The organism is Paenibacillus sp. MT86, assembly GCF_058792535.1.
Genome location: NZ_CM179499.1, coordinates 1,050,001 through 1,280,686, shown reverse-complemented (window position 1 = coordinate 1,280,686; position 230,686 = coordinate 1,050,001). Strand labels below are relative to the sequence as shown.

Annotated in this window: 187 protein-coding genes, 4 pseudogenes and 1 riboswitch (2 of these 192 running past the window's edge); of the genes and pseudogenes, 43 read left to right on the top strand and 148 right to left on the bottom strand. The window is 49.0% G+C overall.

Annotated features, from left to right (window positions below):
* The 5 genes from AC3RCL_RS05445 to AC3RCL_RS05425 form a co-directional block, all read right to left on the bottom strand.
* Window positions 1-1,185, bottom strand: the 5' portion of a protein-coding gene (locus tag AC3RCL_RS05445; protein WP_492534751.1) for a DEAD/DEAH box helicase. Its footprint begins 336 nt before the window's first position; the window shows 1,185 of its 1,521 coding nt (coding positions 1-1,185); its start codon is at window positions 1,183-1,185; its stop codon lies beyond the left edge, outside the window.
* A gap of 100 nt (window positions 1,186-1,285) precedes the next feature.
* The gene (locus tag AC3RCL_RS05440) at window positions 1,286-2,161 is read right to left on the bottom strand and encodes a radical SAM/SPASM domain-containing protein (protein WP_192569592.1); all 876 of its coding nucleotides are present in this window, start codon (window positions 2,159-2,161) and stop codon (window positions 1,286-1,288) included.
* 267 nt (window positions 2,162-2,428) lie between these two features.
* Window positions 2,429-3,925, bottom strand: coding sequence for a M56 family metallopeptidase (locus AC3RCL_RS05435; protein ID WP_492534750.1), 1,497 nt, complete (start codon window positions 3,923-3,925; stop codon window positions 2,429-2,431).
* An 8-nt stretch (window positions 3,926-3,933) separates the two neighbouring features.
* Complete coding sequence (locus tag AC3RCL_RS05430) at window positions 3,934-4,308, bottom strand: BlaI/MecI/CopY family transcriptional regulator (RefSeq protein WP_036661746.1); 375 nt, start codon at window positions 4,306-4,308, stop codon at window positions 3,934-3,936.
* A gap of 259 nt (window positions 4,309-4,567) precedes the next feature.
* Complete coding sequence (locus tag AC3RCL_RS05425) at window positions 4,568-4,795, bottom strand: glycine zipper domain-containing protein (protein WP_012819235.1); 228 nt, start codon at window positions 4,793-4,795, stop codon at window positions 4,568-4,570.
* Window positions 4,796-5,043: 248 nt separating this feature from the next.
* Here AC3RCL_RS05425 and AC3RCL_RS05420 point away from each other — a divergent pair, with 248 nt between their 5' ends.
* The 5 genes from AC3RCL_RS05420 to AC3RCL_RS05400 all read left to right on the top strand — a co-directional run bounded on the left by AC3RCL_RS05420 (window position 5,044) and on the right by AC3RCL_RS05400 (window position 11,473).
* On the top strand, window positions 5,044-6,066 hold the full coding sequence (locus AC3RCL_RS05420) for an ABC transporter substrate-binding protein (RefSeq protein WP_012819234.1): 1,023 nt from the start codon (window positions 5,044-5,046) through the stop codon (window positions 6,064-6,066).
* A 22-nt stretch (window positions 6,067-6,088) separates the two neighbouring features.
* Complete coding sequence (locus AC3RCL_RS05415; RefSeq protein ID WP_492534749.1) at window positions 6,089-7,198, top strand: ABC transporter ATP-binding protein; 1,110 nt, start codon at window positions 6,089-6,091, stop codon at window positions 7,196-7,198.
* Entirely contained in the window at window positions 7,195-8,850 is a 1,656-nt protein-coding gene (locus AC3RCL_RS05410) for an ABC transporter permease (protein ID WP_492534748.1), read from the top strand. Before AC3RCL_RS05415 ends, AC3RCL_RS05410 begins: the two co-directional genes overlap by 4 nt.
* Before the next feature lie 141 nt (window positions 8,851-8,991).
* On the top strand, window positions 8,992-10,692 hold the full coding sequence (locus tag AC3RCL_RS05405; RefSeq protein ID WP_492534747.1) for a sensor histidine kinase: 1,701 nt from the start codon (window positions 8,992-8,994) through the stop codon (window positions 10,690-10,692).
* Window positions 10,685-11,473, top strand: coding sequence for a response regulator transcription factor (locus AC3RCL_RS05400; protein WP_096775067.1), 789 nt, complete (start codon window positions 10,685-10,687; stop codon window positions 11,471-11,473). Before AC3RCL_RS05405 ends, AC3RCL_RS05400 begins: the two co-directional genes overlap by 8 nt.
* Window positions 11,474-11,562: 89 nt before the next feature.
* Here AC3RCL_RS05400 and AC3RCL_RS05395 read toward each other — a convergent pair whose 3' ends face one another.
* A complete protein-coding gene (locus AC3RCL_RS05395; RefSeq protein ID WP_492534746.1) occupies window positions 11,563-12,123 on the bottom strand; it encodes a delta-aminolevulinic acid dehydratase in 561 nt (186 codons plus the stop codon).
* 37 nt (window positions 12,124-12,160) lie between these two features.
* Window positions 12,161-13,018 carry a class I SAM-dependent methyltransferase gene (locus tag AC3RCL_RS05390; RefSeq protein WP_492534745.1) on the bottom strand — a complete coding sequence of 286 codons (858 nt, stop codon included), beginning with the start codon at window positions 13,016-13,018 and terminating at the stop codon, window positions 12,161-12,163.
* 85 nt (window positions 13,019-13,103) lie between these two features.
* Here AC3RCL_RS05390 and AC3RCL_RS05385 point away from each other — a divergent pair, with 85 nt between their 5' ends.
* The gene (locus AC3RCL_RS05385) at window positions 13,104-13,253 is read left to right on the top strand and encodes a helix-turn-helix domain-containing protein (protein WP_340969827.1); all 150 of its coding nucleotides are present in this window, start codon (window positions 13,104-13,106) and stop codon (window positions 13,251-13,253) included.
* A gap of 189 nt (window positions 13,254-13,442) precedes the next feature.
* Here AC3RCL_RS05385 and AC3RCL_RS05380 read toward each other — a convergent pair whose 3' ends face one another.
* From AC3RCL_RS05380 to AC3RCL_RS05340, 9 genes and pseudogenes are all read right to left on the bottom strand, one after another.
* A complete protein-coding gene (locus tag AC3RCL_RS05380) occupies window positions 13,443-13,946 on the bottom strand; it encodes a DNA polymerase III (RefSeq protein ID WP_340964098.1) in 504 nt (167 codons plus the stop codon).
* Between the two features lie 24 nt (window positions 13,947-13,970).
* On the bottom strand, window positions 13,971-15,038 hold the full coding sequence (locus AC3RCL_RS05375) for a WXG100 family type VII secretion target (protein WP_492534744.1): 1,068 nt from the start codon (window positions 15,036-15,038) through the stop codon (window positions 13,971-13,973).
* A 162-nt stretch (window positions 15,039-15,200) separates the two neighbouring features.
* Window positions 15,201-17,279, bottom strand: coding sequence for an ATP-binding protein (locus AC3RCL_RS05370; RefSeq protein ID WP_012819226.1), 2,079 nt, complete (start codon window positions 17,277-17,279; stop codon window positions 15,201-15,203).
* Between the two features lie 175 nt (window positions 17,280-17,454).
* Window positions 17,455-20,799, bottom strand: a complete 3,345-nt coding sequence (locus tag AC3RCL_RS05365; RefSeq protein ID WP_492534743.1) for an S-layer homology domain-containing protein — start codon at window positions 20,797-20,799, stop codon at window positions 17,455-17,457.
* 392 nt (window positions 20,800-21,191) lie between these two features.
* Window positions 21,192-21,659 carry a hypothetical protein gene (locus AC3RCL_RS05360; protein WP_012819224.1) on the bottom strand — a complete coding sequence of 156 codons (468 nt, stop codon included), beginning with the start codon at window positions 21,657-21,659 and terminating at the stop codon, window positions 21,192-21,194.
* Between the two features lie 45 nt (window positions 21,660-21,704).
* Window positions 21,705-21,940, bottom strand: a pseudogene (locus tag AC3RCL_RS05355) (SPASM domain-containing protein); the annotation flags it as partial.
* 288 nt (window positions 21,941-22,228) lie between these two features.
* Window positions 22,229-22,657 (bottom strand): hypothetical protein, encoded by a 429-nt coding sequence (locus AC3RCL_RS05350; protein WP_041621933.1) that lies wholly within the window; start codon window positions 22,655-22,657, stop codon window positions 22,229-22,231.
* A complete protein-coding gene (locus AC3RCL_RS05345; RefSeq protein ID WP_012819222.1) occupies window positions 22,654-24,258 on the bottom strand; it encodes a hypothetical protein in 1,605 nt (534 codons plus the stop codon). The genes AC3RCL_RS05350 and AC3RCL_RS05345 overlap by 4 nt, the downstream gene beginning before the upstream one ends.
* Before the next feature lie 428 nt (window positions 24,259-24,686).
* Window positions 24,687-24,947 (bottom strand): helix-turn-helix domain-containing protein, encoded by a 261-nt coding sequence (locus AC3RCL_RS05340; RefSeq protein WP_397359872.1) that lies wholly within the window; start codon window positions 24,945-24,947, stop codon window positions 24,687-24,689.
* A 291-nt stretch (window positions 24,948-25,238) separates the two neighbouring features.
* On the opposite strand from AC3RCL_RS05340, the gene AC3RCL_RS05335 reads away from it, so the two are divergent.
* The 4 genes and pseudogenes from AC3RCL_RS05335 to AC3RCL_RS05320 all read left to right on the top strand — a co-directional run.
* Window positions 25,239-25,865: a hypothetical protein gene (locus AC3RCL_RS05335; protein ID WP_012819221.1), complete on the top strand. Its 627-nt coding sequence runs from the start codon at window positions 25,239-25,241 to the stop codon at window positions 25,863-25,865.
* Window positions 25,866-26,015: 150 nt separating this feature from the next.
* Window positions 26,016-26,627, top strand: coding sequence for a zinc metalloprotease (locus AC3RCL_RS05330; protein ID WP_012819220.1), 612 nt, complete (start codon window positions 26,016-26,018; stop codon window positions 26,625-26,627).
* Window positions 26,628-26,641: 14 nt separating this feature from the next.
* Window positions 26,642-27,244: a hypothetical protein gene (locus AC3RCL_RS05325; protein ID WP_012819219.1), complete on the top strand. Its 603-nt coding sequence runs from the start codon at window positions 26,642-26,644 to the stop codon at window positions 27,242-27,244.
* 200 nt (window positions 27,245-27,444) lie between these two features.
* Window positions 27,445-27,699: pseudogene (locus tag AC3RCL_RS05320) on the top strand (helix-turn-helix transcriptional regulator); the annotation flags it as partial.
* 78 nt (window positions 27,700-27,777) lie between these two features.
* Here the strand turns inward: AC3RCL_RS05320 and AC3RCL_RS05315 are convergent.
* The 5 genes from AC3RCL_RS05315 to AC3RCL_RS05295 all read right to left on the bottom strand — a co-directional run bounded on the left by AC3RCL_RS05315 (window position 27,778) and on the right by AC3RCL_RS05295 (window position 31,415).
* Window positions 27,778-27,939, bottom strand: coding sequence for a hypothetical protein (locus AC3RCL_RS05315; protein WP_186326494.1), 162 nt, complete (start codon window positions 27,937-27,939; stop codon window positions 27,778-27,780).
* 634 nt (window positions 27,940-28,573) lie between these two features.
* Window positions 28,574-28,738 (bottom strand): hypothetical protein, encoded by a 165-nt coding sequence (locus tag AC3RCL_RS05310; RefSeq protein WP_012819217.1) that lies wholly within the window; start codon window positions 28,736-28,738, stop codon window positions 28,574-28,576.
* Window positions 28,739-29,265: 527 nt separating this feature from the next.
* The gene (locus tag AC3RCL_RS05305; protein WP_012819216.1) at window positions 29,266-29,619 is read right to left on the bottom strand and encodes a hypothetical protein; all 354 of its coding nucleotides are present in this window, start codon (window positions 29,617-29,619) and stop codon (window positions 29,266-29,268) included.
* 9 nt (window positions 29,620-29,628) lie between these two features.
* Complete coding sequence (locus AC3RCL_RS05300) at window positions 29,629-30,576, bottom strand: WXG100 family type VII secretion target (RefSeq protein ID WP_492534742.1); 948 nt, start codon at window positions 30,574-30,576, stop codon at window positions 29,629-29,631.
* A 323-nt stretch (window positions 30,577-30,899) separates the two neighbouring features.
* Window positions 30,900-31,415: a DUF4241 domain-containing protein gene (locus tag AC3RCL_RS05295; protein ID WP_492534741.1), complete on the bottom strand. Its 516-nt coding sequence runs from the start codon at window positions 31,413-31,415 to the stop codon at window positions 30,900-30,902.
* 230 nt (window positions 31,416-31,645) lie between these two features.
* Between AC3RCL_RS05295 and guaD the strand changes: the two genes are divergently transcribed.
* Together guaD and AC3RCL_RS05285 are read left to right on the top strand one after the other, a co-directional pair.
* On the top strand, window positions 31,646-33,010 hold the full coding sequence (gene guaD / locus AC3RCL_RS05290; protein ID WP_492534740.1) for a guanine deaminase: 1,365 nt from the start codon (window positions 31,646-31,648) through the stop codon (window positions 33,008-33,010).
* Window positions 33,011-33,067: 57 nt separating this feature from the next.
* Window positions 33,068-34,420, top strand: coding sequence for a uracil-xanthine permease family protein (locus AC3RCL_RS05285; RefSeq protein WP_492534739.1), 1,353 nt, complete (start codon window positions 33,068-33,070; stop codon window positions 34,418-34,420).
* A gap of 148 nt (window positions 34,421-34,568) precedes the next feature.
* On the opposite strand, the gene AC3RCL_RS05280 is transcribed toward AC3RCL_RS05285, so the two are convergent.
* Complete coding sequence (locus AC3RCL_RS05280) at window positions 34,569-34,994, bottom strand: DUF6157 family protein (RefSeq protein WP_492534738.1); 426 nt, start codon at window positions 34,992-34,994, stop codon at window positions 34,569-34,571.
* Between the two features lie 222 nt (window positions 34,995-35,216).
* On the opposite strand from AC3RCL_RS05280, the gene AC3RCL_RS05275 reads away from it, so the two are divergent.
* Window positions 35,217-36,086, top strand: coding sequence for a helix-turn-helix transcriptional regulator (locus AC3RCL_RS05275; RefSeq protein ID WP_492534737.1), 870 nt, complete (start codon window positions 35,217-35,219; stop codon window positions 36,084-36,086).
* A gap of 81 nt (window positions 36,087-36,167) precedes the next feature.
* Here the strand turns inward: AC3RCL_RS05275 and AC3RCL_RS05270 are convergent, their stop codons facing one another.
* The 3 genes from AC3RCL_RS05270 to AC3RCL_RS05260 all read right to left on the bottom strand — a co-directional run bounded on the left by AC3RCL_RS05270 (window position 36,168) and on the right by AC3RCL_RS05260 (window position 38,711).
* On the bottom strand, window positions 36,168-36,827 hold the full coding sequence (locus AC3RCL_RS05270; RefSeq protein ID WP_492534736.1) for a hypothetical protein: 660 nt from the start codon (window positions 36,825-36,827) through the stop codon (window positions 36,168-36,170).
* A gap of 404 nt (window positions 36,828-37,231) precedes the next feature.
* Entirely contained in the window at window positions 37,232-37,606 is a 375-nt protein-coding gene (locus AC3RCL_RS05265) for a YciI family protein (RefSeq protein WP_213580333.1), read from the bottom strand.
* Window positions 37,607-37,973: 367 nt separating this feature from the next.
* Window positions 37,974-38,711 carry an SMI1/KNR4 family protein gene (locus AC3RCL_RS05260; protein ID WP_492534735.1) on the bottom strand — a complete coding sequence of 246 codons (738 nt, stop codon included), beginning with the start codon at window positions 38,709-38,711 and terminating at the stop codon, window positions 37,974-37,976.
* A gap of 586 nt (window positions 38,712-39,297) precedes the next feature.
* Between AC3RCL_RS05260 and ssuC the strand changes: the two genes are divergently transcribed.
* The 6 genes from ssuC (at window position 39,298) to AC3RCL_RS05230 (ending at window position 45,188) form a co-directional block, all read left to right on the top strand.
* Window positions 39,298-40,077: an aliphatic sulfonate ABC transporter permease SsuC gene (gene ssuC, locus AC3RCL_RS05255; RefSeq protein ID WP_492536265.1), complete on the top strand. Its 780-nt coding sequence runs from the start codon at window positions 39,298-39,300 to the stop codon at window positions 40,075-40,077.
* A gap of 13 nt (window positions 40,078-40,090) precedes the next feature.
* Window positions 40,091-40,888 carry an ATP-binding cassette domain-containing protein gene (locus AC3RCL_RS05250; RefSeq protein WP_492534734.1) on the top strand — a complete coding sequence of 266 codons (798 nt, stop codon included), beginning with the start codon at window positions 40,091-40,093 and terminating at the stop codon, window positions 40,886-40,888.
* 229 nt (window positions 40,889-41,117) lie between these two features.
* On the top strand, window positions 41,118-42,134 hold the full coding sequence (locus tag AC3RCL_RS05245; RefSeq protein ID WP_492534733.1) for an ABC transporter substrate-binding protein: 1,017 nt from the start codon (window positions 41,118-41,120) through the stop codon (window positions 42,132-42,134).
* Window positions 42,131-43,030, top strand: a complete 900-nt coding sequence (locus tag AC3RCL_RS05240) for an aliphatic sulfonate ABC transporter substrate-binding protein (RefSeq protein WP_492534732.1) — start codon at window positions 42,131-42,133, stop codon at window positions 43,028-43,030. Before AC3RCL_RS05245 ends, AC3RCL_RS05240 begins: the two co-directional genes overlap by 4 nt.
* Window position 43,031: 1 nt before the next feature.
* Window positions 43,032-44,174, top strand: coding sequence for an LLM class flavin-dependent oxidoreductase (locus AC3RCL_RS05235; RefSeq protein ID WP_492534731.1), 1,143 nt, complete (start codon window positions 43,032-43,034; stop codon window positions 44,172-44,174).
* A gap of 27 nt (window positions 44,175-44,201) precedes the next feature.
* Entirely contained in the window at window positions 44,202-45,188 is a 987-nt protein-coding gene (locus AC3RCL_RS05230; RefSeq protein WP_492534730.1) for an ABC transporter substrate-binding protein, read from the top strand.
* A gap of 218 nt (window positions 45,189-45,406) precedes the next feature.
* Here the strand turns inward: AC3RCL_RS05230 and AC3RCL_RS05225 are convergent, their stop codons facing one another.
* Window positions 45,407-45,898, bottom strand: a complete 492-nt coding sequence (locus AC3RCL_RS05225; protein WP_492534729.1) for a hypothetical protein — start codon at window positions 45,896-45,898, stop codon at window positions 45,407-45,409.
* A gap of 202 nt (window positions 45,899-46,100) precedes the next feature.
* On the opposite strand from AC3RCL_RS05225, the gene AC3RCL_RS05220 reads away from it, so the two are divergent.
* Window positions 46,101-46,442: a helix-turn-helix domain-containing protein gene (locus AC3RCL_RS05220; protein WP_090912375.1), complete on the top strand. Its 342-nt coding sequence runs from the start codon at window positions 46,101-46,103 to the stop codon at window positions 46,440-46,442.
* Between the two features lie 495 nt (window positions 46,443-46,937).
* Here AC3RCL_RS05220 and AC3RCL_RS05215 read toward each other — a convergent pair whose 3' ends face one another.
* The 18 genes from AC3RCL_RS05215 to AC3RCL_RS05130 form a co-directional block, all read right to left on the bottom strand.
* Window positions 46,938-47,162, bottom strand: a complete 225-nt coding sequence (locus AC3RCL_RS05215; protein WP_492534728.1) for a hypothetical protein — start codon at window positions 47,160-47,162, stop codon at window positions 46,938-46,940.
* Between the two features lie 100 nt (window positions 47,163-47,262).
* Complete coding sequence (locus AC3RCL_RS05210) at window positions 47,263-48,096, bottom strand: hypothetical protein (RefSeq protein WP_492534727.1); 834 nt, start codon at window positions 48,094-48,096, stop codon at window positions 47,263-47,265.
* A 61-nt stretch (window positions 48,097-48,157) separates the two neighbouring features.
* Complete coding sequence (locus AC3RCL_RS05205) at window positions 48,158-48,322, bottom strand: hypothetical protein (RefSeq protein ID WP_492534726.1); 165 nt, start codon at window positions 48,320-48,322, stop codon at window positions 48,158-48,160.
* Window positions 48,323-48,767: 445 nt separating this feature from the next.
* The gene (locus AC3RCL_RS05200) at window positions 48,768-49,328 is read right to left on the bottom strand and encodes a hypothetical protein (RefSeq protein ID WP_492534725.1); all 561 of its coding nucleotides are present in this window, start codon (window positions 49,326-49,328) and stop codon (window positions 48,768-48,770) included.
* 83 nt (window positions 49,329-49,411) lie between these two features.
* Window positions 49,412-50,287, bottom strand: a complete 876-nt coding sequence (locus tag AC3RCL_RS05195; protein ID WP_492534724.1) for a hypothetical protein — start codon at window positions 50,285-50,287, stop codon at window positions 49,412-49,414.
* A 1,088-nt stretch (window positions 50,288-51,375) separates the two neighbouring features.
* Window positions 51,376-52,011, bottom strand: a complete 636-nt coding sequence (locus AC3RCL_RS05190; RefSeq protein ID WP_492534723.1) for a nuclease-related domain-containing protein — start codon at window positions 52,009-52,011, stop codon at window positions 51,376-51,378.
* A 664-nt stretch (window positions 52,012-52,675) separates the two neighbouring features.
* Entirely contained in the window at window positions 52,676-58,486 is a 5,811-nt protein-coding gene (proA, locus tag AC3RCL_RS05185; RefSeq protein ID WP_492536263.1) for an anti-phage protein ProA, read from the bottom strand.
* A 485-nt stretch (window positions 58,487-58,971) separates the two neighbouring features.
* Window positions 58,972-59,238 (bottom strand): hypothetical protein, encoded by a 267-nt coding sequence (locus tag AC3RCL_RS05180; protein ID WP_492534722.1) that lies wholly within the window; start codon window positions 59,236-59,238, stop codon window positions 58,972-58,974.
* Window positions 59,239-61,299 carry a protease Lon-related BREX system protein BrxL gene (brxL, locus tag AC3RCL_RS05175; protein WP_492534721.1) on the bottom strand — a complete coding sequence of 687 codons (2,061 nt, stop codon included), beginning with the start codon at window positions 61,297-61,299 and terminating at the stop codon, window positions 59,239-59,241.
* Between the two features lie 14 nt (window positions 61,300-61,313).
* Window positions 61,314-63,833 carry a BREX-1 system phosphatase PglZ type A gene (gene pglZ / locus AC3RCL_RS05170; RefSeq protein WP_492534720.1) on the bottom strand — a complete coding sequence of 840 codons (2,520 nt, stop codon included), beginning with the start codon at window positions 63,831-63,833 and terminating at the stop codon, window positions 61,314-61,316.
* Between the two features lie 203 nt (window positions 63,834-64,036).
* Window positions 64,037-65,428 (bottom strand): SIR2 family protein, encoded by a 1,392-nt coding sequence (locus AC3RCL_RS05165; protein ID WP_492534719.1) that lies wholly within the window; start codon window positions 65,426-65,428, stop codon window positions 64,037-64,039.
* Between the two features lie 192 nt (window positions 65,429-65,620).
* Window positions 65,621-69,229: a BREX-1 system adenine-specific DNA-methyltransferase PglX gene (gene pglX / locus AC3RCL_RS05160; RefSeq protein ID WP_492534718.1), complete on the bottom strand. Its 3,609-nt coding sequence runs from the start codon at window positions 69,227-69,229 to the stop codon at window positions 65,621-65,623.
* Between the two features lie 15 nt (window positions 69,230-69,244).
* Window positions 69,245-72,865, bottom strand: a complete 3,621-nt coding sequence (gene brxC / locus AC3RCL_RS05155; protein ID WP_492534717.1) for a BREX system P-loop protein BrxC — start codon at window positions 72,863-72,865, stop codon at window positions 69,245-69,247.
* A gap of 16 nt (window positions 72,866-72,881) precedes the next feature.
* Window positions 72,882-73,460, bottom strand: coding sequence for a DUF1788 domain-containing protein (locus AC3RCL_RS05150; protein ID WP_492534716.1), 579 nt, complete (start codon window positions 73,458-73,460; stop codon window positions 72,882-72,884).
* Window positions 73,460-74,065: a DUF1819 family protein gene (locus tag AC3RCL_RS05145; protein WP_492534715.1), complete on the bottom strand. Its 606-nt coding sequence runs from the start codon at window positions 74,063-74,065 to the stop codon at window positions 73,460-73,462. The genes AC3RCL_RS05150 and AC3RCL_RS05145 overlap by 1 nt, the downstream gene beginning before the upstream one ends.
* A 1,167-nt stretch (window positions 74,066-75,232) precedes the next feature.
* A complete protein-coding gene (locus AC3RCL_RS05140) occupies window positions 75,233-76,981 on the bottom strand; it encodes a DUF262 domain-containing protein (RefSeq protein ID WP_492534714.1) in 1,749 nt (582 codons plus the stop codon).
* Between the two features lie 21 nt (window positions 76,982-77,002).
* A complete protein-coding gene (locus AC3RCL_RS05135; RefSeq protein ID WP_492534713.1) occupies window positions 77,003-77,263 on the bottom strand; it encodes a hypothetical protein in 261 nt (86 codons plus the stop codon).
* A gap of 67 nt (window positions 77,264-77,330) precedes the next feature.
* Window positions 77,331-78,359 carry a restriction endonuclease gene (locus AC3RCL_RS05130; protein ID WP_492534712.1) on the bottom strand — a complete coding sequence of 343 codons (1,029 nt, stop codon included), beginning with the start codon at window positions 78,357-78,359 and terminating at the stop codon, window positions 77,331-77,333.
* A 203-nt stretch (window positions 78,360-78,562) separates the two neighbouring features.
* Here AC3RCL_RS05130 and AC3RCL_RS05125 point away from each other — a divergent pair, with 203 nt between their 5' ends.
* Window positions 78,563-78,904, top strand: a complete 342-nt coding sequence (locus tag AC3RCL_RS05125; RefSeq protein WP_492534711.1) for an exonuclease domain-containing protein — start codon at window positions 78,563-78,565, stop codon at window positions 78,902-78,904.
* Window positions 78,905-78,910: 6 nt separating this feature from the next.
* Window positions 78,911-79,225, top strand: a complete 315-nt coding sequence (locus tag AC3RCL_RS05120; protein WP_492534710.1) for a hypothetical protein — start codon at window positions 78,911-78,913, stop codon at window positions 79,223-79,225.
* Here AC3RCL_RS05120 and AC3RCL_RS05115 read toward each other — a convergent pair.
* From AC3RCL_RS05115 to AC3RCL_RS05060, 12 genes are all read right to left on the bottom strand, one after another.
* Window positions 79,188-80,183 carry a helix-turn-helix transcriptional regulator gene (locus tag AC3RCL_RS05115; RefSeq protein ID WP_492534709.1) on the bottom strand — a complete coding sequence of 332 codons (996 nt, stop codon included), beginning with the start codon at window positions 80,181-80,183 and terminating at the stop codon, window positions 79,188-79,190. The genes AC3RCL_RS05120 and AC3RCL_RS05115 overlap by 38 nt on opposite strands.
* Before the next feature lie 617 nt (window positions 80,184-80,800).
* Window positions 80,801-81,781, bottom strand: a complete 981-nt coding sequence (locus AC3RCL_RS05110) for a restriction endonuclease PLD domain-containing protein (protein WP_492534708.1) — start codon at window positions 81,779-81,781, stop codon at window positions 80,801-80,803.
* A 70-nt stretch (window positions 81,782-81,851) separates the two neighbouring features.
* Window positions 81,852-82,181 carry a nucleoside triphosphate pyrophosphohydrolase gene (locus AC3RCL_RS05105; RefSeq protein WP_492534707.1) on the bottom strand — a complete coding sequence of 110 codons (330 nt, stop codon included), beginning with the start codon at window positions 82,179-82,181 and terminating at the stop codon, window positions 81,852-81,854.
* A gap of 204 nt (window positions 82,182-82,385) precedes the next feature.
* Entirely contained in the window at window positions 82,386-84,467 is a 2,082-nt protein-coding gene (locus AC3RCL_RS05100) for an alpha-glucuronidase family glycosyl hydrolase (RefSeq protein ID WP_492534706.1), read from the bottom strand.
* A gap of 15 nt (window positions 84,468-84,482) precedes the next feature.
* Entirely contained in the window at window positions 84,483-86,105 is a 1,623-nt protein-coding gene (locus AC3RCL_RS05095) for a response regulator transcription factor (RefSeq protein ID WP_492534705.1), read from the bottom strand.
* 340 nt (window positions 86,106-86,445) lie between these two features.
* Entirely contained in the window at window positions 86,446-87,771 is a 1,326-nt protein-coding gene (locus AC3RCL_RS05090; RefSeq protein WP_492534704.1) for an ABC transporter substrate-binding protein, read from the bottom strand.
* A gap of 113 nt (window positions 87,772-87,884) precedes the next feature.
* The gene (locus AC3RCL_RS05085; RefSeq protein WP_492534703.1) at window positions 87,885-89,606 is read right to left on the bottom strand and encodes a cache domain-containing sensor histidine kinase; all 1,722 of its coding nucleotides are present in this window, start codon (window positions 89,604-89,606) and stop codon (window positions 87,885-87,887) included.
* Window positions 89,607-89,717: 111 nt separating this feature from the next.
* Window positions 89,718-90,563 (bottom strand): carbohydrate ABC transporter permease, encoded by an 846-nt coding sequence (locus AC3RCL_RS05080; RefSeq protein ID WP_492534702.1) that lies wholly within the window; start codon window positions 90,561-90,563, stop codon window positions 89,718-89,720.
* On the bottom strand, window positions 90,560-91,513 hold the full coding sequence (locus AC3RCL_RS05075; protein WP_090912339.1) for a carbohydrate ABC transporter permease: 954 nt from the start codon (window positions 91,511-91,513) through the stop codon (window positions 90,560-90,562). Before AC3RCL_RS05075 ends, AC3RCL_RS05080 begins: the two co-directional genes overlap by 4 nt.
* Before the next feature lie 285 nt (window positions 91,514-91,798).
* The gene (locus AC3RCL_RS05070) at window positions 91,799-92,551 is read right to left on the bottom strand and encodes a superoxide dismutase family protein (protein WP_492534701.1); all 753 of its coding nucleotides are present in this window, start codon (window positions 92,549-92,551) and stop codon (window positions 91,799-91,801) included.
* Between the two features lie 126 nt (window positions 92,552-92,677).
* Window positions 92,678-93,118 (bottom strand): YhfM domain-containing protein, encoded by a 441-nt coding sequence (locus AC3RCL_RS05065; protein WP_492534700.1) that lies wholly within the window; start codon window positions 93,116-93,118, stop codon window positions 92,678-92,680.
* Between the two features lie 30 nt (window positions 93,119-93,148).
* Window positions 93,149-94,000, bottom strand: a complete 852-nt coding sequence (locus AC3RCL_RS05060; RefSeq protein WP_492534699.1) for a hypothetical protein — start codon at window positions 93,998-94,000, stop codon at window positions 93,149-93,151.
* A 145-nt stretch (window positions 94,001-94,145) separates the two neighbouring features.
* On the opposite strand from AC3RCL_RS05060, the gene AC3RCL_RS05055 reads away from it, so the two are divergent.
* Together AC3RCL_RS05055 and tnpA are read left to right on the top strand one after the other, a co-directional pair.
* Complete coding sequence (locus AC3RCL_RS05055; RefSeq protein WP_492534698.1) at window positions 94,146-94,682, top strand: hypothetical protein; 537 nt, start codon at window positions 94,146-94,148, stop codon at window positions 94,680-94,682.
* Window positions 94,683-94,858: 176 nt separating this feature from the next.
* A complete protein-coding gene (gene tnpA / locus AC3RCL_RS05050; RefSeq protein ID WP_492534697.1) occupies window positions 94,859-95,332 on the top strand; it encodes an IS200/IS605 family transposase in 474 nt (157 codons plus the stop codon).
* 767 nt (window positions 95,333-96,099) lie between these two features.
* On the opposite strand, the gene AC3RCL_RS05045 is transcribed toward tnpA, so the two are convergent.
* From AC3RCL_RS05045 to AC3RCL_RS05015, 7 genes are all read right to left on the bottom strand, one after another.
* On the bottom strand, window positions 96,100-97,131 hold the full coding sequence (locus AC3RCL_RS05045) for a Gfo/Idh/MocA family protein (RefSeq protein WP_492534696.1): 1,032 nt from the start codon (window positions 97,129-97,131) through the stop codon (window positions 96,100-96,102).
* 206 nt (window positions 97,132-97,337) lie between these two features.
* The gene (locus tag AC3RCL_RS05040) at window positions 97,338-98,009 is read right to left on the bottom strand and encodes a hypothetical protein (protein ID WP_492534695.1); all 672 of its coding nucleotides are present in this window, start codon (window positions 98,007-98,009) and stop codon (window positions 97,338-97,340) included.
* A 693-nt stretch (window positions 98,010-98,702) separates the two neighbouring features.
* Window positions 98,703-101,030 (bottom strand): ABC transporter permease, encoded by a 2,328-nt coding sequence (locus AC3RCL_RS05035; protein ID WP_492534694.1) that lies wholly within the window; start codon window positions 101,028-101,030, stop codon window positions 98,703-98,705.
* Window positions 101,030-101,734: an ABC transporter ATP-binding protein gene (locus AC3RCL_RS05030; RefSeq protein WP_492534693.1), complete on the bottom strand. Its 705-nt coding sequence runs from the start codon at window positions 101,732-101,734 to the stop codon at window positions 101,030-101,032. Before AC3RCL_RS05030 ends, AC3RCL_RS05035 begins: the two co-directional genes overlap by 1 nt.
* Window positions 101,735-102,007: 273 nt before the next feature.
* Window positions 102,008-103,186 (bottom strand): DUF4317 domain-containing protein, encoded by a 1,179-nt coding sequence (locus AC3RCL_RS05025; RefSeq protein WP_012819164.1) that lies wholly within the window; start codon window positions 103,184-103,186, stop codon window positions 102,008-102,010.
* Between the two features lie 233 nt (window positions 103,187-103,419).
* Window positions 103,420-104,229 carry an AAA family ATPase gene (locus AC3RCL_RS05020; RefSeq protein ID WP_492534692.1) on the bottom strand — a complete coding sequence of 270 codons (810 nt, stop codon included), beginning with the start codon at window positions 104,227-104,229 and terminating at the stop codon, window positions 103,420-103,422.
* A 263-nt stretch (window positions 104,230-104,492) separates the two neighbouring features.
* A complete protein-coding gene (locus AC3RCL_RS05015) occupies window positions 104,493-105,083 on the bottom strand; it encodes a TetR/AcrR family transcriptional regulator (protein ID WP_012819158.1) in 591 nt (196 codons plus the stop codon).
* A 190-nt stretch (window positions 105,084-105,273) separates the two neighbouring features.
* Here AC3RCL_RS05015 and AC3RCL_RS05010 point away from each other — a divergent pair.
* Both AC3RCL_RS05010 and AC3RCL_RS05005 read left to right on the top strand, forming a co-directional pair.
* Window positions 105,274-105,561 (top strand): annotated as a pseudogene (locus AC3RCL_RS05010) (nitroreductase family protein); the annotation flags it as partial.
* 147 nt (window positions 105,562-105,708) lie between these two features.
* A complete protein-coding gene (locus AC3RCL_RS05005) occupies window positions 105,709-106,881 on the top strand; it encodes an MFS transporter (protein ID WP_036661852.1) in 1,173 nt (390 codons plus the stop codon).
* Window positions 106,882-107,079: 198 nt separating this feature from the next.
* On the opposite strand, the gene AC3RCL_RS05000 is transcribed toward AC3RCL_RS05005, so the two are convergent.
* Window positions 107,080-108,240: a cobalamin-independent methionine synthase II family protein gene (locus tag AC3RCL_RS05000; protein ID WP_492534691.1), complete on the bottom strand. Its 1,161-nt coding sequence runs from the start codon at window positions 108,238-108,240 to the stop codon at window positions 107,080-107,082.
* 213 nt (window positions 108,241-108,453) lie between these two features.
* The gene (locus AC3RCL_RS04995) at window positions 108,454-109,443 is read right to left on the bottom strand and encodes a tRNA dihydrouridine synthase (protein ID WP_492534690.1); all 990 of its coding nucleotides are present in this window, start codon (window positions 109,441-109,443) and stop codon (window positions 108,454-108,456) included.
* Between the two features lie 540 nt (window positions 109,444-109,983).
* Between AC3RCL_RS04995 and AC3RCL_RS04990 the strand changes: the two genes are divergently transcribed.
* The 3 genes from AC3RCL_RS04990 to AC3RCL_RS04980 are packed head-to-tail and all read left to right on the top strand — an operon-like array spanning window position 109,984 to window position 112,549.
* Entirely contained in the window at window positions 109,984-111,177 is a 1,194-nt protein-coding gene (locus AC3RCL_RS04990; protein ID WP_492534689.1) for an MBOAT family O-acyltransferase, read from the top strand.
* Window positions 111,178-111,222: 45 nt separating this feature from the next.
* The gene (locus AC3RCL_RS04985; RefSeq protein ID WP_492534688.1) at window positions 111,223-112,383 is read left to right on the top strand and encodes a hypothetical protein; all 1,161 of its coding nucleotides are present in this window, start codon (window positions 111,223-111,225) and stop codon (window positions 112,381-112,383) included.
* Window positions 112,364-112,549 (top strand): hypothetical protein, encoded by a 186-nt coding sequence (locus AC3RCL_RS04980; RefSeq protein WP_096775017.1) that lies wholly within the window; start codon window positions 112,364-112,366, stop codon window positions 112,547-112,549. The genes AC3RCL_RS04985 and AC3RCL_RS04980 overlap by 20 nt, the downstream gene beginning before the upstream one ends.
* 126 nt (window positions 112,550-112,675) lie before the next feature.
* Here the strand turns inward: AC3RCL_RS04980 and AC3RCL_RS04975 are convergent, their stop codons facing one another.
* From AC3RCL_RS04975 to AC3RCL_RS04940, 8 genes and pseudogenes are all read right to left on the bottom strand, one after another.
* Complete coding sequence (locus tag AC3RCL_RS04975) at window positions 112,676-113,242, bottom strand: SF0329 family protein (protein WP_452517717.1); 567 nt, start codon at window positions 113,240-113,242, stop codon at window positions 112,676-112,678.
* A 148-nt stretch (window positions 113,243-113,390) separates the two neighbouring features.
* Complete coding sequence (locus AC3RCL_RS04970; protein WP_492534687.1) at window positions 113,391-114,620, bottom strand: alpha-L-fucosidase; 1,230 nt, start codon at window positions 114,618-114,620, stop codon at window positions 113,391-113,393.
* Between the two features lie 79 nt (window positions 114,621-114,699).
* Entirely contained in the window at window positions 114,700-116,406 is a 1,707-nt protein-coding gene (locus tag AC3RCL_RS04965) for an ABC transporter substrate-binding protein (RefSeq protein WP_492534686.1), read from the bottom strand.
* Between the two features lie 133 nt (window positions 116,407-116,539).
* On the bottom strand, window positions 116,540-117,439 hold the full coding sequence (locus AC3RCL_RS04960; protein ID WP_012819147.1) for a carbohydrate ABC transporter permease: 900 nt from the start codon (window positions 117,437-117,439) through the stop codon (window positions 116,540-116,542).
* 54 nt (window positions 117,440-117,493) lie between these two features.
* The gene (locus tag AC3RCL_RS04955; RefSeq protein WP_492534685.1) at window positions 117,494-118,489 is read right to left on the bottom strand and encodes an ABC transporter permease; all 996 of its coding nucleotides are present in this window, start codon (window positions 118,487-118,489) and stop codon (window positions 117,494-117,496) included.
* Between the two features lie 224 nt (window positions 118,490-118,713).
* The gene (locus AC3RCL_RS04950; RefSeq protein ID WP_492534684.1) at window positions 118,714-120,978 is read right to left on the bottom strand and encodes a helix-turn-helix domain-containing protein; all 2,265 of its coding nucleotides are present in this window, start codon (window positions 120,976-120,978) and stop codon (window positions 118,714-118,716) included.
* A gap of 170 nt (window positions 120,979-121,148) precedes the next feature.
* The gene (locus tag AC3RCL_RS04945; RefSeq protein WP_492534683.1) at window positions 121,149-123,446 is read right to left on the bottom strand and encodes a thiamine pyrophosphate-dependent enzyme; all 2,298 of its coding nucleotides are present in this window, start codon (window positions 123,444-123,446) and stop codon (window positions 121,149-121,151) included.
* Window positions 123,443-124,464, bottom strand: a pseudogene (locus tag AC3RCL_RS04940) (2-oxoacid:acceptor oxidoreductase family protein). Before AC3RCL_RS04940 ends, AC3RCL_RS04945 begins: the two are co-directional and overlap by 4 nt.
* Before the next feature lie 207 nt (window positions 124,465-124,671).
* Here AC3RCL_RS04940 and hcp point away from each other — a divergent pair.
* The gene (gene hcp / locus AC3RCL_RS04935) at window positions 124,672-126,357 is read left to right on the top strand and encodes a hydroxylamine reductase (RefSeq protein WP_492534682.1); all 1,686 of its coding nucleotides are present in this window, start codon (window positions 124,672-124,674) and stop codon (window positions 126,355-126,357) included.
* A gap of 199 nt (window positions 126,358-126,556) precedes the next feature.
* Here the strand turns inward: hcp and AC3RCL_RS04930 are convergent, their stop codons facing one another.
* Window positions 126,557-127,744, bottom strand: a complete 1,188-nt coding sequence (locus AC3RCL_RS04930; protein WP_492534681.1) for an MFS transporter — start codon at window positions 127,742-127,744, stop codon at window positions 126,557-126,559.
* 355 nt (window positions 127,745-128,099) lie between these two features.
* On the opposite strand from AC3RCL_RS04930, the gene AC3RCL_RS04925 reads away from it, so the two are divergent.
* Window positions 128,100-129,293 carry a transposase gene (locus AC3RCL_RS04925; protein ID WP_487717185.1) on the top strand — a complete coding sequence of 398 codons (1,194 nt, stop codon included), beginning with the start codon at window positions 128,100-128,102 and terminating at the stop codon, window positions 129,291-129,293.
* A gap of 494 nt (window positions 129,294-129,787) precedes the next feature.
* On the opposite strand, the gene AC3RCL_RS04920 is transcribed toward AC3RCL_RS04925, so the two are convergent.
* The 8 genes from AC3RCL_RS04920 to AC3RCL_RS04885 all read right to left on the bottom strand — a co-directional run bounded on the left by AC3RCL_RS04920 (window position 129,788) and on the right by AC3RCL_RS04885 (window position 139,780).
* Window positions 129,788-130,804 (bottom strand): carbohydrate-binding protein, encoded by a 1,017-nt coding sequence (locus tag AC3RCL_RS04920; protein WP_492534680.1) that lies wholly within the window; start codon window positions 130,802-130,804, stop codon window positions 129,788-129,790.
* 1,142 nt (window positions 130,805-131,946) lie between these two features.
* The gene (locus AC3RCL_RS04915) at window positions 131,947-132,564 is read right to left on the bottom strand and encodes a HEPN domain-containing protein (RefSeq protein WP_492534679.1); all 618 of its coding nucleotides are present in this window, start codon (window positions 132,562-132,564) and stop codon (window positions 131,947-131,949) included.
* Window positions 132,561-133,592, bottom strand: coding sequence for a ParA family protein (locus AC3RCL_RS04910; protein ID WP_492534678.1), 1,032 nt, complete (start codon window positions 133,590-133,592; stop codon window positions 132,561-132,563). Before AC3RCL_RS04910 ends, AC3RCL_RS04915 begins: the two co-directional genes overlap by 4 nt.
* Window positions 133,593-133,817: 225 nt before the next feature.
* Window positions 133,818-135,302: a metallophosphoesterase gene (locus AC3RCL_RS04905; RefSeq protein WP_492534677.1), complete on the bottom strand. Its 1,485-nt coding sequence runs from the start codon at window positions 135,300-135,302 to the stop codon at window positions 133,818-133,820.
* Window positions 135,303-135,549: 247 nt separating this feature from the next.
* Window positions 135,550-137,124, bottom strand: a complete 1,575-nt coding sequence (rlmD, locus tag AC3RCL_RS04900; protein WP_492534676.1) for a 23S rRNA (uracil(1939)-C(5))-methyltransferase RlmD — start codon at window positions 137,122-137,124, stop codon at window positions 135,550-135,552.
* Between the two features lie 697 nt (window positions 137,125-137,821).
* The gene (locus AC3RCL_RS04895) at window positions 137,822-138,703 is read right to left on the bottom strand and encodes a diacylglycerol kinase (RefSeq protein ID WP_096774998.1); all 882 of its coding nucleotides are present in this window, start codon (window positions 138,701-138,703) and stop codon (window positions 137,822-137,824) included.
* Between the two features lie 18 nt (window positions 138,704-138,721).
* Window positions 138,722-139,486 carry a sirohydrochlorin chelatase gene (locus AC3RCL_RS04890; RefSeq protein ID WP_492534675.1) on the bottom strand — a complete coding sequence of 255 codons (765 nt, stop codon included), beginning with the start codon at window positions 139,484-139,486 and terminating at the stop codon, window positions 138,722-138,724.
* A 3-nt stretch (window positions 139,487-139,489) separates the two neighbouring features.
* Entirely contained in the window at window positions 139,490-139,780 is a 291-nt protein-coding gene (locus AC3RCL_RS04885; protein WP_009592310.1) for a YerC/YecD family TrpR-related protein, read from the bottom strand.
* Window positions 139,781-140,072: 292 nt separating this feature from the next.
* Here AC3RCL_RS04885 and AC3RCL_RS04880 point away from each other — a divergent pair, with 292 nt between their 5' ends.
* Complete coding sequence (locus AC3RCL_RS04880) at window positions 140,073-140,663, top strand: hypothetical protein (RefSeq protein ID WP_492534674.1); 591 nt, start codon at window positions 140,073-140,075, stop codon at window positions 140,661-140,663.
* Window positions 140,664-140,885: 222 nt separating this feature from the next.
* On the opposite strand, the gene AC3RCL_RS04875 is transcribed toward AC3RCL_RS04880, so the two are convergent.
* The 6 genes from AC3RCL_RS04875 to AC3RCL_RS04850 all read right to left on the bottom strand — a co-directional run bounded on the left by AC3RCL_RS04875 (window position 140,886) and on the right by AC3RCL_RS04850 (window position 146,016).
* The gene (locus AC3RCL_RS04875; protein WP_009592295.1) at window positions 140,886-141,251 is read right to left on the bottom strand and encodes a YrhK family protein; all 366 of its coding nucleotides are present in this window, start codon (window positions 141,249-141,251) and stop codon (window positions 140,886-140,888) included.
* Window positions 141,252-141,457: 206 nt separating this feature from the next.
* Window positions 141,458-142,414 (bottom strand): magnesium/cobalt transporter CorA, encoded by a 957-nt coding sequence (gene corA / locus AC3RCL_RS04870; protein ID WP_090912271.1) that lies wholly within the window; start codon window positions 142,412-142,414, stop codon window positions 141,458-141,460.
* Between the two features lie 109 nt (window positions 142,415-142,523).
* Entirely contained in the window at window positions 142,524-143,513 is a 990-nt protein-coding gene (locus AC3RCL_RS04865; protein WP_009592277.1) for an inorganic phosphate transporter, read from the bottom strand.
* 14 nt (window positions 143,514-143,527) lie between these two features.
* Entirely contained in the window at window positions 143,528-144,142 is a 615-nt protein-coding gene (locus AC3RCL_RS04860; RefSeq protein ID WP_012819132.1) for a DUF47 domain-containing protein, read from the bottom strand.
* A 231-nt stretch (window positions 144,143-144,373) separates the two neighbouring features.
* Window positions 144,374-145,447 (bottom strand): DUF3048 domain-containing protein, encoded by a 1,074-nt coding sequence (locus AC3RCL_RS04855; protein ID WP_492536261.1) that lies wholly within the window; start codon window positions 145,445-145,447, stop codon window positions 144,374-144,376.
* A gap of 398 nt (window positions 145,448-145,845) precedes the next feature.
* Window positions 145,846-146,016: a hypothetical protein gene (locus AC3RCL_RS04850; protein ID WP_492534673.1), complete on the bottom strand. Its 171-nt coding sequence runs from the start codon at window positions 146,014-146,016 to the stop codon at window positions 145,846-145,848.
* Between the two features lie 417 nt (window positions 146,017-146,433).
* Here AC3RCL_RS04850 and AC3RCL_RS04845 point away from each other — a divergent pair, with 417 nt between their 5' ends.
* From AC3RCL_RS04845 to AC3RCL_RS04835, 3 genes are all read left to right on the top strand, one after another.
* Window positions 146,434-146,970, top strand: coding sequence for a DoxX family protein (locus AC3RCL_RS04845; protein WP_119849908.1), 537 nt, complete (start codon window positions 146,434-146,436; stop codon window positions 146,968-146,970).
* 260 nt (window positions 146,971-147,230) lie between these two features.
* On the top strand, window positions 147,231-147,755 hold the full coding sequence (locus tag AC3RCL_RS04840) for a DoxX family protein (protein ID WP_492534672.1): 525 nt from the start codon (window positions 147,231-147,233) through the stop codon (window positions 147,753-147,755).
* Window positions 147,756-149,078: 1,323 nt separating this feature from the next.
* Complete coding sequence (locus AC3RCL_RS04835; protein WP_009592282.1) at window positions 149,079-149,618, top strand: DoxX family protein; 540 nt, start codon at window positions 149,079-149,081, stop codon at window positions 149,616-149,618.
* A gap of 645 nt (window positions 149,619-150,263) precedes the next feature.
* Here the strand turns inward: AC3RCL_RS04835 and AC3RCL_RS04830 are convergent.
* The 7 genes from AC3RCL_RS04830 to AC3RCL_RS04800 form a co-directional block, all read right to left on the bottom strand.
* The gene (locus AC3RCL_RS04830) at window positions 150,264-150,566 is read right to left on the bottom strand and encodes a hypothetical protein (RefSeq protein WP_492534671.1); all 303 of its coding nucleotides are present in this window, start codon (window positions 150,564-150,566) and stop codon (window positions 150,264-150,266) included.
* A gap of 67 nt (window positions 150,567-150,633) precedes the next feature.
* Complete coding sequence (locus tag AC3RCL_RS04825; RefSeq protein ID WP_492534670.1) at window positions 150,634-152,493, bottom strand: M56 family metallopeptidase; 1,860 nt, start codon at window positions 152,491-152,493, stop codon at window positions 150,634-150,636.
* A complete protein-coding gene (locus AC3RCL_RS04820; RefSeq protein ID WP_012819123.1) occupies window positions 152,493-152,906 on the bottom strand; it encodes a BlaI/MecI/CopY family transcriptional regulator in 414 nt (137 codons plus the stop codon). Before AC3RCL_RS04820 ends, AC3RCL_RS04825 begins: the two co-directional genes overlap by 1 nt.
* A 227-nt stretch (window positions 152,907-153,133) precedes the next feature.
* Complete coding sequence (locus tag AC3RCL_RS04815; RefSeq protein ID WP_375120882.1) at window positions 153,134-153,874, bottom strand: hypothetical protein; 741 nt, start codon at window positions 153,872-153,874, stop codon at window positions 153,134-153,136.
* 335 nt (window positions 153,875-154,209) lie between these two features.
* Entirely contained in the window at window positions 154,210-154,986 is a 777-nt protein-coding gene (locus AC3RCL_RS04810; protein ID WP_375120883.1) for a DODA-type extradiol aromatic ring-opening family dioxygenase, read from the bottom strand.
* 77 nt (window positions 154,987-155,063) lie between these two features.
* Window positions 155,064-155,891: an alpha/beta hydrolase gene (locus AC3RCL_RS04805; protein ID WP_009592308.1), complete on the bottom strand. Its 828-nt coding sequence runs from the start codon at window positions 155,889-155,891 to the stop codon at window positions 155,064-155,066.
* A 391-nt stretch (window positions 155,892-156,282) separates the two neighbouring features.
* Window positions 156,283-156,537 carry a hypothetical protein gene (locus AC3RCL_RS04800; protein ID WP_096774989.1) on the bottom strand — a complete coding sequence of 85 codons (255 nt, stop codon included), beginning with the start codon at window positions 156,535-156,537 and terminating at the stop codon, window positions 156,283-156,285.
* A 267-nt stretch (window positions 156,538-156,804) separates the two neighbouring features.
* Between AC3RCL_RS04800 and AC3RCL_RS04795 the strand changes: the two genes are divergently transcribed.
* From AC3RCL_RS04795 to AC3RCL_RS04785, 3 genes are all read left to right on the top strand, one after another.
* Window positions 156,805-157,140, top strand: coding sequence for a PadR family transcriptional regulator (locus AC3RCL_RS04795; RefSeq protein ID WP_009592352.1), 336 nt, complete (start codon window positions 156,805-156,807; stop codon window positions 157,138-157,140).
* Between the two features lie 2 nt (window positions 157,141-157,142).
* Window positions 157,143-157,805, top strand: a complete 663-nt coding sequence (locus AC3RCL_RS04790; RefSeq protein WP_492534669.1) for a DUF1129 family protein — start codon at window positions 157,143-157,145, stop codon at window positions 157,803-157,805.
* Window positions 157,806-157,931: 126 nt separating this feature from the next.
* Window positions 157,932-158,864, top strand: a complete 933-nt coding sequence (locus tag AC3RCL_RS04785; protein ID WP_492534668.1) for a hypothetical protein — start codon at window positions 157,932-157,934, stop codon at window positions 158,862-158,864.
* 122 nt (window positions 158,865-158,986) lie between these two features.
* Here the strand turns inward: AC3RCL_RS04785 and ilvA are convergent, their stop codons facing one another.
* Window positions 158,987-160,255, bottom strand: a complete 1,269-nt coding sequence (gene ilvA, locus AC3RCL_RS04780) for a threonine ammonia-lyase IlvA (protein WP_009592278.1) — start codon at window positions 160,253-160,255, stop codon at window positions 158,987-158,989.
* A 147-nt stretch (window positions 160,256-160,402) separates the two neighbouring features.
* Window positions 160,403-161,305 carry a LysR family transcriptional regulator gene (locus AC3RCL_RS04775; protein ID WP_492534667.1) on the bottom strand — a complete coding sequence of 301 codons (903 nt, stop codon included), beginning with the start codon at window positions 161,303-161,305 and terminating at the stop codon, window positions 160,403-160,405.
* A 147-nt stretch (window positions 161,306-161,452) separates the two neighbouring features.
* Between AC3RCL_RS04775 and AC3RCL_RS04770 the strand changes: the two genes are divergently transcribed.
* Window positions 161,453-162,544: an oxidoreductase gene (locus AC3RCL_RS04770; RefSeq protein WP_012819114.1), complete on the top strand. Its 1,092-nt coding sequence runs from the start codon at window positions 161,453-161,455 to the stop codon at window positions 162,542-162,544.
* 80 nt (window positions 162,545-162,624) lie between these two features.
* On the opposite strand, the gene AC3RCL_RS04765 is transcribed toward AC3RCL_RS04770, so the two are convergent.
* From AC3RCL_RS04765 to AC3RCL_RS04710, 12 genes are all read right to left on the bottom strand, one after another.
* Complete coding sequence (locus AC3RCL_RS04765) at window positions 162,625-164,511, bottom strand: DUF2264 domain-containing protein (RefSeq protein ID WP_492534666.1); 1,887 nt, start codon at window positions 164,509-164,511, stop codon at window positions 162,625-162,627.
* A 102-nt stretch (window positions 164,512-164,613) separates the two neighbouring features.
* Window positions 164,614-165,750, bottom strand: a complete 1,137-nt coding sequence (locus AC3RCL_RS04760; RefSeq protein WP_492534665.1) for a glycoside hydrolase family protein — start codon at window positions 165,748-165,750, stop codon at window positions 164,614-164,616.
* Between the two features lie 18 nt (window positions 165,751-165,768).
* Window positions 165,769-167,733: a heparinase II/III family protein gene (locus AC3RCL_RS04755; RefSeq protein WP_492534664.1), complete on the bottom strand. Its 1,965-nt coding sequence runs from the start codon at window positions 167,731-167,733 to the stop codon at window positions 165,769-165,771.
* A gap of 58 nt (window positions 167,734-167,791) precedes the next feature.
* Window positions 167,792-169,414, bottom strand: coding sequence for a response regulator transcription factor (locus AC3RCL_RS04750; RefSeq protein WP_492534663.1), 1,623 nt, complete (start codon window positions 169,412-169,414; stop codon window positions 167,792-167,794).
* The gene (locus AC3RCL_RS04745) at window positions 169,407-171,218 is read right to left on the bottom strand and encodes a cache domain-containing sensor histidine kinase (RefSeq protein ID WP_492534662.1); all 1,812 of its coding nucleotides are present in this window, start codon (window positions 171,216-171,218) and stop codon (window positions 169,407-169,409) included. The genes AC3RCL_RS04750 and AC3RCL_RS04745 overlap by 8 nt, the downstream gene beginning before the upstream one ends.
* Before the next feature lie 98 nt (window positions 171,219-171,316).
* Window positions 171,317-172,687, bottom strand: a complete 1,371-nt coding sequence (locus AC3RCL_RS04740) for an ABC transporter substrate-binding protein (RefSeq protein ID WP_012819108.1) — start codon at window positions 172,685-172,687, stop codon at window positions 171,317-171,319.
* 150 nt (window positions 172,688-172,837) lie between these two features.
* Window positions 172,838-173,677, bottom strand: coding sequence for a carbohydrate ABC transporter permease (locus tag AC3RCL_RS04735; protein ID WP_012819107.1), 840 nt, complete (start codon window positions 173,675-173,677; stop codon window positions 172,838-172,840).
* 15 nt (window positions 173,678-173,692) lie between these two features.
* Window positions 173,693-174,640, bottom strand: coding sequence for a carbohydrate ABC transporter permease (locus AC3RCL_RS04730; RefSeq protein ID WP_251499896.1), 948 nt, complete (start codon window positions 174,638-174,640; stop codon window positions 173,693-173,695).
* A 140-nt stretch (window positions 174,641-174,780) separates the two neighbouring features.
* Entirely contained in the window at window positions 174,781-175,395 is a 615-nt protein-coding gene (locus tag AC3RCL_RS04725) for an alpha/beta hydrolase (RefSeq protein WP_492534661.1), read from the bottom strand.
* A 518-nt stretch (window positions 175,396-175,913) separates the two neighbouring features.
* Window positions 175,914-176,621, bottom strand: coding sequence for a PIG-L deacetylase family protein (locus tag AC3RCL_RS04720; RefSeq protein WP_332296448.1), 708 nt, complete (start codon window positions 176,619-176,621; stop codon window positions 175,914-175,916).
* Window positions 176,622-176,660: 39 nt separating this feature from the next.
* Window positions 176,661-177,617, bottom strand: coding sequence for a GNAT family N-acetyltransferase (locus tag AC3RCL_RS04715; RefSeq protein ID WP_492534660.1), 957 nt, complete (start codon window positions 177,615-177,617; stop codon window positions 176,661-176,663).
* Between the two features lie 310 nt (window positions 177,618-177,927).
* Window positions 177,928-179,073, bottom strand: a complete 1,146-nt coding sequence (locus AC3RCL_RS04710; protein WP_492534659.1) for a serine hydrolase domain-containing protein — start codon at window positions 179,071-179,073, stop codon at window positions 177,928-177,930.
* Window positions 179,074-179,511: 438 nt separating this feature from the next.
* Here AC3RCL_RS04710 and AC3RCL_RS04705 point away from each other — a divergent pair, with 438 nt between their 5' ends.
* A complete protein-coding gene (locus AC3RCL_RS04705) occupies window positions 179,512-181,653 on the top strand; it encodes an alpha-amylase family glycosyl hydrolase (RefSeq protein ID WP_492534658.1) in 2,142 nt (713 codons plus the stop codon).
* A 668-nt stretch (window positions 181,654-182,321) separates the two neighbouring features.
* Here the strand turns inward: AC3RCL_RS04705 and AC3RCL_RS04700 are convergent.
* The 16 genes from AC3RCL_RS04700 to purE form a co-directional block, all read right to left on the bottom strand.
* Window positions 182,322-184,358, bottom strand: coding sequence for a methyl-accepting chemotaxis protein (locus tag AC3RCL_RS04700; protein WP_492534657.1), 2,037 nt, complete (start codon window positions 184,356-184,358; stop codon window positions 182,322-182,324).
* Window positions 184,359-184,491: 133 nt separating this feature from the next.
* On the bottom strand, window positions 184,492-185,334 hold the full coding sequence (locus AC3RCL_RS04695) for a sugar ABC transporter permease (RefSeq protein WP_009592355.1): 843 nt from the start codon (window positions 185,332-185,334) through the stop codon (window positions 184,492-184,494).
* Complete coding sequence (locus AC3RCL_RS04690) at window positions 185,334-186,647, bottom strand: sugar ABC transporter permease (protein ID WP_009592315.1); 1,314 nt, start codon at window positions 186,645-186,647, stop codon at window positions 185,334-185,336. Before AC3RCL_RS04690 ends, AC3RCL_RS04695 begins: the two co-directional genes overlap by 1 nt.
* Window positions 186,648-186,744: 97 nt before the next feature.
* On the bottom strand, window positions 186,745-188,055 hold the full coding sequence (locus tag AC3RCL_RS04685) for a sugar ABC transporter substrate-binding protein (RefSeq protein WP_009592303.1): 1,311 nt from the start codon (window positions 188,053-188,055) through the stop codon (window positions 186,745-186,747).
* A gap of 543 nt (window positions 188,056-188,598) precedes the next feature.
* The gene (gene purD / locus AC3RCL_RS04680; RefSeq protein ID WP_492534656.1) at window positions 188,599-189,867 is read right to left on the bottom strand and encodes a phosphoribosylamine--glycine ligase; all 1,269 of its coding nucleotides are present in this window, start codon (window positions 189,865-189,867) and stop codon (window positions 188,599-188,601) included.
* Between the two features lie 214 nt (window positions 189,868-190,081).
* The gene (gene purH, locus AC3RCL_RS04675; protein WP_036661938.1) at window positions 190,082-191,629 is read right to left on the bottom strand and encodes a bifunctional phosphoribosylaminoimidazolecarboxamide formyltransferase/IMP cyclohydrolase; all 1,548 of its coding nucleotides are present in this window, start codon (window positions 191,627-191,629) and stop codon (window positions 190,082-190,084) included.
* A 156-nt stretch (window positions 191,630-191,785) separates the two neighbouring features.
* Window positions 191,786-192,394, bottom strand: coding sequence for a phosphoribosylglycinamide formyltransferase (gene purN, locus AC3RCL_RS04670; RefSeq protein ID WP_492534655.1), 609 nt, complete (start codon window positions 192,392-192,394; stop codon window positions 191,786-191,788).
* A complete protein-coding gene (gene purM / locus AC3RCL_RS04665; protein ID WP_096774968.1) occupies window positions 192,394-193,434 on the bottom strand; it encodes a phosphoribosylformylglycinamidine cyclo-ligase in 1,041 nt (346 codons plus the stop codon). Before purM ends, purN begins: the two co-directional genes overlap by 1 nt.
* A 180-nt stretch (window positions 193,435-193,614) precedes the next feature.
* Window positions 193,615-195,093: an amidophosphoribosyltransferase gene (purF, locus tag AC3RCL_RS04660; RefSeq protein WP_009592356.1), complete on the bottom strand. Its 1,479-nt coding sequence runs from the start codon at window positions 195,091-195,093 to the stop codon at window positions 193,615-193,617.
* Window positions 195,078-197,321 carry a phosphoribosylformylglycinamidine synthase subunit PurL gene (gene purL, locus AC3RCL_RS04655; protein WP_096774967.1) on the bottom strand — a complete coding sequence of 748 codons (2,244 nt, stop codon included), beginning with the start codon at window positions 197,319-197,321 and terminating at the stop codon, window positions 195,078-195,080. The genes purF and purL overlap by 16 nt, the downstream gene beginning before the upstream one ends.
* A complete protein-coding gene (gene purQ, locus AC3RCL_RS04650) occupies window positions 197,299-197,988 on the bottom strand; it encodes a phosphoribosylformylglycinamidine synthase subunit PurQ (protein ID WP_012819095.1) in 690 nt (229 codons plus the stop codon). The genes purL and purQ overlap by 23 nt, the downstream gene beginning before the upstream one ends.
* A gap of 4 nt (window positions 197,989-197,992) precedes the next feature.
* On the bottom strand, window positions 197,993-198,238 hold the full coding sequence (gene purS, locus AC3RCL_RS04645; RefSeq protein WP_012819094.1) for a phosphoribosylformylglycinamidine synthase subunit PurS: 246 nt from the start codon (window positions 198,236-198,238) through the stop codon (window positions 197,993-197,995).
* A 49-nt stretch (window positions 198,239-198,287) separates the two neighbouring features.
* Window positions 198,288-199,178 carry a phosphoribosylaminoimidazolesuccinocarboxamide synthase gene (locus AC3RCL_RS04640; RefSeq protein WP_036661950.1) on the bottom strand — a complete coding sequence of 297 codons (891 nt, stop codon included), beginning with the start codon at window positions 199,176-199,178 and terminating at the stop codon, window positions 198,288-198,290.
* A gap of 264 nt (window positions 199,179-199,442) precedes the next feature.
* Window positions 199,443-200,738 carry an adenylosuccinate lyase gene (purB, locus tag AC3RCL_RS04635; protein ID WP_009592336.1) on the bottom strand — a complete coding sequence of 432 codons (1,296 nt, stop codon included), beginning with the start codon at window positions 200,736-200,738 and terminating at the stop codon, window positions 199,443-199,445.
* A 3-nt stretch (window positions 200,739-200,741) separates the two neighbouring features.
* On the bottom strand, window positions 200,742-201,929 hold the full coding sequence (gene purK / locus AC3RCL_RS04630; RefSeq protein ID WP_492534654.1) for a 5-(carboxyamino)imidazole ribonucleotide synthase: 1,188 nt from the start codon (window positions 201,927-201,929) through the stop codon (window positions 200,742-200,744).
* Window positions 201,926-202,411 carry a 5-(carboxyamino)imidazole ribonucleotide mutase gene (gene purE / locus AC3RCL_RS04625; protein ID WP_009592351.1) on the bottom strand — a complete coding sequence of 162 codons (486 nt, stop codon included), beginning with the start codon at window positions 202,409-202,411 and terminating at the stop codon, window positions 201,926-201,928. Before purE ends, purK begins: the two co-directional genes overlap by 4 nt.
* A gap of 192 nt (window positions 202,412-202,603) precedes the next feature.
* Window positions 202,604-202,705, bottom strand: a riboswitch (purine riboswitch).
* Window positions 202,706-203,279: 574 nt separating this feature from the next.
* Here purE and AC3RCL_RS04620 point away from each other — a divergent pair.
* Entirely contained in the window at window positions 203,280-203,891 is a 612-nt protein-coding gene (locus AC3RCL_RS04620; RefSeq protein WP_492534653.1) for a histidine phosphatase family protein, read from the top strand.
* A 31-nt stretch (window positions 203,892-203,922) separates the two neighbouring features.
* Here the strand turns inward: AC3RCL_RS04620 and AC3RCL_RS04615 are convergent, their stop codons facing one another.
* The 14 genes from AC3RCL_RS04615 to AC3RCL_RS04550 all read right to left on the bottom strand — a co-directional run bounded on the left by AC3RCL_RS04615 (window position 203,923) and on the right by AC3RCL_RS04550 (window position 217,524).
* Window positions 203,923-204,201, bottom strand: coding sequence for a hypothetical protein (locus AC3RCL_RS04615; RefSeq protein ID WP_096774963.1), 279 nt, complete (start codon window positions 204,199-204,201; stop codon window positions 203,923-203,925).
* A gap of 188 nt (window positions 204,202-204,389) precedes the next feature.
* Entirely contained in the window at window positions 204,390-204,824 is a 435-nt protein-coding gene (locus tag AC3RCL_RS04610; protein ID WP_012819089.1) for a universal stress protein, read from the bottom strand.
* Window positions 204,825-204,950: 126 nt separating this feature from the next.
* The gene (locus tag AC3RCL_RS04605) at window positions 204,951-205,214 is read right to left on the bottom strand and encodes a DUF1294 domain-containing protein (RefSeq protein ID WP_012819088.1); all 264 of its coding nucleotides are present in this window, start codon (window positions 205,212-205,214) and stop codon (window positions 204,951-204,953) included.
* 239 nt (window positions 205,215-205,453) lie between these two features.
* Window positions 205,454-205,591 carry a hypothetical protein gene (locus AC3RCL_RS04600; protein ID WP_012819087.1) on the bottom strand — a complete coding sequence of 46 codons (138 nt, stop codon included), beginning with the start codon at window positions 205,589-205,591 and terminating at the stop codon, window positions 205,454-205,456.
* Between the two features lie 107 nt (window positions 205,592-205,698).
* Window positions 205,699-207,837 carry a DNA topoisomerase III gene (locus tag AC3RCL_RS04595; protein WP_492534652.1) on the bottom strand — a complete coding sequence of 713 codons (2,139 nt, stop codon included), beginning with the start codon at window positions 207,835-207,837 and terminating at the stop codon, window positions 205,699-205,701.
* 62 nt (window positions 207,838-207,899) lie between these two features.
* Window positions 207,900-209,066, bottom strand: coding sequence for a bis-aminopropyl spermidine synthase family protein (locus AC3RCL_RS04590; RefSeq protein WP_492534651.1), 1,167 nt, complete (start codon window positions 209,064-209,066; stop codon window positions 207,900-207,902).
* A gap of 361 nt (window positions 209,067-209,427) precedes the next feature.
* Complete coding sequence (locus AC3RCL_RS04585) at window positions 209,428-209,880, bottom strand: GNAT family N-acetyltransferase (protein ID WP_228468791.1); 453 nt, start codon at window positions 209,878-209,880, stop codon at window positions 209,428-209,430.
* Window positions 209,880-210,536, bottom strand: coding sequence for a sigma-70 family RNA polymerase sigma factor (locus AC3RCL_RS04580; protein ID WP_492534650.1), 657 nt, complete (start codon window positions 210,534-210,536; stop codon window positions 209,880-209,882). The genes AC3RCL_RS04585 and AC3RCL_RS04580 overlap by 1 nt, the downstream gene beginning before the upstream one ends.
* Before the next feature lie 258 nt (window positions 210,537-210,794).
* On the bottom strand, window positions 210,795-211,622 hold the full coding sequence (locus AC3RCL_RS04575) for an MBL fold metallo-hydrolase (RefSeq protein WP_096774957.1): 828 nt from the start codon (window positions 211,620-211,622) through the stop codon (window positions 210,795-210,797).
* An 87-nt stretch (window positions 211,623-211,709) separates the two neighbouring features.
* The gene (locus AC3RCL_RS04570; RefSeq protein WP_096774956.1) at window positions 211,710-213,638 is read right to left on the bottom strand and encodes an FtsX-like permease family protein; all 1,929 of its coding nucleotides are present in this window, start codon (window positions 213,636-213,638) and stop codon (window positions 211,710-211,712) included.
* On the bottom strand, window positions 213,613-214,383 hold the full coding sequence (locus AC3RCL_RS04565) for an ABC transporter ATP-binding protein (RefSeq protein WP_012819079.1): 771 nt from the start codon (window positions 214,381-214,383) through the stop codon (window positions 213,613-213,615). Before AC3RCL_RS04565 ends, AC3RCL_RS04570 begins: the two co-directional genes overlap by 26 nt.
* A gap of 662 nt (window positions 214,384-215,045) precedes the next feature.
* A complete protein-coding gene (locus tag AC3RCL_RS04560; RefSeq protein WP_492534649.1) occupies window positions 215,046-216,032 on the bottom strand; it encodes a sensor histidine kinase in 987 nt (328 codons plus the stop codon).
* 3 nt (window positions 216,033-216,035) lie between these two features.
* Entirely contained in the window at window positions 216,036-216,728 is a 693-nt protein-coding gene (locus AC3RCL_RS04555) for a response regulator transcription factor (RefSeq protein ID WP_096774954.1), read from the bottom strand.
* Window positions 216,729-216,789: 61 nt separating this feature from the next.
* Window positions 216,790-217,524: an acyl-[acyl-carrier-protein] thioesterase gene (locus tag AC3RCL_RS04550; protein ID WP_353057782.1), complete on the bottom strand. Its 735-nt coding sequence runs from the start codon at window positions 217,522-217,524 to the stop codon at window positions 216,790-216,792.
* Between the two features lie 208 nt (window positions 217,525-217,732).
* Here AC3RCL_RS04550 and AC3RCL_RS04545 point away from each other — a divergent pair, with 208 nt between their 5' ends.
* Window positions 217,733-217,990, top strand: a complete 258-nt coding sequence (locus AC3RCL_RS04545; RefSeq protein WP_009592319.1) for a GlsB/YeaQ/YmgE family stress response membrane protein — start codon at window positions 217,733-217,735, stop codon at window positions 217,988-217,990.
* Between the two features lie 160 nt (window positions 217,991-218,150).
* On the opposite strand, the gene AC3RCL_RS04540 is transcribed toward AC3RCL_RS04545, so the two are convergent.
* Complete coding sequence (locus AC3RCL_RS04540) at window positions 218,151-219,044, bottom strand: SDR family oxidoreductase (RefSeq protein WP_492534648.1); 894 nt, start codon at window positions 219,042-219,044, stop codon at window positions 218,151-218,153.
* A gap of 128 nt (window positions 219,045-219,172) precedes the next feature.
* On the opposite strand from AC3RCL_RS04540, the gene AC3RCL_RS04535 reads away from it, so the two are divergent.
* Window positions 219,173-220,126: a helix-turn-helix transcriptional regulator gene (locus AC3RCL_RS04535; protein ID WP_012819074.1), complete on the top strand. Its 954-nt coding sequence runs from the start codon at window positions 219,173-219,175 to the stop codon at window positions 220,124-220,126.
* Between the two features lie 84 nt (window positions 220,127-220,210).
* Here AC3RCL_RS04535 and AC3RCL_RS04530 read toward each other — a convergent pair whose 3' ends face one another.
* From AC3RCL_RS04530 to AC3RCL_RS04495, 8 genes are all read right to left on the bottom strand, one after another.
* On the bottom strand, window positions 220,211-221,182 hold the full coding sequence (locus AC3RCL_RS04530) for a ring-cleaving dioxygenase (protein ID WP_012819073.1): 972 nt from the start codon (window positions 221,180-221,182) through the stop codon (window positions 220,211-220,213).
* A 304-nt stretch (window positions 221,183-221,486) separates the two neighbouring features.
* Window positions 221,487-223,085 carry a response regulator transcription factor gene (locus AC3RCL_RS04525; protein ID WP_492534647.1) on the bottom strand — a complete coding sequence of 533 codons (1,599 nt, stop codon included), beginning with the start codon at window positions 223,083-223,085 and terminating at the stop codon, window positions 221,487-221,489.
* A gap of 22 nt (window positions 223,086-223,107) precedes the next feature.
* Window positions 223,108-224,451, bottom strand: coding sequence for an ABC transporter substrate-binding protein (locus AC3RCL_RS04520; RefSeq protein WP_492534646.1), 1,344 nt, complete (start codon window positions 224,449-224,451; stop codon window positions 223,108-223,110).
* A 16-nt stretch (window positions 224,452-224,467) separates the two neighbouring features.
* Window positions 224,468-226,192 (bottom strand): cache domain-containing sensor histidine kinase, encoded by a 1,725-nt coding sequence (locus AC3RCL_RS04515; protein WP_492534645.1) that lies wholly within the window; start codon window positions 226,190-226,192, stop codon window positions 224,468-224,470.
* A gap of 79 nt (window positions 226,193-226,271) precedes the next feature.
* Window positions 226,272-227,135 carry a carbohydrate ABC transporter permease gene (locus AC3RCL_RS04510; RefSeq protein WP_012819069.1) on the bottom strand — a complete coding sequence of 288 codons (864 nt, stop codon included), beginning with the start codon at window positions 227,133-227,135 and terminating at the stop codon, window positions 226,272-226,274.
* A complete protein-coding gene (locus AC3RCL_RS04505) occupies window positions 227,132-228,088 on the bottom strand; it encodes a carbohydrate ABC transporter permease (RefSeq protein ID WP_009592284.1) in 957 nt (318 codons plus the stop codon). The genes AC3RCL_RS04510 and AC3RCL_RS04505 overlap by 4 nt, the downstream gene beginning before the upstream one ends.
* A 120-nt stretch (window positions 228,089-228,208) precedes the next feature.
* Window positions 228,209-229,561, bottom strand: a complete 1,353-nt coding sequence (locus AC3RCL_RS04500; protein ID WP_012819067.1) for an ABC transporter substrate-binding protein — start codon at window positions 229,559-229,561, stop codon at window positions 228,209-228,211.
* A 185-nt stretch (window positions 229,562-229,746) separates the two neighbouring features.
* Window positions 229,747-230,686, bottom strand: partial view of a ketoacyl-ACP synthase III gene (locus AC3RCL_RS04495; protein WP_176502472.1) — the 3' portion only. The gene runs 41 nt beyond the window's last position; 940 of the gene's 981 nt are visible here — the last part of the coding sequence; the start codon falls outside the window, past its right edge; it ends in the stop codon at window positions 229,747-229,749.

Genomic DNA, 230,686 nt, shown 5'->3' with positions numbered 1-230,686 from the left:
CGAGCCGGATTTTGGCGTCGGGTCCACCTTGGCGGCTCTTAACGCCCCGGACATCGGGAAGTCATGGTCCTTCACTTCCGGAATGGACTTTCCGATTAGCTTCTCGATATCCCGAAGAAAAGGAACCTCGTCCACTTCGCAGAACGATATCGCCGTCCCGCTCAGTCCCGCGCGCCCCGTGCGCCCAATCCGGTGCACATACGTTTCCGGAATGTTCGGGAGGTTGAAGTTAATGACATGCGACAGCTCGTCGATGTCGATCCCGCGCGCGGCGATATCCGTTGCCACCAGGACGCGGGTCGCCCCGCTTTTGAAATTGTTGAGCGCCGTCTGGCGGCTGGTTTGCGATTTGTCGCCGTGAATGGCCTGAGCCGTAATATTCACCTTGTTCAGACCGCGCGCAACCCGGTCAGCTCCCCGCTTCGTACGGGTAAAGACCAATGCCGACACGATGGACGGGTCCTTCATCAGCTCATTCAATTGCTGCTGCTTATTCCCGGTTTCCAGCAGGTACACCGATTGCTCGATCCGTTCGGCCGTAGAGGAGACCGGCGTGATCTCGACTTTTACGGGATTGTGCAGCAAGGTTTGGACAAGCTGGGTGATTTCCGCAGGCATCGTGGCCGAGAAGAACAGCGTTTGTTTTTTGCTCGGCATTTTGGCGATGATTCGCTTCACGTCATGGATGAAGCCCATATCCAGCATCCGGTCGGCCTCATCCAGCACCAAAATCTCCACATGCTGCAAATCGACGTGCTTCTGATTTATGAGATCCAGCAGTCTGCCTGGCGTAGCAATCAGAATGTCCGCTCCTTGCTGAAGCGCCCGCTCCTGCGTCTTCTGCGAAACGCCGCCAACAATGGCCGTCGAACGCAGCTTGGTGAACTGGCTGTAAGCTTTGACGTTATCCGAAATTTGCAGGGCAAGCTCCCGGGTCGGCGACAACACCAATGCGCGAATGCGGCGCCCCATGCCCGGTTTAGGGGGTTGCTGATTCAACAGCTGGATCATCGGCACCGAAAAAGCGGCGGTCTTCCCGGTTCCGGTCTGGGCGCAGCCCAGCAAATCTCTGCCGGCCAGCACAGCCGGGATCGCCTGAGCCTGAATCGGCGTCGGCGCTTTGTAATTCTCCTTGGCCAAAGCCTTGAGAATGACAGGGGATATATTTAAATCTTCAAATGTCATGGGATCTCCTTTATGGTGAATATCTATATTTACGTCATAACATATAACGATACCACAGATCGGCATAAAAAAAGAAGCGGAATTTTCCTCCGCCTCCCCTTTAAGCCCCAAACCGCTGCCGATATCCGCATTTTCTGCATAATTCCTCAACCGCTTCCCGGCGCGAGAATCCGTCTACGAGGTTGTTCGCCCGCTCCCCATCCACGATGTCCGAGAAGGACTTCTGATGAAGGTTGCCCAAGTTGATGACCCCTTCCCCGTCCAGACAGCAAGGCACGACCGTCCCGTCTACAAGAATGGCCGCCTGACTGCGCAGCGCGTGGCAGAAGCCCTTGCCGTCATCCTCCGGGGCAGACAAGCTCGGCCACTGGAACTCATAATCCTGGTTCAGGTAGACGCGTTCGGCTACCCTTACGCCACCGCCGGGTTCAACCTTTTCCTCGATGCGGTAGTCCAAATTGAATTCCTGCTCCAACATTTCAAGCGTCTGGCGGTTTCGGCTCTTCTCCAGGTTCGTTTGGTTGTCCTGCGTTAGGTTCCACAGACGGAACGAGAAGATGACCTTATGTTCCTCCGCATCCCGCACAAAAGAGAGGATGTCCCGCAAATATCCTTCACGGTCCGTGGAGCCGACATGTCCGTCAAAGCTGTGGAGCGAGAAGTTCATCTGTCTCAACGCCGGCTTGCCCAGCAGCTTATGCCGGTTCTTCGCGATCAACGTGCCGTTGGTCGTGATATTGACCTTGAACCCCTTCTCATGGCTGATATCCAGCAGCTCGTCGATCTTCGGATGAAGCAGCGGCTCTCCCTTCACATGCAGATAAATGTAACTCGTGTGCGGCTTGATCTCATCCAATCTTCTCGCAAAGTCCTCCACTTTAATGAAGTTGGCCTTGCGCTCCGTCGGCGGACAGAACGTGCAGGCCAAATTACAAATGCTCGTGATTTCTATGTAAACTTTCTTAAACGTCTTCAAGATGTTATCCCCAATCCCATGTCTATGATCGTATGACGATTTGCCAGCTTGCTCGCTTGCCAATCCTTCACATCGTACCATAGGCTGGCATTTACAGCTACAGCTATAAATGCGATCTGAGGCCATTCTAATATATAGGGAAAGAAGAGGGAGTACCCTCTTCTTTCGTTTTTGCTCTAATTATTGATGTTATGTTCATCGTTTATGTTAGAATGCGTCACTCATCAGCATCAAGCACACTCAGAATATCTTCAAGCGTCATGGATCTTATCGTAATGGAAGTACTCGGGGAGTCTCGTTTGGATGAGACTTATAACCCTGATCGACAGGACGAGCTTCTGCTGAAGGAGCTACAACCGGGTTTCCTTCACTCTCAACGATTACCTCCGAAGGGGCAGCTTCCGTTGAAGGAGCTATAACATTGCTACCTTCATTCTTAACTTCAGCCACAGGACGTGCTTCTGTTGGATAATCCACAACACCGTTTCCTTCTTTCTCAACTACAGCTGCAGGACGAGCCTCTGTTGGATAATCCACGACATTGCTTCCTTCAGCGACAGCCACAAGACGAGCTTCTTCTGGATAAGCTACAACATCGTCTCCTTCATTCTCAGGGGCAGCTTCAGGACGAGCTTCTTTGGGATAATCTACAACATGGTTTCCATTATTCTCAACTAGGACTTCAGAGGATACCGCTCTTGGGGCCGCTTCTGTTGGTTGAGCTTCAGCATGACCAGCCTCAATGATTTTAGGCGTATTGCTAGAAGCCCATGCCGCTGCTGACGTGCTAATTACAGCTACCAAAAACACCCCTGTTAACGTGAGATACATTGTTTTCTTTTTTTGTTTCTTTACATTCAGCATCATCATTAATCTCCTTTTCAATTGTTTGCCGTCACCGGATAAGGAGGCAATAAATTGCACGGGTAAATTCCTTGACCCTGCCATGACGCTTAAAATCGTCTCCCCATAGCGTTTCCGCTCGGCATAGGACATCTCTTTTACGACTTCTTCATCACAAGACAGCTCGCTCCATACATGAAGGTCCTTGCGAAGAATGTGCACCAAAGGGTTAAACCAATGTAGGGCGCTTGCTCCGAGCGTGAACGCTTTGACCCATAAATCTTTCCGTTTCAGATGGATCAACTCATGACGGATTACCATGTCCATGTTAACGGTATTCTCTATAGGGAGATAAATGGTAGGTTTCCATAGGCCGACAAGAACAGGGCTCCGAATGATGGAGCTGTGGGCAAGCCCGACGCTGCTTTTCACACCGAGGGCTTCCTTGATGAAGGAAAGCTGTTTCGCTGCTTCGCTGCTTATCGGAACGGTGACACGCGAATGTTCTAATTTCTTTAAAAATCTGCGATAACAATACATCTGCCATGCAGCAAAAGCTATAGCGCCGAGTGCCCATAAGACAATAAGGGGCAGGGCTACGTTTACTGAAATGGTCTTTGCCGGAATGAACGGCTCCAAACCAGTCCCTGAATATGGACCGGGCAGCGCATGTTGCTCAGTTGAAGGCAACTCGTTCACAATGGGAACGGTTGCTGCTGCACTAAATGTAAAAAGCGGCGAGATCCACTGAATACCAAGGACGACGGGTAAAAGATAAAAGACTACTGCCATTTTGCCAATTCCATAGCGCCACTTTGTAGGAAAGGTATTGACGAATACGATCCGCAGTACAAGAATGCAGGCTACAACGGCACTTCCGGCAACGGTAAGGGTTAACAGCAATTCAAGAATAGTATTCATAAGCACCCCTACTTTTGCGAGAACCATTGCTTCAGCTCTGCAATATCTTCATCTGAAAGCTTTTCGCCGTCATACAAAGCCGAAATTAGGTTTTTAACCGAGCCTTGATATAATCCGTCCAGGACGTGCTGCGCTTCCATCAGCTTATAATCTTCAGGCGAAATGCGCGGCGTATATTTATTGGTCCGTCCATCCCTCGCAGCCGTAAGTGCCCCTTTGTCCACCAAACGCGACAGGAAGGTGGAAATGGTCTGTGCCTTCCATTCTCTTCCTCTCTGGGCAAACAGTGCGAGCAATTCGGTGGATGTGACAGGCGGCGTACACTCCCAAATCACCTCCATGAGCTCCATTTCAGTATCCGATAATTTTTGAACCTGGTTCACGGTGAACACCTCTTTACGTCGTTATGCGTCCATAACGAACTTATTACTACACGATGTAGTGATTATAACCTACTACATCGCGTAGTGGTATGTCAAGCGAAGGGAATTGAAGTTTACAGCTGCATAGAACTTATATGTAAAATGAAAGAACCGCGCAGGAGCGCGGTTCTTTGTCCAACCATACAGCAAATAATTCAGGGCACACCGGATTCACCAGGCCCCCTTATTTTTACTCGTACAGATGGTAGTTTAACGCCGTTTATTTTGAATCGTTGTCGTCATTTTCTGCAGCCTCGCCAGCTTTGTTACCCAATGCTGCGCCTGCGATACCACCGGCAATCGTGCCGATCGGACCCAGTATGGAACCTACAGCAGCACCCACGACGCCGCCGCCCGCGGTTCCGATAGCTTCTCCAGCGTCAACGCCCATGTTGGTCGTGTCGCGGTCAGCATCAGCCTTATGATTACGATCGTTTTTATTAGCCATCCATCTCACTCCTTCGAAATTTGTGACAGGAACAGCTCCATCTTGCCGGACGTTGTTCCAAACCATATCTTGCCCTAACGGATCTAAAAGAATTCTTTAAAATATGCCGGTTCGGATTCCTTTCTAATCGAAAATAGGTTGCGAATTTTAGACGATGTTTGCGGATTATGGGATTATGTAAACGGTACCAAGCTTGCTACAATGAACATGCAATTACGAAACGAACATTTGCTCAAGGGGGATTATTCATGAAAAAGCTGTCGATTTTACTGTTAACCTGCGTGCTCATTATAGGTGCGCTGAGCGGTTGTGCAAGCAGCGAGTCCGATTCGGGTTCGTCGAATAAGCTCGTGATCTACAGTCCAAACAGCGAGGAGATCATCAAAACCATCATTCCGATGTTCGAGAAGCAGACCGGGATCACGGTTGAGCTTGTAACGGCTGGCACCGGAGAAATTATTAAGCGCTTACAGTCCGAGAAGCAGAACCCATACGCTGACGTAATGTTCGGCGGTTCCATGGCCGGCTTCCGCGAAAACGAAGCTTTATACGAGCCTTACGTATCGCCTGAAGACAAGAATTTAATGGAAGGACACCGCAATACGTCGGGCTTCGCTACCCCTTATATCTCGGATGGCAGCGTGCTGCTCGTGAACAAAAACCTGATCGGCGATATCAAAATCGAAGGTTATGCGGATTTGCTGAATCCGCAGCTTAAAGGGAAAATTGCTTCCGCCGACCCGGCAAGCTCCAGCTCCGCTTTCGCACAGTTAACGAACATGCTGAAAGCCATGGGCGGCGATTATGAGAGTGAGCAGGGCTGGAATTATGTCGGTCAACTGATCGAGAACCTGGACGGCAAAATCGCCAGCGGTTCCGGCGCCGTCCACAAAAGCGTGGCGGACGGAGAATACGTAGTCGGCCTTACTTACGAAGACCCTTCCAGCACCTATGTAAAGAACGGCGCACCGGTAGAAATCGTGTATCCGAAAGAAGGCGCTGTATTCCTGGATGCGGGATCCGCCATCATCAAAGATGCGCCGCACATGGACAACGCCAAGAAATTCATCGACTTCATCCTGTCCCAAGAAGCGCAGGATGCGTTCGGCACGCAATTAACGAACCGCCCGCTTCGCCAGGATACCAAGCTTGGCGACCACATGAAGCCTTATGAAGAGATCCACATGATCGATGAAGACACGGACTACGTCAGCGCGCATAAATCCGAGATCGTTGAGCGTTATGTCGATTTGTTCACTAGCGTTAAATAAACTATAGAATCAGGTGACAACCATGAGCGTAACCATAACCATTCAAGACTTAATCAAAAAATACGGCGACACAACCGTCATTCCCGAGCTGTCCCTGGAGATCAAGAAGGGTGAATTCTTCACCCTTCTCGGGCCTTCCGGGTGCGGCAAGACGACACTGCTGCGCATGATTGCCGGCTTCAACAGCATTGAAGGCGGAACCATACATTTTAACGAGCGCGTCATTAACCAGGTGGAACCGGGCAAACGGAATATCGGGATGGTTTTTCAGAGCTATGCGATCTTCCCTCACCTAACCGTCAAAGGAAACATCGCGTTCGGGCTGGAGAATCGGAAATTATCCAAGGCCGAGATTAACACCAAGGTCGATGACATCCTTAAGGTCGTTCAGATCGAGCCCTATAAAGACCGCATGCCGAAGAACCTGTCCGGCGGCCAGCAGCAGCGCGTTGCGCTAGCCAGAGCCATCGTCATCCGGCCGGACGTCCTGCTGATGGATGAGCCTCTGTCCAACCTGGATGCCAAGCTTCGGGTCGACATGCGTAACGCGATTAAAGACATTCAGCGGGAGGTCGGGATTACCACCGTCTACGTCACGCACGATCAGGAGGAAGCCATGGCGGTTTCCGACCGCATCGCGGTCATGAAATCCGGCGTGATTCAGCATCTGGGAACGCCGCAGGAGATTTACCAGCGTCCTGCAAACGTATTCGTTGCAACCTTTATCGGTCGGACCAACATTCTTGAGGGCAATATAACAAAATCCGCAGGCAGCTATGCCCTGGCATTCGGCTCCGGCTATTCGGAAGAGATGACGAACATCGAGGTGCCGAAGTCAGATGCCAAGGCTGATACGCTAAACGTTCAAATCTCGGTTCGGCCGGAAGAGTTCATATTAACCGAGGACCAGACCGGCATGAAAGCAACGATCGTACACAGCGTATTTTTGGGGCAGAACACCCATTATTTTGTGGATTTGGCATCCGGTCAACGCGTGGAGATTACGCAGGAATCGAAAACGTCACAGATCCTCGAGCCGGGTCAAGACATCTATCTCAAGGTGAAAAAAGATAAAATTAATGTCTATGATGCGGCCGGCGAACTGAACTATACAAGGGGCGTCCGGCTATGAGAGAGACGCGCAAACGATTTGATGTCTGGACCAACATTTCGTTACTGATCTTTGCGTTCTATATTCTGTTTCTGGCCCTGCCATTGTTTACGATGCTGTTCAAGAGTGTGTACAATGGCACGACAGGCGATTTTTCCCTTGCCTATTTCACGAAGTTTTTCAGTAAGCCCTACTATTTGAACGCCCTCTTCAACAGCGTTAAGGTGACCGTCAGCGTAACCTTGCTTGCCGCGATTATCGCAACGCCGCTGGCTTATATCATGGCTACGGTGAAGATCAAAGGCAGCTCGGCCATTCGCGTACTGATTCTGATCTCGTCGATGTCGGCTCCGTTCATTGGCGCTTACTCCTGGATCCTGCTGCTCGGAAGAAGCGGCGTCATTACGAAATTCGTCAGCAGCACATTCGGCATTACGATGCCGGATATCTATGGATTTACGGGGATCTTAGTCGTCTTAACCTTGCAGATGGTCCCTCTGATCTTCATGTATGTATCAGGCGCACTCAAGAATATGGACCAATCGCTGATGGAAGCTGCCGAGAGCATGGGCTATACAGGCTTAGCCAAAATGCGCAAAGTGCTTCTCCCGCTTATTACGCCAACCTTGCTGGCAGGCGGCCTGCTCGTCTTCATGCGCGCGCTTGCCGATTTTGGTACGCCGATGCTCATCGGCGAGGGATATAAAACCGTGCCCGTGCTGATCTTTAACGAGTTCATCAGTGAGGTCGGCGGCGATGACGGCTTTGCGGCGGCGATCAGCGTCATTGTCGTTCTGTTCGCCACCACGATATTCCTGCTGCAAAAATTCGTAGCCAATCGCAAATCCTTTACGATGAGCGCACTGCATCCGATCGAAGCCAAGAAGAAGAAGGGCGTCGGCAATATCGCGGCTCATGCGGTTATCTATCTGTATACGTTAATCGCGCTGCTGCCGCAGCTCTATGTCATCTATACTTCGTTCCTGAAATCCAACGGCAGAATTTTCGTTGAAGGGTTCTCGCTCCAAAGCTACCGGGATGCTTTCAGTAATATTGGCGGCGTCATTCTGAACACGTTCTTCCTGGCCATCGTGTCGCTGGTCGTCATCATTCTGTTAGCGATACTGATTGCTTACGTAACCGTTCGAAGAAAGAATGCGTTGACGAATACGCTGGATATCTTCACCATGTTCCCATATATCGTTCCCGGCTCCATACTGGGGATCGCGCTATTGATCACGTTCAACAATAAACCGCTGGCGTTAAGCGGGACGGCCGTCATCATGATCATCTCGTTTGTCATCCGGCGCCTGCCCTATACAATACGATCCAGCGCAGCCATTCTGCATCAGATTAACGACGGGATCGAAGAAGCGGCGATCAGCCTGGGCGCTTCCCAGATGAAGACGTTCTTCAGGATTACGCTTCCGATGATGCTGGCAGGCGTCGTCTCCGGCGCGATCCTGAGCTGGATTACCATCATTACCGAATTAAGCACTTCGATCATTCTGTATACAGGCAAAACCAAGACCGTCACGGTCGCCATATACACCGAGGTCATTCGCGGGAACTACGGCGTGGCGGCAGCGCTCTCCACGATTCTTACCGTCATTACGGTCGTGTCGCTGCTCGTTTTCCTGAAGCTTTCCGGACAAAAGGAAGTTTCCATGTAAATGTAATGTAATCATAACGTAGACCTACATCCAAGCCGGCGCCTGCAGCATGCAGGGCCGCTTGGATGTATTTGGATTATCTGCGGTTAACCGCGAGTCAGTATAATAGGATCGAGGTTCTTATCGCAGATGGAGGGCAGCATGAAACCAACACCTTATCGTAATTTCAAGGAATCCACCCGTCATTTGTTTCGCGTATATACGATGATCCCCTTCTCCATCTTAATCGTATTGTTCTTGGCGTTCACGATTATGAACGGGCGTTTGAACTTAACCCAAAAAACGACCGAAGCCGCCCAGTCCATCAGCCAGTCCATATCCGGCGTATATCGGCAGTATGACGAGGAGATTCATCGGATGGCCGAATCTCCCACCGTAATCAACTATGTAAGCTCCCATCTGGGCAGCGAACAAGTATATTCCGAGTTCTATGATTTCAACAATCGACAGAAGATCAAAAGTATTTTTCATATCGTCAATACCGATGGCGTCTTCCTGGCCAGTTCAGCCCCGGCGGATGCGCTGTACTCCAATTTTGCCTTCGGCAACCTCATTCACCGGATTGAACAGCGGCCCGGCGACACGCTAACCGAAATGAACAGCTTCCGCTATTCGCATGACCGCGATACGAGCTACACATTCGGCAAAGCCATCGTGAAGGACCAGCAGACGATAGGCTATATCATCTATCAGCTGTACGAATCGGACATCCAGAAGGTGATTTTCGAGCAAAATAATGAAATCGCCCTGATCACCGATGAACACAACACCATTATCGCCACGACAAGCAATGTGACCAAAGGCGTGCTCAATAAATTCAACCCCAAGGTCGATAACAAGGGACATGTTCTGCTGAACGGGGGCAAGTACTACAAATATTCCAAACGAATTCCTGGCACGCCGATCCAAGTCATTACGCTGAATTCCTACAAATCGGAGCAGTACACCTATTATACGGTTTCTTTCTTTGTCCTTGCGGCCAGCCTGCTGCTCTGGGTCTTGATCCAGTTCCTGGCGAACAAAATGTCGGCGCGCAATTCCGAATCGATCGATAAACTCATACACGCTTTAGCCCAGCTGCGCGAAGGGAACTTCAACGGCTATGTCGACATTCAGACGAATGACGAGTTTCAAATACTCGGCAATGAGTACAACGTGATGCTGGATCGGCTGAAAGAATTGATCGAGAAAAATAAAGAGCTGTCGGAGCTCCGCACGATTATCGAGGTGAAGCAGCTGCAATCGCAGTTCCATCCGCATTTTATTTTTAATGTGCTCGAAACGCTGCGCTATGCCATTAAGATTGACGCGAATCAAGCCCAGGAGATCGTGCTGATCCTATCCCGATTGCTTCGATACAGCATCGGACATGACCGAAGCGTCCAGCTGAAGAATGACATGAATTATGTCCGGGATTACCTGAAGCTGCAGCAAATCCGGTTCAATGACCGGCTGGACTATCGGATTACCGTAGCCGAGGAAACGCTGGATGTGTACGTCCCCAAGCTTCTGCTGCAGCCGATTATCGAAAACGCTATCAAATATGGGTATGAGAATCAAAGTGATGTGATGATCGAGATTAACATCCACACCTCCGCCGGCAAGCTCATTCTCGAGGTTCGCGACAACGGGCAAGGCATGAGAAAAGAGAGACTGCAGGAAGTGAACCGGATACTGCAAAGCCAGACAAACACGACGCAGCATATCGGACTGTACAACGTTCATCGCCGTTTAGTGCTTCTATATGGTGAAGCGTCCGGCATCCATATTGACAGCAACCAAGGAAAAGGCACCTGTGTCGTCCTTACGATTCCTTACGAATGGAGTGAATATCATGTTTAAAGTACTGCTGGTCGAAGATGAGGATATGATTCGCCGGGGCATCCGGTTCAGCATCGATTGGGTTCAATACGATTGCATCGTCATTGAAGAAGGACTAAACGGACAGGACGGCTACGAGAAGATCTGCGAGCTGAGGCCTGATATCGTCATAACCGACATCACCATGCCGATTATGGACGGCATCTCGATGATTCGGGAAGGACTGCGGCAGCATACCTTCAGCAGCATCATTATCTCCGGTTATAATGAATTCCACCTGGCGCAGCAGGCACTCCAGTTAGGCGTCACCGAATTCCTGGTGAAGCCCTTAGAGGATGAGCAGCTGGTAACGGCACTCGAATCAGCCAAAGCCAAAGTGGATTTAATCCGCAAATATGAAGTAATTTCGAATCATCCGCAGGAAAAAGAAGAGATTTTGAACAGCAAATTTCTGGAGAAGGAAACCAAAACCTCGAAATACGTGTCCAAAATGATCGCCTATGTACAGGAGAACTATGCCAAGAAGATCAGCATTCATGACCTCGTGGAAGAGCTCGGCTTAAGCGCCTATTACCTGAACCAGAAATTCAAGGCGGAGACAAGCTATACCTTCAATGAATTTCTTAACCGTTACCGCATCCAGAAATCGATCGAGTTACTGAAGTCAGGCGACAACAAGGTCTACACCATCGCGCAGGATATCGGATTCAGTGATTACAAGTATTTTATCAGCATCTTCAAGAAGTACGCCCACGTCACGCCGAGCCAGTATCAGGAATATTTCGAGGAGAAGAATGGATAGAACGGGGAATCTGGATACTAGGGGAACTCTATCGCACTTATATTTGCACACACCCCTGCTAGGCATGAGCAGGGGTGTAGAATTTTTATCTATGATTCCTGTCGTTCATACAGCCGGTACATGGATAGCTCGCCACTCATCGCCACCGCTTGCGCAAAGGCTTCCTTCACGTCCCGTCCTTGCTGAACGATCTCATAGAACAGCCGGAGAACGAACATCAGCGCATCGTTGCCGTCCGGGTAGTCATCCGGCCCGATATACATCCTGCAGCCCCGCTTCAGGAAAGCGTCGGCCAGTGCTGGATCCCCCAGCGAGCAGCCGTTCGCGATCACCGTCTTCCCGTCCAGCTTCGCATATCGCATAATCTCGCCTGGCCCGAAGCCGCCCCTCGGCTCATCCTCCTCGTATACCTCTTCGCCGAGCTCCGGCATGATCATGCTGCCCTCATCCCCGTGAAAGTTCAACAACATTATATCGGTGCCTTCATATAGATCATCGCCTGACAAGACGGAGATCAGATCATTCGGCCTCCCGATCCAGTATGTAAAGACGCGCACCCCGAAATACTCCAGAGCCGCCCTTACGGCTTGGCTCTCCATATCGCAATCCGGTCCGACAACCAGAGCGACCTGCATAATCGGCTTACTCACTACTAAATCCCTCCTGATGATGACTTCGATAAGAAGCTCATACTTTTCTCCATATCATCCACCATTGTTTATCGTACGAATCGACTTCGATCTCTTCCAGACCTAGATTCGCTTCGCTGATCCAACTTCTAGCCAGTTGTATATAGTCGTTGTGAAATTCGGAGGAATAACCCATTTCATCATATCCGGCATAGGTAATGTTATCGAATATCATGTATCCTCCGCTCTTTAACTGCTTACAGCTTGTGTCTATGATTTGGATAAACGCCTGATACGCTGCATCTTTTAGCGTACCTTTGCGGTGATAATCCATCACCGCTTGCAGCATTAGAGGTTCGATCGTCCACCAATCTTGATTTACTGTATCAATGCCTTCACGATCCGCGATAATGGTCTGGATGATATCGTTAATAGCGTGATGAAAAGCGACAACGTCAAAAGAGGACTCCGGATAATATAAACCGATATTGGCGGCATCGTCCTCAACAACCCGTATGCTGACGTCCATTCCTTTTGTTTTCTCCTGAAAATGTTGTGTCAGCTCCCTGTTGAGGTTGGCCGTCACATAGGACCCCGCTTCATGGGAATAGGCGTCTACAGCCTTGGGAATGTAAATGACATCGCCTGCACCGACTTCCAAAAGACTTAAAGCACGGGGCACATTCAGCTCCGTGAAGAGATTCTGCCAGGATGCTGAATAATACAGTTGAAGATATTCGAATACCCTCTGCTTGGATATATCTATTGGTACTGCTAATATGTCTTTCAATTTGTTTTCCAATTGGACTGCGTTCATCTGTTCCAATTCCGAAATCATGTCCTGCGAAAAGTCACGTTGTAGGATATCGTTAAACAAGCCGGCACTCGTTTTCTCTACTAGCGTCTGCATATTCATCAGCGTACCCTCTCTTCTTATGGTTTCTAGAGTATATTCGAATATATGATGTTTTTTCCTCTTTTTATAATTAGCAAAGGGATCTATTTCACATTACAAAATCATCCACCGCAACACCTTTATCTATCGCATCGACAAAATCAAAGAGCTGCTGAATTCCAGCTTAAAAAACGCAGACGAGTTATTCCAGATTCAATTAGCGCTCACGCTTTATCGGCTGCTGAATAAAGGATAATCCACGCCAAAAAGACGTGATGGGAAGGATCGCTGTGCGGTCATTTCCATGTCACGTCCTTTTTTTGGGGATTCTTCACTAACTGTAAATGAGCAATCGAATAATAATTATCGAGTTACATCACTCTACAAATTCCTTTACAAAAATAAACATTAAAAAGCACAAGCCAGTCCAAGGCTCAAAAATTTATTATTCACATACTTGAATAATCTCTTTAGGAATGGAGTCAAAGACTAATACTTCCGGCTTTGGATATGGCTTCGTCGCATTGTATTCTTCAAGTGTCATCAAACTCCCCCAATACAAATTTATCCAATGTTCAATACTTTCACCTGTATCAAAATTCAGTGCTTCTTCATCGGTATCCTTCAAATCCTCATAAAATGCTTGATCGTATATAGAAAGAGAAATATCTCCATCAAAGACTAGGATCCTATCCGTAAACACCGGGAAACAAAAAGATTTAGTAAAACGATTAACCAGATCTACTCCGACTGCTTCTCTGAAGTTAACCCAATCTGGTGTATTGAAAGGTCTGAACCGTTCTGTAATCTCAAGTTTCACCCTACCACCGTTGCTATATCGGTTGTTTGATTTTGTCATAAAGTTTATGCCGCCTGACATAATCTCTTCAACAGAAGCATGGTGTTCATGACCTTCAGATAAGTAAGCATGATACAACAAGTCGTTCATATTTTATTTTTACACCACCCAAATTTATTTTCTTGGAAAGTAAGGAAAATGGGAACTTCTCGTAGGGTCATCCAAGTTTTCAAATACTCTATGGCTTCCTGTTACCGTGTCAGGTGTACTAATGTTACCGTCAAACTCTTTATAGTACTTAGTTATTCTTTGAGTGTTAGGGTTATTAGGATTCGGCCAGTTTGAATATGCTTTATCAGGATTAGTCATGGTTTCTTGCCTTAATCCCTCTACATCAACATTTTGACCATATTGTGTACGATTAGGGGTTGAGGGCTTGCTTGGATCAAACATGTGCTTTTCAGAGTGCGGGTTAACAAAATCATTGGGATTACTTCCTCCACCCGGTTTTGTTGGGACTGGAGATTGTTCCGTTCCCTCCTGCCCGGTCCCGGTCCCTGTCCCCCCATCCCCACCCGAATCATGCTTCAAATGCGGGTGAGTCTTCACGCCGATCCGGCGTGTGGCCAAGCCGGCGATGGCCATGGCAGCCTGCTGCCCCATATAATTAGACGCGCCGCCCGAATCCTCAATGTCTGAGGCAAATTTCTCCCGGGTATCGGCATCAAAAATCATTTTGCCTCCCCAAACCGCCGTGTCGATGATCTCTTCCGCCGTCCCGATAGTTGCATTATAGGCCATGTCCTTGGCAGTGCCAAGCGGGTCTTCCACCAAGGATGTAGCCGTATCCTTTACCGAATTTGCCACGGATTTCGCCCCGGTCTGCAGCCCCTGCCAGAAGTCCCCCGCATGGTCCCAGAACGTTTTGGGCTCGTTCGCAGCGCCCGCTGCCGATGCCGCCATCATGATATCTTCACGCATATCGGCTGAGATGAACCGGAAAGCAATGGCCTTCAATTCCTGGCCGATGATCCGTAAATGCTCAATCGTTTTATTCATTTCGCCATGGGCACGCTGAAAATCTTCGAAAAACCGCGAACGTGTCGTTCCTTCCCACGAAGACATCATATATGTAATCTGCTGGTCCAGCCGACTCTTGGTCGTTTCCAGTTCTTCCGCTGCCCTGGCGGCTTCCTCCGACACCCGAATCAATACCTCGGGCGGGACAAGTATTCTAGGCATTCGCATCCTCTCCAACGTTTCATTGGACCTTATTGTATCCATCTTCTAGGATATGGAAAAGGTTCCAGAGTCCTTCATTATTGAAGGCATTGGAGTATGCCAGTTGGATGAAGCGAAGCCTTCATGCTTTCATATGGTACAGAAGCCCCAGTATATGCGTGCTCAGAATCCTGACCTCATCAAATCGCTTAGCACAAAAGCCAGATGTTTTTCGGCCAAACGCATATGACGGTAAAAGGTGGCTCTGCTCATATGGAAGGATGCTGCGAGCTGGCTTTTGTTCCGGTCCTTGCGCAGATAACTTGCGATGAGAATTTCCTTCTCCAACAGCGTCAAAGGTTCCATCGGACGTCCGTCGGCCAGAATCCCTTGAATGATGTCCCTCACCTGCATCCCGTCTAAACCCAAACGCCGAATTACAGGGAGTTCCTCCAGCTTGTCCGGGTCGAACAGCCGTTCCAGCATTTGCTTCATTACGCTTCTATCAATAGCCAGGGGATACTCATCCTCCCGCTGATATGCCGGTTGTCCTGCTGCTGTCTCCGTTTGCCGGATGATCCGCTGAATCCACTGATCAAAGCTCGTTTGCCTAAAATCTAGCTCCCATGTCGTCAATTCGATGCCCGCATATCCCGTCGCTTTCCCGCACGCTTTGAATCCCAGGATCGACAATAAGGAATTCAACTGCGGATCCCCCGCCGCCAAAATCCCCCGCAGACCACCGGTCATGCGAACCAGCCATTGCTGCATCAGCAAAGCTCCCAGCTCTTCGGGACGATACAGGGACTGTTCGGCATTTACCGCAGATAACAGCACAAATATCGTATCGGCCGCCTCCGGAGGAAGCCGATGCAGCGAGGAAGCCTCCTCTCCCAGCATCCCCCTGCACCCAGGCGCATATCGTTCCAACAAGGGCATACTTAAGGCATGCAGCCATACGCCTGCGCAAAACGCCAGCGGCATCCCTTTTTCGTCCCGCACGATAAAGATTCCCTCAGGAAAATGAGCTGCAATCTCCTCCAGCAAAATCGGGTAATCGGCAGAGTCAACCAGTTCAGACTGCCAGTCGGAACCCCGAATAGACGCCTTCAAAAAACGCTGCAAATACGGCATATCCTCCTGCCGGAACGGCTTCTGTTCGCCTGGTTTCAGGCTTGACGAGAAATTGGCATATGCATGGGCCGAGGGCAAAAATTCGCGGTACAGCTCCAAGATGTGGGCGCTCAGACGCATCTGCATCCGTTGATCGACCGAATGGAATCGTTCCGCCAGCAGAACGAACGCCTGATGGCGAACCGCTTCGAATTGTGCGGGGTTTCTGCGCGCAAAGTCATCCCGTAACATCCGAGCAACGACCTGGTGCAGCGTTATCCCATCCGCCGTATTCCGTACGAACGAAAGTGCCCTCAGATGGTAATAGTCCGTCCCTTCCAAGGGTGTATCCAACATCCGGTTCAGCATGTTCTCGTCGGCTGCAGGCAGAAGCGATAAAACCGTCAGCCCGCGGTACACGCCAGGAGAAGCCGCTTCCCGTAAAAATTCGGCGCTCAATACAGCCGGAACCTCTCGCCATACATCCCACTGCGCCACAGACTCGGAAAGCAGCATATCCACGGTCAAGGCAAGCGACAACGGATGGCCTTCCGTCTTCTCGGCAATAGCCCTTTGCCATTCCGCAGACAAGCCGCTGCCTTCTAAATAATCGTAGACCTCTTCTCGCGTAAACAGCCGCAAAGGGAACCTTTGGATTTGGGACTTCCATTCCGGATTCGTCTGCCACTTGAGCGGCAGTCCATTGCGCGAGGCACATACGATCAACACGCGGGCGGACTTCAACTCAGGAAGAAAGCTGGAGAACAGCCACCCTTCCAGCTTTTCGATCTCCTCGCCATTGTCTATGAACAACACGGTACGCTGCAGCTGAAGCTCGTTAACGATGTATGGCAGCAGCGCGGATTCCGGAGCCCTGGTTCTGCCGTATTCCGTTGCAAGACTCATCTCCAGACTCGCCAAAAAAGCGCCCGACGTCGTTAAGCCTCCTTGCCCGTCCAGCCAAAGGGAACGCACGGAGGACTGCCTTGCCATTCGGGCCATTTGCAGCAGCAGCGTTGTTTTGCCAATGCCGCCAATTCCAGATATTGAAAAAATGGATGTCTGCGCCCGGGGATCCGCCAGCCAATCCGTGAAACTCATCATTTCCCGATCCAAACCGATGATGCGATGTTTTGCAATCTTCTCCATTCGTTACATCCTCACTCCATCCGCTTTTCGCCCGTTGAATCTTACAACTAGTAAACCTGCTATTTTTTTATACTATACTATGTTACGAGTCTACGAATAGGCTCCCTTACGGAATAAACGCAAAAAAACGCGCACATTCTCGGTTGGAATGTGCGCGCCAGCTATTCGGCTGCAATCAGTTCATGAAATTCAAGTAGAGCAGCATTCGGTTTAAGAGAACGGTGCTTTGGGCGCGCGTGGCAAACGCCTGCGGAGCGAACGCAGCCTTCCCGCCCCCTTCGATCATGCCCGCGGCCAACAGGTCGGCAGCCGATCTCTTGGCCCACTCGGATACCTGGGCATGGTCCGAGAAGCGTTCCAACGCAGAGGCATCCTGCGACGGAAGCTCACCGGCATATCGGATGGCTCTGCCCAGCATCACCGCCACCTGCTCTCTCGTGACCACAGCGTCCGGTCGGAACGAACCGTCGGCGTAGCCTTCAATCAAACCAGCCGCGGATGCGGCCCCTATCGCACCGGCATACCAAACTTCGTTCGGCCCCACGTCCGAATAGGAAGCTAGCTGCGGTTTCTCGGCCAGTCCGAGCGCACGCACGAGCATCGCGACGAACTCGGCGCGGGTCACCGTACGGTTAGGATCAAACGTGCCGTCAGCCGATCCGTTCACGATCAGCTTGTTCGCCATCCGCTCGATGTCGCTTTGCGCCCAATGTCCCTGGATATCCCCGAAGGTTCGGTTGGAGCGAACCGCGGTGAACACGCCATTATATGCGTCATAAAAAGTCGCTGTCTCTCCTTCAAAAACGGAAGGGACGAAGCGCGGCTTCCCTGCGCCATCCACCCGCACGACGGTGGAATGGTCGGGTTCTGTCGCACCGTCCATTAAGAATGTGCGCTCCAAATACGTACCTTCCGCTTCGATTTTTACATTGCCGTCGCTGTATAGCTCAAAAATCGTCGGCCTAGCCAGCATGTCATAACCTTGACGGGTCAATTCCTCTTCCAGCTCACGGCTTGCAGAATCCGTCATTCTCGCAATGACAACCGTTACGGTCGCTCGGTTCGGGAGGTCGCTTAGCACGTGCAGCGGAACGCTGTAGCTTGCCCCGTTCACCCCAATCCGAATGGCTGCATTCGGCTTCGCCGCAAGGAGAACCTGCAGCGCTTCAGCCGGAAGATCGACCTTCACCACCGGATCCTCATTGTCGATGTCGATGACGATATCCTCCCCGCCAGCGGCCCATGACCGAACCAGATCGGAGTCCGGTATCAGTCTCAGAACGGTGCGCCCGTCATGCTCCTGCTCTTTTTTGGCGGTTACCCGAACTTGTTTGCCGTTGATCGTTACGATCTTTCTTGGGTCCGGCGCAGGGGAAGGGGCAGGAACCGGAACCCAGCTATAGGATGGGGATTCCGGTTCTGGGGTATAGGCAGCTCTCAGATCGATGCGCCCTACGTCGACCGTCTCCCCAGCTAAGACATTTACGGTTGTCGCATAATCGTTATACGTCGCTGCTGTCACTGTGAGTTCATGGCGGCCTGCCGCTACGTTATTCAGCGCAAATCTCCCCTCGGCGTCGGTCATATCCTTCATTCCGCCCACCGATACCGCTGCACCGGCCAGCGGTGTATTCCCTGTACCGTAGACTGCGCCGGTCACCGTCCCCGTATCCGTTGGAGCCGGATGTACCGTCACTGCTGCGGTGGCCGTGAACCCGCCGTCGATTGTCGTCACCGTAACGACCGCCGTACCTTCAGCGACCGGCGTCACCTCACCGCTCTGATCCACCTGGGCGACGCTTGAATCGCTGGAACTCCAGGATACCGCCTGATTCGTCGCATTCGCCGGCAAAAGGACGGATGTCAGCTTCTGTGAAGCACCTCCTGCCGTAAGGGTCAGAGTCGTCTGATCCAGACTCACCCCCGTAACGGGGATTGTGTTACGAATATGGCTCGCTTCCACTTGGATAACGCTCCACGCTTGGATGCGCTGCTGTGCATCCAGTTCAAATACCTGGAGATATTGACCCGGGATTGGATCCACAATGTCCGTACCTAACGAATACAAGGCTGCTTCGCCAGGCAGAGCATCTCCCAATAGGGGACGCTCACCGGCATCTGGCCCGAGCAAATAAGCAAACGTATGCCCCGAATTACCCGGAACCGCCGTCACGCTCGTCGAACCGTTCGCGCTGCCTGGACGAATAGCAAGCCCGTCGATGTCCGGTGCCGGTTCATCCACATACAGAGTTAAGACTGCGCTAACGGTGTTCTGGCCCGCATCGGTCACAGAAACTGTAACCGGGAACGTACCACTCACCGTAGGTCTGCCTTTGAGCATGCCGTGATCCGTCAACGCTAGGCCGTCAGGAAGTCCGGAGGCGTTCCAAGTCAAGCCCCCCCTTGCGCCGTCGAAAGCTTCAAGGACCAAGGAATAAGGGGTGTCCTTGTCCGCCCGCGGTAAATCGGTTGACAAAATGTCCGGACGAAAATAAGGATATCCGCCATTAATACCGGCATCGACGGTCCAGATATCGGTGAAATCCCAGCCTTGGTAATTGGATGCTTCCCTCATTTCGTTGGTCGTAAGGCCCGTGAGATGAGGTGAGACTATGATATCCCCAACCCCCACGCCAATGGTTTGGCCCGATGCTGTGTTATTGTAATATGAGGCGTCGATGGATGAATACGTCACGATTCCGATAAAACCGCCCACCGTGTAATAGGTGACGCTTCCGGATTGCATGATTGCAGTTGAAGAATAACTATTGGTGATCGTTCCGTATATCATTTGTCCGGCCAATCCGCCCCCAAAGAAAAAGTGATCGCCACCCGAATTGGTCACCGTTCCTGTGGCATAAGAGTCACTAATGGAGCCTGCACCTTGGGAACCGACAAGCCCTCCGGCATATTGGTTGGAGGCATCGCCGCTTTTGACGGCAGCGGTTGAAGATGAGCGAAGAATGGTCGAATCGCCATTGGCCGCCCCGGCCAAGCCGCCTGCTACGCTCACGCCTCCGTAACCAGTAATATTGCCGCTCGCAACAGAGCCCTGCGAATGTGAGTTGATGATGTTACCGCCCAACAGATGGCCCACCAATCCGCCGGCATAGCTGCCGCCATTGACTTGTGCGGAAATGCTTAGATTACGAACGGTCCCCGATACGCGGCCGAAAAAGCCGACATATTGCAGAGCTCCTCCATCGATGGTGAGACCTTCGATCCTGTGTCCCCTTCCGTCAAAAATACCGCTGAAGACGGTCGCTTCATCGGCTATGGGCACCCAATCGTATCCGGACATATCGATGTCGCCGGTCAATCGGATATTCCGATCCAGGTAAGACGCTTGATTCCGATTGATATAAGCCAGTTCTTCAGTGGTCCCGACCCACACCCAACCGTCCGCTTCAACCGGAACCGAGTTGTTACCAGCCCGGACCACCGGCTGAGCGGAAGCCAAGGGAGCAAGCACCATCGAAAAAATGAGCGTTACTGCCAGCATAATGGACATTTTTTTCATAAACAGGTTTCTCCTTTGCATCAGTACAATCATCGATGAGTCATAGAAACACGACGTGATCTGATAAATTTCAACATCTTTAATTAAGTGTAATATAACAATGGAACAGAGACTGTCTCAATTTTGTTTCAAGTTCATAGGAAGGGGCTGTCATAACGAAAAACCGAGCGAATACAGGGAACGGCCCTGCGTTTTCGCTCGGTTAAGATATATGTGTGAGGGACCATCACTTTTGTGAAGAATTCCGCTAATCGATCAACTTAAAATAAAGGAATATGTAATCATTCCTACTACTAGTGATCCCTTACTATCTAAAACGGGTGATGCCATAGTTTGGACTTTGTTTCATTCTTTCATGAATCACTCTTAAAGTAAGTCCTTGTAAAAATGAACTATATCATATTTACCCAACTTAAACTCTCCAAAAGTCTTCTATCAATGCATGACTCTTCTATCACTGAAAAATCGTCTGAATTGTTGTGAAGTCCATGCGATAGTATAATTTTCTTCCCATTATCCATAATCATCTCAACACCAACCTCATTAGGTAATTCAGCTAGAATTGCATTTTGTGGATCACGCTTAATAATATTAACCTGCATTAATTTCTGTCCTACGATTTGGCTCCAATAAGAAGTGCTATATTGTTTATCCAAGGCATTAATAGGATAGAGTTCGGCATCACTTTCAATAGAGTCAACAGTTATGTAGCCTGTATCATCTTTTTCAACCCATATAATAACGGAGTTTTGAGATGGGTCACTTGCTACTCCTATTACCAACCCTGATTGAAAATACATAAGCAATGGTCCTGCGGTTAATGAGAATACATCTTCTTGTTCAATCTCACATTGCTCCATTGCAGCACTACTCTCCCACCAGCTAAATCTAAAAAAACGATCCTGTTACGGATCGTTTTTTATCATGTACTTGGCTAAGAATGCAGTCAGGCTAAACGCCAAATCTCTGTGGAAATTGCGTTTTCTGCATAACTCCTCTTCAGCTTCCCGGCGTGAGAATCCATCCACGAGGTTGTTCGCCCGCTCATCGTCAACGATATCCGAGAACGACTTCGGATATTGCCCGAATTAATGACTCCTTCCCCATCCAGACAACACGGCATGACCGTTCCCTCCACCAATACTATTTCATGTACAATCAGAATGTAACGGAACCAGCCGCTCAATAAAGGGGGATCTATGTCAAAAAAGATGTGATTGGAGGGGCCGCTGGTTAGCGGTTAATTGCCGACTCACATCTTTTTTGGTGGTAGTTGTATTAAAGAGTTTCTTCTTTCGGAGGGCCATTGATGCGTTATACTGTTGCCTCGTATATGCATAGAATCGTAAATTATTTCTATTTAATTTTTATCCAATTTCAAGAAAATCATGTATTTATTACTGCCCAGCCATTGCTCCGGCTAAAATTATTATTTTATTGATTTTCTTAAATTTAGTAATTTAACAACGAGAGCAATAAGATAAAGGAATATAATGATACTAATAAATGAACTTAATGTATTAATTACAGTATATTTTTCAAATAATAATAATAATAATTTTTCTCCAATATCACCACGTGTTGTTATAGAGATACCATAACTAATCTCCTTTATCTTGAAATTACTCCAAAAGGAAACTCCAATTGACAAAATATTCAACAAAAATACAAATCCCACCATATAACAAACATTTCTAGAAACCGAAATAAAATCTGATATTCTATTTTTATTTACCCAAAAAAGAATCAATAATGATATTAGTATCAAGAACTTTATAAAAGGAAAAATGTTCAATAGAGAGAGAAAATAAATTAAAGAAAATGAGGAAAGCAATATTAAAAATCCATTTTGTTTCATTGATAATCCTCTCCTTCATTAATAATTCTAATAGAACTTGCTGCAATTGCCAGTTTAATTAAATTTTCATTTGATTCTTCATTAAGAAAAGAAATTAAAAAGTTGTATGTTTTTTCTGGATAATTCATCTTGAGGAACTTGGAAAGCTTTATAAAGTAATAAGTATCTGCAATAGGTTCTCCATTCGTGTTTATTATAGCACCTTTGCTGTCTAGAAAAGAATTAATTAACTTATTTAACTGTTCCTGATCTATAGGTTCCCAATTTCCGGATATTTTTTTTAGTGAATAAAGATAATATATATCAAGAAATGTCTTGTTTTTTTGCTGAGACAGTTCATTAATAATTCTCTCGGATTCATTTTTAATTTTGTTAGGGAGATTAATATATTCTAATTCAGTAGCTATAGTTATTGTTATTATAGCATCGATTACCATGGGGTTAATTTCGTGTTGTTCAAAATTATTAATTTTATTAATGATAATACCTTTTATAGTATTGAGAGCTTCTTTATTTCCTATCACTTTGTAGCTCAATGCTAAGGTCCTTAAATTATTTATATCAGGAAGATGTAATTTATCCTTTTCTAGTAACATTGTTAATTTCCGGTTTAGAAATTCATTTATACTTTCCAGATCTAATTCATCTAACTGATCATAATACGCCAATATTTCAAGCGAAAAATAAGTATTATCTAAGCTTAGTACATTTGATATTTCACCCCAAGCCTTATTCTGTATCAATAAAGAATTGAATCTCTTTGAGAATTTATTTTTTTGTTCATCGCTTATTGCATCAACATCTAAAGTAATTAAATAATACATTATTTGGGGGTCTATTGTTGAATCTAAGTTTATTAGTTGGTTGAAACTTTCTGATACAAATCCTCTATTTATGCTTACTTCTCCCCAGATCTCTCCCATATTATTAATATAGTATGCGTCAACTATACTTTTATAATCTAAATTATTTATTGTTAAGGTGTAATTATTTTTATTAAAAATTTCTTTATCTATATCCACATAGGAATATAAATAGTATTTATTAAATAATGATAATTTATCAACATTCTCTACTAAATACGAAAAATATGATTTAAACCACTTTTCGTCAGTAGGCTGATCCATTAATTGGTATATGCCAAACAACTTGCTGTATATAGTAATATTCTTATCATTTATTGCACCATTTTCCCTCTCCAGATCATCTAATGCTGATAATATTTTTGTTTTATAAGTTCCTTCAAGTGGGTATTTTAAAACTCTTAAAGCGTCTAAGTACATAATTATGCTTTCCTCAAGAGGCAAACCCGTTAGACCTATCCTATCTCGTTCAGATTCATTTGTAATATCTATATTTGAAATCCATCTTCCTATATGATCTTGGTGCTTTATTGGTAATGAAAGTTTGTCATAAATTTTTATTATCCAATAAGTATGATAGAAACTAATATTATTGTCATTTTTAAATGCGGAAATACCATCCAGTTCTACATATTGTTCCTCTAATAAATTATATATATACTTTGGAAAGTTCTCTGATTTTGAACAGCCAACGAAAATAAATGAAAATAATATAACTAATATAAGGCATTTTTTCATGGTTCACCTCGGTAATTGCTTATGTAATATGACATACTAGTTTAAGTACAGCTATACATTTGGTTTACACTACCCAGTGGAAACTTTAGACTTTCTTTTCCTAGCTATTGTAGTTTAGTCGTGTTTCAGTTGCTTACATATAAATTTATGGTCAATAACTCATAATCTACATCGCATAAATGGTCTGACCACAAACATAATATTTTACGGAATTTCAATACCCCCACCAAATATTACTATAAAAGCTACACAACTTTTTTTCTAAATGATGGCCTATTACCATCTTACATTCTACCGAATAAGATTGCGCTAATCGATTGTTTGATGATCTCTAATACAAAAAGAGGGCAAACAGGTTTAGTAACACATGTCGGTGTTATATGATCAGGTAAAAAATATAAGATGATCAAAGATCCTATTATTTACTTTTATGGCTTAAATGATTCATAGGATTCATACTGGCTCCAAAAAATGTAACCTGGTCTCATATTGATTAGTACTTTAGGATTTTTGGAGTCTTCTTCGATTTTCTTTCTTAGTCTACTAATATAAACATATAAATTTTGATCACTATAGCATATGTATTTATCTTGCATATAATCAATAATCTCTTCGACGAAAATACGTCTATTGTAATTATTAATAAAAAATAATAATAACTTATTTTCTGTTAAGGTTAGGCTAATCATCTTGTTATTCCTAACAATGTAATGGCCATTCAAATTGTAACTTAAATCCTTATTAATTCTGATAACAGCATTAGTGAAAGAAATACTTGATGTGTAGTTCAACACTACATCAGCCCCTTTATCTTGTTTTAGATTTCTTTCTGGAAATTACGACAATTACCTATTAAATTTTCCTTAGTTTAACATTTATAAATAAAAATTGAAACCTTACTATTTTGATATATTACAGATATTTACTTAAATCCCTATATTTTTTATAGTTAATTCGAATAAACTTAAGGAGGAGAAATAATGTTAAAAAAAATCAAGGTTTCTATTGTATTATTGTCATTAGTTTCAGCATTTACCTTTGTCTCTAGTTCATTTGCATCTAGTTCCCTTGACTACAGTTCCTCAGAGCCCAGTCCACTAATTTTAGATTCGGACTTGCCTGTTTCCACTCCGACAGAACCTAACTCGGAGGATCCCACTTTAACGGAGCCTAGCTCAGATCAGATCGATGAGAACAAGGCGGCACTTGCAGCCAATGGAAGTTGGAATTTGTATGGTACCCCTACACCTTCCTGCAACTGTATGTATGTAACTTCCCAAGGTGATATAACTCTTGAACCAACACGTCAAACAGTTAGATTTAGTGGATATGCTTCAACTGTGTGGTCAGGTGGGTACTCAGGTGATGTTACTATGAAGATTTGGGCGAAAACTTTAGTCACTTACGTAAATAGTAGCTCGACCAGCAGCACTCCTCATGAGTCTACGCAAACTAAAAATGGATCGAACCAAACCCTTGTCTCAGTAAATATTAGTGATACTTATAGCTCCTATTATTTATGGACAGCATCCGTACAAACCTCTGGTTGGGTTGATTTTGACGGGAAATATTTCCAAGCGACTGGTGTAGGAAACAGCGGAATCTAGTAATAGACTTAATAAAAAGATATACGAGAAAGTCAACTCGTATATCTTTTTTCATAACAGAAGCAGATTAATAAGTAAGTATTTCTATAATTTTCCAATAAATTAAATAATAAACATGAGACTCCTTATCTACGAATGGAGGAAAAACCTATGAAAAATAAATTTAGATACTGGGCCGTTATCTTGCTAAGTTGCATTGCAACGTTTACTTTTACCGTTATCGTGAGTGCTGAAACACATTCCTGGAAATGGGCCAATCTCAATTCCGACGGGGAAGCATATCTCTTAACCAACGGGGATAATTTGAACAGTAGCTACAGTGGTACTGCCTATACTAATGGTGTAAACTTGTGGAATAATAGCTCTGGAAATATTAGTATAGCATTGTCGAGTTTTAGTTACTCCAACGTGGATATATACTCTGTTACTGAAAGCACATGGAAACAAAACGGATGGGGAAGTGGCCTATTTGGCTGGGCACAAGTATATAATGAGGGATCTCCTTGTTTTACAGATCCCAATGCTACCGGGAATAAATGCTTTGGTAAGGTGAATTATGCCGGTATCTTCTTAAATGATGGAACAATGCCTGGGACTGCAGCGAGACGAAGCGCAATTATTGCTCATGAAATTGGCCATGTTGTTGGGCTAGCCCATACTCTTGCTAGTCCGGTGGTTACTCCATCCATTATGAATGCAGGTGTAACAAGCAACACGCCAACGAGTTATGATATTACTAACTTAAATGCGATTTATCGTTAAAGGGGGTTGAACGAATGTTCCGAAAACTTTCGATTACAATTTTAGCGTTAGGATTGAGTGTTTTTTTGGGCAACTGGGTGGGTTCAAACATTTTTACCGATTCCCAAATGGACGAGCATGCTACCGCACGAGTCATGACAAAGAGTCTGGAAGAAGAAATGTATTTCGTTGATTTGATTGTTAAAGGTACTATTATAGAGCAAAAAGAACCGTTCAGCAGAAACGCTGGATTACCTGAGAAAACAAATTTCAACTACGACGTCACACCTTCTATCGTTAAAGTTAAAGAAGTGATCTATGGCGAGTTAGATGAAGATATAATCACTTTTTTGCAGCACGGAACACAAAAAGAGAATAAAGAAACAAGATATCTATTACCGGATGAAGAAGTTATATTATTGCTAGTGAAGACTGATGATAATTATTATTGGTCTTATCAATTTGAAGATGGAATTTGGAGAGTCGAAAACGGTACGGTGGTATCTCAACAAAATAATGTGAATAGCTTCCTTAATGCTGATTCTACCATCAAACAACAACAAAATTACGACGTTGAGACTTTTATTGATAATATTAGACAAGCTGCTTTAAATAAAAAGCGTCCCGCAGATTTTTAACCTTTGTTTAATAACAATTAATACAAAACCATTGTCCTCTACTCTATGGATTGTGGTCAAGCCCCAATTTAGTAGACATTGAAAAAGCCCCTAGACTGCAAGCTGACGTCTGTATCTACCGGAGTCAGCTTGTTTAGCTTTCTCTGTGCCTCCACTTCGTTATAGTAGTGAATATATTACCGCAATACACCATGTACTGAGAAAAGATCAACATTCATGATCTCGTGGAAGAGCTTGGCTTAAGCGCATACTAGCTGAACCAGAAGTTCAAGGCTGAGACAAGCTATATCTTCAATGAATTTCTCAATCGCTACCCGATCCAGAAATCGATAGATTTACTGAAGTCAGGCGATAACAAAGTCTACACCATCGCGAAGGATATCGGATTTAGTGACTACAAGTATTTTATTAGCATCTTCAAAAAGTACGCCCACGTCACGCCAAGTCAGTATTAGGAGTATTTCGAGGACCATTGACTGCACACACCCTGCTGGGAATGAGAAGGGGTGTAAAATTTTTATCTATGATTGCTATCATTTATACAGCCGGTACATGAATAGCTCACCACTCATCGCCACCGCTTGCGCAAAGGCTTCCTTCACGTCTCGTCCCTGCTGAACGATCTCATAGAACAGCCGGAGAACGAACATCAGCGCATCGTTGCCGTCCGGATAGTCATCCGGCCCGATATACATCTTGCAGCCCCGCTCCAGGAAAGCGTTAGCCAGTGCTGGATCCCCCAGCGAGCAGCCGTTCCGATCACCGTCTTCCGTTCAGCTTCGCGTAACGCTGAATCTCGCTTGGCCCGAAGCCGCCCTGACGGCTTGGCTCTCCATATCGCAATCAGGTCCGACGACCTGAGCGACCTGCATAACTGGCTTACTCACTACCAAATCAACTCCTGACGACCATACTTGGATTTGGATTTAAAGCCTTATTATTGCTGGTGACATTTTCTTTTTCAAACAAGAGCATTTAAAACAACGACGACCTCTCCCCGATCGACCAAGAACTCAAACTATAATTACACTTTCTCCATATCATCCGCCATTGTTTATCATCCGACTCGACTTCAATCTCTTCCAGGTCCAGATTTGCTTCGCTAACCCAGCTTCTACCCAGTTGTATATAGTTGCTGTGAAGTTCAGAGGAATAACCCATTTCATCATATCCAGCATAAGTAATGGTATCGAATATCATGTATCCTCCTCTTTTTAACTGCTTTTGGCTTGTGTCCATGATTTGGATAAACTCATAATACGCTGCATTTTTCAACATGTCTTTTCTGTGATAATCCATAACAGCTTGCAACATTAGAGGTTCGATTGACTACCAATCATTATTTACTGTATCTATGCCATCACGGTCGGCGGTAATGGTCTGGATGATATCGTTAATAGCATAATGAAAAGCGACAATATCAAAAGAAGACTCAGGATAATATAAACCAATATTGGCGGCATCGTCCTCCACAACCTGTATGTTTATGTCCATTTCATTCGTTTTCTCCTGAAAATTTTGTGTCAGCTCCTTGTTGAGATTGGCCGTCACACCGGGGCAAGTTTAGCTCCATGAAGAGGTTCTGCCAAGATGCTGAATAATACAATTGAAGATATTCGAATACTTTCTCCTTGGATATGCTTATCGGCACTGCTAGTGTAAACGTGAATATAGCGCCTCTTTAACCAACGCTTGCGTCATTAGCTCACAAGGCCTTCGCGAATGAGCTGGTCGAGCTATTGACCCGAGAAATGAATTAAATGCAGTTTCTTATCAGCATCGGCAGCCAATATAAAACATTCTCTTCCCTGCATCCAAGCTTCTTCGAAGCCTAGGAAGCCATGCGATTAATGCAGCGATTCAAAGACATACGGATCATCGTGATTGGAACGATCGCCGGGCGGACATTTCCATGTCACGTCATTTTTTTGGGGGTGTTTTGGTGAGCAGAGGGTTTCGCTGCAGCTCTGCGAACAGTGAAAAGATGGAAGTACATCTCGAAAGGCATTCAAAATCTTCGTCTATACCTTCTCAACTGAAATTGATTTACAGACAATTTCAGCATTAAGAGGAGGCATTGTAATTTTACAATTTAGTAATTGATAACCTTCACTTTGAACATCTGTAACTTCGATATCTTGTAGAAAATAAGGAATTTGTGGTCTAGTCAACTCTCTTAAAGGTTTTGTCCTATCATCTACATTTGTAATAAAGGAAAATTTAGAACATCCCGTAAAGGACAATTTGACGTCACACTCTGTGTCCTCAAAAATAAGTATTAATTCGTCGCCAAAAAAACTCGAATCAAATTTTAGTACTCTAGCATCCCAGTAATGCATTGCTTCAATCTTACCCAGGATTTCTTCAGCTTTCACTGTATCACCTCATTTTTTATATGGAATATGAGCATCAGGACTTTTTCTGTCAACCACATTCAGACTAACATCGATTGAGTTACCACTTTCATCAAACAAATGAACATGGTCATATTTGGTGACTTTATCAGGTGGGTCGATTCTCATGCGTATATTTCCGTTTACATCTCGAATATGAACAAAACCGTTATTATCAGTATACTCCCAGTCCTTTGGTAAGCTATCCAAGATTTCCTTCTTGGACATATTAGGAATGCTTTCAGCATTAATGTTTCCTGCGAAGTTGCGGATAGAGTTACCCTTACCCTCAACCTTCCCCCCATCCCCACCCGAATCATGCTTCAGGTGCGGGTGGGTCTTCACGCCGATCCGGCGTGTGGCCAAGCCGGCCAGGATCATGGCAGCCTGCTGCCCCATATAATTGGACGCGCCACCCGACGCCTCGACGTCTGCCGCGAATTTCTCCCGGGTATCGGCATCAAAAATCATTTTGCCTCCCCAGACCGCCGTGTCGATGATCTCTTCCGCCGTCCCGATAGTTGCATTATAGGCCATGTCCTTAGCAGTGCCAAGCGGGTCTTCTACCAAGGACGTAGCCGTATCCTTTACCGAATTTGCTACGGATTTCGCCCCGGTCTGCAGCCCCTGCCAGAAGTCCCCTGCATGGTCCCAGAACGTTTTGGGCTCGTTCGCAGCGCTCGCTGCCGATGCCGCAATCATGAGATCTTCACGCATATCAGCTGAGATGAACCGGAAAGCAATGGCCTTCAATTCCTGGCCGATGATTCGTAGATGCTCAATCGTTTTATTCATTTCGCCATGGGCACGCTGAAAATCTTCGAAAAACCGCGAACGTGTCGTTCCTTCCCACGAAGACATCATATATGTAATCTGCTGGTCCAGCCGATTCTTGGTCGTTTCCAGTTCTTCCGCAGCCCTGGCGGCTTCCTCTGACACCCGAATCAATACCTCGGGCGGGACAAGTATTCTAGGCATTCGCATCCTCTCCAACGTTTCATTGGACCTTATTGTATCTATCTTCTAGGATATGGAAAAGGTTCCAGCGTCCTTCATATTGAAGGCATGGGAGTATGCCAGTTGGATGAAGCGAAGCCTTCATGCTTCCATATGGTACAGAAGCCCCAATATGCCTCTATTCTCTCTAGTATAGTGACAGGCTTGGTTGGCATCATGGTGTATCCCTAATAAAACAGCCATAAAAGGGTTACCTTCCATGACTGTTTATACTTGCTCTTATTCATTTTTCCGTTAGCGCTCGACTACTTCTTAATAAACACAATTTTCACGCCAACCACTTGATCCTGCTCATTCACGGCCTTATACACGCCGTATGCACCATCACCGATGCCGGTACGAGATACAACGCCCCCATCCAAGACACCCGCTTCTTCCCCGCTCTCGGTGATGTCGCAGCAGGCATAATACCAGTCCGTATCCGTGTCCGAGCTATCCGATGCTGAATTCGCATCCGGAATTCGGTACTTTTGAATATCAAAAATCCCCGCCTGTCCGCTATCCACTCCAGCCACAAAAGGACACTTGATCCACTCCAGGAATGCCCCTTGTTCTGCTACCGAGTGATGGTAAGCCGTCAGCTTGGCGTTGGCTTCGCCCCAGTCCGGGATCTCCACCTTCTCCACTTCCCCTACCCACGTTCCATTTAATATGGCTTCCAACACACCCATGATAATAATGTTCGTATCCAATTCATAACAAGGATCGGCCACAACCAATTGTCCGGAATTCACTTCAAAATGGCCCAGTTGAATGTTCAATGAAGATACCTCCAATAACAGCGTATGATGGTTCTATTTTAACACGTACAAATAATCAGACTCCATTTTCAACCTATCCCCTCATGATTCCACAACGACATCTCCTCAATCCTAGCAGTCACCTGATTTGTTCCACGCTCCATCTATTCGCCTTTAAACTATGGACATCTCTTTTTTAACGGACTATAATGACAAAAGCGCTCCAAAAAACGAACATTAAGGCGGTAAACATGAGTAAATATATGTTATTATTTCAAGGGACTTCTTTTTCAAGCAAATCTCCCAAAGAAATTCAAGTATTGAGAGACTATCTTTACTGCGTCAACATGGGCGGCATGATTGAGCGAGTCGTGGCACCGGAAGACGCCGACTATCAATCCTTGCTGGATACGTATCAAGGCACGGACAGCTTTCACCGACTAGAGGAAGGACAGTATTTCCTGCCTGGCTTTGTCGATTTGCATGTTCACGCCCCGCAATGGGCTCAATCCGGAACCGCATTGGACATTCCACTCTATGATTGGCTGAATACCTATACGTTCCCGCTGGAATCCAAATTCTCCGATCTGGAGTTTGCGCAAAAGGTTTACGACGATGTGGTAAGCACCCTGCTGGCCAACGGAACAACGACAGCCCTTTATTTTGCCACGGTGCATAAAGAAGCCAGTTTGTTGTTAGCCCAAATCTGTGCGAGCAAGGGCCAGCGCGGACTTGTCGGAAAGGTCGTCATGGACGACCCCGAGCAGAATCCGGATTACTACCGCGATGCGGACACATCCACGGCACTGGCGGATACGGAGGAATTTATCATCGCTGTACAGGAACTCGCCAAAACCACAAAACAAGGCGTGTATCCCGTCGTCACCCCACGCTTCATTCCAAGCTGTACGGATGAGGGGCTGAAGGGGTTAGGCGAGCTGGCAGCCAAATACGACACATATGTGCAGTCCCACTGCAGCGAAAGCGATTGGGCGCACGGGTATGTGAAAGATCGATTCCAGAAAAACGATGCGTTTGCCTTGCATGATTTTGGCCTGCTGCGCGATAAATCGGTCATGGCTCATTGTAATTTCCTTGATGATCAGGATGCTGAATTGTTCGCTGACACCGGCACCGCAATCGCCCATTGCCCGATATCCAACGCGTATTTCGCCAACAGCGTCATCCCGGTCGCCCGCTTCCATGCCAAAAAGGTCGAGATCGGTTTAGGCTCGGATCTATCCGGCGGCTTCTCGCCCAGTCTCTTCGATAATATAAGGCAAGCCGTGATGTCTTCGCGGATGCTGGAAGATGGCGTGAATACCTCCCTTCCTGCGGAAGCTCGCGGCGTACCCGAGTCGAGGATTACGGTCCATGAAGCATTCTATCTGGCTACGGCCGGGGGCGGCGAAAGTCTGAGCCTGCCGATCGGTCGCATTCAAGAAAACTACGCATGGGATGTGCAGGTGATCGATACGAGACTTCCATCCGCAAAGCTGCCGATTTTTGACGAGTTTGAAGACATACAAGATATTTTTCAGAAAATCATGTATCTGGCACGGCCTGAGCATATCCGCGAGGTGTGGGTGCAAGGGGAAAAGGTTCATACGCGTTAAGAATAATAGAGGTTGTTCAAAAAGCAATTCATCCTAACATTCGAGGTGTCCAGCGGAGTGAAAACACAAGCAGAAGAGCTAAATGACACGCAAACAAAAACACAGCATTTAACGGTTCCCCCCGACGGCAAAATATCTTTCGGGAAATCCGCCATTCTCGGTTTACAGCATGTCGTCGCGATGGACGTCTATGTCGTCCCTTTCCTGATTGCCATGTTAATCGGCTTAGCGCCTAATCAGTCCAGCGCATTGATTCAATCCACGTTTATTGCGGCCGGGCTTGCCACGATCGTGCAAACGTATTTCTGTATGAAGCTGCCGATGGCGCAGGGGCCTTCCTATGTTCCACTCGGCGCGATTGTCGCGATATATGCCGCCAGCGGCGGCGGAGAGATGGGTTGGAGTTCCGTGCTGGGCGCGAGCTTGATTGGTGCGATCCTCGTGATTATTTTGGGGTATACGGGAATCTTCAATAAAATCGTTACTTCCTTCATCCCGCCCATTGTCGGGGGTACGATCATCTTCATCGTCGGTCTGTCGTTATTACCTGTTGCTATTCGAGACAATATCTACGGTGCCACGGACGCTACCATCAATCAGAACGTGCTACTGGCCTTGATCTCGGCGGCTGCACTCATTCTGTTCGTGATCCTGGGTTCTTTGTTCCGCACGAGAGGCGCGATATTCCGCGTTACGTCTGTAATGGTCGCACTTATTATCGGGTGTATCTCGGCCAACTTTATGGGTGTGCTGGATTTCAGCGCTGTCGCAAACGCCAAATGGTTCAGCATGCCGCAGATTCCGTTTAAGGATTTTGGCTTCTCGTTCGACTTCTCGGCGATCATCACCATGATCATTATTTATCTCGTCCTGCTGGCAGAAACGACGGGTACATGGTTTGCCATCAGCAATGTCATTGATAAACCGTTAACCGATAAGAACATTAACCGTGGGGTGATTGGTGAAGGGATTAGCTGCCTGATTGCTTCCGGACTCGGCTCCACGCCGGTTACCGGCTATTCCACGAATGCAGGCATCATCTCCATCACGGGTGTGGCCAGTCGTCGGGTCTTCCTGGCGGTAGGCGGATGGTTTGTCCTCTTCGGCTGCTCTGGCAAATTGGCCGCATTGATCTCCTCGATCCCAACGGCTGTCATCGGCGGCGTATTCGCCATCGTCTGCGGCATCATCTCGATTAACGGGATCCAGGTCATGAAGAACGAAAAAATCGGGGAAAAAGAAATGTACATTATCGCCATCCCGATGATTTTGACGTTGGCGTTAGTGCTCATTCCTAAAGATTTCTTGTACACGCTGCCTACGTTCGTGCAGTATTTACTGGGCTCGCCGATTCTGGCTGCTTCGCTTGCAGCGATCCTGTTGAATAAATTGCTGCCTAGTGCAAAGTAAGTTGTAGAGCGAGGCAATTGTTATATGTAAGGTTTACGGAGCTGCCCCTAGAGAGACTACGTTTGTCGTAGGCTTTGGGGGTGGTTTTTTTTGTATATGGGGTACACTGATCAAATCAAACATGTGTTTACTGAACCTGTGATTGCACTCACCTCCTCTTGTTTCTCATCGCGGCTAGCAGCTTCACATTCCCATAGGCTCCTTCCACGAAGCGCCGATAATCAGGGGATTCCACCGAAACGATCGCGATTTGCCCCTTTGCATTGAAATGAATACCCCACCCGTATTTCTTCGGGAGCATCGATGCTCTCAAGCATGGTTGCGGCTTCATATAAAACTCGTCTCGAATCTGGTTCCCTCTCTCGGCTAACTCTGCCTCCGGAATGTTTTTGTGCCGGATATGCACTTCGTACAAGAGCTCCTTCTGGGTATAGCCATACGGATGATTCGTGATTAACTCAAACTCGATGCCCGGCTTGGTTTTTCCGTCTTTCTTGTCTGGCGGCTTCGTTCCAGTCTCAACGGGGCAATCTGCGGCAACGGTAATAAACGTATCATAGTAATTCCAATCCATTTTCGTTCCTCCTAATCCAATATGTATAGCACCGCTCATAACACATCGACTTATTTATAACCAATTATAACCCCTTATCCCTGACAGAATCGGTCAGTCATTCTGACCGTTTTTTCGTATTTCCCCCCCCTAATTCGCGGATTGCGAATTGCCTTCTAAGCGGTATAACGCGTGTGGTATACTTAGCACAAAAAATTAGAGCGCGTGACGAAGGGAGTTAGTATGAACCATCATAGGATAATAGAGCAAGCATTGATTCATATTGAGGAGAATTTAGAACAGCCTTTATCCGTGTCATCCGTTGCTCTTACTTTCAATATGTCTAAATATTATTTTCATAGGCTTTTTTCTGCCATGATGGGCTGTTCGTTAAATCAGTACATCCTATCTAGAAGATTGAATGCCGCTTTATCACTCATTCATAACAACAACTTGTCGCTAACCGATATTGCTTATCAGTTAGCCTTTGGTGCGCAAGCCTCATTCACCCGGGCATTCAAACAACATTACGGCGTAGCTCCAAGTTCGCTAAGAGCAGGGTTCAATAAAATCTCTCCGACTCCAATACCTAGTGTGGTTAAAAGACCATTTAAAAATATGAATGGTGATGTCGTCACGGATTTCACACTGACAGAGTTCAAAGAGACCCGAATAAGCGGGATTGCCTTTGAAGTAGATCTAGCCACTGATGATTACAAGAAGAAGATTCACTCCCATTCCAAAATGCTGTTGAATCATATTGATGACAACATAAATGGTTCTTGTTTTGTCATTTATTCAAACTGTCAACCCAATTCAACCCGGTTCAAGGTTCTGTTCGGAATCCCAAGTGACATTCAAATTCATGAACCCTTTTATTTCACGGTTGACGTACCGACTATTTTTTGTGCGAGGTTCAACTATTTTGGCGACCTGCTTGATATTGGAGAAGTGCTCAAAACAGACTATGCAAGATTCTTAAAGATTTCCAAGCAAGAGTCTGATCAATCGGATATTGAGCTTATCCAGGTTTTTAATGACGTCCACAATCTGGATTCAACCTACCATATCTATGCACCCATCAAGAAACTCCCTGACGATCTGGAAATTTAATGTTGCCCGAGGAGCCAAACCGTCAGAGGAACTATTATTTCATTCAAATAGGGAAGATCGAAGACATCTCTAATTCGATGCTTACTTACGTTCCGACCAAATAATATATCCGATCCATATAAGAGCAACTCCCATCGGTATCGCCAATGCCCGATCAAACGGATGGGGGATGATTGCGGCAGCAATGGTCACTACAGAAGCGAAGGCCAGCAGAATTGCTGCTGGGCGAGGGAAGACTCTGGCACGTAATGTGGCGATGCCTAGCAACAGACCTCCTAGCATATACAATACTCCCGCGAGCGGCGCTAATATTGGGAAGATCCCCAGATTAGCCTCGCTAACCGTTCCTCCAAAGAGCCCAGCCATTCCTTCCACAAACTTCTCAGCATCACTTGTCAACAACGGCAAAACGAATGCTTCGATGAAACTAAAAATGATTGAGATTAACCAGAACAGATTGAACAAAAGGAAACCGACCAAGCCAAGCCACCCCGTTTCTTTCGCTTGGCTTATATAGAATCCCGTAATTCCGATCAGGTTAAAGAGCGACATAGCCATAGTCAGGCATGCAACCACTACCCAAGAGTTTGTGTGCACAGAAGAAATATCATCTGTCGGGTGAATAAACTGAATGACGATATATAGTATCCCTGCTATTACTGCCATAAATCCTGACCACCGTCTGAGAACATGTGGTGTTATTATTGATTTACTTCCCTCTTTATTGTGCTCTATATTCACGATGATTCCTCCACTTCTAGGTATTAATAACAAGATCGCCAAGTCTTTTCTCGACATGACAGGTTTTCGACTCCAACCATCCATTGAGGTTATTTTGAATTTTTTTGCTACGGCCCCTTCCTTATTATGTTTGTCGAATATAACTTAACAAATAATAGCCTGCCCTTACTTTTCAAATCTTGCTGTAATTGGTGAAGGGATCGTAAGGAATCTTAAAACGAAAAAAAGCACCTCTCTCGAGATGCAAACGAATGTATAATATATTTCCCAAATCAAGACCGTAACAATATCAACCATTCGCCGTTACTTGTGATACGGTTCACCGCGCTGTCTGTAACGGCAAGTTTAAGGGCCATCCTTATGCGGGACGGCCCTTCCATTGAATCACCGAACTAACCATTCGGTTAGTCTATTCCTTTGAAGTAATCAATCGGACGAATTTCTATCCCCCATCCAAACTGCTCCCCCGCACTAACCTGGACGGTCGGATGTAAGGAGGCGATTCGAATTGCTTCCTCCATGTCCTGCGCTTCTATCAGAAAAGCGCTGCCGATCATTTCTTTCGTTTCGATAAAAGGACCGTCAATAACTTTCACCTTGCCGTTCGCCCGACGCAGGCATTTCGTTTCGGAGGAAAGACCGGCATCGACAATGACTTGGCCGCTGTTGTAGAAGTTCTCCAGATGAGGCGGACATTCATGCATGATCGCTTCAATCTCGTCTTTGGGGCGAGAATCCATTTCCGCTGCATCCAAGTAACCCAAACAAAGAAATTTCATTTTCATATCTCCTTTTGCAAAAGATTGAAGCATTTATTTTTGCCTCTATTTATTCGACGAACGACATGCAACAAAATCGACACACCTTTAAAATTAACTTTTTAAACAAATTAACTACCCTCAGCACACCCAGCGGCACGTTTCAATAGAAGCACCTGCTCACGGGAAAGTCTCCTTTATCCTAGGCAAGGGTGACGACCTATTTCTGAACCTTGTAATTCTTACCGCCCTTTAAAGCGGTGTTGTCAGAAGTGAGGATGTTAGCAGCACCCTCACTCCACTTATATACCATAAAAATTATCCATCAAATAGGTTCGTTCTATCCGCTACTTCTTACTTGCCTCCTCTTACTTGCTCCCTCAATCCCTCACTGAGCTGACAGATTCGTTCGAAACGCAGGCAAATTGCTTGCCTGCCCCATCTCGCTCAATAGTTTTTCCATGGTCGCTCTTTGAAAGGACGCCAGGTATACAGCCAACAGTTCATCCGTCTCCTCTTCGGATATGTCGAGTTCAAACACGATCAGCACATCGTCCTTCAGATAGATTTTCCATGCATTCAGCTCTGACCCTTCCTCCATCTCAAACTCCGGTTCCTCCAGACGCATGCATCTGCGATAGTCGGACAAGCTCCACATGCTCTCATCGAAAATGGCCCAATACGGCAGCCGATCCTCAACGCCCAACTGAACGAGTCCCTTGCCAGCGAGAAAACGTTGAAGCGATCGATTTTCCAGCTGCCAGTCGGGAGAGTTCCACGCGCACAAATAGACCGGTGGATCTTCCTGCTCCAAATCCTGAAGTCGGATCCCGCAATATATTACGGACTCCTCTACTTGATAGAAGATCAGAAATGCCTTATCTGTCGTAAAAAATGTATCATCAGGAATAAACACATCCTGCAGAGGGAGCGGTTCATATTGGTTATTGCACCCTTGAGTGATATACGGGGATTGTCCCAAAATCTTATAATATTCCCTCAGCACCGTCGGCAACGGGAAACCCAAGCTTTGTTCCTTTGCTTGAATGTCCGCCTCCGGAATGCCGTGGGCCTCCTTGTGATGCTCTCCTAATACATGGAGAATTCCTTCGATATTTGCTTTCATTTAGTTGGGTCAACCTCCTCGATGTATATCGTTCAACAATATTTCTGCGAGTTCTTATAGAGAATATTGATACGCTTCGCAACGAATACAATCTAATTTATTCAATCTAACAATCATGAATTGAATAAGTCTGATGCTGAAACCCTTTTCCAGCCTTCAAGTCCGACTATATTTAGTATCCGTTCTTTTTCGGAAGCATCAAATTTGTCCGTATCTTTTCCGGGTTTCTTGGCGAACAGGAAGTTAGGAGGGAAGCAACAAGAACAGCATACAATAGGGCTATTTTTTTGTTAATATGAAACCCTCCTATATATCACTTCAATTAAGAACGTATTTTCCGTATGGGAGAATATACATTACGCCATATTTTAACATAGCCTCCTCCATAGACTATAGACTCGCATATTTCCGGTTGACGAAACCATAATCGGGAAGTATAATCAAATCCATATTAAACTTATAGGAATTATTAAACATTAAATGATACCGACCATTCAAATGGAGGTCACAGCCTCAGCAGATATTGTGCTGGCGTTGTGGCCTTTTTCTTTTGATCCTATTTTTGAAGGCTAGGTGAGTTGAAATGATGAGAAAGCTCATGTCCAATCCCATCATCGGAAAATGTTTGCCTTGGGTTCTCCCCATCTTACTGATCGTTGTGTGGGCTATATTATCCAATCTTGACGTGATTTCGAGGAAAATCCTCCCTCTGCCTCAAGACGTTTTATTTTCTTTCAGGGATTTGCTGTTATCTGGAAAGTTAATCGAACACATCGCCATCAGTTTCCAAAGAGCGTTCATTGGTTTCTTAATCGGCGGGGGGATCGGTCTTGTACTGGGCTTTATCAACGGCTTATCGTCCATCGCCGAAAAATTGTTGGATACCACGATTCAAATGGTACGCAATGTTCCTCATCTGGCGATGATTCCCCTAGTCGTTCTATGGTTTGGCATTGGCGAGGAGTCGAAAATATTCTTGGTCGCGGTTGGCGTGTTATTTCCGGTCTACATCAATACCTTGCACGGCATCCGCTCCGTGGACAACGGATTGATCGAAATGGGCAGCGTATACGGACTGCGCACCGCTTCGCTCTTCTGGAAAATCGTTCTGCCTGGCGCCCTGCCTTCCATTTTAGTCGGACTCCGCTACGCTTTAGGCATCATGTGGTTGACCCTGATCGTATCCGAAACGATTGCTACGAATTCGGGCATCGGCTTTCTGGCCATGAATGCAAGAGAATACATGCAAACCGATATCATTCTGCTGACCATTGTGCTGTATGCCTTATTTGGAAAGCTGGCCGATTCCATCGTGAAGCTCTTAGAGAGGCGGTTCTTACGATGGAACCCGAATTATCACAACTAAGCTCTGAAAGGATGTGTCGACCCTGAAATCCTCTACCCACGGTGTACATCTTCGTATAACCCAATTACAGAAAAGCTTTGGCGAACAGCCTGTACTTCGAGGCATTGAGCTGGACGTGAAGCCGGGAGAGTTTATAGCCATCATCGGGCGAAGCGGCTGCGGGAAAAGCACGCTATTGCGCGTGATCGCCGGATTGGAGCCCGCCACGTCGGGAGGCATATGGATCAATGACCATCCGGTCGACCAGGTGCAAACCGAAACCCGGATGATGTTTCAAGACGCCAGGCTTTTGCCCTGGAATAAGGTCATCGATAACGTAGCGATCGGACTTCGAAAAGAAGACCGTCATAAAGCGGAAGCCGCTTTAGATCAGGTTGGGCTCGGAGCCCGGGCCAATGAATGGCCGTCCGTGCTCTCCGGCGGTCAGAAACAACGAGTCGCCTTAGCAAGAGCATTAGCCAGCCATCCCAAATTATTGCTGCTCGATGAACCTTTAGGAGCATTGGACGCATTGACCCGCATTGAAATGCAGCAATTAATCGAATCGCTGTGGCAGCAGCAGCCATTTACGACCGTTTTAATTACGCACGATGTCGAAGAGGCTGTCGTCTTGGCCGATCGCGTGGTGCTCATTGAGGAAGGGCGGATTGCGATGGATCGAGCCGTCCCTTTCCCGCGCCCCCGTCAACGGGGAAATGCCGAAGTGGCAGCATTCATCGATCACATCCTGAAACGGGTCATGGGCATAACCGAAGTGGAAAGCCGACTTGAAGCAGAAAACCTCCCCTATCCCTTAAAGAAAGGGTCATAGGTGTCTGACACCATCCCGCTTGGGAGGGGATTTCGATCACCATTTCTTGAAGGAGGTGGATGACAAGCGAGCGTTTGACCAGACGTGAAATCGTAAGAAAAACGTCTATCGACGTACTTTCAAAGAAGACAGACCGCGTTTAGCGGTAGTTTTTCTTGCGATATCAGGCAGCAGATTCACCGAAGTTTATACTTTCTGATATCTAGAAAAAGAAAGGAGCCCAGAAAGCATGCCCAACATCGATAACCCGCAAGAAATCGTGAAGGAAATTAGGATTACACGCTGCCCGGTTCCGACAGCAGCCAGTTTGGCCCTCGATCTCGGGCTGCTTCATCAGGAGCTAGAAAAGTCCGGATGTACGGCGGCGGAACTAACGAGAGACACCCGTCAAGCTTTGCCTGACGCGCATTTTAATCACACCTTGCCTTTCCTGGTGCGGGAAGGAGGCAACATTCCGGCTTTATGGGCACGCTCAAACGGGAGCGATACGCGGCTGATCGGACTAAGTTGGGTCGATGAATATCAAGCCATCCTCACCCTTCCCGACTCGGATCTTCAGGAGCCTGGCGATCTGCGCGGAAGACGAATCGGGATTCCTCGTCATGGATATTTGGAGATCGATTTTCGAGCAGCCCAAGCGCTTCGCGGGTTTCATAATGCGCTCTCGCTGGCGAACCTTACGCTGGATGACGTCAACATCACCCATCTTGAAGCGGCTCGTGAAGGAAGAAGGGATTCGTGGAATACCGAAATCGAGGCGCTGCAGCGGCGTGAGATCGATGCTGTTTTTGTCAAAGGAGCTACCGGACTGGAGGCCTCCCGTACGGTCGGCCTAAAGGAAGTGATCGAGCTCGGGTTCCATCCGGATCCGCTGGTGCGAGTCAACAATGGCGTGCCCCGAACCGTGACGGTCGATACGGCCTTGACGGAGCAGGAACATGTCGTGGAACAGATTCTCACTTCGCTGCTTCGTGCCGCTGATTGGTCCAAAGATCATCCCGATGATTTCATTCGGGTCGTTACGAAGGAAACCGGCGCTTCATCCGAATATGTAGCCTCCGCTTATCGTAATATTTCGCTTCGACCTGCACTACGGGAAGACTATTTAACGGCGCTTGATGCCCAGAGCAGGTTCCTGTTCGAGCATGGTTTCCTCCCGCATCCCGTCAACGTATGGGACTGGATTCTTCCAGAACCGTTAGCCGCGGCTGAACAAAACATTGCCAAAGGAGTGTCCCTCACATGACTCAAACGAAAGCAGACGTAACCATCGGCGTTCATCCCAATAATCATTCGTTATTCGTATTGCGCCGCTTAGGCTTTTTGGAAGAGATTCTTAAAGACCACAACGCATCCGTTGCCTGGGTTGATTACACCGACGGAGCGAGGACGCCTCTGCGGATCGCTTCCGGCGAAATCGACTTCGGAGGTACAGGGTCTACGCCGCCCTTAACCGCGCAGGCTTCGGATATCGATATTGTGTACGTTGCGGTATCGAATCCTCGTACCGCTAGCGGGGCTCTAGTCGTGCGCAAGGAATCGCCGGTGCAATCCGTTGCGGATTTGAAAGGCTTGCGCATTGCACTGTCCGAAGGGTCCTGGCATACAAGTTTTCTGGCAACTGCGCTCGATAAGGCAGGCCTTCTATATGATGATGTCGCCCGTGCGGATATAGGCAATAAGGGGGCAAACGCACTGCTGGCCGGCGAAGTGGAGGCTTGGGTCGGCAACGACCCGCAGCTGACGGAGCTGCATAACAAAGGCCTCGTTCGCACGCTGGTGCCGCTTGAGTCCCATATCTCCCACCGTTCCGTATGGTTTGCCAGCCGGGATTTCGCGACGAATCAGCCGCAGTTGCTTCAGGCCGTCGTTGAAGCGCTGCAGCAAGCAGATCAATGGATTCAAGACAACACGCGCGAAGCGGCGGAGCTGTTTGCCCGGGACTTGCCCGACTGGCCATCCGCGGATTCATGGGAAGCCGCGCTTCAGCGGAGACCTTGGGGGCTGCAGCCGATTACCGAGGAGTTCATAAGCGAACAGCAGCGGGTTGCCGATCTGTTAGCAAGGCAGCATATTTTGCCTAAGGGCATTGTCGTTTCCGATGCCGTTCTGCCCGTACCCGTAGAAATTGGAGGAGAATAGCATGGCTGCTCACAAAGAGAACGTTGAAGTGTACTGGTATTTAACCGCGCCGGATGGCCGCAGTCCTTGGTCAACGGAGGGTGCGCGCAAAATCGATTTGCCTTATCTACGGCAGATTGCCTCGGCTGTCGACCAATTGGGGTTTACCGGCGCCTTGCTGGCAACGGGCCCGCATGATACGTGGGTGCTGGGCTCTTCCCTGATTTCCAGCACGAACAATATGCGTTTTCTCATCGCTGTGCATCCGCCGCTGATTTCCCCCGTGCTCGCCGCGAAAATGACGCAAACCTTCGATGATTTCTCCGGTGGACGCGTATTATTAAATATCGTGAACGGGAACACGGCGCAAATGCGCGCCTATGGATCGACGCTTGGGCATGATGAACGTTATGCCTATACGGATGAATGGATTCAGGTGTGGAAGCAAGCCGTGGCCGGGGAAAGCCTGGATTTCCATGGCAAGTATATTACCGCCGAAGGCAAAGCCTTGCAGCTCTCTTCCACGCAGAAGCCAACGCCGCCCCTGTGGTTCGGCGGATCGTCGCAAGCGGCCCACCTCGCGGCAGCCAAGCATATCGATACGTACCTGAGCTGGGGCGAAACGCCTCCGCAAGTTGCCGAGAAGATCAAAGATCTTCAAGCTTTAGCTGCCGAGCAAGGCCGTACTTTGCGGTATGGCATCCGGTTGTATCTGATCGTGCGCGATACGGATGAAGAAGCTTGGCAAGAAGCGGATCGGCTGCTTAAGACGATGGATCCGCAAACCGTGGAGCATATGCAAAACGTTCTGCGAAACAGCGATTCGGTGGGGCAGCAGCGCATGCTACGCAATCACAACGGCCAAATTCCTAAAGACGCGAGGGAGCTCGAAATTTATCCGGATTTATGGGCCGGGATGAGTCTGGTACGACCAGGTCCGGGCACAACGATCGTAGGCAGTCCGGCAACCGTCCTGGCGCGCTTAAGAGAGTATCAGGATGCGGGCATTTCGACGTTTATTTTCTCCGGCGTTCCACTGCTTGAAGAAGCTTACCGTGTCGGAGAATACATCCTGCCCCATCTACTCGATAACCGTCAGGCTGTGACCACACCGAAGCAAGAAGAACAGGAGAAGGTCTTCACTTGGGCTCATAACATCCACTAAATGATCCGGCAAAAAGGGAAGTGTCCTATGCGAAAAATAAGCTTACATGTACTATTAGTAATTCTGTTAGTTACGTTATCGGCTTGCGGTAAAGCCGGCCAAGCGAAACAAGCCAGTGCCAAGGATGAGGCCGTACCCGTTCGTCTTGGCATACTGCGCAGTGCCCAGCCCTTAAGTTTATCCGAGGAAGGCGGGCCGCTGTATAAGAGACTGGAAGCAGCCGGAGCGAGCATTGAAAAAACCGGCGGTTTCGCCGCCATGTCGCCAGCGATCGAGGCGTTAAACGCCGGTTCGATCGATATTACGATCGGCTCCATTACGGCAGCCATCAGCGCCCTTGTCGGAGGCTCCTCGGAATTCACTATTTTTACGAAGCAGCCTGGCGATCAAGATAATCAAGGCATTGTGGCCAAGCCGGAAGCCGGCATTAAGGGCCCTTCCGACCTCCGGGGCAAGAAAATCGCCGTCAACCGCGGCGGTACGGGCGAATATTTGCTTTATAAAGCGCTGGAGAAAGGCGGACTCGATGCGAGCGAAGTCGAGATCGTCTATCTTCCGCCAACGGAAGCGGGACCTGCCTTTGAAAGCGGGCAAGTCGATGCTTGGGCGACATGGGGTTCGTTCACGGCCGTGGCGCTCGTCGACTTCGGTGCAGAGTTAGTCATTTCCGCAGGCGACATCGAATCCGAGAACGATACGGTGTATATTGTGCGAAACGGCTTCCTGAAGGAGCATCCTGAGCTCGTCCATGAAGTGTTCGAAGGCTTGAATGAAGAGTCCGCCCTTCTATCCGACGACGTCGATCACACCGTCCAATTAATTCAGGACATCCAAGGCGTCTCCGAACCCGTCGCTCGTCAGCAGCTGGAAGGCTCTTTATACCCGTTTGACCCGATTGATGACACCGTCCGCCAACGTTGGCAAGCAGTGGCCGATTATATGTTTGAGAAAGGGATTATTCCGAATGAAGTGGATGTCCTATCCAATACGGTGGATGTAAGGACGTTGAAGTGAGGCTGTTGAAGGTGAGTTAAGTGGATTAAGACGTGGACGGATAGCAAAATTGCAAAATGCAACAATTTGAGGCACGAGGTCTATTGAAGACCTGGTGTCCTTTTTTCTGTTTCCCGGAACTTTTCACCCTAAATTACATTCAATTAACCCTTTGGAATGTTAGCTATTACTAGACAAAAAAGGCCGCCCATATGCAGCCTTTCATTTCCCCTCGGTGATTATTTCTTCGCTTTCCCTGCCTTCTCTACATGATCAGTTGCAATTCTTCGTGATAAGTTAGCTAGTACATCGTCCACTCTCCTTAACAACCTCTGAAGATGAGCTGTTTTGATTTTTTGAAGGAGGGCAGTATCTTTGAAACTTGCTAGAAAATGAATGGAATGAATAAACATCACAGTATCCAAATCAGGGCCTGACTCCCTACCAGTAAGCTGAATTACGTCATTTAGGGATAGCGAATGAGGAGGAGTAGTCAAATTTTTATCTTTTATATACATCGCCATCAGCATGGATTCCAATGCTCGATCACCTAGCACAATGCAAATATGAGCTGAGGATTGGTGTGTAAAACGAAAAGCCGAATTCATATAAATCTGTGAGCGTTCATGTAGCCTATCAATGATTCTAGTTTGAGTAGATCCGCTTCTCTGTAATTTTGACGTCTTCATCATATCTTTACCAGTATTCATGGAGGTTGAATGATTGTCCACTAACTTTCAACTCCCGCTTGGTTATTGTACGACTCATATTGAAAACATTGCCTAAGATGTTTTGAATTCATGGATCGTGGGAATACTTATATTTACCATTATACACCATATTAATACCTATAGATATTATTTTCAATATTCAGACACCAGTGTATTGCTATTGAGATATTATCTACACTTTTTAGTAGTGAGGTGTGGAATGATGACGGATAAAGAGATCCTTCTTCGGTTAGGTGCTCGTTTACGTGACTTAAGAAAAGAAAAAGGATTAACGCAAGAAGCTCTCGGAGAAAAAGGTGGGTTCCATTTTTCTTATATCGGACAAATCGAGCGGGGAGAAAAAAACGTTGCTCTATTAAATCTTGCAAAGATTGCTGAGGCATTAGAGGTAGAAATATCGCAACTCTTCATCTATCCCAATGTTGAAAGTAACGAAGAATCACAATCTGATCTTCAAGAAATAATGCATATGCTCGAACACCAAAATCCTCAGCAAATCGCTATGGCAAAGAACGTACTTAAAGCGATTTTTAATCATAAGTAAATATGATACATAGCAAAAAGGCTGCTTGTTAGCAGCCTTAATTCATACTTATGATCTATAAACTTCGTGTCTCATCTAAAGAAATCTCCAAGTTAGATTTACTCCAGCTCAATTGAGAAGACAGAATCGCTGTAACAGCAACCGCCACCTTTTCCGGTGGTAAATCCTCAGCTGCTCGCCACCGAATGTCATCTGTAGATCCCCTGTAAATACCATACTCGATGGGGTTACTCAGTCTGACCAGAAGAATGTCAATCCTTCTGCTTCCGTATGCTCAGGTTGTATCTTCATTAACAATTCTGTAAACCGCTGATCCAATCGAGCTCCAAGCATGGTAATTCCCCGTGCCTGTAAAATGGGCTTTGCGAGACGCTTCTTCTAATTGGCCCTTCTTCTTGAATGACCGTTCGAATCTGCCTAAAATCAACTCCGTCGTTCTGGTGAATCCTCTTTATTCTAGCTTTTCCTCCTTAATTCAGTGACACAACTTTTATATTATGATGCAAGAAGATTCTCCATGCTCGTTTGCTTAAAAGACACAAAATAAATGGCCAGCGGTTCATCCGTTTCCTCATTGGATACATCGAATTCGAACACGATCAGCACATCATCCTTTAAGTAGTTTTTCCATGCATTCAGATCTGCCCCCTCGTCTATCTCATGCTTCGGATCCAGGCGCATGCATCCGCAGTAGTTTTTAAAAATATCTTGAATGACCATCCAGCTTCATATTGAATACATACAGAACAAATGAATCAGTAGTTAAATAATTGCGTGAATAAAACGCCCCATCGAGTCGTTTTATCTGCCTACTTTACATTTAGGGATTTTCAATAAGATTCATTACATTTTCTTGCTGACCTTGAATAAGGTCATACATGTATCCTGTTGAGTAGAACAACGAGAACCCGCATAAGACTATCAATGCTACCAGCATATGATATGGTTTTGTTGTAAACTTAACGGTATGACGTATGAAAAATGCTGTCACTCTGTCATTAAGCGCACGATTCAAGTTTACTGACAGCATGTGTATGAGTAATACGAAAAGAAGAACATTCGGCAAAAGGCTTAATATATATCCAATTCCGATAATTCCAAACCTAGCCACGCCTTCAATTCCCGCCGAACTAATAAAATCAGTTAAGCTTAATGTTGAAATCAACGAAATGTCATGTTTAGACATGACAACGAGCTGAATACTGTCAAAAATCAAAATACCAATCAGTTGCAATGTCCATAGACGGTTCAAGTTGTCATAACTGTTGTTTCTATATAGTTTCACAGCAACGGTTATCGTGCCTGCAAGTCCAATAATAATTAGACTGGTCATAAAATTCATTAGGTGAGCATGGTACTTTACATATGAGTACGATAGAATAATCGTAACGATAGAAATGATACCAAAAATGGAGTTATCATCTTCCGATGATTTAGATTCCTTGCTATATGATCTTCTTTTAATTTGATCCGGATAATGAACAATAATTGTTTGGGTTATGTATTGCGCACTTTCACGAATAGTTGTTTGATTATTAATTCCATCATTCCGAGTCTTTTGAGCCAAAATCAAACCAGCGATTAAGCCAATTATAATATCCTTCAACATGTCTATCCAGTTATTTTCTAGATAGTTTACCAACCAATCAGCCATAAAGCTCCTCCTATTTCTAAAATGAAGAGTGGATTAAGAATTAACCCACTCTTCAAAGAACCTAATTCTCCTTACGAATGCCTTTAAATGCACCACCAGAAGTTTTTTGGTCCAAAAAACGTCCTGTAGAAGCGTCACGTTTTACGTAGTTGCCGTTAGCCGCTTGGAACTGAGTACGATTAGTAACAGCACCTTTACGATATCCGCTGCCTGTATTTTTAGCCATGTTTTTTCACCTACCTTGTATGAAAGATTTACGGGAAAAGGAATCCCCTGCCACAAAACCAAACTTTTTTTCTAACCTCTATTTATCTGTAGACTTAGCTTTTTTCTTTTTTTCAAGATAAGCTTGATGCTTCTCATCAGACACTTCGAAACAAATTGCTTCAAGCCCTAATTGGCTCGCATAAACACGTGTACCGTCTTTCCGAGTTATAAACTTACGGCAAATCAGCATATTTATCATTCCTTTCGTAATATGATGTGATGGATTGTCAAAATTTGTTCATCGTGGGTTCTCGACAGAACCTACGTTTTTTTATTCTGCTCATTTTTTCACCGCCTTTGATTTCAATTTCAATTTTGAATACCATGTTAATTTTAACTCTCTTCGCAGGGAGTTCAATTTTAATTTTGAAGTCCATTATTTTAAAAACGGAGGTTGCCCTCCATTAATAAAATAAACTTCGGTATATGTATTGCCTACCGCCTTCTTCGAGCTGCACTTCATATCGTTTTAACAATCGCATTTCATTTAATTTATTAAGCTGAGTGCTTGTTAAATTAAGTTTTTTATCCAATCTATCCGCAATATCACGTGCGGTTACTTCTCCAAGCTCATGAGCAATTTTAAGAATTTCTCTTAAAGAATCACCAATATGTCCGATAATTACAATGTCATTGTTCTGCTTACCCACGACAGTCACATTTTCTTCTTTAAGCGTTAAATCAATGTTATAGATGTGGTCGTGTTCTTGGCTTAAGTTCATTAATACTAAATACTTATCTTCCGTTTTGTAATGCTTAATGAATTCTTTTATTGGCTTTGCAATAATCTCGTCAGTCCCGGAGCCATTGATACCCTCAACTTGACTCATATCGTAATAAAACACAGTTCCAACTGGTGACTGGCTCATCTGCTCCATTAAACTTTCCCTAATTGGTATTAATTTAGGTCTGAAAAGTAAATTAACTTTATCCTGCCCTTCACTCAGTAAATTTAAATACATCATTTAGTTTTCCACCATTCCATTAGACTTCAAATACAAAATTGAAATCCCTATATCTGTACTATATCAGTTATAATGGGTTAAAGTCAAGCGCTCACCATGATATAGTAATATGTTCCGTAAAAATACTTTCCTTTATATAGGGGTTTCACTTTATCACTAAAAACTTGATAAGCGTTCTTATGCGTTCGTAGATAGAACTTTGCATTGTTTAGCATTAAAGCTACATTCCTTACATCTGGCAACCCCTTCCCTCTTCCTTTACCACGTGAAGATGCTTTGGTAAAAATAGCTTTCCTTACAACATCGTCATCATCTTCTGACTCAATATGTGGTTTTAAACTCTTAACAATCCCCATGCCACTGTCACAAATAGCGATACCCATTTTCCCTTTGCTATATGACTGAACGCAGTAATAACATGAAATCTCTTCATTGTCCTTACCATGTTCAACTGAATTTAAACCTAGCTCTGTTACAATTCGACTAATGTTAGAAATTTGATTAGGTGCAATTCCTTTATTTCGCAGTATATGTTTCAAAGAACTATCAAATACTTCAACATCAGTATCAGAACTACACAAGGTAATTTCATTTAAAGAATCTTGCTTGTTATTGCGATTTCTTTTATATAAAAACTCCATATCCAATTCATTTTCAAACGTTGAGCGCACATCTTTAGGGCAATACTTAAAGAAGTTCATTCTTTCCATATAGCCAACGACGTTTGTTTCCTCAATTCTAGAAATATGAGGAACTATTGTATCCAGATAAAAATATTTATCTAGAAAACGTAAAGTGGATACCAATGTTGTGCATCCAAGTGGTGATACATAATTAAGTTGGGACAAGTCAATTGTAATCCTATCCCCAGAGCTTGATTCATTGTAAGTGTCAGCGCATAAATCTAACCAGTTATGAACCTGTTGAATATCTAATAATTCGTCAGATACTTTTAACAATTTCTACTACCTCCTTTTTCAGTTATTACAATGGTTAGCTCTATACAGTAGGGTTACGAGATAAGGAATAAGCTGATTTATTACAACTAGTGGTCTTGAGTTGAAAACCCCGTTTGCTCGTATTATCATGCGAATAGGAAATGTCGTTCATAATAAAATCTTTCTAACTGTTTTAATGTTTAGCATACTCTTATTTCGATAGACAAGGGTACTTCTATTTTCTTCAATCATTTTTTTAGAATGTCATCCATAAGTTAGTCTTCTCCCTTCATTAGGTACCTATGTATAGTTCAATAGTTCGACAGCATCAGATAATTCCCTGCATATTCTTCCGCATCCTACAAGTTACTAACATTTTTTTGAAGATTGAATATCTGTGACAAAAAAACACCATCCAACTCACATTGGAACTGACCCCAAAAAGAGACAAATTAAAACACCTTCAAGAGAATTCAATCAAGTCGTAAGATATGGGGACAAACTTGGAAGTGTTTTGCAATGGCAACAAGAGTAAGCTATCTTGTAGAAATTAAGATGAACGCCATGGAAGTGAGATTAGCAGGAGTTCCGGTTAGAGAAGTCATAAAATAACTTGGGATGCGGAACAACAGCTAGTGCCGTGGATGAGAAGGTAGCGGGAAAGAGAAATGCATCGGCTGAAGCCTGTGGGTAAGCAATACCTACGGAAAGGGGCCAGAACACTCTTCAGAGCTAGAAAAACTACAGGCGGAAAACCGATTTTTATAGCTGCAATTGGACCAGCTAAAACAGTACAAGGAGTTGGAAAGGAAGTGGAACTAGAGGTCGTCGTTGCACCATTTCCTCCTATCTTGATCTCTTCTTACTGAACAAGTAAAACTATAAAGTTACTGGCCAATGATAAATATTAAACCCGAAACCTAGCATTAAATGACCACTACTAACAATCATGGTGATGGTCAATTGTAGTCCATTCCCACCTGACTTCTAGTGAAAACTTATGAACGATATATAGATTAATTTTGTTATACAAACAAGTTACAATGATTTATTACCAAACAACAAAAAGTCTGCCCGTAAGCAGCCGCCTTTTCATTTCCCTTCGATGATTATTTAGCCTTCCCCACACTCCCCGCCTTATCCACATGCTCAGCCCGAATCTTCGGATCAGTGATATTGGCTTCTTTCAAAGATTGATAGATCTTCTGAATATCCGATTCCGTTAGAGCGGGTTCCGTCTTCTCGGCTTGAGTTCGGTTCATTTTACGCTGAATATATTCGGATAGTTCAACATCGTACACGATCAGCTCATCCGACTGGATTTTTCTCAATTCAGGGTCCACGCTAAATCGGCAACGCATCGTGAAGGAAACGAGTGATATATATCGACTCTCTTGATAGTCGGGGAGCAAGCTTTTAATCGCTTGAATATGACCGTAATTCTGCATAAACGGGTTGTACATTTTAAACCGGTTACTCACTGTCCAAGACTTATTGTCTCTGGTCCCCTTTATTTCTCCGTTATAGTTTTTTGTCTCAATCACAAAGAGTCCTTGCGGGGTAATGACCACATGGTCGATCTGCGAATATCCTGTACGGGATTTCGAATTAGCTACCATTAAATCGCTTACGTATTTACACCCTTTAGGGAGCTGATCTAGCTGAATGTTAATCTTATGCTCTCCCAGCTCTCCTATTCGGGTTGGCTGAACTTTAGGCTTTGGTGCTGGATGTTTTGGTTTCACTGGGTTGGATAGGCTTCTTATCCGGAGTATTGGACTTGAATATCGACATTAATTTCTTTAGCATATTGGATCTCCGTTCTTATATGATGTAGAGAATAAGGGTCTTCAAGCGATTTGCACTAGCGTGGTCGATTTCTTTTACAATTTCAAACTCCTCTTATCGTTTTCAGAAGCATCAATCCGACGATCCTCGTCAACATATACATTCATTCGGCAGAAATCGATGAATCCCTTCTATAGAACTATTGCAGATGTAATTTTATTATTTAATCACCATTACTAATGACCTACTACTAATCCGAATGACAACCAAATCTTTATTGGTTTATTCCTCTTTATGTGGATCGGAATCGCAGCTTTCATCAGATTTTTGCTCTTCTTCCCTATACTTCTCCTTCATTTCATCATAAAACTCTGTTACTTTATCACTCGTTAAACCTAACTTCTCAATGACTTGTTTAATCTCCTAATTCATTGCACGGTTTCTTGGTTTCATGAGATTCCTCCATCGCTAATTCCTCATTTATCCATAGTTTAAAGAATAGTGATGACATGGGAATGCCAGCAAACGTAAGTTCGGAACCTAAAATCGGCATAAAAAAAGACTGCTCATTGAGCAGCCATTGATTAGCCTTATGCTAACATAGAGAGTAACCTGGTTTAATTACTTCACAACCACCCGCCGGTTTTCATCTTCATAAGCGAAGCCAAGCTCAACAGCTCTTTGAATCCCCGATTTAATCGACTTCTCCAGAGCACTGCCGGATCTAGCGTATCCGAGCGCCTTAACCACTTGTTTCGTTAGCTCATCATAAGGAAGGCTAATTTGAGAAGACAGAATGGATTTCACGGCAACCGCTACTTCTTCCGGCGGTAAATCCTCGGCCATTCGCCGCTGAGCGTCATCTGTGGCTACCCTGTAAATGCCATACTCGTATGGTTTTATCCCCTCTGGCCAGAAGAAGGTCATTCCGTTCACTTCCGTATGTGCAGGTTGTATCTTCATCAACAACTCTGTAAACCTCTGATCCAATCGTGCTCCCAGTCTGGTAATGCCCCATGCCTGTAAAATACGTTTTGTAAGTAAACTTCTGCTGATAGGTCCCTCTTCTTGAATGACCTTTCGGATTTGACCCAAAATGAGCTCCGTCGATTCTAGGGAATGAAACCAATCCGACCCTAAAGAAACAGCATCCAGAACGCATACATGGTAAGGCTGCATCTCTTTCGGTTTCTGAGGCTGTGAAGGTTGAACATGATGATCCTTGCTTACCGGAGGATTCTGTGAGCGTTCAAATGTCACTTGTTCATGAGTCACTGCTACTTCTGCTTGGGATTGAACCCGTAACTTCTTGACCTCTTTTCCTCGCTTAACAGCTTCCACAATACGGCTCATTACGCCTTCTCTATTGTCCCACCAATCCGGACTCCACACCCTCAACAAATTCCAGCCAAGCTGCTTAAGCACTTCCTCCCGCAAAATATTTCGATCCCGGGCAGATTCTGCATTTTGATACATCGGTCCGTCAAGGAGAATACCTAATACATAATGATCGGACTCAGGGTCCAATACCGTTAAATCAATCCGATATCCCGATGCCCCGACATAGAGATCTGCTTGGTATCCGCGCTTTTTCAATTCAGCGGCCAGACTTCGGTGAACATGCGAAACCTGAAGCGCTTGAGATGAGGCCTCGCTTGCAGGCAGGATCCGTTTTCCTTTTTCCGCATACTCAAGGAACGCTTTTAAGCCTAGTACACCTTCGCTGCTGATCCTGCTAGCATTCAGGTGATGGGCGTGCAGTGTTGAGAATACCAGCATTTCGTACCTAGCTCTTGATACGGCAACATTTAACCGTCTCCAACCTCCCTGCCGGTTTAATGGGCCAAAATTCAGGCTTACCTTACCGTTTGCATCAGGCCCATATCCTACTGAGAACAAAATAACGTCCCGTTCATCCCCTTGAACATTCTCAAGGTTTTTGATGAATAGGGGTTCCGGCATTTGCATCATCAGCATTTCCACTTCCGGTTCATGCTTCAGTACTTCTTCAAGCATATCCTCAATCAAGGTTTGCTGAATGGAGCTAAACGTGACGACCCCTAAGCTCTGTTGACGCAAGACCGGATCCTTAATTCGGCGGATAATCTCAGCAACGACAGCCTCACCCTCGGCTCGATTCTGTTTCGTACGTCCCCGATCATAATATCCTTCAACAGGGCACCATTTCACACTTGAAACGGGTTCATCCGGAGATGGGAAGGTCATCAACTTATTTTCGTAGTAATGAGCGTTACTGAAAGCGATCAGGCTTTCATGCCGACTGCGATAATGCCAGGTCAGATGTCGCTCCGGCATTCCAAGCGCCAAACAATCATCCAATATGCTCTCCATGTCTTGCAACGCCGGTTCCTCTTCCTCCGTTTCCTGACGACTCTTCGAAAAGAAGCTCGTTGGCGGCAGCTGTTTCGGATCACCTACAATGACAGACTGCTGTCCCCTTGCCAGTGCCCCAACCGCTTGTGCCGTAGGCACCTGAGAGGCTTCGTCAAATATCACCATATCGAATGGGGACCGTTCAGGATCGAGGTACTGCGCTACAGAAATCGGACTCATCAACATGCAGGGCACTAATCGCGGCAGCAAATTCGGAATCTGTTCAAACAGCTTACGAATCGACATATTTCTCCCGCCGCTGCGAATCGCCCGCTGAAGAATACCGGCTTCCGAGCTTTGCGATGCTTCCTGCGTCATTTGAGGCACTCTCGAAGAAAGCCTGGCCACAATTTCTTGTTGGGTTAGTCTCGTATATTCCTCGTCGGCTTCTTTGAAGCGAAGTAGGGTCTCTTCAAATACATTGCCGGAGAATGACACGAATTGCTCATCACGCGCAATGATGTAATTCGCTATTTTTTTATAGAGTCCACGTTCAAAAGCGTCCTTCAACTGGTCATTAGATAGACGCCCTTCTTCGTATGGAATGACAAGAGGGAGAAGTCCTTGCTCCTCCGCTTGCGATCGCACTCTTCGCCACGTACACCAATCTCTCAATACATCTAGATGAGATATCCATCCATTTGCTTTTTCCAGGAGATCATCGTGCCAGTCCAAATCCTGAGACTGATGTGCCATGCGCTCAAAGTCAATCTGCAACAGATCGCGGAGCTCCTTTTCCTGATGCTTCACTTGTTCATGACTACGGAGTACAGACTGTATCGATTGGTTCAGCGCAGCATTCCCACGAAGATCAACCATAAATTCTGCAATCTGTGTTCTTGCGTGATGGGCATCGGTAGTATTTTCAAACCAAGCTGTTAATACTGCATGCAATCGATTCAGCCACTCGCAAGTCTCCATGATGTCGTCCCACTTGCCTTCGTCATCCCAGATCAGCGAGGAACCAAGGAATGGAGCGGATTCGTCCCTTGCTCGACTTAACTTCTGTTCCTCTTCCTGCAGAGAAATGATATCCATCAAGTGAGATCTGACATCCTGCTTGGCTATCCCTTGACCGGAAACCGTCATTTTCTTCAGCATATTTAAAATGCGATTCTGCCCGGCCCATTTCGGAAGGAACCAATTTAGCTCCAAGCTATCCCAAGTAGATAACATCATTTGGGCATCTAGACGCTGAGCTTCTGAAGTGAATAGTTTGGCAACCCGATCTTTAATCTGGTCTCGGCGTTTGCCCTGAAGTGCTGCGGCCTTTAGCCTTTCAACCGATTCTTCGAGATTGATCTCTTGCATGAGGGCAGGCTTAATATCCGGTACACGGCTAGCCAGCTCACACAACTGTGCGAGTATGGAGATTTTGTCTTGAGTCATCGGAAGAGCTCCAAGCTTGAAATGCTTCAGCGCTTCATTCATCGCTTTCTGACGTCCCTCAAGCTCAACGATGTAGCTCTTTATTAATACATCTGCGTTTGCCTTCAGCTCCTGTGTATAGGATGTAACCTTAGAGTCCGCCCAAGGGTGCGTGCCCGGATTGCCAAGAGCAGCCCCGGCTGCGATTAATTGAGCAACCGTGTCATTCCATGCAACCAAGGTATCCGGGTTCAGTCCTTCAATCGCTGCGTCATTGAACGTAACGACATCCGGTGCTTCACCCGCCCTCTCATACTCCGATATCGCTTCAAATAAAGATAAGCCAAAAGCATGTGTTCGATGAAGGGCTTTTACATAACCGTTTAACGTCTCTCTCAACCGGAACAAGCGATCTGCTTGTCTTTTCCACGACTCGCCAGACTGTATCCGCTGCACATCAATCGCATTGCTTAATTGGTCAAGGACTGCTCGCTTTGTGCTTTTGTTGGAGTGAAGTTCCAGGCAAAAAGGGCCCAAACCGATTTGTTCTAATCTTCGCTGAACAACGGACAGTGCTGCCATCTTCTCCGCTACGAACAGCACTTTCTTCCCATTGGCCAGAGCACTAGCAATCATATTCGTAATGGTCTGGGACTTCCCGGTTCCTGGAGGGCCGTGCAGCACAAAGCTTTGCCCCTTAAGCGCCGCGCGAATGGCCGATAATTGTGAAGAATCCGCACTGACCGGAATCAACGAATGAGCCGGATGCTCTTCATCGAGTGGCTCGGGCTTGGTTTCCACAGATTCCTGTAGCTGTAATTGCCCCTGAATAAGGCTTGCCACCACCTGATTATCGGCCAATTGATCAGCTCTCGTACGGATGTCATTCCACATTACAAATTGCCCGAAAGAAAACAATCCGAGATTAGCCGTTTCCTCGATGTCCCAACGGGATACTTGAATTAATGCATGTCGAATAACGTTAAAGATCTGTTTCAAGGCAATGCCTTTCTCATCCCTCGGAAGCGGATCCAGGCCATCAATGCCGATACCGAAATCCTGCCTTAACATCTCCAGCAGTGTAATATTAATCTGCGGTTCTTCATCCCTCGCCCGAATGACATATCCTTGTCGTGAAGATTTTCGTAAAATATCTACAGGAATCAGCACAATCGGCGCATATCGAGGAAGTTCGCTAACCGGTGATTCATACCATTTCAAGAGACCCAAAGCAAGAAAAAGCGTGTTAGCCCCATTCTCCTCCAATGAAGTTCGGGCAGACCGATAAATATGTACAATTCTTTTCTCTAGGTCCTGAGCATTCAAATCGGCTCTCAATCGTCTCCGGACGAATTCTTCCTGCAACAGTTTAACGAGTGGGTGATTGGCATTCACACTTTGATACAAGCTGGCGTTTCGCCCGTTATCCTCCCAGTCACTGGGCCTAGCCAACAGTTGAAATTCATCGCCGTCAGCCAGCGCATCTTCTAAATCTCCCAATTGGGCAGAAATGACCGGAATGCTCGATTTGGTTAAGCGAAAATTGAGCAGTGAATTACGAAGCGTCAAATCTAGCAGCTTACGCTCCCATTGCTTTTGCCGCGTTGTAGGCTGCAACGATTCAACTTCCAATGGTTTTTCCAGCACTTCCAGAAGTTCCGGAGCAGCACTTTCATGGATCTTCGTCTCACGAGTCTCCTCAATGACCCATCCATTTGTCGCCTTCGTACGCAGTGGTAACGGTCGTATGGCTGCTGCACGTGCTCTTCGAATATCGACCAAGCCATCGAATGAATCGGGATCTCTCAGATGCTCCTCGGCTAGCATAGCCGCTTGATCAAATGGAATATGATCCCCTTTGACCATAGCCGTAGACTCCACCACGCAGATTTCATTTATTCCCGCTGCGAGCCTTTTCGTTAATAACGATATATCATCTTGAACCGTCTCCGAGAACGTCTCCTCTACAAGCCAGACTCCGGCAAACGCATGCCCTTTCGTGAAAATGATCAGGGGATGTAGACCCACCGCCTCCATACAAGCAGCATAGAGCATGGAAAGATCCAGACAATTTCCCAGGCCATGCGTGAAGATGGTCTCAGGAAGACGAATACGCTGACCGATCAACTCAAAACTAGGAGGAGCTACACAGTAGGAAATCTCGCGATTCTGCAAAGCCGAGTAGATCGCAGCGGCCTGCATACGTACCCGGTTGGGATCCTTACTCTGATAAGCTGTAAACGATGGGCTTCCCGACCATTGCTCCAGAATGGTGCCCGCCTCCCGTACGATCTCGGCCACTTGATGATGATTCGGCGTGACGAAAGCAGCGGTCATCTCAGGCAATACGGCAAGCCCACTCCATTCATCAAAGGCAAGGACGGAAACTGAGCCGCGCTGCTTGAACAATTCGGTGTCATTCTGCCATACCGTCAATGTTAATGTACCTGATATGCGTTCCGACAAATCTCCCAAAAATGAGGTCGACATATGTAAATCAATCGTACCCATGTCCAAAGATTGCCCTGCCGGAAGCATGTCAAAATCCTTCTTCCATTCATGTGCAAATAGCGGCTCAGCTTCTAGCTTTACCGTGATTCCCTTGATATCTTCTCCCGTTGTATTCGTTAAGATGATGCTCTTCATAACAGGAACATGGTTCTGCTGCATAGCGTAGTTCACGGTTTCGCTGTACAACCATTCGCATGATATTCTGCTCTCCACTTCCACATCCTCCTATATTTCTTGTTTCTCAGTTCTATAGACCTACACCGATTGCCAATTAGTTCTATAATAACACTAAATAATGGGTGTAACCTCTATATTCGGCAAGGAAGCTAGAGAAAAATAAAAGATGATTCGTAAAAGACGAATCATCTAGGAGGATGTTAATTAAATGCCCCCCTTAATCCTGAGAGCATTCACTTGTTTAACTTTAACTGTAAAGAATCGGAACGTCAGAGCGGTTAAGCCTGAGCTGGAATCCTAGTTTCTCGGCGATAAAACGGTAAAAGTTCTAATCTGTAGCAGAGTTATCACTTCAGCTTTTATGTATAAGTGCCGGTAAGACTTTTCCAGCAGTAGACATTATCAGTAAAAATGTCGCAATATTCGGACGAATAAAGTATAATCTCTTCCCGTTTACCTCTTTAATTCTAAAGATCCCACTCCCTAATCACAAATCGCTCACATTGCGAAAACTCCGCCAACTTCCCAACGATCCCGGCTTTATGATACCTACATATCTCCCTAAGTTCCTCTGGTATCCCGTTTTCTATATAAATCTCCTGCAGACAATAGGCCGTGTCCTCTATTTCGAACCACAAATCAAAACATTTCTCGCGACTATCAGATTCAACAAAGGTAATAGTATAAGCTAAACCATGTTCAAGCTCGGTCAATATATGCTCCAACTTCTCCATTTACTCCACCCCTAAAGCCTTAAACACTGCATCCTCAGCTGTTTGGTAAAAAATAATATTAAAGCAGCCGATCAGCTCAGAGGGAACAGTTCCGAGATCAACAGCCGACGTAATAGGAACCAGTACTTTTTTAGCGCCGTTGTCAAGGCAGACCTGGAGCGTATTGGCGAGCTCCTCTACCTTGATGATCGTGCCGCCGATGCTTAAATCGCCGAGAATAACGGTACTGCTAAGTATCGGCTTGTTCAGAGCAACAGAACAGATAGCGACAACTGCAGGTAAAGTAAGATATTTGGTCATGCCAATGCCTTTCAGATCCTGAACATGCATCAGGTAATCTTTCGTTGTTGTACTCAATAATCCACTGATATTTCGTCCATTCGCTTTCAGATATCGGTAAGCAGTATCCACGGCTTCTCTTGCTTCCCGATCGGAACCGATCCCGGTCTTTTCAAATTTACCGGTTCCCGCCGTCATCTGTGTCTCCAGTTTGTACACGCCGATCATCCCGGACTTGCCGTGCGACACGGTATAGACATGTCCCGGTTTATTCATTCCTTCAGGAATCAGCTTGCCGCCTCCCTGCTCGGGAACGGAGACGTATTCTTCATTAAATGTTTCCTGATCGATATAGGAGAAGTTCACGTCATAGAACTCCATTCCACCGATCTTCTTCAACTGTTCCTTTACCCGACGGCGCATTTCCAGCGCAAATCGGAGTATCTCCTCCACATTTTCTTTCGTAAAACGTCCGTCGGGATGGACCAGTTTGATCAAACCGGAAACGGTCTTCCTTACGGCAATAACATCGCGTTGGTTCAAATTGTTGCCCAGTTTGAAGTACTTATCAAATGCATCGCCATAAGATATTTTACGCAGTTCCCGCATCATTTCCGCGAAATAGTCTGTAATAAAGCCATAGTCGTTCGTAAAAAACTCCGGTCGATATTTCGGGATTTCCCACCCTGGAATGTAGCAATGCATCCGGTCAAGGAATGCGGTGTCATTCGCCATGGCAGCCGGAAACGGATCAAATAAATGCGATGTTTTCAGGATCACGTCTACACTTTGATTAATATTGCCGACAAAAGTCATCGAGGCATAGGCATTCTTCTCTTCTTTGCCGCGGGCAAACGAACCGGACGCCATGTAATCCTTCATGATCTGAATTCCGTCCTGATCCTTGAATTTGATTCCCGCCACCTCATCAAAAGCGACACAATCCCATAACCCAACCAGACCCACCGTCTTGTTCCCCATATTGTAGAACAAATTCGCTACCGTCGTCTGCCCCCCGGAGACCAAGATGCTGTTCGGACTGATCTCCTTATAAATGTGGGACTTGCCCGTACTTCTTGGTCCCAGTTCACACAGGTTATAATTGTTCTCGATCATCGGAACGAGTCTGGCCAAATGCAGCCATTTCACCCGTTTCGTGAACTGGGACGGCTCCATGCCCGTACTTCTCAGGAGCACATCCATCCATTCTTCGTCCGTGAAATAGCTCCTAGCCGTCTTGACCTCTTCCAAATCCAGACTCGGCATTTGAATCGGATCGAGCTTACGGATGATGAACGGGCAGCGGTTCTTATCCGCTTCGTCATAGAAATACTCCATCTGAACGATGCACCAGATCCCACCTGCAAGTAGGCGCTCATACTGAGAAACATATTTCTCCCCGATCGGTACGTTTCCAAATCCGAGATTGGAGAATTCGGCTTCGTATACGTCATTCTTGTAATTCAATTTGACGGATACTTTATCGATCACTGTGTAGCTGCCTTTTTCCCGAAGTTTGGAAATGATCTTCTGTGCTTCATCCGGGCGAACATAATTCTCCGCCAAAATGCTCTTCACATTGCGAACACCGGCTTCAATCTCCTCCTCATCCATGGAGGAACAGTACATGCCGAGCAAGTATTCCAGTACATATACCGGAACGTTGGCGCCTTCTTTGATTTTCTTGGTTAAATCTTTACGGACAATTTTGCCGGCAAAGTAAGTGTTCAACTTGTCGATGAGCCCGGATTCACCTTCTAATCGGCCAGAAATTTCATTCATCTTGATCCCCTGCCTCACACATTAAATCCAAAATCATTGGCAAACGCAACATCCATCACTACGGGATGCCGAAGCACTTCCGCATTTTTATCATCAACCGCGATGAGATAATATGGCTTTGACTTGTCATAATGCTGATTTTTGAAATTAAAACGCAGACGGAACATCCGCTTATGCGGTTCGGTATCTTTGCTATCCGCAACATAAGTGTTCTCGTTCGATATTTTCTCATTTTCCTCGGATACAAAATAGAGTTTGTAGGTCATTCCTTTTACGACATCGCTGACCGGATCCGATTGAATAAAATCCAGCGTGGTAATCAAATTTGTAATCTTTTGCACCATGCTGACGAGCATAATCTGAACAGGGCGGGTTTCCTTATGCCCCTTCTCGGTCTTGACTTGAATCACCGGAACAATCATCTCCTGCGGCGAAGACCCGCCATGAACATAGTTCTGACCGCCGCCTGCGACTTTGAATACATGGGAACTGACCGGAACAGAAACAAACTTGGGGTCATCATGGCCTAGGACCTTCCCCAGCGGCACGGAAATGATCCCGTCTTCCTGAACGGCGTTCTCCGAAATCATGAACCTGCGGTTCACGAATGCCTCTTTGCCAGAAACACCCGTAATCTTATCGCTTTCTTGGAGTTTGTCCCGCTTATATATAAATCCGTGATCCGCGGTAACGATAAAATTCGTGGCGCTAACATCTTCGGTTAATCTTTTGATCAATCCAAATACCTCATCAATGGCTTCTTCACAAGCAAAAAACACTTCATTCTCCGTATTCAGCTTATCTCCTCGGGCATCGATCTGATTGTGATAAACGTAGATCACATCCATGCCTGCAAACAGCTGTCGTACGGCATCCCGTTTCATAGACTTGAGATCATTATACTGGACACAGCGGCTATTCGGGTTCACCTTCTGCAGAACAGCTTCCCTCTGCTTCGAATCGTCGCATGTTGCGCCATCCACCAATACACGGTAATCCTCGGTGATCTCAAGCGTTTTATGAGGAAGGAGCGACGCCATTCCCAGCCGGGTGTATGAGGGAAGTACACTCAACATGGCTGCCATCTCTGCCGTACATTTCTTATCATCCTGCAATTTACTCCACAGCGCCCGACCCGTTTCATAGCGCATCGCATCGGATATGATCACGACAACCCGATCTTTCACATCCCGGATATATTTAGCGTAAAACTGGCGCTGCAATGGAAGAACGGACATCAGTTCTCCTTGAGACCAACCTGCATTCCACTTGGGAAGAAGGGTGCCTAAGTACTCGTTGCTGTAGATGTTCTCCACCAAATCACGCAACGCTTCCAATTCTGCATTGTCTTCAATCCGATCATAACAAGCGTAGAAACAACGATAATAAGAATCCAACCGATGATCGTGTCGAAGATATTGATTCACGATTTCGTGGACATCATTTGAGCAATTGTAGTTCGCATGCCCAATCAGATGCCATGCCTGACTCAATAGTTCATAATGCAGTTTATAAATATCGCCGAAATGCATTTTCATTCGCTGCTCGCATAACTGAGGAATCGTCAAACTGCCCAGCTTGGCGCCTGAGTCTTCGGATAATAAACGTCCTGCAATCCAGCGGATAAGAAACCGATCAATGACCGCGAAAGTTTCACAATCAACCAGAACCTCCGGATCTAATGAAGCAAACTGCTCTTTCACCCGAAGGGTTTCGGCAACATGACCGGAAAGCTCACGATAACGTTCTCGATAAAGCACACTATTCATCAAATTGTCCAGGAAAGCAATGATGTTGCCGGACTTATACGAAACCAGGCTTACCAAAGCCTTAGGTAGCTCTCCTTCCAAATATCGATCCGTATACGTTATGAATAACGTACGGACCAGCTTTTCCAAGCTAGGATCCGAATCGGTGTAACCGAATTGTTGTTCACATAGCCGCCAAAAAGCGGGCAGAAGATCGTATTTATCGAACTCGGCCAAAAACTTGTTCTGCTCCAGATCATCATCCGTAAGCACAACCCGAACCACTTCTTCAAAAGAAGCGGTCCGGGTTTTACAACAGGCGCTCATTAAGGCGATCTCGATGACATCCTCTGTGAAATTTTCGATCTCGAGGTCATAGAAGCGGCGGGTGCGGTCTTTAGATCCGAAAAATTTGATATATTTCTGGATGACCGGCTTGTACTTCTCATCAATGCCCAGATCCACAGCGAGCAAGGAGGCACGATCCGCATAAAACTCTTTGGAATACTTGACCGTATCGGCCAAATGATTGTCCCTGACAGGCGGCTTCGGAAACGGAGCATAGATGAGGTAGTTGGTTGTCCGATCCAACCGCTCCAGAAAGTATTTCGTATAAAACTGGTTGTCTGGTTCCAAACGATACACTTTGGCATTTTGCAACTCAAGCGCATCAATATCCTCGGCAAACTCTCCTTGGTCATCGTACCAGAACACCAGTTTTCGGGTTTCTCCCGTAAATTCATTATTTAATTTATCCGCAATTTGCTTCAAATTCAGTTCAGCCATGGCTCTGCTCCGTTAAGTTAGTTGTTGTCTTTATAATACATTCGTGGTAAAATGATGATACTAATAAGGCTTCAAGAGGCTGATGGCAATCCACTCCGTGGGTTCGGCGTCAGTCTCTATTTATTTTCAATAAAGTCGTAAATCGTAAGCAACCTCCGCATCGAAGTCGACACACTTCTGATCCCATCAGCCTTAAATTTCTCCTACTTCTCTTTTAAATACGCTCCTACTTCCTGCTTGTCCAACTTCAGCGCATTATAAGCAATAAGATCGTATTCTTTATCCGGCTTCAGTTGTTGTTCCAAAATTTCCGTTAACGAATCTGCCTTGATCCGGTTGGATGGATTAATTGAATCCAAACAAATTTGCGGACCGGTAAATTTCGCTATTCTTTGGTTTATTTTCTCTATTTCAACGGAATGAAGATTGGTTTTATCCAGATCAATTCCCTCAATATATTTAATAAACGGAATCCGTGAGTTGCTGTTTTGACTCGCAATAAAGCGAAGCGCAATATCCGTATGAATGGAACGGCCGCCAAAGAAATAATCAAATAAATATGTGAGAAGGTCGGGCATTTGAAAGATATAGGTGGTATCTCCTAACGCAACAACCAGTTTTTCATCACCAATTCGTTTCTCGATATCTTCCAATTCTTCAGGTGATACCAAGAGAGTGTTTAGACTTCCTTTTTTGCCTCGATCAAGGATCAGCTGCTTAATAACATGTTGGTATTTCCGCACTTCCGAAGGATGGATCCCTTGATCAATCTCAGACAGAATTTCATACAGCAGTTTATAGTTATCGGTTCGAAGTACCGTGTACTCACAACCTAAATCCGTATCAAAAAAGGTCTGTTCGACAATTCCCGTCTGACCTTTCTCCCATTCCACAATGATAATTTTGGAAGCTAATCGTTTGAGTTCCTCTTTCGACAGCGACGAAGAAAAGTCCCGCAATATTTTCCGTACATTTCCGTCGGTTAATGAATAGCCAAAGAAAATAATTGGCGAATGCAGTAGCAACGAAATGATCTTGGCGCTGATGAGAATGGAATTTTTCGAAAACTGCTCATAATCCGCTTTAGAGATGACGATCGTTTTCGGATTTGTTGCACAACCATGGATTTTATAAATTTCGGCCCATCCATAGGTGGATTCAAAGAACCCCTTTTGGCCGATATATTTTTTCATACCAAGGGGATTAACCGAATTAACGGAATACTCAATAAAGGTATCATAGTTTGTTGTAATGACAATTTGTGTTTTATTCAAGAAGGTTTTAAAGGACGTATACTCCTCTTCCATCCCGCTCTTTACCTGGTAGGATGAAAATTGATGGGCAATGGCCATTTTAAATGGCGAGATATCAAATTTGTAGGCTTTCTCGGTATCAAACCCTGGAATTTCTATTTCCTGATGAAAGAACTTTTCGTTAAACCGATCTTCAATCTCCGATCCGGCTTGAATATTCGTCAGGAAATCCACATCATATTCCGTGTCCGAGATTGTTTCTGACATATGTCTTTTCAGTGTACTCAAGAATCCGTAGAAATCTTTGCCTGTGTTTAATCTGTCCCAGAATTGTTTGAGCAATTCCTCCCATCCTGGAAAGGATTGAAGATATCGCTTCGACATGCCGGAACCGATAAACACAATCGGATATTCATTATTTCTCTATAAAAGCTCTAATGCGACACTCATCGGAACACCTCCATTAACCGAACCTTGTTCTGAATACATTCGATAAAAGTTGGCGTCCTCCTGTCGGATTAGAGCTCCTTGTGACTAGATCTTTGCTAAAATTTCATACTTTTTGCCATCCCCTGCCGTTTGCACCTTTTCATAATTGACTTTGACCCCGTCATCCAGATCAATTTCTATTCGGGCAAGCGCCAGATGAGCAATTTTCTCATCGTATTCTTTCGTTTCCTTCAACTGCTTGGTCAGCTTTTCTTTCCGTTTCGTTGCCGCTGCCACCTCACGGGCATTCCCGCTGTTGTCGATTGTCTCCTGCATCCGGGCAATTTCACTGTCGTAAACCCGCTGCATTCGATGCAGATAGTCAATCCGCAGATTCCCGATCGTATCGGCATTATACCGATGCATGTATACGAGTGCTTTGAAGCCATCCGCTTTCCCGCTATCAAACAGCCAATAGATCGGCCGCTTCTGATAAATTTTGCAGTGATCCTTGAAGAAGTCCTTCAGGAAGTAGTTCCGAATCACCTCCCGGGATGTGTTGCCTTTGTTTCCAAGCGCTTTGGCAATAAAATCGAGATTTTCCTCCAGCGTCTCTTCTCCAAACGTCTTCTTGAGAAAGGCACAAAACAGACCTACAATATCATCCTCAAAATATTCCTCATCCGTAATAGGTATCACATTATCCTTATCCGGGATGAAGGTCTTGTATTTGCTACTATCCCACTCCCCGCCCGCGTACGCAAGTCCCACCACATCCAAGCTGTAACGGCCAAACATGCAACCGACAGCATAGGAGAGGAAGGAACGAACATCTCGACCGAGGTCGGCTTTGCGGATGGTGATGTCTTTGTCGTCGACTTCTGGGGTGAGTTCGTCCTGCAAGCCGTAAATTTCGATGAAGATACGGTTGAGTTCTTCTTCGTTTGATTTGAGTTGATTGAAATTATTCTCGGTAGTGCTTTTCCAAAAACTATAAGCTTCAGAAATCAAACTAAATGTTTGGTATAAGAAAGGATGCCGAAGAAAATTCCAAGAGTTTTCAAAGTTATCCCAATCATTAATAGATAAATTCGTACTTTTATTAACACTTTGTTCTACACTCTCATTATTAGTATGCAAATATGGTATTCTAGCAACATCACCAACGTTGTAAGTTAGTGTAGGGGCAACAATATTTAAAAAATAACTTGCAACCTTAGAATTCAAATAACCTAGTAATACCATATTTTCAGAATATATAAAGGGTCCGCGAGCATTTGGAATAAAGCCCGCAGGTTGATATCTAAAAGAAGCGCGTCCGGTAGAAACATCACTAAAGGAAAATCCCGGCTGTAAATATTTATCATAATTTCTTATATAGCGAGAATGGCTTGTTGTTGAAGGATCACGTGGATTATTCACTAGCCAATGTTTTAATTCTGATCCGTTATTTTCAAAGTTAAGAATATACTCGTTATTTCCAAACCATTTTCTATATCCGCCACCTTTTGTCATTGGAAACCATTTGTAATTATAACAACTTGATTCTAAATCTGAAAATTCTTTTCCAAAAAAACATATTCTAAAGTTGTTAACTTCCCACCAAAATCTTAAAAATCTTTCATTATCAGCAGTAGACAACCCGGCTTTCGGCGGAAAGTAGTCATCTAGTTTCTCTATATTTAGGAAAGCATCAATTACTGATGTGCTAACCCAATAAGCTATAGAGTTGCCTGGCGTATAAGAAAAGTTATCTTGCGTAGTAACGTACAAATTATGTTTTTCTAAAAATGCATTTTCCTTTTCATATTGGCTATTTAAATCAATGAGACGTACATATTTTCCCTGATATTTATTAATTTGATTTTCTCTAAATATAAAAGTAGTAGTCTGGACAACTTCACCACCAATCTCTTCAAAGGCTCTTGCACCTAAATGAACCATATTTACGATGTCGCGCTTCAATATCTTCACACGCAATTTCTCGTAACTCGACAAAAACATCCACGCATGTTGCGTAATCATTGCCTGGAAGCAGTTCTTCTTTGTCATCTGTCCACAACGTTCAATTAACACAGCGAACAAGTCACTCTTGCTATCCGGATAATTCTTCTTCACATAATCCGCCAGTTTTGGCCCCATACCACTGCTTCCCATGTACGGCGGATTAGTTACAACTACGTCGTACTTTTGTGCCATAGCGGCAGCAATCTGAATCAGTTGTCTCAACTTCACCTGAGTAAGATCTAAATCAACGGTATCAGCTGTCACTTGTCCATCCAAATAAGCCCGTTCTACAAACCCTTCCAGCAAGTCCCATTTCAGTTCGTCAATGATCAAAATGGACCCAAATTCTTTCGCATCGAGCATTGTATCGAGCAAGTATTCCATTTGATGCAAAGCCATGTTTCGATCGGATTCATCCATTCCCACACCGAAGTATTTCAACTGTTCCCGGTTGATCCCGTTGCTTTCCTGGATCGCATAGAAATGGCACTTCGTATCACCGTTCAGAATGCGGCGGTTGTATTGTCTGGCTTTCATCATAACGGAAAAATAAGCCAGCTGATATGCACGTTTGTCAATGTCAAGACCATACAGGTTATGTTCGAGAATGCTCTTGGCCGCGTCCCGCTGGCTGTAACCGTAGCTTTCATAAATTTGCATCAATACATCAAAAGCGTAGACCAAGATGTGTCCGCTCCCCATACAAGGGTCGATCACTTTGATGTCCTCCGGTTTGATCGTTTTATATTGCTCGCGAATCGCTTCCAGCTGTGCCTGCACCTCGGGCTCTTGCTCCGCTTCGTCTAAATAGTACTTCCATCCTGCCTGGAGCTCTTCATTGGGATGGCCCTCCAACCAGAGGCGGCCGAGACTGTTCTCGACCATATAACGGACGATCCAATCGGGGGTAAACAGCTGAGTCGCTGCAGGAATCCGCTCTTTTGTGATCTTGACGTTCTTTTTGAGCAGGGCAAAGGTTTCGTCTTTAAGTTCCGTGTTGTAATACTGATACAACCATCCGATGATTTCAACCTGACCTTCCTCTTTTACGTCAAAGTCACTCTCGGGGATATCATGCACCAGATGATAAACAACGCCTTCTTGATCCGTGAAAGACACGTTGAGCAGCAGCTCGGTATAGTCGCTCGTTTGCTCAAATAATTCAGGCAGGATGGCGTTCAAGGCATTACACTGCTTGATAAACAACATTTGAAACAGTTTGTCCAGTTCATTGTTGTTTTTCAGCTTGATAATCTGTTCCTTTTCATCCTGGCTAAACTCCAGGTCCGCATCAAATGGCGAAGTGACCAGATCCGGTTCGATTTTGCCGTTGCTGTCTGACGAGAGCACACGAACCCGTGACGGAAGATAATCGTTTACCTCCATAAAACGGACCGCAATCAGACGGTTGAACCAGGTATAGGCGACTTCTTCTATCACATTGTTATACGCGGACTTATAATCAGACCGCTCCATTCTCTCTTGAATGACTTCGGCCAATTTTCTGCGTTGTTCAATTTCAATGCCGCTAATCGAATACGGTTCTTTTGTGCTTATATCATAAAACTCGACATCGCGGGTAGACTGGGGCAACGGAGACTTTATCTCCTTGTCCGTAATCCCCAGCAATCCGGCTTTATAGGAAATATCCGCGATCAGCTTTTTGCGGGCCCAGATCGCAAAGTTCTTGATGGCTGTCTTGTTCATTACATGCTGCTCCTTTTAAAACTCAATATTTACAATCGTGTTCTCTTCCAACTCTTTTAAGATCCGCTGTTTTAATTCCGCCACGTACTTCTCGACATCCTGCGGTGATTCAATTTGCCAGGAGGCGGAGAGACTGACCGATTTAATGCTGATATTCTTTCTTTTCTTCAACTTTGGCTCCGGAGCAGGTTTTGGAATTGTTTGCCCTTCGGATTGGTCCACAACCAGTTTCGCTTGTTCTTCCTTAACTCGGTCAAGGGCGATCAATTCATCTTTACGAGCCAATTCATTAAGCAGCCTCACCTTCAAGGCATCCGCTTCGATCTTGATATTTTGCAAGGTCGCCACATTGTTGCAGGTTTCTGCTTTTTCGGAAATTTCCTTAAACAACATGAGGAAACGCGACATAAACTGCTCTTTGTATTCCTTCGTCTCCAACACTTCGAATACTCTCTCGCGCGCATCATCAATCGCCGCTTTCACGGGAACAACCATCTCTTCCAATAACCCGGCGTACAGCTCGGTAAAACGATCCAGCAATTCCGGAAGCTTTGGAATATCTCCGTATGGGGCTTCTTTTCTCAAAATGGCTTTTATATCAGATACCACTTGTTCTACTTGTTCATGAACAATGAACGTTTTACTTTGGTCATAAATGCTTATCAGGTTCAATGCCTTCTCATAAATTGCCTTTTGTTCACCGCCAAAGAACAATTTAACGGGTTCAAAGTCTTCCGCAAAATCGAGCAATTCTTCCCGTTCGGCATGGATTTTCTTATAAAACTCCAACTGGAATTCCATTTGCAAAATCGAACGCAGCAAGTTCTTACCTTGAGCAACCACGTTTCGGCCAGGAAAAGATTTCGCCTGGTACATAATTTCATACTTGTCCAGTTCATTCAGCAAATTGCGGCTGTACGTTTGGAAACCGCGCATTAGGGCATCGTCATCTTCATGGCTACCCGAAGTACCGAACAGCTCTTTCATCACTTCACGAACCGACTTCTTTAGACGCTCATCCGGCTTTTCCCGCTTTTCGGTCAGCAGCTTCTCAACATACTCCCGCTTCGTAATATAACGAACAATCTCCTCATCCGACTTATTAAACAAGGTCACGTTGGAACCGTTGACCGTAAAGGATATATCGCCATTCTTGAACAATTTAGCTACAAACCATTCGACATCATCTTCCACAAAGCCGTATGGAGCTCTCATAAAGCGATCCATCAAGCTTTTCATCGACGTCTTCATGTGCATCGAAGAATTGGTGGATATATAGCTAAGCATATCATTCAACGCATGCTGGTTGGGCTCCGTCCCATTTTCCAGAGACAGAGCCATCTGATCGGAACTTTTAAACAAAGCGCGAATGTTGGCTTCGCTCATGGCTGTATCAATATAGGATAGTTTATGGTAGACCGTATTCACAAGCCGTCCCAACGCTTCATTGATCCGGGATGAGACCTCCTTAGAACCAATCTGTGACTTATCCCCATTGACATAAATATCCGCCTGCTTCAGAGACTCCGTCAGGAACAGCTTGGCATTATCGTTCCGTTCCCGCATTTCAATCCGCTTGGCTTCCTTGATTTGGTCAAATTTAGGCAAGGCGCTGGTCGTATTCAGCCGCAAATATTTCTCAATTTGCAGGGCACGACGAGTTTCATCCAGGAAAGCGGAATCGTTTGGCAACACGACAAGAACTTCTTTTTGTTGACCGGACATGATGCGAAGTGTCGTTTCATCATCGCCGAAATCAGAGTTTGGCGTAAGAATCCGAACTCCGATATCATGGTTCTGATTCGCTTTATACGGCCGGTCATCAATCACTTGATTGAAGGCAAAGTTGTACCTGCCGTTAAAGGCGGGATAGCGGTATTTATTTTCCTTGAAAATATCTTCAAACACCAGTTCAGAGACCTTGCCGATGACTTCCGACATTTCCACATTCAAATGGTCAATTTCCTTATTGATTTCCTGCTCTTCATCCGTCAGAAATACGTAAATTTCGCCGTTCTTCTGAATGAGAGTCTGGCTGGACAAAACTTTCAACGCTTCCTCTACTTGCGCCTTTAACACGATTCTGTCCGTATCGATATCGGAAATCATCAAGCTGGTGATGTTATCGATGTTAGCTGTAATTTCCTTGACATATTTAATCATAAACAGGGTCTTCAATACATTGACCGCAAAACACTCTTCAACCTTGTCCGGATTAATGATTTCATTATCCATTGCCTTGCTGATGACACCTTTATGACTATGATCAAGGAATTGATGCAGGGCATCATAGAACAGGTTAAACGGGACAAGCGTCCCTTCCGCCCGTTCCATCAATCTCATTGCGGACTCCTTAAACAAGGCGATCATCGAGCGCTCGCCCTCAGCAAGGTGTTTCCCCGAAGCACCATGCGTCCGAATCGAAGTGAGCACGCTCCCTAGCAGGTTAAACTGATAGGGAATAAACGGGTAAACGGTCGAAAAATCCTCTTTATCGGTATAAAGTTTTTTCTCAACCCCATCATTGAACACAATCAAATTTTTGATAATTGTTGCTTTTTGTTCGTAGAGCAATTTTAGGGTTTGATCAGCAGTCGTGTTTTTCTCCAATATTCTCTTCTTGATCACTTCATCGACATTCGCGGACGACAAGGACAGACGGGTATCAAACCGGCCCTGGATTTTGGAGAAGTCATTGCCTTTCGTCTTCGTTATCGAGTCGATATCCTGCTGGCTGGTGACGACGATCCAGACTTTCCCTTTGCAAGCTGTCCCCAAATCTTCTGTAACAGTTTGCAAATTCAGCATCAATTTGGAATCATCGCCAATGTATTGCCCGATTTCGTCGACTAGAAAAACAATATGATGATTGTTGCCCCGGCGCTCGATGTATTCCTTTACGAGACGAGCAAAATCATCAATGCTGATATTGTAAGGTTCGATCGCTCTCTCACACCAGTTACGCGCCGCTGCTCCGCTCATAAAGTTCATCTGGACCAACACATCGACAATGCTATCCTGAATGAAGTCAAACTTGTGGCGGGAGGTTTCCCACGGCTTGCCATAGTCCGTTTCAAACAAACGCTTGAATTCATCGTAACGTCCAACTTCAACTAATTGTCGCTCCAGATCTGCCAGAATCGGAATTGATCCGCAAAATCCCTGCATTTCATTAAATACCTTCAAAAAGACGGAGACAATCGCATCCTTGGACTGCTTTCCCGACATTTCGCTCTTGGAGTCAATATTGAATAGGACAACATCCGTCGTAACGCCGGTAGCGAGTTTCATGTCTGCCAGGACCATCGGATCCGTGATTTTACGGTCATCAATAAAATAATCCAGCGCTTTCTTACCTTCGACCTCACGATTTTCAAGCAAATAGGAAAGAATTTTCAGGAAGTGAGATTTACCGCTCCCGAAGAAACCGGAGATCCAGACCCCCATTTTGTCCGTGTAACCGTTGATCCCTTTTTTGTAACTGGCAAAAAAATCAGCAAAATGCTTCTGTAATTCCCTCGTAACGACGTATTCATCCAGCTCCTGCTGGACGTTGGCCTCATCGCCTTGTCCAACTTTGATAACCCCTTTAATATCTCTGTCGATTTCCCTGATAAACATGTCCTGTATCTTCATTGTGTAACTCTCCCTGTTATTCCACGAGCCTGAATGCCCGATAATAATTGTCGTCCTTGATTTCCGAGAAAAGTACGAGTTCCTGCCCATCATAGGTTCCCGGGAAAAACATGACCACCGGCACGTGATCCACGGACTGGTGCAGGTTATTCAGAACTTTGTGGGAACGGAGTAGTGGATAGCATTTGCCGACCCCTGTTAGGAAAACAACCGCGTTCTGCGGGGTTCGTTCCCGGATATGCTGAACAATCATGCTCGCATCATCGCTGATTTGAAGCAATCGCCCAACGGACTCCACGATCCGCTCCATCCCTTTCTTTTTCTCGAACCGAAAGCAATCTTCCATGAAATCTTCCTGCTCCAACGTGTCGATAATGATGTCATACAAATCAAACACCAACAATTCAAAGTCATGGTAAGACTTTGAATATTTCGCCTCCATATACCGGGTCCATTCTCTAATTACCATTTCCTGCTCTGCTGGATAATCAAATACGTAGTAGCCAACTTCATTTCCTAGGCCTTTATTTTGGCGAAAGCTCGGTTGTTTAATAATCTCTTCTGCTTTTTCCAGCCGTTCCTGAAGACTTGCCATTATCTCACTCCTGTCAATGCGTGTATCATCAGGTCCATGCCATGATTCCGCAGCCATGCTTCGAATTCGGGATCCAGGATGGGTTTGAGTATTTCTCTGCTCCCGGGAGCTCGATCCGTCAAACCGGCTTCCATCAGCATCGTCTTGTAGCACCTTCCAAGACGTTTCAACGTATATTCCGTCCAAGTAGCCACTTTGTCGCTTTGGAGTTGTTTCTCCTTAAAGAAAATCCGAATATCGCTGTCTGCCAGTTCGTGGCTTCCGACAATCATCTTCTCCCGAAGGACTTCATAAACAAATTCAAAAAACAATCGATCTGTCCGCATAATAGCTACCAAGGCAATCAGTTTCTGGGTTGACACATCACTCTGCTCGAACAAAGGATAAATGGAAGGGTCTAAACTGGCTGCCCGTGTGGCTATGGTATTCATAATTTGCGCAGCTCTTTCCTGAGTTGGAGCCGCAAAAATATTCTGTTCCTTATTCAATGCCTTAATATCCGTTAATGTCATTCCTTGATCCAACAGGTGAACCACCTTGCGAAATTCGGAAAACCAGAACGATTGTTTTACAGTTCCTGCGCTGTATTCGGCTATTCGCTTCATTGTTTATTTCACCCGTAGCTTTCATTGGTTTTCAGGGAGAATTCCCTAGGTTCTCATAGTAATAAGATACCACATTTACGCTCCTTTCTTATAATTCGTTAAGGGCACTTTATTTACCATTATGTCTTCCCAAAGTGACAGTATATGGTCAGCGAATGTATGTTCTAATTAATCAGCTCCATATCAAATTGATGCGAAGCTTTTTCGACAGAAGCATAAATTTATATAAAGTCTCCTAATCTATGAAGGTTAATCTCTTCATTCCAATGAATGCACTCGTAACTAAGCGAACGAAATCGCATTGGTTATTTATCTTATTGATTTTTTATTAATCCTAACTGGTACTCGGTTTAACACATGATCCGCAAATCAGTCTTTTTGTAGTCTCATATTTAGCCCTAGCCCTACCCCATTCTTGTCTCCAGTGTGTGCAACGGATAGGTACCAATGTAAATATTTCATCAGGTCCGCATTTGAAATACTCGGCGATCTTCATTGCTAGTGGAAGAGATGGTTGGTTGATATGCATTTTAACTTTATCAATAGCATCTGGCCCTACACCGCAGTGTCTAGCGATGTCTTCTGTAATCTTTCCTATCCGTAGTGTATCCCCACGTTTAAGCGGGATGTAATCCTTTGAACTCTAAGGATTCTTTCACTCAGATTATTTATAGTAGTATAGGTCAACATCGTCTTTGGCACAAAGCTCACTCCTTAAGGATCTAGTCATAAGCCAGAATTCTTTTCATGAATATATTGGTTAAACGACCTCACAAACTACCAAGGTAACTTCGCATTGAGTTCAAACAGCATTTTTAGTGCTGCCGCTCACCGGGTTCCACTCAAATGGAATATATAAACGTCATTGCTCTACGAGTGCTGGTCATACATTCTTGTCCATGCCTAGATTTCTGGCGTTTAATTAGGAATATAGATCACCTAGATTCCTCTTTTAATTAAACCGTTTACAGTCACAATTTTAGTTCAGCATACTTAACCTACCTGAGTTACTGCAAAATAATAGGCCGTAGACTTTTTAGCAGCTACGGCCCTACCACAATAAGCAAAACTACTCGGCGTGATAAATTACTCTACATCATTCAACATTTGTAAGTATTTACTGGCTTCCTACATAAATAGTCTTGTTTTTTTCCTTTTCTTCATTGTCTACACACATAAAATAGAATTCAATTGATTAAATAGTAATTGTTTGCGTTGCTCAATAAATTCATCAAAGTTTGTTATGTTCAGATCGATGTTCGGAATATAATGTTTATCCATATAATCTTTAAGCTTTGATTGATCAGAATATGTCTTTAAGATCCATTCATCAAATTTCATATTCGATTTCTCTTGATTTGGTATTCCCTCGATTAATTGTAAATTAACAATGACATTGCAATCGTTAATGAAGGCATCCTGCTTATCCTCTGAAACCCCGAGTTTGGACAGATTTTTCTTTGTGAACAGACTTTTAGCGAATATATGATCCAAGTGGAACTTATTTCTAAAATCTAAAGTCGGATAAAGCAACGCTAACACTGAGAATGTATGTTTTTGACCATATTGATAAGTCAGCAAATTGCTTATTTCATCTTCAGTAAATGTGAAGGACTTTGTACTGCCTTTAAATTCTTCTATGATAGTACCCAACGGGAAATTGTCGTGATTATTCCCTATTATTTTCCTTAGCGGTCTGAGCACGTTGTCTGGCTGGCCACTGAACACCCTTTTCAGTAATGCGAGAATCAGCCATTTATGCACCAGATTTCTGTCGTCCTTGTATATGGAGGATTGAACATAGTTGGCGGGCAAACCTTTTTTTAACAAGTAATAAGCAATTGGAATGATAGCATTATTTGATGTTAACGTTTCTTGATTAAACCCAAAGTTTGAGACTAGACTTACCGCTAATCTAATGGCTTTTTTCACATCATCCCAATTCATTTCGATTTTCTGCATCGTCTCTGTACCGAAATTGTCAACTTTAAAAGCAATATCATTTAATTCGCAAAGAACTAAACAAGATTTCAATACAAAATCCTTATTGAAATTAAAGCTGTCACCAATTTGGTTTATCTCATCAACAAATTCCGTAATTTCCTTTCTAGCATCTTTGTCCTTCCATTGAGCAGTGGCAATGGATAGTAATAAGTCGGAATAACTTAATGCAGTGCCTCCACTATTTACTCGGATAAAGATATTTAAAACCTTATATAACTTTTGTTCCTTCTCCAAATAGTGATTTATACTTGGGGTTTCATTAATTGCTTTATATAACTTAAAGAGCGTTTGGTTTGCAAATAAGGCTTTATCTTTTTCAACCGAATTCAGCCCTTTTTCAATTAAATATTGATTCAACTCAAAATGGTCATTGAAATCAAGAATGTCGGAAACCCTAAACCAATATGCGTTATCTTTCGTATGATCGTATTCAACATCTTCTTCAGTTAAAAACCGAAAATCATAAATTGTATCGAACTCTTTAGAAGGTGCCAGTAAATTAACATACAGCTTTTGCCTTGGGTAAGCTAATGGATTACTGCTTCTCATTCGTGGCAATTTATAAGCATAGGAGCCTTTTAATCCGATATACATTGATGTCAAGCGCTGTTGACCATCTAAAATGGCAATGATATCTTCTTCTCCGCTTATATCTGCAATTGGATTATGACGATTATCCTTTTCATGGTATTCCCTAATAAATTCGTAAAATTGGAAGTCCTTACTTTTCTCTTTATTTACGTACCAAAATAAAAACGAACCGACAGGGTATCCCTGCATCAAAGAATCAAATAGTCTCTCAATTTGATCCGTATTCCAAACAAACTCGCGCTGAATTGCTGGCAATATATATTTTTTGCGATGGATATTTTCAATTACTTCTTTAATGGTTAGTGGCGTCTGGAACGACATTATTTCTCCTCCTATCTTGTCTTACCAATCATTTTTGCGAATTCTGCTGTCCATCAGTATTGCATATAAGTACGATGGTGCTTGTAAATGTTGCAATGGAACCGTATTCTCAAGCGGTACGTGTTTTAACGCTTCAACAAAGATGTTTTTTGATATCGATCTTCTAGTTCGGCTTAAAGTGATACTATTTCCTTTAACTTCGTATATAAATTCTCCACCTTTTATTTGCTTAAATACTTGCCCTTCATTTTCTTTAATTCTTTCCCACAATATTTCTATCACTTATGTCACCTCCAAACGATACAATAATTCAGCTAAGTAAGTTCTAGATCAAATTGAGCAGGTGAAATTATTCCGTCCCCGCCAGAATCCAAGCTCTCTTTAAAGGAATCTCAGCTTTAATATCCGCTTCCAGAGCATCATAATTGTCTAACAGTTCATTAATAATTGCTCTCTGATCCCATAGCCTTACATTAAAAAACTGTGATGCTATTTCTTTGTCCACTGTACTTTTAAAGCCACTCCAAGAAACCAAAAGCCCATGGCTCGCCTTAAAATTGTGCATCGTGCCTATAAGTTGATCTAAGGTCGGTCTATCGACTGGAGTATCCGATGTTTTAACCTGAACACATATTTTAGGTTCACCAAATCCTAAACTTCCAGGCGCAGCTAAAATATCCACGCCTTTATCCGGGCCTTCTGGACTCATATATGTTGTAAAGCCTTTAGCTTTAAGAATAGCTTCTACGATTCTGGTCATTCCATGACCCTTGAATTTCTGAATTATGTATTTCGCTATGGCGTCATTTGCGTACTCTTCTAAATCAAACAAGTTCTCTTCATCGTCTCGATCCGACTGAGTCGGATCAATATGAGCGTTACCATTAGGCGTTAACCAATGGTTTGCAGCCATCGCCTTTATGCGTCTTTCCGCGTCGTTTCTAGATATTCTACATACAGTCATGAAGGCCCCAAATGAATAAAGCAAATCTTGATCAAAATTGATTCTCGGAATATCGGTTGCAAACCATTCAACTTCCCTTGAATGATAGTAAGGATTGCCACGTCCTTTATCAAATTCATAGTCCCCGGTTATTCTACCGATATGAATCGCAGATTTGAGCTTGCTCGGAAGGATGATCCAATCACCTTTACTCATCTCATGTGCAATGGGCCAAACTTGTCCAGCCCAATTTCTCGCTCTTCCAAGTTTTTCAGCTTCGTAATCATTCATAAAATAACTGACAAGCTGGGATCTTTCCGTAAAACTCTTTAGGTCGATGTTCAACTGATCCCATGTCAAATACACCTTCTGATCGTTTAAGAACTTGCTTTCATATTCTCCTGACCGTCCCGCACGGAATAGCCATAATGCCATATGTATAATCCCCCCAGACCTCGCTAACTTTCCTCAATTACTGCTAGATGATAACCCAACCTTCTGTACCCTCTCTGTCATTAACATATGTTCCTATTAAATTTATTTTGCTTTTTTCCTATCCCCGAACACCCATTCCCAGACAACCCCAGCCACTCCCCCCTGCTAAACTAATAACAACCAATGTAGAGAGGAGCATTCCAATGCCAACTTATATCATCTTCGATCTTGAATTCATGGTGGTTCGTAAACATCAGCATCTTGCCGACATTATCGAAATCGGTGCGATTAAAATGACCGGGCAAGAAGGACCTCTGGTCATGACTGACGTGTTTCATTCCTATGTAAAGCCTTCGAGACAGTATAAATTAACACCGGAAACGACGCCATTTACGGGGATTACGCAGGATCAAGTCGATCAAGCACCGTCTTTTCCCGAAGCGCTAAAGGCTTTTCAAGAGTGGATCGGCGAGGCGCCCTATTATTTATGCGCATGGGGAATGGACGATAAATATCAGTTCATCCAGCATTGCCGGTATCATTAGATCTCCTTGGATTGGCTGCAAAATTATAACGATCTTCAGCTGGCGTTTACTCGACTTCACCAATCGGATCATCGACAGAGGATCGGATTGAAACGGGCGCTTGACATGCTGCAGCTCCCATTCATCGGGGAGCCGCACCGAGCCACCGATGACGCCTATAACACGGCGAAAGTCTTTCTTTCGATCTTCCCTAACATCCAATTGGTTACGAATAATACCGCAGAAGATCAGCTGTACGTCTCGGAAATGGTATATTCCACAGGCTCGGAAGAGAATCACCCGTTCAGTAAATTGGCGGAAATGCTGGGAATGGCGCAATAGTGCCGTTCCTTATTCCCCCCTCATACAGCTTGCGCCATCGTTCAAGCCGTTCCTTCATTCGTTCCCGGTAAGATACCGGAGCCAGAATTTCAGCATCCGGCCCGTACTGACTTACCCAGTTCATAAACTCCCGGTCGTGATTCAAGGTAACCTCGAACAACAAACCGCCATCCGGCAGGTCCTTCATCCTTGGTCTCACGAACATCTCCTCTTCCTTGATGTAACGGGCGACATCCGGCGAGAATTTCACTTTGAAATGGATTTGTTCCTCGCCGCGTTCAATCGACCAGGTGTTCTTCATATAATTCTTCAGGTTAAAGTCCCCGCGCTCGAAAGTTCGGCTGGTCATCTCCATAGAGCGGAAACGGCTCAGACGGAAGGTCCGAATATCCTTCGCCTGATGGCAATAACCGATCAGATAGAATCGTTGATCCCTCGGGACGAGGTAGTACGGATCGATCTCCCGTTCCGTTTGCTGATTCCGGCTCTGCGTATGATATACAACGGTGATCGTCTTTTCTTCCACGATGGCCTGAATGACTTGATATAGATAGTTGGGAGCATCCTCCCGATATGCGGGAGACCCCATCTGGATAATATCCGTGACATGTTTGAGGATTTCCCGATCCCGCTTCTTCTGCCGAAAATGTGACGCCATAACCTTATCGTATGCCGGTTCGAATCCCGGCGGCATGTTGCTCTGATCGACAAAGGAAGGAAGCATGGAGAAGACCAGTGCCTCCTGCTGCGTCCAATTGAAAGGGAACATGGCAAAATCCCCGGCGAACGTATAGCCTTTGCCATACCCTTCATTGGTAATCGGAGCCAGCACATCTAGTGAACGTAAATCACGGTATATCGTTCTTTCCTCGGTTTCACATCGTTCTGCCAGTTCCTTAGCGCTGATACCAGGTCTTGCTTGGATGACATAAATAATTTTGAACCATCTGAACAACATAGTTCAATTCTCCTATTGTGTTTTCATTTATGATATATACAAACTTCGACAAAAGGCAACCATATCCTCCCAGAGAACTAAAAGAATTGTACTTGTTTTTTCTAACAAAAAGCGAACTCAATATCTTTCTGAGTTCGCCTGCTACCTTCCTAAAGTGTCGACACTTGCAATACTTATGGTTAGACATAGGGCTATAGTTACAACACTACATACCGCCCGATCCCTGAAAAATAGATATAGGTTCTAAAAAATGATAAAAAGATGCCGAGCGCTCTATTTCCAAGACGTATTCCTCCGATTAACTTTTTATTCAATCGTCAATGTATTAGTCGGGTCAAATGAATCATAAACTATCTACCCATTTCGACACACAACTACATTTTCCTTTTCATTCGAACCTTCATTACAATTCCTCGTATCAGATGAATACGATTCCCATTCGCTCGAAGATTAAGACAATTACACATTTAATGTATGGTAACTTACCGTTTTACGGTTCCCCTAGTGCGTCACTTAAAAGAATGAAAGTAGCCGTTTAAGCCCCCCTTCTATACAAAAAAGCCTCAGAGCATTGTCTCTGAGGAAAATCTTTCCAATTTACTATGTAATCTCTTACCCTACTCGCTGTATTTCACATCGAACGCTCTTTCTGCAAACACTTTCAATTCATTCATGCTCAGTCGCTCTTCCTTCAGCCATTTTAAATAAATCCATAGTTCATTCTTATACTCATTCATATGCCAGTCACTCCTGCGATGAACTAGATTGTGTTTTTCAGCTAACTTAATTTGGTTCTGAACTCCCTCTTCATTTTTCTTGCTACCAAATCTTAGTATTAGACACTTATCATTAGTGTCCAACTTGGCAAAGCCATATAATTTTTTGTTCGGTTCTTTATGATAGCCTATCCCATAATTTCTTGTAATCTGGTAGTTCGCTTGCAAACTATTAATCAAAAGACTATCAATTTCTCTTGCAATGTACTCAAGATCGTTAAATTGTTTAAACCAAAAGTCGTTATTTTTATTCTTCATAAAAAGATTACTTATCTCCAAATTAAATTTGGGGAATGTTGGTGTTCCCGCTTCTTGAGTATAGCTGTCAATCCTACTAATGATGTTGTCTATTTCTCCAAGCGTTAAAGCATCGCTGCTAACGCTGATTATATTATCAAGGACATTCCTTAAATGATCGGGATCTCCAAGGAGTACGCCCCATTCGTGTTTATGCTTTAACCCTGACTCCGTAAAGTTTGCAGAAGTTATAATCCCCTTGATTGGATTACCACCTCTTGTAGCTATATAAATTTTGCCATGAAGTTTATCATCAAGGTGTACTCGAAAATGTATATTTGCAGCTTTACAATTAGCTATAAGAGATCGGAGAGAATTCGCCTTTTTGAACAAGTCTGGATCGTTATCTTTCAATGTAGTAATCAAAACAATGTTCTTTACACCCGATGGAGTTATTATGTTATTAAAGAAATCATCTAATGACTCCATTAAGAATGGACTGATTATGTATAACTCATCAACATTCCTACTAAGTTTTTTTAGTTCATCCCAATGATTTGTTTCAATATTATTTAATACTTCCATAGACACACCCAACTTTCATATTAATGATTATCAAGAACCCCTCAAATCTTACGCGAAATTTAGTTTGACATTAAGCGTTGTCGTCGACATCAATTAGATACACCCGCTCCTGAAACCCGCCCCGAGCTTCCGCCTTCTTCTCTCTCAAGACTTCAAGCTCTTCCCATGTCGCTCCATGTACAACCGCCAATGCCCGGATAACCTCCAGCATATCTGCAAGTTCTTCCAACGACTCCTTTGAATTTTGAGCGGTAAAGTACTCCTCCGACTCTTCTTTGAGCTTTATGATCAATTCTTTCTTATACTCTTCCTCATCCAAAATCCGTGTGCGAAATTCTTTGCCTGTAGATTCAATGACTTGGGGAATAAGATCCCGAACGAGCTTATTGTAAACCGGCATAGATTCTCATCCTTTACATGGCTAATGTATCCATATTTGTATCATATCAAAGAATCGCTCGAACAAAGACCACTATTTTTCCTGAAAACGGAAATAGAACAAATGCCCAATTTGTTTCCCAAAATCTGAACCCTACCATCCCCTACACCCCCAACAAAAAAGACCCCGAATTCCAACCCAGGTTGAAATTCAAGGCCCTTACCGCTACGAATAGATCACTCGATTGTGCTCATCTTCGATACCCGATTTTCGATAAAAATACGTATTGATGACATCGCGCCATTCCTTTGCACTCTCCAGCTGCTCCAGCAAGCGCTGTTTAACATGTTGGAAGCGTTGCTGATCAAGCTTAGGCTCCAAGGCTTCCCAGCGTGCGAGCCACTGCTCCACCTGCTCGCCCCCAGCAAAATGAGTGTCATAAATATGCTGAATGACCGTCTTGCCGGACTTTAACACATGGGTATAAGAAACATGGTGGAAAAATAGCAGCAATTCATCCGGGCAAGTCTCCAATCGCTCATACATCGACGCATTGGCGCCAACATATTGGCCGGAGTACCCCGTCCCTGTTGCCTGCGTCCTGTCAACGCCGATCCCGTCACGGTCCGCGAAATGATACGTTCCCCATTTGGAGTATTCGTAGCCATCCACGTCAGGGCCGTAGTGAACATGCGGCACCACCATCCAGCCCACGCCAAGCGGGGAGGTATAATTCTCGTAGACCGGCCACGATTCCATCAGCATGTCCATCACGGTCCTCATCACATCCGGATCGGGTCCAAAGGTCATCCGGGTCCATTCCTCGCCGATTTCCTCCGCCGTCAGCTCCGGATTCCACAGCAAGCGGCCATAGCCATAAAGGTTGGACTGGGCAAGGTAGTGACCGGTCCAGTTGAAGTCATCCCCAATATTGGACACGGCTGTTATGCCGCTGTACTGGTAAGGATACACTTGTCCGGCTACAATATCTTTTACCTTGCTGCCCTCCCCTTGGCAGAGCGTATCGAATTCCAGCACCTCTTTCCATTGCGGAATTAAATAGCATACATGCCTTTGCTGTCCCGTATACTCCTGCGTAATCTGAAATTCCAGCAGCTGATTCGTCCGCTCCATCGCTCCAAACAATGGCGATACCGGCTCTCTGACCTGAAAATCCATCGGACCGTTCTTGATCTGCAGGATCACATTGTCCTTGAATTTGCCGTCCAGCGGTTTGAAATGATCATAGGCGGCTCGGGCGCGGTCCGTCTGGCGATCCCGCCAATCCTGATGGCAATCGTACACGAAGCATCTCCATAAGACGAGTCCGCCGTAAGGCTCCAGCGCTTCTGCCAGCATATTGGCTCCATCCGCATGATGGCGTCCATAGGTAAACGGGCCGGGACGGTTCTCCGAGTCGGCCTTGACCAGAAATCCGCCAAAGTCAGGAATGGTTCGGTAAATATCGGTCGCTGTCTGCTTCCACCAATTCTGAACGGCCGGTTCTAACGGGTCAGCCGTGGACATATCCCCCAGCTCGATCGGCGCAGCAAAGTTCACGCTGAGGTAGAGGACGATGCCGTAATCGCGGAACACATCCGCTACGCGTGCCACATCCGGTAGCAATTGAGGCGTGATCAGCTTCGTCTCGGTCTGATGCACATTCACATTATTGATCGTGATTCCGTTAATCCCAACGGAGGCCAGCATTCTGGCGTACGTCCGGACACGAGTCAGATCGGAGACGATGGTATGGTCCTTATAAAATATCGATCGGCCCGCATATCCGCGCTCAATGGTTCCGTCCATATTGTCCCACTGATTCACCATGCGAAGCCGGTACTTCGGATGTTCGATCAGATCGAGCGCTTCGTTCGCTTGGCCCGTCTGCAGCAGACGCATAAAATGAAAGACCCCGTACAGAAGTCCCTTTTCCGATCCTCCTGCAATGAATATGAAATCCTGGTCTCCTCTTACGACGCGGCGTATGATATAACCTTCATCTCCCACACGTCCGGCTTCCTCGGCTTCCAGCGAGGCGTCAAGCAAAGTCCTTTCGATGCTCCCCAGCGTCCCTGCGACCAAGCAGGGGCCGGCTTCCATCTCTTCACGAATGAAGGGCTGTTCACCTGTCAGCAGAGCAATGCCTGTGGTCAACTCCTGAATCGCTGTACGAAATACTTGCGAAGAAACCGCCTGCGCGGTCACGATCTTACCCAAATAACATTTCAGCGGCTTTATTGCCGCAGCATGCTTCAGCGAGCTCCCATCAACCTGCAACCATGCCGGATCATAACTGCTGTTCATAATGCCTCCTCATGATCATTTCACGAGCTCCGTCGGATTCATGCCCGTGAATTTCTTAAATACCGTGCTGAAATAAGGAATGTTTTTATATCCGACCTGTTCTGCCACTTGGTACACCAATGCATTTTTCTCCATCAGCAGCTCCCGGGCCTTCTCGACCCGTACTCTGGTCAAATAATTGTTAAACGTTTCTCCCGTCAAATTCTTAAAAATCATCGACAAGTAGTTTCTCGAAATATATACCTTATCCGCCAGTCCCCCAAGCGTGAGATCCTCGGCATAGTGCTCGTGAATGTATTCGATCATAAAGTCGACAGCCTGGCGATGCTTTCCGTTCCCGCCCCATTCGCGACTGCCGAACACGAGCCCGATCTTGGTGATCAGCCATTCCGCAAGCTCGGATGGACGCTGCAGTTTCGCCATTTCGCGCGTAATGCTGTCATTCGGGAAGAAATCGTCAACGACGGTCCCCGTCTCATAGAAAGCAAAGGCGATAATTCCCCACAGCTCCCCTGCCAGCATACTGACGTATGGTTTGGTGATGCCCCCTTGCTGTTCCAATCGCTTCATATAATCCCTGATGATCGTTTGTGCCTGATGTTCTTGCGAGGTTCGAATCGAACCGGCCAGCTCCAGGTAAAGCTTAACAGGACGCACGGGAGACTTGGCCTCCGCATTGCCCGGCTCCTGTGCACAGTAGAAATACAGCTCATACTCCGGAACCGCCGGCTGCGTATTCACATCGATCGCACGAAAGGCTTCTTCTGTCGAGATACCGATTTCCCTTATACTGCTCTTGCGATCACCGATGCCGATCCGGAGCTTCAGCTTCAAATAGTTCTGCACACAGTCGATTAATCGGACACCCAGCTGCTCCAGCTGCTGCCGCACTCGCTCGGCAGACTCCGTTCGACCATGATGAATAATGACCACGGAGCGGTTGGTGTGGAGATCCGTGTGGTCGAAGCGTGGGAATGCCGCCTGCGTAATTTCGCACACCATATTGCTGATTGCAAATCGAAGGAGGCTCCAGTCCGGCAAGCTTAGATTAGCTGCCCGTTGATCGGAGATCAGCTCGATGCCAATGACCGTATGATCGAAATCGGACCAATACCGATAAGGCTCCGGAATTTCCGTTTGGAGACCTGAATGTTGCAGTGCACCCGCTGCGGCCGATTTGACCCACTCCTTCTCAACGAAGGGCTCGTAAAGCTGCAGCTTCTGGAGCAGTTCATCCTGCTTCATGCGCAGCTCTTCCTGCTCCTCCAAATCGGATATGGCTTCATTTAAAACAGACTTCAGCGTCGGAAGGCTGATCGGCTTGGATAAGTAATCGCTCACGTTCAGGCGCAAGGCCTGACGGGCATACTCGAAGTCCGAGTAACCGCTCAGAATGATCACTTTTCCTGAATAGCCGGTGTTCTTCCGCAGCTGCTCGATCATATCCAGACCATTCATGACAGGCATATATAAATCGGTAATCACGATGTCGGGGCTGGCCGATTCAATCATTTCAAGCCCTTCTTCCCCGTTCAAAGCTTCTCCCGCCCACTCTGCATTCAGTTCATCCCAAGGGATGGCTTTTCGGATTCCCTGCAGCACGGCGCGGTCGTCATCAACGATTCCTATCTTCCACATCTGAAGATCCTCCTTCTTATTTGCAAAAAGGCAATGCCTCACATTAACGGTAATACGCCATGCCCGATCGGCGATAAAACCGCTTAGGCATGACGTAAACCGGGAATAGACCGGAAACTATAAGCTGAAATAATGATTTGGATGCAGGGCAAGTACGTAAAATGTTCCTACGATCGCTGTTGCTCCCGGATTTTTGGATTTTATATTAAGCGGTAAAAATCCGGTCACAAAGGCGACCACTAGTTTAGGCTTCCGATGTAGCTTTCTTTCAGAAAGCTTTCACGGAATCATTTTACTCCCTTGCTTGCATCCATCTAGTTCTCATCTCATTTTATATGATCTATTCATATTCCTGCGCGGCCTTCTTCAACGATTCATAGGCCTTCTCCGGTGTTGTTCTGCCGAAGCTCAGCTCATCCCGGACGAGCGGGAAGTCTTTGTCGATGAAGTTCACCCAGCCTTCCGGCCCTGTCGTAAATATCTGTCCGTCCGGCGTCGTTGCGTCAATCAGTTTCATCCCAACCTTTTCGCCCTCCGGAAGATTCGGAATCAGCGACTCGGCGATCTTGGCATTGGCAGGCACACCACGAGCGGTTCCAAGGATAGCCCCTGCCTCCGGATCATTGATGAACCAGTCGATGAACTTTGCCGCTTCTTCCTTGTGCTTGGAATTAGGCGAAAGACTGAAGTACATGGACGGCTTCAGCCAGCCTCCCGCTTCCTCGGCCCGCGGCATCGTAACCAGATCGTACGCCCCTTCCTTCATGCTGTCCCATGTGGTGTAGTTATTGGAGAAGGAGTAGCGGAATAAGATCTTGCCGTTGACCAGCAGGTCTGCCGTCGGATCCATTTCCTTGTCGGATGCGTTCAAATCGGCTGGAGGTATAAGTCCGTCCTTGCGCAGCTGTTCAAACTTCTTGGTCCATTCCAGGAAAGTCGCTTCATCAATATTGAATTTGCCGTCTTCCGTAATCAAGGTGCCTTTACCCTTGGCATAGTGATAAGCGCTGAACATAAAGTAGTTGCCGGCATAATCCAGCGTGAAATATTGGCCTTCCGCCAGTTTAGGCTTTACCTCTTCCGCCAATGCGAAGAAATCATCCCATGTCCAGCCGTCTGTCGGCATCGTTGCGCCCAGCTTCTCAAGAGCCGCCTTGTCGTAGATCATCCCGAAAGCAACTGATCCCAGCGGCACGCCGTATTGCTTGCCGTCTCTCTGCCCGATCGGCAGCAGGCTCGGCGTCAATTCATCCAGTCTAACCTTGGTGTCGAGCTCTTCGAGCTGGTTGCGGGATGTCCAGTCCGAAACCCAGCCCGGGTCCATTTGGAAAATATCCGGCTCGTTATGCGCCGCTGCCTGAGTGGAGAGTTTATCCAGGTAACCGTCCATCCCGGAATATTCGGGCTCGAAGGTAACATGCGGATTTTTCTCCGTATATACCTCCAATGCCTTCAGTGTAGCTTCGTGACGCGGCTGTGAACCCCACCACATAATCCGCAGCTTGACATTTTCCGCCGCCGAACCGCTTTCGGCTTGTGTATTGTTCTTGGTTGAGGTTGTGCTTTCCGTGCTTGAGTTGGTGCTTCCGTTACCGCCGCATGCCGCCACCAGCAAGGAGAACACCATCCATAACGCGACGATCTGCAATCGCTTCCATTTGTTCATGCCGACTTCCCCCTAATAACAAAAGATTGTGGTCAATATGTATCCTATCAATTCCGAGATGACTGGAGTATAAGAGAGATGCACAATTTATTATAAAATCGTCTGATTATGTTTTACCGCTGTGCTTCCTCAAGCCTTGGAAAGGCGATCGATACAACCACTCCTCCATTCTCTCCATCTTTAACGAGGATCTCATAATCATCGTTGAAGAACGCCGAGAACCGCTCTCTCACATTCCGGATCCCGTAACCTCCTTTGCGGCGATGGCTCCCTTTGTTCTGAGGAGCAAGCCCGCTTCCGTCGTCGATAATCGTCATTCGGATCCGGCTGCCCTCTTCCTCAGCCTTAATCTGAATTCGGCCGTTTTGCCTTGCATTAAATCCGTGTATGATTGAATTTTCGACGAAAGGCTGGAGCGTCATTTTGGGAATGAATAAGTTTCGGATTTCCTGGGAGGCATGCACCTCGTATTCCAGACCGTCTTCCCACCGGATCTGCTGGATTTCCAAATAGCATGCGACGTGAGTCAGCTCTTCTTCAATCGTGATAAAGCTTTCTCCATGCGATAATCCGATGCGGAACATGCGGCCCATCAGCTCCAGAATGCGGCTCATCTTCTCCTGTCCCTCCGCAATCGCCATCCAGTTCAGCTGGTCCAAGGTGTTATATAGAAAATGCGGATTAATATTGGCTTGGAGCGCTTCGATTTCCGCCTTCCGCTGCTGCTCGTAACGCTGCGCAAGGGATGCGTACAAAGCCTGGATTCTCTCATTCAGTCTGCGAAACCCTGCAAACAGAATGCCGAATTCATTCGTGTAATCACCGGCCAGCTCAGCTTGTCTCCCACCGACATCGTAATTCTTCATCGCTCTCACTAACTGGGCGATCGGCTTCAACAATTGCCTGCTTAGCCATAGCGTTAACAAGAAAGCCAGCAATAGGGCTCCGATGCCGATGGTAATAATGGCTCCAGCCAGCTTGACGCTGCCTGACGTAATTCTCTCCCACGGGGTAATCTCCACCAGCATCCAGTTGGAGTCGGCGACTTTGGAATAGACGACCAGAGACTCGACGCCATGCTGTGTATGCAGCCGTGACACACCGGATTGGTCCGTGAACCGCAAATCCTGCTCCTGTAATCCGGCATCCCTCATTGATTTCCCGACGCTCAGCAGCTCCCTGCCGTTCAGATCCAGCAGCATCCGGTTCGAATCTTTAGAATATCCTTCGAGAATCCCGCGGATCCAATCCGCTTTCACATGCACGACAAGAATACCCAAGTACCGGGAGTTGTTGTACACCTTGCGGGAAAAGCTGAGCACAGGCACGTTCCCATTATAGGTCGTTAAATCATGCTCCTCTGACCAGGAAAAGTCATTGTTCTGCAGCAAAGGATACCATGGCTTTGTCGCAGCCTCCGTTAATCCATGGAACTGAATATAGCTCTGCCGATCCCCCCACTCCGGCTGTTCCATGTATAAATCGATGGCCTGAATTTGCGGAATCGAATAGGTTAGATGAGCCAGCGCTTCCTGTATACCCTTGGACCTCCTGTAGTGGTTGAACTCATCTTCTTTTCCCGACAGAAACGTAAGTAAATCATTGTCCCTGGACGTGGTCAGCGAGATCTGCTCGATCGACGTCAGGCGGCCCGTAATTTCGTTGTTCAGCTCCTCGAGCAGTCTTTTTTGATAATACGACGTGTTTTCAGCCAATTCCCGCGAAGTCATGACATAACTGGTCCATACCGTGATCGCCAGCACAATCGTGATCAGCCCTGCAAAGCAAATAATAAACAGGGAATCGATCCGGTATCTTTTGAAGGGATTGATCATAATTCTCATCCTCCATGCTTTACATTCCTATCAGAAAAAAACATTGAAGCTGTGCGGCGTACCGCTGCCTCAATGTTTCCTCATTTTATAATATATCGGTAGGGCTAGCTACTACCCTTTTAGTCCTGTGGTAGCTACACCCTCCACAAAGTATTTCTGGGCAAAGATAAACAGCAATGTAGCCGGTAGAATGGATACGAGCGACATTGCGAGCAATTGTCCCCATTCCGCGCCGCCTTGCGAATCGTTAATCATCCGTAAAGCCAAGCCTACCGTATATTTGTCGACGGAATTAATGTACAGGAGATGACCAAGGAAATCATCCCAGTTCCATAGGAAGCAGAAGATAATGACCGTCACGATGGAAGGCTTCATCAAGGGCATCACAATTCTCCAATAAATCCCGAACCAGCTGCACCCGTCGATCTTGGCCGATTCATCCAGCTCCCGCGGGATCCCGCGTATGAATTGAACGAGCAGGAAGACGAAGAAGGTTCCTCCCGCCCCTCCCGCTAATGCATGGGGCACGATAAACGGCAGGTAGGTGTTGACCCAACCAAATTGGTGGAACATCGCATACTGCGGAATGATGAGCACTTGGCCCGGCAGCATCAGCGTAAGCATGAGCAGCGAAAACCAGAAGCCTCGAAGCGGAAAGTCCAGCCTTGCAAATCCGAAGGCAACCAGCGTACAGGAAATCACCGTTACAATGATCACCGCAGTAATTAAATAGAACGTATTCAAATAGAAGTCTGTAAAGGTAAACCCCGGAACGGAATTCCATCCGTTGATGTAATTGGACCACTGCGGCACGGACGGGAAGATGGATGGGGAACTGAGCTCCTGGTTCGTTTTCAGCGAAGCGCCAATCCACCAAACGACCGGATAAACCATAATCAAGCTGAACATAATGAGCACCGAATGGCGGATCACGGGGTTCCATTTGCGTCTGGTCATTTTCCTTTCCCTCCTTGACTCTCGGATTCGTAGAATACCCAGTATTTCGAAGTCAGGTTAATGATCACGGCGGCAGCCACAATCAAGATCAGCATGATCCAGGCCAAGGAAGAAGAATAACCCAGCTGATAGCGGCTGAATGCCCGTTCATACAGGTATAACGCATAGACATAGGTAGAGTTCATCGGCCCGCCGCCGGTGATAACGTAAGCAGGCGTAAACATCTGGAAGGAGTTAATGACCCCCATGATGAGATTGAAAAACAACGTGGGTGACAGCATCGGAAGCGTGATTTTGAAAAATTGCTTTAGCTTGCCCGCGCCATCCACCGCGGAGGCTTCATATAGATCATTCGGAATCTGCTTCAGGCCCGCGAGGAAAATCACCATCGATGAACCGAATTGCCATACCGACAAGCCAATGAGAGACCATAATGCGGTATCCGGGTTCGTGACCCAGCCCGTTCCGGGAATTCCGAAGAATCCAAGCACTTGGTTGAAGAAGCCGTCCACGCCGAAAATATTTTTCCATAGCAGGGAAACCGCGATGCTCGCCCCGATCAAGGAAGGGAAATAAATGGCCGTTCGATAGACGGATATCCCGCGCACGGCCTTTTTTAGCAGGAGAGCAACCATCAGCGCGGCAATTAGCTTCAGCGGCACCGAGGCGAGTACATAATAAAACGTGAGCTTGAGCGATTGGGCAAATTTGTCGTCCGCCGTAATGATGCGCTCGTAATTGTCTAAGCCGACCCACTCGATCGGCTTCATGAGGGTGTAATTTGTGAAGGAATAGTACAGGGACAACAGCATCGGATAGGCTGTCAACGCCAGAAATCCGATCAGCCAAGGGGAAATAAACAAATAACCTGCAAGGGGAGAGTCCCAGCGCTTGCGAAATGACTTTTTGCGAACAGGTATTTCGGATGCTAAAGATGTTGCTCGTTCCATGAATTCACTCTCCTTTTCCATACCTTAAGTATAGAAGGAGAGCCGCCGGGAACTACATGAGACAATTGCTCAAAATCATTCAATATTTTCAGAATGTGTCGTCAGAAACGTATACGACCAAGAACCCACCGCGTCGAAGCAAGTAATTCAATTTTATCCTGCGGGGTTCATTCTCCCGGTGTACTTGAACCAGCATAACTTAACAAAAAAACGCACCTCCCCGTGGAGATGCGTTTTTCACTGAATTTCATATGCTGCAAACGGATGTACTATCGATTTGCCAGATTACTCCGGAATATTCCCGCCCGCCACGCGGTCGCCGGAATTGCCCGCCGGGTCGGTGACATTGTCATCCTCGCCGGCATGTATGATCAACGAGCGTCCCAGCACCGAGTTCGGCTGGTTCTTTTCCAGCGTGCCATGCTGAATCATCGTCTCCGCTTCCACGGTGCCGTCTGCGCCCACGACCAGGTTCGGCATGTCGCCGACATGGCTTCCTTGCGGATTCTCCAGGCCATGATGCTTGTGGGTTGGATTAAAATGCCCTCCGGCAGATTTAAAATCCGTTCCCTGAATCGCATTCTCATGCACATGGAACCCATGCTTGCCTGGAGTGAGGCCGGATGCGGTAATCTTCACCTTCACCCCGTCATGGATCTGCTCCAGGGTAGCGGAGCCAACTGGCTTGCCCGCCGCATTGTACAGCTTGACTACAGGCTGCCCCAGGGATTCCTTCCTGGAAGCCTCGCCCCAGTACACGGGTTGGTTAACCGGATCTGAAACCATGCGAGCTGGCGCATCGCTGCTGTCGGTAGGCATCTTAGGATCCGAGGTCGCCGTCTCTTGTTCCGCAATTGGACCGTCAGCGGTGGCGTTGTCCTTGCCGTTAACGAAGTGGCTTATTTTAGACATCGCGTGTTGAATCGTACCTAAGGTTCCTTCGGGATTCGCAGCAGCGAACATAATCCCTATAATCAGCAGGGCTCCGGCAAGAAACGCTCCAGCCATATATTTTAACTTGTTGGTCAACTTTTTCACTTCATCGCCTCCTGAATGATGATATCATTCATCTCCCAATCCCCTGATTTTATACATCCAAGTCGTTATTTTATGGGATATGAGGCATTCGGCGTTTGGTCAGTGAGAGGGGCTCCGATAACGGCTTTAACGCCCCTCTGGTAAAATGAGTTCTCTCATCCGATCCGTATGTTTGGCGGAAACCACATATACATCTTCTCCCCAATCTTTGAACCCGTAGCTGAACACACTTTCCTGACCCTCTTCCCCCAACCACAGCTTGATGGCATGGATCGGAGATGGCTGGGCATAGACGACCATCACGTCGTAATCCGGGTCCGTTCGTTTGGCATCTTCCGGCTGCTTGCGGGCGGTACGGATCGCTTCCTCAAACGATCTTACATCTTTCGCTTCCTTAAAGGACAACAGTGTATCCCCATTCATCTCGTCCCAAGTCTCGAACGTTGAAATCCGAATCTCGGCAACCTTTTCATCAAGTAGCTGAATCGTCTCCCAACCGGGTTCCTTCTCGCAGCCTACCAATAAAGCCGTTATGTAAAGCATCATGATCATGAGTAATCGCTTCATTAAACCGTCCTTCCTTATCTATGAAAAATATTATGGGATGATCGCATGCCGCTTCAGCTTGTCCATTAGCATGGTTCTGTACGTCTCTTGGTCATAAAGGGAGTTATTGATTAACTCCTTGTTCAGTTCGAGCTTGTCCAAGATCCTGTGCTCCAACTCGCGCCGGGCTTCCAATACTTGCAGAGTCCCTTCGACGCCTTCCAGACCGTGATGTTTGCCGTACCCCTGTCCAGTGTAGTAATGGGCGAACCCTGTGGACCATGCCTCCGGGCGTTCCCGGATGGCCTTGCGGAATGCGTATTCCAGGTCGTTCTGCTCAATGTAGAACAGGAGGGGATTTAGCGGAAGGACTGCTTTTTCCAGCCCCAGCACGTAGTCCGTCACTTGATCTTCCGGCGCATCATGCTTCACCATGCCGACGGTCACCGGATTCTGAATGAAACAGCACTCAAAAATCGTGACGGTAGGCTCATGCAGCGCCTGCTCGGCAAATGCCCCCCACCGATCGGTGATGAGCCACCGGTTGAGGTCCAGCGGGAGCTCGTAAATATCCTTTTTAGCCAACGAATGATATAGATCATCCGGAAAAGAAGCGCCATATTCGTTTTTCAGCTTCTGGTAGGGTAAGAGGTTCCAGCTGTTTTTTTTGACAGCCCGTTCGATCCATATTTCTTTAAAAGGGCCTGCGACTTCCAGCAACTGCCCGAATTCCTCTTCCGTCAGACACGCGGTTCCCTCATAATCCGCCGGGTGGTCTGTATCCCCCTCCATCACCAGCCGGGCCTCAATGTTGTGCTCGGAAAGAATATCATGCAGCATACGGGACGTCGTCGACTTGCCGAACCCCGGCAGGCCCTCAACCATAATTAATTTCGTCTTCATTTCAAATCCCCTTCAAATCTCAAAAAATGTGTGCAGCTTCATGTTATTCTGTGGGAGCCTGTGAAAATCCTTTTCTCTATCTATTGATCAGACCCAAATTAAGGTATGATAATGTTACTACTTATAGAGAGGTGTTCATACATAAATGAAGAAGACTATAGCCCTTTTGTTGATGCTCGCTATCTTAATTCTCCCGTCACAGGCTTATGCCGCCCCACCCTCCATCAAAATGTCGATCTCCGAGGTTAATAAGATCTACTTTGAGGAATACAACAAGAGGTTAAAGGAAGTTAAGTCTGCTATACGGACATATAAAGCTCCTGTGTGCTCCAATGTAACCACCCTCACGAATCAATCCAAGCAGCTGACATCCAAGTACAACAACCTTAAGAAGTCCAAAGCCAGCAAAACGGAACTGAGTCAGATGAAGGCAACACTTGATAAGGCTAAGAAAAGTCTTAGTGAAGCAAAGAAAGTCTGCAATAAGGAAACAGCTGAAACGAAAAAAGAACTCAATGGACAAGTTAAAGAAGTTTCTTTAGCCAAAACTTCCGGAGTCAAACTGAACGTCGACTCTTATAATAAAGGAACAATTACCAGCTCAACATTCGATAAGGAAATACGCAGCATCGTGAAGCTTGTAGACGATGTTTTCACATACATTTTAGAGGATCTTGAATAGAGCAAGCGGCAGGGTATACCCTGCCGTTTTTTTATTATGGCTTTAGCCAGTTGAGTGCGTGAAACGCGCGAAACAAAAAACCACCCGCTATGCGGGTGGAGGGATTGAGGGTTTGACCACTAAGACCATTCCGATAAACTTGAGATGTTCAGGCTCAAAGAAAGGAATGGTCTTAGATGGCAACCAAGAGCTACAGCCTAGCTCACACAAAGTGGATGTGCAAATACCACATTGTATTCACCCCGAAGTATAGACGGAAAGAGATTTATAATCAAGTGAGAAGAGATCTGATTGAAATTTTCAAGCGCTTATGCAAGTACAAAGGTGTAGAGATCATAGAAGGTCATATGATGCCGGATCATGTACACATTTTGGTAGCAATCCCACCGAAAATTGCAGTCTCATCGTTCATGGGATATCTAAAAGGAAAAAGTTCGCTAATGATCTTTGAGAAGCATGCCCAGCTCAAATATAAATACGGGAATCGAAAATTCTGGGCAGAAGGATATTATGTGAGTACGGTAGGATTAAATGAAGCAACGGTAAGAAAGTACATTCGTGAACAAGAAGCACATGACCAAGCGGTAGATAAGCTGAGTGTAAAAGAGTACGAAGATCCGTTCAGTAGCAACAGGAGCAAGAAGAAATAAACCAGTTTAACTGGTAAGTGAAAGTGACAAAAACACTGAGCCTGAACGGATTTGTGGTCAGGCTAGCGTCTTTAGGCGCAGTTTGGCAACAAGGGGTTATACCCCAAGAGCAAACCACCCGTTGGACGGGTGGTCATGATTGAATATCGTTGAGCAAAACAAAAGGCCGTAGACATTACCATCTACAGCCTTTCCTTACACTAAACCTAAAACCCTACTCCAAACTACTAAACTCATTCATACGTGCAAGTTTTACAAGATCAGATTTAGGCCATCCGATTTCTCTCGATTTCACCCTGCAATATTTGCAAGAGCAATGAATCTTCCCTTTAGCAAACTCACCTGTAAACTTGGCATGCCAACCAAGCTGTTTAGCAAGCCTGCTCTTACGCTGGATCACTCTCCGTCGATGATGACGGTAATACGAACGAGTACGATTGTTGCCTTTGCTTTTCATTCCATCACGCCCCTTGGGATAAGGCCCAGCCTGCAAAGGAGCCAAGAGGGTTATGCCATCCTCTACAGGCCGAGCGTGATGAAACTGCTAAGTTGCACGAACACCATGGATCACCTCAACGCGATGTGATTTCAACCTGTATTACTTTCTTACCAACTCGCCATAATTTCCACATGCACCCTATGCGGAAATCTCGTCATGAACCTGCTCCAAGATAGCGAAACCCACAAACTCGCTATCCGCATTGAACAGCCTCACCAGAGAGACACCTTCTAAGATGGCGTCCTTGTTATGACATAACATTCACCCATCAGGTCGTTACAATAAACCCTTCCGTTTGGTCCCCCATCAATTGAGGCCTTACATCCGTAAAGCCCTCACCCGGATTACGCAGAGCTTCCAAAACAACCTGCGCGTTATACCCGTCATGGAAATCATAGTTGAGACCGGACTCTCCGTTCAAAATCTGAATGATTTGCTTCAGGATCGGCAGCGGGCTGACGACATCATCCACAGACACTGGCTGCAGTTCGGTATCCTTGCCGCTTCGGTACAGATTGCACCAGTTCTCCAATGCCAAAGTGCCTTCTTCACCGTGGACCACCAAGGAGACACGCTCCTCCCCTTCCCGTTGGTCGGTTCCCGACAGGCGAATCTCGATATCATTATGTAATCTCAGAACGGCCTGGACCCGGCTCTCGGACTGATTCGAATCCGGCGGAAACTCGATCTCGCTCTTGACATGCGTAATCGGCCCGAACACCTGCTGGATCATCTGGATCCAGTGAATGCCGACCTCCAGCAGGTATCCGCCCTGCTGCCTTGACGTAATCCATGGATTCTGCTGCCAGGCCCTCGGCCACTGCGGAAACTCCAGGTACAGATCCATGCTTTGGATCCGGCCGATCGCCTGATCCTCAAGCAATCCCTGCAGCTTCAGAACGGCCGGATCGAGCGGAAGCGAGAAATGAACCGCATGGAGCACATCGGCCTTCTCGGCCAGCTCCACCAGACTCCGGGCTTCGGTCAAGCTATTGGCCAGCGGCTTCTCGCAGAAGACGTGGATGCCTTTCTCAAATGCGATCCGGGCCACGTCATAATGCAGGGACGGCGGAACCGCGATATACACCAGGTCAAGCGTCACCTCATCCAGCAGCTGGCGATAGTCGGTGTACAGCCTTGGATGAATCCCTGCTTCCGCAGCTTCACGATGCAAACTGGATTCATCACTGTCGCAAATGGCGACCACTTCGATCTTCTCCGTATATTGAGGCAGTAAGCGGTGAATCATATGCCGGCCCATATGCCCTAAGCCGATGACGGCCATTTTTTGTTTCATCATTCTGTTCTCCTATTCCATTCGCGATTGAATTTTGCCATTGCATGCATGTCCCCTATTATAGATCAAGGGACTGCAGCCCGTACACTTGGATGTACAAAACGGTACTGTTCCGTTATTCCTTTGGATTCAAAGCACAGGGCACTTTCTTTCTATGCTGGTAGTAAAATGCCCTTAAAATTAAAAGAGTAGAATCAATAATAAAAAAATCAGTTATTTTTTGTCAGCCTTAAAGTTCCCTCTTTCAAGGCAATCGTATCAGAACTTGCATTTATTATGTAAAAGTAATATTGCCCTGATTCCTCAATAGTTAAATTGTAATTCCCCTTTAATTGATCGAATTTTTGCGATGGATATAGAACGCCGTCTTTAACGTAACCAATTAATATATTTTGATTTTCGACCACCTCCGATTTATACTTTTCGAATTCATATTCTACAGAGTCACCCGCTTTTAGTTCCCACCCCGATCCATTAGTATCTGTTAAGACGTTTAATGAACCATTTACAGTAATTATCTCAGGGGAAATATATACTCCGTTTTTTTCTTTTGTTTCTAACTCAAAAATTGAGGGAGGCATAATATTTTCTTCCATTATCTTTGTGATAATCCGGTTCTCAGGAAGACCATTTCGTGTTCTATTCTTTAATTCCTCTGGTGAGTACTCGATTCCATTAGAATCAATATAAACCCCGTTTCGATATATCATATAATCGCCACTTGTTTCTTTTCCAATCAAATGCCGATTATAATCAGTTATTAACTCTGTTTCTTTTATGTCTTTAGGACTACAAGCAATGATTGTTGATAAACCAACAACCATTATACCGATAAACAAACCCTTTTGGTTTTTTTTAGAGTTATTACTGCTAAACACCATAAATATGAATCACCTCTCGTTTAGACGTAATTACCAGACATGTTATATGTTAATTCTTCTGGATAAGATACGCGGTTCCTTTGCTATTGACGAGTAGTCCATTATGCATCTCCTATATTCTTCAATATTATCCATTCATTATTGATAACACCAATTACAAGAGGTACGTTTGGTGTCTCTATTTATTATTTTATTGAAATAGCCGGCTATGAATGAAGCTCACCAATCTGCATTGAATCAAATCGGATAGGAGGCTAGGCTACCCATCGAGGACATTTTAGGATCCGAGAGTCTTTTTTATGATCGAAATTTTTGCTTGGCCACTAAAATGTTCCCCTCCTCTAAACCACAGTACAAACCCCATTACAAATAGAAGGGAAAATATTCAACGGGCTCATTTTAATATCCAAAGGCTAACCGCAGCTAGTGCGCAAATGAGTGTAGTTGATGGTTAATCCCTCATAAGTTCTCTTTGCTGTTAGACATGCGACTACACCCAAAGTAGTTATATCTACTAAAACGATGATTATTAGGGATGTCAACGCATCGCCGCTAGATTTATAAAAGCGCCACGTCTCATGAAAAAGGCGTGGCGCTTTCTTATGTCATGGTGTCACTCACAATACCCTCATTTTATATCTAACAACCGATATTTTAGCGGCCTGGAGTACTCGGTGCTTGCGGGCATACATTTCACTCCACACCCTTCAACGACTCGATCATATGAATCCGCGTCACTTTCTTCCGCAGCATAAGGTTGGAGAGAAGGGTCAGGAAGAATGCCAGCACAACCGATGCCAGCATAATCACAAGGTTTAATTGATCCGGAATTTGCTGATGCGTACTCGAGAGAGCCTGGATGATAATCGAATAAACATAACCGCTGATCGGCAGGGCAACAATGACCGCAAAAGCGGTTAACAGCATGTTCTCAGAGAAGATCAGCCGGTTGATTTTACGTTTGGGATAGCCTAAGACCTTCAGGGTGGCAAGCTCACGATTCCTTTCATAAATGTTGATGGAAGAGATCGTGTAAATGGCACCGAAGGACAGAATAACGGCACAGATGATAAACATGATGAAAATAAAGCTGTTTTGCTTCAGCATATACTGCGCTGATTTCTTCAGGTCATCCTTGTCCGCAATAGCTTCTACCTGCGGGTCTTGTTCGAAGAAGCTGCGAACGCCCGCCAGATCGGCAGCGCTTAGGACGCTCACTAACAGCGAGGCAGGATCGTAGTCGATACCCAAATTCTTCATATAATTCGGTGTGCTGTAGAACGACGGATTCGAGTATTGTGTGGAGATATCCAGAACCTTCATATCAACGATGGTTTGGTTAAGCTCCGGTGCGGTGAATTGTAGCTGGATCGTATCCCCTTCAGCTATATGATACTGATCCGCATAAGATTTCGGTACCAGCACGCCATGATCTTCTAACGATAGCCGATTGCCTTGTTCATCGTAAAAGCGAATCAGCCCATTATCCTTCTCCGTTACCACGAGCGCAGCGTTTTCTTTGTTTTCCCCTTGGATGAGTTCCACAGGGTAGGTAGACAACCCATAATGGTCTGCAATGCCGGACGGCATTGTTGCCATATCCGGGAACGATCCGATCGCATAATCGACTCGTAAATCATACGTATTTACCTCTTCGATTTGGCCAGCTACCTTGAGCAGGGCCGTCTGCGTGCCGAAAGCCGTGATCAACAAAACCGTACTGACCACAACACCAACGGAGCTTGCGATTGCTTTTTGTTTATTTAAGAAGATATTTCTTAGAATAATCTTGTTGCTGTAGGACAGCCGACTCCACATCCCTGGAATGTTCTCGATGAGCAGCTTCTTCATCTTCTTGGGCGGTTTCGGACGCATTGCCTGCGCAGCACGTTCTTGCAAAATCGCTCTGCCGCTGAAATAACAGGACAGCATGCCAAACGCACTGGAGCAGATCATCGGAGGTAGGAGCGTAAAGAACGAAAGGGAGAACGTCAGGTCAGGCAGGGAGTAGGATCTTCCAATCGACGTTGTTATGAGTGGAATGAACAGGGCGGCGGCGATGGCATAGCCCAGGATGGAGCCGATGACACCTACCAGCACGGGGTAACCCATGTAATGCAGCATGATGCTTCTTTTTTTCACCCCTAAAGCTTTCATAATGCCCACTTGATTTCGCTGGGAATCGATAATCCTCGACATAATTAGAAACAGGATCACCGCTTCAATCAAAAAGAGAACGATCGGGATCACCCTGCTCATCAGCTTATTATTATGAATCGTTTGCTGGGTCTGGGAATAGTTGAAGGTCCGTTCTTTGCTAACCTGGCTTATATAAGGGAGTGACTGGGAATGTGCTTCAATGGCCTGGCCTAACTGATCAATGTCGTAACCGTCCTTGGCATCAATCAGGATCTCATTGTAGAACATGCCGCCAGCGATTTCAGGAATGGTCTCTTCGGGGATATAAGCGATTCCATAAGCTTGGTGGTCCTGGGTTTCGTTCTTCTTGGCATGCTCCACATTCTCAATCAAGCCGCTGATCGTGAACGTCATATCCTTGTCATTCACACGAATGCGGATGGAATCACCGATACGGTAATGATGCGCCTCGGCATAGTGGGAGTCCAACAGGATCTCATTAGGCCCGGCTGGCATCCTGCCCTCCATCATCCTGGTCGTGTTGATTGTATTAGGTACGGGGATCGAATGCACCGTTAATGCAGCCTTATCACCTTCAAAAGCCTGTTCGGCCTGTACGGTATAACGCCCTTCAATATTTTGAATGCCATCAATGCTCCGTAAATCCGCCACATCCTCTGCGGAAATTTGACTGTAATAGACGTTCAAGTCACTGAGATTATGTTCTTGAAAATACCCCTTCGTATAGCCGCTAAGATTGTCGCTCAAGGTGACCAGCCCCGTGTAGAAAAAAGCTCCCACCGCAATAACCAAAACAATGGCTATGAATTGTCCTACCGACTGTCTCATGTCCCTTAACAATTTCAACGCTAAAATCTTCATTACCACTCGATCCCTTCAACGCTTTGTTTGTGCTCATTGATCGTGATGCTCTCGATTCTTCCGCTCTTGACGCGGATCACTTTATCCGCCATCGGTGCGATGGCCGAATTATGGGTGACCAGCACAACGCATGTCTTCGTTTCCTGGTTCAAATCTTGAAGAAGCTTTAAGACCGACTTTCCTGTCACATAATCCAGAGCACCAGTGGGTTCGTCGCAGAGGAGCAGCGCGGGATTCTTGGCAACCGCTCTTGCGATCGCAACTCTTTGCTGTTCGCCGCCAGACAGCTGGGAAGGGAAGTTCTTCAAACGATCCGTTAGTCCAACCTTATGTAAAATATCTCGTGCATCCAGATGGTCCTTACATACCTCTGTCGCAAATTCCACGTTCTCCAGCGCATTCAAATTCGGAATCAGGTTATAGAATTGAAATACGAAGCCAACCTGCTCGCCGCGGTATTCGGTTAATCTCTTCTCGCTCCATCCCGTAATCTCTTGATCTCCAACAAACACTTGTCCCGAGGTAGCCGTATCCATCCCGCCGAGAATGTTCAAAATCGTGCTTTTCCCTGCCCCGCTGGCCCCTAGAATCACGACGAATTCCCCCTCTAAAATGGAGAAATCAACGCCCGCAAGGGCTTGAATCGTCACTTCGCCGATTGGATAGGCCTTCGTCACGTTTTTGAATTCGATTAACGTTGTCACTTCTTACATCTCCCCGTATTGGATTTTCAGTTGGCCTTGATGCGTTTAATCTCATCATTACACCTTACGGTACGAGAGACACCCGACACGCGATGTATTCCATCATCAGCCTCAGGAAGGATTTCGCTTTAGCGACGGGCAAAGGGAATGCGATTACTGACTCCGGACGCAATTTTCCAAAGTGGGCAAGAAAAACAAAAAGACCGCCATCCAACTGTGGATAGCGGTCTGTTCCTGCGTACGATACCTGATCTTGTCTGAAATGGAACTGATTTAACTTAAAAGCGTCTCTGAAGCCAGCGTAAACCCTTCAATCGCGACATCTTCGTCGACTTCAATCATGATGCAGCGTTTACCTTGGAAATTCACCTGTTTAACATACCTTAAATCCTGCGGGCTCACCGAGATCGTAGCTACCTTGGTTTCGATCTTAATGGATTTGGTAGTATACTTCGGCATGACGCTGGTTGCTTTCATCTCATAGTTCTTGTTGTCTACGATGGTTTCGAATGCCCGCTCCACCTTCTCGGTTGTCACGTCCTCTACGCCGCTTGCGTTCAGTACGCGCTCCAGATCTTTATAATCCAGCTTCGGAGGTTCTTCCTCCTTCGTCTCTTCGTTCATTTCGATCACCCGGTTGATTTCCTCGTACACCTGGGCAATGGTGGCTGAATCGAGCTGTTCGCCGGCCACTTCCTTGACGATATCCTCGAAGATCGCTCGCTCTTCAAGTGCCGTCACGGATCTTTCTCCGTTCAAGACCTGCTCGACAAAATGCGGATCCGGAAAATTCGATTTTCCCGTACAATACAAAATACGATTCACATCGGAATAATTGTCCGTCACGCTAGGGTACAGGAATCCTTGCTCTGGCGCACTTAACTTGATAATCGGATCTACAATGACATTGTACTTGAACTCCCGCTCCACATAATCGAACAAGAGCGTCTTCCGTTGTTTCTCCGTAGAATTCATGCTGCATAAAATAAACGGATGGGCGAACACCTCGTTCTTCTCGCTCTCTTCCGCTTCATCGTTTCTCGCCTTGGTCGGCAAATAATACTGTCCCCGAACGAACGTGACCACCATATCCCGCTCATATTGGGCATCCTTCAGCATTCGATCCACCAGCATCAGCATCAAGTCCTGCCATTCTTCCGGATCACCCGACACGAGCGCTTGGTGAAGCATGACCTGCGCCGGTTCCTCCGCTGCTTCCTGAAACCTCAATTCGAACAATTTTTGATCCAGCTCGCCGGTCAGCAGTTTTTTGAAATTCCCCATGTATAACTCTTGCTTCTCCCGATCCACCAGCTCGAACGGCAGGCGCTCCCAATGATAGATTTCATTCGTTTCCTTCGTAATATAGACATTGAGAATATCGTAAATATTCATTAAATCGTGATCCAGCTTAAATTGCTTGCGTATATTGGCGACTTCTTTTTTGTTCATATCCGATTCGGCAGCTCCTTCAATATAATCTGGCTTAATTAGTATAAATTATTGGAACGTAAATTGGTAAGTGATCTTGGCTTGCATTGTCGTGCCTAGGTCCATTTCCCTGTGGCCCTGATCTTTTATTGTGGCATATTTAAATAACTGAGTCGAGGATATTCCTTGTGGGAGCCCATACCAAGAAGAGATATCCTTACTTGAAGGATACCTCTTCTGATACTTGAACATATTCATTCAAACAATCTTTGATGTTTATGGAAAAATCGATAAAAGAATTGTACATGGTCCAGCTCAAACCATTCGGCCGTTTGCAATATCTTGGCATCGAGATTGTAGATCTTCGCATGAAGCGTACCCAGGACAAAAGGGGAATGCGTAGCAATAATAAACTGACTGTCAAAATAACGCGCCAAATCGTTCATTTGCTCGGCCAGCTTGATTTGATTCGCCGGAGAAAGCGACGTTTCCGGTTCATCCAATAAATACAGTTTCCCGGGAAGCAAATATTCCTCAAAAAACTGCATCGAGCTTTCCCCGTTCGAATACTTCTCCTGAGCGAATTGAATGATGTCCATCTTCTTCTTGAATTCATACGACTGCTCCAGCTCTTCTACCTCGGCCTTGCTCTTTTCCTGAACGAGCTGCTCATGCAGTAGCCCTTCGCGAAGCACGCTTTCCTGCTGTATTTTCTTGATTTCATACAACAGATCCTCCGACTTGATGTACCGGCTCCCGTCGGGAAGCTTATATAGGGGACGCTCCTGATCATCATGCCCGAGCTGATAGCTGCTTTCCTTGATAAACCGCTGCGCGTAAGCGTTGTGACCATAGCTTGTCATTCGCTCAGCGCCCGCGATACCCAATTTGTTGGCGATCAGATTCAGCAAGGTGGATTTGCCGGAGCCGTTACTGCCGTATAATACCGTGATTCGATCGAACAGCAGAACTTCCCCTGCCATGTGCCTGAACACATGATCGGGATAGATATTCGGGTTGCCGGAAATGGTAGAAGAGAGTTTGAAGTTACTTAAATATAGCATCGCCCTTGCTCCCCTCTCGGAAAATGAAATGATTCAAGTTTGATATTCATACCTGGCCATTCTATGGATGCAACCATCCGACCCAAACAGCCTTTCTATTCAAGAACGGTCCAAATATCCAGTGCCGTCAGACGAATCGCCTCAACTCATGATTCCGGTACGCTCTTAAACGGTCGGTACAAGCCTCGCTCCTGAATAAGGATTCGCAAATTGTCCGCATTGCATCTTGTTTCTTCCGCAGGATAGAGCAATAGCGACAGGACCTATCCCAGCAATTCTTTAGCTCCGTTCATCACTAAGGGCATAGTCTGTTTAACGAATGATTCCGCACTTATTAGACGCCCCTCATTGTTCCAAGCGTAAGCCGCCCCATACATCCCCCAACTTAACATGTTAGTAGCTGTATTTATTAAGAATTGCGCGTTTGGACTCGACAGCATCTTGTCTTTGTCTATAAAGGAAAGAAGTATCGTTTGAATTTTTTCCTTTATTTGAATTTCGAATACAGCTCCAAGCGATGTATACCTTCTTTTGCACATAGTGCTTAGATCTTTGTGAAAATCGCATACACCCAGAAAAATACTCTGGATGGTTTCTTCATTTAATACTTCGTGACCGCTTATTCTACGATTTATGATTGTCATAAAGGATTCCATTAGTCTGGCCTCTAGAATTTCGAATTTATCTACAAAGTGCGCATAAAAAGTCGCTCTGTTAACAGTAGCCCGCTCTGCAATATCCTTAACGGTTATCGATTCAAAGTCCTTATCTTGAATTAATGAAGCAAAAGCGTCTTGAAGCAGTCGCCGTGTACGTATCACTCGAGGATCAGCTTCATTCTTTTTAATTGCCATGGTTAAGATCTCCCCTAATAAAACGACATTATAGAAATGGTGTTGTCTATACAACGGTTTATGGTTTTTGATGATTGCGCACCATTCTGTTGTTATCATAACATATAAATACAACAGATGTTGTTCAAACAACTAATGTTGTATTGAAACAAAATGCAGAATACCGCTTTTCCAAAAGGAGGAGAGAACCATGTCGGTTTCACAACCGTCACTAACGATGGAGCACCAACTTTTTTTTGATGTTATTCGAGAACGTCGGTCGGTTCGTAGCTATGATCCCTAGATCAAGATTTCGCGGGAGGAATTGACCGGAATATTGCGGCAAGCCACGCTGGCCCCTTCAGCCGCTAACCTGCAGCCGTGGCGGTTTCTCGTTATCGACTCGCCAGAGCTGAAGCAGAAGCTGCTTCCGATCGCATCCAATCAACAGCAAGTGGTCGAGGCTTCGGCTGTCATTGCGGTACTCGGAGATTTGGAGTGATATAAATTGGCGGGCTTCTTTGATTTGATGATCACAATTAACCTATATATGAGTATATGCTGATATAAGCATAAATTTTGATTTATATTTTTATTTCGATATTTTTAAAAACATCGTTATTTAAACACATCAGGAGAGTGAATTATGAAGAGCACATGGAAAGTTTACGTTCTAGCCTTGGTCAGCTTTTTAGTTGGAACATCCAATTACATCATTTCCGGGATATTGGACCGGATCGCAGAGACGATGGGAACAAGCGTTGCGGCAGCAGGCCAGCTCATTACGGTTTATTCCCTTGCCTATGCGGTCGGCACGCCTATTTTAATGGCGCTGACGGCCAAAATGGACCGGCGTAAGCTTCTACTTTATTCGCTGGGCCTCTTTATTATCGCAAATCTGCTGACATTTATATTGACCGGCTTCGGTCTCTTCATTGCCGCTAGAATCATTACGGCGTTAGGCGCCGGGGTAGTCACCGTTAACGCGCTCAGTATCGCCGCCAAAATCGCTCCGCCAGGCAAGCAAGCCAGCGCCATCGCCAACGTCACCATGGGCATTACCGCATCGCTCATCATCGGCGTCCCACTCGGCAGAATGGTAGCCTCGGCTTTTGGCTGGAAAGCGGTATTTCTGGCCATCGCAATTGTCGGGGTCATCGCCATGCTCGTCATTGCTGCGGTTTTTCCACGTATGCAGGGCGACAAGCCTGTCCCTTTGATCAAACAATTTGCTTTGTTAAAGAAACCTCAGGTTTTGGTTGCTTTAGCGATTACTTTTTTCTGGTTGGGCGGATATTCCCTTGCCTATACTTACATCTCCCCTTTTCTGCTAGAGGTGACTCATTTAAATGAATCATTGATTAGCGCAGCTCTGTTCGTGTTCGGCATTGCCAGTTTGATTGGCTCGAAAGTCGGCGGCTACAGCGCGGATAAACGGGGCATTATATTTACGCTCGTTTCAGGGATGGTGCTTCACGTCATTTCGTTGATATTGCTATCCTTAGTCGGACAGTCGGTCATTGCCGTATTCGCCATTTTGATCCTCTGGTCTTTTGCCGCCTGGTCATCCGCTCCAGCGCAGCAATTTAACCTGGTCAAGCTTGTTCCTGAATCCTCGGGCATCATGCTGAGCTTGAACAGTTCCATGATGCAGTTTGCCATGGCTGTCGGCGCAGGAATCGGCGGGCTGATCGTTAACCGTGTTTCTTTGGCATCCATTACCTGGTTCGGGGTATTCGGCGTTCTCATCGCCATCATTGCCGTGTTTGTATTGTCCAGCATGGCATCACGGCATTCGGCGGTGCAGACAGCGGATTAACGGTATGCTAAACATGGAATATTTGATAAAGGACTCTGCTCACTAAGTTGATCTTGGAGGTATGACTCATGCAAAGACCAGAATTGATCGTTTGATCACATTGAACAACTAGGGACCATCCAAAAAAACACGGCGACCTCTCCCCTGATTGAACTCCAGGAAAAGGTCGCCGTTCATATTTAAATCTCGTTTTATTGTCTAGCTACCCCAGTATTGCTTGGCAATCCGTTGACCTTGATCGATTTTGGCCCATTGCTCGGCTTCGCTTAGCTCGTTCCCGCCATCGCAGGATGCAAAGCCGCATTGATGCGAGAGCAGCAGACGATCCTTATCAATGATTTTGGATGCTTCGTCCAGCAGACGGATGACGCGTGCTTCATCATCCAGCGTATTGGTTTTGGAAGACAGCAAGCCCAGAACAATCTCCGTCTCCGGTCTGTCCTTGAATACCTCCAGTGCTTCAATCGAACCTGCACGATCATCATCCCACTCCAGGAAGAAGCGATCATATTTCAATTGCTTCAGGAACAGGTTGGCGATTTTCGCATAAGATCCGCCGCCCATGTTGCGGGAATCATAGTTCCCCCGGCAGTTGTGTGTCCACATTTTCAAGCCGAGGCTATGGCCGAAGTCAATCACGGTATTGTTAATCTCAATAAATTCGGTGGCGAGACCCTGAACTTCCGCTTGATTAATATGCTCCCCTGTAAACGGAGAGTTCGGGTTGTCGTCTGCAAACAGCTCCCACAAGCAATCATCGAATTGCAGGATTTTGCCGCCTGCCGCAGCGAATTCCGCCACGAATTCCTTATACGCGCTCACAAGGCCCGCTTTGAGCTCCTGTTTGTTCTGATAAACCGCATCCGTGCCGCCAATGTTATCCGACCAGGAAAGTTCACCATAGATATGGGAAGGTGACGGTACGCAAAGTTTCGTTTGCTGGTCGCCAGCCGTTTCTTGCAGCTGTTTAAACAGCCCGATAAAATGATGATTCTTTCCGCTCAGTTTGCCAGTAATGCGCAGGCCGATATCTTTGCGTGTCTCATATTTCGAGGTTCCGTCCACATCCCGGAAAAAGTAGCCATGGTCCGCGATATAACGCTGGGCTCCGTCAAAGCCCCATACAAAATCCAGATGCCACATCGATTTGGAGAATTCGCCGTCCGTAACAACCGACAGATTATGCTCGATTTCCTTTTTCACGACCTGTTTGATCGCCTCGGTCTCGCACTCGGCATACCCTTCGAAGTTATCATAGAACGGATATTGGATATCATCACGATGTTCAATTTGCGTTTTATATTTCAGCAGCTCTTCGGGCCGCAACAAACTTCCTACGATCTGGAATTTATCAGTCATGTACATAACCCCCTCGTTGTATAGCGCTATCATATCACGACGAGCAGAGTTATAAGGCATACCAAAATCTCATAACTAGTTATAGCTAAAAACTATAGCAAGAATGACGGGCTGAGATTGTCCAAAAGAAAAAACATAGCTAAGTCGGCCATGTTTTCCAAAAATAATATTTGATCTCCTGTAGCGCGCGCTGGTGTTCTCCAGCCTGTCCATTTAATTTCCTCGTTCATCTGCCTCATCAGAATGCTTGCTTCCAAACTCATCGAGGAGCGCACGTACTTCACTTGTTGACTTTGCGTTCATTAAGTGATTTCGGAGTTCGCTTGCCCCTCGGAATCCGCGGACATAAATTTTGAAGAAGCGGACAAGTGCGCTGAAGGAGCGCCGCATCTGTGCCGAATATTGATCATGGAGATCCAGATGCAGCCGCAGCAGACCAAGCAATTCCTCACTGCTATGATCCTTCGGCTCCTTCTCGAAAGCGAATGGATTATGGAAAATCCCGCGCCCGATCATAATGCCATCCACACCGTATTGTTCGGCGAGCTGGAGACCGGTCTGACGGTCAGGAATATCCCCGTTAATGGTCAGCAGTGTATCGGGCGCCACCTCATCACGAAGCTTCTTAATCTCCGGAATCAGTTCCCAATGCGCATCGACCTTGCTCATTTCCTCTCTTGTCCGCAGATGAATCGACAGGTTCACAATGTCTTGCTTCAAAATATGGGTCAACCAGTCGCGCCATTCGTCTACGGCAGTGAAACCGAGCCTTGTTTTTACACTGACGGGCAATCCCCCGGCTTTGGCCGCCTGGATAATGTCCGCTGCAATGTCGGGACGGCAGATCAGCCCGCTTCCCTTCCCATTCTCCGCTACATTCGCTACAGGACACCCCATATTAATATCGATGCCTTTAAACCCTTCTTTCGCCATGCCGATACTCATCTGACGAAAGTATTCCGGCTTATCTCCCCAGATATGGGCTACCATCGGCTGTTCATCCTCTGTAAAAGTCAAACGTCCGCGCACACTGTGGTTCCCATCCGGGTGGCAATAGCTCTCGGTATTCGCAAACTCCGTAAAAAACACATCCGGTCTGGCTGCTTCGCTTACGACATGGCGAAACACAACATCCGTCACATCTTCCATGGGCGCCAGTATAAAGAAAGGCCGTGGTAAATCACGCCAAAAATTGTCTTTCATATTAAAAACTCCTCTATACATACCAGGACAAATCTTGTCCCGAAATAATAAATACAAACTGTTCAAACTCTTGCTTTTTCTTCACTTATAGCATGTTTAACCAGCTTAATCAAACGGCAGTTTATGTTATATCGCAGACACTTCAATGACTATATCATAATCCAGAGAGGAGCATACTCCCTATAAATTCGAAAAAAGGAGAGGCGATCGCTAGAACAAGAGCTTTAATTTCGTCCGGTTCCGTTGGCAACGAACTAAAAAGCCGTCCCGCACTGATCATTAGGGTTCGATTGCCATGACCGCTCCCCCTCCATGATGCTTTAGAACAGCCAGTTGCAACTTTGGTAGAATGATGATCGTCTATTCTATGTGTTTCCCCTAAGGGGCATGAACTTGAATCGGTTTTTGGATTCGATAACCACTTAAAAATAAATACATTCATAAAATTCCCATACGTTTCAACTGATGGATACTGTAATATGGATAAGTGCTTTAAGAGACACGTATTTTTGGCAACTCGGATGGTGGATACGGAAAATTATGATGTATACGGATTGGTTTTATTGGCTGTTCGTGTTCGTGGCTGTCGTCACGTATCACCTCATGCCGCATCGTCTCAGACCTTGGGTGCTCTTCGCCTCAGGCGTCGCATTTTACTACAATTATGCAGGTGCTTACCTGTTCCTGTTGCTTGCGGAAGTTATCATCGCGATTATTGTCGTGAAATCTGCAGCGAAATGGAGCAGGCGATGGATTTATCCCGCAGGTATCGTTACCGCCATTCTGGTCCTTGGTTATTTCAAGTACACGAATATGATGCTGGATACGCTACATAATCTATTTGGTTTTATTCATCAGCCCTTCTTGCCTAAGGCAGAACAGATTGTGCTCCCGCTCGGCATCTCCTACTTTACGTTCGAGCTGATTCATTACTTGGTTGAACGCAAACGCGGAACGCTGCCGGAGCATCGGCCGGAAGGTCTGTTGTCGTTCATTTTCTTCTTCCCGTCGATGGTGGCAGGCCCAATTAAGCAATTTCAGATGTTTCATCCGCAGCTAACATCGAGATTTCACTTGGACCACATGCTGATCGGAGTCGCCCGAATCGGGTGCGGCCTTTTCAAAAAGCTCGTCCTCGCCGGATCCATTGATATGCTGGCGCAGCCCGTCTACTCGGCATCCGGCATAGCTGAGGCAGATACCGCCAGACTCTGGATTTCGCTTGTCGCCTATACGTTCGTCATCTATTTTGATTTTTCTGGCTATTCAGACATTGCCATCGGGACAGCTCGCTTGTTCGGCATTGTCATCCCGGAGAACTTCCGCTTCCCTTATTTGGCCCGCAGCATAGCCGAGTTCTGGAACCGTTGGCACATTTCGCTCGGTTCATGGCTGACCCGCTATGTGTATTTCCCCCTCAGGGGAAGCCGTGTCCCTGCTCCCCGGGTCTATTTCAATCTGATGGCGACGATGACTGTCTCCGGCCTCTGGCACGGAGCCGCCTGGAATTTCGTTATTTGGGGCATGTTTCATGGCGTGATGCTGTGCATTCATCGCTATTATGTGAAGCAGCTAAAGCCTGCATTAAAGCCTGTTCCGAAATGGCTGAAGCCGGTAACGGTCACTGTCGCGATGTTGATCACGTTCTTCGGTGTAACGATCAGCCGCGTATTTTTCATATTGCCGATCGCAGACGGATGGGATTTAATGCTCCGGCTGCTTGGTATGCGATAAGTTACCGATTCTCGAATATGGATGGAAATGGAAGTGTAAGATATCTTGCGTAAATTAGTTTTGAATAAAACCGTGTCCGTCATGCTGATCTCCTTTGCCTTGATCGGATTGCTTGGATTGAGCATTGAAGCCGATCAAGTGGTCGATCAAATGAGACAAGAAGTCGTGACGCATGCGGAAAAAGAGCTTCGCGTTCCGACATACGATGCCATTGTCTTTACGCCGTTATGGGTCGAATACTTGAAGGAGCATCCGGATGACGGCACAAAGGTGATCGGCATGTTCGGGCCCTCCACGGTCTTCGGCACGACCGTGCAAAAGGGGGAGAATACCTCGGCCGGCGTCCTTCAGGCTCATTTGAAAGACAGCCGCGTGATCAACCTGGGGATTTCCGGCGGAAGATTTACGGAGACTTACGCCCTGCTCGCCTCGATGATCGACGAGATTGATTTTGTCGTCTATGAGATCAATTATGGGATCGTCGTTGTCTCGGATAATGATCCGAACGTTGTCGTCTATCCGTCGCTGGTGGAGAAGCTGGGTCAACCTATCCCGCGCAGCTGGCTGGTTGATTTCCCGGACAAAAACCGCGAATCGCTCCCAAGCAACGCCCACAATTGGGTAACGTCCCATTTTCTGAATAAGTGGGCCCTCTATCATGATCGCGACGCGATCAGCTACCGTCTGTTCATGACTCGTACGCCGATGGAGAAAATCCGCCAGGAAGTCCACAGGAACGAAAATGAAAGAAAAGGGATAGAAGAAAGCTATACGCCGATGTATGCCGCTTATGACAAAATGAATGACGCTCAACAGGAAGGCATCGACAAGCACTATGCAGAGCTTTATCGGTGGAGTAAGCCTTTTGATCAAGATCACAGCTTCGGGTTGTTCATGATTGAAAAAACGCTTGAACTGCTGCAGGAGCATCATAAGAAAGCCGTGTTCTATTCGGCTCCGCTGGATAAAGAGCATATTGCCAACAAGAAGCTTTTCCATTGGAGCGAATATACCGAAGCGATGGGCGCTTATCAGAAGCTGGTAGAGTCGAGAGGATACCCCTATATCGAATTTAATCAAGAGGAGAACAATACAATCCCGCATGAATATTATCGCGACTCGGCCCATCTTATCGACAAAGGGAATAACATGTTTGGCGAAATCTTGTATATGAGGATGAAAGATTATGGAATTACAGCCCCATAGCACCACATCGGCCGAAACGAAAGCCCGCAGCCTCACTCATCATGTCGTAAGGGCACTGATCATGGTGGGAGTGGCACTTGGCGGAGCCATCGTCCTGATCGCCATCGTACTTGGTATTTTGTTCTTTTCCGGAGAAACGCAGGAATTTATTTATATGAACTTCTAATGTACATGAAAGCGGCGTGCAATGACTGAATTCCTGTCCTGCATGCCGTTTAGCAATTCATCGTAACGATTGGAACGAAGACGTTGATATTTATCGGAAGCGAGTAACGACAATTATTTATGCTCATCACGCACTGCGCCGCAGTTCATAAAAATATTGCACAATCGGATGTTTTAGCTTCATCCTGTCTGCCATGTTTACAATCCGCTTTTTGCCGACGCGTCTGTCTACCAAAGCTAGAATATTCAATAAGATATCATCGCTCTCCATGCTTTCTTCTATAGAAGTAGATAAGAACTTATTCGCTGTAGCGACAAAATTGGATTTACTTAATGCAGCCTGTGCTGACAAAAGCTCCTTTGCGAGTACCGATACTTTTCTATTTCTTGCAATGACGTTGAGACGATCCTCTGGAACGGTCCCTTTGGTTTCCTTTCTGACGGCTTCCAATTCATCGTCGCTGATCGGAATTTGGATATGGGGATCATTCTTGATTTCCAGCTCCGTCTGATACCACCTTATGGAGTTGGTTTTATCACTCATATGGAGTACGTTCTTTTTATCTACCGATATATAACAAAGCCCTGCTTTATCAGGTAAATAACGATAACCGGTTGCGCGATATTCAACTCTTCCGGCTAATGCAGGACTGAGAAAACTCTCCAGCTGTTGCTTCAATTTGCTCCAGGACATGGTTCCTCCTATGTTTTCAAACCCTGAGGGGCGCGGGATCAATCTGCATATCTTATTCAGTATGAATAAACCCCTGCCAAAAAACAACCCATAACATTAAATAACAAGAACAGACTGCCGTGGCAGTCTGTTCTTGGTTTTACTAATTTCATTCTACGTGATATGCAGCTAAATTGCGGATCAAAGGCTGCTCCACGCTGGAAAGAATACGAACCCGCAATTGATCGGTTTCGATGGTATTGAAACGGTCAATTTTTTTATGCCCGATCGCACTTCCACGTACAAGCTCTTTCCATTCGCCTTGGCTGTATGCTTCGAGTACGTATTCACGCACACGCTCCCCATGGGCAATGTCTTCCATGATGATGACGTGATTGACTGGCTGAATAAACTCCAGCTTCAGAAGCAGCTCGGTTCCTTCTCCACTCGTTTGGCCAACCGGCTGCCCGAATCTGCGGCGGATTTCATCTCCGAATTCGATGACGCGCTCCACATCCACTTCAGGCAGCAGCCCGCGGTTGTCCGGGGATATATTCAAGAGCAGCGTAGCGCCATGGCCGACCGAGCGGTAATAAATATCCAATACTTCCTCCAGGCTTCTTAAGCTTGCTTCATCGTCAGGATGCCAGAACCAGTGAAGCTTGCGGATCGGAACATCGCATTCAGCCGGTACCCAAGACGGAGTCCCTTCCATCCAGGTCATCATATCACTGGTGAACATGCTCTCCTTCGCCGTGGTGGCCGTATTCCAGCACGGATAAGGCGCGACGCCGTCTTCATTCCCTACCCAGCGGATCGTCGGGCGTCCCATATTAAAGACCATTGCATCCGGCTGATATTGATCCACCAGACCGATGATTCTATTCCAATCGTATTCCCTGCCTTGGGAGCCGGCTCCGTCGAACCATACTTCGACCAGCGGTCCATACCCTGTCAGAAGCTCGGTTAATTGCTCCGCGTAGAAATCGTCATAAGCCTCTTTATCGGGATAGCAAGGTTCATGCCGATCCCAGGGGGACAGATATAATCCGAACTGGAGCCCTTCCTCTCTGCAGGCATCGGCAACTTCACGGACAACATCTCCTTTGCCGCCCCTCCATGGGCTGGACTTCACGGAGTAATCGGTCGTTTTCGTCGGCCACAGACAGAATCCATCATGATGCTTTGCGGTCAATACCAGATACTTAAAGCCTGCGCGTTTTGCGGTCCTGGCCCACTGCCGGGCATCAAGCTGCTCTGGATTGAAGATCTCCGGCGAATCCGTTCCGTCTCCCCACTCCTGATCGCAAAACGTGTTCATACCGAAATGGCAGAACATACCCAGCTCCATATCCTGCCATGCCAGCTGCTGCGGAGTTGGCTTTGCAAGTTCATTCATTGAATCATACACCTGCTTTCCATGAAAATGATGATCCCCTGCGCAAGGGAGACCCCATGCGCAGGGAACCGATTTCGCATTATTTTCCGGCATCCAATGCCTTTTGATAGATTTCCAGGTACTGGTTCAGCTGCATGCCATCCAGCCCTTTCACATATGCATCCCATTCTTTGTTAATATCTTTGGAGCCTGTAATAAACTGGGCCATATTGGATTTCACGTAGTCGACAAGCGTTGTCTTGATCTGAGCTACGAGCTCGGCATCTTCAAGCGCGATGAACAATCCCGATGGATATTGCTCCTTGGATTGATACGGTTCATATTCCTCGGAGACTTGATTCAGACGGGTACCGTATCCATCGGGAGCGAGCGGATCCTGAGGAGCTGTCCAGGAGGCACGATAAGCGTAGGTTCTCAGTGATGGACCGATCTGCTCCCAACCGTCATTATGCGTCGGCTTTTTGTCGGGGATAGGAATAGCCGTATATTTAGCCTGCTTCCCATCCATGCCCTTTTCTCCGGATTCAGCTTTCCGCCATCCTTTACCTTCAGGGCCATGTTCCTGCAACACGATCGCTTCTTCCGTATACAGATAATCCGCTAACCGGATGGCGGCAATCTGCTGCTCTTTCGTCGCTTTATTCGTTATCGCAAATTGCGAAACACCGATTCCCGCAAAATTCAGCGTCTGCTGCACACCGTTCGGGCCTTTCAGCGGAGGCAGGGCAACATAATCTTTATGACGCGGCGCCTTATCATCCATGCTGTAAGCATAACTGATTAAAGCAGTTGATAACGTACCCATAATATTGTCCGGTTCCCGGTTGGCCATTTGCTGAACCGCATCGGCATTCTGGGTAAAGGCTGCGGGATCAATTAATCCCTCTTTGTACAATTGATTCAGATAAAGGAGGCCTTGCTTCCACTCTTCTTTGTTTGCCGTAAAATCAACCTTGCCATCCATGACGCGGAGGAACGTACCCGAACCCTTGTCGACGTAATCATCAAGGATAAACGAGTTCATCAGGAAGGCGGAGACGTTGCCTGCCCACATTTCATCCGAGCCTGTCAGCGGGATTTCATCTTGTTTGCCGTTGCCGTTCGGATCCTTCTCTTTGAACGCTTTCAGCACAGTATAAAATTCGTCAGTGGTCGTTGGAACAGGCAGTCCCACTTTATCGAGCCATTTTTTATTGATCCACATTTTGAGCGCATTGTCACAATGGTAGCATTCATTGACCTGCGGCAATGCATAGATGTTGCCGTCCGGAGTCGTGATGGAGGCTTTCATGTAAGGGATATCCTCCATCGCTTTCTTGATATTGGGTGCATATTGGTCTATCAAATCATTCAGAGGGATAAACACGCCCTGCGACCCATACTTCATCTGCTCTTCCTTGGTCAAATTCGCTTGGAGAATGACTTCAGGATAATCGCCGCCGGCCAGCATGAGCTGCTTGCGGTCGTTCAAAGCATTTTCCGGTACAAGGTCCCAAGCGATATTGATGTTCGTCTTCTCTTCAAGATGTTTGGTAAATAGGTTGGTATCCATGTTTTCGATTGACGCAAACTGAGGCGCGAACATTTTAATGGTCATCGGCTCCTTCACGATCGGATAGGAACCAACGGCATTAAATAAATCTTCATTGGCAGCACCGTTGTCGTCCGTCTTGCCAGTTGACTGATTGCCGGAATTGGTTCCGCCGCAGGCACTAAGCAGCAGCATGCCAGCCATTAGGCAGCTAATGATACCCAGCCAGTTTTTCTTCTTCACGCTCTTTTCCATCGAATATACCCCCCGTTTATCATCCGTATTTCGGGCATTTGGCCCTTTCCTATGCTTTTGCCTCCACCAGCTTTTGCCGTATCTGACTAATGTACGGCCTCACCTCCTTGAAACCATAATCGCTCTGTCATGATCAGCCCTTTAGCGAGCCGATCATGACGCCTTTGACAAAATGTTTCTGGACGAAAGGATATATGATAAGCACAGGCAAGCTCGCAACAACGATCAAGGAGTATTTCAGCAAATCCTTGAGCCCCTGCTGCGCCTGCATCTGGCTCACATCCGCCATCATGGAAGCATCGACCGAATTCAGAATTAGAATGTTTCTGAGAATGATTTGAAGCGGGAACAAGTCAGGACTCCTTAAGAAGATCAGTGCATCAAAATAAGCATTCCAATGCCCGACTGCATACATCAAGGTCATGACCGCAATAATGGGTTTGGACAATGGCAGGACAATGCTGAATATGAACCGGATGTCACTGCATCCGTCCAGCTCCGCGGCTTCCGCCAATTCATCGGGAATCGTGGTTTGGAAAAACGTCCTGGCGACGATAACCTGGAATACCCCCAGTGCCCCCGGTAAAATCATGGCCCACCGCGTATCCAGCAGATGGAGATTCTTAACGACGAGGTAATAAGGAATCAGTCCTCCTTCGAACATCATCGTGATCACCAGCAGAACCATGAAGAAATTGCGGCCGTAAAGCGACTTCTTCGCCAGCGGATAAGCCAGCATAATCGTGAGCGTTACATTGATGAGGGTGCCGACAACGGTATAAAAGAGGGAATTCAGATAGCCGACGCCGATCTGCGGATTATTGAATACCGCCTTGTAGCCGTCCAGCGTAAAATCTACGGGAAACAGCCAAACCTTGCCCGATGTAACCGCCTGAGGCGAGCTGAAGGACGAGCTTACGATATAGATTAATGGTACAGCTACGGCAATAAGAACCAGGGTCAAGAACAGATAGATCAAGAACATGAAGAGGCGGTCGCCTTTCGATTCACGTATAGCGGCTTTTTTGAACATAGGGTCTCCTCTCTTTCCAAAGTTGCTATTGTTTACTGGCTGCGTAGAACAGGCCTACCACAAGCTGCTGTTCGACAGCTTTCTGGCGATGTAATTGACGGACACCAGCAGAATAAGATTGATGACCGAGTTGAAGAGACCGATCGCGGTCGAGAAGCTGAAGCTGGAGCCCAGCAAACCAACCTTGTACACATAAGTGGATATGACTTCCGACGTGCTTAAATTAAGCGGATTTTGCATCAGGTATATTTTTTCAAATCCTAGTTTCATGATGTTGCCCAGATTGAGAATGAGCAGAATGACCGATACGGGAATAAGGCTTGGTATATCGATGTTCAGAATCTTCTGGATGCGGGACGCGCCATCTACCTTGGCTGATTCGTACAGCTCCGGGTTAACGCCGGACAGTGCTGCGATGTAAATAATCGCTCCGTAACCTGTAAATTGCCAAACATCGGACCAGACGTAAATGGACTTAAACAGGCCCGGTATACCCATAAAATTCGTATTGCTCATACCTAACATCTCGAAAAATTTACTGATCATCCCCACATTTGGCGTCAAGTTGACGATAATGATCGAAACCATGATCACCGTAGATATGAAATAAGGGGCATATGAAACCATCTGTACCGTCTTCTTGAATAGGCCGTTGCGGATTTCATTCAGAGCGAGTGCCAGCAGGATCGGTGCGGGAAAACCTACGATCAATCCGTAGAAGCTAATGCCAAGCGTATTCTTAATGTAGAGCCAGAAGTTCGGCGAATCGAAGAACTGGCGAAAATATTTCAGCCCGACCCAGTCGCTGCCCCAGATTCCCTGGATGACGTTATAATTCTTGAATGCGATTACAATACCGGCCATCGGTATGTATTTGAAAATAATCAAATAAAGCACGGGTAACAAGAGAACGAGATACAGCTGCCAATGACGCTTAATTTGTTTTCCTCTGGACCTTCCTTTCTTCATTTCTGGCAGCGCTTTCAGTATTGTGGGAGGTTTCGGTTCCAGGCTTGGTTCGGTTTGAAGCCTAGCGTTCAGTCTCGGCATGCGGGTTAGCTCCTTTCGTCCATTCCTACTTTCAGGTCCTTGCGATGTAAACCGAGTGTATACAACAACGACGCCCGGCAACAAGAAACAAAAATAAAAAGGATTAACCATTTTCGCCTGGGCCTCCTCATAGAAAGCGAATCAGGGTTCATTCCAGGCGGACGGAACGCCTTAACAACGGGTTCATTCTCAATCAAAAAAGGCAGCGATCCATGATCGCCGCCTTAACCGTTTTCTACTGCTGAATCATTTTCTCCCGGTTCCTTGGCCTTCCGGCCATTCCTGTATTCGCCCGGGGTAACTCCAGCCGTCCTCTTGAAAACGCGGGTAAACGAAATAGCATGGGCATATCCGACCCGCTCTGCGATCTCCTGCACGGAATAATAGGTTTCCGTCAGCAGCCGCTTTGCTTCCTTCATACGGATATCAATAAGGAAATCAACGAACCTTTGTCCGGTATTTTCCTTAAACAATTTGCTCACATATTTGGCGTTCAGCTGATACCGATCGCCCAGCATTTCAAGGGACAGATCCGGATTCGCATAGTCACGCTCAATTAAATCGCATATGTTTCTAATGATGCTGGAGTATTGGTTGTCATTATGAATCTGCTTCATCTCTTCATAGTGCTCCGTCAGCACTTGTTTAATTTCTTGTCTCAGCTGTTCCAGGGAATGGGAATTATCGACCTTAACCGTCAGCTTCGGCAATCCCTCCTGTATCCACTTGTTGTAAATTTCCTTGCCGAGTCCCGACATTTCGCGGCCGGTGTAATAAACCAGATAATTCATCAGGCTGAATATTTCTTCATTGGTCAAGAAGCTGTTCTTCAGCTGTTCAAACCATTGATCGTAATCCTCGCTCCACTGCTCCTTCTGCATTCTGAAGGACTGGATAATGGCACGAATCTCACCTAAATGCGTATAAACCTCGACAATGCCATGGCTCGAAATATCCTCGCTGCGGATCAAACGATTCTCACCGAGCACGATTTTATACTTTAAGGCTTGCATCGCATCTTTATAGGATTGCGGAATATCGCCGATCTGATCTGTCGACCGACCCATTCCCATCGTAATTGTAAATTTCAAGTTTTGGTGCGTCCATGCCAGGATTTGTTCCGCAATCGGAACCAGTACGGCCTCCTCAAACTTGTCCTGATCCCGTTCTTCAAACAGAATAATGGACAGGTTGGAAGGCGATGTCCATTCCGACCACAGCCGGCAGCCCCATTTCGAAGTGATCTCATCCACGACCGTCCGCAGAGTGAATTTAAGCAGATCTTGATCGGTCTTGGAATAATCCCGACAGAAATCCCCGTACTTATCAATCTCCAGGATGAGCATACGATATCGATCCAGTGGCAGCGGCAAATTCAGTCGAGCCGCTTCAGACTTCCATTCGGATACAGATAGAGGCGAGTCCCCTTCGATCAGCTGGCGGAACATAAACCGGGTCCTGACATGGAGATCCTCCCGGTATTTCTCCTGATATTCCTTGGATTGTTCCAGTATGTTGTCAAAGGCGGATTCGATAAATGCGAATTCATCCAGCTTCCCCTTACGTCGGTTACTGCTCACCACCGGAAGCGAATAGCTGCTGAAACGGGCAGCGATCTCCTCAATTGGCTTGGAATTTCGCCTGGAAACATAAATCATCCATAGGAAGCCGATGGCAATCATGCCAAGACCTATGATAAACCAAAGATTATAGAGATAAGAGATAGCGCTTACAAAACCGTTGTTCAACAAACCGCTTCCATAGTTCCAATTCGTATAGCTTGATACATACTGGGAATTGACTTGGGATGGCGGACGATCCGCTTTGGTGCCGAACAAATGATTTCCGGAGGTATCCTGTACCTGAATGAAGCTCATGTTGGAATCCAGCATCTCTTCGGTAAGCTTGTTCAAGGATTCCGTGCTCACATTGACAACGATCATGCCTAAGTCGTTTTTCATATAAGGCGATCCTCTGACCAGGCTGACCACCTGTTTGCCGCCCTTCATTTTAAATTGTTCGAAATTTCTTGCGCCTGTCCATTTCGGCGTTTTCGATACTTGATATTGTTCAATAAATTCATGGTCCGGATATGTACTTACGTATCCATTCGTGGCATTGCTGAGCACATAACCGTCCGAATTCCTCACCAGATAAATCGAATCGATCAAGGGATAATAATTAATAATCTCCTTGAGCTTCTGAACAGCTTGAATATTAATATATGGATCGCCAACGGCAGATGATTTGAAAAAATCATTCAAAGCCTTGCTGTTGATGCTTTCGAGGACGATCATATTGTCGATCACCTTCAGGGACGTGTCCACCATTCGCATCGCTTGCAAGGAAAGCGTTTTATTGGCATTCAGCGCCTCCCGCCGGCTCTGTTCGCTGAACAACTGAAAGAAAACAAAAAATATAAAGGTAATCACAATGACAAAAATAGGCATATAGGAGGGCAATAGACGCTTGTACCAGGATCTCTGCATGATCAACCCTCCCACCGTTTTTTCACAAATTTTTAATTATTATAACTTAAAAAGCGCCTTTTGGGTTATAGTTCTCCATAGTCATCACGATACGCCCATACCTAATCAAAAAAAAGAAGCGGGACAATACCCGCTCCGTTGTTTAAACCTGGTATGCTAATTTGAATATTTTATAGCAGCGGGTTCTCGTGTTTCGCTTTCAGAATCGACCAGCGCCGCTCCACTTCTTTTTCAAATTCGCCAAGCATTTCTTTGTTTTCTTCCTTGAGCAGATGTCTTGATTTGCCCATGTATTTCAGCCAGTCGCTGAGCGGCACCTGTTTTTTCTTCGCTTCAGGATCGTACGTAATGTTCGTTTCTCCCTGCTCTACTTCATACAGCGGGAAGAAGTTTGAATTCACGGCCGCGCGGACGATGTTCTCCCCATCCTTGTCGCTCGATTTCCAGTTCAGCGGGCATGTGATCAGCAGCTTGCCATAGACGGTACCTACATTCTGAGCGTACCACTGCGCTTTTGCCGCCTTTTTCACAAGGTCCTGCGGAAATGCTTCCGTCCCCGTGAATACATACGGAATATGCGCCGCCGCCATCATTTGCACCGTATCTTTGTGATGGAACGCTTTGCCCTGCTGCTGTTTGCCGACACCGGACGTACTCGTCATGTGCCCTAATGGCGTAGAGTACGAAAGCTGTGCACCGGTGTTCATATAGCCTTCATTATCATATTCCAGAATGATCAGGTTATGGCCCCGCAGCGCCGTCCCGATGGCCGAGCCCATCCCGATGTCCATGCCGCCGTCGCCGGTCACCATCACAAAAGTGAAATCCTCAGGAACTTCGATTTCCCCGCGGCGTTTCTTCTCAAGGAACGCCTCTACCGTGCCGGATAAAGTTGCCGGTCCGTTCTGGAACAAATTATGAATGAAGCTCTGCTTATGCGAGTTATACGGATAACCCGTTGTTGTGATATATGCGCAGCCGGTATGGAATAATGTAACGACATGGCCTTCAATCCCTTTGAAAAAGAGCTCCAGCGCCGGGAAAATACCGCAGCCCGGGCAAGCTCCGTGACCGGAAGCAAACCGTTTCGGTTTCGCGGCAAGCGCGCGCATCGGCGGCACTTTAACGGCTAATTTACTTGTCTCTTCATCTACCTTTACGGTGATCAGGCCAGATTTAAAGCTGTCTCCATTCATCGGGGCAATGACCGGCTGCAGTCTTTGCTCCTCAGCTCCTGGTGTTTGGCTGTAATAATCAAACGGCACTTTGGCATAACCGAGCTCCACTGCCTCGATCGTCAAGGCAAAAAAAGCTTCCGCGTCATCCGCATAATAGTCTTTCCCGCCAAGTCCGAATATGCGGGACAGCACAATAGGCTGCGGACCACGGATTTCCTGCAGGGCCGCTTTGACCTCATGGGTCAGATTGGCCCCGTGTGCGCCGTAAGAATCGGCACGTTCGCCAACCAGCAGCGCTTTGACACCTGTCAACGCCTCGCGGATTTCTCTTGCCGGGAACGGCCGGAGAATATTCGGGCTGATTATGCCCGCTTTAATTCCTTTCGCCCGCAGCCGATCCACGACGTCTTTGGAGGATTCGGCCGCCGAATTGAGCAGGAATAAAGCCACCTCCGCGTCTTCCATTCGGTACAGATCAAGCGGGGAATAGGATCTTCCGGATAAAGCTGCGTATTCCTCTGCCACTTCCTTGAACACCTCGCCCGCACGGTACATGGCGTTTGACTGTTGGTAGTGGTTATTCATCAAATCGTCGCCGTTCATATAAGCCCCAACAACGATCGGGTTGTTCTCGTCCAGCACATGTGGATATTCAGGCGCCTTTTCCCGTACAAACGCCTGAACGGTTTCCCGGTTCGTAAATATGTGTACCCGGCGTTTCTGGTGCGATGTAAAAAATCCGTCATAAGCTACAATGACCGGCAGGCGTACGTCTTCATGTTCAGCGATTCGCAGCGCCATGATATTCATGTCATACACTGCCTGGGGTGAACGGGCGGTAAAAATCACCCAGCCGGTATTCAGGCCGTAGTAAAGATCCGAATGGTCACCACGAATATCCAGCGGTCCGCTGACCGCACGCGTCACCAGATTCATGACCATCGGGAAACGTGTGCCCGCCTGAACAGGAAGCTGTTCGATCATATACAGGAAACCATTCGCGCTGGTAGCATTGAATACCCGTGCTCCGGCTGCGGCCGCACCGTAGCAGATCCCCGCCGATCCATGTTCGCCGTCAGCTGGAATCAGCTTGATGTCATGTTCGCCGCGTGTACGCATCATGTCAAGATATTGGGCAATTTCCGTAGAAGGCGTAATCGGAAAATAACCCATCATGTGATAGTTAATCTGGGCAGCCGCCATGGCAGCCATTTCGTTGCCCGATTCGAAGACTTCCGTTTGAGCGGCCGCCAGCTTATTCTCCGTTGTTTCTTGAATTTGCATATTCATGATCGGACTCCCTCCGCAGTTAAATAGGGAAATGATTGCCGCACACGGTGCTGCTCCGCATAATGCGGCTCTTCTAACATGGCAGCCAAAGCGGTGGTCGGACAAGCTTCGATACACTTCAGGCAGCCTTTGCAATACTGATAATCGATACCTTTCATAAACATCTGCATATTCCCGCGCTTATCCGGCTTCGTCTCCCACACGATGCAGAAATCCGGACATACCGTATCGCAGGCGGCACAGTGAATGCAGTCCTCGATCTTGTATTCTGGCAAATATCCCTGCCGGGAGCCGCTAAGATCCTTCAGGACACTGTTCGCCGTAACGTTCAGAATCCCGCCCAGCTCCTGCGTTTCATATCCGAGAATCGGCTGCGGTCTTGCGAAAGCGATTCGGTCTATAAGCTCTGAGCCGTTTTCCAAGGAAAGGAACCGGACTTCGTTATATCCTCTGTCAAAGGTCCGCACATTCGCTTCCACGAGGTGGGGCAGCTTTTTCTCAAATGTTGAACGTATCACCTGCCGCATATCGTCCGGGTTCAGGAAGCTGCAAATCCGGAACAAAGCCCCCAGCATGGCCGTATTCACTTTGGTTTTTTCCTCAACGGAAATGTTCAGCGCATCAACGACGGCCAGCGTTCCCTGGGTCATGTTCAAATCAACGGCCACTTCGGACAGCGCTCGCGCCGTATTCACAAGCACCGTTCCATCAGGCTGTAATCCGCTTATGACATCGATCGTCTTATACAAGGCTTCATGAAATACGCCGACGACATGCGGCTGCTCAATGGGACTGTGATCGCGGATTCCACCTCGGAATCGCAGAACCTTACGAAGCTCTTCACGGGCGACCCTTTTTTCTCCGAACCATAGCTGGAAAAATTCGAGCCGTTAAGTCCGGAGCCGGTAACCCCGGCTTCGGCCAGCATTTTTCCGGCCAGATTGGCGCCAAGCCCGCCGATGGATTCGAGACGGATCTCGAAAAATCCCAGTTCATTCTTTTGAGGCAAAATCGACATGTTCTCTCCTCATTTCTTCTTAGGTCATTAATTCCAGTTTAAAAGAAGAAACGGACCGGGTTTGTGATTAAACTCACTACTCAAGAAATTGTGATTCCAATCACTATGTCGGTTGTGGGAGCGAAGTATACTGTCTTCAACAGTCCAATTGCGAGGCAATCTTATACTGACCTTACGACAAATAATCACGAAATTGGAGGAGAAATTATGAATAACAACGCCCAAGAGACCTTACAGCATCAGCCGTCCATGTTCTGCTTTCAATGTCAGGAAGCATCCAAAGGAACAGGCTGCACCATTGTCGGCGTATGCGGCAAACCGCATGATGTGGCTAACCTGCAGGATTTGCTGATTTATCTGCTGAAAGGCATCTCTTTTCTCAGTCTGGATGTCCGGCTGCCGGAGGTGCTTGAACAGCGCGTATCGCTGTTTATGATGGACTCCTTGTTTGCCACGATTACGAACGCCAACTTTGACCGCGAGGTTTTTGTGGGAAGAATCCGGGAAGCGATCGAGCTCCGCGGCGAGGTGCGCACCTATTATAACGAACAATATCCGGAAGGAACCGCCAATCTCCCTGATGCCGCCGTCTGGCAAGCGGATAACGAAGCTGCTTTTGATGAAAAAGCACGTACGGTGGGTGTCCTCTCGACCCGCAATGAAGACATCCGCTCGCTGCGCGAATTGATTACGTACGGCTTGAAGGGGATGGCTGCTTATACGTACCACGCGCTGCATCTGGAGAAGGATGATCACGAATTAAACCGTTTTATGCGCCGTGCGCTTGCCGCCACGCTTGACGACAGCCTGGAAGTGCAGGATCTGGTCGCTTTGACGATGGAAACCGGCAAATACGGCGTAAACGCCATGGCGATGCTGGATGAAGCGAACACCTCGGTTTACGGAAATCCGGAAATTACGAAGGTCAATATCGGGGTAAGCAACCGGCCCGGCATTCTCATCAGCGGCCATGATCTGAAGGATTTGGAGGAGCTGCTGAAGCAGACGGAAGGAACCGGCGTGGACGTGTACACGCACAGTGAAATGCTGCCTGCCCACTATTATCCGGCATTCAAGAAATATGAGCATTTTGTAGGCAATTACGGGAATGCGTGGTGGAAGCAGAATAGCGAATTCGCAGCCTTTAACGGACCGATATTAATGACGACCAACTGTATCGTTCCGCCGAAAGACAGTTATAAGGACCGTATCTATACAACAGGCAACACCGGGTTTCCGGGTGTCCGCCATATTCCAGAAGGAACAGACGGTGCTCCCAAAGACTTCTCCCTACTAATCGAGCAAGCGAAAGGATGCCCGGCTCCAAAGGAGCTTGAAACGGGTGAGATCATCGGCGGTTTCGCTCATGCCGCTGTGATGAACGTAGCCGATCAAGTCGTCGATGCCGTGAAATCCGGGGCGATCCGCCGCTTCTTCGTCATGGCCGGCTGCGATGGACGGATGAAATCCCGCAGCTATTACACCGATTTTGCGACTGAACTTCCAACAGACACGGTCATTCTAACGGCAGGCTGTGCCAAATACAAATACAATAAACTGGATCTAGGCGAAATCGGCGGTATTCCGCGGGTCCTGGACGCTGGTCAATGCAATGATTCTTACTCCCTCGTCGTGATTGCATTGAAGCTGAAGGAAGTATTCGGCCTTGAGGATATTAATGATTTGCCGATTTCCTATAACATTGCTTGGTATGAGCAAAAAGCGGTGATCGTGCTGCTTGCCCTGCTTTATCTTGGCGTCAAAAATATTCATCTGGGCCCTACGCTCCCTGCATTCCTGTCGCCTAACGTTGCCAAAGTCCTCGTAGAAAACTTCGGTATCGGCGGCATTACCAATGTGGAATATGACATGAAGATGTTCCTTGGTGCCTAAGAAAAAGAATGCCCCGGTGAGGGCATTCTTTTTCTTAGATTCAGTAATTTTTCATAGCGTCCTGCGCCGTAGTTCATAAAAAACTGCAAAATGGGATTCTTTAACTTCATTATCTCGCTCATGTTTAAGATTCACTTTTTGCCAACGCGTCTGTCCAGCAATGACAACTGTTCTTGTTATTGTGGAGGATGAGTGCACATCAGCCGCGTTGAACAGATCGTATATTTCTCAATCGACTTCCCGTGAAAATGCTGCTCACTAGCAGTACGAATCCGCCAAACAGATAGGGCAAGTTAAAGTGGACCTCAAACAAAATACCTGCCAGCATCGGTCCAAATATCGTACCGAGACTCGTATAAGCGTTATTCATCCCTGCAACAAACCCCTGTTCATCCCCGGCCACTCTGGACAGCAGCGTATTAATCGTGGGACGCAATATATTATTGAACGTAAAGAACAACATCGTGACTACCATGATATAGTAGAAATGGCCTGAGAATAATAAGAATACAAGGGATACTGCGGATAACAACAGCATGGCAACGATGATTCGTTTTTCTCCGAATCGTCGTGTGATCCGGTCGGTAAACAACAGTTGGTTCAACGTGCCGATGAGCGAACATACGGTAAGCAACATAGCGATCTGACGTGTCGTGAATCCGTAGACTTGTACGACAAAAAGCGGGAAAATCGCTTCAAAATGCGTTAAACCGAAGGTCATGGCGAACACGATGAGCAACAGGACAAAATAGCGAGACCGAACCGAAAGCACGATTTGCCGGAATACATTCTCGCTCTTCTCCTTCACCTGACGACGCATCCGGCGAAGGTCCGCCGACAGCGATTCAGGTAATCCCCATAGACTGCAAACCATAGCCAGCAGCCCAACACATGCGGATACATAGAAGGGCATCTTAATGCCCCATTCCGCAAGCAATCCGCCGACACCCGGACCAATAATAAACCCGGATGTCATCGACGCACCTAACCATGACATGGCCTTGCTGCGCTGCTCATCTGCTGTAATGTCGGCAATATAAGCAATGATGGACGGGATTAAGGCTGCTGAGCCTATTCCGCCAATTAACCGCGATACGAATAATAAAGTTAGATCTCCCGCGAACGCTGCGAGCAAGTTGGAGATGGCAAACAAGATCAAACCTATGATAATCATGGGTTTACGGCCATATCGATCTGACAAATTACCTGCAAGGGGTGAGAACAGAAACTGGGTCAAGCCGAAGCAGGAGACCAAATAGCCCGCGGCCTGTCCGTTTGCTCTAAACTGCTCAAGAAGTTCCGGTATGATTGGAATGACAAGACCCATACTTAGATTAGCGAGAAACATGTTGAGCAGTAGTAATGGAAACGCTGACTTCTTTAACATTTAGGACCACCTATATCGAATGGATAAAAACCGTGAATCGGAAACTGAATAACAGTCCCCCCTCAATCTGCATTTGTATATGTTAGCATGCAGCTATCTTTATTAAAAATATAAAAAACATATAAGGGATGAATCTTTTTGATATACATTGTGGTTGCTCTTGTATAATTCTTACGGCGACCGACATATCAAGTTCAGAAAATCGTTTTTTTGAAAAGTATCTACATTGAGCATTTTGCATTAATCTGAGCCCTTGATACACAAGGATTTTCAAACATAAAAAAGGGACTTCACCCCAATTTGGAGAAGTTTTCAAGTGACCAAACCCAAAAACTCCGAGAGGAAGTGAAGTCACTTGTATATTCTCCAAGAAAGTCTATTTTCCTTTGAGGATCTGTTAAAAATGCAATCAAAAGATCGATTGCCCATTTTTTTTAGCGTCTTGGATCTTCGCCCTTATGCCAAGCAATTGAGAAGTCGTTCACCCCGTGGCGCTGACGGGCACTGTAGAGAAGGAATTCTTCGTGCACTTTTGGCTGCGCCGCTTGAGCATATTCAAACGTTTACTGGCTTGCATCATCGATTGGAAACAGATCTTCGATTTCGCTATCAGTGTGGACTTTCATTAGATCGCAAAGCACCGTCTATTTCTACGCTAAGCCGGGTCTTCGCCGAACTGACAAAGAAAAAATTGGCACAGCAGCTATTCGAGAATCTGGTCAACCTCTGTCAGCAAGAGGGCATCATCGACGGCAGCCACATTGCGATCGACAGCGCCGCCATCCATGCTTATGAGAAGAAGCAACCCAAGCGCAAAAGTGAGCAGACCGGCGATGCCAACTGGGGCGCAAAGTTCGATTCATTCGGCCACAAAGTCACTTGGTTCGGATACAAACTCCACCTAGCTGTTGACACGAAAAGCGAACTTCCGCTAGCACTAGAAGTCACGCCCGCACATGTCAATGACGGAGAAATGGCACCTGGTCTGATTGCGAAGGTAGCTGCCAAAACGAGCGCGAAATTCTTTATGCTCGATGCGGGCTACGATCAAATGAAAGTTTACGAAGCCGCTCGAAACGTGAAAGCGCAAGCCATCATCCCTCTGAACCCCCGAGGAGAGAAAGAACCTCCTGCCGGGATGACAGCAACCGGAACGCCATGTTGCTCGATGGGGTTCGCCATGACTTACTGGGGTGCTGACGGCGATTACTTGAAGTTCCGTTGTCCTCATGCCACGGGCAAAGTCGACTGCCCATTAGGCATGGCGGCTTGCTCGACTTCCAACTATGGTATGGTCGTCAAGGTGGATGCGAAGGACGATCTTCGGCGATACTGCAGCCCTCATCGAGATACAAAACGCTGGAAGGAGCTTTACAACAAGCGTACAAGTGTGGAACGATGCAACTCCAGAATGAAAACCTATCTTTCGGCTGATGGCATGCATGTCTGGGGCATCCAGAAAGTAACGACTCACCAGTATTTGAATGCCATCGTGCTGCTCGTATCCGCTCTTTCCATTGTTTCTAGAAAACAACAAACGGCAGCTTAAAAATTGAAACTGATGAAATTCTGCTGGTCTGCCCATTTTTAGAATCGAGTCACTTAGTAGTCTGGGGCTATTGATTTCTGCTGTCTGTTACACAAAAACGGAATTATGCAAAATGCTCACATTATAAAAAAGAGAACGCCCCTGAAGTTGAAGGGGCGTTCTCTTGATTCATGGATTCATGTGATGCTCCGGCACTAAATGGGCTCAGTTTTGACAAAAGAATACTACCTGCCGCATCTCATCTATTCCTTTGCGAACCTTTAATATTAGGCACTCCACATGGGACGAATACTTACTATTGATAGAAGGTTTTCCCTCGATCTTTCCTCGATCTTTCTTCGAAAAAAACCTGATAAAGGAAAAAGGGCATGGGTTATGCAAACAATGATCTGCTTGGTAACTCATGCCCTTTCAAATTAAATAAGCCGCTTCCACTCAACAAGAAAATCCTTTCACGTCTCGCTATTTTTCAATTTACATATCAATGTAACACCTTAATTCTTACCGCCATAGCCCTTATAAGTAGCGTAAACTGCATCTGCATATTGATCTGCCAGAATCGGACGGCCATAAGAATCCGTAGCTCCCGGATACCAATTATCTCCACCGTTGTAGTGCAATAATCCGTTGTAGATATTTCCAAACTTCGTAATCTTCTCATTTAAAATCAACGCGCCCAGATATACCTGATCTTGTTCACTGCTATGATTATACGCACGGCCAAATTTTGAGCTGAATTGAGATAAATACGCATTGCGTGTGTTTGGTTCTACCTGCATCAATCCGTCGCCGGCCGATGGACTACCTGGTAAACCGGCTCCAAAGCTGCTTTCCTTTTTGATAACGGCACATAACAATAAAGCAAAATCTCCGCCTTTCCCATAGGCATTGTCCGCATTCATGGCATATGTCCATATATGGCTTGGAACCTCGGCAGGCTTAGTTACTGTAGGAGGTGGTGAACCCGTATAAATCTTGACCGATGACATTTTGTCATTGATCGTGCTGCCAACCCAGGAAGAATCTGAAGTAAAGGTCCACTTGGTTCCTCCAAAATTATCATTCTCATATACTTCAACCGTCCAACCGCTTGGAACCTTAAGAGACGACATCCAGTCATTCGGAATTCCGTTTGCGTTCAACTGAGACAGTGTATAATTGCCTATCCCGAGTGTCACTGCTTTTCCTCCATAGTTTATATCTGCATAGAATGTTACTCCGTTCGTTGTCGGTGGTGTGGTTGGTGGTGTAGTTCCGCCGCTACCGCCTTTCTGCCATAAAGCAGGGACATTGGACGGTTCCCAACCTACTTGAGAAGTATGTGCCTGAAGACAGGTATAAGTGCTTCCATTATAGGTTACTGTGTCATTTACTGCATATGCGGTATTTGGAGCCCATGCCCCTCTAGCGGCTGCGTTTACTGACGGTAAGGCTGTGCAAAATGTGGATAGAAATACTACTAGAACTAGCAAAAGTGATAAGGGCTTAAATGAAAACCTTTTATTAGTCATTTTCAAACCTCCTTGTTTCTTTATGTATCTGTAGCGCTCCCATGAGACATTCCACAGGTTTTTGCTGTACTATAATCTTACTTTATTTCCATTTTCTAAATTAATTCCGCAATTTTTTAATGATACGGTAGGAGGATATGAAGATCGGGACCAAAAAGGCAATTAAAGTCTGTTAAAAACAGAAGAAAGACTGTGGAAAAATGAAGGTGGGAAGGATTCAATAAAAAAACCGAGGAGAAACAGGAGTGAATCCCTGAATTTCGCTCGGTTCGTTACACAACTTTTTAGGCTTTAGTACGACTATTTAAGCTTTGAGATGACTTTAATTGCGTTCTACACCTAACGCACTAACAATGCGCAACACTCCACATGTGACGAGTAGACAGTGATAACAAATTACAGGAATACTCAATGATGGAGCGGCTAAATACAGCCGCCTTTTATTATACCCACCCATTGCCTGATGAATTAGTTATTCCATTTGATGTATCTCCTTAGGATTAACTCTGTCGCACGTATTTTCCTGAACCCTTGTACTTATTGGTCTTTGTATTCCAAGTGAATATTCCCTCTGCCAGATCCCAGCCGCCTTCGATTCTGTGGTTCTTCCAGTACTGATGTACTTTACCCTTTGAATCAATGTAAACTCCCTGATCACCCATTATGAAGTCGTATCTATTCCGTTAAACGATATCACGTGTTGCGAATCATTGGCCTTCCTTATAATAAGGATATCAAGGAATATTAAATTACGAAAGAAGGAGACCTAACCGGCGTTTAAGCAGGTTTGGTCGTATCATCGAATAAACCTTTTTAAAAAAGGGATTTATAATCCTGTATCAATTCGTAACTAACAAAGAAATACCTTCGATATGTGTGGAATAATTAATAGTGATAAATCTTTAGATGTGGCAGTATTCGTTCACTACCTCATTAAATTCCCTTAATTATGCTTAGATGAAATATGAAAATCAAAGTTACCTTTATTTTATATAAGAAGCCTCTCCTACTTATAATCAGTGTAGATTTATGATGATCGACAGCACATGGAGGACATTCGCTGTAGTTTCCTAATATTTATCATATCCCAAGTGGATATGAAGTCTGATAGAGCCAATAACACGAAAATATTATTAGTCGAATTAATCATCTTTTAATTCTACCAGACAATAAATTACCTCTCCTAATTTCTCAATAAAGTCTATTACAGTATCGACATCTTCTTCACTAATTGGCTGTCGCTGTAACAAACTGTTAGAGTAATCACCTTCATGTACAATTTGATTACGGCGAATAGAAATGTTTTTTAAAAGTGTTTTAGTATAACTTTCATTTAATCCAAGTTCTGCAGATATCTTTTGCCACTTATGGTGCTCATTCCAAATGTTTGATAACGCATCTGATATTTTGTCAGGCTCTTGAAAAGATAAATAACCATGCTTCTGTGTAACCATTTGTTCAAATAGATATGTTGCAGATGCATCATTTTGAAGAAATTGTAAGTGTGTGTCTAATGTAAAACCAAAGCCAAGAAACTTGGGGGTTGGGGGGCGAATTCCTATAAAAGATTCAACCATGCCTACCCTAACCAAATCATGTATTAACTTATCAAGAGCTGAGACAGACTGTGCCCACTGCCACCTTAATAAATCTGAATAATCATATGGGGGTTTCACCACATTTTTTAAGAATTGATACAATGCTCTTGTATTCTTGGTATCTTCTAAAATTGATTTAAACAGCTCTAATGATGAATTCATTTTACAAGCTCCAAAACAACATTAGCCATATTAGTAAAAGTGTGATTAAATCTGTCCCGGTTCGAAGCCATCTGATCTAAAACTAGCCCTGTTTCTCCTATTTGCTGATCTGTCAAGGCGAACACTGGAACCATTGCGATATTGGCTTTTTGTAGTAATGATCCAAATTCCGGTATCTCGGCCATACAATGGTTCTCGAGTCTACCGCTACGTACTAGTTCCGAGATATCATACGTCATTGAGTGTTTTTCGAGTTCTGGCACAAGCTCACTTTCAATGTATGTTTTTATTTCCTCAATTTTACCCTGATATGGTCGAGCGGCTTTTTGATTTCTTAGATTGAACCTTTGTACTATTTCACCAATAAACTTCATTTCGGTACTAGGCAAGGGATACGAAGCATCCTTAAATATATCCCTTGATTGAAGAGACCATCTTTTCCACCGAGGTAGCACGGTCTTCAGTGTCTTAAGTGCCATTATTGAAAACGGATCAGGATTTGTAGGAATGATAAACGCATCAGAAGACATAAAAAAAGTCTGATTAATTGCACTTAGGCCTGGGTTCATATCAATGAGAACGTAGTCGATATCATATTTTTCCGAGCAAAGTCTTATAAGTTCATAAAAAGAACCCGGAAGATTTTGTAAGGTTGAAATTGCATTATTACTGTTTAGAGCTAGACTTAACGATGGGTCATATTCTGATAAATCCATGTGACCAGGAATAAGAAATAAATTAGGATTGTTGTGGGGAACAAAGCAATCAATAGCTGAAATCGGCCTTGGTTTACCCTCAAAAGCTACTTTCACAGCATCTTTTAAATTCTCAGAGTTGGTAGGTTCCTTAGTATAAAAATCATCGAAATAGTCCCCTAATAATAGGCTGGTCAAATTACATTGAGGGTCTGCATCAACCAAAAGTACTTTCTTACCAAGTGTGGTTAATTTCCAACCTAGATTATAAGTTGTTGTTGTCTTACTTACTCCACCCTTGTGGTTAAACAACACGATTGTTTTAGCCTTCATTAGTAACACCCCTTCATATAAACTTTGCGATCTCAATTTTGAGATTCAAACTACCACCCAATAGGTTTAAGGTACCATTGCGTTCCGTTTCTTGTAAACACTCTTGAATCAAGCTTTTTAAAAATTTTGCCGTCACTTATGGTACGGTTCTCCGCGCTGCCTGAAAAGGCAACCGTCCATTTCATCACGGCGCACGAGCTGGTTTCGGACGTTACAGCGGCACATTTAAGTATTTTGATTTTCTAATAATGCGCCTGGTCGAGGCAGCAACGGCGTTTTCTGCATCAACATTTGTACCTCATCTGCGTTGAGCGACAAGTCGTTTACTGCTGGCAAATACATATCAACGTTGCAAAATGTGATAAGGTTCTTGTTGTCACTTCGCACATTATTAATTGACTCCATGTCAATTCCATAATGTTTTATTGTTAATAGCATTAGCCAAAATCTCACCACATCGTAGTCATCCAATGGACGCATTCCTTCAATAAGGAATGGCATTCTGTTAAAAACATATCCAGTTATTACAGCGGCAGTAATAAAAGCCCTTACGTCTGAAAAGTCTCCACTTTCTATGATTGCAATTGAGTGATAAATAGCTTTTACCACTTGACTGGATATACGCCCAGAAAAAATATATCCAATATATGTATCTCTTAAATTCCCATTAGTTATCACTTTTACACTTTCAAGATAAGCTTCTGGTGAATTGGCGAGAACTGCAAAATTATGCTTGTTTGCAGCGCACCGCCTATACCCTCTTCGTTTTACAGTTGAAACTAATCCCAATTCATTTTTGGCGTTCGACACAACGATAGGGGAGTGGAACTTTGATATGGACTCAAAATTACTCGAAACAATAATACTATGTTGGTCAACGGATTTTTCCAATTTTCCAAAGTGATGGGGATAGTACTGCTTAATCCCTTTTCGTTCCAAATCTTCCGCATCATTATTGTTGTATCCACGCTGTGATGAAATATTGTTGTATTGCTGTTCACTTCTGTGGGTGTGTCCGAATATTCGCCAACTATTGTCACCTTTGAGTACAGTTGTTGAACTCCACCAGCAGTCTTTATCTTCTTTCGTGAAATCAACCATTGGGAAATGGGTAACTATCAATACCTTTTCTTCATTGTTTAATACATCGTTAGCGAAAGACACCCACTCATCGTGTAAAGCTATAATCTTTTTAGGGCTAAAATCCTTTACCTTTTTGGCATCGGGAAGACCCATAAACTGCTTCAACGTTACTTGGCGCTTTCCACGCCGAAAACTCGTCCAACCAGTATCTCCAATAACACAAATATCGTTAAAATAGTATTTGCGGCCAGTAACAAGAAATTTTAAATATTGATTATCTTGTGTTTCATCGGAAAACAGATTGATAATATCTATAATACTCTTTGTACCGTTGTTCCAGTAATCGTGATTTCCAAGCACGAAAAAACCCACTATTTGTTTTTCCTCTAGCTCTTTCACAAACGAAAGTGTTTTTTTATAGCTATCGAAAAAATCTCCTGCCAAGCATAATATGCTGTCAGCATACCGTTCCTTTATAAATGAAATAAAATCACTATTCATTTGCGAAGCTGCTTTTGCCTTGAATTTTCTTTTCGTATAGTCAAAATGCAAATCAGATATGAATACAATCGGGTTCTCGGTTGATTCGATAGGGACATTGTTATTTGAGATTATTAGGTCAGCCATTGGCATTATCGCTCCTACTATAATCAGTTGAAAACAAATAGCTAATAACTACTACAACAACAGTAAGCTCACCCTAATTTTTCGCCGTCACTTATGGTATGGTTCCCCCGCGAATAATCTTAAACGGCCTCACTTAGTCAAGTGCTACGCCAGTTTACAACGGCTACTGACAATTCTAGCACCGCAAAAACAAATGGGGACGCGAAATCGCTAGCGCCCCCATTTCGTCCCCAACTCCCCTTGCCACTCACTCAAAACCCTTATATATCAAGGAACAAACACTCTCCACATGCACCGTATGCGGAAACATATCCACCGGCGTAACCTCCACTGTCCGATACCCGCCATCCTCCAACACCCGCAAATCCCTTGCCAGCGTGGACGGATTACAACTCACATAAACTACGCGCTCCGGTTTCATCTCAAGGATCGTCTCCAGTAATCGCGGATCACAGCCCTTACGTGGCGGATCGACGACGATGACATCCGCCTCGATGCCCTGCTCTTTCCAGCGCGGAATCACGTCTTCGGACGCGCCGACTTCAAACTCTACATGCTTCATACCATTGAGCTCGGCATTCGCACGTGCATCCTCGATAGCTTCCTTCACGATCTCGACCCCATACACCTTCTTGGCATGTTGGGCCAAGAACAGGGATATCGTCCCGATGCCGCAATAGGCGTCGATCACGGTCTCTTCCCCGGTTAATCCTGCATACTCCACCGTCTTGCCATACAGCACTTCGGTCTGAGCCGGGTTCACCTGATAGAAGGAACGTGCGGAAATGGCGAACTTCACGTCGCCGATATAATCATGGATGACCTCACGACCCCACAAGACGCGAGTCACATCACCGAAAATCACGTTCGTTTTACGTGTATTCACGTTCTGGCAAACACTCACCACGGCAGGGAGCTCTTCACGGATCGCAGAGATCCACTCGTTCACGCGCGGTATCCGCTCGCCATTCGTGACGAGCACAATCATCATCTCTCGGGTAGCAAAACCGATCTTCACCACGACATGGCGAAGCAGGCCCTGACCTGTCTCTTCATTGTAGGCGGTGATGCCTAATTTCCTACCGATGGCTTTGACGCGGCTGACGACCTCGTCGTTCTGCTCATGCTGGATGAGGCATGTCTCCATGTCCACGATCCGGTGGCTGCCCCGGGCGTAGAAACCGCCGACCAGGCCGCCTTCCGTTACGCCGATCGGCACCTGGGACTTGTTGCGGTAGCGCCAAGGCTCGCTCATACCGAGTGTCGGACGCACGAGAATCCCCTCTTGATCTGAATCAATGCTGGACACGGCAGGATTCGCCCCATTGGTTTCAGCAATGTCCCCTCCACCATCTGTGCCACTCCGCTCATCGCCCGCACGCGTCGCTCCAGCATCTTTCGCCTCATGCACCACCCGCAGCTTCCCGATCCGCTCCAGGTTGTCCACCACCAGCTGGCGCTTCCACTCCAGCTGACCGCCGGCATAATTCATATGCTGCAGCTGGCAGCCGCCGCATTGGTCGTAGATCGGGCAGGGGGCCGCGATGCGATTGGGGCTCTGCTGGACCAGCTCCAGCAGCTTGGCGTAGCCATACTGCTTCTTGGTCTTAAGCACCTTCACCCGTGCCTTCTCGCCCGGCAGGGCGCCCTGAACGAACAGGGTGTAGCCTTCTGCACGGCCGACCCCTTCCCCGTCATGGTTCATTCCTATAATATCGATCACGACCTCGTCGTTCTTGGCCACCGGCAGGTCCAGGAGGGCCGCCGAAGCCGCCGGCTTGCCGCTGCGGCGCGTGTCGCTTCCCTTGCGGTTCTTCTTCATGATGTGCTGTTCACTTCTTTCCGTTCAACTTGTCCCTTACCACTCTATATTCCCAATCGGAACACCATCCATAATAGAAGTTGTTCAAAAAGCTCGCTTTTGATAAGAAAACCTATATCGAGGCCACTTCAAGGATGAGCGACCGCGATGCATAAGTAGGTTTTCTTGCGATATAGAATTTCATCAGTTCCACTGATAACTCATAAATTCTATATCTAACACGAAGGTGAATCAGGAAGCCACTCGACATCGAATCTTGAATTCAGCCGGGCCTTCCGGTGCTCACGTACTCAAGCGTACGCTCCACTCCTCAGTCCCTAGCTTCATCCAACCTTCTCGGTGCTGAAAACCGACCTTTTTGAACACGCACTTAATAGCGGATGATCTTCCGTTAACCTTCATTCGCTTAAACAACAAAAAGCTCCCCCAAGGGAGCTTAGCGCACAAGCTCACGTCCATCATTATACGGGAGCCTCGTATGTTATTCAATCCATTCAGCCTGCAAATCCAATCATTTACTTACAAGAGCCTGGAGCCTAAGCGGCGATCCTCGGCCTGTTCCATCTCGTTCCATGGCCCATCGCCATAATCGCCTATCCATCGCTAATGCGATCAGTCCCCGCTGAGCCATCGGCAGCAGCCATCACGCCTTACGCGCGCCCCATGCCTGCCTTCCGCATCTCTACCATCCATCATCTCAGCCAAAAATCCGCAAATGCTGCGGCAGGACGCGGAACGTGCCCGGCAGAACGCCGCCGAACTCGCCGTCCAGGTTCAGCTGAACCGGTCCCGGAGAGACGACCTCCATATAGTCGGTGCGGAAATGCACGACTCGCTTGTCGTTGATATGCTCACCGCGTAGGGCAAGTGTAGCCACACGCACGAACTCCGCCAGATTGCACTTGCGAAGCGCAATGACGTCGAACAAGCCGTCGTCGATGCTCGCGCCCGGCGCGATTTTGTCGAAGCCGCCGACCGAGTTGCTGTTCGCAATGAGGAACACCATGAATTCGTCATGGATCGCCGGATGACCGCTGGCGTTGATGATGAGCTCCTGCGGCGTCAGGCTGACCATTTTCTCGATCCCCTTCAAATAATACGCCAGCTGCCCGATCATCGTCTTCAGCTTGCTTGGCACCTCATACGTAAGCTCCGTCAGCGTACCGCCGCCCGCGATGTTGATGAAGTAACGATCATTCGCTTTGCCGACGTCAATCGGACGCGTCTCGCCCCGAATCACCAGATCGCAATACTCCTCCCAGTTCTTCGAGATGCCGAGCGCCCGCGCAAAATCGTTCGTGGTCCCCAGCGGGAATATGCCCAGCGGCGGGAGGTTATCCCTGCCGGCCATCCCGTTGATGACCTCATTGAGCGTGCCGTCTCCGCCGGCCGCGATCACAAGATCGTACCCGCGCTCGACGGCATCCGCCGCTTCGCGAGTCGCATCCCCCTCTCCGGTCGTTGCATGACAGGAGGTTTCGATGCCAGCACTGTCCAGACGGTGCAATATATCAGCAAGCCGACGCTTCATTTCCTCCCGGCCGGAGGTTGGGTTATAGATTAACCTTGCATTTCTCATTAACGATACGCCACCTACTTATGATTTCAAGGATTGAAGAAGACGTTTGGCCTGCGACTCCATCCACTGCGGCAGCAGCGGATGCGGAAGCAAGGTTCTGCCGGAATACCGGCATTCCAGCCCCTGAAGCCGATCGGGTATTACCTTCTCCGTAAAATACCCCTCACTCAAAAAAAGCGGAGCTACGATCACATCGCAGCCGCGCTCCATCCATGCTGTCACCTTGTCCCGCACATCGCCGGGACTGAGTAAGGCATAATCCGCGCCGGTTCCGCTTACCTCGCTAACTCGCTGTGCCAAAGAGTTAATACCCTTTTCCCAGCGGCTGCGAAACAGATCATGCCTGCTGCCGTGTCCGACGAGGAGAATGACCTCCTTCGCCGGGTTCGCGGACAGCTCCTTCACCTTATCCCATACCATAGCCGCAATCTCGGGATCGTCGTCCATCGGCGTACCGAAATGAACCCGGGACCGAACCCGAAACGGCGCCAGGTCCGTCTCCATGTCCGGAACGGCCTTCGCTCCTATAGCATAAGCTATTTCGTCGACATGTGTGCTGCCGGACGAGACAAATAGAGGAATGACCACAATGTCGGTGACACCCTGGTCTTCCAAGACCGTGATGCCGTCCTGAATCAGACGGCCCTCTACCAATTCCAGGTACGAAGATACGACCGGTTTATCCATACGGGATGCCAGTTCGTGGACGGCCTCGTCCACAAGCGACACCCATTTCCGTTCACGTGAGCCATGACTGATGACCAGCACACCCGGCTTCGTCATGAATTAACGTCCCAGACGCTCCAGCGTCATTTTGTAACCGTCATTGCCGTAGTTCAGACAGCGCTTCACGCGCGAGATCGTGGCGGTACTGGCTCCCGTTTCTGCTTCAATCTGGTTGTATGTGCATCCCTTGCCCAGCATGCGCGCCACTTCCAGCCGCTGCGACAAGGATTGAATTTCGTTCACGGTACAGAGATCGTCGAAGAATACATAACATTCCTCCACGCTGTCCAGGGTTAATATCGCTTCGAATAATTGATCGATGCTCTTATCATTTAGCTTCTTTAATTGCACTGGATGATCATCCCCTATTGTTACTGTGTGTATAACACTCGCACTCCCATTGTACCCGAGCGGATATAGTATTTTCAAGCATTAACGATTTCACGCACTACAGGACGACCACCCCTTAGGGGGACTCATCCCGCATAAACGCTCTCATTCACGTCCGAAAGAGGCACGCTAAAATCTTCCTGGGCCATCGCCCGATTCCGCTCCTATCCCGAAAATCGGGACATCCGCCTAAACCCATCGCCCGCCCGTATCATACAGTATAGTATCTTAACTCAAAAAGGAAAGTGATATCATGACGCGTCATTCTCACTATTATCATCGCCGACCCACGAATAACCATCGCTCCCTCAATTCATATGAATCACTGCCGCAGGATCCAACACCGTACCCTGGCATCACGCCATACAGCGATTATCCGGAAGTCGGTGAAACGGCGTTATATCCATATACCGACGGCGTAACGGATTTGGAGGCTTCGGCTTCGGCTCTCGCTCCCTCCTCGAATTCCGGCGGCGGCGGGCTGGCAGGTCTCCTCGGCGGAGGAGGCGGCAGCGGCGGTGGATTAAGCAAACTCCTTGGCGGGCTCGGAGTCAACAATATGAGCGACATCAAGGGCCTCATCGACCGGATGGGCGGCATCGACGGCATCGTCAACAACATCGGCAAGGTACAAAAGGTCATGCAGGGCTTCCAGCAGCTTGCGCCTATGTTCTCCGTGCTGGCAGGCGCACTTAAGAAGAAGGGTAGCGGATCGTCTTCGACTGCCTATACGGATCAGAATGAAGACGGCTACGAATACAGACCGAGAAGACGGCGGTCCTCGGGAAGCAGACGCCGCTCCGGCTCGCGCAAATCGTCTTCCGGCAAAAGACGGCGCCGTTAACCTATGTAATCGGTGCACCCACGACACTTTTTTATATGCCGTGCAATTCTAAGCTAACAGTGCAGGCTCTGATCAGCGAATGAGATCAGATCTGTCAGGATGGGTCCATCAGATACGTTAGGGCCCATAATAACGGGATGCACGGAGCCCTCATACATCACGCAGGCTCCAGTCTGTACCCTCAGACTGGAGCCATATCTTTTTTCAAATTATATATCCTCATCAGCGCGTCCAATCCCCTTCGGGGCCTGCTTCTTTATTCTCGACGCTTTCGAGCGATTTTAACCGGAACCAATAGGAACCGCGCAAACCGGAACGCAGCAGCATCGTAATACTGCCGAGCAGGTACAGCACCGTCGGGATTCGTTTCATCTGGGGATAGAACATCATGATGCTGCCTGCGATGAACAGCAGGCCCGTGGCGATCTCGCTGATGACCATGCCCGCCTCGTAACGGTTCGTGACGGCGAGCTTTCGTTTTCGTTTCCAAGCTAAGCGAAGCATCCGGCGCAGCAGCCGGGAACGCAAAGGCTCGTCAGGTTGACGCGATGAACGCTTCTTGGGATGTCGTTTGAGCCCGAGTTTCATATGCAGTCCCTCCTCAGCAAGCCTTTACCCCTTACGAAAGAACAAGAAACGACAGCTATTTAGCATTCGCTCTTCTTGTATGGGACAACCTTCCCCGCTTTATCTCTCTTCAAACTACCGCTAACCCAGAACTTCGGCCGACACAGATCCACCAGCTGAATCCCTGCTTCCGTTGGCTTAACAGTATTTACCGCCTTAGAACCTCCTTATTTAAACCAGCCTCTGCGCATAAACCACAACACCATGCCGCCGCCCAGTACGAACATGAGAAGGAGCACGAAGAAGTAACCGTAATGCCACCCCAGCTCCGGCATGTTCTCGAAATTCATTCCATATATCCCGGCGATCAAGGTGAGCGGCATGAAGATCGTCGTGATGACGGTTAACGTCTTCATGATCGTATTCATCCGGTTCGAATTCACCGATATGTAGCTATCCCGAAGATCCGCTGTCATCTCGCGGTCCGCCTCGATCATGTCCGCCAGCTTCAGCAGATGGTCATAAATGTCGGAAAAATAAGCATGGTGCGCGTGATGCTCCATATGCTGCGAGTTCACGATCCGGTACAGCAGATCCCGCATCGGCACCACCGTGCGCCGCAGGCGGAGCAGCCTTGAACGCAGCGCGAAGACCTGATTCATCAGATCCTCGACCGAATCCTTCTCCCCTTGGCTTTCCAGCTCGGCCAGCTCGTCCTCGATGGCAAACAGGCTGGGAAAATACTGGTCCACCAGCTTATCCATAATCGTATACGCCGTGAAGCTCGGGCCGTCCTGGCCCAGCGGCCCCTTGCCGGCAGCCGAGAGCACGCGTTCCCAAGCCTCGTCCATTTCCGGCAGCGCCTGCTGGTGGAAGGAGACCACGAACGAAGGGGCCAGGAACACATCCACCTCGACCGCCTGCAGCGTATCCGGCTGAAGGGCATGCAGGACAAAGAACTGCATGTTGTCGTAATAATCCAGCTTCGGCCGCTGCAGGACGTGCAGGCAATCCTCCACCGCCAGCGGATGAAAGTGAAAATAGCTCTCCAGCTTCCGCGCTTCCTCCGGCGTAGGATTGCTGAAATCGGCCCAGATCCAGGCATAGTCCTCCATTCGGATCTCTTCCAGCGTAAGCCCGGTCACCGGTTCATAGCTTGGCGTAATCGCCAGTACGCGTATCATGATTGGCTGTCCCCTTCCCCTGCACCATCGATTCTTTTAAACAAAAAAAGCCAATCGATTCCTGATTGGCCCCACAACTATCCGTTTCTCTATGTGTAATGATTCATGTCTAGAAAAGAATTTTAAAGATGACTCCTGCCAGTACGGCCGTAATCGGAATCGTAATAAACCAGGTTACCACGATGCGTCCTGCCAAGGACCATTTTACGGCGGAGAAGCGTTTCGCCGAGCCTACGCCGAGAATTGCCGACGTAATGGCATGCGTCGTACTGATCGGCAAGTGAAGCAATGTTGCCGAGAAGATAACGGAAGCGGCCGAGAAATCCGCAGCGAACCCGTTGATCGGCTCGATTTTGAATATTTTCGTACCCATGGTCTTGATGATCTTCCAGCCGCCTACCGACGTACCGAGCGCCATGGCTGTTGCTGCAGAGACTTTAACCCAGAAGGGCACTTCCATCTCCTGCAATTGACCGGACGTCACGAGAGCAAAGGTAATGATACCCATCGCCTTCTGCGCGTCGTTGGTACCGTGCGTGAAGGATTGCAGCGCTGCCGTGAAGATCTGCATCGTACGGAAGCCCTTGTTCACCGTATGCGGACTGCGCTTGGCAAAGATGACCTTGAGCAGCTGCATGACCAGATAACCGATCACGAACGCGATAATCGGCGACAGGATCAACGCGAGCACGATGTCCTTAAATCCGCCGTAATTCAGCATGTCGCTTCCGGCACCGACGAATACTGCGCCGGCCAATGCCCCGATCAGGGCATGGGAAGAGGACGAAGGCAATCCGAACCACCAGGTAACCAGGTTCCAGATGATTGCTGCAAGCAATGTTGCAATAACAACCTCGATCCCGTTATCCAGCTTGGTCGGATCCGCGACGCTGCCGCCGATGGTTTTGGCAACGCCCGTGAACATCATCGCGCCGACGAAGTTCATGCTCGCTGCGAGCAGTATGGCTACCCGCGGCTTCAGGGCCCGGGTCGATACCGACGTTGCAATGGCATTCGCCGTATCGTGGAACCCGTTGATGAAGTCAAATGCAAGCGCCAAAAAAACAACTATTACTAATACTAACATCGTTGTATCCATTGTTCAGGACTCCCTTACGAGTTGCGCATAATGATGGATTCCAGCATATTTGCCACGTCTTCGCAGGTGTCCGTGGTCGTCTCAAGACGTTCGTAAATCTCTTTCTTCTTGATCAGCAGAATCGGGTCAGAGACGGTGGCAAACAGATCCTTGATGCAGATCCGCAGCAGCTCGTCGCCTTGGTTCTCCAAATCGTTCAAGCGGATCGTGTATTCACGAATCGCCAGAAGTTTCTTCTGGGAGAGCAAATGAATGGCTTTCTGGATTTCATAAGCCGATTGACGCAGAATCTCTGCAAACTGCACCATGTACTCGTCAGGCTTGCCCAGCTGATACATATAGAAACGGGATGCGGTCGCTTCCAATCCGTCCATTACATCGTCCATGCTGGTTGTCAGGTCCATGATGTCGTCGCGTTCGATTGGCGTAATAAATGTTTTGTTGAGTTCAGTAATGATGGTATGCGTGTAGGTATCACACTGCGACTCGTACTTCTTCATTTCGTTGGCAAATTCAAGCACATCTTCAAGATTGGAAACGTGCTGCGAAAAATAGTCTGCGGCTTGTACCACCGTATCGGCCATATTCTCCAGCGTTTGGAAGAATATATCCTTTTTCTTCATTTTCATACTCTTAACCCCTTTTTTCGATAAATTGCCGCGAACGCCCTGAAAAGATAGACAACCTTGACTATCTTATCACATCCATGGCAGGGTGTGTATAGAAAAGTAACACTCAAAAATGTAAGGAACTAACAAAACAGAGGATGCATGGATATCCCTTCGATTCCCTTGCCTATTAACATCTCCGTATGCGTGCAAATTATCCCGAAACGGCAGGCTGATTCGCTGCCTCGAATTCTAGGGATTCGAGATCGTCACGTGGCTTTCAAAAGAAGGCGTGTTGGGCACAATGTTGAAATATGTCGTTCCCGGAACCAGCGGCACTTCCTTGCCGTCCTTCACGAAACGGATCGCATCGCCCGCAGCGCGTACCCACTGCCCCTTGATGACTTCCCCGCGCTGGAACAGCATCGCTTCCCCGCCCGCTTGCACGTTCACGGCAAGCCGGCCCACGTCATCCAGCACCTTATGGTCCGCCCCCAGCACGATCACATTCGCGGCCTCCAGCTGAACGTTATCGTTGAGGTCCACATGCGGCGATCCGTTAATCGACCGTTTGTATGTGTTGGAGGAACCGTCATATTGATAATCCACGACATAGCTGTCCAATAAAAATTTGATTTCTACCTTCTCGGCAGCCTCCCCTGAAACAACCTCAACCGGTTCAGTGCCCTCTTCACCATCGGCGCTTGCAGCGATCGCCTCCGGATAGAACGTATACTCTGGCACCTTCACATCGTTGCCGTAATTCAGCTTAGCGGCTCCTTCACGAAGCTTCTCGTCGCTGGAATACAGATTATGCGGCGCTTTGCGGTCCTTGGCTCTCCAGAAGTAGGCGCCTGCATTCCCGATTTCGTCCATGTCCTGCTTGCCTTGCCTCTGAATGATGCTGTAGGCTTCCGGGCTTCCTCCCGCATGCACCAGAACGCCTCCGTAGCTCTCGCCAAGATTGATCAGATACGGTCGGATGCTGCGAATCGGCCCGATCTTCTCAATGTCGCTCTGGCTTTGGAAGATACCGATCAGCCGCGTGATTCCTCCCTCCGCCAGCACTTCATACACCATGTCCGCTTGACTGAGACCCGACTGCGGCCTAGCAGCCGGTGCGTTATTGATCATAACGGCCAGCGGGCGCTGCGTCAGTGACGCTTCTAACGGCAATCCCGTCAGAGGTGCCTTATATGGAGAAGAGGTTTCCTCCTGGGGCACTTCGACCGGCTGCTCGACCGGAGCCTCCACCACGGGTGCCGGCGTTGGCTCCGCCTGCTGTTTACCGCCGCTGCATCCGGACAGCAGCAATGCTGTCGCCATGGACAACAAGCTTGTCCTCCACGCGAAATTACGAAAAGACAAAGACCCTTTGCTAAACATATTGTTTCCCCCTATGAACGCTCCCATTACTTATTACCCTAAATTTCCAGACCATTTACCCGTAATTTCCAACCGACGTTTCAACTTTAATTTACATTTAATCACAAAATCCGTGCTTTGTCTGTATTAAGAAGGGATACATTCGGATCATGGTTCCCCTTGACGCCGTTGAGTTGGCAGCGCTTTATGAATCCAGCAGCAGGCGGCTGTTTGTCAATCGAAGAGCCCTCCAGACATGCTCGGGACCACATGTCATGCGTGCAGGCAGCTTTCCCAGCCACGGCCTTGCGTGCCGAGAACCTCGCCACGGACCACGTATCTTGCGTGAGGGAACTTTGCTAGGGAATATGCACTTGCGACTGAAACCACACCTCGGTCCACGATCCATGTGCCGCGCGCATGAGTCTCATTAAGAAGTACGTATTGTGCGTACCGAGAGCCTTCGCCGAATCACGCGCCTTGCGTACGGGAACCTTGCCACGATCCACGTCCGCCCGCAGGTGTCTCATTCCGGACCACATGTCATGCGTGCAGGCAGCCTTCCTCGAATCACGCGCCTTTGCGTACGGAGAACCTTGCCACGATCCACGTGCCACACGCAGGCGTTCAATCCGGACCACGTGTCATGTGTGCAGGCAGCAGCCTTCCCCGAATCACGCGCCTTGCGTATTGGGAACCTTGCCTGACCACGATCAGCGCCAAGGAGCCTTACCACGGTGTACAGAATCCCCTAAACGAGGAGTTCATTTTGAAATGTTCACAACTTTGTGATATTTATCACATGTATTGTGAATATTTTCACTTATAATAAAGACATAGAGAAGGTGATCACTTCCCAAGGCAACAAGAACACACATCATCGACACTAGAAACCAAGCAATCATGTTAATCCAAAAAAATTAAAACTCATTTAAGGAGTGGTTTATATGTTTAACAACTGGCTGAGAACAAACAAAGTGGCAATGTGGCTGTTGACCATCATTCGGGTCTACATCGGATATGAATGGATGACGGCAGGTTGGGGCAAATTGACGGGCGGATTCGAAGCAGGAGGCTTCCTGCAAGGCGCGATTGCCAAAGCAGCCGGCGATCACCCCGCCGTCCAAGGCTGGTGGGCAGCGTTCCTGGAGCACGCGGCACTGCCGGGCGTGAAGCTCTTCAACTTCATCATCCCGCTCGGTGAGTTCCTCGTCGGTGTCGGACTGATCCTCGGTACCTTCACCACCTTCGCTGCTCTGATGGGACTTGTGATGAACGCCGCGTTCCTCTTCTCGGGCACTGTGAGCACCAACGCCCAAATGCTGCTGCTTGAAGTGCTGATCATCGTTGCTGCTGCCAACGCCGGTAAAATCGGTCTCGACCGTTGGGTTCTCCCTTACCTCCGCGGCCTGTGGAACAAAATGACGCACCGCGATCATGAGCCTAAAGCGCCGACAACTCGTCTGAAAAAACGCACAGCTTAACATCGTAACGATCCATGCAAGACGATGGAGAACTCCGGTTCTCCATCGTCTTTTTTCCATGCCAAGAACCTATGCCAAATCACAGCCTATGCGAATACTGTATTTGAATACAGATTTTTGCAAATATGAATAATTTGTGCTGATGCGACATTATATAGATCGTTGCTGTTTTTTCGGCTCCCGTCGCGCTTATGAATTTCAAATTTGCAAAAATCTGAAAACAAAAAAGAGAATGATTATTCATTGGAGGAGTGGTGTAGATGTTTATTCAATGGTTGCAATCCAGCAAAATCGCGATGTGGCTGCTGACGGTCATTCGGGTGTACGTCGGGTATAAGTGGTTGTCGGCTGGCTGGGGCAAGTTAACGGGAGGCTTCGATGCGAGCGGATTTATGCAGGGAGCCATCGCCAAATCCACCGGCGAGAATCCGGCGGTTCAAGATTGGTGGGCCGTATTCCTCCAGCATGCCGCGCTCCCCGGCGTCAAATGGTTCAACGTCATCATTCCGCTGGGCGAATTCCTTGTCGGGCTCGGCCTGATTCTCGGCTCGTTCACCGTGTTCGCCGCGCTGATGGGACTGGTGATGAACTCGGCGTTCCTCTTCTCCGGTTCGATCAGCATCAACGGTCAGCTCCTGCTGCTCGAATTCCTGATCATCCTCTCAGCGGCCAACAGCGGTAAGATCGGCATCGACCGTTGGCTCATGCCTTATCTTCAGAATAAATTCACGCGCAAAGCGAAAATCAGCAGCGACTCCTCCCCTCTGCAGAATCAGGCAGTCTGATATAAAATGAATGCGAGGGTAAATTAGAGTTCAAAAGTAATTTAAAGTAATCTCAAGCTGGATCGTATCCGGTCGTATCCAGTCATACGCTTCTCGTCAGCTAAATTCGTTCCTAGCTCCCCGTCCCATAGCTAAATCCATCTCGTTTCTTCTTCCTAACAGTAAGATTTGACTGTTTCTCCTCTATCCGTACTTTTTCTGCTTGCCTTTTCAATAAGTCATCGGGTGACCGCGGCCACCGGTACCGGTCATCCGTGTTTTATAAGCAGTCATGCCTAGTAATAAATTCACGACGAGCCATGGTTCAGGGAATGTCATCTCCCAATGCGTTGCGCATTATCTACTCGCTTCAGGTACTAGGTGCTGCTTTGCGTATACTCCTTACAGCTTGCTGAGTTTTCGCTGACCATATACTGCTCCGCTTGCTGGTTTGGCATTTACCACTTCCTATTTTGCTTATCGCTTACTAGATATGTGCCTACTCCATGCAGCTTTTTCTTATCATTTTCCGGTTTACGTCTACTGCATATTGCTTTGCTTATTACTTGCTGGCTTTAAACGTAAAACCTAGTTATGCTCTGCTAATTGATTTGGATGTGCGTGTGTTTCTTACCGTTTGATGTCTTTTGCTTTATTCTATTTCTTCTGCCATCTGAGCACTTTGCCTTACTTATTACATACTGGTTACTGCCACTACATACAGTTCTGCTCATTACTTACTGGTTTACGTCTACTACATGCAGCTTTGCTTATTACTTACTGGTTACGGCCACTACTAACTGCTACTGCATGCTTATTTGCTTATTACTTACTCCTAGTTTACTGTTTACTGGCTGCACTTACGCTTCAGGGTTTGCTTGCTTTGTGCTCAATTGCTTTATTTCTTCCTTACTGGCAAGCCCTGCTTACTCACTCTGCACGTCTGCACAGCATACTTCTTACTGCATATTACTTACTAACTAATTACTACTTATTTGCCTACTCCTACAACACCCTAAACAACCATGCTAACTATCACGTATCATATTGGTAATCTCCACCACACCGCCCCGTATTTTCTCCTAAGCCTCTGCATATACTGCTCCTATTTCTCCACCCCTTTTCACCTATCACTTCCCCCTGCAACTCACAAATTTTAAGTTTTTTATGATTTTTATCACTAATGTGATTTAAATCACATATATTGTGATTTTTTTCACTTATAATAAAGACATGAAAGAGATGATCATCTTCCTAAAGAACAACATCACAGAGCTTCAACATCCGAGAATTGGCAAGGAAGCTTTCATAAAAAGAAAATCATACTTTTAAGGAGTGGTTTATATGTTTAATAACTGGCTGAGAACAAACAAAGTGGCAATGTGGTTACTGACATTCATTAGGGTCTACATCGGGTATGAATGGATGACGGCAGGTTGGGGTAAATTGACGGGCGGTTTCGAAGCAGGCGGCTTCCTGCAAGGCGCGATTGCCAAAGCAGCCGGCGATCACCCCGCCGTCCAAGGCTGGTGGGCAGCGTTCCTGGAGCACGCGGCACTGCCGGGCGTGAAGCTCTTCAACTTCATCATCCCGCTCGGTGAGTTCCTCGTCGGTGTCGGCCTGATCCTCGGTACCTTCACTACCTTCGCTGCTCTGATGGGGCTGGTCATGAACGCCGCGTTCCTCTTCTCGGGTACGGTGAGCACCAACGCCCAAATGTTACTGCTTGAAGTGCTGATCATCGTCGCTGCTGCCAACGCTGGTAAAATCGGTCTCGACCATTGGGTTCTCCCTTACCTCCGCGGCCTGTGGAACAAAATGACGCACAGAACAACGAAAGGCGACGGCACCACCCACACACCTTTCAAAAAACAAACCGCATAACATTGTAAGCAACTGCAACTGAAACCTAAACAACTAACCTATTGATTAAACAACCCGACTTGAGCCATCAAGCCGGGTTGTTTTTGTTGTGGCACGTTGGAGTTATGGCATATCACCTCGTGTGTTCGCATACGTTTGGGATTTGACATACTGCTTGTGTTTTGGCATGCTGCTCATGCATTGGCATACGTCTGAGCTTTGGCATACTGCTGAGCTTTAGCTTACTTTTAAGCTTTGGCATATTTTCGAGCCTTAGCATAAGTTTGAGCTTTAACATACGTTCGGGCGTTGTGCTTACGTTCGAACGTTACTTTATACGGCACTAACTAGCTACTTACCATTTTAGCGGACTCAGCGGACCTTATTTTGACCAAAACCACCTTTTCTTTAATGCTAACGGACCAGAGATCCGTTATTCACCGAATTTGGCCTTCATTTTACGCTATATCCGCGATTTAACGGATCGTGTGTCCGATAGATCCCCCAATTGCGAGCAAAAAGCAAAAATAGCGGATCTGAGGTCCGATACGGCCAGGCCGTAACTCGTGTGACATACAACTTAGGAGCCTACGAGCTCTCTTTAGAGCGCCGCCTGGAAAGCCAGGCTTTTTCATGCAATCGCATTTTTGGCATTCGAATCATGATTTACGAACCGCTAAATTCCTCAAAATTGAAAAGTGGGCTAATGCGATATGCTGGTCTTTGTCGGGCCGACGGCAGATCGAATTTCGGAATCGCTTCACCGTCATACCTCATCCGCCCGTTCCCATCCGCGCCTTCTCCGCTAATTAAGCCAATGGGAAGGTCTTCATGCGTCGACGGATGTCCCGGATCGGTTGTGATGCTAAATGACTTGCCGTTTTCAATCCAGAACAGCAAGTTGATTATATATTCCTTTCCCAGTTTGGATTCTCTTCTTTCGGACTCCAGAAAAATCATGATCAACAAAAGAACCCATGCAATCCTATTTACAGGACTGCATGGGCCTATCGCGCAAAATAGCTAGCTCAAAATGTTATTTCTGCACCGCTGCTTTCAGAATTTCGACCTTCTGTTCCTTGGACATATCCCATGTGGTTGAAATGCTGTATTCGAAGCCGCCTTCATGCCAAAAAACGTATTTTGGATAGATATCCGCCGGTAAGTCATCCTCAAAGAAACCTTTTTTCTTACTTCCTTCTGAGTCCAACATATATTTAGAAATAGCCAGCGTATCTTTCCCGTTCGTATATTCAAGACGGATGGTTGCCGCCTCTTTCCAGTCTATCTTTTTCGCGTAGACGGGTTTTCCGCTCTTCTTGCCTTCGGCCCTTACTTCATCAAGGAACTTTCCTTCGGTTGGACCTTCAATTCTCGCTTTGGCAAACTTAAATCCTTCCGGCAGGTTGGCAGGCTGCTCCAGGATGGAACCTTCCAGCGTGGAAGCTCTGTTTAGGTAGTCCTCATAAGCAGAGAATTTTTCTATTCCTCCCCAATAACTTAGGTCGAATCCGCTGTTAAGATCCTTATATTTATGATACAGAACGTACATATCACCAGTCTCTTTACTTAGCTTCTTCACTCGATTGGTCTCATCTTCGATATACTTCTTTTCCTCTGGAGTTAGAGCCTTGGCTGCGGCTTCTGCTTTTTTCCGGGCCTGTTCCCGTTCTTTCTTGTAAAGCTCGCGGTCTATATCCCCCTCCGGATAGATCACGGCAGCTTTTGAATCCTGTTCCGATTGCACTGGAGCTTTTTGCGGTACGTTCCCCGCATTGCTTTCCTTTGCATTAACCAACGTCACGCTACCAAGCGCGAGAATCATTCCCAGCCCCAAAATGGACAGGCGGTAGGATTTTTTGTTAAAATGCTTAATCATTTTAAGTCTCCTTTTCATTTGTTTATGCGTGGCGGACAGACCGGCAAGCCCCGGCTGGCGATGGTATCCTGAAAAATGCTCCAACACATGGATGATCGTTTGTCCGTATGCATTGTTTTGCTGCGGGCTCATCCGATCCAAGACGCATGCATCGCAAGCCATCTCCTGGTCTTGCCTTGCCTTATGTACGGCTAGCCATAATAACGGATTAAACCAGTGGATGATCAGGATGATATGCATCAACCAGTTCACTGCCACATCCCGCCGCTGAATATGTGCGAACTCATGCGCAAGAATATACTGCAGCTGCTCCTGTTTCAATGTGATGAGCAGGCTTGGCGAAATGACGATCGCCGGCTTACTATAACCGACGACGGCAGGTCCGGGAATTCGCTCGCTGGCGACAAACTGCACGTTTCGCTTCACGCCTAATTGCTGTTTCGTCTCGTGAAACACTGCCGATAAAAAAGGCGTATCCATTTTTCGGCCCGCGCGCAGGGCTTGTTTCAATCGAAGCTGGTCGTAGACCGTTTTCGCGGCAAGAATCAGCACGCCCGCAAGCCAAACCGACATCAGTATATTGGTGAAACCTATTTGCTTGAACCCATTCCACCCAAAGCGGCTCTCCTGCACGGGTTCTGATTCAAGGGATGGAGCAGGTACTTCCGAAGTTCCGCCTGCTTCCAGATTTAAAGAACTCTCAGCGCGAACCACCGCTTCGCTTATTCTCCCCGTTTCCTTCCAATGCGGTGGAACTTGAGTTTGTTGATGAATGCCGGGCACGATGGCCTCCAGAGACAAAACATTGTATAGGCTAAGCGAAGATTCCGGGGCCCAAGGGAGCAGCAAGCGAATGGCCACAGGAAACCAAAGCCAGTATCTCCATCTGGCTTCAATCTTGTTTTTTAGTAGAAATTGCAGGATCAGGACAAGGACGATCATGATGCCGGCCATGAACGATCCGCGAATGACCCAGCCGAAAAACAATAATAAATTTTCATGCAATGTATGACTCATCAGGGCTCTCTCTTTTCTGCTTCCCCGTCGCTGCTGTTCTCGTCAAACAAAGCCTTCAGATCCTCGATTTCTTGCGCATTCAGTTTTTTATCCTGCAAAAAGTTGGCCAGCATCGGCTTTAAGGCCCCCCCATAAAGTTTTTTCATGAAGGATTTGGTTTCAGACTGCAGATACTCCTGCTCGCTGATGATCGGATAAAATAGTTGGGTGCGCTTTGAACCCTTTTCCAGTTTCGCACCCGCTGCTTCCTTCTGCACCAGACGACTGAGGAGCGTCCGAGTTGTGTTGGGGTTCCACCCCATCAGATCCGTCATTTTCTTTACGACCTCGCTGGAAGGGCAGTCCGGATTAGCCCACAATACGCGCATAATTTCCAATTCTGCATCCGTAATCGGTGGTATTTGATGATTCATGCATGAAACCTCCAATGTTAATTCAATCAAACTACATGTGTAGTTATGTTAATGCTACGATTGTAGTTTGATAATGTCAACATGTTTGGTGAAGAAAATTTTCTTGGTTTAGTTACATGCAGTATACTTGTACCGCTTGTGGGCATGTTGATCTGCAAAAGAACTCATGCCATCCTATTTCTAGAGCTGTATGGGCTTGTCCGCAAGACCTATAGCTGACGCAGAAGTTATTTTTTCACCGCTGCTTTCAGAATCTCGATCTTCTGTTTCCTGGACAGATCCAATGAGGTTAGTGAAATACTGTATTCAAATTTGCCGCCATCATTCCAAAAAACGTATTTTGGAAAAACATGCGCCGGCAGCTTATCGTTAAAGAAACCTTTTTTCTTGCTTCCCACCGAATCTACCGCATACTTGGAAAAGCCCAGCGTGTCTTCTCCGTTCGTATATTTAAGACGGATGGTTGCCGCTTCTTTCCAATCTATCTTTTTCATGTAGATGGGCTTTCCGCTCTTCTTGCCTTCGGCTCTTACTTCATCAACGAACTTTCCTTCGATCGGGGCTTCAATGACCGCTGTTAAGAACTTATATCCCTTCGGCAGGTTCGCAGGCTGCTGCAGAATGGATCCTTTCAGGGTTGAAGCTTTTTTCAAGTAGTCCTCGTACGTAGTGAATTCATGCACCCCTCCCCAATAGCTAATATCAAATCCGCTATTTAACTGCGGGTATTTATGATACAAAACATACATATCACCCGACTCTTGGGTTAACTCCTTTACTCTCTGGATCTCTTTTTCGATAAACTTTTTTTCCTCTGCCGATATAGACTTGGCTGTTGCGGCTGTTTTTTTAACAGCGGATGCTTGGGCTTTCTTGACGGATTGTGCCTCCGCCGCAAGGTTTGCGGAAGAACCCAGTAATAGAATGCTGCTTAGGGTCGCGATTGCTACTTTCGTTGCTGCTTTCATTCGGTAATGCTCCTCTCCTATAATCTTTATTAATAAACTACAGCTGTAGTTACAAATCAATACTACAATTGTAGTTCAATAATGTCAACACGGTTTGTGCAGAAAAATTTTTGGGTTTGGTTGAATACAAAAAATAGCCGAGGCGCCTGCGGATCATGGCAAAAAAACCATGCAATCTTATTTCAGACTGCATGGGCTTGTGTATAAGACCTATGGCGCTACGTTCTTGTTCTCCGGCACCCGCACAGCGGGTGTTTTTTGTTTCGCGCATTTCACGCGCTCAAACGGCCCAAACACAACAAAAGCCGAGCTTGTGATCCAAGCTCGGCTTCTCATTATTCGAATGACCAGCAGTTCAGACTCAAACTGCCATATTGGTAAGATTGAAACAATCGCTTTGCCTTGCGGCCGTTGTCCGCAGCCCCCATCGCATAGAACAAGGGGACAAAATGCTCCCGTCCGTAGGAAGGTACGGCGTCGCTGGCATGAGGCGCTTTTTTGTCATACGCAAACAGATTGTGCAGGTCCCAATTCGACAGCTGCTCCGCGACCCATTCGTCGAATTCAGCTGCCCATGCATCCGGCTCATCGCTCTGATGCACCATCCGCAGATTGTGCACCAAGCCGCCGCTGCCGATAATCAGAATGCCTTCATCACGCAAATCGGACAGCATCGCACCGATGGAATATTGTTCGCTTGGCGAGCGCTTGGAGTCCACGGACAAGGCCACCACGGGGATATTCGCATCGGGGTACATTTTGCGCAGAATGACCCATACCCCATGGTCCAGTCCGCGGCCGGTTACGGCTTTGGCGTGCAGATTCTTTGCCTCAAAACGCTGACGGATCTGAGTTGCCAGCTCCGCACTGCCTCGGGCAGGGTACGTAATCTTGTACATCTCTTCCGGAAATCCGTAAAAATCATGCATGGTTCCATGCTCGGCGTCCTCGGTCAACCGTTGATCCGGATCGTCCCAATGGGCTGAAAATACCGCAATGCCTCTAGGTGCAGGCAGCTCCCGCCCCAACTGCTCAAGGAAGCGGGTGTACTCGTTGTCCTCCAGGGCCATCATCGGCGAACCATGGGCAATAAATAAAGCAGGTAACGTCATCGATGCCACCTCCAGCTTCAAAATCAAGGGACAACTCTATTGTACCGTTAAATCGCCCATTATGCCAAATAACTCCCTTAAATCATCCAGTGCTGCCATTCCTGCTGAATGTTCTCCTGCCCGTTCAACCAATCCCGCGTCCGCTCAAGGAGCAGCTGGCGCTGGGGTCCGGCAGAGTACGTGTGGTCGGCCTGGAAAATAATCTCCTTGTCGCAGCGGCCTTCCTGACGCATCCAGAACACCTTTTGAAACAGGAAAGCGTAGTCCACTGGAATCACCTCATCCGAGGTACCATGAACGACCAGCACATTGCCCGTAAACTTGATGGCTTCCTGGAATGGCTGCCCCTGAGCCAGCGAATCGAAAAAGACCGGGGTAAACGAGTATCCCAAATAATCGGCGGATCCCGACTTAACCGAGGTGTCGTACACGTCGCGACCGGTGATTTTGACGATATCGTTGAACGGGTATCCTACCGCGGACCACAGAATCAAATTCTTTACCCGGCGATCGCGAACGGCCGTCTGCAGGGCGACGGCGCCGCCCAGGCTATGTCCGAGGAGCGTGATGCGCGTCGGATCGACATCCGCGCAGCTGAGTCCGTAATCAAGAACGGAACGCGTCTGGGCAATCATCGAGTCGAGACCTTCGCTGCCGTAATTGCCCGAGCTTTCCCCGCATCCGATATAGTCGAACCGGATCACCATGTACCCGTCCTCGGCAAACTCGCGCGCCGTTTTGACAAACAACCGATCCACGCCGATCCGGCTTCCCACAAAGCCATGGCAGATGATGACCAGCGGGACCCGATTGCACCGGCTTCCGTGAGCCGATTCCTTCAATGGGTAATGGATGGTTGCCGTAAGTTCCTCTTGATTATGCCGGATTGTAATTTGCCGCTCCATGCCGATTCCTCCTTGCGATAACGCGCCGTAATCATAATATTAATAATTCCGATAAGATTAATATGAATTAATTAAACTTATCTTAGCATCGTGATTATGGATTGTCAACGCAATTGAGCAGGAGTCAAACGCAAACGATTGAAGGGTGTGACGGTGCCATGAACGCTGAAATGGCGGTATGCAGCGAGATTCAGCCTATTTAAAGCTGGCGGTTAAGAAACGGCCATTCTGCCCTCTACCTGTATTACGGACTAACGCGGCATCCGTTTGCCAAGTCGTTCATCCCGCTGACGCCCGCACCTTCGCCCCACTCGCGGCTCCGTAAATCCAAGCATGCGCTTCTCTTGTCCGCTTCAACGTTCATCCCTTACGCACCACCGCACCTTCAGCCTTACTCGTAACTCTGGCGAAACATCGCATGGGTTTCTTCGCGCCCGCTCCAATCGTTCATCCAGGTCTTCCCGACCGGATCATTCTCCCATAAGGATGCGGCGGTGAGATCATGGTCCTCACGCTCGGAGACGAATTCTCCTTCAGGCTGGGCCGGTGTCACATCCAGAGCACCGCTGTTTGCGATTACCTCCTGCCCTTGTACCGGCACAGCGTCTCCTCCGTGCAATTCATCGTCAAAAAAGCTAGCGCTCATCTGAGAACTCCTCCTTCTTATCCCTGAATGATCAGGGCGTCGTTGTATAGATTCAGAATGCTTATTATTGTGAAATAGGAGCCGGAGAATTATACCTTGTTCACGAAGGTGACAAGATTCAGCAGCACTACCTTGCATTGCAAGCATGTTGTCTGCTATCATATATTGCATAACAAGGTAGTCTGCTATCGTGCCTACTCGCAGCTCAGCCCTTTGCGCCTCACTACCTTGCATTGCAATATACCTGAAGGAGGAATTCCCACATTCATGACCACCCAAAGTCAAATGCTAAAAGGCATTCTCGAAGGCTGCATCCTCTCGCTCATGGAGCATCGGGAGGTTTACGGTTATGAGCTCAGCACGCTGCTGGAAGACAGCGGGCTGACGTTTGTGAGCGAAGGCAGCATCTATCCCCTGCTGCTGCGCATGCAGAAAGAGCAGCTCATCGAAGGCACCCTAAGGCCCGCGCCAGGTGCCGGGGGACCGCCACGCAAATATTACAATTTGACCGATAAAGGCCGGCAGGTTCTTCAACAATTCAAGGAACATTGGGGAACGCTTAAAGATAGTGTGGACCACATTTTAACCCGCGGAGGACAGTAAAGATGAATACCAAACAGATGATCAAAGAGAACAACCGACTCCAGGATGCCATGAAGCCGAACAACCTAAGCTATTACCAAGACATGGTTGTCTATATCCGCAGCAGCTCCGTGCAGGAGCAAAAAGGCGAGGAGCTGCTGCTCGAAATCGCCCAGCACCTGCTGGACGCGCAAGCCAAAGGCAAAAGCGCCGAGGAGGTATTCGGCAGCGATCCCGAATCCTATTGCAAGGAGCTGGTCGACCAGCTGCCAAAAATGAAAGGCATCAGCAGCCTCCAATTCCATCTCATGATCCCGTGGGTGGCCTTAACCTGGTTTTTCTTCGTTCAGGCTCTGGTCGGGTTCATCACGATGTGGGCCGGAGGGCCGGTCGAACGCATGACGCAGGTACGCATATCGACCCTGATTCTGATCGCAGGCGGTTCCTATGTGCTGATCCACGCATTGCTGAGATGGATGAAGAACGACGCCTTCAAGCCGGACGCAGACAAACGCAAGGTGAATGCTCGCAATATCGGGATTTATGTCGCCATCACGGTATTGATATTGGTAGCGGGCGTGTGGCTGGGACGGCTGCTGCCGGTACTGACGGTTGCGCCATGGATCAGCCTCGTCATATTCCTGATCGGAATCGCAGGGACCAAACTTCTTTTTTCGAGCAAATAATACAAACTCGTCATGAATTCGCGGGCGGCGCTTAACAAAATCTTTAATATTTTTTCGTTCTTTGTAAACTAATGTTCTATAGAAGATGATAGGATAAGGGTAATGTGTGGTAAGGGAGGAAAAACCATGTTAAAGTCGAAAAAATCCGCGATTGCTGCCATCCTTGCACTTATTCTATCGATCCAGACCGGCGTTATCGCTAGCGCAGCACCCGCATCCCAAGCTGGCTCAAACGCAGTTTCAAGCAAAGCTGCCGCCTTCGGCAATGCCGTGTACAACAAAGCCAATAAACTGCTGAAGGAATCCGACGTGGCTTATGCCAAGTCTTACATCACCAAGCATATCGGCAGCGTGACCGCGTATCAGGCGACCATGCTGGTGCTTAAGCTGGAGAATGCGATGAATGATGCGCTCCCGGCAAAAACCGACAAAGTGTACGAAATCGGCATTCAGGATAAACTCATGAACCTGTACAAATACGGGGAGCCGATTAACACCACCATTAACAAAACCAAGGATGAAACGCTCCGAAAGGTGCTCATCAACCTGCGCGACAGCGGCTACAGGCTGTATACGACCGAGGGCGTGATCTTCCCGATTATCGACTATACCACGCTGAAGCCATACAAGCCTTATATCAACAAGGATATTCAAGCCTATATCGACATCATGGTCGTTGAATCCGAGAAGCCTGCCGTCAGTGATGCCGCTTTGGTGATCCCATGGAGCGAGGTCATTGATCGGGGACTTACGCAAGAGGCCTTTATCAGCGCGTATCCCAAGTCCAATCGGACTGCGGACGTGAAGCTGAAGCTTCGATTCACCGAGCTTAGCCTTTACTACGGTTATAACAACACGCCGCTGTTCAAATACGAGGACAATCTGCTGGACCCGGAAGTGCGGCAAGCATTCGATAAAGCACTGAAGGACAGCGACGCTGTCTCCAAAAGCGCGCTTCTTAAAAAGCTCAAGTCCTGGTCCGACGTGCTGGAAAGCAACAAAGACAAGCTGAACCAGGAAGTGGAGCGGTACCGTGCTAAGGCGGTTCCGATTGACTGAGGCATCCTGACGTTAACGGCGGGTGACGCCATGGACCGCAAGAGGGCCATACATGAAATAACTAGAAAAGCCGGAGTTCCCGTTAGGGGAATCCGGCTTTTTATGGTGTTTTCGTGTACCTCTTAAATCAGCAGATTGAACAGATTCATGTTCTTGTTCAGCTCCGTGTAATCTAGTCCCTTGCGCTGCATCCGCTCCACCAGCGGGCCGTAATCCTCCGGCCTCAAGAGCTCGATGCCCACCAGGGCAGGCCCGTCTTCCTTGTTATGCTTCTTCGTATACTCGAAGCGCGCGATATCGTCGTCGGGACCGAGCACTTCCTCCAGAAACTCGCGGAGTGCACCCGCACGCTGCGGGAAGTTGATCATGAAGTAATGCTTCAGCCCTTCGTAAATCAAGGAGCGTTCCTTGATTTCCTGCATCCGGTCGATATCGTTATTGCCGCCGCTGATGATGCAGACGACCGTTTTCCCGCGAATCCGGTCCCGGTTCATATCCAGGGCCGCGACGGCCAGCGACCCCGCCGGCTCCACAACGATCGCATTCTCGTTATACAGCTCCAGGATGGTGGTGCAGGCCTTGCCTTCCGGTACCGTCACGATATCGTCCACCAACTCGCAGCAGATGTCATACGTCAGCTGCCCGACGCGTTTCACGGCAGCGCCATCCACGAATTTGTCGATCTCATGCATGGTGACGACTTCGCCCTGCTTCTTGGACTCGATCATGGACGCTGCGCCAAGCGGTTCAACGCCGATGACTTGCGTCGTTGGGCTGACGGTTTTGACGTACGTTGCCACGCCGGCTGCAAGACCGCCGCCGCCGATGGTGACAAACATATAGTCGGCAGGCGCGTCCAGCTCCTCCATAACCTCCATCCCGATCGTGCCGTTGCCCGCGATGATCTTCGCTTCATCGAACGGGTGGATAAAGGTCATGCCGTACTCGTCGCATGCCTTAATCGCTTCGGCATATGCATCATCGAAGGTATCCCCTGTCAGAATGACCTCGACGCTGCCCCCGCCAAAACGCTTCACCTGCTTCACCTTCTGGTTCGGGGTCGTGCTCGGCATGTAAATCTTGCCTTTGATATTCAGCGCGTTGCAGGAGAAAGCCACCCCTTGCGCGTGGTTGCCCGCGCTTGCGCACACAATGCCGTTGCTGCGTTCTTCCTCCGACAAGCTGCGAATCATATTGTAAGCGCCGCGGATCTTGAAGGAGCGAACCACCTGCAGGTCCTCGCGCTTCAGATACACTTCGCAGTCATACTTGGCTGACAGTACTGCATCCCGCTGCAGCGGCGTGCGTACGATCACTTCGCGAAGCACGTGGTGTGCGCGCACGATGTCCTCCATGCTGACTGCCCGTTTTGCCGTATACGTCTCTTCCATTCTCTCGATCACACTCCCACTTCGCTGCCAGGTAAACGTTGATCCATCCGCTACCCTTATTTACGTATTTCTATCATTGTATCACTTTTCATGAAAATATCCCGCCCTTTTCTGGCAAGCTTTCGCAAACTGGTGATGTTTTCAAGTTCAGGAGGCATGAATTCCAGTGGAATTCAGACCGCCCGCTTCTCTGACGCATTCCGCGAAAGCGGCAAACGCCTTGCTGCGGAATGATTCATTGCGACGGAGCAGCCGGGTCGTGGCGCTGCGATACTCTTCCGGTACGGGGTAGGTCCTTAATCCTGGATCGGACCAAGGAATCGCCGATGCCGGCAGAAGCGCGCAGCCCAGTTTGGCCCGTACACAACTGAGCATCGTTTCCAAGGTGCTGATTTCGATCATGTTCGCTGCGGCGATCCCTTCGCTGCTAAGCCATTCTTCGTTAGACTTCCGGAACGGACATCCCTTAGGAAATACGATCCAAGAAGCGCCCGTTAGTGCGAATGCCTCGAATGCCCCCTCTGCGTCGGATTCCTCCGACGAAACAAGCAGCGACACCTCCTCCCGGATTTCCAGCTCGCTCTCCAGCAGCGACATATCATAATCACCGGTAATGAACGCACCATCTAATCTTCGGCTGAGCATGCCTTCATAATGCTGTGGAGATGTTCCGCTAACGAGAGATAGCGCGACCTCCGGATAGGTTCGTTGAAAGTGGGACAAGGCCTGAATAAAGGATTGCGATGTCGCCATCGTCTCCACGACGCCGATCACAAGCGGACCGCTTGGATAGAGCGGCTCCTTCACGGCGGCAACAGCTTCCTCAGCCATGTCAAGAATCTGCTTGGCATATCGGTAGAGAACGAGCCCCTTCTCCGTGGGCGAGACTCCTTTGGGATGCCTATCGAACAAAGGAACACCCAGCTCGGATTCCAGCTTGCGTATGCGCGCCGTCACGTTGGATTGCACATACCCCATCTTCTCGGCAGCGCCTGATACGCTGCCTTCCTCCACAATGGCGGCAATCATCCTCAGATCCGTTAAGTCCATCCAGTTCACCTTCTCGGTATCATTTTTATTGATACATATATTAATTTCTATCATTTTACAGTATAGACCATGCGAAATACAATCAGATCATACACTTACAAGCGTCGGTCGCCATAAGACTGATCAGCCATTGAGGAGGACAAAACCATGCATTCATATCCCAACCTGCTAACCGAAGCTTCATTAGGATCTTTGAAACTGCCCAATCGGGCCGTGCTCTCCCCTATGACTAGAACGAGCGCAGATCCGAATGGCCTGGCTAACCACCGAATGATCCGATACTATCAGAGATTCGCAAAAGGCGGGTTCGGTCTGATCATTACGGAAGGCCTTTATCCGGATGCCGTACAGAGCCAGAGCTATCTCAACCAACCCGGCATGGCCAATGACCAGCAGGCCGCGTCCTGGAAGCCTGTCATCGAAGCTGTTCATCGGGAGGGGAGTAAAATCATCGCACAGCTGATGCACGCCGGCGCCTTGGTTCAGCATGAGCGATTCGTCCCGGTTGCGCCTTCTGCGGTGAAGCCGGTGGGCGCCATGCTTGAGGATCATGGAGGAAGCGGCGAATTCGCCACCCCTCGGGAGTTAACGCAGCCTCAGATTAAACAAACGATCCAAGATTTTGCGCAAGCGGCACTCCGAGCCAAGGCTGCTGGATTCGACGGGGTTGAAATCCATGCGGCAAACGGCTATCTGCTCGATCAATTCATAACCGATTACACCAACCGCAGAACGGATGAATACGGCGGGGCCACGGAGAATCGGATTCGAATTGTCGTTGAGGTGTTGGAAGCCATTCGGGCAGCCGTTGGCCCGGATTATATCGTGGGCGTTCGGGTTTCCCAAGGCAAAGTGAACGATTTCCATCATAAGTGGGCACAGGGAGTGGAGGATGCCCAAACGATATTCGGTAAATTGAGCGGGGCATCGCCATCTTACATTCACACGACGGAGTACAAAGCTTACGCCCCCGCTTTCGCTGAGGGCGAGACCACCTTGGCCGAGCTTGCCGCAACATACGGCGGCGTTCCCGTCATCGCGAACGGCAAACTCGGCGAGCCGGCGGTCGCAGAACGAATCTTGGCTTCTGGCCATGCGCATTTCGTTGCGATCGGCACCAGCGCCTTGGTCAACCCGGATTGGGTGAATAAAGCTCGGGCAGGGACAGAGCTGCGGCCCTTTGATCACCAATTTCTGCAGCCCATCGCCACGATCAGGGAGGATGAGGTGCTTATATGAAGCGCACGAAAGCCGGGGGTCATCATTCCCCCGGCTTTCGTGGTTTAAATTAATATTGAAGGCGTATGACGGCAAGCCCGTTAGTCCATCGGAATCACGATGATATTCCCCGTCTGCGTCGTAATTTTAATCTCACGCTGTCCTATCTCTACGCCCAGCCTTTCTTTCACGTCTTCCATGGAAGGCTCCTCAATGGAAGGAGTGCCGGAAGCGCTGGGGGTGCCATGCACGGCCGCGATGAGCCAATGGGTTCCGGGTTCGAGCGCCGCCCTCAGTGTAGGAATGACAGTGCGGGGACGCAGGAGATTGGTATTGGCATGGGGATAGATGAGCTCTGCCGTATCGTAACCGAGCATGCCATAGATGGCACTCGTGCCGAAGGTGCCGGAAGCCGATGCTGCCCCGTCTCCCGTTCGGGAGCTGTTCAGTAATCCCAAGCCTAAAGCAAACCCGCCCTCGGCAGCATCGAGCATTCGTTCCGTACTGATCCGATGGATGCGAATATGCCATGGCAGCCCTGCCGCTATCCAGGTCCTTACCTCGACGTCTCTCCACGGCTTCCATTTTGCGTACAGCACATGCTCCTGAATCCGCGTCTCCTCGCATAAGCGCTTGACCCGGAACAGCCGATCGCCTTCGCTAAGCGCCAGCATGGAATCGAAAGCCCCTTGGGCCAGTCCCCATTCCGCCCTCGGCACGCTGAACGCAAAGGCGGTAGAGTAGACGAACTTCTCATACTTGGCGGAAGTATGCGTATGCTCGTTGGTAGACGGGTGGCCCGTATTGAACGCAGCCACATGGCCGGTCTGCGGCTCGCGGCAAAGCACCAGATGTGCAGGCTCCTGTACCGAAATACGTCCTGTCTCCGCCAGCTCCTGCTCCTCTGCCGACCAGAACGGATGGCTATCCGGCAAAGCCAGGATCAGGAACGTCTTCAGCGACCAGTACACGGAGCCAGCCGCGTTATAGTTCTCCGACATGATTCGGTTCGGGTAAGCGTAGCCCACCGTCAACACGCCGTCCCGGTCGAATATAGGCTGCTGAAACCACCATCTGAGATTTCTAAGGACCAGTCCTTTCAGCTGGCCCGGACTAAACCCGTCCAGCCCGGCATAAGCCGCAGCCGACCAGAAGGCCGACTGCGCAAAGCGGTACGTCAAGCTGCGTCCGTAAGGAACGGCCGCCCCGTCGGGAGCAAACCATTGGATGAAATCGCGTGCAAACAATGCCGCCCGCTCCCTGTAGCGCCCGGCGCGTTCCGGATCTTCGTCTCCCATCAGCTGCGCATAGATCAAGCCATAGAAATGAAAAGCATACGGCACGTAATAATCACAGTGCCCCCCGATCCCGTCGCTATACCAGCCTGCATCCAGATAAAATTCCTCAATGCGCTGGAGATTGTTCTCCAGCTGTCCGGCATCGTAGGGTAAGCCTGCTTTGCGGAAACCAACGTTGACAAATACATGGAAGAACAGCCAATTGCAATCATAGCAAGGATGATGGTTGATTTGATCGAGCCACTGATAGAGGTTGGCCTTCTCCTTCTCGCTCAGCGGCTGCCAGATGCGGTCCGGAATCAGGGCAAAGGCCAATCCGAACACCGCCATCTCCACCAGCCGTTGATCATAGTCATTAACCTGCCCCCAGTACTCCGCATGCTCCGGATCCGTCCCTGCGCGTATCCCTTGCAGGCACAGCTCCCACAGCTCGTCATGGGAGCCGCCGGCAGCGGCGGGAACGAGCCCCCACAAGACGCGAGAGAAACCCTCCATCTCCGCAATATCGGCATAGGCATCGGCGCCCGAACGCTCTAGGATCAAGCGTGCGCTGCCCTCGCTGTAGCATTTGCTTAAAGGCTCCAGCAGCTGCGAGAGCGCCTCCTGCACGTCCCGTCTTGTTCGCAGCGGATTCCGCGCGACCGGATGGATCAAGCCGTCCTCGGAATTCCAAGTAACCTGAATGCTCATCTTAAATGCTCACTCCATTTCCGGAATGCTTCTTCTAATTCCCTTATCCTCTTCCTTGCCTTACTTCTACTATTTCCTTCCAGAGCGCCGCTTCAATCTCCGTTATTCCCAGTAAAACGGCCCCTTCCCTCTCAGCCGCGCCAGTCCTTCCACAAAGAAAAAGTCGCCGTAAATCAGGGGCACGTCGATATTCTTGCCCTCCGGATAGTGGCTGGTTCCATGGAGTATCAGCCCTTCCTCCCCATCGTTGTCCCATGTGCCGTAATTCCAGTAGAGCGATTTCAGAATCCGGACCGCTGATGTCCGGTATACGGCCGCCTGTCCCGGCTCCACCTTGTCAGCCATCAGCAGCAGCCCGCTGGCGGCGCAGGCACCGGCGGACGAATCCCGGTAGATGCGGGCATCGTCCGGCGCGCGGAAATCCCAGAACGGCACATGGTCTTCCGGCAGGTTCGCCAGAAAGAAATGCGCCACCGTTTTGGCCGTATCGAGGTATATCGACTTGCCCGTATGATGGTAGGCAAGCGTCAAGCCGTAAATCGCCCACGCCGTTCCCCTGGACCAGGCAGATTCCGGCGCAAAGCCCTGCCCGCCGATCCCTTCCAGGCGCTCACCGGTAACCGGATCGTATCGTACGATGTGATAGACGGAACCGTCCGGCCGGACGAAGTCCCGGACCACCGTGTCCATATGCGCTTCGGCCATATGCCGGTAGCGGGGATCGCCGCTGATCTGCGACGCCAGGAACAACAGGGGCGTATTCATGGCGCAATCGATGATCGCGAGGCCCGAGTTATCCTCCCCTTCCGACCACGGATTCCAGGCTCGGATATACTGTCCCTTCAGGTTGAAGCGTGCAGCCAGGTAGTTGGCTGCCTTGAGCGCGCGTACCTTGGACTGTTCGCTGCCGGTCAGCTTGTAGGAAGCCATGCTGGTCAGCGTCCACATGAAGCCGAGATCATGGTCCAGACGCACATATTGGTTCAGTAGGTCATCCAGAATGACCTCGCACTGCTCGGCAGTTGTTCTAAGCTCCGCCACCCCGCTATCGTTGTACAGAAGCCACAGCATGCCCGGCCAGAAGCCGGCCGTCCACCAATGCGGCGGCTCCACCTGGTAGACGCCATTCTGGCTGGCATGCGGAAACCTCGCGCCGATCCGCGCTACGTTCCGCCGCGCCTTCGCAAGCGATTTTTCCCATGCCTCCGTCAACCAATCCAAAGCGACCTCCGTTTTCATTCCTCTCCACTCCTCTGTTCATATGAATTGAAATCTGAAATCGATATTCGCATGCAAGCCAAGGGCCTTCACTTTAAAATCCACGGCATACCAAGCCGCTTCCTTGCCGAAGTGATCACGGAAAACATGGCGTGTCAGCTCAGGCTCCACATGGTCGTTATCATAGTGGATCAGCAGGCCGGGCCTGTCGTCCACGGAAAAGGCAGGATCCGGCTTTGTGTCCTGTACCTTAGGCTGCTCCCCGGTCCCTTCTTCAGCTGCAATCGGCTCCTTCTTCTTTTCTAAGGCCTGAACGACTTCCGGTCCTCCTGCCTCTGCTTGCTCATAAGTACCCGGTGCCCGCAACCTAACAGCCTGCCGGCCATCGATCAGTACCAGCTCGGGCCGTATCCTGGTGACGATCCGCTCCACCAGACTCTCCGGGGGCGAACCGAACGTAAACCGGTCGCTCAGCGTCAGTTCCGGCCGGTTCCCCTGCTTGTTCCACTCCAGCGTCCTCGTGAATGACTGAAGCGCAGGAACCCGGTAGGCCGAGGTCAGCTCAAGCGCAAGCCGATCCACGGCTTCACCCGTCACCGCTTCCCATACAACCGCGGCGCTATCCGGGCCCTCTTGCTGAACATGGCCGTCGATGATCGGCACGGAGTGGCCTTGGGAGCCGTTGCAATCATAGCCATACCGTCCTTCGCCGAAATACTCCGCCGTGTACTCGCCGCAGCCGAGATCCGAGCACCAAACTTCCCCGGCGCCGTACAGAATAAAATGCCCAAGATCATTATGGTTGTGCGGCTCGCCGTTGCTGCCGCCCTTGGCGGCAAACGCGTACACCTCGCCTCCATGGGAGCTGCGGGAGATCAGCCACTGGGCATCGGGCAAATAATAACTTGCCTCTTCCCAATCGCTTCCCGCCAGCAAGGGGTTCCGCCAGATCAGGTTGCGCAAAGCCGGAGCCCAGCGGCTGCAATGGTCGTCGCGGTAACCCGACCGGAGAGACTGCGGCGGAGACTCGAAGTCTGCGTACAATCCGGCCAGATAATGAGACAAGCCGATATGTACCGTGCTTTCCGGCTGCGAATCGGAGAAGTTGACGACGGCCTTGCCTCCTAAAAAGCCCTGCTGCTGAAACAAGGCGATGCGGCCGACCTTCTCCGATCGGAACCAGTCCATCTCGCCCCGGGTACGCTTGCGCAGCAAATCGGCGTAATACACGAAATAACCAAACCCGTAATTCCAGTATCCCAGCCCTTCCAGACAGGCTCCATCGGCACCAAATCCCTGCAGGTAATAATCCATGCACCGCTCCGTCTTCAGCAGAACCTTCGCAAGTGATTCCCCGCTTTCCATAAGCAGCAGCGCGGCGGAGCCGATGGAACCGGCACAGACGGCAGACCAATTATGCGTCGCCGTCTCCCAGCCGTGCTCACGGCTTAGGAAAGGGATGAACAACCGCGCTTCAACTTCCTCCTCGATTCTTGAGATCAGCAGCGAAGGCAGATAGTCCCGCAGCAGCACGCGAATTTCGCTGAGGGTAAACCCGGTCTCGGCGCTGAACAGATCAATCGTCCCCTTGATGCCGCCGGGCGATTCCGCGTTCAGATGCGCCGGCAAACACCAGGTATACTCATCGCAGATGGACCAGATCATCTCCTGGAGAGCAATCCGGTACGCTTCCTTATCCGGCTCGAGAAGGGTCAGCAGGGCAAAGGTATTCAGCCGGCGCCTACGCTCGAAATACACCTTCTCATAATCCAGCCTCGTTCCCTGCCGGGCAAACCGGGTGAATAAGTCATACGTCAGCGCCGGGTTCGGGACAGACAGCAGCCGCTCCCCTTCCTCCCGAATCTCGGATATGTCCTGCTCGTAATCCCCGCTTCGCTGAATGCCTTCCCAGAATGACCTCTGGTCCCCGCCTAGGTAATACATCCGCAGATCGGCGGGAGCCATCCCGTTCGCAATCGTTGTCAGCTCCTGCATCCTGTTCATCGGACTAAAACCTCCTCCCCATTTCGACGCCCGTTCAGACGCCCGTTTCAACTCCCGTTCAACCGTTCCGGAACTCTACGGGGGTTACTCCCGCATACGCCTTGAATGTCTTACTGAAATAACTCACATTGTCGTAGGCCAGACTTTCGCAGATTTCCCCGACCGTGCGGTCTGTCTGCCGCAGCAGCTCCTTGGCGCGCTCCATCTTCATCCGGGTAACGTATTCGATGAAGGTGACGCCGGTTTCTTTCTTGAACATGCGGCTGAAATAGCTCGGATTCAGGTGCAGGCAGCCGGCAACGTCATCCAGCGTGATCCTCTGGTCAAGCCGAAGGGACACGTATTTGCAGGCCTCCGCCACTTCCGATCGTCTGCTGCCCCCGAATCCGTGATCCATAGCCTGCAGGGTGGATTCCAAATAATCGTGAAGCCAGGATTTCAGCTCGTTCAGGGAATCCATGTCCATGATCTCTTTATGAAGCGCATCGGCCGTATAGGCAGGTGACAGGGAATGCAGTAGATGAAGCCTCAGCTTCAGATCCAGCAGGAGCTTCAATACCCAGTCCTTGACCGATTCCGGTGCGTACCGCTTCTCTTGAATCCATGAGATCCACCGATCGACTGTGTCGCGCACCGCGCATAACCCCTCTTTTCCGAGCAGCGATTCCCGCAGCTCCGAACTGGCCCGGTCATAATAAGCAAAGAGATCGGGATCCCCATGCAGACTTTTCTGTTCAAGTGCTCCGTTCAGTTTGGATATCTCCTGCGGCTCCAGATAGAATCGTTGATGCCGGCAGGCCAGCAGTTCATTGAGCCCTGCCTTTAAGCCCTCCGGCTCCGCGCACCCCCTGCCGATCAAGAACGACATGCGGATTCGCAGCACGCGCTCGAGCGTCCGCTGCACCTCCTTCAGGCAGGCGGCGGCCTCATCGTATATGTTGCTGCCCAAGCCGGGTCGATACGCGAACAGGAGCAACGAAGACTTTGCATCATATAGGACATGCACCGCATCCGGATTCAGTTGATCCAGCACCTCCCGCAGCACGTTGCCCAGGGCAAAATGCAGCGTCTGGTTGGAAGCGAAGCGGTGCTTGATCTCCCGGACATCCTCCAGATGTCCGACCACGGGTAGGCAGTGATAACCCAGCTTCAGCACTCCGTACTCCGACAGCTCATGCCGCCATGTTTCGGGGGACAGCAAGGGCTGATGGATGAAATTTTTGAGGCTCTGCTCCTTCCGCAGCTCCTTGGATTCGTCCACCAGATGGATCATCCGCGACCGCTCCCAGCCCTTCTGGGCTTCCTCGTCCATCGCCTGCTTGAACCGCCTCAGCAGCTGTGCCAGCTCCTCGGGGTCGAGCGTATCCTTCAGCAGATAATCCTGCACGTTCAGGCGCATGGCCTGCTGGGCATATTGGAATTCGTTGTGGCAGGACAAAATGGCGATCCTCACATCGGCCTTCACTTCTTTGATGCGTGCGGACAGCTCAAGCCCGTTCATTTTGGGCATGCCGATATCCGTAATCAGAATGTCCGGGGGCGAAGATCTCGCTTCCTCCCAAGCACTCATTCCGTTCTCATAGCTTCCCATCAGATTCAAGCCCAGCTCATTCCACGAGATGGCCTCCGACAACAGCTCAATGACCGGGTAATCATCGTCCACCAGCATCACGTTATACATCCGCATTCCCTCTTTCCGGTATATACATCTCGATCACCGTTCCTTGGCCAAACTCGCTGTAGACGTGGCATTGAAAAGCCTCGCCGAACACCATGCTCATCCGTTCCATCACATTTTGCAGACCGATATGGGAGAAGCTGCCTCCGCTTGCCTCCTCCTGCATCGAAGATCCGGCGGTTCCGCCCTGGATTCTCCGGGCAATCGATTCCCTCATCGCAGCATCCATGCCGATGCCGTCGTCCTTCACCGCCAGCACGAGATGCCTGCCCTTCATGGCGGCTGCAATCCGAATCGTCCCTGCCTGCTGGTTGAGCCCATGGATTAATGCATTCTCCACGATCGGCTGCAGAAAAAAGCGCGGCACCTTAAAGAGGAAAGCCTCCGGCGCGATATCCAGCTCCAGCCTGACCTCCTCCTTCTGCCGAAGGTTCATCAGGGCGACGTAATGCGAGATCAGGTCGATTTCTTCATGTAGCGCAATCTCGTCCTCTTCGCGGCTGATCGTCATGCGGAGCAGCACGGACAGGGAGCCGATCATCTTCGCGCTTTCGGGATCGCCTCGTTTCATGACCTTCATCCGGATCGAATTCAGGACATTGAACAGAAAATGGGGATGGATCTGGGCTTGGAGCATTCGGAGCTCCGCTTTTCGTTTTCTCGCCTGGTTCTCGGATATTTCCGAGATCATGGCTTTAAACCGGTCCAGCATGTCGTCGAATAAATGCCCCAGCCGTCCAACCTCATCATTGCCATGAACATGCGACCTCACTTCCAAATTTCCGCGCTGCACGGCGGTTGCGACTTTACCGAGCTTGACTAACGGCTTGGTAAACGCACGGACAAGTCCAATGAGCAGCAGCAGAAAGATCAAGAAGGAGCACATCTGGAACCAAAACACGCGGTTGAAAATCGAGTTGATATTGACGATCGCATCCTTGTACGGCTGCATCAGCACCAGGCGCCACCCGGCAAACGGGATGTCCTGGTGTACCATCAGCTGCTTCTCCCCCTTCATCGGCACGATCGAATACGGCTTTTCTTGATCCAAGTCATCGTGATATGCAAAGGTCGTTCCGATCTGGCTCTGATGAGTGCCGGAAACGATGGTTCCCTTGGCATCCAGCAGCACCATATCGTTGCCTTCCGAAAGGGAGTTGAAAATCCCGCTGATCTGATCCTCCATGAACGTCACGATCACGTAGCCGTAAATTTCGGAATCCGGCAGCCGGAGCGTTCGAACCACCGATAATTGCGTCGGATGATCGATCTGGTCGGAGCGGAACATCGTGGCCTCCGGCTCCGTCCATAGGGACTCCAAGCCTTGCAGCTCCGAAATCTGGCCAAACCAAGGCCGCTGCCTGTAATCGAGCGGATTGTAATCGCTTACGGAATAATTCATGTAATAGGAGCCGTTCTCCAGAATGACGGTGACATAGCTTTTCTCGCCGACGACCGTCAAGCTGTCCAGATGCTCCAGCACCCGGTTGGATTCAATGAACCTGCGATAAGGATCCGGGTCTTCGTTGCCGGATACCACCTGCTTGAAATAGGAATTCAAACCGGAATTCATCTGGATATAGTTGGCGATATTGATTTTGCTTAAGAGCAGATTCGTCACCGATCCGCGGACCAGCTGAAGGGCATCGCTTGCGTTGGATACCGCCTGCTGCCTCAAGGCTTCCTTCGTTAACGAATTATACAGAATCAAGCTGACGATGGCAGGAACCACGATGCAGGTGACGGCAGCCAATATCAGCTTATGCCTGATGGAGCTCGGGATCAGGCTCTTCAATCGTGCGGGCATAGAATCCACCTCGGGTATGGCGTGACGGGAATAATGTACGCGAATTCAAAAAAAGGGACGAAGAGTTTCGTCCCGATTTTTTTGTCTATTATACCAGATCATTTTTTGTTGGATTCTATAATTTTGTTCACTCGCTCCTGCGAATTCGCGATGGTCTGGTCAATATCCTGATTGCCCAGTATCAGTTTCTCGTATTCCTCGTTCACCGCCTCGTACACTTCCGCCTGATAAGGCGCCGGCGGCACGATGGCCGAGGCCTTCGAGGCAACCAATGTGTCCACGAGCGATTTCTTGTCTACCTTCTCCGGACTCTTCGTGCCCGCCAGAATGGTGTCGATGATCTCCTCCACCTGCTCGGTTTTCACCTGCTGCCAGGCCGGAATGTTCTTGCCCTGCACGATCTGCCCTTCCGTTGTATACCAGCGGACAAACTTATAGGCCTCTTCCTTATGCTTCGACTTGGCCGCCACCGCCACGTAATCCGTGGTTACCGGCGTAAGTCCCGTCGGATCGCCTGCCTCGTTTTTCGGGAATGGGGCTACGGCGACATTGAAGTCCAGCGGCACTTTATCCGTTCCGCCAATCTCCGTGTTCATCCAGCTGCCGATCGTGATCATGCTCGCGGATTGATTGAAGAATTGGGTCCGGTAATTCAGCTTCTGGGAGATCATGTCCGTATAAGGCACCGAGGATTGGTCCTCCTTCTCCATCCGCACGCGCAGCTCCAGCGTCTGCCTGAAGGTCGGGTTATCCAGATTGGAAGAGCCGTCAGCCTTCAAATAGTCGGTATCCTGAGGCTGATTGGCCATCATCAGCTTCAGAAATTCCAGCCATCCGCCCCCTTGCGGACCGTGGAAGTACGTCCCGTAGCGCTTCGACGCTCCTTCGCCCTGGGTCAATTTTTTGGCATAGTCCGCATATTCGTCCCAGGTCCAGTCCGTCGGAACCGGCAGCCCCGCTTCCTCCAGGTGATCCTTGTTCAGCAGCACATACCAGGGGTTAAACTTGCCGGGCAGCGCATAGACCTTGCCGTCGAGGCGGGTATCCACTTTATAATCCGTTTCCACGCTGTAGCCGTCCTTCGCGATAAAGTCGTCCAGCGGCTCGGCCATGCCGAGCGCCACCCGCTGCGCATAACCCGCCGGATCGCTGAACATCAGGATGTCCATCTGGGCCGAGGATGCCGCCTCCAGGTCAAGCTTCTTGAATGCCTCCTGCGTATCCCCCTTCTCGCTGAGCTGGACCAGCTCAATGGTCACGCCCGGCGTTGCCTCTTCATAGGCTTGGATCGTTTTCTTCCAATTGTAAGCTTCCTCCGTGCCATAGGTGTACAGCCTCAGATTGGTCTTGCCCCCGCCTTGCGCGGAATCACCTTGCGCCGCATTCTCTTTCGCTCCGCCGCAGCCGGACAGCAAGCCGATCACCATCGCGGCCGCGAGAACGCCTGACCACCATTTCTTGTTCATCATTGTCTATAACCCTCCCCATTGATATCGGTATGTAAGGTCGTGACGATTCTAGCTGTGACTATCCACATTATATAGAGCGCTTACATCATAACCATAAAACAATCTTTACTGATGTTGGAACTATTTTTACCCCGTTCATTCCCGAGATCCCTAGCCCTTGACCCCGCCCAGCGCAATGCCTTCGATGACGCTCTTCTGGCCGATGATAAAAACGATCAGTAGCGGGAATATCGCCGACACGGCAGCCGCCATGATCAGGGAATAGAATTCTCCGCTCAAGGACGTGAACTTCTGCATCGCCAGCGGAATCGTGAACAGCCGGTCCGTCCGCAGGAAGATGAGCGGATTCTGATAATCGTTCCACGTCCAGATGAACCGCAGGATCGCATACGTGGCAACAGCGGGTTTTACCAGCGGCAGCGCAATGGACCAGAAGATTCGCGGATGGTTCGCGCCGTCGATTTTGGCGGATTCGATGAATTCCTGATGCACCCCCATGAAGAATTGCCTGAGCATGAACGTTCCGAGCACGCTGAAGCTTCCCAGCATAATGAGCCCGAAATGGTTATCGAACAGCCCGATGTTGCGGTATAGAATAAACTGCGGGATCAGGATGGCCTGGCCCGGAATCATGTAGGTCACCAGCACGATGATGAACAGCCAATTGCCGGCGGCAAACCGGATTTTGGAGAAGCCGTAGGCCGCCAAGGCGGATACCATGGCCGAGATGATCGTGGTCAGTATGCTGACCTTGATCGAGTTCCAATAATAGAGGTAGAAGGGATAATCCCCGAACCATACCTCCTTGTAATTCTGAATCGCGTTCCACTCCCGCGGAATCCATTGAATCGGATATACGAATACGTCCCGCTCCACCTTAAAGGATGTAACCAGCATCCAGATAAAAGGAAGGAGAAACAGAATGCTCACCGCGAACATCGCGATCGTGACGATGAGCTTGCGCCAGTCGACGCCGACTCTTGTCCCCATATTGCGCCCTCCCTCCTAGTAATTGACCCACTTCTTCTGAGCAGCCCACTGACCCAGCGTAATCAGCATAACGAAACCAAACAGAACCGCGGCAATGGACGATGCGTAACCAACCTTCAGGTTGACGAATGCCGTATCGTATAAATACCAGACCATCATCGTCGTCGAGCCGATCGGTCCCCCTTGGGTCATAACAGCAATGATATCAAAGACCTTGAACGTGGAGATGACGCCCGTCACCAGCAGGAAAAATGATGTCGGCGACAGCAGGGGCAGCGTAATGCGCCTGAACTTGGTCCAGCCGTTCGCTCCATCGATATCCGCCGCTTCGTACAGATCCTTCGGAATGGACTGCAGCCCGGCGATATAGATAATCAGATTGAAGCCTATGGAAATCCAGATCGATATCAGCATAATGGAAATCAGCGCGAAATTCGGATCGGCGATCCACTTGGGCGGATCGGATATCCCGAGCGTCCGGAGTATTTCGTTGATCGGACCGTAGGACGGCTGGAACAGTACCTGCCATACCACGGCTACTGCCACGATGTTGGATATGTAGGGCATGAAGTAAGCCACTTTAAAATAGCCCTTCATATAGACAAACCGGTCGATCAAAATGGCCAGCGTCATCGAGATCATCATGTAGACCGGAACCGTCAGGAGAAACAAGATGTTGTTGCGTACCGACTTAATAAACATGTCATCCTCCAGCAGCTGGCGGAAATTCTGAAACCCGACCCACTGGATGCCGTCCCAGCCCTGCACGAAATTCCAATCGGCAAAACCCAGCACGAGCGTAGCCAATATCGGAAACAGCACCAAAATGATAACGCCGATCAGCATCGGGCTTACGAATGCGATCCCCCATAGGTTCTCTCCCCGCTGCAAGGATCCCCTGGACTTGTCCTCCCGAGTCGGCTGGGCGCCAGGCTTCTTCATCGTCTCCATTGTCTGTGCCATGTCGGACCCCCTCGATTCTTATTCGATGGGTTAAGTATAAAAAAAATACCGCCAACGTATTGACGGTATTTTGATCATATTCGCTTTCATTTTTACTTGATTAGACAGGGAACGCATCATGGAACTTGGCATGCCCGGTATTACAGGAACTTCTCCTTAAACCAGGCAGCGGCCATCCCGACCTCTGCACGGCTGAGCTGATGTCCCCCGTTCTCCCAATGCAGCTTCACGTCCGCGCCTGCCCCGCTCAATAGTTCGTTCAGATCCTCGCTCTCCTGCGGCGTGCACATCGGATCGCGCCGGCCTGCCGCGATAAAGACCGGAACGTCGGTCAAATCCGGCAAGGTTTTATCCCGCAGCGGAACCATCGGATGGTGGAGGATGACCCCTTGCAGCGCGTCCCCTTCGTGGAACAGCAGGCTGGCCGCAATATTGGCGCCGTTTGAATACCCGACGGCAACGATGCGGCTGCGGTCAAAATCGTACTCGGCAGCTGCCCAGTTCAGAAATTCATTCAGATCATGCGTGCGTTTCACGAGATCCTCTACATCAAACACCCCTTCGGCCAGACGGCGGAAAAATCTCGGCATGCCGTTCTCCAGCACGTTCCCGCGGACGCCGAGCACATTCGATGTGGGCGAGATCATCTCGGCCAGCGGCAGCAAATCCTCCTCGTTACCCCCGGTGCCGTGCAGCAATAGCAAGGTTGGTGCCTCCGGAGAGGTTCCCTGGCGGTAAATATGCGTATGTTCCATATGTTTATAGTCTCCCTTCGATTGGTGATATGGTTCAATTTCGAATCCGTTTGACACCATTAATGTTCGTTAGAATGCCCTGGAATAGCTCAATAGGACCAAAGTCTGCCCTGAAAAATCACATCATAAATTACGCGGCGATCCCATCATAGGCTGCCCTAAAATCACGCCTAAATATCTTAAATTTAAGATTCTTTAAATACATCATACCATGGATTTTGAAAAATGCAACAGCTGCCCTTCTGCCTCGCCTCCCCGCTAGAGCTGCAATCGGAAACGCTATGTCCCCATTCTTCGCAATTCTTGACGAACGAAACGAAAAGAGAGGAAGCCTCCGATATGGAAGACTTCCTCTCCTGTTTGTATTCTCTATATATGATTCCGTACGTGTTCCCCCGTAACATCACTCATTATATCAAAAGATAGGTATAATGTCAGTGGATGTTTTGGTATTTCTCACAATTTTTTTGTGAGAATGTTAGCGATTATTCCAGTTGATTGGATGAAAAACCATATATTTAGAAAAATTGTAACCGTTTGGTCAACGCGCCTCTCGGAACCGCGAAGGCCTGCGCGCGCTTGAAGTTCATCGGCGCTCCCCGTACGATCGTGAGCGCCTTGTAGTATTCGATGAACGGGAAGCCGTAGGTTTCCCCGCGCGCATAAGCGTATACGTTCATGGCTCTCACCCACGTTTCATAGGCTTCGTCCGGAATGTCGATGAAGACCTCGGGATGGAAATCGTACGGGTCCTCCCAATTGTCCGCATAGTATAAATGCTGGGCATAGTGGGACGGAAGCTCGCGCTCAATCGTCTTCAAGCCCGCGTAGAAGCGGGCGTCCTCCACGATATAATGCGTATTGGAATGATCCTTATGAATGCTCTCCTTCCAATGCGTGATGATGATATCCGGCTTCACTTCCCGTATGACGTCGGCGACCTGATACTTCACTTCCTCGTCCAGCGGAAGCTCGGCATCCTTGTAAGCAAGGAACCGCACATCCGCGCCGACGATATCGGCAAATTGGTGAGCTTCGTCAATCTTTTGCTTTGCGTACTCCTCCGGCGTCAGACGGGGGTGTCCCTTCTCTCCCGGCGTTAGATGAAGAAACGTCGCTTTGTGGCCAGCCTGCGTGTATTTGGCGATCACGGCTCCTGCCGTAAGATCCATATCGCCCGCATGCCCGCCAATCGCCAAAATGTGTTGCTGCTTTGCTTCCGTCAATGTAATCTCTCCTTTGTATATCCATGTAGTCGAAGCTATCTATTGAAGCGGCTTGCTCATAATTTCGAACCGGCGCGTCACGTCGAAGCCGGCTTTGCGGTACAGATGGCCTGCGGGACTCTGCTCGCCCGTCCAGAGGAACCAGGCACCATGCAGTCCTTGAGCACGCATAAGGGCAAGGCAGTCATACAAAAGTATTTTTCCGAGACCTTTCCCTTGCATCGACGGATCCACGCCAAACGGACCGAATCGTTCAGCTACGCCCTCATATCCGCCATGCAGGCAGAAGCCTACCAGCTTCCCTTGATCGCGCGCGATCAGGATCTGATCCGTTGTTAATCGCTGCAGCAATCCTTCGCGAATCGCCCGGCCCCAATCCGGGTTAAACACGTCCGTCGCAAACTCGATCAGCTCCACCAGATCGCTGTCCTGAGCCGGCTTGAAAGTAAAGCCTTCATGCTCCCGCTGCCGCTTCAGCTCCGCAACCTCCGGCGGCATATGGAAACCAACCAGGGAGCGGTCCATCGCAACCGCCGTGTAATTGCGGCTAAAACCGCTGGCCGCAAGCCACGCCAAGCCCTCCGGATAGCGCTCCCCATCAATGCCCGGAACGATATAATTCGGGGCATACGAGGAGAAAAAGACTTTGCTGCGCCCATGATGACGAAGATAATCTTCGCCTTCCTGCAGCAGCCGCGACGCGACCCCAATTCTTCGAACCGATGGATCGGTATAGAAGAAGGTGATCCAGCCGTGATCCGGGTCCAGCTCGGTGCCGATCATCGGCAATTTCCGGCGCACCGCATACAGGACGCCCACTATGCGGCCCTCGTGCTCCGCGATCCGCAGTCCCTGCGGATCAAAGTTCGGGTCGAGCAGCACCAGATTTCGAAAACGAAGCCGGGTGACGGGATCTCCCGGCAGACAGGCGTTCCACAGAGCCGTGATCCCTTCCTCGTCTCCAGGCCGGTAAGACCTGTAGGTTAAACTCGCCATTACGTTATCCCTCCTTATAATCGTAAGCCTTGGATCGGCGGCGATTGCCGCTTAACGGCATGCGACCGGTTGATCTCCATTCACCAATCCTCCATGTCTGGACGAATTATCTATGCAGCAGCTCCCATAAATGTACCGACATCAGGAGGCATTGCTTAATGTCCATCCGGCGTTAGCTCGGCTTCGGATTGCTGCCGCTGCGGAATCGAACGACAAATATTTTGTACATCGTGCGCACTGCTCCCTGTGCAAACGGTTCGTGAGCTGGGGCATGCTTGGACGGCTGTCAACCATATGCCGTATTCCAGTCTTACCCTGCCACGGCTCCCTTCAAAGCGTTGTGGACCTGTGCGCGCAGCTGAGCCACGCTGCTGCTCCGCCCCCCATATACGCGGTTGGTCAGCAGAACGACCGCAAGATCAGACTCGGGATCGATCCACAGGCTGGTTCCGGTAAAGCCGGTATGCCCGTAACAGTATGGGCTCATCCAATCTCCCGAGGCGTCCATCTTATCCCCTTTCAGCACCCATCCCAAACCACGGCTCGAGCCCTGAATATGACTCGTATGGGGACGGGTGGCCGTAGCCGCCGCAGCCCGAGATAGGAGCCTCGGTTCGCCGGCTTTCGCCTTCGCAGCTTCCACCGCCGGAACCGCGCCCTGTGCAAGCCACATTCGGGCATACTGCAGCAGGTCCCCTGCCGTGGCAAACAATCCCGCATGGCCGCACACGCCGCCCAAAGCCCGCGCCTTCTCGTCATGGACGATCCCGCACAGATGATCCTGGATGGATTCATCATGCTCCGTTGCGGCATAACGGTGCGCCTGACCCGGCGAAGGAGTCAGCGTTGCGTGATGCATGCCCAGCGGATCCGACACCCATCGCTTAAACGCTTGGTCCAAAGGCAGCTCGAGCGACCGTTCTATGATGCGACCAAGCGTCAGATACCCCAAATCGCTGTAAATCACTTCGGTATTCGGCTTCGCTGCAAGCGGCGCTGAAAAAACGGCATCCCACATCTGCTCCCTGTCCCAGCCATGGGAATGCAGGTTCATATCCGCCTGGAGCCCGGAAGTATGCGTCAGCAGCTGGCCTACCGTTATCTCTTCTTTGCCTGCCGTTCCGAATGAAGGCAGCATATCGCTCGCTTTTGTGCTCAAGGTCAGAACTCCATCATCGATCAATTGCAGAATCAACGGGAGCGTGACCGCCACCTTGGTCAAGGATGCACAGTCGTATAACGTATCCTCGCTAACAGGCACAGGCTGGCCCTGCACCGGATTAGGATTGGCATAACCTGCTGTGTAGAACCATGTCCTGCCTTCATGCAGAACGCCCAGTACGGCACCCGGCGTCGTACCCGCGTCTATCTCGCGTTCAATGGCGGCGCACGCCGCCTTCACTCCCTTGACTCCCAAGCCCAGCTGCTCTGCACCGGCCTTCACATGAGTCTCCATTGAACTTCCCTCCTTTGCTTCCAGGCCTCGAGTTGGATCAACTAAACAACAAACACGCCATTTTCACATGAACTGATCTTCAAATTGTAAACGCTTGCTAAACCTATTATATGGCCTGTAAAATTTTGTTTCAATAATAAACAAGGATTATAAAATTTAATTTCATGACATGAAATATTAATTTCCTTTTATTTGGATATTACATATTGACACATGAATACGCTTTTATTTACAATATTGTTGAAATCAAACACTCGCATAATTTAAGGGCCATGCATTCCGTCACCGCACACCCGGTATGGAACAACCCCGGTTTCTCTTCAGGAGATGCCGGGGTTTTTTGTTGCCCTATCTTTGGTACAGGAGGTGATTCCCCGCAGCTTCGGTTTGCTCATTGAACCAACCCCCATTCAATAACTGCTACATAGGAGGAATACGATGAAAAAATTCTACAAACTGACAACCGCCCTTGCCCTTAGCTTGTCCCTGGCGCTGAGCTTGCTCGGCCCAGTCCATGCAGCTCCGGATACCTCGGTATCCAACAAGCAAAATTTCAGCACGGATGTCATTTATCAAATCTTTACGGACCGTTTCTCCGACGGCAATCCTGCCAACAATCCGACCGGCCCGGCTTTTGACGGTACCTGCACCAACCTGCGGCTGTACTGCGGCGGCGACTGGCAAGGGATCATCAACAAAATCAACGACGGCTACCTGACCGGCATGGGCGTTACCGCCATCTGGATCTCCCAGCCGGTCGAGAACATCTACAGCGTCATCAACTATTCCGGCGTGAACAACACCGCATACCATGGTTATTGGGCCAGAGACTTCAAGAAAACGAACCCGGCGTACGGCACGATCGCCGATTTCCAGAACCTCATCGCTGCCGCCCATGCCAAGAACATCAAAGTCATCATCGACTTCGCACCGAACCACACGTCTCCCGCTTCCTCGGACCAGCCGTCGTTCGCGGAGAACGGCAAGCTGTACAACAACGGCACCCTCCTCGGCGGATACACCGGCGATACGCAGAATTTATTCCATCATAACGGAGGCACGGATTTCTCGACGACAGAGAACGGGATTTACAAAAACCTGTACGATCTTGCCGATCTGAACCACAACAACAGCACAGTGGATACCTACCTGAAGGATGCCATTAAAATGTGGCTTGATCTGGGCATTGACGGCATTCGGATGGATGCGGTAAAACATATGCCGTTCGGCTGGCAGAAGAGCTTCATGGCCACCGTCAACAATTACAAGCCGGTCTTCACCTTCGGCGAATGGTTCCTCGGGGTGAACGAAGTGAGTGCCGAGAACCATAAGTTCGCCAACGAATCCGGCATGAGCCTGCTGGATTTCCGATTCGCGCAGAAGGTTCGCCAGGTATTCAGGGACAACACCGACAATATGTACGGACTGAAGTCCATGCTGGAGGGCTCTGCGGCCGATTACCTCCAGGTGGAGGATCAGGTCACGTTCATCGATAACCATGACATGGAACGATTCCACAATAACAGCGCCAACCGCCGGAAGCTGGAGCAAGCGCTCGCCTTCACGCTCACTTCACGCGGCGTGCCAGCCATCTATTACGGAACCGAGCAATACATGTCCGGCGGGAACGATCCCGACAACCGGGCTCGAATTCCTTCTTTCTCTACCACGACTACGGCTTATCAGGTAATTAAAAAGCTGGCGCCATTGCGCAAATCCAACCCGGCCATCGCTTACGGGACGACGCAGGAGCGCTGGATCAACAACGATGTGTTGATCTACGAGCGCAAGTTCGGCAACAACGTGGCCGTCATCGCCGTCAACCGCAACGTGAACACGCCGGCTTCCATTACGGGGTTGGTAACCTCACTGCCGGCCGGCAGCTACACCGACGTGCTGGGCGGCCTCCTGAACGGTAACAATCTGACCGTCGGCTCCGGCGGATCCGCCTCCAACTTCACGCTGGCAGCGGGCGGTACGGCCGTATGGCAGTACACCACGGCCGTGACTACGCCAACCATCGGGCACGTAGGACCGATGATGGCCAAACCGGGCGCAACCGTCACCATTGACGGCCGCGGTTTCGGAGCAACCAAAGGCACGGTATACTTTGGCACGACGGCAGTTACCGGCGCTAACGTTACGGCTTGGGAAGACACGCAGATCAAGGTGAAAATCCCTGCCGTTGCCGGAGGCGTATATAACATCAAAATCGCCAACAGCGCCGGAACCTCAAGCAATGTGCATGACAACTTCGAAGTGCTGAGCGGGGATCAAGTCAGCGTGCGCTTTGTGGTGAACAACGCTACCACCGCGCTCGGACAGAACGTGTACCTGGCAGGCAGCGTAAGCGAGCTCGGCAACTGGGACCCGGCCAAAGCCATCGGTCCGTTGTACAACCAGGTCATCTACCAATACCCAACCTGGTACTATGACGTCAGCGTTCCCGCCGGCAAAACCATCGAATTCAAATTCCTGAAAAAACAGGGCTCGACGGTAACGTGGGAAGGCGGTTCGAACCATACCTTTACCGCTCCAACGAGCGGAACGGCCACCATTAACGTGAACTGGCAGCCGTAAGTTCAAGAACGTCTAGCTCTTACCGAAGAGCGGCACCTAAACAAAACCAGCTCCGGATATGATCCCGGAGCTGGTTTTGTTCATGCAGTCATAATTCCAGCAGCAATAGCTCGTTACGCACAAAGCACCTCAACATTCCCTCTGAACTGCATGAGCGATTCCCAAAGGGAGAGCATGCTCAGCAGGCAGTAACTCGACATTCCTCTGCACAGCATGAGCAATTCCCAAAGGGAGAGCGTCTCAGCAGGCAGTAACTCGACATTCCTCTGCACAGCATGAGCAATTCCCAAAGGGAGAGCGTCTCAGCAGGCTGTAACTCAACAAGCAGAGGGGACAACTCAACGATCCTGCACTTGCGTTCCCGAGTAACACGCCCACCAACAAAAAAGGCCGATGAAGATGCTCCCCTTCATCGGCCTCTTTCTTCCCCCACTAGCGTAAATGGTTTTGCGTTTAGCACGCAGTAGCGGAGAGGACGAATCGATTCCGGACAAGCTTCAACGGAGCAGGCGGAATCATGGTGGAGAAACGAAGTGGTCCCCTTTATCCCCGGATTTCAACCATAAATATCGTTCCAATAGAAATCCGGGGTAACAGGGATCGGAAGCATGATCCGCATGCGGAGTGCTGATAGCCCACATCATTTTCACGCAGCAATCGAAAACCATTTACGTCCTAAACATCACCAAAGATTTACGCAAGCCCTCCGACAGCTCCTCCAATCGCGACGACAGGCCGACCAGCTTCTCGCTCACCTTGAACTGCTCGGACGACATCGAAGCGACCTCCTCCGTGGCGGCGCTGGTTTCCTGGACAATCGAGCTCGCCTCCGAGATGGAGTCGGTCAGCGCCAGCTGGGAATCGATCAGAACCTCCACCGCATGCGTAGACTCGCTGATCTCGGTTAAGAGCGCATCCATCTCGTGACGCACGTTATCAAAGACACCCTGTGCTTCCTGCACCGAATGCAGCTGCTCGTCAAAGAGCGGCGATGCCGACGTCAAAGCATCCACGGAGCCCTGCACCTCGCGCCGAATGTCGAGAATCATCGCGCCTACGGTCTGGATCGACTCCTTGGAACGATCCGCGAGGCTCCGCACTTCATTGGCAACCACCATGAAGCCGCTGCCTGCCGCCCCGGCGCGGGCAGCCTCAATCGTCGCGTTAATGGACAGCACGTTGGTCTGATGCGTGATCTCCGACATCAGCTCCAATATTTTGTGGATCGATGCGGTATTATCCTTCAGCTTCTCCGCATTCTGGACGATCGCCCGGTTCACCTGGTTAATCCGCGTCGATTTCTCCACCAGGCTGTCCATATGCTGCGCGCCTTCCCCCGTTACCCGGAGCACGCGATCCGCCGCGGCCGCGATCACCTGATTCGTATCGGACACCTTGCTCATCCGGACGCCGATGTTCTCGGCCAGCTGGTTCTCGCGTTCGGCCTCCATGGCCAGGCTTCCGCTTCCCTGGGCAATCTGTTCCATGGCGGCCGCGATCTCTCCGGCCGTAAGCGACGTTCCTCTTGAGGCTTCGGCCAATTCCTCGGCCGTAACCAGCACTTCCTTCGCCGACGCATTCGTCTGATCGACCAAAGCCAAGATTTGCCCCATCATCCGGTTGAAGCTCTGACCCAGACGGCCTATTTCATCGGCACGGCGGAATTCCGTCCGCACCCTTAAGTTCCCCTGCTCTCCCTCTTCCATCAGGCTGCACATCTGGTTCAGCGGTCGGCCGACGGTACGCATCATATAGTAGCCGATCAGAACAGCAACCAGAACCGCTGCCACAATGACCGCAAGCGTAACGGCAAGCAATTTGTCAGTGGCCTGCACGAAATCGCTAACGGGAGCAAAGCCGACCATATGCCATGGGGCCGTCTTCAAAGGCGTATATACCACCATCTGCTCGTCGGCGGTATAGTAGATCCCCCCTTCCTCGGCGTCTGAAGGAACCGTAATGACGGACGGCTGCATCAGCTGAGCCGGGTCCATGTCGTGCACGATCCGGTTATCTTCGGCCACGATCCGCATCTGTCCGTTATTCCCTATTTTTAGATTCGCCAGCACCTCGCCGACCGCCTCGTCCTTGACATCCATCAGCAGTACGTACTGCGCATTCGGATTTTTCAGGTTTTTCAGCAATCTCCCCATCGTCATGGTGGCGGTATTCTCGTTCTCCATAAAACCCTTGACCTCTGTCGGGAACCATACCGGTTCGCCATCGGCCTGAATAATCCGGTCGATCTTCGCCTTCACCCCGTCCGAAGAAGACATGCCCGAATAGCCCGTGGAGTTATAGGAGCTCTGAGCCTGAAGATTGGGCGCGACCAGACGCATGCCCTGCAGACGTTTATCCGAAGATGCCATCCCGTTCAGCTTCTCACGGATCCGGTTCTCGGCCTGGGTTTTGTCCCGAATGCCGATATCCGCCGTGCTGACCGTCACCAGATCTTCGCGAAGCACCGTGTCCAGCGCCCACTGGCGGGAGGCGGCTTCATACTGGGCCAGCAGAAAATCCAGCTTGTCCGCAGCCTGCATCATCTGCCCCGAGGTCGCTTCGGATACCTGATCCATTACCGTGTCCTTGGAGATGGAATACGACAATAACCCCAGCGCCGAAGATAACAGCACGATCGTTGTAAAAAAGATAACAAACAGCTTCATGCCGACCGCCTTGAATTGAAAACGCTTTGTCATGTTCATGTTATGTACCCCCTGATTGCATGCATACATGCAAAAAGACACAGCAAGGCATTTACCGGCTGTGTCTCTTCGCTGTTCTCTCTATCTATATGTCTTATGATGATATCGTGCGTTGGTCTATCCGTTTTTGGGCTTACCCTTTGCTTGCGCCGGCCGTCATGCCGTCGACCAGCAAACGCTGCAGGAACACGAACAGCAGGGTGATCGGCAGTGCGATCAGCACCGATGCCGCAGCGAATAACGTAAAGTTGCTGTCCTGGGTGGAGTTGACGAGATCCCACAGACCGACGGCAAGCGTCCAGTTTTCCTTGGTCCGGAGCACGAGCCGGGCAAAGATAAAGTCTACCCACGGGCCTACGAACAGCGTCAAGCCCATATACGTGATCATCGGCTTCGACAACGGCAGAATGATTTTGCGGAAGATCTGGAAGTTGGTGGCTCCGTCAATCTTCGCCGCTTCATCCAAGCTTCGCGGTATCGTATCCAGGAAGCCCTTCATGATGAGCGTTCCGCCAAGCGGCGCCCCGGCCGCATACACGATGATCATCGCGGCATGCGTATTCAGCAGGTCCAGGGAGTTCAACAGGATATACAGGGCGATCATGCTCATGAAGCCCGGGAACATCCCCAGCACGAGAATAACCGACAGCGCATTCTGACGGCCTTTGAACCGGAAGCGGGATACCGCATAACTAGTAAGCAGGACAAGAATGGTCCCGATAATCATGGAGAACACCGCAATTTTCAGCGTGTTCATGTACCATGTGCCAAACAGGAAGCTTTGGGACGTGAACAGCTCTTTATAATGACTGAGCGTGAAGGATTCTGGTATCAAGGATTTGCTGTACAACGACTTTCCGGGACGGAAAGAGGCCAGAACAATCCAGAGCGCCGGGTAAATACAGCCGATCGCGATGATGACAAGCGTGATGTAGCTTGCCGTCAGGCGGATCGCGTTTCTCATTTTAATTCCCATTATTGGATCATATCCTCCTCTTTGAATGATCTGGTACGACGATAATTGTAAATCGAGAAGGTCGCAATAATCATGAAGATGATAATACCGATGGCCGATGCCATGCTGTAACGCTGCTGATCCAGCGTCAGTTTATAGAGCCAGGTGACGAGCAGGTCCGTCGCTCCCGCGTATTGATAGTCGCCCACCACCGGGTTACCGTTCGTCAGGAGGAAAATCAAGTTAAAGTTGTTGATGTTACCGGCAAATTGCGTAATCAGTACCGGTGCCGTCGAGAACAAAATCATCGGCAGGGTAATGATTTTGAACTTCTGGAAGCCGGTCGCTCCATCCACGTCCGCCGCTTCATAGAGATCCTTCGGAATCGTGGTCAGAACGCTCATCACGAGGAGCATGGATACAGGGATACCGACCCACATATTAACAACGATAACGGTCACTTTAGCCCAGACCGGATCGGTCAGCCAAGGCAGTCCTTCCAAACCGAAGTACCTTAAATACTGGTTGATCGGGCCGAACTGTCCGTTAAACATATTACGCATGACAAGCAGCGAGATCAGCTGCGGGATCGCATATGGAATGATCAGGATGACGCGCCATACGCCTTTGAAGCGAATTCCTTTTTGTTGGATAAGCAGCGCCACGAGCACGCCGCCGAAATACGTGGTAACCGTTGCGAGCACCGCCCAGATGATCGTCCAGGTCAGAACCCCGAAAAAGGTGTGGCTCCACGATTTCAGTGCAACGAGATTGGTAAAAGTTTTGAAGCCAACCCAATCCACCAGGCTTGCAGGCGGCAGATTGTTTGGAGCGGAATAGTTCGTAAACGCCAGCAGGACCATGAAGATGATCGGCATAACCGTAAAAAACAAAATACCGATCGCCGGCAGTGTCAGGAAAGATTGCGCAAATTTCCATTCGAAAATATAGTAAAGGGTCTGTCTGAAATTGTTGGGCGTTACACCCTTTTCCCTTAGTTTTCCAGCGTTATATGCGTTTTTGATATTGGCATAGTAGCCAATAAGAAAGAGCGCAAACATAATTAAGGTGATAAGTCCTTCAATCAGGAGATTGATGGAATGGTCACCCGCTACCATTTGGGTCAAGCCGTTGACTTTTTCTAAATGGCTCCCCTGTTCTCCCAATGTTACCATTCCCCAGATGGCATCACCCAGGTTATTAATGAAGTAATACAGACTGAATACGCCTACGATAAGTAAAATAACGCCTTTGATCCATTGCCGATTGTAAAGCTGACCCAGACCCATGCAGATGGCTGATAATACGGCCGCTGTGATACGATGTTGACGCATGCTCCCTCCATTCTCCTCTCCGTATAATCGAGGAATCACCCGCCGGTTGTTCGGCGGGTGAACTTCTTCATCTGTCTCGTATTATATAAGAACGCTATTACTCGCCAGCTCCACCACTGTTGAGGTCTTTCACTTGAGTTACAGCTTTATCCAGCGTTTCTTTCACGTCTTTGTTGTTGTCCCAGATCTCAGCCAGCGCAGCGCCTACTGGAGACCATACGTTAGCCATTTCCGGTACGGACGGCATCGGCTGGGAAGATTTGAACTGCTCCGTGAATGCCGATACATACTCGTCGTTCTTGATTTGATCGTCTTCTTGAGCTTCGTTGTTGGTCGGAACCGAACCAACCAATGCGCTCAATTGCAATTGCGCTTCTTTGGACGTTGCGAAGTCGGCGAACAGACGAGCTGCTTGCGGATACTTCGTGAACGAGCTTACGTACCAAGCTTTGATACCGGAGAACGATACTGCAGGCTGACCGCCGATCGTCGGGATTGGTGCAACGCCGAGCTTGTCGCCAAGCGCTTCTTTGTATCCGCCAAGCTCCCATGGTCCGTTAATGTCCATCGCCAGATCGCCGGCCGTGAACAATCCGCGTTTGATATCAGGCGTAATATCGCCGGATTTAACCGGAAGGATTTCCTTAAGGCTTGCATATACTTCCATGCTCTTCACTGCGCCTTCGTTGTTCAGGCCGATATCGTTGACGTCAGCACCGCCGTTACCGAAGATGTATCCGCCGTTGGAAGCAAGGAACGGATATGCGAAGTACAGGTTGCCTGTTTCGAACATGAATCCATACTTATTCTTGGATTTGTCGGTGAAGGTCTTGCTGAATTCGATAACCTCTTCCATCGTTGTCGGAACTTCTTTTACCAAGTCCTTGTTGTAGTACATCAGGTAAGTTTCCGCAGCGCGAGGGTATCCGTACAGAACGCCGTCATAGCTTACGCCTTGGATGGCTGCTTCCGTGTTGTTGCTTTTCGTTTTTTCTTCATAAAAATCGTTTGGCAGAACCAGGTTTGTCGCTACGGCTTTACCCAGGTTATCGTGAGGGAACAGTACGACGTCGGCAGCCAAGCCGGATGGTCCGTCTTGTGCAAGCTTGGTTACTTGATCAGTTGGGGACAATTCTTCAATGGTCACTTCAACGCCGTATTTCTCGGTAAATTCTTTGGCGACCGCATCGGTGTAAGCTCTTTCGTCCCGGCTTTCCCATACGACCAATTTCGCGCCTTCTTCTGGCTTAAGTTCCTGTGTCTCTGTATTTTCGGCCGGCGTTTCCTGTGCTGGCGGAGTCTCAGCAGGTGCCTCCGTAGCTGGTGCGGCCGTATTTCCTCCGCACGCTGTAATGGAGAACGCCAACGTGAAGGTTGCAGCTAGCGTAAGTAACTTCTTCATCTTCATTCCATGATTACCCCTCTCAATAAATGATCAGAAAATGTTGGAAATCTGCGCAAACGATTTCAGAAAATTTTCAGCGTCTCTTTTTCTATGTAGCATCTGGCGAGATACTCAGGAAAAATCCCGTTGAGAAAGCGCTTCATTCACTGAAAACATCATACAACATTTAATATCGAATGTAAAAACGTTTGCACAGATCATTTTTCCCCATTTTAGGCATATAATCTTCTATTACCTTCGGTATTCACTGTATTTCGTAAGTTATCATAAAAATAGTTGTGCAGATCCTGTGCAATCCTGTCATTCTGCACGTTATTTGAGACAAGAAGCCATCATAAATGCCTGCTTGTTGAACAAACGTTTGCACAATAGAGGGAAATAGAAACAGATGTGCCCGGGTCTGACATGAGCGGCTCTTGCCTCTAAGCTTGGCTTTCACATGTATTTCCGATAACAGCACGAAAGGACTACCGCTTGCGATCTTAAAATAACCGATCTGCGGCAGTCCTTCTATTTTTACGAATCGTTGTTAGTGAATGAGCTTGCTTATTGCAGTGCTTTCAGCGCAATATCCGTCCGGTTAAACTTGCCTTCGAACGCAATCGCTTCTGCCCGTTCATAGGCTTTCGCGCGTGCCGCAGCGATATCTGCGCCTAAACCGACAACGCCCAGGACACGTCCCCCGTTCGTTCTCCAGGTTCCATCGGCATCGCGAGAAGTGCCCGCGTGAAATACGATCGTCCCGTCCTGCTCGTTGTCCAGGCCGGTGATCGCGATTCCTTTCGGATACGATGCAGGGTAACCGCCGGAAGCCAGTATGACGCATACGGCTGCTTCATCGCCCCACTCCAGCTCAAGATCAGCCAGGGTTCCGTTCACGGCAGCAAGGAAAACGTCAAGCAGATCGGTCTTCAGGCGCGGCAATACAACCTGCGCTTCCGGATCGCCGAATCTGGCATTGAATTCAATGGTCTTCGGTCTGCCGTCCGGCGTGATCATCAATCCGGCAAACAGAACGCCACGGAACGGACGTCCTTCGGCAACCATCGCTTTTGCCGTAGGCTTGATGATCGTCTCAATGGCCTCTTCGATGATGGACGGCTGAATATGAGGCAATGGCGAATACGTTCCCATTCCTCCGGTATTTGGCCCCTGGTCCCCGTCATAGGCCGGCTTGTGATCCTGCGCGGCTGACATCGGCTTCACGGTTTCTCCGTCCACAAAGGCGAGGATCGACATTTCCTGGCCTTCCAGGAACTCCTCGATAACTACGCGGCTTCCGGCATCGCCAAACACCTTCGATTGCATGATGTCGCTGAGTGCCTGCTCGGCTTCCTCGATGGTCCGCGCAACGGTAACGCCCTTGCCTGCTGCGAGCCCGTCCGCTTTGACGACGATCGGCGCGCCTTGCTGGCGCAAGTAAGCAAGCGCCTCCTCGTAATTGTCGAACTTCGCGTAAGCCGCTGTCGGTATGCCGTAATTATGAAGCAGATCCTTCATGAAGGTTTTGCTGCCCTCGATTTCGGCCGCGTTTTTGCGCGGACCGAATACCGGGATGCCCGTAGCGTCAAACGCATCCACGATGCCTTCCGCAAGCGGATCATCCGGACCGACAACAATGAGACCCACCTGTTTCTCTACGGCGAAAGCCGCCAGCTTATCAAATTCCGATACCGCAATCGGCACGCACTCGGCCAGCTGCCCGATTCCTGCATTGCCCGGCGCACAGTAAATGGTGCCTGCTTTCGGGCTCTTTGCCAGTGCCCATACGATGGCATGCTCTCTTCCGCCGCCTCCGATAACCAAAATATCCATGGTTTACCCCTCCCGAATCATTTCATATTGCCCGCGATATCGTTTCATTGCATGAATCATTTACGGGGCAAAGCGATAAGTCGACCTTTCGCCCCTTAAACGTAAAGGCGGCGCGCGCTAAGCGCGGCGTCGCCTCTATATGTTGCTGAATCAAAGGTGATCCTTCAGCAGCAGCCTGACGGCTGTAGCAAAGCTCCCTTTATATGCTCATGAATTAGTGCTTGAAATGTCTCACGCCGGTAAAGACCATGGCGATCCCGTATTCGTTGGCAGCCTTAATGGATTCCTCATCCTTAATGGAGCCGCCCGGCTGAATGATGGCGGTAATGCCGGCTTTCGCCGCAAGCTCCACCGTATCGCCCATCGGGAAGAAGGCATCGGAAGCGAGAACCGCGCCTTTGGCTTTCTCTCCCGCCTGCTCCACCGCAATGCGCGCGGAACCGACACGGTTCATTTGACCTGCGCCTACGCCGACGGTCATGTCGTCAGCCGCCAATACGATTGCGTTCGACTTGACGTGCTTGACCACCTTCCAGCCGAAAAGAAGCTGCTTCAGCTCGGCTTCGGTCGGCTCGCGGTCCGTCACGACCTTCAGGTCAGCCGCATCGAGGGAATGCACATCGCTTTCCTGCACGATCATGCCGCCTTCGATGGTTGTTACGGCAAGCGTGCTTTGGCGCTCCTTGGCCGAGCCGAACTCGCCCATCTTCAGCAGGCGGATGTTTTTCTTTTTCGTCAGAATCTCCAGTGCCTCCGGCGTGAAGTCCGGTGCCAGGATAATTTCAAGGAAAATATCCTTCAGCAGATCGGCCGTCGGAGCGTCAATCGTCCGGTTTGCGGCCACGATGCCGCCGAAGATGGACGTCGGATCCGCATTGTAAGCTTTTTGATAAGCTTCCAATACATTCGTCCCGATGCCGACGCCGCAAGGATTCATATGCTTCACGGCCACCACGGTCGGCTCGTCGAATTCCTTCACGATCTGGAGGGCCGCGTTTGCGTCATTGATATTGTTGTAGGAGAGCTCTTTGCCGTGCAGCTGCTCGGCGGTCGTCAACGTGCCCGCAGGAGCCAGCGGCTTCCGGTAAAATGCCGCCTTTTGATGCGGATTCTCGCCATAGCGAAGGTCCTGGATCTTCTCGTAGGTGACGCTAAAGCGCTCAGGAAGCGGATCCCCTGTCACATTCGACAAATAGTCGGAAATGAGCGTATCGTAGGCAGCCGTATGACGGAATACCTTGGCTGCAAGGCGTTTACGGGTTTCCAGCGTCGTATCGCCGCCGCCGCGGATTTCCTCGATCACGCTGCCGTAATCCGCCGCATCGACAACCACGCTCACAAAAGCATGGTTTTTCGCAGCCGAACGCAGCATCGTCGGCCCGCCGATGTCGATATTTTCGATCGCATCTTCATACTCGACATCCGGCTTCGCGATCGTTTCCTGGAACGGGTACAGGTTCACCACGACCAGATCGATGTAATCGAGGCCCAGCTCCTGCATTTGACGCTGATGCTCCTCGCTGTCGCGAATGGCAAGCAAGCCGCTGTGCACCGCTGGATGAAGGGTTTTGACGCGTCCGTCCAGAATTTCCGGGAATCCGGTCACATCGGAAATGCCGATGACAGGAACGCCTTCTTTTGCGAGGAGATTCTTCGTCCCTCCTGTCGAAATGATCTCTACACCCAATGAAGACAACTCGCGGCAAAATTCCACGACGCCGGTTTTGTCCGACACGCTGACCAAAGCTCTTTTGATACCCACGTTCATACCCCCTATTTTGAATGAAAATCTACTAAGTTAGGCCTGTCTTGATACCGTAGATGCTGTCGAAGATCCATAATTGCAAATTATTTCCCGAGAAATATCGAACATGTCGATTCACTGTAAGACCTTGTCCGCTTTTATTACAAAAGCCTATTAGGCAATCGTCACATTCCGCCCGTTCAGCGAAATCCGCCCCTGGGCAAACCAGGAAACGACTTCAGAGTATAACTTCTGCTCCACGCCGTGAATGCGTTCTGCCAGCGTTTCCGCCGTATCGCCGTCCTTGATTTCAACGGCTTTCTGAGCGATAACCGGCCCGGTATCCATGCCGCCATCCACGAAATGCACCGTGACGCCGGTCATCTTCACGCCATACGCAAGCGCTTGGCCGATCGCGTCTTTACCTGGAAAAGCAGGCAGGAGCGAAGGATGAATATTGATAATCCGTCCGTTATAGAACTCGACAAAGGAAGGACTCAATAGCCGCATATATCCTGCAAGGACAATTAATTCGACACCGCGCTGCTGAAGCTCTGCCGCAATTTCCCGTTCGTAATCTTCCTTTGAGGCATATTCCTTCGGCTGAAAGGCGAATACATCCACATTCGCTGCTTTAGCCAGCTCCACTACGGGAGCCTGAGGCTTGTCGCATACCAGAATGCTGATCTCGCCGCCCAGGGCTCCGCTTTGCTGCGCATCGACCAAAGCCTGAAAGTTGCTGCCTCTTCCGGAAGCGAACACCGCCATCCGAAACGCTCTCATTACACCTCAGCTCCCGTGAAGGTTACGATGCGCTCGCCTTCGGTCACGCGGCCGATGACATAAGCCTCTTCGCCTGCGGAGCGGAGGAATTGAAGCGCCCCGTCAGCATCCTGCTCCTTGACGACAAGCACCATGCCGATTCCCATATTAAATGTCGTAAACATGTCCTTGTTCGAAATGTCGCCTTTTTCCTGCATCAGCTTAAAAATCGGCAGAATCGGCCAAGCGCCGTATTCGATGTCGACGTTGACGCCATCCGGCAGCATGCGCGGAATATTTTCAATGAATCCGCCGCCCGTGATATGCGCCATACCCTTTACTTCGATCTCTTTCAGCAGTCCGAGCAGCGGCTTCACGTAAATCTTGGTCGGTGCGAGCAGTACGTCGCCAAGACGTCCGCCCAGTTCCGGGAGCTCCTGCTGCAGCGAGTAGCCGGCATCCTCCAGAAGCAGCTTGCGGACGAGCGAGAAGCCGTTGCTGTGCACGCCGCTGGATGCCAAACCAATCACCGTGTCGCCTGCCGCGATATTCGACCCGTTGATCATTTTGCTTTTGTCGACAATGCCCACGGTAAAGCCCGCGATGTCATACTCGCCTTCGCTGTACATGCCCGGCATCTCCGCCGTTTCCCCGCCGATCAGGGAACAGCCCGCCTGGTTGCATCCGTCGGCGATCCCTTTGACGATGGATTCGATTTTGGACGGAATGACCTTGTCGCACGCTAAATAGTCGAGAAAAAAGAGCGGTTCTGCGCCCTGCACCACGATATCGTTCACGCACATCGCTACCGCATCGATGCCGATGGTATCATGTTGGTCCATCGCGAATGCAAGCTTCAGCTTTGTGCCGACGCCATCCGTGCCTGAGACGAGTACCGGCTCTTCATATTGGTCTTTATTCAGCTTGAACAGTGCGCCAAAACCACCGAGGTCCGTCATGACTTCCGGCCTGAAAGTCGTTTTGACATGCTTTTTCATCCGCTCTACCGCTTCGTTGCCTGCAGCGATATCCACGCCTGCTTGTTTGTAAGTATCAGACACGCGCTCAACACTCCTTTTTCGTTATGACGAAAGTATCAGTTCACACATCATTTATGGGCTTAATCAATAATCAGCTTAAAGAGGTTGTTCTAACCAACCTTCCCGGTGCTGAAAACCGACCTTTTTGAATATTCACTTAAAGGGTGTATCCGAGAAAAAATGGCTGTCCGCTGCGCAGAATCAGCAGCTGCAGCCCATCTTCTCTTCCCCGTTGAAATCAATCTGCGTCGGGTACTCATTATCAAAGCATGCCATGCACAAGCCGCCTTTAGGGCTGTGCTCATCATAACCGCCAATGGCGGATATCAGTCCCTCCGGACTCAGGAACGACAGGGAATCCGCGTTGATCTCACGGCAGATTTCCTCGACGCTTTTCTCGGAGGCGATCAGTTCCCGGCGGTCCGGCGTATCGATGCCGTAGAAGCATGGGTTCTTGAACGGCGGCGACGTAATTCGCACATGCACTTCAGTCGCGCCTGCTTCGCGAAGCAGATTGACGATCCGGCGGGACGTGGTTCCCCGTACGATGGAATCATCGATCATGACCACCCGTTTGCCTTCGACCACGCGCCGTACCGCGCTCAGCTTCATCTTCACGCCTTGCTCGCGCAGCTCCTGGCTCGGCTGAATGAACGTCCGGCCCGTGTATTTGTTCTTGATCAATCCCAGCTCGTAAGGAATGCCCGTCTGTTCGGCATAACCGATGGCGGCCGAGATGCTGGAATCCGGTACGCCCGTGACCACATCCGCATCCACGAACGATTCCAGGGCCATTTTGCTGCCCATCCGTTTGCGGGCCGAATGCAGGTTGGAGCCGTTCAGATCGCTGTCCGGACGGGAAAAATAAATATATTCCATCGCGCACAACGCTTTGCGTCCCGCTTCCGTGTAACGCTCTTCCCGAAGCCCGTTCCGATCGAGGATCAGCAGCTCCCCGGGAGCGACGTCGCGAATCGCCTCAGCTCCGATAACTTCAAGCGCACAGGTCTCGGAGGTGAAGATGTACGCATCGCCCAGACGACCCATCGTGAGCGGACGGAGTCCGTTCGGGTCCGAGGCGACGAGCAGCTTGTCATTGGTCATGAGCAGAAACGCAAAGCCGCCCACCAGGCGCTGCAAGGCATCCTTGGCAGCCTCGACAAAATCCTTCGGCGAACGCGCGATCAGATGCGCAATGACCTCCGTATCGCTGGTCGTCTGGAAAATGGAGCCTTCCATCTCCAGCTCGCGCCGAAGCTTCGGCTCGTTCACGATGTTGCCGTTCGTGGCAATCGCCAGATTGCCCTCACGGTATTTAAAGACGAGCGGCTGCGCATTCGTCAGCCTGCTGTCCCCGCTGGTCGAATACCGGACATGCCCGATCGACATGCTGCCCTGCAGCGATTCCAGCTTGTCTTTATCAAACACTTCTTTTACCAGCCCCATACCGCGGTGATAATTGAAATTCTCGCCGTCGGCCACGCAGATTCCCGCGCTCTCCTCGCCGCGGTGCTGGAGGGCGTGAAGCCCGTAATAGGAAAGGGAGGCGGCATCGGGATGCCCAAACACCCCGAATACGCCGCACTCTTCTTTTAAAGTATCGAAAATATCGCTCTGACCTGTTCCCTCATTGTAGTAATCCCCTGTCCACAGTCCTTCGGGTATCAGTTCATGAGACATGGAATGGCATCCTCCCAGACGGATTTCAAAGCCTCCACGGATTCTTCCAGCGCAGAAGCACCGTTAATGTTAATGCTAAGCTTGTTTCCGCCGACTACGCCAAGCGCGGTAAATGGAACGCCCGCTTCTTGCAGGAGCTTCTCCAGCGCATTCTTATGATCAGGAGACGCGGACAGCACGATCCGGGATTGGCTCTCGCTGAACAGCGCCACGTCGTTGCGCAGATCGGTTGCCCATTTCACGCTCGCGCCGATGCCGCCGCTGATGCAGCTTTCCGCAAGCGCTGCTGCAAGTCCGCCCTCCGACACGTCATGCGCGGATTGGACCAGACCCGATTGGATGGCTTTCAGTACGCCGCCGAGCAATTTCTTCTCGGTATCCAGGTTCAGCTCCGGCGGTCTGCCTTCCGACACCCCGTGCAGGATCGCTTGGAACTCGCTGCCCCCCAGTTCGGCACGGGTATCGCCCAGAACGTAGATGGCATCGCCCTCCGCCTTGAAGGCTTGCGTCGTAATATGATCCGTATCATGGATCAGGCCGACCATGCCGACAACCGGCGTCGGATAAATCGCGCCTTTGGCATTCTCGTTGTAGAGGCTGACGTTTCCGCCGATGACCGGCGTTTCAAGCTCACGGCAAGCTTCCGCCATGCCGTCCACGGCTTTTTCCATCTGCCAGAAAATTTCCGGCTTCTCCGGGCTTCCGAAGTTCAGGTTATCCGTAATTGCCAGCGGTTCGGCACCGGAGCACACGATATTGCGCGCCGCTTCGCTGACCGCGATTCTGCCGCCGAGCTCAGGGTCGAGGTAGACGTAACGACCGTTGCAGTCCGTTGTCATCGCCAGGGCTTTGCGCGTTCCATGTACCGTTACGACGGCTGCATCCGAGCCCGGACGAACGGCCGTGCTGGTGCGAACCATGTAATCGTATTGGTTGTAGACCCATGCTTTGCTCGCAAGGCTTGGCGAAGCGAGCACCTTCTTGAGGGCGCCGCCCAAGTCCTTCACTTCTTCATAACGGAGCGTATCCACCGCAGCCTGCTCTTGATAATAAGCCGGTTCTTGAGATGGTTTGTTATAGATCGGGCACTCGTCGACCAGTGCTTTAACCGGCATGTCGCCAACCACCTCGCCGTGGTGGATCAGCTTCAGGCGGCCATCGTCCGTTACCTTGCCGACTTTGGCGCAGATAACGCCCCAGCGCTCGAAGATTTCGCGCGCTTGCGCTTCATGCTTCGGCTCAACGACGAACAGCATGCGCTCCTGGGATTCCGACAGCATCATTTCATAAGGGGTCATGCCCTCTTCGCGCTGAGGCACCTGATCCAGGTACAGCTCCAGGCCATTGCCTGCTTTGCTTGCCATCTCGGCACTGGAGCAAGTCAGTCCGGCTGCGCCCATATCCTGAATGCCCAGCACGATGCCGGAATCAATCAGCTCGAGGCAGGATTCCATCACGAGTTTCTCCATGAACGGATCGCCGACCTGAACGGCCGTACGGTTCGCTTCGGATTCCTCCGTCAGCTCAACGGAAGCGAAGGTTGCTCCATGAATGCCGTCTCGGCCTGTCGGAGGCCCGACATAAAAGACCGGATTGCCTACCCCTTTTGCAACGCCGCGCTGAATCTTGTCATGGTCGATAACGCCTACGCACATCGCATTGACCAGCGGATTGCCTTCGTAGCTCTCGTCGAATACCACCTCGCCGCCTACCGTCGGGATTCCGATGCAGTTTCCGTAGCCGGCTATGCCGGATACCACGTGTTCGAACAAATATTTAACGCGATCGCTCTCCAGCTTGCCGAAACGAAGCGAGTTCAGTATCGCTACCGGTCTTGCCCCCATGGAGAAAATATCGCGGATTATGCCGCCTACGCCCGTAGCTGCGCCTTGGTAAGGCTCTACAGCGGAAGGGTGGTTATGGCTTTCGATTTTGAATACGACCGCTTGGTTGTCGCCGATATCGACGATCCCTGCGCCTTCGCCCGGGCCCATCAGGACCCGCGGGCCGCTTGTCGGGAAGCGGCGAAGCAAGGGCTTGGAGTTTTTGTAGGCGCAATGCTCGGACCACATGACGCTGAATACGCCGATTTCCGTGTAATTCGGCTTGCGTCCCATGAAGGAACAGATCAGCTCATACTCGCTGTCCGAAACTCCCATCTGCTTGTAAATCTGATGCTCTGCGATCTGTTCTGCCGTCGGTTCCTTAACGGACGTTTGCTGCGCCATGAGTATCCCTCCATGCCTGTAATATGGATGTAAACATTGCTTTACCGTCATCCGAGCCGAGCAGGCTGCTCACCGCGCGCTCCGGATGCGGCATCATGCCGATCACGTTGCCGCGCTCGTTGCAGATGCCCGCAATATCCTCGATCGAGCCGTTCGGATTGTCTTGATACGTAAATACGATTTGCCGGTTGTCCCGGAGCTTTTGAAGCGTTTCTTCATCACAGTAATAGTTGCCTTCGCCATGCGCGATCGGAATGACAATCTCTTGTCCCTCCGCGTAATCGCGGGTAAACGGCGTTGTATTATTGTTCACTTTAAGCACCGTGTCATGGCAGCGGAATTTCATCGAATCGTTGCGCCGCAGGGCTCCCGGAAGGAGTCCGGCTTCCGTCAAGATCTGAAATCCGTTGCAAATGCCCAGAATATACTTGCCCTCTTCCGCCGCTTTCGCCACTTCGTTCATGACCGGGGCGAACCGGGAAATCGCACCACACCGCAGATAATCTCCATAGGAAAATCCGCCCGGCACCAAAATACAATCGTATGGGGAAAGGTCCGTTGCCGTATGCCATACATAATCCACCGGCTGACCGATCGTCTCTTCTACCGCCTTATAGCAGTCAATGTCACAGTTGGAGCCAGGAAAGACCAGCACTGCAAATCTCATTGGTTTAGCCCTCCAATTCATAACGGTAGTTCTCTACCACCGTATTGGCCAGAAGCTTCTCGCACATTTCTTTCACTCGCAGCTCGGCTTCCTCACGGTTGTCCGTACCCAGCTCAAGTTCCATATATTTACCGATCCGCAGACTCTCCACTTCCTTGTACCCAATCGAATGAAGCGCCCCCTGCACCGCTACCCCTTGAGGGTCCAATACGCTCTGCTTAATCGTGACGTAGACCTTTGCTTTCAACATTGTATCCTGTTCCTCCTCGGTATATATGAATGAAATGGTATATCAAAGCTTACAGGCTAACACCCGTGATTCGGCTGTAAATATCGCTGTAGCGGCGCGTTGTCTCCTCCACCACGGCTTGCGGCAGCGGATCCGGCTCACTGTTCTTATCCCAATCGGACGAAGCAAGATACGTGCGTACCGGCTCCTTATCCATACTGTCGATCTCAATGTCGAGCGCATAATTCTTCTCATCCCAGAAACGGGAGGAATCCGGCGTGAAAATCTCGTCGATCAGAACGATCTCTCCGTCGATCAATCCGAACTCAAACTTGCAATCGGCCAAAATAATGCCTTGCTTGCGGCAGTAATCGCGGGCAAACTTGTACAGCATCAGGCTTTTGTCCTGCAGCTGCAATGCCAGTTCCTCGCCGACAAGCTCCTTCATGCGGGAAAGCGGGATGTCCTCGTCATGACCGACATCGTTCTTGGCCGCCGGCGTGAAGATCGGCTCCGGAAAGGCCTCGTTCTTGCGCAGGCCCTCCGGCAGCTGAATGCCGTTGACCTCACCCGACGACTGATACTGCCTCCAGCCTCCGCCGGTGATGTACCCGCGCACGACGCATTCGATATCGATGCGCTCGGCCCTCCGGCACACCATGATGCGTCCGTCCAGCAGGTCCTTGTCCTTGACGGCATCGCCCAGCAGGTTCACGTCGGTATGCACGACATGATTGCGGATTAGCTGCTCCGTTTGTTCGAACCAGAAGGCGCTCAGCTTGTTCAGCACGGTTCCTTTAGCCGGCACGGGCGGCTCCAGCACATAGTCAAAAGCGGAAATACGGTCGGTTACTACGATGAGTACGTGCTCGCCCAGGTCGTACAATTCACGAACCTTGCCCTTGTACAGCAGCGGTACGTTGACCAGATGAGTGGCGGTCGATAATGCCGGTAATGTCATGTGTTCCTCCCCTTAGACTAGAGATTGTCTGCCTGTCATCACTACGAATGCGGATTATTTTTCCGATCTCTGTTGCCCCCAGATTTCTATTACATAAGATTTAATGGTTGAAATCCGGGAGCAGCATATGCTTTCGATGCTAGCTTTCCGATGGAAAGCTTTCAGGAGACCGCTATCGCTTCTCCAAAACAATTCCGCCTTCTCCGTTGTAGAAATTGAATTTCTCTAGATCTTTTATGAATGCGGATTAATTTGGTATCTTAATTACTCCAGTCCCAGCTTGGCAAAAATCGTATCCACATGCTTCAGATGCCAGCTTGGATTGAAGGCATCTTCGATCTCTTCGGCGCTGAGCACCTCGGTGATCTCAGGCGTGGATTCCACGATCTCGCGGAATTGACGCTGCTCTTCCCACGCCTGCATGGCGCGTGGCTGAACGGTGTCGTACGCTTGCTCGCGGCTGAAGCCCTTGTCGATCAGCTTCGTCAGGATCCGGCCGGAGAAAGGAACGCCATATGTGCGGGCCATGTTGCGCTTCATGTTCTCCGGGAAGACCGTCAGGTTCTTCACGATATTGCCGAAGCGGTTCAGCATGTAGTTCAGCAGCATCGTAGCGTCCGGCAGGATGATACGTTCTACCGAGGAGTGGGAAATATCCCGCTCATGCCAGAGCGACACGTTCTCGTAAGCGGAAACCATGTGGCCGCGAATGACGCGGGCAAGGCCCGAGATGTTCTCCGAACCGATCGGATTCCGTTTATGCGGCATTGCGGAGGAACCCTTTTGTCCTTTGGCGAATGCCTCTTCTACTTCGCGAACCTCACTCTTCTGGAGCGCGCGTACTTCGGTAGCGAATTTCTCGAGCGAAGTAGCGATAAGGGCAAGCGTCGCCATGTATTCCGCGTGACGGTCACGCTGCAGCGTCTGGGTCGAGATCGGCGCCGCCTTCGTGCCGAGCTTGCGGCAAACGAATTCTTCGACCGAAGGATCGATATTGGCATACGTGCCGACAGCACCCGAAATTTTGCCGTACTGCACGCCATCAGCCGCATGGCGGAAACGCTCCAGATTGCGGATCATTTCTTCATGCCACAGCGCCATTTTCAAGCCGAAGGTCGTCGGCTCTGCATGCACGCCATGCGTTCTGCCCATCATCGGGGTATGCTTGTAAGCCAGTGCTTTCTCTTTCAAAATACCGATAAAGCGCAGGATGTCCTGCTCCAGAATATCGTTGGCTTGCTTGAGCAGATATCCCATCGCGGTATCCACCACATCCGTCGAAGTCAAGCCGTAGTGGACCCATTTGCGCTCCTCGCCAAGGCTTTCCGACACCGCACGGGTAAAAGCGATGACATCATGGCGGGTTTCCTGCTCGATTTCATAAATCCGATCTATATTGAAGGTCGCATTCTGGCGAAGCTTAACGGTGTCCTCCTTCGGAATGACGCCAAGGTCGGCCCATGCCTCGCATGCGCACAATTCCACTTCCAGCCATGCTCTGAACTTGTTCTCCTCGGTCCAAATCGCCCGCATTTCCGGTCTGCTGTAACGTTCAATCATCGTTTAATCCTGCCTCCAAATATTAGTTTTCTCTACCCATTCGAGCGCGTCATCGACGTCCCCGCACAAGAGGTTGATATGTCCCATCTTGCGGTTAGCCTTCGCCTCGCTTTTGCCGTAAAGATGAAGCTTGGGCACAACGCCGAGAGACTCTGCAAGCGCGTCGTGCTCTCCAAAACGCCGTACCGCTTCCTCCAGATGCTGCCCCAGGAGGTTCACCATGACGACCGGGCTCAGCAGCGTCGTATCCCCGAGCGGCAGATCGCAAATCGCTCTCACATGCTGCTCGAATTGAGAGGTTGAGCATGCCTCCATCGTGTAGTGCCCCGAGTTATGCGGACGAGGCGCAAGCTCATTCACGAACAACTCCCCCTCCTCGGTCACAAACATCTCGACGGCCAGCAGGCCAACAGCTCCCAAACCTTCAGCCACGCGTTCCGCGAGCTGACATGCTTTGCGCTTTACTTCGCTCGGCACGCGCGCAGGCACAATCGACAAGTGCAAAATATTGTTGACGTGCACGTTCTCTGCCGGCGGGAAGCTCTTCACGATGCCGCTGGGCGTACGCGCCGCAATGACGGAGATCTCGCATGCGAATTTGACGAACTTCTCCAATACCAGCTCAGTCCCGCTGGTAGCCAGCTCCTTGTAAGCCGATTCGAGTTCATCTTCGCTGCGGAGAACCGCTTGCCCTTTACCATCATAACCTCCCGTGGCGGTCTTTAGCACGCATGGAAGTCCAAGTTCGGAGGCGGCGGACAACAAATCTTCCAAGCTTGTTATTTCACGATACGGTGCAACCGGCACGCCGGCCGCTTCGATCGCGGCCTTCTCGCGCAAGCGGTGCTGCGTAGTGTACAGCAGCTTGCTTCCCTGAGGAACATAAGACTGCTCCTCCAGAAGCTGGGCCACGCCCGCATCGACATTTTCGAATTCGTAGGTAATGACATCGGCCTTCGCCGCGAGCTGCCGGGCAGCCTCGACGTCGTCGTAACGGGCCGTAACCTGCTCGGCCATCTGGCCGAGCGGAGAGTTCGGCGTCGGATCAAGGGTGACGAACGAATATCCCATCCGGATTCCGTCCAGCGCGATCATTCGTCCGAGCTGCCCGCCGCCGAGTACGCCAATGACGGAACCCGGCAAAAGCTTTCTGCCGGATGCTCGCATCTGCTGTGCTCCGTTCTCCATCATAGGTTATCGCTGCTTTCCAGCACTTCGTCCCGGATCCGGTCCCGGCGCGCTTGCACTCTTTCGCGAATCCCTGCATCCGAGGTGCCAAGAATTTGGGCTGCGAGCAACCCGGCGTTCGTGGCTCCGGCTTTGCCGATCGCTACGGTTGCCACCGGAATGCCCCCTGGCATCTGTACGATCGACAGCAATGAATCCAGACCCTTCAACGCTTTCGATTTAACCGGAACGCCGATGACCGGCAGCACCGTTTTCGAAGCGACCATCCCGGGCAGGTGGGCAGCTCCGCCGGCTCCGGCGATAATGACGCGAAGCCCCCGGCCCTCCGCTTCCTCGGCATAACGGAACATCAGGTCCGGCGTCCGGTGAGCGGATACGACTTTTTTCTCATAAGGAATTTCAAGCTCGTCTAGCACCTGGCATGCATGGGACATCGTATCCCAATCTGATTGGCTTCCCATAATGACTCCTACTTGTGCTGTCATGAGTTACCCCCGCTTTCTGCGAAATTCGACATTCATATGACTGCTGAAAAAAAAGTCCGATCCCGTAAACACAAAGTTCTGTGCAGGTCTCGGACATACAAGGATTACGAACGCTGCCGCCTGCGTCAAGCAGAAGAGTCTTGCGCATCCGCCGCCTAAGAAGCAAACATGAAGCCAAGCCCCGTCGTTGCCGCACCGTTTGTATTCCCTCGTAGTCCGAAAATTTACGGTTTTCGGGTAGAGACTTCCGGGCCATATCCCCGGCTTTATACGAGACATATTCAATTTCATCAATCATGCTTCATAAGTTATTTTGAACCTCAACATCCTCAGTTTATCAATTTCTGACACCTAATGTCAACCTAAACACGAACAATCGGATTTACAGAAAAAATAATGTTCGTATCTGGCAAGTGAGCATGCAGCAGCAAAAACTTCCTGGAGACTGCGGGCTTTAAAAGGCGTGGCAAATGTCGGACATGAATAGCTGTAAGCAGTACATGTTGAGCAATTGGCAGCGCTGCGCTGACGCATCGTGATTCCGATCGCTGTTAAACACGGGAAACTGGATTGAACAATATAAGGATGTTTCCCGTGTTTAAAGGCGAACGCTGCGCTTCTCCATCCACGATTCGTCCGCTCCGCTGGAGCGAGAACCTTTTTTGCTGCTGCATTGAGGGTAAGGGAAAAGTGTTATCGCAGAATAAAATAAGACCGTATTCTGCTCTTTCATTCATTACTTGCAAGGAAGATGGGGGCGAGTGTCGAAATCTTATCATCCGACGTGACTATGAAATACGACAAAATATCTAATCAGACATTTATATTTGGATGTCACTAAGCAGAATCTATTTCTAAGGAGGAACCCATGGCTATCTATTTCGTAAGGCATGGTCAGGACGAAGAAGGATATCGCGGAGGATGGAGCCAGCGCGGGCTCACCGATGAAGGGATCAGACAAGCGGAGAAGCTGGGGCAGTACTTGAATAAACACAAGCATGAATTTAATATCCGGCGGATCATTTGCAGCGATCTGCAAAGGGCTTGTCAGACAGCCGCAATCATTGCTGATAAACTTAGCCTGCCGCTGATCGGCTCCGAGGAATGGCGGGAGACCAACAACGGTCTGCTCGCTGGAATGCCCCACGCATTAGCGGAAGAGAAATTCCCCGGGCTGTATTTTTCCAGCTTACGGATGGACGAGAAATACCCTGGAGGTGAGAGCCCGCTAGAAAATTTCCAGCGGATCAAGGATACCTTCACCAAACTATGCCAGGATCAGGAATCGGCGGATCATCATGAGAACGTACTGGTTGTCACACACGGGGGAGTGATCAACATCATTTATCATCTAATTAAAGATACGGCTTGGACCAATAAGAATCCGTTCTTCCCGGCGGCGAACACCGGGCTGCACCGAATCGAGTATCGCGACGGGCGTTGGGAGCTTACCATCGAGAATGCCACCCCTCACTTATAATCGAGCATCGTACATTCACGTCATGCCTGTTCTACCGCTCCCCATGCTTGATGGCATCTACATATTGTTTGGCTTCAACCAGAGACAATCCCAATTCTTCCCTTACGGTTTTAATCGCTTTAATATCCTGCCCTTCCTGCAGCAGCCGTTTGACTTCCGCAGGCACCGGCGGCTCGGGTATTCCTAAATGGCTTGCGATTTGGTTCAACGCGGCCTGCTGCCGTTTCATTCGCTTCTCTATGGCCGTCATTCGGCTTGAAGCCATAAGTCCGACCAGAACGACCAAGATGATAAGAAGTATAATTTCCATAGGACCTCCTTTGACCAAATAATCACGAACACCCAACATGAACTGCGCTATAAGAAAAAAATCGATCGACGTATCTCATAAGAAGATAGACCGCATTTGACGATTTTTTTCTTGCGAGATCAGGAGGGTGAGTCGACTGAAGTGTATACGTTCCTATCAAAAAGGGACGCCTTCGCGTCCCTTCCACATTATTTTACGACAAGTACCGGAATCGTTGCATGCTGCACCACGTTATGGCTGACACTGCCCAGCACGAACTCGCGGATGCCGCCAAGACCGCGGCTGCCGATGACAATCAGGTCACTGCCGTTCTGATCCGCATACTCCAGGATGACCTCGGCCGGAGGACCCTGGATCATCTCCACTTGACCGTTAACGCCCGAATTCTCGATCCGCTCGCGGATTTCCTCCGTCGTCTGCACGGCCAGATCGTAAACATCTTTATTGAGTGAAGCTGGAATCGGGGCAAGCCCTTCCCCAACGAAGAAGCGAGGAAAATCGTAAGCATGAATGACATCCAGCGTCGCTCCCGGCGTTACCTTGGCAAGTTCCACTGCACGTCCGAGCGCTTTATTCGCTGCTTTGGAGCCGTCGTAAGCTAGAAGAATTTTAGTAAAAAGCATACAGGCCACCTCTTTCTGTTGTTAAAAGACCTACTACTTATTATTAAACAGCTTCATACCGGTATGAAACGAGCTTGCCGACTAACTGTCGGCGACACCCCTATGTAAATCATGGCAACAAACAAGCTAACCCCAGAAATACGTATACAATGCAACGTTTACGACTAGCAGCAGCGGTACTCCGACTTTAAATGATAAATGCCTCGTCTTATGACGCTTGCGGTACATCGCGATCCATACGCCCAAAGCCCCGCCTATGGCGGCCAACAGAAAAAGCGTCCTCTCCGGAACGCGATCCCGCCCCAGCCGGGCACGCCGTTTATCCTCGGACATGACCAGATAGGCTACCGCGTTGATAAAAATAAACCAAACGATCAGTGCAGGTCTCACGTTGGTTCACGCACCCCCATTTCAACTGATCGATCTTGCCAATCAGCCATTAGCTATACGTTCTACCGCTATTATAAAACCGCAGGCTGATGAAGACAATGCCCGGCCATGCCTTAGGGGCATGACGCCAAGCGCTGTCCCTGATGCCATTACGAGGACACCGGCCGGCGGTTGTAAGATCCGACCGGCCCGTGCCCGGCATAATGACAACCCAAACATTTCTTAACCGCCACGAGCCATCAAGATTCGTTCTTGGATATTTCGTTCAGGCTCGGAACATAGTCTGCAGCCTTTTTCGGCTTGAGGGTTTTGCTCTCCTCCAGAATGCTTGATTTGTTCTGCTGGTTTTCGGTCTTTCTCGCTTTATGGTTCGGCATGCAAATCACCCCCTGTCCGTAGAATGGGCCATTGCACCCGAGGTTATGCTAACAACGGCAAGAAAAACGCAATCCATCTTAGCCCTATGAGATTAACGCTCGAGAGACTATTCCTTCCCTTTCTGCTCAAGCGCTGCCTTCAACAGATCGCCCAGGTTGGAACCGATCGACTCCTGCTTGCTGTACTGCTGCACGAGCTTCCGCTCCTCGCGTTTGTTCACGTGCTTGGCGTCCTTCTTCAGCGTTTCCGTAATGCCGCAGCCAAGGCACTGCACGAACAGCCCCGCCTTGCCTTCCTTCATCTCCATCTTCTTATGGCACTGCGGACAACGGCGGTTGGACAGGCGTTTCTCGCCTGAGCGCTTGTACCCGCAATCGTCACTCGGGCAGACAAGCAGCTTGCCGCGCTTGGTCTTCTTCTCGAGCAGCCGTGTGCCGCAATCCGGACAGTGGCTGTTCGAAACATTATGCGGCTTGTATTCCGCTTCGCTTCCCTTCACGTCCGTGACCAGCTTCTTGGTCATATCCCGTATGCCGCGCAGGAACGGTTCCGGCTTGCCCTGCCCCTTCGCGATCCGCTCGAGCTCGGCTTCCCACCGCGCCGTAAGCTCCGGCGTCCGGAGCTCCGGAGCAACCAGCTCGATCAGCTGCTTGCCTTTGCCTGTCGGATGGAGGGTTTGCCCCTGCCGTTCGATCGTGTCGGAGCTGACCAGCTTCTCGATGATGTCGGCCCGGGTTGCCGGGGTTCCAAGGCCGTGCTTCTCCATCTGGGAGAGCAGCGCCGCCTCGTTATACCGCTTCGGCGGCTGGGTCCGTCCCGGCTTCAGCACGCAGCGGACCACCTTCACCGATTCTCCTTCTTTCAGCTCCGGCAGGAGCTTGCCCGAAGAAGATGGGCCTTGACCATCGTCACTCTCGTCGTCCGTGTCATCCTCATAGTCGCCACCATACACCTCGCGCCATCCGCTGTCCTTGATCGTTGTCCCTTTCGCATAGAGCTGTTCGCCTTCAATCTGCACGGTCACCGATACGTTATCGTAACGGGCAGGAGGATAGAACAAGCTGATGAACCGGCGCACGATGAGATCGTACAGCTTGCGTTCATCGACCGACAGCTGATTCAGCAGCACGGTCTGTTCGGTAGGTATGATGGCATGGTGATCCGTAACCTTGCTGTCGTCCACGACCCGTTTGCCTGGCGACAAATTCTTGCGAAGCAGCGGGCGCGCAATGGACGCATACGGTCCGATCGCAATGCTCGACAGCCTTTCCTTCAACGTCCCGACCATATCGGATGTCAGGTAACGGCTGTCCGTGCGCGGATAGGTGACCAGCTTATGCTGCTCGTACAGGCGCTGCAGCACATTCGAGGTCTGCTTGGCCGAGAACCCGAATCGGCGGTTGGCATCCCGCTGCAGCTCGGTCAAATCGTATGCCAGCGGATGCGGTTCGGTTTTCTCGCTCTTTTTCACGCTCACGATTTTTCCCGTGCTGCCTTCCAGCTTCTGCTTCAGCTTGGCGGCCTTGTCCTTCTCGAATAAACGGCCGTCTCCGCCGGCCGGACGCCACGAAACCTCAAAGCTTCCGAGATCGGCCTGCAGCGTCTCGTATTCCTGGGAGCGGAAATTCACGATCTCCTTCTCGCGGTCCATGATCATTCCGAGCGTCGGCGTCTGAACCCGGCCTGCGGACAGCTGCGCATTGAATTTGGTCGTCAGCGCGCGCGTCACGTTCAGTCCAACCATCCAATCCGCTTCCGCCCGGCAGCGTGCGGACTCGTACAACCGGTCGAACTGCTGCCCCGGCTTGAGGGATGTGAAACCTTCCTTGATTGCCTTATCCGTCTGGGAAGAAATCCATAACCGTTTGAACGGCTTGTTCCACTTCGCCATTTTCAGGATCCAGCGTGCAAGCAGTTCCCCTTCGCGGGCGGCATCGGTGGCAATAATCATCTCCCCGACGTCCGAACGCTTCATCAGATGCTGCACCGTCTTGAACTGGTGGCTTGTTTCCTTCAACACCTTAAGCCTCGTGTTGTCCGGCAGGATCGGCAGATCCTCCAGCGCCCAGGTCTGATACTTCTTATCATAGTCCTCGGGTTCGGCAAGCCCCACCAAATGTCCAAGCGCCCAGGTCACAATATATTTCGGTCCTTCAAAATAATTCTTCTGCTTCTCGCGGCTGCCCATCACTCTCGCAATTTCCTTCGCAACGGACGGCTTCTCAGCCAATACTAATACTTTCATAGCCCTCCCCTTCCTCTGTTCCCCTATTATAACCTCCCAGCGATTGATTCCACAAAAACGAATCAGATCATTTTCTTCGCCAGCAGGGTGAATGCATGATGGGCACATGCCGGACAGCCCTGCTTCTTCAAATCCTCGATCGTGGTAAAATCGCCCTGCACGCCTACCTGCAGCTCGCTCTGGCATTGGGTGCATCGGTAGGTTCGGACCGTCCGCCGAACCTCGCCTGTATAAAGCTCATCCTCAAAAGAACCCTTAATCGGCGGATCCGTATATTCCGTCGTTGTCAGCACGATCATTTGGCCGCTATTGCCGATCATCTGCGCTCCGATATATTGATTGAAATGAAGCCGCACCTGTCTGACCGACAACCCCATGCGGACGAATTCGCGCTGCATGGACCATGTGAAGTCGGGTGATTTATGCGCAAACGAGAGAAAGATGGGGCAGCCCTTATCGGGCTTCAACGCGCTGAGGCCACGGGACAAGAACAAGGTCAAGCCTTGGAGCGTATACGGCGGATCAGTGAAAAAGCAATCGTATTGCCCTTTCCATTCCTGGGGCAGAGGCCGTCTGAGGTCGACATGCCTGCATGTAACCGATACATCTTCCCTTGCAGCCACGTCACCGATAAACCGCAGGAAGCGTTCATCGATATCCATCACGGTGAGGCCCGCTCTCTGCCCCTTGGCGTTCGGGAAGAGCCGTTTCAGCAGCAGGCCAAGCGAAATGCTCACGAGATCGTCGTCACCCATGCACAGGATGTTTTTCCCGATCAGGCTGTGCTCCCTCAGGCACAGAATCGCCCTCCGGAGACTCGTCTCGACTGTGCATTGGGATTGGTCGATTTGAACATCGACCTGCGGGCGCTGGTCCAGAATCTCCGTGAGTCTCGCCAGCACATCGGAAAGCTCCGTCCGCCAATCCGCTTCGCCGGCCAGCAGCGTATGATACAGATCGATATCGATGCCGCCGTATCCCAGCTGTTGTTCGACATAGAGCTTTCCGGCAGAGGTGCAGCGCACTCCCCGCTCTTGAACGAGTGCTCCGGCTTTGATGAACTCCTTCTTGATCGCGGCAGCGACCGGAAGCGGCAGACAGGTATGGCGTGCCAGCTCCTTGGTGGATATGCCCGGGCGCATATAACTTGCTGTCAGCAGCTGTTCGATCACCTGGGTACCTTCCTGCAGGGAAACCTTCTTTTTTACCTCTTCTATATAATGGATCATGTGAAATCACGCTCTCTTCCTGAGTATGGGTTGCACTTCCCCTGGAAAAGAACACACACGACCCCCTGCGTGCTGATAAACCGACATGAAAAAGGGACAGAAGTCCATGAACCATCGTCCACCTTCTGCCCCTTGAGCGGGAAGCCGTACCCAGGGTACGGCTATGTACAGTCAATATGATTATGGATGGCTGTTGTGTTCTTAACCAGGTGGACTCCAGCCTTCGAGCCATCGCAAATAAACCTCGCATCAGTAAGGTTTTTTCGCAAAGCGCTTGCCAGAGTCCTATAAAATTTGGTTAGTTAAGAACACGCACCGACATCAAGACAACTCCCCTATTTCAATCGAATTATCAAACCGCTTAAAACTTGTTGGACATAAAAATAATGTCCTGCTTCACTTCAAAACCATGCTTCCGATAAAAATCTTCGGCCGGAAGCCCCTTTCCCGTTAGCAGTACCATGCAACGAATGTTCATCGAATGTAAGTAGGCCTTCATTCCATTCATGAGCGCCGAGCCTAGACCGCTGCGCTGCAAACCGGTATCGATGAAATATTCCTGGATATGGTACTCCTTGCCGCTGTACCAGCTCTTTGTATGGCCAAAGGAGGCTCCCAGGATGCTGCCCTCCTGTTCGATAACGAATCCCAGGAACACCGGATTGTCCATAAATTCCTTAAGGTATTGCTGTACATGCAGCACAGAGTCCCACTGGTCGAACCAGGGTTCGCCGTTAAAGACCTTGAGCATCAGCTCGGAGCATGGCTCAAGATCGGATTCGTCCATCCATCTGACATTCGGATTCTTTCCCATTAAGCGGCTGCCCCCCATGATCCTTGCATCTTGTTGAAGTCGGCAAGCCTTCCCGCCGGAATCGCATTATATATAGGAGCAAAGTCATTCAGACTCGACTCCTTACAAACTATCGGGTGATGGCTCACGTTCCTTTCCGTGGAGGATTCCAGTCTTTCCGCCAATATGGCGCGCGCCCGGTGCAGACGGGATTTCACCGTTCCTTCCGGTATTCCTGCGATTTCGGCGATAGCTCTGATCGGCATATCCCTGTAATAGTGAAGCTGAATGACCCTGCGTAAATCGTCTTCCAGATGTGCTACGGCCTCCTTAAGCTCGATCGCTTCATACGGCATTGCATCGGCAACCTCATCGACAGGCGCAACGGTACGCTGCCGCTGCTGGGAGCGCAGCAATTGCAGGCATTCATGAATGAGAATGCGGCTCAGCCATGTTTTGAAAAAAGCAGGCTCTTTCAAGGAAGGCATAGCTGCGAAGGATTTTACGATCGTTTCCTGTACGGCATCCGCGCAGTCCTCTTCCCGCTTCAGATATAGACGGGCCAAACCGTACAAATTACGCTCGTTAGCAAGGACCAGCCTGCTGAAAGCTTCCGGGTCCCCCTGCTGGGCAAGCCGAACATCGCACTCTATATCGGATTTCTTGTTTTTGTTCACGTTATGAGACCTCCTTTGTGGCGCTTCCTCGGGCCTTACATAAGTTAGATGCCTGAGAGCGCACCCAGGTTCACGCACTTTATTATTTTTTTTGAAAAAAGCGGGTGCCGCGATCACCTACATTTTCGCACAGTTCCGTTCATTCTTTCCATATTGAATCTTCAACATATGAAAAGACACCGCAAGGTCGTTAACCTCACGGTGTCTCGTTTAGCCTATAAATCGTTCATGCCATGAAAATTAAATGCTGCCCTCGATTCACTTTCCATCCGCATCCTTATCCACATACCGACCTTGCTCGGGAACGGCCAAACGGTCAAAGTCTCGGGCCAACCGCGCAAGCGAAGTCGTTAGCTCTTCACCGCGCATGGAGACGCCGTGCCCCGTGACCAGAATTTCGGGATTCAGGCTTGCCAGGCGGCGAACCGATTCACGCGCCAGATCCCAATCCGGAGTAAAATACATCGGCGGACCGTGAAGCTCCTTCTCCTGCCCGATGACGGCAAGCGCCGACTCCTGCTTCACCGTAATGACCGCGTCTCCCGCTACGAGGACCCGATCCCGTTCGCGGAACAGGGAAACATGTCCGGGGCTATGCCCCGGCGTCGGTAGCCATTTGAATTCGGGAAGACCGGGTACGCTTCCGTCCTCCGGCAGCGGTCGTATCCTCGATCCCAGATCGATGGCTTTGTTCGGATACATGGGAGCAACGCGGGCCATCAATCCCCCGCCTACGCTCGGATCCCCCGGAGGATAGTCTTCTTGTCCCGTAAGAAACGGCAGTTCGCTCGGGTGTGCGTAGACGGGAACGTTCCAGCGATCGGCCAATTCCTTCACATTGCCCACATGGTCGAAATGGCCATGCGTCAGCACGATGGCCACTGGCGGCTTGCCGAATCGGTTCTCCGCTTCTTCCGCAATGGAGCCTTCGAAATTTCCGAGTCCCGTATCAATCAGCACCCAGTCACCGGTTCCCGGCGTACCGATCATTTGGACGTTCACCATGACGGTACGCAAGGAAAGAATATCGGTCGTAACCTCTTCGGTCTCTACGGCACCCGTCTTTAACATGCTGTGATCATTCATTATGGAATCGCCCCCATTTCTCGTTGTTGAGTGCTTCTTGTAATAACATACCCGTTTTGGCCCTTTTCAACGAAGAAATGGCGGTTTTTACTGAATGATTTTGTTGAGACGCTCCAGATAACGCCAGCGAGTAATAAAGAAATACATGATCTGGATGCTCAGGAAGAAGATGAAGATCTTCAAACTATGCCCTACGATCGAGAAGTCTACCAGCTGCTGAAGCGCAACAAAGGCAACGCCGCTATGGATGAGTGCGATTAACATCGGCAAAAAGAACATAATGACAAGCTGCTTGGTAATGATGGTGCCAAGCTCTTTTTTGCTGAGTCCCACCTTGGCAATCATGCGATACTGCTGTTCGTCCCGGGCAAGATCCGCGTACAGCCGGAAATATACAAAGCTTGCCGCGAAGGTAAAGAACACGATGCCGACCAGGCCGCTAACCATAAGCAGAATGCCGTTCTGCTGCTGGGCGCTTTTCCAATCCAAGTACAATGACTTGAGATAATAGCTGTAGTCTTCCGGCTCTTTAAGACGTTCCTGAATCGATCTGGACACATCCCCCGTATTCTTCCAATCCTGCACGTAAAACGTATGGAATGCCGCATAACCGAATTCCTGATCCTCTTGTGCCTGGAGCACATCCTTGTACAGGCGGTCGGATACGACCAGCGTATCGCCGTAGGTCGCGGGCACCGCAATGAACGTTTCGGCTTTGAGCACCTTGACGATTTCCGATGTTTTCCCGTTTATCACGTCGAATTGATCATTACCAGGACCATCGATTCGGTAGCTGTTCTTCTCCGTGACGGTCCCAGGGGTCAGGATGCCTTCCAGGTCGCCCAATGTTTCTGACGGGTAACCCATCGACTGAATAAGACTGTTATATTCGCTGAGCTTAATCAGATTGATCCCGTTATCCGAAAATATCGGAGTAACCTCCGCCTCCTTGTACTGAAATCCGCCCTTCTTGAGCTCCTCCCTGATCATATCAAGATGACGATTCCCTTTATCAGCGTTCTCATCATTCATAGTGTACGTATAGGCATAAGGATTCTCCATGGCCGACAGGCCGGGATCCCCGATTGCAAGCGTGGTGCCGATCCCGGTAAAGGCGGATGCCGAGATGACCGATACGAGGAAGAACATCACCGCATTGTCTTTGATTCTGTACAGCAGCTCCGAGATCGTCAGCAGGTTGGTTCGGCGAAAGAAGAACCGCTCTTTCTTCTGCAGATACCGCATAAAAAACACGCTGAACTGAGTGAAGAGAAAATACGTGCCGATAATGACGAATATAACGCCGCCAAGCAGCAGGAACAGATTGAAGATTTGGAGAATGGCAAAAACCATGACCATGCCGTAACCGGTTCCGATCAGCAGGACAGCCAGCACGGCCAGCCAAGGCGATGCTTTCGGCTGCGGCTTCGGGCTTTCCTCTGCTTTCACCAGGGCGAGCAGCGTGCCCTTCCGCAGCATGAACGAGGAGAACAACGCAATCAGCAGGAACAATACGGCATAAGCCGCAGCCGTAACGATCAGCGATTCAAGCGGAAAATAAAACGGAAGTCCCTTATCCACGGCCAGCAGCTTGGCGCTGATTAGCAGAATCAGCTTGGAGAACAGCAATCCCGTTCCGATGCCGACTACGATCGCTGCAGCGCCAATCAGGATATTCTCGATGAACAGCATCCGGTTCAATTGCTTGCGGGACATGCCGAGGATCAGCAGAATGCCGAACTCCTTTTTCCGAACCTTGATGAAAGCCCCCACCGAATACAGCAGAAAGAAAAATGAAAAAACGAACACGATGTACTGGGATACCGTCATGCCCATCGTACCCAGCATGGACATGGTACCGCTGGAGGAGACCAGGCCGTCCTTCAGCTGTGGGTGAAACGACAGCAGCCCGTAGGTAAAGAAAATCATGACGGAGAAGGCACTGCTCAGGAAATGGGCAATATACGTGCGCTTGCTGCGCAGGACATTGTTAATGGCGAACTGGCGAAAATTCATGTCCCGAACCTCCCAGCAGCGATAACACGTTGATGATTTTTTGATAAAAGGCCGATTGGCTGTCGCCGTACGTGATTTCGTTGTACAACTGCCCGTCCTTGATAAACACCACCCGATTGCAGTAGCTTGCTGCCACCGGGTCATGGGTGACCAGCAGCATGGTCACTTGGTCTTCCTTGTTTCTCCGGTCCATCATTTCCATGACGTCGCGGGCCGACTTGGAGTCCAGGTTGCCTGTCGGCTCATCGGCCAGAACCAGCTTCGGTACGTGGATCATGGCCCGCGCTATCGCCGTCCGCTGCGCCTGTCCCCCCGATATTTCATAAGTCCGCTTGTCCAGTATCGATGTGATGCCCAGTTTATCGGCCAAAATGCCGACCCGGCGGTTCATCTCATCCAGATCCACGCCGTCCAGCGCCAGGGGGAGCAGGATATTCTCCTTCACCGTCAGCGTATTCAGCAGGTTGAAGGACTGAAAGACAAATCCCAGCTCACGCCGGCGGAACATGGCGAGTTTATCCTGGGATAATCGGAACGGATCCTCCCCGCCGATGGTGATCTCCCCGGACGTAGGTCGGTCGATGGTGGAGATCATGTTGAGCAGCGTCGTTTTTCCGCTGCCGGAGGGGCCCATGATGCCGACGAATTCCCCTTGGTTGATGCTCAGATTGATATTGGAAAGCGCCTCGTGGGACACTGCAGCCTTATAGACTTTGCCCAGATTGCGCACGTTTAGTATTTCCATCTTGTTGTAAACCTCACTTTCGTTATTTCGTTCCTGTAAGGTTAGTGTATAGCATCGGGCGGGCCATCTCCTATCGATCACTCTTTCGCCAACCTTACATCGGTGTAAGATTCATGCGTAGACCGGCTCAGGGTACGTCACGGTCGCAATCTAAAGGGCGCTTCGAGTGCGTAACGGTTGCGATTCCAGAGGTGCTCCGTGTACGTCACTGTTGCAATTCTAGAGGCCGCTTCGAGTACGTCACTGTTTGCGATTCTAAAGGCGCTTCGAGTACGTAACGTTCCTACGATCGCTGTTGCCCCCAAATTTTCTGAACGATTACACCGAGGTGAAAATTCGGGTGCAAAGGCGACCGCTTCGCTTCTTCGGAATCGTTTCGTCCTCTTTCGCTGATGCGTGCCAATACCTACTTAAAACAAAAGAAAAACCTTACCTCAGGGCTTCATGATGGTTTCGACATCCATCAATTACCCTAGATAAGGTGCTTTCGGTAACGTATTTAAGTGACTTACTGTACCACTCTATAAGCTAAGGGATAACTTAGATATAGTCTGACTGCCCCCACTCGGGCCTAAACCCATCCGGTATCCTGAACTTAAACGGCCAGCAACTACTTGAAATCATGAGCATCCGCCAGCTTAAAAACACACCATGCCCGCGCCTCACCCCGAGAAAATCAGCCTCACGGTCGTTCCTCTTCCCGGCTCGGATTCCAGCTCGATTTGGTGGTTCATTTTATGGACCACTTCTTTGACGAGATACAAGCCCATGCCGGTGGATTCCTTCAGCTTGCGGCCGTTTTCCCCGGTATAGAACGGGTCGAACACCCGCTTCAAGTCGGATGGCGGTATGCCCATTCCCCGGTCCGTGATCTCCAGCACCACATGGCGGTGGTCCTCCGTCCGGCGGGCCTGGATCGTCACCTTAAGCCCGGTTCCGGCAGAATATTTAATGGCGTTGGACAGCAGCTGCAGCATGATGAACCGAAGCCATTTGGCATCCGTCTGAACGGTGAGATCCGAATCGATCCGGACCTCCGGATACACATGACTGTGAATAAAATAACGCTTGTTCTCGTGCACCGCCTCGACTGCCGCCTGATGAAGCTTCACGGGCTCCACGCTGAAATCCTGCTCGAAGGTTTCGAGCCTGGACATGTAGAGCACCATCTCCAGCCCGCGCCGAATCCGGTCGGATTCCTCGGATAAACTCTTGAAGGCGTCGTTATCATCCTCCTGCGTGATCATCTCAATGACGGACAGCGGCGTTTTCATCTGATGCACCCACTGATTCATGAAGATCATATGCTCTTTCCGCCGGCGCTCCCACTCTTCCATGACCGTGCGGTATTGACGGTACTGCTCTTCCATAAGCTCGCTAAGGGCCGTAGGCAGCGGGGCCGACTCGTTATGCTTGATCGATTCCTCCAACGACCTGATGGGCTGCGACAGCCGTTCATAGAAATCCCGGTGCGTGAAATACCGGAATGCCAAGTACCCGCCAAGAATGGTCAGACCGAGGAAAACGGCATAAGCCGCTGTCACCGGATGATCATAGCCGTCATACCAGAATACGAGCAGCACCACGGACAAGGCCGCGGTTACAAACAGAATGAGGGGCAAATGCTCACGCCAAAACAGCTTCTTCATTGCCTACCTCTTCCATACGGTATGCAGCCTGTACCCCGAACCGCGAATCGTTTCCAGCGCATTCTCAATCCCTAACTCCCCTAACCGTTTCCTCACCCGGTTAATATTCACGCTGAGCGTATTATCGTCCACGAACGTATCGTCCCACAGCTTCTCCAGAATCGTCTCGCGCGTCACAAGCCGGGGGCTCCGGCTCAGCAGCGTTTCCAGAAGGACCGTTTCTTTTTTCGTGAGCACGGATGTCTGATCGTGAAGAGTCAGCTCCATCCGTTCGGGATAGAGGACAAGCCCGTCCTTCTCCACCGTACGCTCGGCGGATGCTGCCGCATAGTCGCCGTATACGCGGCGCAGCTGGCTGTGGATTTTGGCGATGACGATATCGTAAGCAAACGGCTTGGTGATATAATCATCCGCGCCGTTCTCCAAGGCCCGGAGCTGATCCGGCGTCCCGTTACGGGCCGAGATGAAAATAATCGGGCAGGTCGATACCGACCGGATCTGGCGGCACCAATAATATCCGTCAAAGCTTGGCAGGTTCACGTCGAGCAGAACGAGATGCGGCTTCATCTCATGGAACTGCTCCAGCACATGATCGAAATCCTCGACGATGTTTCCTTCATTTCCGTACCGTTCGATATGCGATTGCAGCAGCCCCGCCAGCTTGGGGTCATCCTCAACGATCATGATTTTGTACATCCGTTCACCCTCCATGAAGCGTCAGGCCGCTCTTTCCCCTCCGAAAGAACAACCTGATGGTTTATGATTCCCTAACGATAGCCGCTTCAAAAAAGTTGGTTCCGTCCGGCGATGTGCCCTGCACGTACACCCGATTGTTCTCCTCGGCCGAACGCTTGATCAGCATCGTATCCTTCAGTCTGGCCTCGTTATGGTATGTAATCTTGAAGCCGGTCACTAGCCCTTCCCGAAGTTCCTGCTCATCCAGCACGTCAAAGCACAGATCCGCATACCGGGCGTTATTCAAATGGCCGTTCGTATCGATTCCACTATACCGGACCGAATACGTATACGCATCATCAAGCTGTACCCCTTCCGGCAATACGGCTTTGCTTGGCAGCTCTCCAACCGTTTCCTGACCGATCGGCACCTCGTACGGAAACATGGACGGACGCAGAATTTTCCTTTTATGAATGTCCACCAGCGCCCATACCGAGCGGCCCTCGCCCAGCAATTCCCCATCGCCGTTCTTGATCCGATAATCCCGATGCCACAGCGCCCCTTTGGACCCGCGGCTCCAGGTGTCCACATATACGTTTTCCATATCCCTTGGCATCCGCCGCATCTCAAGCTCCAGCGTAATCAGCATCCAGCCCATGCCACGCTCGATCATTTCCTCGCGGCTGATCCCCAGCGCCTCAATATGCCGGTCAGCCGCTCTCTGCAAAATACTGAGCAGCGAAGACCATCGGCAGTCTCCCTTAAAGTCTGCGTCAACGGATTGAATTGTATATTCTTCTGTCCATTTTTCTATCATGAGTTCCATGCCAGCTCCTTTATTTTCTCAACCTAACCACTCTCTTCAAGCATAATCAAAAAAATCGCATTTATCAAAGAACGAAGAGGCATATCATTGCATTGGAAAATAATGATTTTATCCAAGTTGCTGGTCAACCCGGTTTAAAAGTCACGTCTTTGGTTAATAGTAAGGCACAAACAACTATAACTTATACGAGGTGATTAACATGAGTTTTCTTTGGTCATTAATCGTTGGCGGTATCATTGGATGGATTGCTGGTTTGATTATGGGCAGAGACATCCCCGGCGGTATCATCGGTAACATCATTGCTGGTTTCGTCGGTGCTTGGCTGGGCGGACTTCTGCTTGGATCCTGGGGACCGGAAATGGGTGGATTCTACATCCTGCCTGCATTGATCGGTGCCGTCATCCTGGTCTTTATCGTCAGCCTGATCATGGGTTCGATGAGACGCGGCCGCTCATAACCACTTGAAATTGAACGTTGATGCGTAGTTTCTGCGATGTTCCGCTATGACATGGTTTAGACGTACTTACAGCGGTATTCGCAAGTGCAACGGACAATTTCCGTAACCAAAGAGGGTGACCTATTCGCCATCATGGCATAGGTCACCCTGTTTTACATGTTTAAGTAATGGGAAGTCCCTGCTTCTTCGCGTAATTGCCCCAATGCGGCTTACGCCCGTCAATGTCGCTAAACCCGTATTCATCCGATAAGTCCCAGCTGGTCAGCGCCTTCCCGCTCTTGTCGGCTACATCCGGATCGGCTGCCAGCGCCGCAACCGCCTGCCCAAGAAAATATGGGGTCTCCGATTCGATGAAATGCGGTTCTTGTGCCGTGGCATCCCGCCAATTTTCTTCCGTAACGCCGAAGTGATCCAGCATTTGCTCCGAGCGCAGAAATCCCGGCGTCACGGATAGTGCGGTTACCTGATAGGGACGCAGCTCTTCCGCCATGGCTGCCGCCAGATGAATCGCCGAAATTTTTGCCAGGCTGTAATACAAATTCCCGCGATACCGGTACGTCGAGCCGTCCGTGACCTCAATGACCAATCCGCCGCCGTTCTCCACCATCAGCGGAACGCCGTAATAACTGGTGATCATGTGCGTTGTCACTGCCCGCTCCTGCATCAGCAGTCCATCGGACAGAAATTGCTCCCAGAACGGAATATTCCAATGCGTCAGGTTCTCGCCGCCCCATATATCATTGACGAGGATGTCCAGCCGGCCTTGCTGCTCTTCACGAATGCGTTCAAACAACGCTTTCACTTGCTCTTCCACGGTATGGTCGCATTGCACGGCAATGCCGGTGCCGCCCCGGTCCGTCACCATCTCCACCGTGTCGTCAATCGTCTCCGTACGCTTGATATCCGACGCTTGGCCGCGTACGCTCCGTCCCGTGCAATACACCGTTGCCCCCGCGGCACCCAGCATCACCGCAATGGCGCGGCCTGCTCCCCGGGTCGCTCCGGCCACGACGGCGATTTTTCCTTGCAATGGCTTAGGATCATTCTTATTCATAGCGCTACCTCCAACTATATACTGAAGTATCTCAACGCCTTCATCGTATCAGACATATATGACATCCGTTGTCTTATATCCATGCTACAATACAATTAACTTCTATAGATACAGAGAGGTGACATAACTTGAGGGCGGATCGTCTATTGTCCATTATGCTGATGCTTCAGAACGGGGGGAAGAAGAACACCCGTTATCTGGCGGAGCAGCTTGAGGTATCGGAGCGCACGATTATACGCGATATGGAAAGCTTGAGCTCGGCGGGCATCCCCGTGTATGCGGAAAGAGGATCCCAGGGCGGGTGGGTGCTGGAGGAGAGCTATCGAACGAACCTGACCGGCATGACGCCGGACGAGCTCATCTCCCTGCTGGTATCCAGCCACAGCCCGCTGATCGGGGATTTGGGGATCCGTAAACAATTTGATGCTGCCTATCAAAAATTATTGGCTTCCTCCCCACGCTCCATTCGGCAGGATGCCGAAATCATTCGGGAGAAGATCCATATCGATGGCGCAGGCTGGCACTCCTACCGCGAATCGCATCCGTATCTTACGGTTTTGCAGGAGGCGCTGTGGTTGGATCGCATCATGGATATCCAATACATGAAAGGAGAGGAACGAGTCGAAAGAAGGATTCATCCGCTCGGGCTGGTTGCCAAACGGAGTACCTGGTATGTGGTGGCCGAATCCCAAGGCGAGCTGCGAACCTATCGCGTATCGAGAATCGTGGATGCCGTCATGTCCGAGGATACATTCCAGCGTCCGGCCGGTTTTAATCTAGCCGAGTATTGGGAGGAGTCGCTGGCACGGTTCATGCAAAATCTCCCGCAGTATCCCGCACAGGTTCGCATGACCGTCCATCTGATCAAACGCTTTGAGCGGGAGCGGTACGTAAAAATACTCCGATGCGATATGGATAACCAGCACGACGGGTGGATAACGGCCGATTTGGAGTTCAACACCCTGGAATCGGCTTCGGCATTTCTTCTAAGCTGCGGGGCGGAAATCGAGGTGATGGCTCCCCAAGAGCTTAGGGAGCATGTCAGCATGGCGGCAAATGCCATATCGCGGCTATATGAATAGATCAAATTAAAACACCGGGCAATCGCCCCAAAAACAGAGGATTACCCGGTGTCGTGTGTATTGCGTGCGCGATGTGCGCCATCTTCATTGAATCGTATGGAGAGGCTTCAGGTTGGCTTCGATCTGTTCCCGCTTCGGCTCCAGAAACGGCGGCAGCGCAAGGGACTCGCCGAGATGGTCGATATGCTCATCCGTGTCAAAGCCCGGACCATCGGTAGCTACCTCGAACAAAATACCGTTAGGCTCCCGGAAATACAAGGAACGGAAGTAGAAGCGATCGACAAATCCCGAATTCGAAAAGCCCACATCGCCGATCCGGTCAATCCAGGACCGAAGCTCTTCCTCGTCCTCGACGCGGAATGCAACGTGATGAACGCCGCCGCGGCCAAGCCGCTCCTGCGGAAGATCCGTTCGTTCCTCCACATGCACTTCCGCTCCCGTACCGCCTTCTCCCGTCTCAAAGACCAGGATATCGGGCTGCCCGTCTACTGGCGAAGCATAGTGCCCTTTGTAGCGGAAGCCCATCAGCTCCGTCAATACCTTCACGGTCTGCACGGGATTAGGCACGGTCAGCTGCACCGGGCCTAAACCGATGATGGCGTATTCCGCCGGAACCGGCCCCTTTTCCCATGGAACGCCGCCTGGAACTCCCTCGTTATGTTCATCCGAAACGAGAATGATGCGCTGGCCCTCGAAATCCCTGAAGAGAAGGGTCAATCGGCCCGCACGTTCCTTGATCTCCTCGCGTTCTACGCCGTGCTCGTCCAGCCGCCGGGTCCAATATTCCAAGGCGCGGTCGTTCGGCACGCGCAGGGATGTCGCCGAAATGCTGTTGTTTCCCTCACGGGTCCGGCCGGCCATCGGAATTTCGAAGAAGGTAAGCTCCGTGCCGGGATTTCCTTTTTCATCGCCGTAAAACAGATGGTACACCGACACATCGTCCTGGTTCACCGTTTTCTTGACCAATCGCATGCCCAGAACCTTTGTATAAAATTCGAAGTTCCGCGAAGCTGCAGCCGTTAACGCGGATACGTGATGAATTCCTTTAAACTTCATGACTTCAACCTCCATTTATCGTTTTTTTCGTTATTAATAGCATGTTAACCATCTTCAATATTCATATTTGCCGTCTGATTCGGGAGCAGCTTCGTTCTTCGCTGCCTTCTTTACGTTTGCTTAATCTCAGTTTAGTATTTAAACCTTAAATCGTCAAGTCTTAATATTAAGATATTTAATATAAAAATAACAGAACTCCTTTTCCCCGATCGAACCGGAAAAATGGATCTGTTATTCATTCCCTCCTATGTTAAACCCTATCCGCAAAATATCCGATTTCGATATCATGGGATCAAGGTTCATTCTATGTCTTGGAGACCGCCTCTTCCCGATACTCCGATGGCGTTTTCCCCGTGATTTTCTTAAATACCTGGGTGAAATATCGCGGATCCTGATATCCTACCAGCGGCGCTACCTGGTACACCTTCACGTCCGTATTCAGCAGAATGCTCTTGGCCTTCTCGATCCGGCACTCCGTCAGGTACTCCAGAAACGTATAGCCCGTCGTTCCCTTAAACAGCGTGCAGAAATGACTGATGCTCAAATCCGCCAGCTCCGAAACCTCTTCGATGGTCAGATCCTTCTGGTAATTCTCCGCGATATACTCCTTGGCTTTGCCCATCACGGCTTGAACATTGTCTTTGGCCTGCCCGGACCGGCTTTCGGCAATCCACTTGCTAAAGTGGCTCTTGATGACGTCCATCAGCTGCTGAAGCGTGCCGGATGCATGAAGCTCCTGCAGCAGTTCCTCCAGCGACCACTCAAACAGCACCTTCATATGCTCAAACTGCCGATACAGCACGACGCTCATCTCCAGCAGCACCCGCTCGGTCATCTCCCTGCTGAACGCATGCTCCTCGATATAAGCCTTGGTTTCGTCAAAAAGCTCCAAAAGCCGCTCCTTATGAAGCGTGCGGATGCTTTCCACCATGAGCGACTCGAGATGCTTCGGATACTTCGCTTCGCTGGCCGTTTCCAGCACCGAATCGGGCGCCCCGAGAAACACGCCCTCTTCCCCGGAATAAAACCGCTGGTACAATGCGCGCACGGCCGTCTCGTAAGCCGTTCCCAAGCGGTCGATGCCGGCCATGCTGGGACTGAAGCCGACCGAGCAGGACAGCTTCGTGTTCCGCTTGATCAATTGCACCAGATCCCGGCCGATATCCTCCTGCCGCTCCTTCGTCAGGTTCGGAAACAGCAGCACCCATTCCCCGCTGCGGAAAGGAAATACCGTCAGCCCGCCATGCTGCAAGGACCACTCCTCGAGGACGTTCCGTACGGCAAACAGCCATAGGCGCTTCTCGTCCATGCTCCACAGCTCGTTAAGCCGCAAATATTGATCCAATTGAATGACGGCCATCGTGTATCCATGCTCCAGCTCGCTGTCCTCCAGCCACTGCATGTGCTGCAGGGGACTACGGTTCCCTTCGATGAATTCGGTCAGCATCCGCTCCCGGGCCAGCAGCGACAGAACCTTGATCGAGTGGAGCATCTGGTCATCCGCAATCTGCTTCTCCAGGGTTCTGGCCGCCCTGGCAATCGTTTCGGTCAGTTCATCGTGGTCGATCGGCTTCAGCAAATAATCGAAAGCCCCTTCGCGCAGCGCTTCCCTCGCGTATTCGAATTCGCCGTACCCGCTGATGAAAATAATGATTCGTCTTGCCTGATCCGCCTTCAGTTCCTTCATGAGCGTAATGCCGTCCATCCCCGGCATCCGAATATCGCTGATAATGATATGCGGCGACGCTTCGCGCGCCAGCTTCAATGCGCCGTCTCCGCTCTTGGCCTCCCCAACGACCTCCAGATCGAGCTCATCCCATGGAATAGCCGCCTTCAGGCTGCGCAGAATGATCGGCTCATCATCGACCAGCATGACTCTGAATTTGCCTTCCGATCCGCCCATGACGTTCCCCCCTGTCTCCTGTTTACTCTGCTGCCGTATTCCGCCTAAGCTTCCAATACAGGACCGAGGACTTCTGAATTTGCTCCAATGCGCCGGCAGCATCGATCCGTCCTCCAATCATATCCTCGATCACCTTAAGGAACGAACTGTTCACCTCGGGTGATAACGTGTTGTCGTAAGGCAGAAAGGTGCTCGCGGATTCCTCCATCAATTCCGTGACTTGGGCAAAAACCGGCCCGGTTTTCTTCGAATCATAGTCAATCTTCATCGAAGGGACGCGCAGCCCTTCATACACCAGCCGAGTCTGCACCTCCGGGGTATAGAACATGCCCAGCAGCTCCAGAGCCGATTGCTTTTTCGTTTCATCCAAGTCCGATGACAGCCCGATGCCGATCGTATATCCCCCTGCCAAGGAGCGTTCTTCGCCGGGAAAAAGCGACGGAAAGGGAATGACGCCGATCTCATTCTGAAAATCCGGGTAATCCTCATTCTGCAGCAGCGTGATATCCCAGCTGCCGTTCATATACATCGCCGCTTTTCCTTCCGTGAACTGGGCAATCGCTTCTTCCGTGGAAAGATCGTTTGCGTTCGGACTGAACGCCCCTTCTTCGATCCACAGCTCCAAGTGCTCAAACGCCTCCAAATACGACTCTTGCACAAAGCTGGCCTGATCATCGCCTTCAACCAGGCGGTCAATCAGTTCCGGCCCGGCGTAGCGATCCATGAAATAATGGGCAAAAATTCCCGCCGGCCACCTGTCTTCGTTGCCGACCGCAAAGGGGATGATGTCGTTCTCCCGAAGGACACGAATAGCTTCGTCCATCTCTCCCAGCGTCTTTGGAGGTTCCAGCTTCAGCTGCCGGAATAAAGCCCGGTTATAATAGATCGGCTCTGCGTGTCCCTCGAAGGGCAGGCCATAGATCCGGTCCTCGAAGGTCCAATGGTGCAGATCCTTGAACTGCTCCTTCAATCCGGTATCCTGCAAAAAATCCGTTAAATCCATCAACCGGTTGGATCTGGCATAAGGCACGATCTCGGCCCCTCCGAACAAAACAAACATATCCGGCGGCGTACCGGTTACCATCTCGCTCTTCAGCTTTTGTTCCCGGTGAATCGTCTGATCGATGCTCTCGAAGTTCACCTTTACGTTTGGATGCGCTTTCTCATAAGTGCGGACGATGCTCTCGAATACGGCCAGCACCGGCTTGTCATGCTCTTTGTTCCAGAAATGCCGGAACGTTAGCGTGATTTTCTCGGGCTGTTCCTCCTGGGCCGGTCCCTGATTCTGTACCGTCACCCACACGACAGACAGCGCCAACAGAGCGGCGTATCCGACGATCCAGCCCCAATTCCAAAACCATCTCACCCTGCAGCCCCCCCTGTCATGTCAGTATTTTCGGTATTCGAATTCGTATCAAGGAGCCGTAACCTGGGGAGGAACAGATCATCAGGCCGTAACGGCTGCCAAACCGGATCCGCAGCCTTTCATGGACATTCTTCAATCCGACCCCGTTCTCGCGGTACTTTTTGAGCTGTCCCGGATCCGAATTCCACAGCTTCATCAGCGTTTCCGGATCGAAGCCCGGACCGTTGTCCTCCACGTCAATCACGATATCCTCGCCGTTCTCGGACACCTTGATGGAGATGAGTCCGCTCTCCTCCATCGGCTCGATCCCGTGATATAAAGCGTTCTCAACAATCGGCTGAACGATCAGCTTTTGCGTAACGTAGTGCCTCAGTTCATTCGGAAGCTCAATGCCGTAATCGAATTTTTCCTCGAACCTGAATTTCTGTATCCGCATGTAATGCTGGACATGCTCCAGCTCCATGCTGAGGGGGATCAGCTCATGATGCTCGCTGATGCTGATACGCAGCAGCTTTCCAAGCGAAACCACCATCTTGCTGATATCCTTATTGCCCTGAAGCACGGCCATCGAATTGATCGATTCCAGTGAATTATAGATGAAGTGCGGATTGATCTGAGCGACCAGCGCCTGCAGCTCCGCTTCCTTTTTTCGTGCTTGCTCCGTCTCGACCTGCCCAATCAGCTCCTGGATCTGGGTGCTCATCCGGTTAAAGCCGTCGATTAACAAATCCGTCTCGTCCTCCGCCACGTTATGCGACGGGATCGGAACGAAGATGCCCTGCTTGACGCGCTTCATCCCGTTCACCGCGCTAATGATGCTGCGCACCATTCTGCGCACAAAAAAACGGTCGAACAGGAACGCCGACACGAGCGAGATCAATCCCAGGATCAAGGCCAGGTTGCGAATCGGGACCGATTCGGCCGAAATCAGTTTACTTGGCGTGATGGCGACCAGAAACCAATCTTTATTATGGGAAGGTGAATATGTGATCAGCGATTTTTCGCCTGCATATTGATCGATATAGTAGCCTTTTCCATTCGTCTTATAACTATCCGAGAGAAACGGGAATTCCGTCCGCTCCCCGATATGCCCGCCTGACTTGCTGAACACGATGTGCCCCTGCTGGTTGACCAGCAAAATATCTCCCTGCTTCAGCGTTGCCGCCTCCCAGAACACCTGATCCAGGAGATCCGGCTTCACGTAGATCACCACGGTTCCGATATCCTCCAGCGAGTAATAGTCCTTGATGACCCTGGATTGAATCAAAACGGGAGCGCCGTCAGCCGCGGAGCCGTTCTCGCCGGGTCCGACCCATACGGGACGCCCCTCCGCCTTCTCCACCGCCTCATACCATGCCTGCTGCTTCAGTTCCTGAAGCTCCATTCCGCCATTCGTGTTATACATCAACCGGTCATTCGAATAAAAAGCAAACGACGCAATCATCGGATGATTGATCAGATTGTTGATCTCCTGCCGCCGTTCATAGGTAACCGCGTATTCCGGCTGTTTCAGCATCTGCTGAACCGATTGCTGGGTAATCGCCGAGTTCGAAATCGTCGTGATTTCGTTCAAGGCGAACTTCAGTTTCCGATCCGTTTCCAGGAGCGAAATCCAGTAGAAATCATTCGACTTCTTCTCCATCGCTTCCGAAAAGCTGTAATAGGATACCCCGCCCAGCGCGATGACCGGAATGAAGACCAGAAGAATAATAGCCAGCAATATCTTTCGGCGGAGTTTCATGGATCCTTCCTCCCTCCACTCTACTATGTCTATTATTCTTCATGACAGGCCGCATTCCTTGTCGACTTCACCTTGCTTGTTAACTTTTTATGGCGCCTGATGTCAATCCGGCGATCACCCATCGGCTGAACAACAGAAATACGATGAGAAGCGGCAGCGTCGCCGTGAAGGTGGCCGACATGATCATGCCGAAATCAAGGCCGTCCTTATTGGTGAACAATTGCTGCAGCGCAATTTGAATGGTGTAATTCTCCCTGTTTTTCAATACGACGAGCGGCCAGAAGAAATCGTTCCACACGTTCATGAAGTTCAGAATCCCGAGCGTGGCCATCGCCGGGGTGACAACGGGAATGGCAATGTTCCAGAAGATCCGGAAATGCCCGCCGCCGTCGATCCGCCCCGCTTCGATCAGCTCGGTATGAACGGCAGAGGCGATGTACTGCCGCATCCAGAAGATGCCGAAGGCATTGACCATGGCCGGCACGATCAGCGCTTTGTAGCTGTCGATCCAGTGCAGCTTGGCCATGATGACGTATTGTGGAAGCACGCCCAGCTGGGCAGGCACCAGCATCGTGGCAATGACAAAAACAAACAGCGTCTTTTTCAGAGGAAACTCATACTTGGCAAAAGCATAACCCGCCAGCGTGCAGAGGAACACAACGGACAAGGTCACGGCCGTAGACACCACCACCGAGTTCATCAAGGCCCTGAAAAAATCCGTCCGCTCCAGCACGCGCGCGAAGTTATCGAAAAACTGCGTGCCGGGCGTAAGCAGCGGCGGAATGTGAAATGCCGCATCCTTGTCATTGGTGGCCACGACGAACATCCAGTAGAACGGAAAGACTGAGACCAGCGCGCCAAGGATCATGAAAAGATAGAAAAAGAATTTCGCGACAACACCGGGTTCATCCGGCTTTTTTCGGCTTATGGCGACTGTGCTCATGCTTTTTTACCTCCCGAATCTTTGCCTTCGCGGCCCAATATCATATTTAATACCGAGAACAGAATGGTGGCGATGAACAAGAGAACCGCCGTTGCCGCAGCCGTACCGAAGAATCCGTTCTTAAATGCTTCGTTATACAAATAAGTGACCATCGTGACCCCTTCCTGACGCGTAGAACCCGTGCCGGACTGACCGAGGAATACATAAGGCTCCGTAAACAATTGGAGCGCGCCGATCGTCGATACCAAGGTGACGAACAGAATGAATGGGCGAAGAAGCGGCAGCGTGATATAGAGCAGTTGCTGGCCTCGGGTGGCCCCGTCGATTTTGGCCGCTTCATAAATATCGGTCGGAATGCTCTGCAGCCCCGACAGAAAAATAATGGCGTTATAGCCCATCCACCGCCACATGACCATGGACGATATGGCGATTTTGACTCCCCACCAGCCGGAGTTGAACGGCACGCTTTCCGCACCAAAGGTGTTCAGCAGCCAGTTGACCATCCCGTTGTTTCCGAACATCGTACTGAACACCAGCGTCACCGCAACGATGGAGGTGATGTTCGGCATGAAATACAGGATGCGGAACGTGTTCTTGAATCTGTTCAAGGCCGAGTTGAGCATAACCGCAACAAATAATGCCACAATCAGCTGCGGCACGGTTCCCATCAGAGCCATTATGAGCGTGTTGCTAAATGCGATCCAGAAGGTCGGGTCGCTTGTAATAAGCTCGTAATTCTTGAAGCCGACGTATTTCATCGGTCCGAGCGCATCCCATTTGAAGAAGGACAAATAGATGGTAAACAGGATCGGATACAGACCGAAGATTGCGAACAATATAAAGAATGGCGATATAAACGTATAAGCCGTAAACCGGCTTCGCACGGTCTCCGTCAACAAGCGCCGCCTTTGCGGCACCGGCTGCGGCGATTCTGCCGTTGCTGTGTCAGCCATGATGCACCTCCAGGTAGGTAAGGATAAATCCGAACCCGCGCGAAGGGCGCTTTATCCCTTCTCGGGTTCGGACGGTTATTGGATATGAACGGGCTAGCTGGAATGATCCGTCTGTTTAAGCTAGCTGCGATCGACCAGCGTCTTGATTTGCTTCATTGCGCTTTCCCATTCTTTTTGCGGGTCGGCCTTTTTCTCCAGCACGTTTTTGAGCGCGTTTTTGATGATCGTGTCGGTCTGGTCATGAAGCGGTCCGTAGTAAACCGGCTTGATGCGTTCCGCCGATTTGGCATACGCTTCGGAAATGACCTGGCCGCCGAAGAATTCGTCCTTCTCTTCCGTGAACGAAGGCTCGCTGTACACCGCCGGGATGGACGGGAACAAACCGCTGTCCTTAAACGATTTCAGCTGATTCTCCTTGTTCAGCACCCACGAGATGAATTCGTAAGCTTCCTTCGAATGCTTGCCTTCCTTCGGCAGGGTCAGGAACGAACCGCCCCAGTTGCCTGCTCCTTCAGGAAGCTGGGCAATCTGCCATTTGCCTGAAGTGTCTTTCGCATTGCGGATGGTACCGGCAATCCAAGCCGGGCCGAGCATGACGCCGAAGTCGCCGTCATTGATCGCTTTTTGCCATTCAGGAGACCATAGAATCCAGTTGCCGATCCAGCCTTCCTGAATTCCTTTTACCGTAAAGTCGTAAGCTTTTCTCACTTGCGGGTTCGTATCTCCGATAAAAGAGCCGTCCTCTTTGTTGAAGTAGATTTGATCCGGGGATTGGTCACGCACCCCGTTGTAGACCAGGTCCGTCAAATCGGCGAAAGGCTTTCCTGTTTTGCTTGTGAAATCCTTGGCCACGCTGGCGAATTTGTCCCATGAATCGATCGCAGCGCTGAAGCCGTCCGGATCGGTTGGCAGTCCTGCTTGCTCTGCCAGATCCGTACGGTAATAGACGACCGTAGGGCCGATGTCTGTTGGCAGCCCGAGTTGGAAGGTGCCGTCAACCGATGTGGCCTGCTTCCATTTCCACTCCAGGTAGTTGCCCTCTAAGTCTTTGGCGCCGAGGTCGTACAGGTTATAGAACTTATCCTGGTTATTAATGAAGCGCTCCATGAAGGCAATTTCCAGCTGGAAAATGTCGGGTGCGCCAGAGCCCGCGGACAACGCCGTCGTCAGATTGTTGTGGTGCGCCGTTTGGTCCGACGTATTCTGGAATTTGAACGTGATGTTTGGATGCTCTTTCGTATATTCCTTCGCTAGATCTTCATAGTTGGTCGTTCCGAGCGACCAGAAGGAGAGCTCGATTTTCTCTGTGGATTCGGTTCCTTCTTTCGTATTGTCCGTCCCTTCATTGCTGCTGCCTCCCCCCGGAGATTCAGCCGTACTGCTTCCGTTCCCGCCACCGCCTCCACATGCGGCCAGCGTGAATACCATGATGACACTCAGGAGCAGCAAGCTCCATGATTTAAACCTTTTCATTCTTCTACCCCTCTTCCATGGAACGTATTTTTCTTCTTTAGTCTAATGAAAGCGGAGCCAAATTTTGAGGAGGCAAACTTTCGAATTTGAGTTGAATATATTACGATTCACGTACATCTCGAAAAATCGCAGCACTAAAAAACCGCATATCGATTATCGATAGCGGTTTAAATAGCTTAGATTTGTCATATCGTCCATTTGACGATGGAACCCGCGTAGGTCATACCTCCGCCGAATCCGTAGAGCAGTGCGTGGTCTCCCGCTTTCAGGCGCCCTTCGTCGACGGCCAGCTGAAGCGCAAGCGGAATGGAAGCTGCCGACGTATTCCCCCGGTACTCGACGCTGGTCAAGGTGCGGTCCATTGTAAACGGCCCCCGCTCGTTAATCGCCTCGATCATGCGGAGATTGGCGCTATGCGGAACAAACCAATCGACTTCGTCCGCGGTCATGCCCCCTTTGGACAAAAGGGCCCGGACGCCGTCCGGAATGTTCCGAATGGCCCACTTATAAATCTCGCGGCCATTTTGGACAAGGCATCCGCTCTTTAATTCCGTACCGTCCATTTGCTCGGAGAGCGCGGTTTTATACAGATGAATGCCGCCTTCGCCAAAAGTGCCCGAGACGGAAGCGATGATCCCAGCCGAAGACTCGTCTCTCTCCAACAATACGGCACCTGCGCCATCCCCAAACAATACGCATGTCGTTCGGTCGGTGTAATCCGTAATCTTCGATAACGTTTCCGCGCCGATAACCAGAATTTTACGGTAGGCTCCCCCGGATATCAATCCGTCAGCCATCTGCAGCGCGTATACGAATCCCGCACAGGCGGCATTCAGATCCAGCGCACCCGTGCTTGCGATGCCCAGCTTTGATTGCACTCGGGAAGCGGTACTGGGAAAAGAGTACTCCGGCGTGCTCGTGGCCACAAGAATCATATCTGCATCCTGCACGGTAACGCCATACCGTTCAACCATATCCTCCACAGCTTTAATGGCAAGATCGGACACGTACTGATCGGGAGCCGCAATCCGGCGTTCCCGCATGCCTGTTCGCTGGACGATCCACTCATCGCTCGTTTCCACCATCTTCTCTAAATCCGCATTCGTTAAGATCCGTTCAGGAACG

What these genes read in the sequence shown, in the direction of transcription:
- AC3RCL_RS04890 (WP_492534675.1), bottom strand. Translation starts at nt 139,486, where the DNA reads ATGACGAAGCCGGGTGTGCTGGTCATCAGTCATGGCTCACGTGAACGG.
- AC3RCL_RS04555 (WP_096774954.1), bottom strand. Translation starts at nt 216,728, where the DNA reads ATGTACAAAATCATGATCGTTGAGGATGACCCCAAGCTGGCGGGGCTG.
- AC3RCL_RS05000 (WP_492534691.1), bottom strand. Translation starts at nt 108,240, where the DNA reads ATGACTGATAAATTCCAGATCGTAGGAAGTTTGTTGCGGCCCGAAGAG.
- AC3RCL_RS04875 (WP_009592295.1), bottom strand. Translation starts at nt 141,251, where the DNA reads ATGAAACTCGGGCTCAAACGACATCCCAAGAAGCGTTCATCGCGTCAA.
- AC3RCL_RS04545 (WP_009592319.1), top strand. Translation starts at nt 217,733, where the DNA reads ATGAGTTTTCTTTGGTCATTAATCGTTGGCGGTATCATTGGATGGATT.
- AC3RCL_RS04610 (WP_012819089.1), bottom strand. Translation starts at nt 204,824, where the DNA reads ATGCTTTTTACTAAAATTCTTCTAGCTTACGACGGCTCCAAAGCAGCG.
- AC3RCL_RS04505 (WP_009592284.1), bottom strand. Translation starts at nt 228,088, where the DNA reads ATGGCTGACACAGCAACGGCAGAATCGCCGCAGCCGGTGCCGCAAAGG.
- AC3RCL_RS04715 (WP_492534660.1), bottom strand. Translation starts at nt 177,617, where the DNA reads ATGGCGAGTTTAACCTACAGGTCTTACCGGCCTGGAGACGAGGAAGGG.
- AC3RCL_RS04845 (WP_119849908.1), top strand. Translation starts at nt 146,434, where the DNA reads ATGTTTAACAACTGGCTGAGAACAAACAAAGTGGCAATGTGGCTGTTG.
- AC3RCL_RS04690 (WP_009592315.1), bottom strand. Translation starts at nt 186,647, where the DNA reads ATGCGTCAACATCGTATCACAGCGGCCGTATTATCAGCCATCTGCATG.
- AC3RCL_RS04550 (WP_353057782.1), bottom strand. Translation starts at nt 217,524, where the DNA reads ATGATAGAAAAATGGACAGAAGAATATACAATTCAATCCGTTGACGCA.
- AC3RCL_RS05345 (WP_012819222.1), bottom strand. Translation starts at nt 24,258, where the DNA reads ATGAAAAAATGCCTTATATTAGTTATATTATTTTCATTTATTTTCGTT.
- AC3RCL_RS04705 (WP_492534658.1), top strand. Translation starts at nt 179,512, where the DNA reads ATGAAAAAATTCTACAAACTGACAACCGCCCTTGCCCTTAGCTTGTCC.
- AC3RCL_RS05065 (WP_492534700.1), bottom strand. Translation starts at nt 93,118, where the DNA reads ATGAAGCGATTACTCATGATCATGATGCTTTACATAACGGCTTTATTG.
- AC3RCL_RS04800 (WP_096774989.1), bottom strand. Translation starts at nt 156,537, where the DNA reads ATGAGCGCTAGCTTTTTTGACGATGAATTGCACGGAGGAGACGCTGTG.
- AC3RCL_RS04960 (WP_012819147.1), bottom strand. Translation starts at nt 117,439, where the DNA reads ATGTTCAAAAAAGCCGCTATACGTGAATCGAAAGGCGACCGCCTCTTC.
- AC3RCL_RS04760 (WP_492534665.1), bottom strand. Translation starts at nt 165,750, where the DNA reads ATGAAAACGGAGGTCGCTTTGGATTGGTTGACGGAGGCATGGGAAAAA.
- AC3RCL_RS05200 (WP_492534725.1), bottom strand. Translation starts at nt 49,328, where the DNA reads ATGATGTATTTAAATTTACTGAGTGAAGGGCAGGATAAAGTTAATTTA.
- AC3RCL_RS04980 (WP_096775017.1), top strand. Translation starts at nt 112,364, where the DNA reads ATGGAATTACAGCCCCATAGCACCACATCGGCCGAAACGAAAGCCCGC.
- brxL (WP_492534721.1), bottom strand. Translation starts at nt 61,299, where the DNA reads ATGAATGAAATTTCTGGCCGATTAGAAGGTGAATCCGGGCTCATCGAC.
- AC3RCL_RS04770 (WP_012819114.1), top strand. Translation starts at nt 161,453, where the DNA reads ATGCATTCATATCCCAACCTGCTAACCGAAGCTTCATTAGGATCTTTG.
- purS (WP_012819094.1), bottom strand. Translation starts at nt 198,238, where the DNA reads ATGTTGAAAGCAAAGGTCTACGTCACGATTAAGCAGAGCGTATTGGAC.
- AC3RCL_RS04975 (WP_452517717.1), bottom strand. Translation starts at nt 113,242, where the DNA reads ATGTCCTGGAGCAAATTGAAGCAACAGCTGGAGAGTTTTCTCAGTCCT.
- AC3RCL_RS05005 (WP_036661852.1), top strand. Translation starts at nt 105,709, where the DNA reads ATGAAGAGCACATGGAAAGTTTACGTTCTAGCCTTGGTCAGCTTTTTA.
- corA (WP_090912271.1), bottom strand. Translation starts at nt 142,414, where the DNA reads ATGATACGCGTACTGGCGATTACGCCAAGCTATGAACCGGTGACCGGG.
- AC3RCL_RS05125 (WP_492534711.1), top strand. Translation starts at nt 78,563, where the DNA reads ATGCCAACTTATATCATCTTCGATCTTGAATTCATGGTGGTTCGTAAA.
- AC3RCL_RS04700 (WP_492534657.1), bottom strand. Translation starts at nt 184,358, where the DNA reads ATGAACATGACAAAGCGTTTTCAATTCAAGGCGGTCGGCATGAAGCTG.
- AC3RCL_RS04955 (WP_492534685.1), bottom strand. Translation starts at nt 118,489, where the DNA reads ATGCCGAGACTGAACGCTAGGCTTCAAACCGAACCAAGCCTGGAACCG.
- AC3RCL_RS05275 (WP_492534737.1), top strand. Translation starts at nt 35,217, where the DNA reads ATGAACCATCATAGGATAATAGAGCAAGCATTGATTCATATTGAGGAG.
- AC3RCL_RS05245 (WP_492534733.1), top strand. Translation starts at nt 41,118, where the DNA reads ATGCCCAACATCGATAACCCGCAAGAAATCGTGAAGGAAATTAGGATT.
- AC3RCL_RS04615 (WP_096774963.1), bottom strand. Translation starts at nt 204,201, where the DNA reads ATGGAAATTATACTTCTTATCATCTTGGTCGTTCTGGTCGGACTTATG.
- AC3RCL_RS05435 (WP_492534750.1), bottom strand. Translation starts at nt 3,925, where the DNA reads ATGAATACTATTCTTGAATTGCTGTTAACCCTTACCGTTGCCGGAAGT.
- AC3RCL_RS04910 (WP_492534678.1), bottom strand. Translation starts at nt 133,592, where the DNA reads ATGAAGGCTAAAACAATCGTGTTGTTTAACCACAAGGGTGGAGTAAGT.
- AC3RCL_RS04895 (WP_096774998.1), bottom strand. Translation starts at nt 138,703, where the DNA reads ATGAGAAATGCAAGGTTAATCTATAACCCAACCTCCGGCCGGGAGGAA.
- AC3RCL_RS04785 (WP_492534668.1), top strand. Translation starts at nt 157,932, where the DNA reads ATGTTAAAGTCGAAAAAATCCGCGATTGCTGCCATCCTTGCACTTATT.
- AC3RCL_RS05130 (WP_492534712.1), bottom strand. Translation starts at nt 78,359, where the DNA reads ATGGCATTATGGCTATTCCGTGCGGGACGGTCAGGAGAATATGAAAGC.
- AC3RCL_RS04945 (WP_492534683.1), bottom strand. Translation starts at nt 123,446, where the DNA reads ATGAATATGCAAATTCAAGAAACAACGGAGAATAAGCTGGCGGCCGCT.
- AC3RCL_RS04850 (WP_492534673.1), bottom strand. Translation starts at nt 146,016, where the DNA reads ATGAGACACCTGCGGGCGGACGTGGATCGTGGCAAGGTTCCCGTACGC.
- AC3RCL_RS05025 (WP_012819164.1), bottom strand. Translation starts at nt 103,186, where the DNA reads ATGAACAAAAAAGAAGTCGCCAATATACGCAAGCAATTTAAGCTGGAT.
- purN (WP_492534655.1), bottom strand. Translation starts at nt 192,394, where the DNA reads ATGAGAGCGTTTCGGATGGCGGTGTTCGCTTCCGGAAGAGGCAGCAAC.
- AC3RCL_RS04965 (WP_492534686.1), bottom strand. Translation starts at nt 116,406, where the DNA reads ATGGAAAAGAGCGTGAAGAAGAAAAACTGGCTGGGTATCATTAGCTGC.
- AC3RCL_RS04725 (WP_492534661.1), bottom strand. Translation starts at nt 175,395, where the DNA reads ATGGAACATACGCATATTTACCGCCAGGGAACCTCTCCGGAGGCACCA.
- AC3RCL_RS05325 (WP_012819219.1), top strand. Translation starts at nt 26,642, where the DNA reads ATGTTCCGAAAACTTTCGATTACAATTTTAGCGTTAGGATTGAGTGTT.
- AC3RCL_RS05040 (WP_492534695.1), bottom strand. Translation starts at nt 98,009, where the DNA reads ATGGTGTTTAGCAGTAATAACTCTAAAAAAAACCAAAAGGGTTTGTTT.
- purK (WP_492534654.1), bottom strand. Translation starts at nt 201,929, where the DNA reads ATGATGGAGAACGGAGCACAGCAGATGCGAGCATCCGGCAGAAAGCTT.
- AC3RCL_RS05220 (WP_090912375.1), top strand. Translation starts at nt 46,101, where the DNA reads ATGACGGATAAAGAGATCCTTCTTCGGTTAGGTGCTCGTTTACGTGAC.
- AC3RCL_RS05340 (WP_397359872.1), bottom strand. Translation starts at nt 24,947, where the DNA reads ATGATTAGCCTAACCTTAACAGAAAATAAGTTATTATTATTTTTTATT.
- AC3RCL_RS05180 (WP_492534722.1), bottom strand. Translation starts at nt 59,238, where the DNA reads ATGGAGAAGTTGGAGCATATATTGACCGAGCTTGAACATGGTTTAGCT.
- AC3RCL_RS05145 (WP_492534715.1), bottom strand. Translation starts at nt 74,065, where the DNA reads ATGAAGCGAATAGCCGAATACAGCGCAGGAACTGTAAAACAATCGTTC.
- AC3RCL_RS04825 (WP_492534670.1), bottom strand. Translation starts at nt 152,493, where the DNA reads ATGAGTCATACATTGCATGAAAATTTATTATTGTTTTTCGGCTGGGTC.
- AC3RCL_RS04795 (WP_009592352.1), top strand. Translation starts at nt 156,805, where the DNA reads ATGACCACCCAAAGTCAAATGCTAAAAGGCATTCTCGAAGGCTGCATC.
- AC3RCL_RS04990 (WP_492534689.1), top strand. Translation starts at nt 109,984, where the DNA reads ATGATGTATACGGATTGGTTTTATTGGCTGTTCGTGTTCGTGGCTGTC.
- AC3RCL_RS05095 (WP_492534705.1), bottom strand. Translation starts at nt 86,105, where the DNA reads ATGTGGAAGATAGGAATCGTTGATGACGACCGCGCCGTGCTGCAGGGA.
- AC3RCL_RS04765 (WP_492534666.1), bottom strand. Translation starts at nt 164,511, where the DNA reads ATGAGCATTCAGGTTACTTGGAATTCCGAGGACGGCTTGATCCATCCG.
- AC3RCL_RS04540 (WP_492534648.1), bottom strand. Translation starts at nt 219,044, where the DNA reads ATGAATAAGAATGATCCTAAGCCATTGCAAGGAAAAATCGCCGTCGTG.
- AC3RCL_RS05310 (WP_012819217.1), bottom strand. Translation starts at nt 28,738, where the DNA reads ATGGACATAAACATACAGGTTGTGGAGGACGATGCCGCCAATATTGGT.
- ssuC (WP_492536265.1), top strand. Translation starts at nt 39,298, where the DNA reads ATGAGAAAGCTCATGTCCAATCCCATCATCGGAAAATGTTTGCCTTGG.
- AC3RCL_RS04775 (WP_492534667.1), bottom strand. Translation starts at nt 161,305, where the DNA reads ATGGACTTAACGGATCTGAGGATGATTGCCGCCATTGTGGAGGAAGGC.
- AC3RCL_RS04920 (WP_492534680.1), bottom strand. Translation starts at nt 130,804, where the DNA reads ATGACTAATAAAAGGTTTTCATTTAAGCCCTTATCACTTTTGCTAGTT.
- AC3RCL_RS05115 (WP_492534709.1), bottom strand. Translation starts at nt 80,183, where the DNA reads ATGTTGTTCAGATGGTTCAAAATTATTTATGTCATCCAAGCAAGACCT.
- AC3RCL_RS04710 (WP_492534659.1), bottom strand. Translation starts at nt 179,073, where the DNA reads ATGGAGACTCATGTGAAGGCCGGTGCAGAGCAGCTGGGCTTGGGAGTC.
- AC3RCL_RS04730 (WP_251499896.1), bottom strand. Translation starts at nt 174,640, where the DNA reads ATGGCACAGACAATGGAGACGATGAAGAAGCCTGGCGCCCAGCCGACT.
- AC3RCL_RS04750 (WP_492534663.1), bottom strand. Translation starts at nt 169,414, where the DNA reads ATGTATAACGTGATGCTGGTGGACGATGATTACCCGGTCATTGAGCTG.
- AC3RCL_RS04745 (WP_492534662.1), bottom strand. Translation starts at nt 171,218, where the DNA reads ATGCCCGCACGATTGAAGAGCCTGATCCCGAGCTCCATCAGGCATAAG.
- AC3RCL_RS04905 (WP_492534677.1), bottom strand. Translation starts at nt 135,302, where the DNA reads ATGGCTGACCTAATAATCTCAAATAACAATGTCCCTATCGAATCAACC.
- AC3RCL_RS05400 (WP_096775067.1), top strand. Translation starts at nt 10,685, where the DNA reads ATGTTTAAAGTACTGCTGGTCGAAGATGAGGATATGATTCGCCGGGGC.
- AC3RCL_RS04790 (WP_492534669.1), top strand. Translation starts at nt 157,143, where the DNA reads ATGAATACCAAACAGATGATCAAAGAGAACAACCGACTCCAGGATGCC.
- AC3RCL_RS04740 (WP_012819108.1), bottom strand. Translation starts at nt 172,687, where the DNA reads ATGATGAACAAGAAATGGTGGTCAGGCGTTCTCGCGGCCGCGATGGTG.
- AC3RCL_RS04590 (WP_492534651.1), bottom strand. Translation starts at nt 209,066, where the DNA reads ATGATCCATTATATAGAAGAGGTAAAAAAGAAGGTTTCCCTGCAGGAA.
- AC3RCL_RS05090 (WP_492534704.1), bottom strand. Translation starts at nt 87,771, where the DNA reads ATGAACAAATGGAAGCGATTGCAGATCGTCGCGTTATGGATGGTGTTC.
- rlmD (WP_492534676.1), bottom strand. Translation starts at nt 137,124, where the DNA reads ATGAAGAAGAACCGCAAGGGAAGCGACACGCGCCGCAGCGGCAAGCCG.
- AC3RCL_RS04515 (WP_492534645.1), bottom strand. Translation starts at nt 226,192, where the DNA reads ATGAAACTCCGCCGAAAGATATTGCTGGCTATTATTCTTCTGGTCTTC.
- AC3RCL_RS04835 (WP_009592282.1), top strand. Translation starts at nt 149,079, where the DNA reads ATGTTTAATAACTGGCTGAGAACAAACAAAGTGGCAATGTGGTTACTG.
- purQ (WP_012819095.1), bottom strand. Translation starts at nt 197,988, where the DNA reads ATGAGATTTGCAGTGCTGGTCTTTCCTGGCTCCAACTGTGACATTGAC.
- AC3RCL_RS04595 (WP_492534652.1), bottom strand. Translation starts at nt 207,837, where the DNA reads ATGAAAGTATTAGTATTGGCTGAGAAGCCGTCCGTTGCGAAGGAAATT.
- hcp (WP_492534682.1), top strand. Translation starts at nt 124,672, where the DNA reads ATGAATAACAACGCCCAAGAGACCTTACAGCATCAGCCGTCCATGTTC.
- proA (WP_492536263.1), bottom strand. Translation starts at nt 58,486, where the DNA reads ATGCAGCAGAACCATGTTCCTGTTATGAAGAGCATCATCTTAACGAAT.
- AC3RCL_RS05205 (WP_492534726.1), bottom strand. Translation starts at nt 48,322, where the DNA reads ATGGCTAAAAATACAGGCAGCGGATATCGTAAAGGTGCTGTTACTAAT.
- purD (WP_492534656.1), bottom strand. Translation starts at nt 189,867, where the DNA reads ATGGATATTTTGGTTATCGGAGGCGGCGGAAGAGAGCATGCCATCGTA.
- AC3RCL_RS05375 (WP_492534744.1), bottom strand. Translation starts at nt 15,038, where the DNA reads ATGCCTAGAATACTTGTCCCGCCCGAGGTATTGATTCGGGTGTCGGAG.
- AC3RCL_RS04855 (WP_492536261.1), bottom strand. Translation starts at nt 145,447, where the DNA reads ATGGCGACAGCATTGCTGCTGTCCGGATGCAGCGGCGGTAAACAGCAG.
- AC3RCL_RS05235 (WP_492534731.1), top strand. Translation starts at nt 43,032, where the DNA reads ATGGCTGCTCACAAAGAGAACGTTGAAGTGTACTGGTATTTAACCGCG.
- tnpA (WP_492534697.1), top strand. Translation starts at nt 94,859, where the DNA reads ATGGCAACCAAGAGCTACAGCCTAGCTCACACAAAGTGGATGTGCAAA.
- AC3RCL_RS04525 (WP_492534647.1), bottom strand. Translation starts at nt 223,085, where the DNA reads ATGGGCGGATCGGAAGGCAAATTCAGAGTCATGCTGGTCGATGATGAG.
- AC3RCL_RS04930 (WP_492534681.1), bottom strand. Translation starts at nt 127,744, where the DNA reads ATGTTAAAGAAGTCAGCGTTTCCATTACTACTGCTCAACATGTTTCTC.
- AC3RCL_RS05365 (WP_492534743.1), bottom strand. Translation starts at nt 20,799, where the DNA reads ATGAAAAAAATGTCCATTATGCTGGCAGTAACGCTCATTTTTTCGATG.
- AC3RCL_RS05150 (WP_492534716.1), bottom strand. Translation starts at nt 73,460, where the DNA reads ATGGCAAGTCTTCAGGAACGGCTGGAAAAAGCAGAAGAGATTATTAAA.
- AC3RCL_RS05425 (WP_012819235.1), bottom strand. Translation starts at nt 4,795, where the DNA reads ATGGCTAATAAAAACGATCGTAATCATAAGGCTGATGCTGACCGCGAC.
- AC3RCL_RS05370 (WP_012819226.1), bottom strand. Translation starts at nt 17,279, where the DNA reads ATGGAGAAGATTGCAAAACATCGCATCATCGGTTTGGATCGGGAAATG.
- AC3RCL_RS04640 (WP_036661950.1), bottom strand. Translation starts at nt 199,178, where the DNA reads ATGACATTACCGGCATTATCGACCGCCACTCATCTGGTCAACGTACCG.
- guaD (WP_492534740.1), top strand. Translation starts at nt 31,646, where the DNA reads ATGAGTAAATATATGTTATTATTTCAAGGGACTTCTTTTTCAAGCAAA.
- AC3RCL_RS05280 (WP_492534738.1), bottom strand. Translation starts at nt 34,994, where the DNA reads ATGGATTGGAATTACTATGATACGTTTATTACCGTTGCCGCAGATTGC.
- AC3RCL_RS05140 (WP_492534714.1), bottom strand. Translation starts at nt 76,981, where the DNA reads ATGTCGTTCCAGACGCCACTAACCATTAAAGAAGTAATTGAAAATATC.
- AC3RCL_RS04510 (WP_012819069.1), bottom strand. Translation starts at nt 227,135, where the DNA reads ATGAGCACAGTCGCCATAAGCCGAAAAAAGCCGGATGAACCCGGTGTT.
- AC3RCL_RS05390 (WP_492534745.1), bottom strand. Translation starts at nt 13,018, where the DNA reads ATGAATATGCAGACGCTAGTAGAGAAAACGAGTGCCGGCTTGTTTAAC.
- purB (WP_009592336.1), bottom strand. Translation starts at nt 200,738, where the DNA reads ATGATTGAACGTTACAGCAGACCGGAAATGCGGGCGATTTGGACCGAG.
- brxC (WP_492534717.1), bottom strand. Translation starts at nt 72,865, where the DNA reads ATGAAGATACAGGACATGTTTATCAGGGAAATCGACAGAGATATTAAA.
- AC3RCL_RS04970 (WP_492534687.1), bottom strand. Translation starts at nt 114,620, where the DNA reads ATGAATGAACTTGCAAAGCCAACTCCGCAGCAGCTGGCATGGCAGGAT.
- AC3RCL_RS04695 (WP_009592355.1), bottom strand. Translation starts at nt 185,334, where the DNA reads ATGGGAATTAAAATGAGAAACGCGATCCGCCTGACGGCAAGCTACATC.
- AC3RCL_RS04500 (WP_012819067.1), bottom strand. Translation starts at nt 229,561, where the DNA reads ATGAAAAGGTTTAAATCATGGAGCTTGCTGCTCCTGAGTGTCATCATG.
- AC3RCL_RS05210 (WP_492534727.1), bottom strand. Translation starts at nt 48,096, where the DNA reads ATGGCTGATTGGTTGGTAAACTATCTAGAAAATAACTGGATAGACATG.
- AC3RCL_RS04585 (WP_228468791.1), bottom strand. Translation starts at nt 209,880, where the DNA reads ATGGGAAAGAATCCGAATGTCAGATGGATGGACGAATCCGATCTTGAG.
- AC3RCL_RS05085 (WP_492534703.1), bottom strand. Translation starts at nt 89,606, where the DNA reads ATGATCAATCCCTTCAAAAGATACCGGATCGATTCCCTGTTTATTATT.
- AC3RCL_RS04815 (WP_375120882.1), bottom strand. Translation starts at nt 153,874, where the DNA reads ATGAAAGCAGCAACGAAAGTAGCAATCGCGACCCTAAGCAGCATTCTA.
- AC3RCL_RS04880 (WP_492534674.1), top strand. Translation starts at nt 140,073, where the DNA reads ATGACGCGTCATTCTCACTATTATCATCGCCGACCCACGAATAACCAT.
- AC3RCL_RS05260 (WP_492534735.1), bottom strand. Translation starts at nt 38,711, where the DNA reads ATGAAAGCAAATATCGAAGGAATTCTCCATGTATTAGGAGAGCATCAC.
- AC3RCL_RS04915 (WP_492534679.1), bottom strand. Translation starts at nt 132,564, where the DNA reads ATGAATTCATCATTAGAGCTGTTTAAATCAATTTTAGAAGATACCAAG.
- AC3RCL_RS04620 (WP_492534653.1), top strand. Translation starts at nt 203,280, where the DNA reads ATGGCTATCTATTTCGTAAGGCATGGTCAGGACGAAGAAGGATATCGC.
- AC3RCL_RS05350 (WP_041621933.1), bottom strand. Translation starts at nt 22,657, where the DNA reads ATGAAACAAAATGGATTTTTAATATTGCTTTCCTCATTTTCTTTAATT.
- AC3RCL_RS05405 (WP_492534747.1), top strand. Translation starts at nt 8,992, where the DNA reads ATGAAACCAACACCTTATCGTAATTTCAAGGAATCCACCCGTCATTTG.
- AC3RCL_RS05060 (WP_492534699.1), bottom strand. Translation starts at nt 94,000, where the DNA reads ATGAAGACGAAATTAATTATGGTTGAGGGCCTGCCGGGGTTCGGCAAG.
- AC3RCL_RS05410 (WP_492534748.1), top strand. Translation starts at nt 7,195, where the DNA reads ATGAGAGAGACGCGCAAACGATTTGATGTCTGGACCAACATTTCGTTA.
- AC3RCL_RS05015 (WP_012819158.1), bottom strand. Translation starts at nt 105,083, where the DNA reads ATGGCAATTAAAAAGAATGAAGCTGATCCTCGAGTGATACGTACACGG.
- AC3RCL_RS05420 (WP_012819234.1), top strand. Translation starts at nt 5,044, where the DNA reads ATGAAAAAGCTGTCGATTTTACTGTTAACCTGCGTGCTCATTATAGGT.
- AC3RCL_RS05215 (WP_492534728.1), bottom strand. Translation starts at nt 47,162, where the DNA reads ATGGTCATTCAAGATATTTTTAAAAACTACTGCGGATGCATGCGCCTG.
- AC3RCL_RS05230 (WP_492534730.1), top strand. Translation starts at nt 44,202, where the DNA reads ATGCGAAAAATAAGCTTACATGTACTATTAGTAATTCTGTTAGTTACG.
- AC3RCL_RS04810 (WP_375120883.1), bottom strand. Translation starts at nt 154,986, where the DNA reads ATGACGTTACCTGCTTTATTTATTGCCCATGGTTCGCCGATGATGGCC.
- AC3RCL_RS04685 (WP_009592303.1), bottom strand. Translation starts at nt 188,055, where the DNA reads ATGAAGATGAAGAAGTTACTTACGCTAGCTGCAACCTTCACGTTGGCG.
- pglX (WP_492534718.1), bottom strand. Translation starts at nt 69,229, where the DNA reads ATGAACAAGACAGCCATCAAGAACTTTGCGATCTGGGCCCGCAAAAAG.
- AC3RCL_RS04860 (WP_012819132.1), bottom strand. Translation starts at nt 144,142, where the DNA reads ATGAAAATGAAGAAAAAGGATATATTCTTCCAAACGCTGGAGAATATG.
- AC3RCL_RS04995 (WP_492534690.1), bottom strand. Translation starts at nt 109,443, where the DNA reads ATGAAAGACAATTTTTGGCGTGATTTACCACGGCCTTTCTTTATACTG.
- AC3RCL_RS04755 (WP_492534664.1), bottom strand. Translation starts at nt 167,733, where the DNA reads ATGAACAGGATGCAGGAGCTGACAACGATTGCGAACGGGATGGCTCCC.
- purF (WP_009592356.1), bottom strand. Translation starts at nt 195,093, where the DNA reads ATGTCTCATGAACTGATACCCGAAGGACTGTGGACAGGGGATTACTAC.
- AC3RCL_RS04575 (WP_096774957.1), bottom strand. Translation starts at nt 211,622, where the DNA reads ATGAATGATCACAGCATGTTAAAGACGGGTGCCGTAGAGACCGAAGAG.
- AC3RCL_RS04820 (WP_012819123.1), bottom strand. Translation starts at nt 152,906, where the DNA reads ATGAATCATCAAATACCACCGATTACGGATGCAGAATTGGAAATTATG.
- AC3RCL_RS05315 (WP_186326494.1), bottom strand. Translation starts at nt 27,939, where the DNA reads ATGTATATCGGGCCGGATGACTATCCGGACGGCAACGATGCGCTGATG.
- AC3RCL_RS05415 (WP_492534749.1), top strand. Translation starts at nt 6,089, where the DNA reads ATGAGCGTAACCATAACCATTCAAGACTTAATCAAAAAATACGGCGAC.
- AC3RCL_RS05240 (WP_492534732.1), top strand. Translation starts at nt 42,131, where the DNA reads ATGACTCAAACGAAAGCAGACGTAACCATCGGCGTTCATCCCAATAAT.
- AC3RCL_RS05075 (WP_090912339.1), bottom strand. Translation starts at nt 91,513, where the DNA reads ATGGAACGAGCAACATCTTTAGCATCCGAAATACCTGTTCGCAAAAAG.
- AC3RCL_RS05045 (WP_492534696.1), bottom strand. Translation starts at nt 97,131, where the DNA reads ATGATGAAACAAAAAATGGCCGTCATCGGCTTAGGGCATATGGGCCGG.
- AC3RCL_RS04735 (WP_012819107.1), bottom strand. Translation starts at nt 173,677, where the DNA reads ATGGGGACAAGAGTCGGCGTCGACTGGCGCAAGCTCATCGTCACGATC.
- AC3RCL_RS05055 (WP_492534698.1), top strand. Translation starts at nt 94,146, where the DNA reads ATGAAGAAGACTATAGCCCTTTTGTTGATGCTCGCTATCTTAATTCTC.
- AC3RCL_RS04840 (WP_492534672.1), top strand. Translation starts at nt 147,231, where the DNA reads ATGTTTATTCAATGGTTGCAATCCAGCAAAATCGCGATGTGGCTGCTG.
- AC3RCL_RS05100 (WP_492534706.1), bottom strand. Translation starts at nt 84,467, where the DNA reads ATGAACAGCAGTTATGATCCGGCATGGTTGCAGGTTGATGGGAGCTCG.
- AC3RCL_RS05020 (WP_492534692.1), bottom strand. Translation starts at nt 104,229, where the DNA reads ATGCTATATTTAAGTAACTTCAAACTCTCTTCTACCATTTCCGGCAAC.
- AC3RCL_RS04600 (WP_012819087.1), bottom strand. Translation starts at nt 205,591, where the DNA reads ATGCCGAACCATAAAGCGAGAAAGACCGAAAACCAGCAGAACAAATCA.
- ilvA (WP_009592278.1), bottom strand. Translation starts at nt 160,255, where the DNA reads ATGGAAGAGACGTATACGGCAAAACGGGCAGTCAGCATGGAGGACATC.
- AC3RCL_RS04805 (WP_009592308.1), bottom strand. Translation starts at nt 155,891, where the DNA reads ATGGAGCGGCAAATTACAATCCGGCATAATCAAGAGGAACTTACGGCA.
- AC3RCL_RS05110 (WP_492534708.1), bottom strand. Translation starts at nt 81,781, where the DNA reads ATGGAAGTATTAAATAATATTGAAACAAATCATTGGGATGAACTAAAA.
- purE (WP_009592351.1), bottom strand. Translation starts at nt 202,411, where the DNA reads ATGACAGCACAAGTAGGAGTCATTATGGGAAGCCAATCAGATTGGGAT.
- AC3RCL_RS04950 (WP_492534684.1), bottom strand. Translation starts at nt 120,978, where the DNA reads ATGCAGAGATCCTGGTACAAGCGTCTATTGCCCTCCTATATGCCTATT.
- AC3RCL_RS04530 (WP_012819073.1), bottom strand. Translation starts at nt 221,182, where the DNA reads ATGAAGTTTAAAGGAATTCATCACGTATCCGCGTTAACGGCTGCAGCT.
- pglZ (WP_492534720.1), bottom strand. Translation starts at nt 63,833, where the DNA reads ATGGCTGAACTGAATTTGAAGCAAATTGCGGATAAATTAAATAATGAA.
- AC3RCL_RS05380 (WP_340964098.1), bottom strand. Translation starts at nt 13,946, where the DNA reads ATGAACGACTTGTTGTATCATGCTTACTTATCTGAAGGTCATGAACAC.
- AC3RCL_RS05105 (WP_492534707.1), bottom strand. Translation starts at nt 82,181, where the DNA reads ATGCCGGTTTACAATAAGCTCGTTCGGGATCTTATTCCCCAAGTCATT.
- AC3RCL_RS05330 (WP_012819220.1), top strand. Translation starts at nt 26,016, where the DNA reads ATGAAAAATAAATTTAGATACTGGGCCGTTATCTTGCTAAGTTGCATT.
- purL (WP_096774967.1), bottom strand. Translation starts at nt 197,321, where the DNA reads ATGGCGCAGCAAACGTCCGTTAAGGAACCGACGGCAGAACAGATCGCA.
- AC3RCL_RS04865 (WP_009592277.1), bottom strand. Translation starts at nt 143,513, where the DNA reads ATGGATACAACGATGTTAGTATTAGTAATAGTTGTTTTTTTGGCGCTT.
- AC3RCL_RS04570 (WP_096774956.1), bottom strand. Translation starts at nt 213,638, where the DNA reads ATGAATTTTCGCCAGTTCGCCATTAACAATGTCCTGCGCAGCAAGCGC.
- AC3RCL_RS05035 (WP_492534694.1), bottom strand. Translation starts at nt 101,030, where the DNA reads ATGAAGATTTTAGCGTTGAAATTGTTAAGGGACATGAGACAGTCGGTA.
- AC3RCL_RS05335 (WP_012819221.1), top strand. Translation starts at nt 25,239, where the DNA reads ATGTTAAAAAAAATCAAGGTTTCTATTGTATTATTGTCATTAGTTTCA.
- AC3RCL_RS04565 (WP_012819079.1), bottom strand. Translation starts at nt 214,383, where the DNA reads ATGGAAATACTAAACGTGCGCAATCTGGGCAAAGTCTATAAGGCTGCA.
- AC3RCL_RS05360 (WP_012819224.1), bottom strand. Translation starts at nt 21,659, where the DNA reads ATGGAGCAATGTGAGATTGAACAAGAAGATGTATTCTCATTAACCGCA.
- AC3RCL_RS05265 (WP_213580333.1), bottom strand. Translation starts at nt 37,606, where the DNA reads ATGAAATTTCTTTGTTTGGGTTACTTGGATGCAGCGGAAATGGATTCT.
- AC3RCL_RS05080 (WP_492534702.1), bottom strand. Translation starts at nt 90,563, where the DNA reads ATGACCAGACGCAAATGGAACCCCGTGATCCGCCATTCGGTGCTCATT.
- AC3RCL_RS04560 (WP_492534649.1), bottom strand. Translation starts at nt 216,032, where the DNA reads ATGAAGAAGCTGTTTTGGCGTGAGCATTTGCCCCTCATTCTGTTTGTA.